Annotated in this window: 125 protein-coding genes; 79 read left to right on the plus strand and 46 right to left on the minus strand. The window is 64.2% G+C overall.

Going from position 1 to position 165,364, the window contains the following annotated elements; translation table 11 throughout:
* Both ACN0YL_RS11665 and ACN0YL_RS11670 read right to left on the minus strand, forming a co-directional pair.
* Positions 1–2,355: calcium-binding protein (locus tag ACN0YL_RS11665; RefSeq protein ID WP_417498095.1), on the minus strand; the 2,355-nt coding region annotated here is incomplete at its 3' end.
* Between the two features lie 318 nt (positions 2,356–2,673).
* Positions 2,674–3,483 carry a transglutaminase-like cysteine peptidase gene (locus tag ACN0YL_RS11670; RefSeq protein ID WP_417490520.1) on the minus strand — a complete coding sequence of 270 codons (810 nt, stop codon included), beginning with the start codon at positions 3,481–3,483 and terminating at the stop codon, positions 2,674–2,676.
* Positions 3,484–3,715: 232 nt separating this feature from the next.
* On the opposite strand from ACN0YL_RS11670, the gene ACN0YL_RS11675 reads away from it, so the two are divergent.
* From ACN0YL_RS11675 to gabT, 9 genes are all read left to right on the plus strand, one after another.
* Positions 3,716–4,465: a metallophosphoesterase family protein gene (locus ACN0YL_RS11675; RefSeq protein WP_417490521.1), complete on the plus strand. Its 750-nt coding sequence runs from the start codon at positions 3,716–3,718 to the stop codon at positions 4,463–4,465.
* Positions 4,466–4,630: 165 nt separating this feature from the next.
* Complete coding sequence (locus tag ACN0YL_RS11680) at positions 4,631–6,463, plus strand: PLP-dependent aminotransferase family protein (RefSeq protein ID WP_417490522.1); 1,833 nt, start codon at positions 4,631–4,633, stop codon at positions 6,461–6,463.
* A 168-nt stretch (positions 6,464–6,631) separates the two neighbouring features.
* Positions 6,632–7,552 (plus strand): nitrilase-related carbon-nitrogen hydrolase, encoded by a 921-nt coding sequence (locus ACN0YL_RS11685; protein WP_417498096.1) that lies wholly within the window; start codon positions 6,632–6,634, stop codon positions 7,550–7,552.
* 63 nt (positions 7,553–7,615) lie between these two features.
* The gene (locus ACN0YL_RS11690) at positions 7,616–10,000 is read left to right on the plus strand and encodes a TonB-dependent receptor (protein ID WP_417498097.1); all 2,385 of its coding nucleotides are present in this window, start codon (positions 7,616–7,618) and stop codon (positions 9,998–10,000) included.
* Between the two features lie 52 nt (positions 10,001–10,052).
* Positions 10,053–11,621: a sulfotransferase gene (locus ACN0YL_RS11695; RefSeq protein WP_417490525.1), complete on the plus strand. Its 1,569-nt coding sequence runs from the start codon at positions 10,053–10,055 to the stop codon at positions 11,619–11,621.
* Positions 11,618–13,783 (plus strand): hypothetical protein, encoded by a 2,166-nt coding sequence (locus ACN0YL_RS11700; RefSeq protein WP_417498098.1) that lies wholly within the window; start codon positions 11,618–11,620, stop codon positions 13,781–13,783. The genes ACN0YL_RS11695 and ACN0YL_RS11700 overlap by 4 nt, the downstream gene beginning before the upstream one ends.
* Positions 13,780–14,976 carry an MFS transporter gene (locus ACN0YL_RS11705; protein WP_417498099.1) on the plus strand — a complete coding sequence of 399 codons (1,197 nt, stop codon included), beginning with the start codon at positions 13,780–13,782 and terminating at the stop codon, positions 14,974–14,976. Before ACN0YL_RS11700 ends, ACN0YL_RS11705 begins: the two co-directional genes overlap by 4 nt.
* 88 nt (positions 14,977–15,064) lie before the next feature.
* Positions 15,065–16,522: an NAD-dependent succinate-semialdehyde dehydrogenase gene (locus ACN0YL_RS11710; RefSeq protein ID WP_417498100.1), complete on the plus strand. Its 1,458-nt coding sequence runs from the start codon at positions 15,065–15,067 to the stop codon at positions 16,520–16,522.
* A 20-nt stretch (positions 16,523–16,542) separates the two neighbouring features.
* Positions 16,543–17,817, plus strand: a complete 1,275-nt coding sequence (gabT, locus tag ACN0YL_RS11715; RefSeq protein WP_417490529.1) for a 4-aminobutyrate--2-oxoglutarate transaminase — start codon at positions 16,543–16,545, stop codon at positions 17,815–17,817.
* A 21-nt stretch (positions 17,818–17,838) separates the two neighbouring features.
* Here the strand turns inward: gabT and ACN0YL_RS11720 are convergent, their stop codons facing one another.
* The 4 genes from ACN0YL_RS11720 to ACN0YL_RS11735 are packed head-to-tail and all read right to left on the minus strand — an operon-like array spanning position 17,839 to position 22,551.
* Complete coding sequence (locus ACN0YL_RS11720) at positions 17,839–18,378, minus strand: nuclear transport factor 2 family protein (RefSeq protein WP_417490530.1); 540 nt, start codon at positions 18,376–18,378, stop codon at positions 17,839–17,841.
* Positions 18,379–18,398: 20 nt separating this feature from the next.
* Positions 18,399–19,877, minus strand: a complete 1,479-nt coding sequence (locus tag ACN0YL_RS11725; RefSeq protein WP_417498101.1) for a carotenoid oxygenase family protein — start codon at positions 19,875–19,877, stop codon at positions 18,399–18,401.
* On the minus strand, positions 19,877–20,677 hold the full coding sequence (locus ACN0YL_RS11730; protein ID WP_417498102.1) for a DUF1295 domain-containing protein: 801 nt from the start codon (positions 20,675–20,677) through the stop codon (positions 19,877–19,879). Before ACN0YL_RS11730 ends, ACN0YL_RS11725 begins: the two co-directional genes overlap by 1 nt.
* Complete coding sequence (locus tag ACN0YL_RS11735; protein WP_417498103.1) at positions 20,674–22,551, minus strand: AMP-binding protein; 1,878 nt, start codon at positions 22,549–22,551, stop codon at positions 20,674–20,676. The genes ACN0YL_RS11730 and ACN0YL_RS11735 overlap by 4 nt, the downstream gene beginning before the upstream one ends.
* 250 nt (positions 22,552–22,801) lie before the next feature.
* On the opposite strand from ACN0YL_RS11735, the gene ACN0YL_RS11740 reads away from it, so the two are divergent.
* The 10 genes from ACN0YL_RS11740 (at position 22,802) to ACN0YL_RS11785 (ending at position 31,935) form a co-directional block, all read left to right on the plus strand.
* Positions 22,802–24,547 (plus strand): class I adenylate-forming enzyme family protein, encoded by a 1,746-nt coding sequence (locus ACN0YL_RS11740; RefSeq protein WP_417498104.1) that lies wholly within the window; start codon positions 22,802–22,804, stop codon positions 24,545–24,547.
* Positions 24,544–24,960, plus strand: a complete 417-nt coding sequence (locus tag ACN0YL_RS11745; RefSeq protein WP_417490535.1) for a nuclear transport factor 2 family protein — start codon at positions 24,544–24,546, stop codon at positions 24,958–24,960. The genes ACN0YL_RS11740 and ACN0YL_RS11745 overlap by 4 nt, the downstream gene beginning before the upstream one ends.
* 79 nt (positions 24,961–25,039) lie before the next feature.
* Positions 25,040–25,519 carry a nuclear transport factor 2 family protein gene (locus ACN0YL_RS11750; RefSeq protein ID WP_417498105.1) on the plus strand — a complete coding sequence of 160 codons (480 nt, stop codon included), beginning with the start codon at positions 25,040–25,042 and terminating at the stop codon, positions 25,517–25,519.
* A gap of 2 nt (positions 25,520–25,521) precedes the next feature.
* Entirely contained in the window at positions 25,522–26,877 is a 1,356-nt protein-coding gene (locus ACN0YL_RS11755; RefSeq protein ID WP_417498106.1) for an MFS transporter, read from the plus strand.
* Positions 26,878–27,097: 220 nt separating this feature from the next.
* A complete protein-coding gene (locus ACN0YL_RS11760; RefSeq protein ID WP_417490537.1) occupies positions 27,098–28,063 on the plus strand; it encodes a winged helix-turn-helix transcriptional regulator in 966 nt (321 codons plus the stop codon).
* A gap of 52 nt (positions 28,064–28,115) precedes the next feature.
* Positions 28,116–29,087, plus strand: a complete 972-nt coding sequence (locus tag ACN0YL_RS11765; RefSeq protein ID WP_417490538.1) for an SDR family NAD(P)-dependent oxidoreductase — start codon at positions 28,116–28,118, stop codon at positions 29,085–29,087.
* Positions 29,084–30,136 carry a hypothetical protein gene (locus ACN0YL_RS11770; protein WP_417490539.1) on the plus strand — a complete coding sequence of 351 codons (1,053 nt, stop codon included), beginning with the start codon at positions 29,084–29,086 and terminating at the stop codon, positions 30,134–30,136. The genes ACN0YL_RS11765 and ACN0YL_RS11770 overlap by 4 nt, the downstream gene beginning before the upstream one ends.
* A 28-nt stretch (positions 30,137–30,164) precedes the next feature.
* A complete protein-coding gene (locus ACN0YL_RS11775; RefSeq protein WP_417498107.1) occupies positions 30,165–30,641 on the plus strand; it encodes a nuclear transport factor 2 family protein in 477 nt (158 codons plus the stop codon).
* Positions 30,638–31,183 carry a nuclear transport factor 2 family protein gene (locus ACN0YL_RS11780; RefSeq protein WP_417498108.1) on the plus strand — a complete coding sequence of 182 codons (546 nt, stop codon included), beginning with the start codon at positions 30,638–30,640 and terminating at the stop codon, positions 31,181–31,183. The genes ACN0YL_RS11775 and ACN0YL_RS11780 overlap by 4 nt, the downstream gene beginning before the upstream one ends.
* Complete coding sequence (locus tag ACN0YL_RS11785; protein WP_417498109.1) at positions 31,183–31,935, plus strand: SDR family oxidoreductase; 753 nt, start codon at positions 31,183–31,185, stop codon at positions 31,933–31,935. The genes ACN0YL_RS11780 and ACN0YL_RS11785 overlap by 1 nt, the downstream gene beginning before the upstream one ends.
* Positions 31,936–32,048: 113 nt before the next feature.
* Here the strand turns inward: ACN0YL_RS11785 and ACN0YL_RS11790 are convergent, their stop codons facing one another.
* From ACN0YL_RS11790 to ACN0YL_RS11805, 4 genes are all read right to left on the minus strand, one after another.
* On the minus strand, positions 32,049–34,358 hold the full coding sequence (locus tag ACN0YL_RS11790) for a TonB-dependent receptor (protein ID WP_417490543.1): 2,310 nt from the start codon (positions 34,356–34,358) through the stop codon (positions 32,049–32,051).
* 210 nt (positions 34,359–34,568) lie between these two features.
* Positions 34,569–35,777 carry an acetyl-CoA C-acyltransferase gene (locus tag ACN0YL_RS11795; protein WP_417498110.1) on the minus strand — a complete coding sequence of 403 codons (1,209 nt, stop codon included), beginning with the start codon at positions 35,775–35,777 and terminating at the stop codon, positions 34,569–34,571.
* A gap of 4 nt (positions 35,778–35,781) precedes the next feature.
* A complete protein-coding gene (locus ACN0YL_RS11800; RefSeq protein ID WP_417498111.1) occupies positions 35,782–37,014 on the minus strand; it encodes an acetyl-CoA acetyltransferase in 1,233 nt (410 codons plus the stop codon).
* A 75-nt stretch (positions 37,015–37,089) separates the two neighbouring features.
* Positions 37,090–38,067, minus strand: a complete 978-nt coding sequence (locus ACN0YL_RS11805) for an NAD(P)H-dependent flavin oxidoreductase (RefSeq protein WP_417498112.1) — start codon at positions 38,065–38,067, stop codon at positions 37,090–37,092.
* 331 nt (positions 38,068–38,398) lie between these two features.
* Here ACN0YL_RS11805 and ACN0YL_RS11810 point away from each other — a divergent pair, with 331 nt between their 5' ends.
* From ACN0YL_RS11810 to ACN0YL_RS11890, 17 genes are all read left to right on the plus strand, one after another.
* Positions 38,399–48,169: an Ig-like domain-containing protein gene (locus ACN0YL_RS11810; RefSeq protein ID WP_417498113.1), complete on the plus strand. Its 9,771-nt coding sequence runs from the start codon at positions 38,399–38,401 to the stop codon at positions 48,167–48,169.
* A 141-nt stretch (positions 48,170–48,310) separates the two neighbouring features.
* The gene (locus tag ACN0YL_RS11815) at positions 48,311–49,903 is read left to right on the plus strand and encodes a GspE/PulE family protein (RefSeq protein WP_417498114.1); all 1,593 of its coding nucleotides are present in this window, start codon (positions 48,311–48,313) and stop codon (positions 49,901–49,903) included.
* A gap of 142 nt (positions 49,904–50,045) precedes the next feature.
* Positions 50,046–51,134 (plus strand): type II secretion system F family protein, encoded by a 1,089-nt coding sequence (locus tag ACN0YL_RS11820; protein WP_417498115.1) that lies wholly within the window; start codon positions 50,046–50,048, stop codon positions 51,132–51,134.
* Between the two features lies 1 nt (position 51,135).
* Positions 51,136–51,570 carry a type II secretion system major pseudopilin GspG gene (gene gspG / locus ACN0YL_RS11825; protein ID WP_417498116.1) on the plus strand — a complete coding sequence of 145 codons (435 nt, stop codon included), beginning with the start codon at positions 51,136–51,138 and terminating at the stop codon, positions 51,568–51,570.
* Positions 51,548–52,018 carry a pilus assembly FimT family protein gene (locus ACN0YL_RS11830; RefSeq protein ID WP_417498117.1) on the plus strand — a complete coding sequence of 157 codons (471 nt, stop codon included), beginning with the start codon at positions 51,548–51,550 and terminating at the stop codon, positions 52,016–52,018. Before gspG (ACN0YL_RS11825) ends, ACN0YL_RS11830 begins: the two co-directional genes overlap by 23 nt.
* Positions 52,008–52,385: a hypothetical protein gene (locus ACN0YL_RS11835; RefSeq protein ID WP_417498118.1), complete on the plus strand. Its 378-nt coding sequence runs from the start codon at positions 52,008–52,010 to the stop codon at positions 52,383–52,385. The genes ACN0YL_RS11830 and ACN0YL_RS11835 overlap by 11 nt, the downstream gene beginning before the upstream one ends.
* The gene (locus ACN0YL_RS11840) at positions 52,382–53,005 is read left to right on the plus strand and encodes a type II secretion system protein (RefSeq protein ID WP_417498119.1); all 624 of its coding nucleotides are present in this window, start codon (positions 52,382–52,384) and stop codon (positions 53,003–53,005) included. Before ACN0YL_RS11835 ends, ACN0YL_RS11840 begins: the two co-directional genes overlap by 4 nt.
* A complete protein-coding gene (locus ACN0YL_RS11845; RefSeq protein ID WP_417498120.1) occupies positions 52,957–53,958 on the plus strand; it encodes a hypothetical protein in 1,002 nt (333 codons plus the stop codon). The genes ACN0YL_RS11840 and ACN0YL_RS11845 overlap by 49 nt, the downstream gene beginning before the upstream one ends.
* Positions 53,955–54,530, plus strand: a complete 576-nt coding sequence (locus ACN0YL_RS11850; RefSeq protein WP_417490555.1) for a hypothetical protein — start codon at positions 53,955–53,957, stop codon at positions 54,528–54,530. The genes ACN0YL_RS11845 and ACN0YL_RS11850 overlap by 4 nt, the downstream gene beginning before the upstream one ends.
* Positions 54,517–54,933 carry a hypothetical protein gene (locus tag ACN0YL_RS11855; RefSeq protein WP_417490556.1) on the plus strand — a complete coding sequence of 139 codons (417 nt, stop codon included), beginning with the start codon at positions 54,517–54,519 and terminating at the stop codon, positions 54,931–54,933. The genes ACN0YL_RS11850 and ACN0YL_RS11855 overlap by 14 nt, the downstream gene beginning before the upstream one ends.
* A gap of 134 nt (positions 54,934–55,067) precedes the next feature.
* Entirely contained in the window at positions 55,068–57,068 is a 2,001-nt protein-coding gene (gene gspD / locus ACN0YL_RS11860) for a type II secretion system secretin GspD (RefSeq protein WP_417498121.1), read from the plus strand.
* Positions 57,068–57,883 (plus strand): general secretion pathway protein GspK, encoded by an 816-nt coding sequence (locus tag ACN0YL_RS11865; protein ID WP_417490558.1) that lies wholly within the window; start codon positions 57,068–57,070, stop codon positions 57,881–57,883. The genes gspD (ACN0YL_RS11860) and ACN0YL_RS11865 overlap by 1 nt, the downstream gene beginning before the upstream one ends.
* Positions 57,880–61,008 carry an FG-GAP-like repeat-containing protein gene (locus ACN0YL_RS11870; RefSeq protein WP_417498122.1) on the plus strand — a complete coding sequence of 1,043 codons (3,129 nt, stop codon included), beginning with the start codon at positions 57,880–57,882 and terminating at the stop codon, positions 61,006–61,008. The genes ACN0YL_RS11865 and ACN0YL_RS11870 overlap by 4 nt, the downstream gene beginning before the upstream one ends.
* The gene (locus ACN0YL_RS11875) at positions 61,005–62,228 is read left to right on the plus strand and encodes a tetratricopeptide repeat protein (RefSeq protein WP_417498123.1); all 1,224 of its coding nucleotides are present in this window, start codon (positions 61,005–61,007) and stop codon (positions 62,226–62,228) included. The genes ACN0YL_RS11870 and ACN0YL_RS11875 overlap by 4 nt, the downstream gene beginning before the upstream one ends.
* Positions 62,229–62,265: 37 nt before the next feature.
* A complete protein-coding gene (locus ACN0YL_RS11880; protein WP_417498124.1) occupies positions 62,266–63,483 on the plus strand; it encodes an SEL1-like repeat protein in 1,218 nt (405 codons plus the stop codon).
* Between the two features lie 134 nt (positions 63,484–63,617).
* Positions 63,618–64,088 carry a hypothetical protein gene (locus tag ACN0YL_RS11885; protein ID WP_417498125.1) on the plus strand — a complete coding sequence of 157 codons (471 nt, stop codon included), beginning with the start codon at positions 63,618–63,620 and terminating at the stop codon, positions 64,086–64,088.
* 18 nt (positions 64,089–64,106) lie between these two features.
* Positions 64,107–65,297 (plus strand): hypothetical protein, encoded by a 1,191-nt coding sequence (locus ACN0YL_RS11890; RefSeq protein WP_417498126.1) that lies wholly within the window; start codon positions 64,107–64,109, stop codon positions 65,295–65,297.
* A gap of 88 nt (positions 65,298–65,385) precedes the next feature.
* On the opposite strand, the gene ACN0YL_RS11895 is transcribed toward ACN0YL_RS11890, so the two are convergent.
* The gene (locus tag ACN0YL_RS11895) at positions 65,386–65,733 is read right to left on the minus strand and encodes a UrcA family protein (protein ID WP_417498127.1); all 348 of its coding nucleotides are present in this window, start codon (positions 65,731–65,733) and stop codon (positions 65,386–65,388) included.
* A 678-nt stretch (positions 65,734–66,411) separates the two neighbouring features.
* Here ACN0YL_RS11895 and ACN0YL_RS11900 point away from each other — a divergent pair.
* The 17 genes from ACN0YL_RS11900 to ACN0YL_RS11980 all read left to right on the plus strand — a co-directional run bounded on the left by ACN0YL_RS11900 (position 66,412) and on the right by ACN0YL_RS11980 (position 85,087).
* Positions 66,412–69,261 carry a hypothetical protein gene (locus ACN0YL_RS11900; protein ID WP_417498128.1) on the plus strand — a complete coding sequence of 950 codons (2,850 nt, stop codon included), beginning with the start codon at positions 66,412–66,414 and terminating at the stop codon, positions 69,259–69,261.
* Positions 69,262–69,337: 76 nt separating this feature from the next.
* Positions 69,338–72,010, plus strand: a complete 2,673-nt coding sequence (locus tag ACN0YL_RS11905; RefSeq protein ID WP_417498129.1) for a TonB-dependent receptor domain-containing protein — start codon at positions 69,338–69,340, stop codon at positions 72,008–72,010.
* Between the two features lie 279 nt (positions 72,011–72,289).
* A complete protein-coding gene (locus ACN0YL_RS11910) occupies positions 72,290–73,078 on the plus strand; it encodes a type II secretion system protein N (RefSeq protein WP_417498130.1) in 789 nt (262 codons plus the stop codon).
* Positions 73,078–75,033, plus strand: a complete 1,956-nt coding sequence (gene gspD / locus ACN0YL_RS11915) for a type II secretion system secretin GspD (protein WP_417498131.1) — start codon at positions 73,078–73,080, stop codon at positions 75,031–75,033. Before ACN0YL_RS11910 ends, gspD (ACN0YL_RS11915) begins: the two co-directional genes overlap by 1 nt.
* Positions 74,996–76,543: a type II secretion system ATPase GspE gene (gene gspE / locus ACN0YL_RS11920; RefSeq protein ID WP_417498132.1), complete on the plus strand. Its 1,548-nt coding sequence runs from the start codon at positions 74,996–74,998 to the stop codon at positions 76,541–76,543. The genes gspD (ACN0YL_RS11915) and gspE overlap by 38 nt, the downstream gene beginning before the upstream one ends.
* The gene (gene gspF / locus ACN0YL_RS11925; RefSeq protein WP_417490570.1) at positions 76,530–77,771 is read left to right on the plus strand and encodes a type II secretion system inner membrane protein GspF; all 1,242 of its coding nucleotides are present in this window, start codon (positions 76,530–76,532) and stop codon (positions 77,769–77,771) included. Before gspE ends, gspF begins: the two co-directional genes overlap by 14 nt.
* Positions 77,772–77,781: 10 nt before the next feature.
* A complete protein-coding gene (gspG, locus tag ACN0YL_RS11930) occupies positions 77,782–78,234 on the plus strand; it encodes a type II secretion system major pseudopilin GspG (protein ID WP_417490571.1) in 453 nt (150 codons plus the stop codon).
* On the plus strand, positions 78,231–78,725 hold the full coding sequence (gspH, locus tag ACN0YL_RS11935; RefSeq protein ID WP_417498133.1) for a type II secretion system minor pseudopilin GspH: 495 nt from the start codon (positions 78,231–78,233) through the stop codon (positions 78,723–78,725). Before gspG (ACN0YL_RS11930) ends, gspH begins: the two co-directional genes overlap by 4 nt.
* On the plus strand, positions 78,722–79,099 hold the full coding sequence (gene gspI, locus ACN0YL_RS11940) for a type II secretion system minor pseudopilin GspI (protein WP_417498134.1): 378 nt from the start codon (positions 78,722–78,724) through the stop codon (positions 79,097–79,099). The genes gspH and gspI overlap by 4 nt, the downstream gene beginning before the upstream one ends.
* Complete coding sequence (gene gspJ, locus ACN0YL_RS11945) at positions 79,096–79,758, plus strand: type II secretion system minor pseudopilin GspJ (protein WP_417498135.1); 663 nt, start codon at positions 79,096–79,098, stop codon at positions 79,756–79,758. The genes gspI and gspJ overlap by 4 nt, the downstream gene beginning before the upstream one ends.
* Positions 79,755–80,741, plus strand: a complete 987-nt coding sequence (gene gspK / locus ACN0YL_RS11950; protein WP_417498136.1) for a type II secretion system minor pseudopilin GspK — start codon at positions 79,755–79,757, stop codon at positions 80,739–80,741. The genes gspJ and gspK overlap by 4 nt, the downstream gene beginning before the upstream one ends.
* Positions 80,741–81,967: a type II secretion system protein GspL gene (gspL, locus tag ACN0YL_RS11955; protein WP_417490576.1), complete on the plus strand. Its 1,227-nt coding sequence runs from the start codon at positions 80,741–80,743 to the stop codon at positions 81,965–81,967. The genes gspK and gspL overlap by 1 nt, the downstream gene beginning before the upstream one ends.
* Positions 81,964–82,461, plus strand: coding sequence for a type II secretion system protein GspM (gene gspM, locus ACN0YL_RS11960; RefSeq protein WP_417490577.1), 498 nt, complete (start codon positions 81,964–81,966; stop codon positions 82,459–82,461). The genes gspL and gspM overlap by 4 nt, the downstream gene beginning before the upstream one ends.
* Positions 82,462–82,465: 4 nt before the next feature.
* Entirely contained in the window at positions 82,466–83,197 is a 732-nt protein-coding gene (gspN, locus tag ACN0YL_RS11965) for a type II secretion system protein N (RefSeq protein WP_417498137.1), read from the plus strand.
* The gene (locus ACN0YL_RS11970) at positions 83,187–83,681 is read left to right on the plus strand and encodes a hypothetical protein (RefSeq protein WP_417498138.1); all 495 of its coding nucleotides are present in this window, start codon (positions 83,187–83,189) and stop codon (positions 83,679–83,681) included. Before gspN ends, ACN0YL_RS11970 begins: the two co-directional genes overlap by 11 nt.
* 103 nt (positions 83,682–83,784) lie before the next feature.
* Positions 83,785–84,138 carry an ArsR/SmtB family transcription factor gene (locus ACN0YL_RS11975; protein WP_417498139.1) on the plus strand — a complete coding sequence of 118 codons (354 nt, stop codon included), beginning with the start codon at positions 83,785–83,787 and terminating at the stop codon, positions 84,136–84,138.
* A 118-nt stretch (positions 84,139–84,256) separates the two neighbouring features.
* Positions 84,257–85,087, plus strand: coding sequence for an enoyl-CoA hydratase-related protein (locus ACN0YL_RS11980; RefSeq protein WP_417498140.1), 831 nt, complete (start codon positions 84,257–84,259; stop codon positions 85,085–85,087).
* A 10-nt stretch (positions 85,088–85,097) separates the two neighbouring features.
* On the opposite strand, the gene ACN0YL_RS11985 is transcribed toward ACN0YL_RS11980, so the two are convergent.
* The 5 genes from ACN0YL_RS11985 to ACN0YL_RS12005 are packed head-to-tail and all read right to left on the minus strand — an operon-like array spanning position 85,098 to position 90,865.
* Complete coding sequence (locus ACN0YL_RS11985; RefSeq protein WP_417498141.1) at positions 85,098–86,102, minus strand: SUMF1/EgtB/PvdO family nonheme iron enzyme; 1,005 nt, start codon at positions 86,100–86,102, stop codon at positions 85,098–85,100.
* A complete protein-coding gene (locus ACN0YL_RS11990) occupies positions 86,071–87,165 on the minus strand; it encodes an MBL fold metallo-hydrolase (RefSeq protein ID WP_417498142.1) in 1,095 nt (364 codons plus the stop codon). The genes ACN0YL_RS11985 and ACN0YL_RS11990 overlap by 32 nt, the downstream gene beginning before the upstream one ends.
* Positions 87,162–88,493, minus strand: a complete 1,332-nt coding sequence (locus ACN0YL_RS11995; protein ID WP_417498143.1) for a DsbA family protein — start codon at positions 88,491–88,493, stop codon at positions 87,162–87,164. Before ACN0YL_RS11995 ends, ACN0YL_RS11990 begins: the two co-directional genes overlap by 4 nt.
* A gap of 2 nt (positions 88,494–88,495) precedes the next feature.
* Entirely contained in the window at positions 88,496–90,151 is a 1,656-nt protein-coding gene (locus tag ACN0YL_RS12000; RefSeq protein ID WP_417498144.1) for a sulfatase-like hydrolase/transferase, read from the minus strand.
* Between the two features lie 3 nt (positions 90,152–90,154).
* Positions 90,155–90,865: a glutathione S-transferase family protein gene (locus ACN0YL_RS12005; protein ID WP_417490585.1), complete on the minus strand. Its 711-nt coding sequence runs from the start codon at positions 90,863–90,865 to the stop codon at positions 90,155–90,157.
* A 116-nt stretch (positions 90,866–90,981) separates the two neighbouring features.
* Here ACN0YL_RS12005 and ACN0YL_RS12010 point away from each other — a divergent pair, with 116 nt between their 5' ends.
* A complete protein-coding gene (locus ACN0YL_RS12010) occupies positions 90,982–91,362 on the plus strand; it encodes a hypothetical protein (RefSeq protein ID WP_417490586.1) in 381 nt (126 codons plus the stop codon).
* Entirely contained in the window at positions 91,359–91,994 is a 636-nt protein-coding gene (locus ACN0YL_RS12015; RefSeq protein WP_417490587.1) for a TetR/AcrR family transcriptional regulator, read from the plus strand. Before ACN0YL_RS12010 ends, ACN0YL_RS12015 begins: the two co-directional genes overlap by 4 nt.
* Here the strand turns inward: ACN0YL_RS12015 and ACN0YL_RS12020 are convergent.
* Positions 91,975–93,753, minus strand: coding sequence for an arylsulfatase (locus tag ACN0YL_RS12020; protein ID WP_417498145.1), 1,779 nt, complete (start codon positions 93,751–93,753; stop codon positions 91,975–91,977). The two genes, ACN0YL_RS12015 and ACN0YL_RS12020, sit on opposite strands and share 20 nt — an antisense overlap.
* Positions 93,754–93,938: 185 nt before the next feature.
* Between ACN0YL_RS12020 and ACN0YL_RS12025 the strand changes: the two genes are divergently transcribed.
* The 4 genes from ACN0YL_RS12025 (at position 93,939) to ACN0YL_RS12040 (ending at position 97,466) form a co-directional block, all read left to right on the plus strand.
* Positions 93,939–94,340, plus strand: coding sequence for a hypothetical protein (locus tag ACN0YL_RS12025; protein ID WP_417490589.1), 402 nt, complete (start codon positions 93,939–93,941; stop codon positions 94,338–94,340).
* A 68-nt stretch (positions 94,341–94,408) separates the two neighbouring features.
* Positions 94,409–95,758 carry a hypothetical protein gene (locus ACN0YL_RS12030; protein WP_417498146.1) on the plus strand — a complete coding sequence of 450 codons (1,350 nt, stop codon included), beginning with the start codon at positions 94,409–94,411 and terminating at the stop codon, positions 95,756–95,758.
* Positions 95,759–95,775: 17 nt separating this feature from the next.
* Positions 95,776–96,693 (plus strand): metal ABC transporter substrate-binding protein, encoded by a 918-nt coding sequence (locus ACN0YL_RS12035; protein ID WP_417498147.1) that lies wholly within the window; start codon positions 95,776–95,778, stop codon positions 96,691–96,693.
* A 5-nt stretch (positions 96,694–96,698) separates the two neighbouring features.
* The gene (locus ACN0YL_RS12040) at positions 96,699–97,466 is read left to right on the plus strand and encodes a metal ABC transporter permease (RefSeq protein WP_417498148.1); all 768 of its coding nucleotides are present in this window, start codon (positions 96,699–96,701) and stop codon (positions 97,464–97,466) included.
* Positions 97,467–97,517: 51 nt separating this feature from the next.
* On the opposite strand, the gene ACN0YL_RS12045 is transcribed toward ACN0YL_RS12040, so the two are convergent.
* From ACN0YL_RS12045 to ACN0YL_RS12055, 3 genes are all read right to left on the minus strand, one after another.
* Positions 97,518–98,561, minus strand: a complete 1,044-nt coding sequence (locus ACN0YL_RS12045) for a succinylglutamate desuccinylase/aspartoacylase family protein (RefSeq protein WP_417498149.1) — start codon at positions 98,559–98,561, stop codon at positions 97,518–97,520.
* Positions 98,561–98,713: a hypothetical protein gene (locus tag ACN0YL_RS12050; protein WP_417490594.1), complete on the minus strand. Its 153-nt coding sequence runs from the start codon at positions 98,711–98,713 to the stop codon at positions 98,561–98,563. The genes ACN0YL_RS12045 and ACN0YL_RS12050 overlap by 1 nt, the downstream gene beginning before the upstream one ends.
* Before the next feature lie 150 nt (positions 98,714–98,863).
* Positions 98,864–99,472, minus strand: a complete 609-nt coding sequence (locus tag ACN0YL_RS12055; protein ID WP_417498150.1) for a TetR/AcrR family transcriptional regulator — start codon at positions 99,470–99,472, stop codon at positions 98,864–98,866.
* Between the two features lie 134 nt (positions 99,473–99,606).
* Here ACN0YL_RS12055 and ACN0YL_RS12060 point away from each other — a divergent pair, with 134 nt between their 5' ends.
* The 4 genes from ACN0YL_RS12060 to ACN0YL_RS12075 all read left to right on the plus strand — a co-directional run bounded on the left by ACN0YL_RS12060 (position 99,607) and on the right by ACN0YL_RS12075 (position 105,982).
* Positions 99,607–100,794: an efflux RND transporter periplasmic adaptor subunit gene (locus ACN0YL_RS12060; RefSeq protein ID WP_417490596.1), complete on the plus strand. Its 1,188-nt coding sequence runs from the start codon at positions 99,607–99,609 to the stop codon at positions 100,792–100,794.
* A 39-nt stretch (positions 100,795–100,833) separates the two neighbouring features.
* Positions 100,834–104,043: an efflux RND transporter permease subunit gene (locus ACN0YL_RS12065; RefSeq protein WP_417498151.1), complete on the plus strand. Its 3,210-nt coding sequence runs from the start codon at positions 100,834–100,836 to the stop codon at positions 104,041–104,043.
* A 125-nt stretch (positions 104,044–104,168) separates the two neighbouring features.
* Positions 104,169–105,023, plus strand: a complete 855-nt coding sequence (locus ACN0YL_RS12070) for an SDR family NAD(P)-dependent oxidoreductase (RefSeq protein WP_417490598.1) — start codon at positions 104,169–104,171, stop codon at positions 105,021–105,023.
* Entirely contained in the window at positions 105,020–105,982 is a 963-nt protein-coding gene (locus tag ACN0YL_RS12075) for an alpha/beta fold hydrolase (protein WP_417498152.1), read from the plus strand. Before ACN0YL_RS12070 ends, ACN0YL_RS12075 begins: the two co-directional genes overlap by 4 nt.
* Positions 105,983–106,007: 25 nt before the next feature.
* Here the strand turns inward: ACN0YL_RS12075 and ACN0YL_RS12080 are convergent, their stop codons facing one another.
* From ACN0YL_RS12080 to ACN0YL_RS12105, 6 genes are all read right to left on the minus strand, one after another.
* A complete protein-coding gene (locus ACN0YL_RS12080; protein WP_417490600.1) occupies positions 106,008–106,991 on the minus strand; it encodes a D-Ala-D-Ala carboxypeptidase family metallohydrolase in 984 nt (327 codons plus the stop codon).
* Between the two features lie 4 nt (positions 106,992–106,995).
* Entirely contained in the window at positions 106,996–108,618 is a 1,623-nt protein-coding gene (locus ACN0YL_RS12085) for a L,D-transpeptidase family protein (RefSeq protein WP_417498153.1), read from the minus strand.
* Positions 108,619–108,620: 2 nt separating this feature from the next.
* Positions 108,621–109,598: a zinc transporter ZntB gene (locus ACN0YL_RS12090; protein WP_417490602.1), complete on the minus strand. Its 978-nt coding sequence runs from the start codon at positions 109,596–109,598 to the stop codon at positions 108,621–108,623.
* Entirely contained in the window at positions 109,588–110,568 is a 981-nt protein-coding gene (locus tag ACN0YL_RS12095) for a mechanosensitive ion channel family protein (RefSeq protein ID WP_417490603.1), read from the minus strand. The genes ACN0YL_RS12090 and ACN0YL_RS12095 overlap by 11 nt, the downstream gene beginning before the upstream one ends.
* A 121-nt stretch (positions 110,569–110,689) precedes the next feature.
* Entirely contained in the window at positions 110,690–114,745 is a 4,056-nt protein-coding gene (locus ACN0YL_RS12100) for a translocation/assembly module TamB domain-containing protein (RefSeq protein ID WP_417498154.1), read from the minus strand.
* A complete protein-coding gene (locus ACN0YL_RS12105; protein ID WP_417498155.1) occupies positions 114,745–116,460 on the minus strand; it encodes an autotransporter assembly complex protein TamA in 1,716 nt (571 codons plus the stop codon). The genes ACN0YL_RS12100 and ACN0YL_RS12105 overlap by 1 nt, the downstream gene beginning before the upstream one ends.
* Positions 116,461–116,739: 279 nt before the next feature.
* Here ACN0YL_RS12105 and ACN0YL_RS12110 point away from each other — a divergent pair, with 279 nt between their 5' ends.
* The 4 genes from ACN0YL_RS12110 (at position 116,740) to ACN0YL_RS12125 (ending at position 122,359) form a co-directional block, all read left to right on the plus strand.
* Complete coding sequence (locus ACN0YL_RS12110; RefSeq protein WP_417498156.1) at positions 116,740–117,501, plus strand: DUF3108 domain-containing protein; 762 nt, start codon at positions 116,740–116,742, stop codon at positions 117,499–117,501.
* A 270-nt stretch (positions 117,502–117,771) separates the two neighbouring features.
* Positions 117,772–119,817 (plus strand): TIR domain-containing protein, encoded by a 2,046-nt coding sequence (locus ACN0YL_RS12115; protein WP_417498157.1) that lies wholly within the window; start codon positions 117,772–117,774, stop codon positions 119,815–119,817.
* A gap of 60 nt (positions 119,818–119,877) precedes the next feature.
* The gene (locus ACN0YL_RS12120) at positions 119,878–120,486 is read left to right on the plus strand and encodes a hypothetical protein (RefSeq protein ID WP_417498158.1); all 609 of its coding nucleotides are present in this window, start codon (positions 119,878–119,880) and stop codon (positions 120,484–120,486) included.
* A gap of 52 nt (positions 120,487–120,538) precedes the next feature.
* The gene (locus ACN0YL_RS12125) at positions 120,539–122,359 is read left to right on the plus strand and encodes a tetratricopeptide repeat-containing protein (RefSeq protein WP_417498159.1); all 1,821 of its coding nucleotides are present in this window, start codon (positions 120,539–120,541) and stop codon (positions 122,357–122,359) included.
* Here the strand turns inward: ACN0YL_RS12125 and ACN0YL_RS12130 are convergent.
* Positions 122,342–123,025, minus strand: a complete 684-nt coding sequence (locus ACN0YL_RS12130; protein WP_417498160.1) for a Crp/Fnr family transcriptional regulator — start codon at positions 123,023–123,025, stop codon at positions 122,342–122,344. The two genes, ACN0YL_RS12125 and ACN0YL_RS12130, sit on opposite strands and share 18 nt — an antisense overlap.
* 247 nt (positions 123,026–123,272) lie before the next feature.
* Here ACN0YL_RS12130 and ACN0YL_RS12135 point away from each other — a divergent pair, with 247 nt between their 5' ends.
* Positions 123,273–125,936 (plus strand): M14 family metallopeptidase, encoded by a 2,664-nt coding sequence (locus tag ACN0YL_RS12135; RefSeq protein WP_417498161.1) that lies wholly within the window; start codon positions 123,273–123,275, stop codon positions 125,934–125,936.
* Between the two features lie 17 nt (positions 125,937–125,953).
* Here the strand turns inward: ACN0YL_RS12135 and ACN0YL_RS12140 are convergent, their stop codons facing one another.
* Positions 125,954–127,762 (minus strand): ATP-binding cassette domain-containing protein, encoded by a 1,809-nt coding sequence (locus tag ACN0YL_RS12140; protein WP_417498162.1) that lies wholly within the window; start codon positions 127,760–127,762, stop codon positions 125,954–125,956.
* Positions 127,763–127,927: 165 nt separating this feature from the next.
* Between ACN0YL_RS12140 and ACN0YL_RS12145 the strand changes: the two genes are divergently transcribed.
* From ACN0YL_RS12145 to ACN0YL_RS12155, 3 genes are all read left to right on the plus strand, one after another.
* Positions 127,928–128,434 carry a MarR family winged helix-turn-helix transcriptional regulator gene (locus tag ACN0YL_RS12145; RefSeq protein WP_417498163.1) on the plus strand — a complete coding sequence of 169 codons (507 nt, stop codon included), beginning with the start codon at positions 127,928–127,930 and terminating at the stop codon, positions 128,432–128,434.
* Between the two features lie 142 nt (positions 128,435–128,576).
* Complete coding sequence (locus ACN0YL_RS12150) at positions 128,577–129,467, plus strand: ABC transporter ATP-binding protein (RefSeq protein ID WP_417498181.1); 891 nt, start codon at positions 128,577–128,579, stop codon at positions 129,465–129,467.
* A gap of 31 nt (positions 129,468–129,498) precedes the next feature.
* A complete protein-coding gene (locus tag ACN0YL_RS12155) occupies positions 129,499–133,092 on the plus strand; it encodes an ABC transporter permease/M1 family aminopeptidase (protein ID WP_417498164.1) in 3,594 nt (1,197 codons plus the stop codon).
* 49 nt (positions 133,093–133,141) lie between these two features.
* Here the strand turns inward: ACN0YL_RS12155 and ACN0YL_RS12160 are convergent, their stop codons facing one another.
* Both ACN0YL_RS12160 and ACN0YL_RS12165 read right to left on the minus strand, forming a co-directional pair.
* Positions 133,142–134,353 (minus strand): hypothetical protein, encoded by a 1,212-nt coding sequence (locus ACN0YL_RS12160; protein WP_417490615.1) that lies wholly within the window; start codon positions 134,351–134,353, stop codon positions 133,142–133,144.
* A gap of 113 nt (positions 134,354–134,466) precedes the next feature.
* On the minus strand, positions 134,467–134,931 hold the full coding sequence (locus tag ACN0YL_RS12165; protein ID WP_417490616.1) for a hypothetical protein: 465 nt from the start codon (positions 134,929–134,931) through the stop codon (positions 134,467–134,469).
* An 82-nt stretch (positions 134,932–135,013) separates the two neighbouring features.
* Between ACN0YL_RS12165 and ACN0YL_RS12170 the strand changes: the two genes are divergently transcribed.
* Positions 135,014–136,111 (plus strand): PQQ-dependent sugar dehydrogenase, encoded by a 1,098-nt coding sequence (locus tag ACN0YL_RS12170; RefSeq protein WP_417490617.1) that lies wholly within the window; start codon positions 135,014–135,016, stop codon positions 136,109–136,111.
* On the opposite strand, the gene ACN0YL_RS12175 is transcribed toward ACN0YL_RS12170, so the two are convergent.
* From ACN0YL_RS12175 to ACN0YL_RS12190, 4 genes are all read right to left on the minus strand, one after another.
* A complete protein-coding gene (locus ACN0YL_RS12175) occupies positions 136,112–139,333 on the minus strand; it encodes an efflux RND transporter permease subunit (RefSeq protein ID WP_417498165.1) in 3,222 nt (1,073 codons plus the stop codon).
* Entirely contained in the window at positions 139,330–140,382 is a 1,053-nt protein-coding gene (locus tag ACN0YL_RS12180; protein WP_417498166.1) for an efflux RND transporter periplasmic adaptor subunit, read from the minus strand. Before ACN0YL_RS12180 ends, ACN0YL_RS12175 begins: the two co-directional genes overlap by 4 nt.
* A 160-nt stretch (positions 140,383–140,542) precedes the next feature.
* Positions 140,543–141,724, minus strand: a complete 1,182-nt coding sequence (locus ACN0YL_RS12185) for an NAD(P)/FAD-dependent oxidoreductase (RefSeq protein ID WP_417498167.1) — start codon at positions 141,722–141,724, stop codon at positions 140,543–140,545.
* 7 nt (positions 141,725–141,731) lie between these two features.
* On the minus strand, positions 141,732–142,667 hold the full coding sequence (locus ACN0YL_RS12190; RefSeq protein ID WP_417498168.1) for a lysophospholipase: 936 nt from the start codon (positions 142,665–142,667) through the stop codon (positions 141,732–141,734).
* Between the two features lie 92 nt (positions 142,668–142,759).
* Here ACN0YL_RS12190 and glpK point away from each other — a divergent pair, with 92 nt between their 5' ends.
* On the plus strand, positions 142,760–144,250 hold the full coding sequence (gene glpK / locus ACN0YL_RS12195; RefSeq protein ID WP_417498169.1) for a glycerol kinase GlpK: 1,491 nt from the start codon (positions 142,760–142,762) through the stop codon (positions 144,248–144,250).
* A gap of 252 nt (positions 144,251–144,502) precedes the next feature.
* On the opposite strand, the gene ACN0YL_RS12200 is transcribed toward glpK, so the two are convergent.
* The 10 genes from ACN0YL_RS12200 to cysG all read right to left on the minus strand — a co-directional run bounded on the left by ACN0YL_RS12200 (position 144,503) and on the right by cysG (position 155,152).
* Positions 144,503–145,033 (minus strand): D-glycero-alpha-D-manno-heptose-1,7-bisphosphate 7-phosphatase, encoded by a 531-nt coding sequence (locus tag ACN0YL_RS12200; RefSeq protein WP_417498170.1) that lies wholly within the window; start codon positions 145,031–145,033, stop codon positions 144,503–144,505.
* Positions 145,020–146,480 (minus strand): D-glycero-beta-D-manno-heptose-7-phosphate kinase, encoded by a 1,461-nt coding sequence (gene rfaE1, locus ACN0YL_RS12205; protein ID WP_417498171.1) that lies wholly within the window; start codon positions 146,478–146,480, stop codon positions 145,020–145,022. The genes ACN0YL_RS12200 and rfaE1 overlap by 14 nt, the downstream gene beginning before the upstream one ends.
* An 85-nt stretch (positions 146,481–146,565) precedes the next feature.
* The gene (locus ACN0YL_RS12210) at positions 146,566–147,711 is read right to left on the minus strand and encodes a trans-sulfuration enzyme family protein (protein WP_417498172.1); all 1,146 of its coding nucleotides are present in this window, start codon (positions 147,709–147,711) and stop codon (positions 146,566–146,568) included.
* Between the two features lies 1 nt (position 147,712).
* Positions 147,713–148,651: a homoserine O-succinyltransferase MetX gene (gene metX, locus ACN0YL_RS12215; RefSeq protein ID WP_417490626.1), complete on the minus strand. Its 939-nt coding sequence runs from the start codon at positions 148,649–148,651 to the stop codon at positions 147,713–147,715.
* A gap of 179 nt (positions 148,652–148,830) precedes the next feature.
* Positions 148,831–149,667 (minus strand): ferredoxin--NADP reductase, encoded by an 837-nt coding sequence (locus ACN0YL_RS12220; protein ID WP_417498173.1) that lies wholly within the window; start codon positions 149,665–149,667, stop codon positions 148,831–148,833.
* Positions 149,668–149,709: 42 nt separating this feature from the next.
* On the minus strand, positions 149,710–150,732 hold the full coding sequence (locus ACN0YL_RS12225) for a cysteine synthase A (RefSeq protein WP_417469172.1): 1,023 nt from the start codon (positions 150,730–150,732) through the stop codon (positions 149,710–149,712).
* A 2-nt stretch (positions 150,733–150,734) separates the two neighbouring features.
* Entirely contained in the window at positions 150,735–151,850 is a 1,116-nt protein-coding gene (locus tag ACN0YL_RS12230) for a phosphoadenylyl-sulfate reductase (RefSeq protein ID WP_417498174.1), read from the minus strand.
* The gene (locus ACN0YL_RS12235; RefSeq protein ID WP_417498175.1) at positions 151,837–153,477 is read right to left on the minus strand and encodes a nitrite/sulfite reductase; all 1,641 of its coding nucleotides are present in this window, start codon (positions 153,475–153,477) and stop codon (positions 151,837–151,839) included. The genes ACN0YL_RS12230 and ACN0YL_RS12235 overlap by 14 nt, the downstream gene beginning before the upstream one ends.
* Positions 153,477–153,770 (minus strand): DUF2849 domain-containing protein, encoded by a 294-nt coding sequence (locus ACN0YL_RS12240; RefSeq protein WP_417490631.1) that lies wholly within the window; start codon positions 153,768–153,770, stop codon positions 153,477–153,479. Before ACN0YL_RS12240 ends, ACN0YL_RS12235 begins: the two co-directional genes overlap by 1 nt.
* Positions 153,767–155,152 (minus strand): siroheme synthase CysG, encoded by a 1,386-nt coding sequence (gene cysG / locus ACN0YL_RS12245; protein ID WP_417498176.1) that lies wholly within the window; start codon positions 155,150–155,152, stop codon positions 153,767–153,769. The genes ACN0YL_RS12240 and cysG overlap by 4 nt, the downstream gene beginning before the upstream one ends.
* 115 nt (positions 155,153–155,267) lie before the next feature.
* Here cysG and gcvA point away from each other — a divergent pair, with 115 nt between their 5' ends.
* Together gcvA and ACN0YL_RS12255 are read left to right on the plus strand one after the other, a co-directional pair.
* Positions 155,268–156,203 (plus strand): transcriptional regulator GcvA, encoded by a 936-nt coding sequence (gene gcvA, locus ACN0YL_RS12250; RefSeq protein ID WP_417469180.1) that lies wholly within the window; start codon positions 155,268–155,270, stop codon positions 156,201–156,203.
* Positions 156,204–157,047: 844 nt separating this feature from the next.
* Positions 157,048–157,413, plus strand: a complete 366-nt coding sequence (locus ACN0YL_RS12255; protein ID WP_417498177.1) for a VOC family protein — start codon at positions 157,048–157,050, stop codon at positions 157,411–157,413.
* A 14-nt stretch (positions 157,414–157,427) separates the two neighbouring features.
* Here the strand turns inward: ACN0YL_RS12255 and ACN0YL_RS12260 are convergent, their stop codons facing one another.
* Both ACN0YL_RS12260 and ACN0YL_RS12265 read right to left on the minus strand, forming a co-directional pair.
* Positions 157,428–158,132 carry a gamma-glutamyl-gamma-aminobutyrate hydrolase family protein gene (locus tag ACN0YL_RS12260; RefSeq protein WP_417498178.1) on the minus strand — a complete coding sequence of 235 codons (705 nt, stop codon included), beginning with the start codon at positions 158,130–158,132 and terminating at the stop codon, positions 157,428–157,430.
* Positions 158,132–159,412, minus strand: a complete 1,281-nt coding sequence (locus ACN0YL_RS12265) for an ATP-grasp domain-containing protein (protein WP_417498179.1) — start codon at positions 159,410–159,412, stop codon at positions 158,132–158,134. Before ACN0YL_RS12265 ends, ACN0YL_RS12260 begins: the two co-directional genes overlap by 1 nt.
* 282 nt (positions 159,413–159,694) lie before the next feature.
* Here ACN0YL_RS12265 and ACN0YL_RS12270 point away from each other — a divergent pair, with 282 nt between their 5' ends.
* The 4 genes from ACN0YL_RS12270 (at position 159,695) to ACN0YL_RS12285 (ending at position 164,748) form a co-directional block, all read left to right on the plus strand.
* A complete protein-coding gene (locus ACN0YL_RS12270) occupies positions 159,695–161,491 on the plus strand; it encodes an FAD-dependent oxidoreductase (protein WP_417498180.1) in 1,797 nt (598 codons plus the stop codon).
* Positions 161,488–163,317, plus strand: coding sequence for a 2-oxoacid:acceptor oxidoreductase subunit alpha (locus tag ACN0YL_RS12275; protein WP_417469189.1), 1,830 nt, complete (start codon positions 161,488–161,490; stop codon positions 163,315–163,317). Before ACN0YL_RS12270 ends, ACN0YL_RS12275 begins: the two co-directional genes overlap by 4 nt.
* A 1-nt stretch (position 163,318) precedes the next feature.
* Positions 163,319–164,371, plus strand: coding sequence for a 2-oxoacid:ferredoxin oxidoreductase subunit beta (locus ACN0YL_RS12280; protein WP_417469191.1), 1,053 nt, complete (start codon positions 163,319–163,321; stop codon positions 164,369–164,371).
* A gap of 62 nt (positions 164,372–164,433) precedes the next feature.
* Positions 164,434–164,748 (plus strand): hypothetical protein, encoded by a 315-nt coding sequence (locus ACN0YL_RS12285; RefSeq protein ID WP_417469192.1) that lies wholly within the window; start codon positions 164,434–164,436, stop codon positions 164,746–164,748.
* Positions 164,749–165,364 lie beyond the last annotated feature (616 nt).

Here is a 165,364-nt window from a genome sequence, read left to right on the forward strand (position 1 = left end):
AGAACCGGTCAGGTTCTCGATGTCGCGCAGCCTGTCGCCTTCGGCATGGCCGCCAGAGTTGTCGCCGCCGCGCCACAGACGCACATCAATCCCGGCATCCGAGGCTGAATAGTCTGCCGTGTCTACGCCGATATCGCCGTACAGGGTGTCCGCACCCGCTCCACCGATCAGGGTGTCATTGCCGATCCCGGCAACCAGGATGTCGTCGCCGGCAGCGCCATCCAGGACGTTGTTCGCGCTATTGCCACGGATCGTGTTGTCGAGGGCGTTCCCCGTTCCGTTGGCGCCGTCGCCGGTATTGAAGGTCGAGTAGCTGATGTCATCGATGACAAACCCCTGATTTTCGCCGCCGGCCCCGTCATTTGGGGCGCCTGATGCACTGCCGCGGAAGAAGACGGTGGCTGCCTGATTGGCTTCCTGGGCCGTATCATGGTCCTGACCCAGGTGGAATTCGGTGTAATTCTCGAATGTCGTGGTCGAGCCAACCCATTCGCCATCGACATAGATGTCGATGACATCATTGTCGGAACCATCCACGAAGCGGAGGATGAGCGAGATTTCGTATTCCCTCGTGTTGTCCAGCCCTTCGACAATGGTCCGGTTCCCGGTAAAGGCGGTGAAGTCGTTGTCGACATCGCCGGTTTCCCAGTTCACGCCGTCAGCCATCGGTTCCGAGGTCGCGATCCGCAGTCCGCCGGCAGTATTCTCGAGGACCATGAAGTTCACGCGGTCGGTGCCGGCGGCATTGCCGAAGTCCAGCTCAAGCCGAGAGTTGTCGCCGGGTGCAAAGGCTTTGACCTTGAAGGTCATCTGCATGCTGTCGGCGCCTGCCGTGGTCGAAGACTCCCCGGCAGATACAGCCAGTTGCGGCGCATAGGGTCCGCCAAAATGGCCCTGGGAGGGATCACTGGAAATGCGCAGGGCCTGATCGCTGCCATCCAGGATGATTTCCTGGTCAGTCGCACCTGCGACGGCCCAGTCATTCTCGCCATCGGTGATCGCGCCAAGGTCGAAATCCTCGAAATCCTCGGTATTCGAGGCGGCATCGCTGAGGGTGAGGTTCAACGTTTCCGCTCCAAGTGTGTGGTCGGATGAAACCGTCACGGTTTCGGTCGTCACAGAGAGCGATTGCGAGTCGACCGCGATGCCGCCGGTCACATCAATATTGGTGAACCAGGCGTAGCGGTTTCCGCCAACGTTGGAGTCAATGATATTGCTCTCGGTGTTGCGCACTTCCGTGAAAATCGCATCACCGGCTTCATCATAGACCGTCATCGCAACGGCAAGCGTACCATCGCCGGCATCGAAGAAAGTGTGTTCGAACGTATACCAGCCGCTCTCGGTCACCGTGCCATGATTAGGCAGGGTATCGAGATCCTCACGTGGATCGAAATTGGAATTATTGTCCGCCCCAACCAGCATCTGCCCGGTCGAGGTGTCCATCGCGACGTGGAAAATGAAGTCTTGGAGATGATTGCCGGATTGGTCGTTGGCGGCGACGGAGAAGTCGAAGCCTTCACCTGTCGCCATACCGGTGTCCAGATAGATCTTGATCTGGGTCGAATAGCCATCGCCGAAATCGGACCGGTAGGCCCCCAGTCGCGCAAAGGGGGCGCCACTGCCGTCTTGCTGGAAGATGGCGTGCTGGGAGCCATCGGCTGACTGGATGCCATTGGTCCCCGATGCAACGACGCTGACGCTGCCAGCCCAGCCATTGCTGCCATCGAACCAGCCATCAGAGCCGGATTCAAAACCCTGCCGGTAATCCTCGAGCTGACCACCATTGATGTTTATGCCGTGCTCGATGTCCCAGACCACCGCCGCAATGTGTGCCGCCTTGTGGCCCGAGGCGCCGTCATAATAGGGGCGGTCGCCATAGGTCTGGCCGAGCGTGCTGCGCGGCTCGGCAACCAGATCGCCAATCCCGTCACCGGTGACGTCGACATTGTCGGCCGGGTCGACGCTGCCGAAGCGCGATGCGATCGGGCTGTCTCCGAGATTGCCGAGGATATTGTCGTGGAAGGTCTGGCCCGGCGCGGGGGCGCCTCCGCGATCCTTGGCGATGTCGAGGATAGGCGGATTGCCGGCATCGAGATACTCGACATAGGCATTGGCCAGTTCGACAAAGAGCTTGTTCACGGCCAGGGCGAGCTGGCCCATCGTGGTCGCACCGCTCTGCAATGTCGCGAAATAGTCCGGGAACTCGGAGAGGACATTGACGAACTCTCCCGCCGTGGCGACCGGTGTGTTGTCCTGATAATTACCCCCGACGCTCGAAAGCGATGGGAACGTTACATAAGCGGCATCGAGCTCTGTCCAAGCGTCGATGAAATCCTGAGCGGTAGTAAACGACATTACGCTTCCCCCTGAAAACCGAATGAGCCGGCCGTCAGGCGGTCCGCCCGCGACCCTGTTCTCGAGCGAACCTCAGGTAGTGTGAGGAGTCAATAATTTATTAACGGTTTCGCGTTGCGGTCGTCTGGCGCTGTCCTGTCGAGTCCGGGCTATCGCTATGGCGCCCCCGTGAGTGCAACCTTATGTATCTTGTTGGTTTTCTGGGTGGGGCTCAGTCGGCTGCAGGATGGTCAGGCCGCGCCTCGACGTGCTGAATGAAAGTTTTACGTATATGGCCCATCCCCCCGCGGGAGGGGGCGGGTGCCGGGCGGTGCGCGTTCAGTGCGCCAGTGCCAGTGAGCGCCACTGCAAGAGGCTTGGCCCGGATTGAACCGCGCGCCAGGTGTAGGGCGCCTCCGACCAGGGGAGTATCCAGGGCGTCTCGTTGTCCAGGACCAGATCCGTGTCCTCAAGCCGGACGATGAGGACAGCATGGTGCCCGGTTGCCTCGGAGTAAGCCGTGGCAATCGCCAGCGCTTCGGCCGGCAAGCCGGCGCGGATCAGCGCGGCACGCTTCTCGAGCGCGTAGTCTTCGCAATCCCCGTAGGCCTGGCCAGTGGTCCCGGTGGCGGCGCTGAGCGGCATCGCCCAGCGCTCGGCCATGCCGTAGAGCTCCTGGTCAGAGCGCCAACGCAGTGCGCGGTTGACCTGACGGTTCACTGTTTCGAGCAGGGCCATGGTCTCGGGGTTCGCAGCCAGACGCTGAGTCTGTGCTTGAGGATCTGAGGTTTCCGTGTGTGCAGCGGGCACAGCTTCAGGAGCGAGACCAGCGGCCCGTTCTGCCTGTGCGCCAGGTGCCGGCAATCTTTTTCCATGTGAGGCCGGCCCGGGTTCGCGTCCGCCCGTTGGTGCCTGCAAGCCGGTCGCGTCGGCGGTTGCGGCATCAATGCTGGCGCTGCCGCAGGCCTCGGGGGTTTCTTGGCACAACATCAGTGCGCCCTCGGGGGGTGTGACCAGCCCTGCAAGCATCATCGGGCCTGCATTGGTCGATCCGGTCGTGGTGCAGGCGGTGCCCAGGCCTGCGATGGCGCAGACCGCCAGTCCGAGGACCACGCGGCGCATTCGTTCAAATACAAAGTAAACAATCACCAGAACCACTCCAATTTGAATTTGGAGTTGTTCTAATTCTGCGCAATTTCTATATAACTAAATTACATGGTTAATCGTGATTAGTGTTATTTACTGGTAATCCCCTCCACTTTATTTTAAGTCAAATTCGTGGCGACCCGGAAAGAACTTGTTTACGATCGGGGACCGGGAGTGTTGCTGGCTATTTCCCTGCCGGTCGCCTAGCTAGTGAGGGCAGCCTCGGAGCCTCAGCGTGATTATTTCAAGCCTCAGACAGATTTTCCGCGGCCGCGCGCCCGCATCCATAGCGGGGGTGGTCTATGCTATCGGCGACATCCACGGACGCCGGGATTTGTTGTTGGCGCTGTTGGAGAAGATCGCGGCCGATGACCCGCATGCGGCATCCGATCTGATCTTTCTCGGGGACTATATTGATCGTGGGCCTGACTCGGCCGGTGTCATCGATGTGCTCCTGTCCGATCCGAGGATTGCGGCACGCCGACCGGTTTTCCTGAAGGGAAATCACGAAGCCACGCTTCTGGCCTTCATGGAGGACGCAGAACATGGCCCTGCCTGGAGCCGGTTCGGAGGCGCTGATACGCTGGTTTCCTACGAAGTGCGTCCGCCCCGGGGTGTTGCTGGTGATCCCGCGGCCTGGGAGGGCGTTCGCAGCCAGCTCAACAATGTACTACCGGCGGCACATCTGCAGTTCTTGAACGGGTTGGTCTTGTTTGAAGAACGTGGGGACTACTTCTTTGTCCATGCAGGTATAGACCCCAATCGGCCGGTGAAAGCGCAGGGCGAGGCCGAGTATCTGTGGATTCGGGACGAGTTTCTGCAGGACGAGCGTCGGCTCAGTCACGTCATCGTACATGGCCATACGCCGGAACCGGAGCCTGTCGCGAACCGCCGGCGTGTGGGCACCGATACCGGCGCCTACGCTTCCGGTCGCCTCACTGCAGCACGGATCGACAGCGCTGGCGTCAGATTTCTGTCTACCTGAAAAGCCGGGCGAGCGCCTTGCCTTGTGCCCGGTTGCGGCGAACGTGCCGCGCTTGAGCGGATAGCGCGTGCGCGTTAAACGGCGTGTCCGGGCCTGTCCTTTCCGGATCGGCTCTGTCAGGGTTCTGCGGTGATCTATCCTGCACATCCCGCTTCGTGGTGAGATATGACTAGCTCGGCGATATCCTATGCTCCGCTGTTCCGGGTTGATCCGGGCCTGAGCCTGTCGCTGCAGGAACAGATCCGGCGGCGGGTGATGGAGGCGATCGCGGCTGACCTGTTTCCGGCCGGGCGAAAACTGCCATCTTCACGCAAGCTGGCGACCGTTCTCGGTGTGTCGCGGAACACGGTCTTTCTCGCCTATCAGCAATTGATCGCGGAAGGCCATCTCGAAGCGCGCCAGCGCTCGGGCATCTATGTCGCCGAGGCGACAGCCCCGGATCGGCGGATGTCGCTGATCGCCGGCCGGGAAGGCGTTGATGACGGCGCCGAAGCGACGCGATTCCTGCGCGGGGTGCGTCCGCCGACGCTCGGCTACAAATGCCCTCCGGACTGGCAGAAATACCGCTTCCCCTTCATCGAGGGGCGCTATGACAAGACCTTGTTCCCGATCGCCGAGTGGCGTGAATCCAGCCGGTTGGCGCTGGCGGTCAACGAGGTCGAGGACTGGTCGATCGACAATGGCGAGGTCGACGATCCGGCCCTGATCGAGGAAATCCGCACCAAATTATTGCCGCGGCGCGGCATCCGCGCCCGCTCGGATGAATTGCTGATTACGGTTGGCGAGCAGCAGGCCTTTTTTCTGGTCGCGCAGCTATTCGCCAACTCCGAGGCCCGCATTGCCCTTGAGGAGCCTGGCCTGCCGGACCTGCGCGAGCTGTTCGGCATGTATGGTGCCCGCCTGCACCACCAGCCGGTCGATGATGAGGGGCTGGTGGTCGATGAGCGCCTGCGGGGCAATGACATCGTCTATGTCTCCCCCAGCCGCCAGCGTCCGACCGGGGTGACCATGTCGATGCAGCGGCGCGAAGCGCTGCTGGCCGAGGCGGCCAAGCAGGACTTCCTCATCCTTGAGGATGATTTCGAGTGCGAGATGAACTATCTCGGCGATGCGGTGCCGGCGCTGCGCAGCCTCGATGAGCACGGCCGCGTGATTTATGTGGCCAGCCTGTCCAAGGTCCTGGCACCGGGCGTGCGCCTCGGTTTCATGGTCGCACCGGCGGCGGTGATCAATGAGGCACGGCGGCTGCGCGATCTGACGACTCGGCGCCCATCCCCCAACAACCAGCGTGCTGCCGCCTTCTTCCTGTCGCTCGGGCATTATGATGCCATGCTGCGGCGTCTGCGGCAGGTCAGCGAGGAGCGTCTGATCGCCCTGCGCGATGCACTCAACCACTATCGCCCGTCCTCCATCGCCATCGCGCCCGTAGAGGGGGGCACGACCTACTGGGTGCGGGGCCCGGAAAACCTCGACGCCAGTACCCTCGTGCAGGCGGCAGAGGCCCGCGGCATCCTGATCGAGCCGGCCGAGGCCTGGTTTGCCTTGCCGGATCGGCCCAAAAACATGTTCCGGCTCGGCGTCACCGGCTTGCCTGTCAGCGAGATCAGGCCGGGGATCAAGGCTTTGTCCGAAGTGATGCGCGAGCTTGACCAGGCCGGACACGCCCAGCCGTCACCGGTCAGGTCGGACTGGTTGTCGGAGCCGGAATTGCGGGCGCAAATGTCCGAGGCGACCCTGCTGTACAATACGGTCTATGGTGAACCGTGCACGATTGAGCTCAATGCGGATGGCAGCATGTCGGGCCGCGCCGGCTATGGCGGCGAAGACCAGGATAGCGGCCGCTGGTGGATCGAAAATGACAAATGGTACCGCCAATGGCGCAACTGGGCCTTTGGCGAAGCGCTGGGCTTTCATATCCGCATCGCCGGTGATCGCTTGTCCTGGCTGGATGATGAGGGTCGCGTTGTCGACAGCGCCGTGCTGAGCAACCCCGCGTGATTCCTGAATTTCTAAACGGGTCCAAAGACCAGTCCTGCTCGGGCAAACTGGCCCCATAGATTGCCGGAATCTGGCTCTAAGGCAGGTTCATCCCCCTGCTATGGTCATTAGGACGCAGACGGATCATGCCTCCAGCACCCGGTCCGCTGCAGCATCGGGGATGATTTGATGTCAGTACTTTCCATTGCCGCCATCCAGGTGGATGCAGCCACCGAAGGAAATCTCGACCTGGTCGAGCAGGAAATCCGTTCGGTCGCCAAGCGTTTTCCGTGGGTCGTCATGGTGGCTCTCGGAGAACTGGTCATTCATGGCGCCAGCCTCGCCCGGGCCGAGCCCGCTGGCGGGGAGACCGAGCAGCGTCTGCAGGCGTTGGCGCGGGAAACCGGATTGTGGATCATCCCGGGCTCGCTCTATGAGCGCCGGGATGACGTCGTGTTCAATACAACGCCGGTCATCAACCCCGACGGCGAAATTGTCGGGCGCTTCGACAAGCTCTTTCCATTCCTGCCCTATGAACAGGGTGTGGCCTCGGGCGTCGACTATCCGGTTTTCGACATTCCCGGCATCGGCACCATCGGTGTGGCGATCTGTTTCGACATGTGGTTCCCGGAGGCCATCCGGACCCTGTGCGCCAAAGGTGCCGAGGTCATCATTCTTCCGACCATGACCAATACGGTTGATCGCGATGTCGAGCTATCAATCGCTCGCGCCAATGCGGCGATCAACCAGTGCTATTTCGTCGACATCAATGTTGCGGGCGCGCAGGGCAATGGGCGCTCCATCGTCTATGGGCCGGGCGGCGAACTGCTGCACGAAGCCGGCGCTGGCCGTGAGGTGATGGCCTTTGAACTCGATCTGGAACACGTGCGGCGCTGCCGCGATCGTGGCTGGAACGGGCTCGGTCAGATTCTGAAGAGCTATCGCGACGCACCGGTCCGGTACCCGCTGCATGCGGACCCGGCCGCACGTCAAGCCAGCATGAAGCATTTGGGCCCGCTCGCCATGCCGCAACGACAGGGTGGAGCAACGGGGGCAGCCAATGAGGGGGAGGGCCGGACATCAAAACCACGGCTCTCGATTATCGAGTGAGGGGACCGGCCTGGACCGGATCGCGACAGGACTCCGCATCTGCGGACAGTACAGGGTGATATCATGACCAATACAGCCAACAGAATTTCACGCGCGTCCATGATGGCCGTGCTGCTCGGCGGCACGGCGCTGGCGACGCTGGGCTTCGCGCCGGCCTATGCCCAGGATGAGCAGGCCGACAGCCGCCGCGAGACGATCACGGTGACTGCGACGCGGCGTGAAGAGACCGTCTCCGATGTTCCCTACAACATCTCAGCCGTGGGCGGGGCCGATATCGAGCGCGGCAATATCGTCGACGAAGCAGAGCTTTTGCGTTCCATCCCGGGCATTGCCGTGGTTGATCGCGGCGCGCGCAACTCGGGCACGCTGAATGCCGCCCGCATCCGCGGCCTCGCCGTCGACGGTAATGGTCTCGGCGACTATGCGGTCTCGTCGGTGGCGTCGGTCTCGACCTATATCAATGACACGCCGGTCTTTGCCGGCTTTACCCTGCGCGATCTCGACCGGGTCGAGGTTCTGCGCGGGCCACAGGGCACGCTCTATGGTTCGGGCTCCCTCGGGGGCACCATCCGCTACATCACGCGTGATCCAGATTTCGGTGAAGTGAACGGCTATATCAGCGGTTCGACCTCGCATGTCGAGGGCTCCGAAGGCTGGGGCTATGGTGTCGATGGCGTTCTGAACCTGCCGCTTGGTGACCGCGCGGCACTGCGCCTGGTCGGAAGCTTCGGCGATTATCCGGGCATCACCGACTATGTGAATGTCTATCAACTCGACGGCAATGGCGCGCCAGTCGCGCCCAATGGCATTCTCGACCCGGCCGCGTCCTACACCTCGGTCGAAGATGCCGACACTGTCGAAACCTGGATGGGCCGTGCCACTTTCCTTTGGGAGCCGACCGACACCTTCTCGCTGCGCCTGGTGCATGCGCGTCAGTCTGATGATGTTGGCGGGCGCCGCCAGCAGACCGTTGGCCAGGACGGTTACGGCAATACCTATGGCGATTACGAGAATGGTTCGATCCAGCTCGAGCCGTCCTCGCGCGACATCAATATGAGCTCGCTCGAGATGGAGATGGATCTCGGCTTTGCGACCCTGACGTCATCGACCTCGCACTATGACCACAATGGCGACAGCACCAGCGAGAACACCGGTTTCTATGCACAGGCCGGCTGGCTTGGTTTTTATTACAACTACCCGCGCCCGATGGCTTCGGCCGTGCGGACCTATGCTGATGAGGCTGTGGTCCAGGAAGTGCGGCTTGTGACGGATAATGGAGGCAATTTCGACTATGTCGTCGGCGCCTTCTATCGGCAGCAACAGATTGAATCGACGCAGGCCAGCTATCTGCGTGGCTTCAAGCAGTGGTGGGATACGCTGCTGCCCTTCGCGGCCGGCGCTGTCTCCGGTGATCAGGACTGGGCCTACCGCCGGACCGAGAATTTCACCGAAACGGCACTGTTCGGTGAGTTGACTTGGCACGCCAGCGAAACCCTCGACCTGACATTCGGTGCCCGCTATTTCGACAATGAATCCGACAATGACACCTTCATGGCCCTGCCTCTCTGGGCAGGTCTCTTCCCGGACGTGAATGCCGATTTCTCCTCCTCCGAGGATGACGTGTTGTTCAAGTTCAACATGGCCTGGCGCTTCAGCGATGAAGATATGCTCTACGCCACGATTTCCGAGGGCTATCGCCGCGGCGGATCGAATGCGGTTCCGCTCTCCGGCACCTATGCAGAGGACCCGCGCTGGCAGCTCTACACGTCTGACTCGGTCGTGAACTACGAGATCGGGTTCAAGGGTGATCGCGGTGACTTCCGCTATGATGTCAGCGTCTTCTACGTTGACTGGACCGATCCGCAATTCAACACGGCGTCGACCAATTGGGGCTTCTTCGCGGTGCAGAATGGCAGCGAAGCCCGCTCGATGGGGCTGGAGGCCTCGATTGATGGCTTCATCGGCAATGACTGGCACTACTCGCTTGGCTACGCCTATATCAATGCCGAACTCGGGGCCGACTTCTACGCTCCGGACCGTCCGGCGCCGGCCACACCGATCGCCCTCGATGGTGCGATGCTGCCGGGGACGCCAGAGCACCAGCTCAACTGGTCGGTCGACTACACGACGCAGTTTGCCGACTGGTCGTCCTTCACGCGCCTGGACGGCTATTATCAGTCGGAGACCACCAATGCGGTCACGACCTCGCCGACCTTCAATGTGCCGCTCGACGGGTTCGCGATCTGGAACCTGACGACGACATTCTCGCGTGATGCTGTTGACCTGTCCTTCTGGGTGAAGAATCTCACCAATGAGGAAGGCGTCACCGGCGTCTTTACCGAAGCCTATATGGGGACATCGCCGGCCGACGGTTATTACGGCAATGGCAGCAAACAGATGATCTCCCTGCCGAGAACGATTGGCGCGACGCTGCGCTATAACTTCTGATCGGATAGGATGACGGGGCGGCTGTCCGAGTCGGCCGCCCCGTCCCGCTGTCATGGAAACTGTCATCTCCCGTCCCGACCCCAAGACCCGACTGGCTGAAATCGACCGGGCGATGCGCGGCCGCCAGCTCGGGCAGGTCAGGCCCCTGATCGCGGCCCTGCTGCGTGACGAGCCTGGTTTTGTCGACGCCTGGATTGCGGCGGCACGGTTCGAGCAGATGTCCGGTGATCATGCCGCGATGCGGGAGCGTCTGGCCCGGGCGCTTGAGCTGGCGCCGGCAAGTCCGCTCGTGCGTCTGCTCGATGTCGAGGCGCAGGTCCATCTCGGTCAGATCCGCGATGCCATCCTTGCCCTGCAGGCGATGGAAGCCGAGGCCGGTGAGGATGCCGCCTGGCTCAGCCGGCTCAGTGAATCCTATACCCAATGCGGTGCCTTTGAAGCCGCCGAACACTGTGCCAGGCGGGCCATCAGTGTTGCGCCCGACCAACCGGCGATCCGCTATAATTTCGCCTCCGCGCTGATCGCAACCGGCAAGCTGGCCGAATCTGAGCGCGAATTCGACCGCCTGATCGCGCAGACACCGCATGACTACGACGCGTATTACAATCGCGCGACCCTGCGCAAACAGACCGTCGGCGACAATCATGTCGCCGAGATCAAGCGCATGCTGGCGGCGCCGAAGCGGACGCGGATGGGCGAGGTCCAGCTGCAATACGCCCTGGCGCTGGAGCTGGAAAACCTGGGGCAATATCGCGAGAGTTTCGAGGCGCTCGAGCGCGGGGCTGAAGCGCGGCGGGCGATGATGGCCTACCGCGTCGAGGGCGATGTCGAGACCATGGCGCGGATCGAATCCGTGTTCGATGCTGCCTTCTTCGAGCAGGATCGGGCCGGTTGCAATGATGAGGGGCCGGTCTTCGTGCTGGGCCTGCCGCGCAGTGGCACCACCCTGGTTGATCGCATTCTCAGCGCCCATGGCGATATCGAGAGTCTGGGCGAGCTCAATGACTGGCCGCTGGCCCTGACAGCCCTGTGCCGCGACGCGACCAGCAAGCAGGACATGGTCTCGCGCTCGGCCGGACTGGATATGCGTGCGCTCGGCGACACCTATCTTGATCGCACGGCGCAGCGGCGCCAGAGCCAGCCCTGGTTCATCGACAAGACGCCGGCCAATTTCCTCTATATCGGCCTGATCGCTGCGGCCTTGCCCAAGGCCCGCATCATCCATCTTGTCCGCGATCCGATGGACAATGCGCTTGGCATGTACAAGGCGCTGTTCCGGATGGGCTATCCCTTCTCCTATGATTTCTCCGACCTGGCGCAATACATGCGCGCCAAGGATCGTTTGATGGACCATTGGCGCACCGTGTTGCCGGGACGGATACTGGATGTGCGCTACGAGGACATCATCGCCGACCAGGAAGGCCAGACGCGGCGCTTGCTCGAGCATGTTGGGGTCGATTTTGACCCGGCCTGTCTCGATTTCCACACCAATGCGAGCCCGACGGCAACAGCGAGCGCTGCCCAGGTGCGCCAGCCGCTTTATTCTGGCGCGGTCGGCCGCTGGCGGCGCTATGAGCGCGAACTGGCGCCGTTGGCCGCCATGCTCGGAGTGACACCATGATCCGCACCGCGCTCCTGGCGCTGGGGCTGCTGGCCGGGCCGGCAGCGCCGGTGATGGCCCAGACCCTGTTCGCCGATGATTTCCAGGACGGCGATGCTGAGGGCTGGCGCGGTGACGCCGGGCGCGGCGATATCCGGGTCACTGAATATGCCGGCAACTTCTCGCTGCGTCTGCAGCGCGATGCCTGGGTGGCGACGGCGGTTTCGATCGGGGCCGGGCTTGAACTCCGGGTCGCCGCCGATTTCGCCGCCGAGGGCCTGGAGGGGGAGGATTCATGCCGCCTGGAAACCAGTTTCGACGGCCAGACCTGGGCCGAGATCGGCCGGGTCGTGGATGGACAGGATGATGCCGTGAGTCTGACCCCGATCGCCGGCGTTGTTCCGGCCTCCGATACCGATCGCGCCATGCTGCTGCGCCTGCGCGCCGCCGGAAATGCCGGCAATGATACTTGCTGGGCTGACAATATCAGCGTCACGGCAAGCGTGCCGCTCGCGGCACTTCCGGACGATTTGCCGGCGGCCGCCCTGCTGGGAACGGAGCCGCTGGCAGGACCGTGGACGACATCGGTGTTCGCTCCGGGGCCGGGCGACGCGGCGCCGGCGGCCGGTCTGAACGGACGCCTGATCCTGGCGGCGCCTCACCGCGCCGATCATTTCACCTTGCTGCGCGATGAGTTCGATGCCGCCCCGCGCGCGCCGCGGGTCGATGAAGTGCCGGCCTTTGCGATCGATCTGGTCAGCGATGGCCGCGATTTGATTCCGGTCCAGCGCGGCCCGCAACGCGCCGATCATCCCGACTGGGAATGGATCTTCCAGCCGGGCCGCATCTGGGATGGCGGCGACGGCGAGGGCTGGATGCGCGCCGCCCTGCCGGTGGCGCTGCAGGAACGCAATGCCAATTGCGTCCAGAACGGCTTGATGAGTTTCCTCTGGCGCGAGGACGGCACGGTCTCGCAAGCCGTGTTGCAGATGGGCGCCGAGACCTGTGCCTACTTCCAGTTTGATTTGCTGGCGCGTCTGCCTGTGTCATTCTCGGCCGGCGATGCGGCTGTTGGAGAACCGGTGCGCCAGGCCTGGCACGCCGAGCGCGCGGCGCGCCTGCCGCGCAGCTCGATGTCCGATCTGGCGCGGGCCTATCCGCAGATCGACATTGCCGAGATCGGCTCGCTGCTCGAAGTGACACCGGCGAATATGACCGCCTTTGGCTTCGTGGCCGATGGGAGGCTTTACGCCGGCCCGTGCCAGACGCGGCAAGGACCGGATCCCTATTGCGATGTGATGCCGCTGCCATCCTATTCGCTCGCCAAGTCCATGGTCGCCGGGATCGGGCTGATGCGGCTGGAGCAGCTCTATCCGGGGGCGCGCCAGGCGATCATCGCCGATTATGTGCCGCAATGCGCGGCGGAGCGCTGGGGTGATGTCAGTTTCGAACAGGCGCTCGACATGGTGTCGGGGAATTTCACCTCGGACGTCTACGATATAGACGAGGCCTCGGCTGAGACCTGGGATTTCCTCACCGTTGAAACCCACGCCGAAAAGGTCGAGCGCGCCTGTGCCATGCATCCGCGCCGGGCCGAGCCCGGCACCACCTGGGTCTACCACACCACCGATACCTATCTGCTCGGCGTCGCGATGCAGGCCTATCTGCGCCAGCAGAGCGGGCAGGCCGATGCCGATTTCTACGATGCGCTTCTGGTTCCCATCTGGCAGCAGCTGGGCCTGTCGCCACTGGCCATGCAAACCCGCCGCACCCGCGACGCCGAAGCCCAGCCCTTCACGGGCTGGGGCCTGACCTTGCAGGCCGATGATCTGGCCCGCATTGCGCTTTTCCTGCAGGCCGGCGGCGTGATCGATGGCGAAGCCTGGCTCGACACAGATCTGCTTGCAGCTGCCCTGCAGCAAAACCCCGATGATCGCGGCCTCCCGGCCATCGATGACAGCCTGCGCTACCGGGCCGGCTTCTGGGCCTATAATGCCGGCGATTATCTGGGCTGCGACCATGATGTCTGGATCCCGTCCATGTCCGGCTATGGCGGACTGTCCGTCGCGCTGATCCCCAATGGCCAGGTCTATTTCTACGTCAGTGACGGACGCGAGTTCGCCTGGCGCCGGGCCGTTGCCCAATCGAATATCATCCAACCCTTTTGCGAGGCCGTGCCATGAGTGAAGCCATCCAAGCCGACACCCCGCCGCGCGGCCTGCCCAAGGCGCCGCCCAACGGATTGGTCGCTGCCATTCTGCTGGCTTTCCTGGCCACGGCCGGGCTGTTCTACGTCAACATCATGGCGGCGATTGTCGACGGGCTGGTCAGTGGTATCGGCCTTACCGAGGCGCAGGCCGGGCAGATTGGCTCGGTCAACATTTATGGCGCCGCCGCTGGCGCCCTGCTCTCTGTCTTTCTTGTCAAGCGTCTGCCCTGGAAGGCGCTGGCGCTGGTCTGCCTGGTCGTGTTGATCGCCATCGATCTCGGTTCGATCGCCATCGCCAGCTATGACGTCATGTTCCCGGTGCGCCTGATCCATGGCGTGTTCGGCGGCGTGCTGACCGGCACCGGTTTTGCCGTCATCGCCCGCACAGCCAATCCGGACCGCACTTTCGGCATGCTACTCTTCGTGCAATTCGGGCTCGGCGGTCTGGCCGTGATGGTCTTGCCGCCTCTGGCACCGCTCTACGGCACCCAGGCGCTGTTTATTGCCCTGGCGCTGTTCAGCGCCGTGACCCTGGTGATGCTGCCCTTCCTCTCTGCCTATCCGGCCAAGGCCAAGGATACCAAGGCCGATGGCAAGATCCAGTGGACGCCCATGCTTCTGACGCTGCTCGCGATCTTCCTGTTCCAGGCCGCCAATATGGGGCTGCTGGCCTATATCATCCGGCTCGGCCTCGATTACGGGCTCGAGCGCGGCTATGTCTCGCTGGCGCTGGGGCTGGCGACCTGGGTGGCCTTGGCCGGGCCCTTCCTGGTGATGGTGTGCGGTCTGCGTTTCGGGCGCCTGCGTCTGCTCGTCGCGGCGATGGCTCTGACCCTGGTCGGCACCGCCATTTTCCATCTCAGCGGCAATCCGGTCGCCTACATGGTCGCCAATTGCGGCACCGGCATCACCTGGGGCTTTGTCATCGCCTATCTGCTCGGCATGACGGCCGAGTTCGACAAGGCGGGCCAGGCATCCGCCTTTGGCGGTTTCATTTCCAAGCTCGGCCTCGCTTCCGGACCGATGGTTGCCGGCTGGGCGCTGGCCACCGATGGCGGCTTCCCGGGCCTGATCAATCTGGCCCTGGTCGGTCTCGCCGCGAGCGCCGTGGTGATGATCGTCCCGGCGCGCATGCTCGACCGGAAACGCGCCCTGGCCGACGATTGATCTGGTTCGATCTGCCAGATCAAACTGGCCCTATGGCCGGTGCGGCGAAGATCTAAACTGGCCCCAGTTGTTCGAGAGAGGAAATGCCATGTTGGCCACCCTGCCGGCTTGTCCGACCCAGGCCTATATCGGCGGTGATTGGTGCGATGCACAGGATGGCCGCTGTTTCGACGTCACCAATCCGGCGACCGGAGCGGTCATCGCCCGGATCGCTGAGTGTGGAATCACCGAGACCCGCGCCGCAATCGCCGCGGCAAAGACCGCGCAGGCCGGCTGGGCCGCCTTGCCGGCCGGACAGCGCGGCGCGATCCTGCGGCGCTGGCGTGATCTGATGGTGGAGCGTGCCGACGAACTGGCCCTCGTGCTGACGCGCGAGAACGGCAAGCCATTGGCGGAAGCGCGCGGCGAGATCCTGTACGGCTCCTCCTATCTGGAATGGTTTGCCGAAGAGGCGAAGCGCATCTACGGCGAGATCATCCCTTCCGCCTCGGTCAATAACCGCATCCTGGTGACCAAACAGCCTGTTGGTGTTTGCGCCGCGATCACGCCGTGGAACTTCCCGAACGCGATGCTGATGCGCAAGGCCGCGGCGGCGCTCGCCGCCGGTTGCACCATGGTCGCCAAGCCGGCTGCCGAGACCCCGCTCTCGGCCCTGCTCGCGGCGAAGTTGGGCGAGGAGGCTGGCGTTCCGGCCGGCGTATTCAATATCGTCACTTCGGCCCGTGCAGCCGAAGTCGGTGGTGAGCTGACTTCAAGCCCGGATGTGCGCAAGATCACCTTCACCGGCTCCACCGGCGTCGGCCGGCTTCTGTTGCAGCAATCGGCCGCCACGGTGAAGAAGGCCTCGATGGAGCTGGGCGGCAATGCGCCCTTCATCGTGTTTGACGATGCCGATCTCGATGCGGCGGTCGAGGGCGCCATGGCCTCGAAATTCCGCAATGCCGGCCAGACCTGCGTCTGCGCCAATCGCATGTTCGTGCAGGCGGGCATCATGCCGGAATTCGCCAGACGCCTGGCGGAACGCGTTGCGGCGCTGAAAGTCGGCGATGGCGAAATGGCCGGTTGTGAAGTTGGTCCGCTGATCAATGAGGCCGGCCTCGCGAAGACCGAACGCCTGGTGGCCCAGGCGCGCTCGGCTGGAGCCAGGGTTCTGACCGGTGGCGCCAAGCACGCGGCCGGTGAGCTCTTCTATCAGCCCACTGTGATCGAGGGCGTGACGTCGGATATGGCCGTCGCCCAGGAAGAGATTTTCGGGCCGGTGGCACCATTGATCGGCTTCGAGACCGAGGCCGAGGTGATCGCGCTGGCCAATGACACGATTTATGGTCTTGCCGCCTATCTCTTCACCCGCGATCTCGGTCGCGCCTGGCGGGTTGGCGAGGCGCTGGAATACGGCATGGTCGGCATTAATGAGGGCATCATGTCCTCGGCCGCGGCGCCGTTCGGCGGCGTCAAGCAATCGGGCTTTGGCCGCGAAGGTTCGCGCCACGGTCTCGAGGATTATCTCGACACCAAATACATGTTGATGGGAGGACTCTCGGCGTGACCGCCGGAGGAGATGAGACAATGACCAATTCTACACTTTGGGCCGAACGTCAGGCGGCAACGCCGCGCGGTGTCGGCGTCATGCACCCCGTCTTTGCCAAACGCGCCCTGAACGCGGAAATCTGGGACATTGAGGGCGCGCGCTATATCGATTTCGCCGCCGGCATCGCCGTCACCAATACCGGCCACAACCACCCGAAGGTGAAGGCCGCGGTCGCCGAACAGCTCGATAATTTCTCGCATGTCTGCTTCCAGGTCACGCCCTATGAAAGCTATGTGCGCCTGGCTGAACGCCTCAACAAGCTGGCGCCGGGGCCGAGCCCGAAGAAGACGATCTTTCTGAGCACCGGCGCCGAAGCGGTCGAGAATGCCGTCAAGATCGCCCGCGCCGCGACTGGCCGTCCGGCGGTGATCGCCTTTGCCGGCGGTTTCCACGGGCGCACCATGATGGGCATGGCGCTGACCGGCAAGGTCGCGCCCTACAAGCTCGGCTTCGGACCTTTCCCCGGTGAGATCTTCCACGCGCCATTCCCGGCGCCCTATATCGGGATCGAGGAAGCGGACTCCCTGAAGGCGCTGCAGCAGCTCTTCAAGGCCGATGTCGACCCGGCCCGGGTCGCCGCCATCATCATCGAACCCGTCCAGGGCGAGGGCGGTTTCTATGCGGCTTCACCCGCCTTCATGCAGGCACTGCGCGCGGTCTGTGACCAGCACGGCATCTTGATGATCGTCGACGAGATCCAAACCGGTTTCGCCCGTACCGGCCGCATGTTCGCGACCGAATATGCCGAAATCGAACCCGATCTGATGACGATCGCCAAGGCCATGGCTGGCGGCTTCCCGATCTCCGGCGTCATCGGCAAGGCGGAGATCATGGACGCCCCGGCGCCCGGCGGCCTGGGTGGCACCTATGGCGGCTCGCCGCTGGGCTGTGCCGCCGGTCTGGCGGTACTCGATGTCATCGCCGAGGAAGGCCTGTGCGAACGCGCCATCGAGATCGGGCAGCGCATTGTGAGACGCTGCGAGGCGATGCGTCAGTCTGATACGGGAATTGGCGATATCCGAACGCTCGGTGCGATGACGGCGATCGAGCTGGTCGAGGATGGCGATGCCGCCCGCCCCGATCCGGCCCGCACCGCGCGGATCGTTGCCGAGGCGCGCCAGCGCGGGCTATTGCTACTCTCTTGCGGCGTGCGCGGCAATGTCATCCGCTTCCTCTCGCCGCTGACGATCGGTTTCGACACGCTCGATGAAGGGCTGGATGTGCTGGAGGAGGCCGTGAAGGCCTCCGCCTAGCATACCGGCAGCGCGGTCAGGTCAGAATCGCTGGTAGGAGAGATCACCGGTACCGCGCTGGCCCATATTCATGCCCGGTGCATCGGGTTTGAACATGCCCAGGCACCAGGTTTCATTGCTCGGCGCATCGCGGTTCCAGTCGAAGGCGATCTTGCGATGGGCGATCTTCCAGGCGCCGTCGCGGCACTCGAAGCGGTCGACGATGCGGCCGCCCGTCAGCGTGTCATTGGGCTCGCCGGCCTTGTTGTCGAAGCGGGCGAAGGTGAGGACATAGGTCTCGACGAAGGCGATGCCGGCCTTGAGGTCGAGATCGATGTGCATATTGCACAGATAGTGTCCCATCGGATGCTTGAGCTTGGCCATGCGTTCCACGGCACCATCGACATAGGCATGGGCCGGGCCGGAATAGGTATTGCCGTGTTCCTCGATCGCATCGCTGTGGTAGGCGGACTTCAGGAGTTCGCCATCGGCGCGGTCAACGCCGCGCGCATAGCGCACGAGGGCTTCCTGGATATCCTGTTTAGCGATCAGGCTCTCGACAGTGTTGGGCTGGATTTCCATCGGTGATGTCTCTTTCTTGATCAGGCGGCCTGGGCGGCGCGCAGGCGTGGGCCATCGGCCCAGGTCGCGTGGGTGCCGCTGGAGATCCGGTGCGGCAGGATGATGCGGCAGACGGGACCGGCCTCGAAATTCTTGCAATCGACCAGCACGCATTCCGAGCGGTCTTCATTCATGTCGGTGATGAAGGAGACGAGATAGCCGTCATCCTCATCAACCGCTCCCACGCGCGGTGCAAACGGCGCTTCGCTGCCGAAACGGCCTTCGCCGAAGGAGAGGCTCTGCGACTGACCGGTCTCGTAATCATGCTTGACGGCACCGGTGAACAGGAACCAGCCCGGCTTGGTGGTTGTCGAATAGGCATAGCGGGCCTTGGTGCCGGCATGCTCCTGGTTGAAGCTGCCGAATTCCAGGATTCGGTCGTCGAGATGCCCCTCGGTGCAGGCGCCCGTCTTCATGTTGAAGCGCCAGCGGTGCAGCTTCGGCTTGAAGGAGTTCTCGTCGACGAAGGCCATCAGATGCCCCATGCGCGGATCGGGGTGGTTGACCTCCAGCGCATCGGGCACGGGCTGTTCCTGGAAGTAGCCGTCGAGGATGACTTCATCGCCCTCTTCCCACGCATTCATCCAGTGCAGGACATAGGTTGGATCGGCCTCGAACCACTTGATCTGATCCGGCGAGCCATAGCGAGGCACGATCGCGAAACGGGTCGGCATGTCGCGGTGGAAACGGGTGGCGTGGCGGCCCTTTGCCAGCGCTGCGGGATCCCAGAACAGGGGCAGGTCGGCGAAGATCGAGTAATTCTTGCTGAAGGCCATGTCATGGGGCAGGCGCGGCCCGGGCAGCGGGATCGGGATATAGTGCTTGAGCTTGTTGTCCGGTCCGACGACGCCGTAATGCATGTAGGGGGCGTGGGTGGAATAGTTGAAGAACAACAATTCCCCGGTCGCCTCATCCACTTTCGGGTGGGCCGAGATCCCGTCGAGCGGGACCCAGCTCTCGGTGCCGAATTGCTCGAGCGTATAGGGGTCGAGCCGATAGCCGTCGCCGCACTGATAAAAGGTCGACAGGATCTTGCCCGCATGGACAACGACATCGGTTGAGGAGCTGTCCTTTACAAAGCCATGCGCGCCCCAGCCGGGCCGCGTGGACAGTCTTGGATCCTCGGCGATCCCGGCCCAGAGCGCCTTGCCGGCCTCGACCTCGGCCATGAAGGCCTTGGTGCGCACGAAGCGGTTGTGATAGGCGGCCTGGCCGTCGCGGAACGAGATCGCATGGATCATGCCGTCACCGTCGAACGGGTGATAAAGGCCGATCGAGCCATGCACCGGGTTTTCGGTATTGCGGACATAGACGCCGTCGATATCGGTCGGAATTTCGCCGATGACGTCCATCTTGTCGGCATCATATTCGTCGAAATTCGGCGTCCAGGGGCCGGACATATAGGGGTGGCGCGGATCCGGTTCCGTGTGGGGAACAGTGTTGATCTTGACGGTGCTCATCAGGACAGGTCTCCGGATTTGGGTGGCATGGGAATGAAGCTGCTGGTGCGGGCGATATAGTCTTCATATTCGGGGCGGGAGCGCTTCATCCGGCGTTCGAGCAGGGCCGCACCGCTCCACTTGACCAGCAGGCCGGTCAGCACGACCGGACCGATAATGGCGGCCCAGCCGGCCTGGGTTTCGGCGGCGATCAGATAGAGGCCCCACCAGACGCAGGCATCGCCGAAATAATTCGGGTGCCGCGTATAGCGCCACAGGCCCTGGTCCATCACCTTGCCGGCATTCGCCGGATCGCCCTTGAAACGCGCCATCTGCCAGTCGCCGACGCTTTCGAAGAAAATGCCGGTCAGGGCCAGGGCTGCACCCAGGAAAGCGACGGGGCCCAGCGCGGCAGGTGTTGCCGAAATCTGCCCCAGTTGCACCGGCAGCGAGACGATCCAGAGCAGGACGGCCTGCATCATGAAAACGAATTTGAAGCTGTGCCAATGGACGTTGCCGGGCGCGTGCTTGAGCAGGGCGACATAGCGCTTGTCGGGCCCTTCCTTGCGCCAGCGCCAGAACAGATAGCCGCCCAGACGCAGGCCCCAGATCGCGGTCAGGCCGAGCAGGAGAAGTTTGCGCGCGCCGGCACCGTCGGGGGTGAGGACGAAGCTCAGCCCGGCGACGAGAATGAAGCCGAATGCCCAGAAGGAATCGATGAAGCTGACATCCTTGAGCGTGATGCTGATCGCCCAGAGCGCCAGCATCACGCCGACCAGCATTGCGAGATTGGAGCCGAGGAGTGTGATCACTTCGGTCATGAGGCGTCTCCGGAAGGTTTTTGCGCGGCTGGTCGGGCCAGCAGGTCGATGATGCCGGGGCCGGGCGTGGCAGCGTAGAGCGCCTCGATATCGGCCGCGCGGCGTTGTTTCGCGATGGACTGGTTGATGGTGCCCTTATCCGAGACTTCGTGGGCCTCGGCATTGGGTGGCTCGGTGAGAAAGGCGAAGCGGCCGATACGCTGGCTGGAGCCGCTGGCGGCGGCATTGTGGGCGGCCAGGCGCGAGCGGATGGCTTCGGTCACGGCCGGGTGCCGCAACAGCTCTTCGAGCTGCAGCCCATCGGTGTCGGTCAGTTCGGCCAGGCCCTTCGGGTTCGGCCAGGCGAGCAGGGCAAGATAGGGCCGGTTCTCGCCACAGATCACGGTGTCGGCAATGCAGGGCGACAGGGCCGCGACGAGTTCCGCGCGCAGCGCCCCGCCGGAAACCCAGGTGCCGGTATCGAGCTTGAACTCCTCGGCGAGCCGACCGGCAAAGGCCAGTCCCTCGTCGGGATTGTCGGGATTGTGGAAACGGGCCGTATCGCCGATGCGGTAGAAGTCTTCCTCATCGCGCAGGGTGGCGTTGAGTTCGGGCTGGTCGAGATAGCCGGGCGTGACCATCGGGCCCTTCATGCGCAATTCATAGCGATCGCCGGCCGGTACCATCTTCACCGAGAGGCCGGGCATCGGCAGGCCGATCCCGACCTGCTCGCTCATGAAATAGATCGACATGCAGCCCGATGTGGTCTCCGTCGCGCCATAGCCGGTGGTGAAAAAGACCCGTCTGCCGGTCTCGCTGATGGCGAGCGCCTGGATGCGGTCATACAGGGGTTGCGGCAGGCCGGCACCGCCATAGAGCATCAGGCGCAAATCCTTGAAGAAGGTGTGCCGCAGCACTTCATCATCTTCCAGCGCGTCGGCGAGCATGGCGTAGCCGGCCGGCACATTGGTGAAGTATTTGAGCGGTACCTCACGCAAATTCCGGATGGTTTCGTCGAAGCGCCCGGGCATCGGCTTGCCGGCGTCGATGTAATAGGTGCCACCGAAAATTGCCGCCGCCATTGAGGAGAAGGCGCCGGAGACATGGCTCCAGGGCAACCATTCCAGCAGGACATCATCCCAGCCGGCGGCGCGCCCGAGCACTTGCCAGCCCTGATAGAGATTGGCCGTGATCATGCGCTGGGTCTGGATGACGGCCTTGGGCCGGCCAGTGGAGCCAGACGTCAGCATGTAGGCGGCCGGGGCATCCGGGTCGAGCGCCGCGATACGGGCTGCGACGGCCGCGCCGGGCGGGGTTGCGAGCACATCGGCCAGCCGGGTGGAGGGCAGGTCGCACGGCCCGCCCGTGAGGATCACGCTGCCCTGTGGCGCGACCGCCTTGATCGCCGGGCCGCAAGCGACGCCATCTTCGGCGAAGATCACGGCGGGGTGGACCAGATCGACGACATGGCGCAGGCGCTCATAGCCGCCGGCACCGCCCATCAGCGCATAGTTTTCGCTGACCGGGCAGACCGGTACGCCGGCCCCCATCGCGCCATAACGCATGATGGCGTGATTGATGGAGTTGCCCGACAGGATCATGACCGGGCGGCCCGGCTCCGGATCGAGATCGATCAGCCATTGCGTCACCGCATCGGCCGCAGCCTTGACCTCGGCAAAGCTGACCGAGCGCCAGCCATCGCCATTGGTCGGCCGTTCCGCGAGGTGCGTCTTGTCAGGCTGAAGGCTGGCCTGACGGGCCAGGCCCGCCGGCACGGAAGCGTTTTCGATCTGGAGCGCCTCGCGCGGGGTCATGACGATGCTGCCATCGTCTCGGGTCTCGATCACCAGATCGACGGGGGGGAATTCGACATCTCGAAAGGCCGGTGAGGGCATGGTTTGATCAATCCGTTTCCGGTGCAGTGCCCGTCTGGCGCGCACAGATTTCGAAGGAAGGTCTGGTTATGCAATTCGATCCAGAGCCTATACGCCGGGCTTTGGCGCTGTCAATTCGACCGGTGTGTTGAGGCGAAAATGCCGTTGAATACAGTCGCTCCGCCCGTGGCAGGCCACGCCCCGCCGCCCGCGCCAGCCGCGCGCTTCAGTAGATAACTTGCATGATCATACTGATGCTGGCTAACTGGGGGTGGGAGATTTTTTCGAGACCGGGGAGGTATTCGGCGTGATCCAGAGCCCGCAAGACCGCATTGACACCTATCGCCAGAAGGGCTGGTGGAGCGGCGAGACTGTTGACTCAATTTTTCGGCGCGCTGTCCTGGCGGGCGGCGACAACGAGGCGCTCGTTGATCCGCCGAACCGCGCCGCCATGGGATTGCTGGGCGAGCCGCGTCGGCTGGACTGGCAACAGGTTGATGCCAGCGTCAATGCCGTGGCGCGGGCCTTTCAGGCGCACGGCGTCGGGCGGGACGATATCGTTCTGGCGCAGCTGCCCAATATTGTCGAAGGCGTGTTGGCCTTTCTCGCCTGTGCGCGGATCGGCGCAATCCTCAGCCCCACGCCGATGGCCTATCGCGAACATGAATTGCGGGCCTTGCTGGGCAAGATCAAGCCGGCCCTGATCCTGACCGTCGACAGGTTCGGGACCCACGCCCACGCGGCGACTGCCGTCAAGCTCCGCGATGCCGGACTGTTTGATGGTTCGGTGATCTGCGTCGGTGCGAGCGAAACCGCCGGTGCCGCCCCGCTGGACCTGACGCTCGCCAACGACCTTGTCCTCCCTGACCCGCCGATCGAGGCCGCGGAAACCCTGACGATTTGCTGGACCTCCGGCACCGAGGCCACCCCGAAGGGCGTGCCGCGCCATCATGATCACTGGCGCGTCAATGGCGAGGCCCTGGTCGAGGCGACGGGGCTTCAGGATGGCGATGTCCTGCTCAATCCCTTCCCGCTGATCAATATCGCGGCCTTTGGCGGCGTGGTCATGCCCTGGCTCTTGCGGGCCGGCACCATGGTGCAGCATCACCCGTTCGATGCCGGGATTTTCCTCGAACAACTCATTTCCGAGCGGGTCAATTACACCGTGGCGCCGCCGGCCATTCTCAACATGTTGCTGAAGAATGAGGCGATGCTGGCCGGGGCCGATCTCTCACATCTGCGCTGTCTCGGTTCCGGTTCCGCCCCGCTCTCGCCCTGGATGGTGCGCGGCTGGCAGGAACGCCATGGCGTGCCGGTCATGAATGTATTCGGCTCGAATGAAGGGTGTTCGCTCTTCTCCTCCTCGCTTGACGTTGCTGACCCCGATCTGCGCGCCCGGCTGTTTCCGCGCTTTGGTGTTGCCGGGCTCGGCTGGAATTCAAGCTTCGCGTCCAAGGTCCGCACCCGCCTGGTGGATCCGGATACCGACACCATCATCACCACGGCAGGCCAGCCCGGCGAGTTGCGTCTCGATGGCGCGATGGTGTTTGACGGCTACTGGCAGGCAGGCGAACTGGACAAGTCCTGCTTCGACGAGGACGGCTATTTTCGCACCGGCGACCTGTTCGAGATCGCGTCCGATGACGGTGAGCGCTTCTATCGCTTCGTCGGGCGCAGCAAGGAAATCATCATCCGTGGCGGGGTGAATATTTCGCCCGCGGAACTGGACTCCCTGATCGAGGGGCATCCGGCGGTCCGCGAGGCGGCCTGTATCGGCTTCCCCGACGAGCGGCTCGGCGAACGGGTCTGCGCCGTCGTGGCGTTGAAGCCCGGGCAATCGCTCTCGCTCGAGCAGCTGATCGATTTCCTCAAGGACGAGGCGTTGGCAACCTATAAATTGCCGGAACGACTGAAGGTCGTCGACGCCTTGCCGCGAAATTCGCTGGGCAAGATCCTGCGCCGAGAACTGAATGCCGAGCCGCAGGCCTCCAGTCCGGTCGAGGGGGCGATATCATGAGTGGAATCGAAACCGTCAACGGCATTATTGCCGCCTGGAAGGCGGGCGACAATGACGCCTTGCTTGAGCATTTGTGTGAGGATGTCGTCTATCACTTCCATGTCGGATCGCGCCCGTTGCGGGGGCGCGATGCCGTCCGGCGCTTTCTCGAGCGATTTGGAGCCGGCCAGACGCAGATCCGCTGGGAAATCATGCACTGGGCCCAGGCCGGCGACCGGCTGTTCGTGGAGGGTATTGACGACTATGTCGCTGCGGATGGCCGCCGTATCCGCTTGCCCTATGCCGGCGTGTTCGAGTTCCGTGACGGCCGCGTGGCAGGCTGGCGCGACTATCTCGATGGCGCTGTCGTGGCGGCCGCCCGCGCAGGCGAGCCGAACCCCGAGTGGGTTGATGAGGTCATGCAATCGACATGATTGCGCCAGAATGACCTTGACGTAGTGGATTTCCACCCATCTTATGACTTGCATACAAAAACCAACGGGGAGAATTCCAATGCGTACTGCCATCATCGCCCTTGCTGCCGGGCTGCTTACCATGGGCTGCGCCCAGAGCCAGGTCGAAGACGCGACCGAATCCGATCCACGTATCGCCGTCGTCATGGACATGGTCGATGCCTGGAACACCCGGGACTGGGACCGCGTCACCAATCTGTTTGCCGAAGACGGTTCGCTGCACTCCATGATGGTCGAGCCGGTTGTCGGTCGCGAAGCGATCGGCGCGCGCATCGGTCATCTCGGTGCCGGCATCGAGACCATCACCCTGCACATCCACCATGTCGGCCTCGTCGACGATGTCATCTTCGTCGAGCGCACCGATCAGTTTGTCTACAACGGCCATGCCGGCTCGGTCCCCGTCGTCGGCGTTATCGAGGTCGAAGATGGCCTGATCACCGAATGGCGCGAGTATTATGACCGCGCCGAACTGCTCGAGGCCCTCGGCCTCACCACGGACTTCGACTCGGCCGGACGGTGAGCGTGACCGACGCAGCGGGCGAAACCAGCCCCGCGATTGCAGCCGAGGAGGCGGGGCGATACCCGCCTCCTCTGGTCGCATGGCTCACCGTGGCCGTGCTTTTCATTGCCTACATCTTTTCCTTCATCGACCGCATGATCATCGGCCTCCTGGTTGAGCCGATGAAGGCCGATCTCAATCTCACCGATACCCAGATCAGCCTGCTGCAGGGGCTGGCCTTTGCGACTTTCTACACGCTCGTCGGCCTGCCGCTCGGCCGTCTGATCGACCGCGCTGCGCGCCTGCGCGTCGCCGCGGTCGGTGTCGCTCTGTGGAGCCTGATGACGGCGTCCTGCGGTCTGGCTGGCCAGTACTGGCAGCTCTTCCTCGCACGGATGGGTGTCGGGGTGGGCGAGGCGACCCTGTCGCCAGCAGCCTATTCCATCATTTCGGACAGCTTTCCCCAGCGCCGCATGGGGCTGGCGATGGGCCTGTACGGCCTCGGATCCGCTGTCGGTGCCGGGCTCGCCTTCATCATCGGCGCAGCGGTTATCCAGCTGGTGGCCGCTGCCGACGCGCTTTACCTGCCGATTATCGGGGAAGTGCGTGCCTGGCAGGCGACCTTCCTGATCGTCGGTTTGCCCGGACTTGTCATCGCCGCAGTACTGGCCCTGATGCCCGAGCCGGCCCGACTGGTCTCGAGCGATCCGTTGGCAGACAAGGTGCAGATCCCGCTCAAGGCCATCGCCGCCTTCCTGCGGCGGCGGGCCGGGGCCGTGCTCGGCCTTTGCTTTGCCACCGGCATGGTCAATTTCGCCGTCTTCGCGGCCATCTCATGGTTTCCGGTCTTCCTGATGCGGGTCCATGGCATGACGCTGGTCGATGCGGGCCAGCTCGCTGGTGGTTGCCTGATTCTGGGCGGGTTGATTGGTCTGGTCGGTGGAGGCTGGCTGACCGACAAGCTGGGCGGCCAGCCGACCGGGCGACTCGCATTTTGCGGCTTCGCTGCGGTGATCGGCACGGTCGGCGCGGTCGTCTTCCCCCTCAGCAATAATCTCTGGGTGACGGCTATTGCCTTCGTGATTTTCTTCGCGACGGCAGCAGTGCCGATCGGGGCTGCCGCGACGGCATTGCAGCAGCTGACGCCCAACCGGATGCGGGCGACTGTTTCGGCGGTCTACCTGTTCATCGTCAATCTGATCGGCCTTGGTGCCGGACCAACAGCAACGGCGCTGCTTGGAGACATCTTGTTTCCTTATGAAAGCGGCATCCGCTATGCGATCGCGATCGCATCGCCTGCGGCTTTCGCACTGGCAGCCCTGTTGTTCTTCATCGCGGCCCGTTATGCGCGCCGTGAGTTGAAAACCATCGAAGTCTAGCCTGGCCGGGGTGTGCGTGACCCGTTCGAGCGGGTGGCGCACACCCCATCCCGGGTTTGCTGTCGTTCCGACTCTGCGACATAAGCGCCGAATGCTGATGATACGGGATGCAGACCGAGGGTTGTGTGGTAATACCATCTAAGTCGTTATTGCTTGGGGCAGGGGGCCGGGCTTTCCGGAATTGCATCAGGTCACGACTGTCGCATTCTACGAGGCGCAGATGGCCAAGAAATTTATCAGAACCTGTTCGATCTGGCGGACCCTGGAGGTCGTCGGCGATACGTCGACCCTTTTGATCCTTGAGGCCAGCTGGCTCGGCGCGCGCCGCTTCGAGGATTTCCGCAATCGCACCGGCCTGTTGAAGCCCTTGCTCAGCGACCGGCTCAAACGCCTGCTCGCCGCCGAGATCTTCGAGCGGCGTCTCTATTCCGAAGCGCCACGCCGCTTCGAATACCAGATGACCCAAAAGGGCCGCGACCTCTACTGGACCGCCCTGATGATGTTGCGCTGGGAGCGCCACTGGGCTCCGCCCGAGGGCAAGATTGAAATCATTCTTCGCCACAAGGGCTGTGGTGAGGTGTTCGACCCGACGCCGGTTTGCGGCGAGTGCCGCCAGGAAGTTACAGCCAATGATGTCGACTGGACTGAAGGCCCGGGCGTGGGTCTGATGGCAGCGACCTATAGCCGGCGGCGGCGCTATCGTGACATGGCCGCCAACCGGCCTGCTGAATCCACCCTGCTCGATCACGTCGCCCAGATCACGGGTGATCGCTGGGCCAGTCTCGTCCTGCGATCGATCTTCACAGGGTTACGCAAGTTTGACGAGATTTGTGATGATACCGCGATCGCGACCAATATCCTGTCGGAACGCCTGAGCTGGTTGTGCACGATCGGCGTGTTGACCATGCACCAGTACAGCGATCGTCCGGCCCGGTTCGAATACCGGCTGACGCCGAAGGGCATCGATTATTATCCGATCCTGCTGATGCTGCTGAAATGGGGCGACAAGTATTATGTCGCGCCGGAAGGCCCGCCCCTGCTGCTCAAACACCGGCCCTGCGGCGCTGACCTTGAGGCGATGGTTGTTTGTTCCGCCTGCGGTGAGGCGGTCGGGCCGGAGACGGTTGAGTACGAGGTCGTGGAGACCCGGCCCATCCGCAGTCCGGAGCAGTCAGCCGCGTCCTGATGGGCGGATAACTTGACTTGCAATACCAAACCTACCCCCCTATTCTCCGGGGATGGCAGGATATTCTCCAGATTCAGATCAGCCTGACCGCCGTGATGACAGCGACAGGGTTGTGGTCGTTACCGGTGCGGGCAAGGGCTTGGGCGAGGCGTTTGCCAAGGCCTGGGCATCGCGCGGCGCGCGCGTTGTGGTCAGCAATCGGCGCCGTGCCGGTGCCGCGGACGATGCGGGCCGGGTTGTCGACGAGATTCGCAGTGCCGGTGGCCAGGCCATCGCCGAATATTCCGACATGGCCGACCCGGGCGCCGGTGAGGCTGTCGTCGGGGCCGCCCTCAAGGCCTTCGGCCGGCTCGATGCGGTGATTGCCAATGCTGGCACCAGCGGTCCGGCGCGCAAGCTCACCCAGGGCTCGCTCGCGGATTTTCGCGATGTGATGGAAACCAATTTCTTTTCCAACATTGCCCTGGCTGAGGCTGCGCAGGCGCCCTTGCAGGCGTCGCCCTCGGGCCGTTTCCTGCTGATTTCCTCATCCGCCGGCCTGTACGGCGTGAGAGGCCGCGCGCCCTATGCGGCGTCCAAGGGCGCGCTGAATGCCTTTGCCATGTCGCTTGCAAGCGAATGGCGCCGGGACGGGGTCGGGGTCAACATCCTTGCCCCCTATGCGGCAACGCGCATGACGGACGCACCGGATCTCGATCCGGCTCTGGCGGCGGCGATCGCGCCGGCCAATGTCGGCGCGGTTGCGGTGTGGCTGAGCAGCGCGGCCTGCCGCCAGAGCGGCGAGATCTGGGTCAGCGGGGCCGGTTGGCTGCGACGGGCCCAGATGGTCGAGGGCCGCGGCGCGACAGCGGCGCCCGACCTCTCGGCCGAGGAGGTGCAAGCCCTGGCCGAGACGTTGCGTGGCCTCGAAAAGCTTCGCGGTTTTGCAGGGGCCGAGGCGGCGTTCGCCGATCTGATCCGCGAATGCCAGGCCGCGCGCGCGGCCCCGGCGCAGTCAGCAGACAAGGGAAGCGAGCCGGCGTGAAGATCATCCAGTGGGCCACCGGCGCGATGGGCAAGACCTGTCTGCGCGCTGTCATCGACCGACCAGATCTCGAGCTTGTCGGCCTGTTTGTCTATGGTGAGCGCAAGGCCGGGCTTGATGCCGGCGAGATCGCACGCCGTCCCGCAACCGGCGTTGTCGCGACGCAGTCCATCGAGGACATCCTGGCGCTGGACGCGGATGTCGTGATCCATGCCGCACGGCTGGACCCGCCCTTCGAACGTCACGACGCTGACATTCTGCGGCTGCTCCGCTCGGGCAAGAACGTGATCAGTATCAATGGCGGCAGCTTTCCGCCCTTCTGGCCGCAGGAGCGCCAGGCCCGTTTCGAAGCCGCCTGCGCTGAAGGGCAGAGCAGTTTCATGGGGGCCGGCCTCAACCCCGGTTTCGGGGCCGAGAAGCTCGCCGTTCTGGCAACAGGTGTCTGCTCGGACGTCAACAGCGTTTCCCTGCGCGAGCTGGTCGATTGCCGCCCGGTGAAAAGCGCGGCCTATGTGTTCGACATCATCGGCTTCGGGTCAGAGCCGGGCCGGGTTGACCCGAACCATCCCGACTGGGTGCCGGGTCAGACGATGAACGCCCTGTTCCGCGAAGTGGTCGGATGCACGGCGCACCGGCTGGGCTGGACACTCGATGCGGTCGAGACGGCGCACACATTGCGGGCGGCACCCTCCGACATCGAGATCGCCGCCGGCATCGTTCGCGCCGGCACGACCGCCCGCATCGACTGGAACTGGCTGGGCATCGAGGCGGGCGAGACCCGTGTCGACCTGGGCATCGCCTGGACCATGGAAACGCCGCCCGAAGGCGCGCCGCGGCCACCGCTCTGGACCATCCGCGTCGACGGAACGCCGTCGGTGAAACTGGATTTCGACCTCGAGACGCCGGTCGGGTGGACAGCGCGCACTTCCGCCGAACAACTCGGCGTGGCCGGCGCCGTGGTCAATGCGATCCCGGCCGTCATCGCGGCACCGCCCGGCCTGCAGTCTGCGCCGCTGGCAACGCATTTCCAGGCGTTCACGCGCGCCTGAACACCCCATCACGCGGAGGCAAGGCGATATGTCGGCCAAGCTCAGAGTGCTCAAGGCGATCATCAAGTCCTGGTGCGAAACCCAGGACATTGAGGCGGTGATTTCCCACCTCACTGAAGATATTGTCTGGCATTATTCGGCGACCGCTGCGGCGCCGAAAATCGGGCATGACGGCGCCCGCGAATTCCTGAAGGCCTACAAGCTCAAGGCCCGCCGTCCCAACTGGCGCATTTTCCGCGCTGCCGAGGCGGGCAACGCCCTTTTCGTCGAAGGCGTCGACGAGTTCGACACCGTGGAGGGCGGCCATGTCGCTGTGCCCTACATGGGAATCTTCGAATTCGAAGGCGATCGGATCAGGGCCTGGCGAGACTATTTCAACCCGAAACTCGCAGAGCAGGGTGAGCTGGGCCTGTCGCCGCCCGACCATGTCCAGGCGCTCCTGGATCGTCCCGTCCTGCCGGGCTTCGGTTCCGAGCCAATCCCAATCCAAGGAGTTGAACCATGACAGCCACCCCAATCCCGGAGGCGGAGCTGCGGGCCCTGCTCGACAAGCAGGCGATCGGCGAAATCCTGATCCGGTACTGCCGCGGGGCCGATCGCGGCGACGCCGATCTGATCGCAGCCGCCTATCATGACGACGCGATCGAGGATCATGGCGGGACCTTTTGCGGACCGGCTTCAGACTATGTCGCAATGCTACGCAAGGTGCTGCCGAAAGCACCACGAATGACGCATGCGATCACCAATATGGTCATCGAACTTGATGGCGAAACAGCCATTACCGAGTGCTACATGATGACGTTTTCCCGCCGTGAAACGGATGATGCCAGTTTTGACAGCCTCACCATGGCCCGGGCCATCGACCGGTTCGAGCGCCGCGATGGCCGCTGGGCGATCGCCCATCGCCGCATTGCCTGGGAATGGAATCACGAGATGCCACTGCTCGAGAGCTGGGGGCGTGGCGGCATAGCGCCCGACCCGTCAATCCTCGTGCGCGGGACCAAGAAACCACACGATATTCTCTACGAGGTTCAGGGAGCGAAATGATGAAAATTGAAGGATGTACCGCCATTGTTACCGGCGGAAATCGCGGCATTGGTCTTGGCTTTGTTGAGGAATTGCTCACCCAGGGCGCCGCGCGCGTCTATGTCGGATCCCGCGTCCTCGCTGATGCGCAAGAGGTCGTCGCGAAGGACCCGGCCAGGGTCGTCGCGGTTGAGCTCGATGTGACGAAGCCGGACCAGATCGCTGCCGCAGCAGCGGCCTGCAAGGACGTCACCCTGGTGGTGAACAATGCCGGATTGTGCACGATGGAGCGTCTCTACGACACCGGGGACCGGGATGCGGCGCGCCGCGAGATGGAGGTCAACTTCTTCGGCCCGCTCGAGATGAGCCGGGCGTTCGCACCGGTGATCTCCGGCAATGGCGGCGGCACGATCATCAATGTCCTCTCCGCCGGCGGAATTGTCGCTGTCCCGGACATGGGAGGCTATAGCCCGTCCAAATTTGCCAGCCGGGCAGCGGGCAATTGCCTGCGTGCGGAACTGGCACCGCTCGGCGTGCATGTCACCGCATTGATTGTCGGCTCGGTGGAAACCCGCATGGCGGCGCATGTGAAGAATGTGGCCCAGTCCCAACCCGTCGATATCGCCCGGGCCGGCCTGTGGGCAGCATCGCGCGGGATCGACGAGCACGACACCGATCCGCATGCGATCCAGGTGCGCGCACACCAGGCGCGTGACCCGAAGGGGCTTGAAAAAGCGATGGCCAAACGGGTCAGCACGCCGCGCAAGGGCTGACCTTCTCAGCATTCAGTTGCGGGCAAGAAAAAGCCGATCCGTTTTCACGGATCGGCTTTTAAGTGCTCGGAGTGTGGAGGGCGCGCGAGGCGCCCTCCCGTTCTCGGAGGGGGTTAGAAGTCGACCGACAGCTCGATGCCGTAGGTCCGCGGTGTTGCAAACCGGGAGATCTCATCGCCGAAGAAGGGAATGATATTCGTCCGGTAGAGTTCGTCGGTCAGGTTCTTGCCCCAGACTGAGAGGGTCCAGTCCGCATTCGGCGGCGTCAGGGTCAGGCGACCGTCGAGCAAGCCATAGGCCTCCTCGATCTGGCCATTGTCAGGCGCCCAGAACATTTCACCGTGATAGCTGTAGTTCAGCCGTGCCGACAGGGCATCTCTCCAGGGACCGGCATCGAAGGTGAGTTCGCCGCCGATATTGAACTGGTGTTCCGGTGTGCGCTGAAGGTTGTTGCCCGAGGAATCCACGCCGAGTGAATCGACGAAATCGATATACTCGGTCTGCAGGAAGGTCGCGCCGCCCCAAATCCGCAGATTGTCAGTCACAGCAAACTGCAATTCGGCCTCGATCCCGGAGATGTCGGCATCAGCAGCATTGTCCGTGATGTTGCACAGGCAACCGGCATCGGTCTGTGTGACCTGCAAATTCTGATAGCTCATCTGGAACGCGGCGACGTTGAGGCGGGCCCGGCTGTCCCAGAAGTCGTATTTGACACCAAGCTCAATGTTCTCGACGGTTTCAGGGTCGTAACCGGATTGCGCCGCGATCGCGTTGGCCGGGTCATCCTCGAAGCCGCCGCCCTTATAGCCCTGGGCCCAGGTCAGGTAGACGAAAAGGTCTTCAGAGGGTGCATATTCGGCCGTGACCTGCGTGGTGACCTGCGACCACTCATCACCGTAATCCGTCGTGAAACCGCCCCCTTCCGTAAAGGTCGGTGCGAGGGGTGACAGCGGAACAGTGTCGGTCGGATTGAACGCATCGCCGGTTTCGACCGCGGTGGCGGTGACGGTGCCGCTCTTGTCATCGTGCGTGTAGCGGACGCCGGCGACGACCCGGAACTGCTCATTGAAGCGATAGCCCATCTGGGCGAACGCCGCGTAGGAGGTTGTCTCGCCGCTATTGTTCCAATGGGATTCACCGGAAAGCGTGGAGAGAACCGTCAGCGGCACCTCGGCCCAGAAGCGGTCATACTTGGTGACTTCGTCATGCTGGTAGTAGGCGCCGACGATCCAGTCGAACGGGCTATCCGGCGTATTCGAAACCAGCCGGAATTCCTGCGTGAACTGGCTGATGTCCTCGGTCTCGCCGACCGGGAAGCGGAAGAGCAGCGACGAAATGATGCCATATCCGTTATTTGGGCCCTGGCCGGTCTGGTCATAAACATTGCTGGCCTGCCCTTCGCGATAGCCGGTCGTGCTCGTAAGTGTCGCAAAGTTTTCAATGTTGTAGTCGAGGTGCGCCGCGACGCCATAGGCTTCGCGATCCAGACCTTGCGGGGTCTCATTGGCATCGCCTGCATAGAGCGGGTGCTCCGGGAGGCCTTCGCGAACTGAGAGCGCCGCGCCGCGCAGCACGCCGATCTGTTCGCGCGCAATGCTCCAAGGGCCTTGGGTGGCCGGATCTGGACCGTCGACGGCGACGCTGAGGAAGCCATTGGACTCGTCCTTGGTATAGTCGGCGACGAGGCGGGCGCTGAAGTCGGACCCGTTTGGCTGGAACAGCAATTGGCCGCGCAGCTGGAAGGAGCGCAGATCGTCGAGGTCGCGATCGTGCAGCACGTCATAGCTATAGCCGCTGTGGTTGCGCGACTGGAAGGACAGACGTCCGGCGATTTCGTCGGTCAAGGGGCCGGTGATGAAGCCGCGCGTCAGGACCTCGTCATAATTGCCGACCGAGACTGTCAGATTGCCACCGGGCGTGAATTCGGGCTCAGCGACGATGATGTTGAGGGCGCCGCCGACGACATTGCGGCCGAGCAGAACGCCCTGGGGGCCGCGAACGACTTCGACGCGGGCGATGTCATAAAGATCGGCGTTGAACAGGCCGGAGCGCCCGACATAGACGTCATCGAGGAAGATCCCGATCGATTGGTCAGCTGTTGGCGAATCCAGGCGGGTATTGGTGATGCCGCGGATGTTGAATTCCTGGTCCAGCGGCGAAAGCGCCGTGAAGGAGAGGGACGTCACCGAACCGGCGAGGTCTTCAAAGCTGAGAATGCGGTCTTTCTCCAGTTGTTCGCCGGTCATGGCCGATACGGCGATGGAGGCGTCCTGCAATGTCGTCTCACGCCGCTGCGCGGTGATCGTGATCGTGTCCAGTTGAGGGCCGCTGGCTGCGGGCTCTTCCTGTTGTGCCAGCGCCGAGGGTGCGGTCATCAGTGAGACCGCAATCGCCAGCGCCGATGCGTTGTTGAAATACTTCATCTGCTTCTCCCCGTCTTCGATGGCCTGAGTGGTACAGATCGCCCGCAATCACCCGACATCTTTTTGTTGGTAGCTGAAGGTATGACATTACAAGTGAGTTCGTCAATGCAAGTCTCCCCGTATCCCGGCCCGCTTCGCCGGTGGGGGGAAAGTGTTGCTCTGGAGTGTCAGGTCTGTCTGTGACCGGGCAGAATTGCAGGCCCAGAGGTCTCAGATGCGCTCAATGATGATGGCTGAGCCAACGCCGGACCCGCCATGGACGACAGCCAGTCCGAGCGTGCCGCCGTCGCGTTCCAGGCCCGCGAGCAGGGTTGCCAGCAGGATCCCGCCGCTGGCGCCCATCGGATGGCCCATGGCCAGATGTCCGCCCTGCGGATTCACCTTGGCTGGATCAGGCGCATAGTCGCGCTCGAACTTGACCGGCGTGGCCGCGAAGGCCTCCATGAATTCGATCCGGTCCATGTCATCCAGCGACAGGCCGGTCTCTGCGAGGGCGGCTTCCATGGCGGCGAAGCCGGCCGTGAGTTGCAGCACCGGATCGGCGCTGGCATCGGTGACCGCCAGGATCCGGGCGCGTGGCTTCAGGCCGGCGGCGGTGCCGGCGGCGCCACTCCCCAAGACGATCAACGCGGCGCCATCAGCGATAGGCGGGCAATGCGCAACGGTATGCAAATGTGATATTTCGGCGAGTTCCGGGCGAGCCTTGAGCATCACGGCATCAAACCCCTCGGCGCCAGCCTCGACAAAAGCAGGTTCGAGCCTGGACAGCGACTCAACCGATGTGTCTGGCCGGACCGATTCGTCCTGTGCCAGCAGGACCGTTCCGTGGGCATCGTGGACCGGGATGACTTCCTGCAGCGGCTCGCCGCTCCAGGCCTGCGCGGCCCGGTGGTGCGAGCGGATCGTGATTTCGTCCAGATCGGCGCGTGTATAGCCATGCATCGTGGCCATCAGGTCCGCCGAGAGCGGCACCGGAACATAGCGCAGGGCCCGTGCGGTTTCGGGATCGGCATAATGATAGCCATTGTCCGCGAGGAAGGGGACGAGAGACATCATCTCGACGCCACCGGCCAGGCGCAGCTGGTCATCACCGGTCGCGGCCGCTTCAAGGGTCGCGATCCGCGTTGCAGTCAGGCCGGAAACACAAAAATTATTGACCGTGCGGCTGGCCATCGCCACCGGAAGCCCGGCGTGCAGTTTGCTGACCAGTGCCAGCTGGCCGCCCTGGGCGCCGATCTGGCCGACGCAGCCCAGCGTCAGCGAAGCCACCCGGTCAAGCGCTGTCTCGCCACAGCGTGAGCGCAAGGCCGTCGTCAGCTGGCCGACCAGCTCGTGCGGCGTCAAGGTTGACAGCGCGCCACCGGGTTTTCCCTTGCCGCGCGGGGTGCGAATGGCATCGTAGATGCAGATATCTGTCATCGGATCAGACGCCAATCACAAAGCAGGCGCTCGCGGTCGTCGAGCCGCCGACATTATAGGTCGCGACATTGCGCGCGCCCTCGACCTGGGTATCGCCACTGCGGCCGGAGGTCTGCCGCCAGGCGTCCAGTGCCATGCGCACGCCGGTCGCGCCGACCGGATGTCCAAGCCCGATCAAACCGCCCGATGGATTCACGGGCAGCGCCCCGCCCGCCGCGATCATGCCCGACTCCACCGCTTTCCAGGCCTCGCCCGGCGCGGTCAGGCCGAAATGCTCGATCGCCATGTATTCGGTGATGGAAAAGCAGTCATGGGTCTCGATGGCGTCGAGCTGGTGGACATCGGTGATGCCCGCCCGGCCGCAGGCATCGGTGATCGCCTTGCGGACCCAGGGGAACATGTAGCCGTCGGTATCGCGGGTCTTGGCCAGCTTGGATTCCATCATCAATGGCGCTGTTGTGTGGCCCCAGCCCTTGAAGCGCGGGATTTGCGCCAGGTCGAGGCCGCGCTTGGCGGCATAATCCCGGGCTACGGATTCCGACGCCAGGAACAGGGCCGCAGCACCGTCGGTGACCTGGCCACAATCGCTGCGTCGCATCCAGCCTTCGACGACCGGGTTGGCGTCGTCGTCGGCCTCGAAGCTCGCTTCTGTGAAGGTCCAGGCCCGTGACTGGGCCGAGGGATTGCGCTTGGCGTTGTCGAAATTGATGCGTGAAATTTCGGAGAGATAGGCGCGGTCCAGCCCGTAGCGCCGGTCATATTCTTCCGCGAGATCGGAGAACATCGCCGGCCAGAGATAGCGGGCGCCGAGGGCTTCGCGATCGGCCCAGGCGGCGGCACCGAGAATCTCGGCAGCCCTCTGGCCGGGCACATTGCGCATCAGCTCGACGCCCACGACGCCGGCCAGCCCGTAGCGGCCCGACTCGATATCGGCCATAGCGGCCATGATCGCCATCGATCCCGAGGCACATGCAGCCTCGTGGCGGCTGGTCGGCTTGCCCTCGAAACCGGGATCGACATGGCCCATCATCCCGCCAATAAGGCCTTGGCCACAGAAGAGCTCCCCGGCGAAATTTCCGAGATGAACAACATCAACATCGGCGGCGGCGATGTCGGCGGATTCGAGTCCGGCATGCGTGGTCTCGGATATCAGTTCAAACAAACCCTTGTCGTCGCGAGCCCAGTTCCGGGCAAAATCGCTTTGGGCTCCACCGAGGATGAAAACGGGTTCGGACATGTCGTTCAGGCCTCCTGGCCGGGTTCGTATCTGTTTCAGCAGGCGTTTGCCTGATCGGTCTCGAGGCTGGCCGGGTCAGGCCAGATCCTGTGCGGTTTCCAGTTGTCTTGCGGCAAGCCACGGCTCCTGGCGGCCGGCGAACCCTGCCGCGAGCCGCTCCACGATGGCTGCCACCGGCTCCACGGCGTGAATCGCCCCTACGCCTTGACCCGCCGACCAGACGTCCCGCCAGCCCTTGGCGAGCTGCGACGGGTCATTGAAGATGACGGCGCCCTTCGCCGGCATGTTGTCGGGGTCAAGGCCATTGGCTTCCAGGCTCGCTTTCATCCAGCTCGCCGGCACGCCTGTGATTGAGGCGGAAACCTGCAGATCCGCGGCCGAGGCGTCGATGACCATCGCCTTGTATTCGTCCTGGGCCAGGCTCTCGGATGCTGTGATAAAGGCGGTTCCGATATAGGCAAAATCCGCGCCCATTGCTCGCACTGCAGCAATGCCCGCCCCCGTTGAGATGCCGCCGGCAACCGCCAGCGGGCCGTCGAAGAAATCCCTGACGGCCTCGACGAAGGCGACATTGGTCAGCGTCCCGGTGTGGCCCCCGGCTCCGGCGCAGACAAGGACCAGTCCGTCGGCGCCAGCGGCGACGGCCTTACGGGCGAACGCGACCGAGTTGACGTCGGCGAAGACGGTTCCGCCATAGCTGTGGACGGCTTCGACCACGCGCCCGGGGCCGCCGAGCGCGGTGACGACAAGCGGCGGCTGGTAGGTTTTCACCAGGGCCAGCTCGGCCTCGAAGCGCGGATAGGAGGAGTGCGTCACCATGTTGAAGGCCCAGGCCGCGTCGGACGGGCCGAGTACGGTGGTAATCTGCTTCATCCAGGCGTCAAGATCGTCGATCGTCCGACAGTTCGGTCCCGGGAATGACCCGATCATGCCAGCCTGGCAGGTCGCGATGACAAGCGCCGGGCCAGAGACCAGGAACATCGGCGCACAGATAGCCGGCAGGCGAAGATTTTCGTCAAGCGCGTGCGGTATCCTGGTTTCGCTGGCACTCATGAATCCTGGCCCCCGGCTGCAGCCCCCACCGCCCGGCACAGGCGGTATGTCACTTTCTTATTAAAACCTACCCGGAGAATGTCAATTGCCGCAGGTCGGGCGGTCCCGCGTGGCGGGTGCCGGGAAGGCGGCTTGTCAAGCGCCGCCATGGCGGGCGAGTTCCGCAAACATGATGAGTTTCATAACATGCCTGCCAGGCTTGGCCGGCTCGGTGGAGGTGGAGCAGTCAAGCGAGCCGGCATTGAAAAAATTTCTGCTAAGGCCGTGTCGTCGCTGTATTATCTAAAACGAACCTGTTAAGTTGCCAGGATTCAGGGGTGAAGGGGCCATTATGACCAAGATAGATCGAGTAGATTCGCGTATGTCGCATTGGCGGGCGCGCTTCTCCGGCCTTGTCAGCGGATTCGGGACGGCTGCTCTGGCGATCCTCGGAAGCGTGGCCCTGACCGTGCCGGCCGAGGCTGCGAGCGGATCGTTCAATGGTGCGGCCAGCCTTCAGGTCGATGGTCTTTGCACTGCCGCGTCATCGTCCAGTTTTGGAGCGAGCTTCACTGCCACTTTCCAGAGCGCCGACACCGGCTCGCTCGACACCTATTCCCTGTTCCTGCTCGACGGCACCGGCACCATCATTGGCTCTTCCGACCAGAGCATTTCGGCGGCCGCCTATTCTGCAACCTCGACCATTTCCGTGCCGACAACCCAGACCCCCACTGATGGTTCGGCCTATACCCTGGTGGCTTATAACCAGAACACCGGCTCCCCTCTCTATTCCGTCGGCGAGAGCTATGAGTCTGACAGTTATCAGATGGCCAGTCTCAGCTTTGATGCCAGCGCGCTTGATGACAGCTGCCCCGGTCCGAATTCGGCCCGCGTGACACCGACGATTTCCGGCCCGGCCGGCCCGCTCAATGCGGCGTTCACGGCCAACGTCAACTTTGATGGCGTTGTGACCGGGTTCACCGTTGATGACCTTGTCGTCGGCAACGGTGCCGCTTCGGCCTTTGCCGGTTCGGGCGACAGCTATTCAGCCACGATCACGCCGACCGCCGATGGCGATGTGACGGTCGACATCGCAGCCGGTGCTGCGGTGGACGGCGGCGCAACAGACATCAATGCGGCGCCGACCTATACGGTGACTTATGACGGGACCTCGCCTGTGCCCTCGTTCCTGGATGCGGAGGCGGACACAACGATTGAAGGCCCGATCTCGGCCTTTCTCCAGTTCAGCGAGGATGTCTCGGGCGTTGTGGCTGGACAGATCGCGGCGACCAACGGCGCGATTTCCGATTTCACTGAAATCTCAAGCCAGCGGTACAGCTTCACCCTGACGCCAGACCCGGGCCTGACCGGAGTCCTTGTCATTCTCAGCTATGATGCCGGGCAGGTCACCGACGCAGCGGGCAATAGCAATACCGGTGCCGCCAAGGTCTATACCGCCAATACCGATGTGCCCTCCGTTGTCATCTCCACGAGTGAAGTCGAGCCGGTCGGTGGCCCGTTTGTTGTCGATGTTGTGTTCAATGAGGCGGTAACCGGCTTTGATGTTGGCGATTTCATTGCCGGCAGTTTCACGGTGGACAGCGTTTCCGGCTCCGGCACGACCTATACGGCGACCCTGACGCCGACGACAACCGGAACCTTGTCGATCCGGGTTGGCGCTGCCACGGTTATCGATGCCGATACCAACGGGAACACGGCCTCCAACACCCTCTCGGTCGAGGCTGATATTGCGGCGCCGACAGTCGCGATCACCACGGCTGCCTCCTCGCCGACCAGCGAATCGTTCACTGCCACCATAACGTTCTCCAAAACCGTCACCGGCTTTACCGTCGATGATCTGGTCCTGACCAATGCCACGGTCACCGGTTTCTCCGGTTCGGGTGCCGATTATAGCGTCACCATTGTGGCGAGTGCTTCCGGGACGGTGAAAGTCGATATTCCGTCGGCCTCTGCCCAGGACGCCGGCGGGCGCGACAATCTCGCCGCGACGACACTGAACGTTCAGGCGGATGCCGTTGCGCCGACCCTCACCATGACGAGCTCGGCCGTTGGCCCGGTCAGTGCGGCGTTCACGCTCGATCTCGATTTTTCTGAAACCTTCACGGGCTTTACGCTGGATGATCTTGTTGTCGTCAACGGTGAGGCCACGAATATCCAGCGCGCGGGCGATGATCTGACGGCAACGATTACGCCGACGGCTGCCGGTACGCTGACGGTTGATGTCGCTGGCGGCGCCTTCCAGGATACCGCCGGCAACGACAACACCGCCGCGACCCAGTTCTCGATCGAGTCGACCGCCGATGGCGCGCCGACCGTGGTGATTGCGGCGACTGCGAGCTCACCGGTGAGCGGCGCCTTCCCCGTGACCGTGACCTTCTCCGAGGCCGTGACCGGCTTCCTGTTTACAGATGTGTTGATCGTCAATGGCACCAGCTCGAATGAGTCGATCTCGGGCAATGTCTACAGCTTTGACGTCACCCCGTCGGTCGACGGCCCCGTGACGGTCGATGTGCCCGCCGGTGTCGCCCAGGATGGCGATCTGAATGACAATCTCGCCGCGGCCCAGTTGTCGCTGACAGCCGATGTGACCGACCCGACGGTGGCCCTTTCCAGCGCGGCGGTCGCGCCGGTTGCGGGTGCATTCGATGTCACGCTCACATTCTCAGAGGATATGGACCGGGTTGTTGCCTCGACGCTGACAGTCGCAAACGGGACGGTGACGGCCATCAGTGGCTCGGGCGCGGTCTATGTCGCGACCATCTCGCCGACGGTTGACGGCACGGTCACCGTGGATGTCGCCGCCGACGCCGCCACTGATCTGGCCGGCAATGGCAATGTCGCTGCGACGCAGTATTCGATCGCCGCTGTACTCGGTTCCCCGACTGTGGCGATCTCCGGGCCTGCAGGGCCGGTTTCGGATGCCTTTACCGCGACTTTCACCTTCTCCGAGAATGTGACGGGGTTTGAGCTTTCCGACATCGTCGTGGGCAATGGTGCGGCCAGCGCCTTCGCCGGCGCCGGCAGCGTCTATACCGCGACAATCATTCCGGATGCAGATGGCGCGGTTACGGTGGATCTCCCTGCGGGAGCCGCCCAGAACGGCGGCGCGGTCAATAGTGCCGCTGCAGCGCAGTACTCGGTGACGGCGTCTTCACTCGGGCCGATTGCAACGATCACGAGTGCGACGACGTCGATCTCCTTCAGTGGTTTCGTGCAAATCACCGTCGAGTTTGATGAGGCTGTGACGGGGCTGGCCGCCGCCGACTTTGTCGCTACCGGATCATCCGGGATCGTTGCGTTCGCGGGCAGTGGCGCCAATTACTCATTCTTCGCCAACGCGACGGGCGCTGCCGACCTGGTGATCAGTCTCCCGGCGGCGTCGGCCACGGCCGATCCGGGTGGCGCACCCAACCGTCTTGGGCCAGATCTGACCATTCCATTGTTGACGACTCCAACTGTTGCGATTTCCAGCGCGGCCGCTGATCCTGTGACAGCGGGCACATTCGATATCACCGTGACCTTCTCTGAATCGGTCACGGGTTTTGATAGCGGAGATCTCACGGTTGATGGGGGCGCGGTCGACGAGTTCAGTGGCTCTGGCGCCGTCTACACCGCGACAATCGCGCCTGTGCGCGACGGAACCCTGACGGTTGATATCGCTGGATTGGTCGCGAATGGCGCTTCCGGTGGCGGCAATTCGGCGGCTCCGCAGTTCTCCATCGGGGTCAATCAGAATGTGCCACACCCGGTCATCACCAGTGCGTCGTCGGGCACCGTCTCGGGCGCCTTTGATATCGCCGTGAATTTCGACGAACCGGTGACCGGTTTTGACGTGACGGACCTGACCGTCGGCAATGGTGCAGCCAGCAATTTCGCCGGTAGCGGAACGGCTTACTCCGCCACGATCACGCCGGCTGCCGATGGCGCCGTGACGGTCGATATTGCAGCTGCGGCTGCGGTCGATGCGGATGCCGGCGACAGTCTTGCCGCGACCCAGTTCACCATCACCAATGACGAAAGCGGCGCGACACCGAGCTTCTCGACGGCTTCCGCCGATCCATTCGCTGGCTCATTTGTTCTTGATGTCACCTTCGACGAGGCCGTGACCGGTTTTGCCGCCAGTGACCTCACCGTCGGCAATGGCACGGCCTCGGGCCTGGCCGGCTCGGGCACCGCCTATACCGTCACCATCACCCCGTCTGCCTCAGGCGCCGTGACGGTCGATATGGCGGCCGGCAAGGTCGAGGATATCGTCGGCAATCCGAATCTCGTCGCCACACAATTCTCGATCACGGCCGATCTTACCGCGCCGGCGGGCTACGCCGTGACGCTGGATCAGCCTCTCATTTCCGCCGGCGTTGCCGCCAATGTCTCGTTCGGCTTCACCGGTTTTGAGGTGGGTGCCACTCTCGACTACACGATCACGAGCGATGGTGGCGGAGCTCCCGTGTCTGACAGTGTGACCGTTTCGACGGCGGCCGGATCGATCGGCGGGCTCGACGTCTCCGGTCTTGCCGATGGCACGATAACCCTTTCGGCGACTCTCACTGACAGCCTCGGCAATGCCGGTGCAGCGGTGACCGACACGGCGACCAAGGATACCGTCGGACCGACCGTAGTCCTGTCGAGCGTCGCCACCGAACCTGTTGCGGGCGCCTTCACGCTTGATGTGATCTTCTCCGAACCCGTCACCGGTTTTGCCATTTTCGATCTGACGGTCGGTAATGGTAGCGCATCGGCGTTCGCCGGCGCCGGCGACACCTATTCCGCCACCATTACCCCGACGTCTGATGGTCCGGTCACCGTCGATCTGGATGCTGTGAAAGTCCAGGATGCCGCTGGCAATAACAATAGCGCCGCGACCCAGTTCTCGATCAACTATGACGGTACGGCCCCGACTTTGGCGCTGTCTTCGGTCTCGTCTGATCCCGTATCCGGCGCCTTCACACTTGATATAGTGTTCTCGGAAAGCGTCACCGGCTTTGCCATCGGCGATCTGACGGTTGGCAATGGCGCGGCTTCGGCCTTTGCGGGCTCGGGCGATACCTATTCGGCGACGATTACACCGGCCGCCAATGGCGCCGTCACGGTCGATGTCGCCGCCGCGTCCGCCCAGGATTCGGCCGGCAATGACAATACCGCCGCGACCCAGTTCTCGATCACCAATGACGAGGCCGCGCCGAGTGTCGTGCTTTCCAGTGTCAGCTCTGACCCGGTCTCCGGCGCCTTTACCCTGGATGTTGTTTTCTCTGAATCGGTCACCGGTTTTGCTATCGGCGATCTGACGGTCGGCAATGGTAGCGCCTCGGCCTTCGCCGGCTCTGGCGATACCTATTCCGCCACCATCACGCCATCCGCTGACGGCGCTGTCACGGTCGATCTCGCTGCTGCTGCCGCCCAGGATGCGGCAGGCAATGACAATACGGCGGCGACGCAATTCTCGATCACCAATGACGGCACGGCCCCGTCGGTTGTGCTCTCGACGGTCTCGTCGGACCCGGTGTCCGGTGCTTTCACCGTGGACGTCGTGTTCTCGGAATCGGTGACCGGCTTCGCCATCGGCGATCTGACGGTCGGCAATGGTAGTGCATCGGCCTTCGCCGGCTCCGGTGACACCTATTCCGCCACCATCACGCCGTCCGCTGACGGCGCTGTCACTGTCGATGTCGCTGCTGCCGCTGCCCAGGATACGGCCGGCAATGACAATACGGCTGCCACACAGCTCTCGATTACCAACGATGAAACCGCACCGGGTGTGACGCTGTCCAGTGTCAGCAGCGATCCGGTATCCGGTGCCTTCACGCTTGATGTCGTCTTCTCCGAAACCGTCACCGGTTTTGCGATAGGTGATCTGACGGTTGGCAATGGCGCCGCCTCGGCTTTCGCCGGTTCAGGCGACACCTATTCGGTGACCATCACGCCGTCCGCTGACGGCGCTGTCACCGTGGATCTCGCTGCGGCTGCCGCCCAGGATTCGGCCGGCAATGACAACACCGCTGCGACCCAGTTCTCGATCACCAGCGACAGCACGCTGCCAAGCGTAGTCCTTTCGACGAGCGAAACCGATCCGGTCTCCGGGGCCTTTACGCTGGATGTCGTGTTCTCGGAAAGCGTCACCGGCTTCGCCATTGGTGACCTGACGGTCGGCAATGGTACGGCTTCTGCTTTCGCCGGTTCGGGCGATACCTATTCGGTCACGATCACGCCGGCAGCTGACGGGATCGTTACAGTCGACCTTGCCGCCGCCGCGGCACAGGATGCCGCTGGCAATGACAATTCCGCTGCCGTCCAGTTCTCGATCACCAATGACGGCACCGCCCCGACAGTTGTGCTTTCGACGGTCTCCTCGGACCCTGTGTCCGGCGCCTTTACCCTGGACATTGTGTTCTCGGAATCGGTCACAGGATTCGCGATCGGCGATCTGACGGTCGGCAATGGAGCGGCCTCCGCTTTCGCCGGCTCCGGTGATACCTACTCCGCCACCATCACACCGTCCGCTGACGGCGCTGTCACAGTCGATGTCGCAGCCGCTGCCGCCCAGGATTCGGCCGGAAACGACAACACCGCTGCGACCCAGTTCACGATCACGCGGGATGCCACGGCCCCGACGGTCGCGCTCTCGACGGCGTCGGCTGATCCGGTCTCTGGCGCCTTCACGCTGGATATCGTTTTCTCGGAATCCGTCACCGATTTCGCCATTGGCGATCTGACGGTCGGCAATGGTGCCGCCTCCGCCTTTGCAGGCTCGGGTGACACCTATTCTGTGACGATCACGCCGGTCGCCGATGGCGCCGTCACGGTCGATCTCGCTGCCGCCGCCGCTCAGGACGCCGCGGGCAATGACAACGCAGCTGCGACGCAGTTCTCGATCACCAATGACGAGACAGGACCCAGCGTCGTGCTTTCCAGTGTCTCGAGCGATCCGGTCTCGGGCGCCTTCACCTTGGATGTGGTTTTCTCGGAATCTGTCACCGGTTTCGTGATCGGTGATCTGACGGTTGGCAATGGTGCTGCTTCCGCTTTCGCCGGTTCGGGCGATACCTATTCGGTCACCGTCACACCGACAGCTGATGGCGCGGTCACAGTTGACGTCGCTGCGTCCGCTGCCCAGGATTCGGCGGGCAATGGCAATTCGGCGGCAACACAGTTCACGATCACCAGCGATGGCACCGCGCCCAGCGTCGTTCTGTCATCCGTGTCGGCTGATCCGGTCTCCGGTGCCTTCACGCTGGATGTTGTGTTCTCGGAGAGTGTCACCGGCTTCGCCATTGGCGACCTGACGGTCGGCAATGGTGCCGCCTCCGCGTTCGCGGGCTCGGGCGACACCTATTCGGCCACCATCACGCCGACAGCCGACGGGGCCGTCACGGTCGATGTCGCCGCTGCTGCGGCGCAGGATTCGGCCGGCAATGGCAATACAGCCGCGACCCAGTTCTCGATCACCAGCGACGGCACCGCGCCGACGCTCGTGATTGCCGGACCGTCCGGCACCCAGACCGGTGCCTTTACGGCCAGCTTCACGTTTTCGGAATCGGTCACCGGTTTCGCGCTGGGCGATATCGCGGTCGGCAATGGTGCCGCTTCGGCCTTTGCCGGATCGGGAAGTGCCTATACCGCGACGATCACGCCGGCGTCTGATGGCGCCGTGACCGTCGATGTCGCAGCTGGTGTGGCCAGCGACAGCGCCAGTAATGCCAATCTCGCGGCCACCCAATTGAGCGTCGATGCCGACATCAGCGCGCCAACGGTGCTGTCGGTTGTCGTGTCGGACGCTGATCTCACACTCAGCGATCTCGGCACCAGCTTCACGGTCGCCGCAACGTTCTCTGAAGCCCTCGATCCGGCAACGGATCCGGCATTCGCCTTCGTCGGTGCCGATCTCTCCGCGACGCTGAGCCTGCAGTCTTCGGCCTGGTCGAGCGGCAATACGGTCTTCACCGCCAGCTATGACCTGCTCGACAGCGGCATCATGGCCGACGATATCGACGTCACGGTTTCCGGTGCTGCAGACATCGCCGGTAATCTGCTCGCAGATGCGACAACGGCCGACCTCTTCAGTGTCGAGTTGCGCCGCGGCGGCATCACCATCGCCCAGACCGTAACGGGCGCGGTCGATGGCGAGTTCGACTTCACCGGCGATCTCGGGAATTTCTCGATCCTGACAGCAAGCCAGTCCGGCTCGCAGGCCTTCACCGGGCTGGCCGAGGGCGATTATGTCGTCGCTCCGTCAGCCGAGGATGGTTTCAGCTTTGACGGCGCGAGTTGTTCGGGCGGCACGACTTCCGTGAACGGCTCAACAGGCGCGGTCACGATCTCGCTTGCTCCGGCTGACTCAGTGACCTGTACCTTCTCTGCCATTGCAGATCCGGCGATCGATGAAGCGGCCATTCCAACCGTTGAACTGGCGCTGGACTCTGCCGTGGACGACCCGACGGGTACGAGCACGAGCTTCTCGCTCTCCAACACCGGCGGCACCGCGTTCCGCTTTACCGCAGCGACCGATGTGAGCTGGCTCGATATCGATCCACAGTCAGGCGATATTCCGGCCGAAGGATCGCTGGAATTCACCGTCACCTTCAATGACGACGTGCTTGATCTCGATCCCGGGACATATACGGCCACTATCACGATCACCGAGATCTCAACGTCCCCGCAAAAGCCACTGGGCGCACGGGCGAACGAGCTGACCGTCCTGACGATACCGGTCACGATCTCGCTGGAACCCCGTGAGGGCACGTTGACCATCATCGCCACCACAGCGCCTTCCGAGGCCGGCGACGGCGTGTTCACCTACACCTCCACACTGGCCGAACTGAACGGTCTCTCACTCTCGACGTCGGGCGGCACGGCCAGCTCGGGTGAGCTGACGGTGCTGCGTGGCTCCTACAGCCTCACCCAGGCGGCGTCGGAGGGCTGGGCCCTCAATGCGATGAGCTGCACCGGTGACACCGATGGCGGTTCGAGCTTCGATCTTGAAACCGGCACCATGATCATCGACCTCGATCCCGAGGAAAGCATGGTCTGTACCTTTGCCAACCGGCGCGATGAGGATTTCATCCGTGAGATCACCCAGAGCGCAATTCGCAGCTTCATGGCAGCCCGTGCCGATCAACTCCTGACCAACTCGCCGGAGCTGGCCAGCCGGATCCGCGGTAGCCGGATGACGGCGACCCCGAACCGGTTTGCCGCTGACTATCAGGACGGCCGCTTCTCCGCCGACATGTCCACGAGCCTGTCGGCCATCCGCCAGGCCGCCGAGAGTGGCCAGCCGCAGATGCCGGGTGATGAGCAATTCAACCTCGATGGCGAGACCGGAATTGCGAGCCTCGATGTCTGGGCCCAGGCCGTCTACACCAGCATTGATGACGACCGCGCCGGCTTGAACGCGAATTCGACCTTTGGCCTCTACTATCTGGGTGTCGACATGATGGCGTCCGAAAACGTGCTGGTCGGTGCCTTGCTGCAGTGGGATCATGCCGAGACGGTTACCGGCACCTATCGCAGTGAAGTCAGCGGCGATGGCTGGATGGCCGGTCCGTATGTCGCTGCCCGCCTGGCCGACAATGTCTATCTCGACGCTCGCGGTGCCTGGGGACGTTCGGAAAATGACGTCAATCCGATCGGCCTCTACACCGATGCGTTTGAAACCAGCCGCTGGCTGGTGGAAGCCAATCTGAGCGGCGAGATGCATTCCGGAAACTGGCGCCTGTCGCCACAGATCGGCATCGCCTATTTCAACGAGGAACAGGACGCCTACACCGATACGCTTGGCTTCCTGATCCCGAGCCAGGAAATCACGCTCGGCCGGATCAATGCCGGACCGGAACTGGCCTATCGCTTCATCAACGCCGAAGGCGGTTATTTCGAACCCTATGTCCGCCTCACCGCACTGTGGGATTACGATGACGCGGACGTCTATAACGCGGCGGGTAATCTGCAGGGCATTGGCGGTTTGCGCGCCGATGCACGCTTCGGCCTCACTGCCGAGCTGCCCAATGGCGGCATGATCTCGGGCGAACTCGGCATCATCGGCCTTGGTCTCGGCGAGTTCGAGGCCAACAATGCGATGATCCGCATCCGGATGCCGCTGAGCATGGAATAGGTTCGGCGGCCTGCTGCTCGAACACTGACGGTATCCGGCCCGCCAACTGGCGGGCCGGTTGCCTTTCAGGCCTTCTGCGCCTGTCTTTCTCATGCGGTAATGCGACGTACACAAGCGGGCGAAATGTATTAGTCTGTGACCATGGAAATCGATCACGTCAGATTGCGCGAATTGTCGGAGGCGGGACATCTCACCGCTGCCGAAGCCGCGCACGCCACGGCCTTGCTCGGGCGAACCGGCGAGCCGATCGATCAGGTCCTTACCCAGCTCGGCCTGCTGACAGAGGCCTTCCTGGCCGAGCATTTTGCCAGCGCCGCAGGGTTTGAGGCCTGTCTCGACCTTGCCGCGCTTGAATCTGGCTCGATTGCCGACCTGGATAGCCAGCTCAATCCCGACTTCCTGCTTGCGGAACGGGCGATCCCTGTCGCGCTCGATGCTGATGCCGTGACCGTCGCCCTAATTGACCCGGCCCGCGATGCCGGCTTGCGCGGGCTGGCCTTTGCCCTCGACCGTACAGTGCGGCCCGTCGTGACGACGCACTCCCAGTTTAGCGCGCTGTATCAGCGCCGCTTCAATGACCGCGTCCCGTCGGGCGGTGGCCGCGAGTTCGACGTCACCGCGGATTTCGACCGCCTCAAGGATATGGCCAGCACGGCTCCTGTCGTACGCCTGGTCAATCGCTTGATCACGGCAGCGGCGGGGGAGCGGGCGACCGACATCCATATCGAACCGGGACCGCGCGAAACTGTGGTGCGCCTGCGGGTCGATGGTGTGCTGCGGGATCTGGAAACGCTGGATACGACGCAGGCCCTGGCGGCGATCTCACGCATCAAGGTTCTTGCCGACCTTGATATCGCCGAACGCCGGCGGCCCCAGGATGGCCGCTTCACCCAGCCGGTGGCGGGGCGCGCCATCGATCTGCGGGTCTCGGTTGTGCCCGCCCAGCATGGCGAGAGCCTGGTGGTGCGTCTGCTTGATCCCGAGGCGAGCCTGCAGGAACTGGACGACCTCGGCCTGCCAGGCCAGGTCAAGGCCGTCGCCGAAGCGGTCCTGCAGCGCCCGCATGGTCTGATCCTGGTGACCGGGCCGACCGGCAGCGGCAAGACGACGACCCTGTATTCCTTTCTGCGCCGCCTTGCTGACGGCGAACGCAAGATACTCACGATCGAGGATCCGATCGAATACCGGCTGCCCGGAATTGCCCAGTCCCAGACCAATCCGCTGATCGGCGTCGATTTCGCCAGCGCGCTGCGCTCATTCCTCCGCCACGATCCCGACGTGGTCATGGTCGGCGAAATCCGTGACAGCGAGACCGCCCAGACGGCGATCCAGGCCGCGATGACCGGTCATCTGGTGCTCTCGACCCTGCACACCAATGATGCGGCCTCGGCGGTCCTGCGCCTGCTCGATATGGGCGTGGAGGATTATCTGCTCGCCTCGACCCTGGTCGGCGTTTTCGCCCAGCGTCTTGTCAGGCGCACCTGCGCCTCCTGTGCAGGGGCTGGTTGCCCGGCGTGCCAGGGCACCGGCTTTCGCGGCCGCGTGGCGATTGCGGAAGGTTTTGAGGTCGACGAAGCCATGCGTGAGGCCATTCGTCAGTCCGCAACCGGGCCGGGCCTGGCGAAAGTGTTGCTGCAGAACGGATTCGTTCCGATGTCCGAGGATGGCCGCAACAAGGTCGATGCCGGCGTGACCACGATGGCCGAAGTGAATCGGGCTGTTGGCCGTGCCTGATCGCCAGCCAGATACCGCCGGGGCAGGGCGGCCCGCGAGTTGGCGCTATACGATCGAGCAGCCCGACGGGCGTCTGATGCGGGGTGAGGTCGTTGGCTGCTCCGAGGCAGAGGCGCTCCTCAAATTGCGAGCCCTCGGCGGCATGCCACTGGAATTGAAGCGGGCACCGGCCGCGACTGGCCTGTTCAGCGGCCGGCGTACGCATCTGGAGGCGTCGGAGGTTCTCGACTTCACTCGAGGCATTGCCGAACTCGTGGATGCCGGCATCCCGCTGCGCGACGCGCTCGCCAGCCTCGCCCAGCATGAGAGACGGCCGGCCTTGCGAGCGGCGCTGGTTCGGGTCGAGGACCAGGTTCGCCATGGTGAAGCCTTCAGCAAGGCGCTTGAGGTTGACGCCGGTCAGTTTCCGCGCCTGCTGATCGCGCTAGCCCGCGCTGGCGAGGCCTCGGGCCTGCTTGGGAAGAACCTGGTGGAGCTGGCGGCGCAGATGGAAGATGAGCGCAGCCTGCGCCAGGATCTGATCGGCCAGATGATCTATCCAATGGCACTGGTGGTGCTGATCAGCCTGACGCTGGTTTTCCTGTCCTATTTCGTGCTGCCGCAATTCGAGACCATCTTTCTTGATGCGGGCGTCGCACCGCCGCCGGAAACAGCTTTTGTGCTCGCCGTTGGCGCGTTCCTGAGAGCCTATGTCGTCTGGATCCCGCCCTTGATCATTGCTTTCGCGATCGGCATGCGCCTGCTCGCGCGACAGTTCCGGTCCGGGCTTGATCGGCTGATTCAGCTCGTTCCCGTTCTCGGGGCGACATTGCGCACGCTGGAGGCGGCTCGCTATTGCCGGACGCTCGGTCTGCTCCTCGCCAGCGGACAACCTCTCTCGCGCGCCGAGGTCGTGGCGCGCAGCACGATCGCATCGCCGGGACTGCAGGCGCGCTACGCGGTGGCCGGTGATGCCGTACGTGCCGGTGAGAGCCTGTCCGTGGCGCTGGGTCGACAGCGGGTGCTGCCGGCACAGGCCTTGCGTTTTGTCGAGCTGGGCGAGCGAACCGGACGCCTCGATGTCATGCTGAACCGGGCGGCGAAGCTACACGACCGCGAGGTCCGCAACATGCTCAAGAGTTCGGTTGAATTGATCGGGCCGGTGATGATCGGCATACTCGGCCTGTGTGTGGGCGGCGTGATTGCCGCAGTGATGTCAGGGGTCTTGAGTCTCAATGAAGTGGTTTATTGATATGACGACAACATCCCGGCAGCCGAAGGCGAGCGAGCGCGGCATCACCTTGTTCGAACTCCTGGTGGTTCTCGTCATTCTGGCCCTGCTCGCGACCATCGTGGCACCACGGGTGATCGGCTATCTCGGCCGCTCGAAGACCGATGTTGCCCAGGCACAGATGTCCTCGATCGCAACCTCGCTCGAGCTGTTCTATCTCGATATGGGCCGTTATCCCGACGCCGATGAGGGCCTTGAGGCCCTGATGGAGGCGCCGGACGAGAGCGTGCTGTGGCGCGGCCCATATTTCGGAAACAGTTCGGGATTTAACGACCCGTGGGGACGCCCCTATATCTATCTGCGCGCCGAGCCGGGTGACCGTTTTGTCCTGACGAGTTTTGGCCGTGACGGCGAAGAGGGTGGTGAGGGCGAAGATGGTGATCTCTCCCGCAGCTGATCAGGGCGGTCGGCCAAGCGCCAATGAGCGCGGTATGACCCTGCTCGAGCTATTGATTGCGCTCAGCATTTTCGCGGCCGTCGCCAGCCTGTCCGGCGTTGCGCTCGCCGGGTCTCTCGGGCATTTGCGGTATCAGCGATCAGCCGAGCAATTGGTGCTCGATTTGCGGCGTGCCAGTCTGAGGGCCCGGAGTTCGGGAGACGAGACGGCCATCCAGCTGACGCCTCGGGGGTACAGCATCGAGGCTCTGGATATAGATCGGGCCTGGCCGCAGGGTGTGACGGCGGTCTGGCGCGTGCGCCAGGCTGGCAGCTGGCAGGTGGCGGCCGGGCTGACCCTGCCGCCCAGGACCATTCAGTCCCCCGAGCTGGAGGTCGAGATCCTGCGAGGTGACGACCGCCTGTCCGTGCAGATCGACCGGGTTACGGGGCGGGTTCATGCCGGCTAACCCCAGGGAAGACGGCTATGCGCTGACCGAAGTGCTGGTTGCTTCGGTGATCGCCGCCGCCGTCGTCGCCATGGCAATGTCAGGCATGACAGTCGCCTTACGCGGCGCCCGCGGCGCCGCTGACATGCAGCACGTGCTCCTTGAGGGTGCCAATATTTCGGCCCGTCTGCGCGCCGGTGACCGGGCCGCGAATGTGGCTGCGGATTATCCGGACTGGCGAATATCCATTTTGGCCGTCGACCGGCCGGTCGACCCTCGCACGGGGGCGGTGTTGACGCGCGCCCGGCTTGAACACACTGCCCCGCGCCTGGCGCTCGACTTCATTTTTGTCGAGGACGGATATCTGCTGACGGATGACGAGCCATGATTCTGGCTGAACGCGACAACGCCGCCGGCTTCACCTTGATGGAAGCCCTGATCGCGGTTGTCATTCTCGCCGGGATCGCGGCGGTGCTGGTGCCGGCTGTCAGGACGGCGGTCCGCGTCGAGGCGAGGGCATCAAGCTTGGTTGCCGATCTCGAGGCCGGAGCCGGAGCCGAGGACCTGCTGCGCGAACTTCTGTTGCGGGCGCACCGGCCGCCACGTTCGGCGTCGACCGGTCAGCTGGCAGGCACGCCCACCTCTCTCAGCTTCCTCACGCTCGCGACCGCCGCAGGGACACCGCAGCTGGCACGTCTGGAATACGAATCCGGTCGCCTGGAGCTGACATTGCCGCGCCTTGAGACCAGCCCGCGCGCGCCGCAAGGCATAGTGCTGGCCGAGCAGCTCGATCAGATCCGTTTCCTGTATTTTGGTGATGCCGATGATGGGCAAGGGGCAGTCTGGCACGAAAACTGGGACCAGATTGCGCCGCCGCAACTGGTGGCGTTGGACCTGTTGGCGCGCGATGGCGGCCGGAAACGGATCGAGGCACGCGTCGGCGGTGCAGGCCCGTTTGATTGCGGCTTCGATTCTGGGCAAGGTATCTGCTTGGGGGATGCCGAGTGACCGGAGGTACACAACTGGCACAACTGACGGATCAGCTCCGCCTCACTTTCGGGTGGGCGCTGGCAACTGTCCGCGCCACGCTGCCGCGCGCGATCCGCGAGTTCGGCCGCAGTCCGGATGCCCGCCTTGCCAGGCTGGGGCCGGACAATCAGTTGATCCCGGTCGGCGTGCGCTATCGATCCTGGTTCGGCGAAACATGTCTGGGTGAGGGCATGGCGGGTGCGGAGCCGCCTGAGCTGCAGCTTGAATTGCCAGACTCGGGACAATACCGCCAAGTCCTCAAGGTCAGCGAGGGTGTCGCCCGCCGCGGGCGTGCGGCTCTTGAATTGCGCCTGAATGAATTCAGCCCGCTGCCGGTCGATCAGGCCAGATTCGCCTTCCGGCAGCTCGCGCCGCCTGTCGGGGGGCGTTGCGAAATCGAGGTTGCGGTTATTCGCGCGTCGCATTTGCAGCAGGCTATTGATGCCCTGCCCGGGTCCGCCGTGCGCTGGAGCGTTGTCGGCGCGGTGGATGCAGCGGGCGAGCCGGGATTTCGCTTCGCGGCCGGATCGGCAGGCCGCCGGCGCCGGGGCATCGGACGAGGGCCGGGACTGCTGCTGATTATAGCCGCGTGTGTGATGGTTTGCATCGCTTGGGCCGACCGGTTTTCCCGCGAAGCGGAAACGCTCGAGTTACGGCGGACAGAGCTGATCGGGTTTGCCCGTAGCTTGCGCGATGCGGAGCTCGGGATTGAGCTGGCCGAACGCGCCATGCAGGGCGGGGCGCCCAACGTGCCCCTCGACCGGGTTGTCGAGGCATTGCGCGAGCTGGGTGGCCGTGCGCCGGAAGACCTGACGATCCGGACCGTGGCGCTCGAGCCCCCGCACTCGCTTGTGATCGAAGGCCCTGACCCTGACACCACGGATGCCGCGACGCTCACGCGACTGGAACTGCCGCTCGGGGATGAATCATGACCGGGATGTTCTCGTCGCTGGATGCCCGGCTGCGCCTGACTATCGCTTGGGCGATCCTGAGCGGGGTGGTTCTTCTGATTGTCTTGCCGGTGATCCTGTCCGCGACGGGGATGGTCCAGGCCTGGCACCAAGCCAGGAGTGTGCGCCAGACCGTTTCGGCACTCACCCAGCGGGTCAATGGTCAGAGTGAGGCGATCAATGCCTGGTATGAGGCGCACGGCGAGACCGAGGACACTGTTCGAGAATACAGCGATCCGGATCTCGCCCGCCAGGCCATTGATGCCGATCTCGACCGGATTTCCGAGGCCCTGATCGACTCCGGTGCGCACTTGCTGCGGGCCCCGAGCGTGCAACAGGGCCCGCCGGGCAATGACGCTATAGAGCTGGTCGGGGAGGTTCAGTTTTCCGGAACCCTCGGCGAGGTGCTGCGGGCCTTTGTGGCCCTGGAGCACGCCGGGATCCTTCTTGCAGACCTGAACCTTGTCGCACAGCCGGGACAACCGGAGGGCCGGGTCCGTGGAAGCTTGCAGTTGCGGCACAGCTATCTGGTGGCGGGGTATGATGAATCGTAACGAGCTCCTGTGGTCGGGCGCCGTCCTGTCGCTCTTCGTTCTGGGTGCGCTGTCCTTCATGCCGATTGCGCTTGAGCCGCCGCTCGAGCCACCGGCGCCGGCAGTCCTTGTAGCCGAACCGGGCGATGCTGATGGCTGGGCACCCTGGCTGGAGGGGCGGTTGCGGCCGGCACCCGTCCGGATCACCAGGCCGCTCGCGCCTGTCGACGAACTGGCTGGATACAGCTTGGTCGGGCTGGTCGAGGTGGATGGCAGGATCCTGGCAGTTATCGCCGGTGCCGGCGGAACGCGTTCCCTGGGGCTCGGGGGGGTTCTTGATGGCTATGAAGCCACCGCCATCGAGGCGGACCGCATTGTGCTGGAGCGTGATGGCAACCAGGTCACTCTGCGCTTGGCCCGGTGAGTGAGGCTGGAGCTTTCCGGGGATTGGGCATAAGGTCCAGAATGTTGAATTCTGGGGGAGGAATGAGCGTGGTTTTGCGGTGTTGGCGCGGTGGTCTTGCGGCCCTATTGGTCTTGGCACTGCAAGGGTGTTCCATGGTGATGCCCGATGCGCGTGGTGTGCATGCGGCGCAATACCCGGCTCATCCGGTTCCCTCGCCTCGGGCCGGGGCCACGGATGCCGCTCCGGAAGGTTCGGCGATGACGCCGCCCGGCGAGATGCCCCAGGACCGCCCGGTTGCCGAGGGCGGTAGTGACCGCCTGGTCTATTTCGATCAACAGCGCGGGACGCCTGCGACCAGCGTTTCCGGTGACCGCAGCCTCGATACGACGACCCTGCGGCTCAACTTTGTCGATGCGCCGGTTGCCGATGCGGTCCGCACGATCATTTCCGATGCGCTCGGCCGTCCGGTTCTGGTCGCCGCCGGTGTCGAAGGACGGATCACGCTGACATCGCCCGAGCCCACCTCGGCCCGTGTTGCCCTGGCAGCGCTGGAAACTGTATTGAGCGAATCCGGCTTCGCCCTGATCGAGCGGGAAGCCGGCTATCTGCTCACGCGTGAGGGTGAGGCCCAGGCCAGCCTGTCCCAGTATTCCACGTCGCTGGGCTATGGCGGCCGGGTCGTGCCGGTGACGCACACGAATCCAAGCTCCATCCTGGCCCTGATCGATCCGTTCCTGTCAGAGCGCGTTGATGTGATCCCGCATGACGTCGAGGGCGTTCTGGTAATTGCCGGGCCGGCCGGTGAGGTTGAGAGCGCTGTCGATGCCATCGAGACCTTCGACCGCCCCTTCCTGACCAATCGCGTTTTTGGCATGTATGAGCTGCAATATGTGAATGCCGAGACCGCCAAGGGTGAAGTGGACGCCGTACTCGCAGGCCTGGGTGGCGGTACCGGCGCGACGACGACCATAGCCCTGCCGCGCCTGAACCTGTTGTTCGTCGTCACCCGTGATCGCGCCCAGTTCGAGCAGATCGGCGCCTGGGTTGCCCGCTTTGACCGGCCTTCCGGTGGGGATGAACGCCGGTTGCGCTATTATGTGGTCCGCAATACGCCGGCCAGTGCCCTGGCTTCGCAGATCACGGCGGCCTTCGCCGGTGGAGAGACCGGCGGTGTCGCCACGTTCGCCCCGCAACAACAAGGGGATGACCGCGCCGGGGCGTCGGATGCAGGCAGCGCAAATGGACCTGAAGGCCGTCTGGCGATTATTCCCGACCAGCTCAACAATGCATTGATCATCCGCGCCACCGACCAGGAATACCGCGAAATCCTCGAGCTGGTGCAGCGTATGGACGTGATGCCGCCGCAAGTCCTGATCGAGGCGACGATCGCCGAGGTCCAGCTGGTCGACGGATTGAGCTTCGGTGTGCGCTGGTATTTCGAGAACCAGTCCGGCTCGTCGGTGACCACAACCGGCTTCACCGATGACGTGAATGGCACCACAAACCCGGTCTATCCCGGTTTTAACTATGCCTTCGCCGGGACGGACCTGCGCGCAACTCTCAACGCACTCAACTCCATCACTGATGTCACGGTGCTCTCGGCACCCTCGATCATGGTGCAGAACAATCAGACCGCTCACCTCCAGGTCGGCGATGAAGTCCCGATCGTGACGCAGACCGCCAGTTCGGTGACCGAAGCCAACGCGCCGCTGGTGTCGTCCATCGAGTTGCGCCAGACCGGCGTTATCCTGCAGGTCACGCCGCGCATCAATGCCAGTGGCATGGTGGTGCTTGATGTGATGCAGGAGGTGAGCAGCGTGCGTCCGACCACGACGTCAGGCATCGACTCGCCGACGATCCAGAAGCTGGAATTCACCAGCACCGTGGCTGTGCGCAGCGATAACACCGTCGCCCTCGGGGGGTTGATCCGCGAAGCGCACTCCGACAACGAAGCCGCCATTCCCCTGCTCGGGCGCATTCCCGGGCTCGGCAATATTTTCAAGAACCGCGATATCAGCAGCGAGCGCAGCGAGCTGGTGATTTTCCTGACGCCGCGGATTATCGCGACGGATGAGGATGCAGCGAATGTGCTGATTCACGTGCGCCGCGAACTTGAGGCACTGGAAGCCAGGCGCGGCGACCTGTTTGAGTGATGAGTATCGCACGCCCGCATAATCGGCAGGCCGGCTCGGCCATCATTTTTGTCCTGTGGATGTCCGTGCTGCTGGCTGTCATCCTTGCCGGCGCCATGGCGATGACCCAGACGGAATTGCGGCTGGGTGCGGGGCGCCGCACGATGCTGGCGGAGCGCGAGACCCTGCTGTCAGCGCTCGATCTGGTGGCCTTCGACACGGCGCTGGTCGGGCGCAGCTATATCGCCAGCCTGCCGCGGACCGTGACCGTATCGGGCACGCCCGTCCGGGTGAGCCTGGCGCCGGCCCAGACCCGGCTGGACATCAACATGGCCAATGACGAAGCCTGGATGGCGCTCTTCACGGGACTCGGCGAGCCGGAAATCACCGCGCAGCGGCTGACGGATCAGATTCTCGACTGGCGTGACAATGATGAGTTGGCCCGCGCCCGGGGCGCGGAGCGTGACGACTACCCGCCCGGATCACGAAAACGGCCGGAAAACCGACCGTTCGTCAGCGTAGCCGAACTTGTGCAGGTCCTCGATATGACGCCTCAGCGCCTGGCTTGCCTGGCACCCTATCTGACGGTGTTTGGCGGAACGCCGGAGGGCGAGATCGAACTGACGGCCGAGGATGTCGCAAGCTCGATGGATGGCGTCCGGGTCGCATTCCAGGCCGATATTGTCCGGCCCGATGGCGGGGCGTCCAGCCTCGCCGCACTGGCCCTGTTCGGGGCCAACCGCAATCGTCCCTTCGACTGGGTCGCCTTCCCGGTCGAGATGTACAATCCGGGTGGATGCAGTACCACGGCACCGGCAGGAGGGCAGCCAGCATGAATATGGTCAATCCAGTTTCGCGGGCGCACTCGCGGCGCCTGATCTTTGCGGCCCTGTTGATCACGGCGCTGGCCTATATGTTCTGGACCGGCTCGCGCTATCCGTCGCTGGACGAGAAGGCGATGATGGGCGGCGCGATCCAGCTTGAGGATCCGCTCGGCTTCGAGGCTGTGCTGCCGATCGAGCGTGGGTTGTCGGTGATGGAGCGGATCGCCTATTCGACGGTCAACTGGATCGATACCAACAAGAAGGGGATGACCTTCGGCCTGTTGTTCGGCGCCGCCTTCCTGACCCTGCTGGGCTATATGCGGCGACGCAATTTCCGGCTTCCCTTCTCCAATTCCCTTTACGGCATGTTCCTGGGGGCGCCGCTGGGTGTGTGCGTCAATTGCGCGGCACCGATCGCCAAGGGCCTGTACCAGGGGGGCTCTCGGGCGGAGACGACCCTGTCGGCCATGATCGCATCGCCGACCCTGAATATCGTCGTGATGACGATGTCGTTTTCGCTGCTGCCCTTCTATATCGCCGCCACCAAGCTCGTTCTGAGCCTGTTGGTCATCCTGGTCGCGGTTCCGGTCCTGTGCCGTTTCATCCCACAGGAAAAACTGCTCTCCAGCGTGACCGGGACCGAACAGGCACCCATGGCGCCGGCGCTGGAAGAAAGCGACGATATGCCGGTCGAATCCTTCCCGCAGGCGGTGCTCAACTTCGTGCGCGATTACGGGCGGAACCTCTGGTTCATCCTGCGAACGACCCTGCCGCTGATGCTGTTGGCGGGCTTTCTCGGTGCTGTCGCGGGCACGCTGATGCCACCCCAGGGGCTGGCAATCGGTGATTTCGGGCCGTTGGGCGTCGGTATTGTGGCGGTGATCGGTACCTTCATGCCGGTGCCGATCGGCTTCGACGTCGTGCTCTCTGGCGCGCTGCTCAATGGCGGTGCCAGCCATGGCTACATCATGGCGCTGGTCTTCACGCTTGGCAGCTTCAGCATCTACTCCTTCCTTATCGTCGGCACATCTGTGGGTTGGCGCGCCGCCTTCATGCTCGGTGTCATCGTGATGGTGCTGGGCTTCTTCGCCGGGCTGGGTGCGGAAAAATATCACGACTTCCAGACCCGGCGGGCGATCGAAATGCTCACTACAGAGGCTGCGGCCGAGCCTTTGGAAACCGTGGTGAATCCGCTCGCTGCGGACACTTCCGCGGCGCCGGGTCAGATCAGCCTTGAGCGCTTGCCCTATGGGGCCGCGTCCGCACCGCGCGGCGACACGGCCTTCACCCGGATCGAAGCCTGGCAGATCGGGATTGATCATCCGGTCGAGTTTTCCTTCGCCGACATGTGGCCACCCTTCTGGGAGGGGCGCGCCATCAGTTCAGGTGATATTGATCGCGATGGCGATGTCGATCTGGTCTTCGCCTCGACCCGGGCCGGTTTGCACGTCTACCTCAATGACGGCAGCGGCCAGTTTGCGGCCATGGAGCAGGATTTCGGCGCCATTGCAGACATGCCGGTGTTCAACGCCGTGCTCGTCGATATCGATGATGATGGCTGGCTGGACCTGTTTCTCGCGACCTATCAGCAGGGCCTCTACATCCTGCCCAATCACAATGGCCGTTTCGATCCGGACAGCCTGCGGCCGGTGCGCAATCGTGAAAATGCCATTCTGGCGATGGCGCTGAGCTTCGGTGATGTCGACCGTGATGGCGATCTGGATCTGGCACTGGGGAACTGGGCGGCGGGCTGGTACCGTCGCATTCCCGGCGAGGAATCGCGCAACCGCATCATCTTCAATGATGACGGCGCGCTGTCAGGCGACAGTTTTGCCGACTTGCCGGGGATTCCCGGCGAGACCCTGTCGATCCTGCTCAGCGATATCGACCATAATGGCACCCAGGACCTGCTGGTCGGCAATGATTTCGAAGTGCCGGACTATTTCTACCTGGGCGACGGCGCCGGCGGCTTTTCTGCCATCACCCATCAGGACGGCCGCATTCCGATGACCACGACGACGACCATGTCGGTTTCGGCGCGTGACCTGACCAATGATGGCGAGGCCGAGATTTACCTCGCGCAGATCGCCGGCCGGGCGTCGGGCATCTCCAGCCGGCTGAGAATGCAGCCCATCGAGCAGTATTGCGACGGTATCCTGCGGGCGGCAGACCAGGCGGTCTGTCAGCAAAACATGGATATCAAGGCCTGGTATCGTCCGGGCAATGCGCTCGACCCGTCTTTCGCCGATCATTGCGCCCCGCTGGCCGAGCCGTATCGCTCGGAATGCCGCGGCATGCTGATCAAGGATATTGCGATCCAGAACCGTAGTCCGGAAATGTGCGCCCTTGTGCCGGTTGGCCAGATTCGTGCGCGCCAGTATTGCGACATTCACTTCCTGCCCTCGCGTGCCATGACGGCGGCCGAGCAGGATGCGGCCATCCCGCAGGTTCTGGCGCGCAACATCCTGCTCTCACCGCTTGGTGATGGCAGCTATGCCGAGCGTGGCCGGGATCTCGGTCTGGAGGTGGGCGGCTGGAGCTGGGATGTGTCGATCGCCGATTTCGACAATGACGGTTGGCAGGATGTCTATATCGTCAACGGCACATGGGTCCCCAATGAGGTGACGCCCTCGAATATCTTCCTGCGCAATAATGGCGGCGAGGGATTCGAGGAAGTCACTGAGGCCTGGGGTTTGAGTGATTATCTCATCACTGCGGCGGCAACGGTCGCCGATCTTGATCATGACGGCGATCTCGACATCGTGGCTGTTCCCGTCAACGGACCGGCGGTCGCCTTTGTGAACAATGCACGTGATCACCATGCGATTGATTTTGAATTCGATGACCGGATCGGAAATCGTGACGGCATCGGTGCCCGCGTCGAAATTCGCTATGGCGAAAACGGTGAGCAAATGCAGATGCGTGAAGTGCAGTTGGGCGGGGGGTATATGTCATTTGACGCGCCGACCGCCCATTTCGGACTGGGTGAGGCGACGCAGGTCACCTCGGTCTCCATCGCCTGGGCCGATGGCGGCCTGACGCGGATCGAGACGCCCCTTGAGTCGGGGGCCACCTATAGGGTCACCCGTACAGCGCAGACCGGCACAGATGATCCTCTGGAAGGGAACACACCATGAAGACCGCTTGGATTGCCGCAGTTGCCGCCCTTGTCCTGGTAGCAAGCATCGTCGGATGGAGCTTGCTCTCAAACCGTCACGCACCGGCGCTCAGCCCCGAACAGGCCGAAGCCGTCATGGCCGAGGCGGAGCAGGCATATGCCGGTGCCGACTACGCGCAGGTTGCCGAAATTCTCGCGGGCCTGGCCAGCCAGGGTGTGCCGATTGCGCAATACCGTCTGGGTCTGATGAACAGGATCGGGCAAGGTGTTCCGGTCAATGAGGAGGTGGCGGTGATGTGGCTGACGCGCGCAGTGGAGCAGGGCTTTGAACCCGCTCGCGCGCCCTTGGCCGAAATCTACTTGGCGCGGGCCGAGGATGCGGGGAGCGCCGCGGACGGTGTGCGGTGGTATGCGCTTGCGGCCGAGCTGGACCAGAGCGACGCGCAGGCGGTGCTTGGTTCCTACTATCTGACCGGCACTGAAGTAACGCAGGATGTCCCGCGCGGCATCGCCCTGCTGACGGCTGCCGCCGAAGCCGGCGATGTCCGGGCGCAATCCAATCTGGGCTATGTCTACGCCTCCGGAACCGGCGTTGCGGCGAATGATGAAGAGGCCTTTCGCTGGTATCTCGCGGCGGCCGAGGGCGGGCTGGTGCGGGCACAGGCCGCTGTCGGCCTGTTCTATGAGACCGGGCGTGGAACAGAGCTCAATATTCCCGAAGCGATCCGCTGGTATCTGAATGCGGATTCGGCCGGTGCGCCGGGCACGGGTGCACGACTCGGCAAGCTGGCGATTGACGGCGTGTTGCAGGGCCGGGACTCGTCGGAGCTGACGGCGTGGGTTGCGGAGGCGGCGCGCGCCGGTGTCGACGGTGCAGTTGTCTGGCTTGAGCGCGCCGCCGAGAGCAACGACCCGGTCGTGCTGAACCAGTTGGCCGAGTTCTATGAAGCCGGTGAGGTCCTGCCGCAAAACTCGGCGCTGGCGCTCGAGAATTTTCAACGGGCCGCAGAGGGTGGCTCGCCTCAGGCGCAGCTGGCAATGGCGCGGCGCTATGCGACCGGCAATGGAGTCACCCAGGACTATGCCCAGGCGCATGTGTGGGCGAATCTGGCGGCTGCGGCAGGGGTTCCCGGCGCGGCTGACGAACGGACAATCTTCGCCCAATTCCTCAGCCCTGAGGAGCTCGCACGAGCCCAGGCGCGAGCGAGTGAGTGGAGGGCGGCGCATCGTGAGGACTAGGCCTGGCCTCCTCTGTGGTGTCCTGTTTGGGTTGGCCTTGATTGCCCCGGTCGGGGCGCAGTCGGGGCCGGTCGGCGATGATATCGTGGGCCGCGCAACCCTCGCGATCGAGCAGGGCCGATATGGCGATGCCCTGGATTTGCTGACCCTCGATGAGGCGAGCGATGAAGCGGGGCGGCAATTCCTGCTGGGTGAACTGCATGCGCGCGGGCTGGGCGTGCCGCAGAATTTCGAGACCGCCCTCCAGTGTTTCCGGCGGGCCGCGAGCCTTGGACATCCGGCAGCGAGAAATGCGCTCGGCCGCGCCTATTCCGAAGGTCAGGCGGTTGAGGCCGATCCACAGCTGGCGCTCAGCTATCTCAGAGCGGCCGCGCTATCCGGCGAAGCCCGTTATCAGGCCGACCTGGCACGCGCCCTGGAAGCGGGGCTGGGTGGCGAGGACGGGATTGGTGAGGCGGCGAGCTGGTATCGGCAGGCGGCAGACCAGGGTGATCTCGACTCCCTGACCAGTCTGGGCGTCCTCTATCTCGAGGGCCGCGGCGTCGACCGTGACCCGCTGCTCGCGATTGATCTGTTCAGACAGGCCAGTGAGAGCGGCGATGCGCGGGCACAGAATAATCTCGGCCTGATCTATGTTCGCGGCGAGGACGTTGAACGCGATTATGATCGCGCGTTTCAGCTTTTTTCCCAAGCTGCCGGACAGGGGCTGCGCGAGGGGCTGGCAAATCTGTCCGTGATGTATGCCAGCGGATTCGGCGTTGAGGTCGATGAGGCCGAGTCCCTGCGCTTGCTTGAGCAAGCCCGGCGTAGCCGGGGCACGACGCTTTCTGCGTTGCTCGTGACGATCGGTTTCCCCTTCGATGCTCGCCTGATCAATCACGACTGGACACCGGCATTCGGTGTTGCCACCGAACAAGCGGCTGAGGCCGGGGACCCGGTTGCGCTCTATCTGACGGCCATGTGGTACCTGGACGGCGACGGATTGCGCCAGGATGTGCCTGAAGGAATCGACCGGCTCGAACGCGCTGCCCGGGCCGGGCTTGGGCCGGCACAATTCGCACTTGGCCTGATTTACGCCAATGGGCGCGGTTTGCCGCAGGATTATGCGAGTGCCTATGTCTGGACCAGTCTCGCGGCGCTCGCCGCGGTGCCCGGAGCGATCGAGGTGCGTGATGCGTTGGCGGTCGAGATGAGTGCCGATCAATTGCGGGGCGCACAGCAAAGAGTCGGGAGACACGCCCGCGAAACCGACTGAATACGGCGCCGGGGCCAGCGGCTGGGGGGCAAAATAAAATTTCGTCGGGGGTGTTGCCACCGACCGGCTTAGTGTATCAAACATAAGCATAAAGCTACATGGCGCGCGCGCGCCAAGGCAGGGGACGGGGCTTCATGAATATTGCAAAGCTATTGGCTGCTTCAGTTTTGTCGGCGGCGACCGTGGTTGCGGCAGCAAGCGTGGCATCCGGCGCAGCGCTGGCGCAGCAAGCCCGGATCGCCGGCCAGGGTGGCTATAACGAACAATTTGTCGGAACTCGCCTGAGCTTCAGCGTTGACCCGTCTCTGAGCAATTTCACGCTCCGGGTGTCGGGACCAAACGGTTATAACGGCGAAGTTCAGTCTGCCCGGGTCGCGCCGACTTTCCGTCTCGGCGATTTCGGTTCTGTGCCCGACGGTTTGTATACCTATGAAATGACGGCGGCGACCAATGAGCGGCAAGTGCTCGCAACACCACCCGTCGCCGGGGCTAATGGCCGGGACGGCCGGCAACAGGTCGCACGGATCGGCACGTCGATGACGGGCTCGTTTCGCGTGGTAAACGGCCAAATTTTGCAATTGGATCCGGCAGCGTCTGAGCGCTGACCGAAATTTTGACTGGGGATGAACATGTCTAGATTTTCAAATTCGGCCAGCTCGATCGCGCTCGCCGCAGCCGCCATTCTGGGCCTGTCCGCTCCGGCGATGTCCGCGCAGGTGTTTGCCACGGATGTGATTGTCCAGGGCAGTCTCTGCGTCGGGACAGACTGCGCCAACGGTGAGAGCTTTGGCTTCGATACGATGCGGTTGAAGGAAAACAATCTTCGCATCCACTTTCAGGACACCAGTAACTCCGGCAGCTTTCCGACCACTGACTGGCGCATCGTCATCAATGACACGACCAACGGCGGGGCGAGTTATTTTGCAGTTGAAAATGCGGACGCCGGGTCGATCCCTTTCCGAATCCTGTCCGGCGCGCCCGCGAACTCCCTGTATGTGGATAATCAGGGCGATGTTGGTGTCGGGACCAGCAATCCGGTTGTCGAACTTCAAGTGACCGACGGCGATTCGCCGACCTTGCGCCTGGAACAGAATGGCTCCAGCGGCTTTACCGCCCAGACTTGGGACATCGCTGGTAATGAAACCAACTTCTTCGTTCGCGACGTGACCCACGGCAGTCGTCTGCCGTTCCGTATCGAGCCCAATACACCGGCAAATACCGTGTATATGGACTCCACAGGGCATGTCGGCATGGGGACGAATAATCCCGATGAGGCTGTCCTGGATGTGCGCTCCAGCGAAGGCTCGCTGGCCAGTTTCAGCGGCAATGGTACGAAGTTCCTTCACTTGACCAGTAATGACGGCGGCGGCGTGCAAATCCGCCTCGAAGCTGACAGTCCGAACCGGCGGATCATCGCCATGGATTCCACAGGTGACAACAGGCACACCCAGATAATTTTCAATGATACCGATATCCGCTTTGGCGGCACCAATGACATTTGGGCAACGATTGACGAGACCGGGCTGACGACGGTCGGGCCGACCTGCAACCCCGGGCCGTGTGACCGGACCTATGACCCGGACTATTTCCAGGTTGCTTCGATCGAGGATCACGCCGCATCGATGTGGGAGAACCGGTATCTGGAAGCCGTTGGGCCAACCAGCCCGGATCAGCCTTTCAATGTGACCGAAAAAGTCGGCGGCATGCTGCACGAACTCGAAGTCGCGCATATCTATATCGAACAGCTCAATTCGCGCCTGGTTGCGCTTGAGCAGCAGGTTGCTGAAGCCGGCTCGCAACGCGCCGCTGACTGACGTCATCGCTTTTGAGCATTGACGAACAACGCCCCGCCCGGCTTTTGCCGGTGCGGGGTGTTTTCGTTATGCGGGCCTGCTCAGCTGACTAGCTGGTCGGGTTGGGGGATTGCTGGCGCCGGGGCGTGGCCTGATCGGACAGGCGAGCGGTGTGGTAGGCTGTGAATCTCGGATTGGCGACCTGCGTCACCGCGGCGACCAGCACTTCCTGCTCGCATTGCGAGGTCATGTTTCCGAGATTGAATTGTTCGCAATAGGCGCGGGTCTGGGACACAAGGCGGTCATAGGTCTCCCGAACCGCTTCATCATTGCGCAAGGAGGCCTGCTCGGCGCTGAAGGTGAAAACTGCGTTCGACTGGGCCTGAACGGCCGGTGCTGTTGCAGCCAGCATCAGGGCGGCGCCTGTGATGGCCAGGCCAGGAATACCGTGTTTCATGTTTCTCTCCGTTTGCTTTGTTTGCTTTGTTTGCTTTGTTTGCTTTTGATTTGTGACATCGAACTGTCATAATCCTACACTTTCCGTTTACGGATTAAAACCCAGTGGGTCTGCCATTCATCCAGAACCAAAAACCCATCTCGAATCCACGGCTTAACGTGCTTGCTGCCTGATTTCGCGAAATAACGACCCCGGAATATTGGGCGGACCGCAGGAGTGAGGGGCGCGTCGTCAACGAGAGGTCAGCCCAATTCCCGGCCCGGTTCGGACCCGTTATCCACAGCTCGCCGGGTTGCGTTGCCGATCCGGTATGGCCGGGTATCGGCCGCGGGACGCAGGCCGGGACCCCGCCCGCCGGGCGTGCCGTGGCAGGCGGAGCCGCGGTTTGGCTGACCGAGACGGTCCATTGCGTGCGTCACAAAAAATTCAACTTGAAACGCTGATCCGCCCCGAGGGCGGTATCCGCTCTGCAGACATCGAACCGATAGTGCATTCTTCCCAAATTTCCGAAATGGCGAATTCGACAACATGCCGAACATCCGCGTGCCTGCGGATGTGGCGGGGGATTGTGACGTCATGTCGGTGTCACATCGCCTCTATAGGGCCTGTTGCGAAGCGGGCCGCGCAAAGGCCGGTTCCCGCAGTGACAGGTTTTTCCAGGGGGTCCCTCAAATGCCGATGCACGAATTCCGTAAACTGCTTCTCGCCGGTACCGCATGCGCGCTGCTCGCGGCTTGTTCCGACACGTCCATCTCGTCGCCAGGCGATACCAATGTCGGGACGCCTCCCGGCACCGGCGGTGGCGGTGGCAGCACCGGCAATACCGTCATTGATCTCGTCCCGGCCGGCGGCTGCGGCACCGGTTCGATCCGCGAAGCCAGCATCACCAATGGCACGGTCACGATCAATGCCTGCGAGATCACGGGCAATATCACCTCTGACACCACGATCGCGGCCAATGCCGGCGTAATCATCACCGGCCCGGTTTTCGTCGGCATTGATGACGGCGCCTCGCCGCAGAAGCCCTTGGGTGAAGCCGCCGGCGGATCGACGGTGACGCTGACCATCAATCCTGGCGCGACCCTGTTCGGCTCTGCCGGTTCCGACTATCTCGTTGTCTCACGCGGCTCGCGCATCGAAGCAGCCGGCACGGCGGACTCGCCGATCGTCATGACCTCGCGCTCCGACATCGAAGGCACGGTTGGTGCCAATGAAATCGGTCTCTGGGGCGGCCTGGTCATCAATGGCCGCGCCCCGATCAATGCCTGTATCGATGGCACCGCCGTTGGCGGCAGTGTCGATTGCGTCAAATCGGGCGAGGGTTCTTCGGGCCTGTTCGGTGGCGACAATCCGGCTGATGACTCGGGCACGCTGCGCTATCTCCAGATTCGCTTCGCCGGCTTCAAGGTCAATAATGAAGACGAGCTCAACGGTATTGCTTTCCAGGGTGTCGGCAGCGGCACGGAAGTCGACTATGTCCAGGTCCACAATAATCAGGATGACGGCGTCGAGATGTTCGGGGGTGCCGTCGATCTGCGCCACCTGGTGCTGACCGGCAATTCCGACGACTCGATGGATTACACCGATGGCTGGAATGGCCGCGCACAATACGTGCTCGTGCGTCAGTCTGCCGATGGCGACCAGGGTTTCGAGTTCGATAACCGCTCGTCCAACAATACCCTGCTGCCGCGCTCCAATCCGCGCATCTCCAACTTCACGCTGATCGGTCAGCGCAATGGCACCGGTTCCAACGACTCCGATCAGGGCATGCTGATCCGGGCCGGGACCGCCGGCGAGCTGTATAACGGCATCGTTGTCGATTTCGGCAATGAATGCCTCGACATCGACGATACCGAGACCTTCAACCGTATCGGCGCAACCGGCGCTGCCGGCGATGAAGATCTGGTGATGCAGTCGGTTGCTCTCGACTGCGTCGTCAACTTCTCGGAATCGACGGGCGATCCGGTCGATGTCTCCACCTGGTTCCTCAGCCAGGCCAACAATGCCGAGATCGACAATTCCATGTCGGATGTCTTCCCGGGACCAATCGAGCTGGCGGTGAACACCACCGACGTCAACGCCCTCGACCCCTGGTTTGACCTGACCAGCTATATCGGTGCCTTCTCGGATACCGAGAGCGCTGCCTCCAACTGGGCTGCCGGCTGGACCTATAATCTCTTCGCCGATCCGGGCTGCCCGACCGGCACCACCGAATCCGCTGAAGTCATCAACAATCAGCGCATCTGCCAGATCACCGGCAATGTGACCGCCGATCTGCATCTGACCCGTGGCTCGGTGTATGAACTCGTCGGTCCGGTCTTCGTCGGTGTTGACCGCGGTCCCGATGCCGCCACGCCAGCGCCTTCGGGCATCGAGGTTGAGCTGACCATCGATCCAGGTGTGACAGTGTTTGGCTCGGCGGGCTCCGACTACATCGTGGTCGCCCGCGGTTCGAGCATTCGCTCCAACGGCACCCGCACGGCGCCCGTCGTCATGACGGCGCGTGCCGATGTCGACGGCACCGTCGGCGCTGCCGAAATCGGCCTCTGGGGCGGACTGGTCATCAACGGCCGTGCACCAATCAATGCCTGTATCGATGGCACTGCAACGGGCGGCACAGTCGATTGTGAAAAGTCCGGCGAAGGTTCGTCCGGCCTGTTCGGTGGAGCCGATCCAACGGATGACTCGGGCAATATCTTCTACACCCAGGTCCGCTTTGCCGGCTTCAAGGTGAATAATGAAGACGAGCTCAACGGTATTGCTTTCCAGGGTGTCGGCAGCGGCACGGAAGTCGATTACGTCCAGGTCCACAATAACCAGGATGACGGCATCGAAATGTTCGGCGGCGCCGTCGATCTGCGTCACATGGTATTGACGGGCAATTCGGATGACTCGATGGATTACACCGATGGCTGGATCGGCCGCGCCCAGTTCGTGATCGTCCAGCAGTCGGACGATGGCGACCAGGGTTTCGAGTACGACAACCGTTCGTCGAACAATACCCTGCTGCCGCGCTCCAACCCGCGCATCTCCAACTTCACGCTGATCGGCCGCCGCAACGGCACCGGGTCGAACGACTCCGACCAGGGCATGCTGATCCGCGCCGGAACCGCGGGCGAGCTGTATAATGGCATCGTGATCGATTTCGGGAATGAATGTCTCGATGTCGACGACAGCGAGACCTTCGATCGCATCGGCGCCAGCGGCGCTGCCGGCGACGAAGACCTGGTGATGCAATCGGTGGCGCTCGACTGCCTGACGAACTTCTCGGAAACCGCCGGCGATCCAGTCGATCTGTCGACCTGGTTCCTCGGTCAGGCCAACAATGCCGAGATCACCCATTCGATGAGCGGCTTCACCTTCATCCCGGGTTCCACCGGTGTTGTTCCCGGGGCTACCGAGCTGGCGGTCACTACGACCGACGTCAACGCGCTCGATAGCTGGTTCGAACCGGTCACCTATATCGGTGCCGTCGAGGACAGCAGCGACACCTGGTACCAGGGCTGGACTTTCCAGGTCACTCCGTAACGCACGACCTCAGGCCCGGCCGGCTCATGCCGGCCGGGAGCAGGTTCCGTTCAACCGAAGTCTCACGGTGATGAAGATGAAAACGAATCGTATGGCATTCATGGCCGCACTGCTTGCGTCGACGACGCTGGTGCCGGCCGCTGCGCTCGCGCAGGATGCGGAAAGCCCCAGTGATGTTGAAGTCATCACGGTGCGCTATCAGTATATCCCGGAAGCCCGCCGCGTGACCTCCGAGGTTTCGGCGTCCCTCTCGATCGACGACCTGATCACGACGGGCGATTCCGATCTCGCCGGTGCGCTGGTGCGGATCACCGGCCTGTCGACCACCCAGGGCCGGTTTGTTGTCGTCCGCGGTCTCAATGAACGCTACTCCAACACGCTGCTCAACGGCTCGCCGATGCCGTCGCCTGAACCATTCCGGCGCGCCGCTCCGCTCGATATCTTCCCGACGAATATCCTGTCGAATGTCCTCGTCCAGAAAACCTTTTCGCCCCGTTTCCCCGGTGAATTTGGTGGCGGCGTCATCGGCATTGAGACGTCGGCCTTGCCGGAAGAAGGCTTCTTCACCGCCGGTGTCGATGGCAGCTTCAACACGGTCACCACCGGAAATCGCGGCATCACCTATCACGGCTCCGACACGGACTGGATGGGCTATGATGATGGTCTGCGCGACATTCCGGCCGAACTGGCCTCGGTGTTCGAGACCACACGCGTCGGCAACAACCTGCCCGCCGACCAGCAGCAGGCCATCGGCCGCTCGCTCGTCAATTCCGAGCTCTGGGTCGTCCAGAATGTCGATACCGACGCCAATGGCTCGATCTCGTTCAATGCCGGTGATCGCTATGACTTCGAGAATTTCTCGCTCGGCGTGATCGCGGCGGCCCAGTACAGCAATGCCTGGGAGACGCGTGAGGGTCAGCGCGGCAAGGGCCGGATCGGCGCCGGCGATGAGCTGGTCTATGAAAACGGACCACCGCTCGCCGACCGTTCGGGCATCGCCCTTCCCGGTGAGGGGATCAATAATTTCTTCGGCACCGAAAACACGATCGACGTGTCCGGAATGGTGTCGGTCGGTGTTGATTTCTACAACGACCATTCGATCAACTTCCTGACCATGGCGCTGCGCTCGACCTCGAAGGAAGCGCGCATCGAGGAAGAGTTCAATGCGGGTGCCAATGGCGTCTTCCGCACCGACAGCACCGAATGGTTCGAACGTCAGGTCCTGTTCAACCAGCTGACCGGCGAGCATCTGTTTGACAGTCTCGGCGGATTGTCGGTCGAATGGCGGATCTCCGACGCGACCGCGACCCGCGATGCACCCTACCAGCGCAGTTCCGACTATGCCTACACCAATACCGGTTACGTCTATGAAGGCACGGCCAATGGCAACTCGACCTCCTTCTCCGAGGTTGAAGACAACACCTCTGACTACGGCGTCGATCTTGAACTTCCCGTCGAGCTGGGCTCGATGGACGTCTCGCTGACGGCCGGCTACGCCAATACCAGCCGCGAACGCGATGCCTGGACACGCCGCTTCTCCTTCGCACCCGGTTCGGTCGGCATCCCGTCCGACCTGCTGAGCAGCCGTATCGACTACATCTTTGCCAACCAGAACATCACGGATGAGCGTCTGCGCCTCATCGAGACCGGCGGCCTCTCGCTGCCGGAGGCCTATCACGGCCAGCTTGATGTCGATGCCTATTATGTCGGCGCCGATGTTGCACTGACCGACTTCGTACGGGCCGCTTTCGGGGCGCGCTTCGAAGACGGTGAATTGAGTGTCGACACCTTCGCTTTCCCGGCCAGTGCGGCGGATAGCGGCCTGGTCGAGACCCAGCAGCAGGAAGACTATGTCCTGCCGGCCGTGACGCTGACCTGGACCTTTGCTGACAATCTCCAGCTCCGGACCGGTTACTCCCAGACAATCGCCCGCCCGCAATTCCGCGAGCTGGCCTTTGCTGAATTCTTCAACACGGACACCGATCAGCGTTTCCAGGGAAATCCCTACCTGGAAAACACCGAGATGACGAATTATGACGCCCGCCTCGAATACTATTTCGGCCGGGAACAATTCGTCACCGTCGGCGCCTTCTACAAGGAGCTGACCAATCCGATCGAGGAATTCATCATCCCGATCGGTGATGGCCTCAATACCTCCTTCATCAACGCACCGAGCGCGACCCTGACCGGGGCCGAGTTCGAGTATGAGAAGACCTTCGACTTCTCGGATCGTTGGGACCAGCCTTTCTTCAATGACCGCGAATGGTTCGTGAAGACCAACTACACCTACATCCAGTCGGAAGTGTCCGGCGAAGGTACGGTCACTGTCGCCCAGGGTGCCTTCGGCAACCCGCAGGCGCTGGTGCTCAACGCTGCCGGCTTCATTGAAGACGGCCGCGCCCTTCAGGGCCAGTCAGAGCATCTGTTCAACGTCCAGGTCGGTTTCGAAACCTTCGACGGCCGGGCGCGCGGTGCACTGCTCTACAATTATGTCAGTGACCGGACCCGGGCCGTGGCCAACCTGTCCGACAGTCTCCCCGAGATCGTCGAGCAGGTCCCGTCATCGCTCGACTTCGTCTACAGCCGCACGATCAATGTCGCGGAAGCGGACTGGGATGTCGGTTTCTCCGTCCGCAATATTCTCGGTGACGGCTACAGCGCCACCCAGAATGCCGGCGGAACCGAACTCGCTGTCGATACCTATGATCTGGGTACCACGTTCAGCGTCTCGGTGAGCCGTACCTGGTAAACCAGCTCGTCGGGGCGGACCTATGGGTCCGCCCCGCATGCCGGTCCTTACCCGGCCATCCGTCATTCTCTCAGTCCGGGTCGGATTTTCGCGGTGTTGCGAAACTGTCATGCTGGCGTCGCAGAACTGTCGGGAGTCGCGTGTAATCGGGTTGCCAGGTGAGGTCAGCCTGCCGCCCGCATCGTTGCGGGGCGGGCGGGGACCGACAATGCTGTGGGCAAGATCAATATGAGTGGCACATCGCAAGCCCCGGTTTCTGCTCCGGCATTCCATCGCCGATTGACCCTTGCCGCCCGGGTTCTCGAGACCGTGCTGGCTGCCTTGTTCGGTTTGTTACTGGCCCGCGCGATCTGGTTCATCGCCTTTGGTGCCAGTGCGGCAAACTTCCAGTTCGACGACATGGCCGCAACCGGCGGCCAGGGCCGCGCCGTACCCTTCGTCGCGGACATTGACCGGCTGCCGTCCGCCGATCTCTTCGCCAGCCGCTCGCTGGCCGCGCCGACTCCGGCAAGGATTGCGGCCATACCCGAGAGCCGGCTCGATCTGGTGGTGCGCGGGATCCGCACCGGTCTCACCGCAGACGATGGCGTTGCCTTTCTCAGAACGCCTGATGGCCAGGACAAGAGATTTCAGCCCGGCGACGAAATTGTCGACGGCGTCCGCCTGCACTCCCTTGAAGCGGACCGGGTGGTAATCGATCGCCGGGGCACACTGGAAGCGCTGGTATTGCGTGAACCACAGCGCCCGGCTGGAACCGCGGCGCAGGCCGGTCCTGTTGCCGGCAATCGCATGGCGGACGCCGGTTCAAGCCCGAGCGATCTGTTCCGTCTTGAGCCCGTTTTCGAGGGGCGGACCCTGTTGGGTTACCGGATGGCCGCGCAATCGGAAATCGTCCTCACTGCCCTGGGCTTGCGGCGCGATGATCTCCTGCTTGCGGTTGATGGCCAGGTCCTCGCCGAAGCCGATGATGTTGCCGAGGTTTTTGAACGTCTGGAAGGGCGTGAAACCGTTTCTCTTTCAATCCGGCGCGGCGGTGTGCCGCTGACCCTCCAGGTGGATTTGTCCTGATGTTCGCTTTTGCAAAATGGATCGCGGCCAGCCTCGCCGTGCTGGCAATTCTGGCTGCGCAGCCTGCTCGTGCGCAGACCCAGGACAGTGTCGTCAATTTCAACCAGGCCGATATCCAGACCGTGATTGACGATGTCTCGGCCGTGACCGGATACACATTCATCGTCGAGCCATCGGTGCGCGGGCGGGTGACGATCACCTCGCAAACGCCGCTGACCCCGGCCGAGTATTTCCAGGTCTTTCTCTCCACCATGCGCGTGCATGGCTATGTCGTGGTGCCCACCGCATCGGGGGCCTACCAGATCGTCCCGGACCAGGCCGGTGCCCGTTCGGTCAGCCCGGTCAACTCCGGCATTCGCGGTGATCAATACGCGACGGAGGTGATCCATCTGCAACACGCCACGTCGCAGGATGCGCTGGCTGTGTTGCGTCCGATCGTGCATGCGCAGGGCAGCGTCAATGCGGCTCAGGGCAGCAATGTCCTGGTCGTCGTCGATCTCGCCGAAAACATGCAGCGCATCCGCGAGGTCGTGCGCGATCTTGATCGCGACACCTCGGTGTTCGAACTGGTCGAACTCGAGAATGCCTCGGCCGCCGAGATGAGTGTCATCATCCAGCGTCTCAACGCCCGGTCCGGCGGCGGCGACAGCGCCAGCGCGAACGGCGTCACGATCGCGCCGTTGCCATCGTCGAACACATTGGTGATCCGCGGTTCGGCCCAGGCAGTGCGCGCGATGGCGGCGCTGGTGCGCCGGGTCGATGTCGCGAGCGTGTCCAACCAGGGTTTCCGCGTCGTCTATCTCAACAATGCCGATGGCGAGATGCTGTTGCCGATCCTGGAGGAGATGGTCGGTGCTCTGAGCGAGGGTTCACCCGACGACCGGCGTCCCACTGTTGCCCACCATGCCCCGACCAATTCCCTGGTCATCAATGCCAGCGTCGATGTCCAGCGCGAGGTCGAACGGGTCATTCATCAGCTCGATGTCCGGCGCCCGCAAGTGCTGGTCGAAGGTATCATCGTCGAGATCTCGGACAGTGCCGCGCGTGAGCTGGGCGTGCAGATGATGCTGGCCGGCGGCGATGACAGCACGACACCGCTGGCCTTCACCCGCTACTCGACCTCCAGCCCCGACCTGCTCGCGCTTTCCGGTGCGCTCGCCGTGCCTGGCGGCACCACCGACGATCCGGATGCGACCGCTGACGCGCTGCGCGAGGCGGCGCTGGCATCCCTGCTCGGCGCCCGCGGCGCCGCGCTGGGGCTGGGTGGCGAGCTCGGCAATGGCGCCCTGTTCGGCCTGGTCCTGAACGCGGTCGAGAATGATGTCGACTCCAATGTCCTCGCGACGCCGTCCATCCTGGCGATGGACAATGAAGAAGCCAGTTTCATCTCCGGCCAGGAGATCCCGGTCACCACCGGGGAGACGCTCGGCGACAATAATTCCAATCCCTTCCGCACCATCGAGCGCGAGGAAGTCGGCGTAAAACTGATGGTCCGTCCGCAGATCACCGAGGGCGGCACGGTCCGCCTCTATATCGAGCAGGAAGTTTCCAGCATTGCCGGCACTGTGGTGAGCGATTCCACCGACCTGGTCACCAACAAGCGCCGGGTCACCACGACCGTGCTCGCCGACAATGGCGAGATCATCGTTCTGGGCGGGTTGATCCAGCAGGATGATGATTCCAGCCACTCCCGCGTGCCCGTGCTCGGCGATCTGCCGGCGATCGGCCATCTGTTCGGTTCGCGCACCCGCACAACCCGGCGCACCAATCTGATGATCTTCATCCGCCCGACGATTATCCGCGACGCCGCCGATATGCGCGCCGTCACCGAGGGGCGCTACGACTACATCACCGGCCAGCAGCGCCTGTCGCATCCCCAGGGCGCGAGCAGTCTGGAAGCGCTGATCAGCATGATGAATGCGACCACCACCCAGCCGCTGGACCTCGAGGACTGACGTGGCCGAGACCGCTGCCCCGACCGCTCTTCCTCCGATCCGCTACGCTTTCGCGCGGCAGGCGGGCATCACCTTCATGCCCGGCGATGCGCCGCGCTATGTCGTGCGTGCCGGTGCGGATCGCCGGCGGCTGCTCGAGGCGCGGCGCGTGGTCGGTGCCAGCTATCCGGTCACCGAGATGGGCGTGCCGCAATATGACCAGCTGCTGCGCGATCTCTATGCCTATGCCGGTCTCGACGAGTCCGAGCTGGAGGAGACCACGCAGGGCGAGACCCTGTCCGACCTGATCGACCAGATCCCGCAATCGGAAGACCTGCTCGACGATTCTTCCGATGCGCCGGTCATTCGCCTGATCAACGGGCTGATCGCCGAGGCGGTGCGCATGCATGCCTCGGATGTGCATGTCGAGTCGTTTAGTGATCGCGTCGTCATCCGTTACCGTATCGATGGAGTGATGAAGGAGGCGGCCAGCGTCTCGGCGAAATTGTCGAAACTCCTCGTCTCGCGCATCAAGGTCATGGCCCGGCTCGACATCGCCGAGAAGCGCTTGCCGCAGGACGGACGATTATCGCTGTCGCTGGGCAGCAAGTCGGTCGATATCCGGGTCTCGACCCTGCCGTCGCGCAATGGCGAGCGGGTCGTCCTGCGTCTGCTCGACAATTCGGATTCGCGTTTTGAACTTGCCGATCTGGGCATGTCGCCTGACGTGCTCGCGGCCTTCCGGCGCGCCCTGGCCCAGCCCAATGGGATTATCCTGGTCACCGGCCCGACCGGTGCGGGCAAGACGACGACGCTCTATTCCGGGCTCAACCAGCTCAACAACCAGTCGCGCAATATCCTCACCGTCGAGGATCCGGTCGAATACGCGGTCGATGGCATCGGCCAGACCCAGGTTAATGCCAGGATCGGCATGACCTTCGCCGGCGGTTTGCGCGCCATTCTGCGCCAGGATCCCGATGTCGTGATGGTTGGCGAGATTCGCGACGGCGAGACGGCCGAGGTTGCGGTGCAGGCCAGCCTGACCGGCCATCTCGTGCTCTCGACCGTCCACACCAATTCCGCCGTCGCCGCGATCGCCCGCCTGCGCGATATGGGCGTTGAGTCCTACCTCCTCGCCTCGACCCTGACCGCGATCATTGCCCAGCGCCTGGTGCGGCGTCTGTGCACGGACTGCCGCGAACCCTATGCGCCCGATGCGGCCGAGCGCGAGCTTCTGGGGATCAGCGCCGATGCCGATGCGGTGCTCTATCGCCCGACCGGTTGTCCGAAATGCAAGTCGCTGGGCTATGAGGGGCGGGTCGGCATCTATGAGATCGTCGAGATCGACGAGACCCTGCGCACCCTCATCCATGAGGACGCCCGCGAAAGCGCGATGGCGGCCCATGCTTTCCGCCAGAGCCAGACCCTGTTCGAGAATGGCGCCCGGCTGGCGCTTGGCGGCGAGACCAGCCTGGCCGAAGTGATGCGGCTGTGCCGGGATGAGGGGAGCGTACGCCATGCCGGCGTTTGAATATCGCGCTCTTGATGGCTCCGGACGCCGGACGACGGGCCTGATCACGGCGGAATCGGAAACCGCCGCACGGCGCCAGTTGCGCCAGCAGCAATTGGCACCGCTGGCCGTGCGCCGGACCGATGCGCGCGCCGGCAGCCCCGCCGCCGCGCGGGCGCCCGGATCCTGGCGCGGCCTGGTGGGGCCGCGTGATCTGAGTACACGCGAGCTGATGCTGGTGACCCGCCAGCTCTCGGCGCTGGTCGATGCCGGCATGCCGGTCGAGGAATCACTGGCCCTGGTCGGACGCCAGCTCGAGAAACATTCCATGCGCCGGATCCTGATGGCCGTGCGCGCCCGCGTAACCGAAGGCAAGCGCCTCGCTGATGCCATGGCCGCCGAACCGGGAAGCTTTCCGCCCGTCTATCGCGCCTTGATCGCGGCCGGTGAGGCCAGCGGCGGTCTCGGCCTGGTGCTGTCGCGGCTCGCCGACCATCTCGAGGCCGAGCAGGCGGTCAGCAACAAGGTTGTCGGCGCCCTGGTCTATCCGGCTGTGCTGGCCGTGGTCGCGCTTGGCGTGGTGACGATGCTGATGCTGCTGGTCGTGCCGCGCATCGCGGAGCAATTCACCGGACTTGGCGTCACCCTGCCGGTCCTGACACGCGCGATGATCGCGATATCGAACGGCCTCGCGACCGGCTGGCCCTGGATACTGGCGATCCTGGCCGGCGCCAGCCTGGCCTTCGGCTATGCCTTTCGTCAGCCGGGCTTTCGCCGCCTGTTCGATGCCCATGTGGTGCGCCTGCCGCTGATCGGACCCTTCTTCCGTCAGGTTGAGGCCGCGGCCTTCGCCCGCACCATGTCGATCCTGATCACTTCGGGCGCTGTCCTGCCCGACGCTCTGCGCGCCGCCGGCCGCGCCAGTTCCAATCACGCCTTTCGCGAGATGGTGGCTGTCGTGGTGCGCGATATCGAAAGCGGGCGCGGCCTGTCGGACGCGCTCACCCGCGGTGGCTGGATCCCCTCACTGGTCGTTTACATGGTCGCGGCCGGCGAGCGCTCGGGCCGCCTGGGCGAAATGTTCGGGCGCGCCGCCGACCAGCTTGGCCAGGACATCGACAATTCCATCACTATAGGCCTGTCGCTGCTGGAGCCGGGGATCATCCTCGTCCTGGGAACGATGGTCGTTCTGATCGTGCTGTCGATCCTGTTGCCCATCCTGCAACTCAACACGCTTGTTCTCGGTTAGGGAGGTTTTGATGACCCCGCATGAAGATGTTCGCGATAACGCGCAAAGCGAAGCCGGGTTTTCCCTGCTCGAGATCATGATCTCGATCTCCATCATCGGCCTGCTGGCGACGATTGTGGTGATCAATGTCCTGCCCGCCCAGGACCAGGCGATGGTGCAAAAGGCTTCGGCCGATATCGCCGCGCTGGAGCAGGCGCTCGATGCCTACCGGCTCGATGCGCGCCGCTATCCGACGCTGGAAGAAGGCCTCCAGACGCTGGTTGAACCGCCCGAGGGGCGCGGCGCCGCCTATCGCGAGGAGGGCTATATCCGCCGCCTCCCGACTGACCCGTGGGGCAATGCCTATCAATACGCCTATCCCGGCGAGCACGGTGTTTTCGACGTGTTCTCGCTTGGCCGTGACGGCCGCGAAGGCGGCGAGGGACTGGATGCCGATATCGGCAATTGGGAGAGCGGCGCATGACCCGGCCCGGTGTGAAAGAGGCAGGCTTCTCCCTGCTGGAAGTTCTCGTTGCCGTCTCGATTCTCGGTCTGATGGCTACCGCCGTTGCCCTCGGCGCCGGACCCGAGCGCGATCCCTTGCGCCTGGAAGCGGAGCGCCTCGTGGTGCGCCTGCACCAGGCAGAGCAGGAGGCGGTGATGTCCGGCCAGCCCGTTGGCCTGGCGCTGACGGCGGATGGCTATGCCTTCAGCAATCTTGTTGACGGCCAATGGCAGCCGCTGCGCAATCATCCGACCCTGCAGCCACGCGGCTTCGAGAGCGACATGCATCTGCGCAGCGACAGGATAGCCGTGGCCTGGCGGCCCGAAGGCGTGATTGCCTATCCGGCGGTCTTCTTTGATCCGGCCGGGCTCAATGAGCCTTTCCGCATCGTGCTCGAGGAGGATGGCCGCAGCTATGCCATCCTGCTTGACGATGCGGGCCGGCTGCGCGCCGAGGCCATTGCGGGATGAGCGCGCCTGCCACACATTACCAGTCCGGCTTCTCGCTGATCGAGGTGCTGATGGCGGTTGTGGTGCTGGCACTGGGCGGTCTGGCCATGTTGAGCCTGATGCAGAGTTCGACGCGCAATGCGGCCATGATCCAGGAGCGCAGCCTGGCCACACTGGCTGCGGAAAACCTGCTCAATGAGGCGCTGCTCGCGCCGGCCCTGAGCGGCGATGTCGACGGCCATTATGACATGGCTGGAACCCGCTATGCCTGGTCCCTTGAGCTGGAGCCGACCACGGACCGGGACCTCAAACGGGTGCTGCTGGTGGTCACTGGCGCGGAATCCGGGCGTGAACTGGCCCGGATCGAGACCTTCCGGCGCGGGAGCAGCCGATGAGTGTCGCGCGTTCCGATGCCGGTTTTTCCCTCCTGGAAATCCTGGTCGCCTTTGCCGTCTTTGCCCTGGTGGCCAGCGTCTCGGTAACGATATTGTCGGCCAGTGTTCAAGGCTCGGATCGGGTCGATGCGGCGCTGGACCGTGCCGGCGCCATCGACCGGTTGCGGGTGGTCCTGCGCGACGATATCGGCCAGTTGACGGCGCGTTCCGTCCGCGATGAAAGCGGCGCACGTGATCCGATCCTGTTCGCGGCCGCACGCAATGGCATCGAGCGTCGCGGCGATGTGGTCACGGCCGAGACGACCTTGCTGATCCTGACCCGCGGCGGCGCGCCCGATACCAGCAGCAGCCAGTCGCGCAGCTCGTTGATTCGGGTCGAATACCTCCTGCGGGGCGAACAGATCGTGCGCCGCGTCCGGGCCCATCCCGATGCCGGGCTGGAGGATGGCTTTCGCGAACAGGTGCTGATTGATGGCGTCAGCGCGGTCGAGCTTGACGTTCTGGTCGGCGTCAACTGGATCGCGCGGCTGGTCGTGCCGGCGATCGCCACCGATTCCGCCATGATCCTGCCGCGCGCCGTGCGCCTGCGCTACCAGCTGGCCGGTCTCGGCCAGATCGAACATATCGCGATGGGCTCCGGTCCGGGGTTGGCAACATGACCGGGGCGCGGGACAAAGAGCGCGGCGCGGCCCTGATCACCGCCATTCTTCTGGTGGCGCTGATGTCGGGGCTGGCGCTGGGGATTGCGACGGACATGCGTTTTTCGCTGCGCCGGGCCAGCAATCTCGACGCGCGTGACCAGGCATACTGGTATGCCCTGGGCGCGCGGGATTATTCCGAGGCCTTGCTGCTACGCGCGCTCAATGAGCCCGAACAGGTCTTCCGCCCCAATGCCGACTGGCTCGGCACACCGCGCATCTTTCCGATCGAGGGTGGGCAACTGGCGGGCGAAGTCCGCGACGGCCACAACTGTTTCAATCTCAACGCGCTGGTCGCGGTCACCGGCGACGCCGCGTCGGGCGCCGATGCGACGCAGCAGCGGCGATTTGTGCGGCTGATGGAAGAGCTGGGCATCGCCACCGCCCAGGCCAGCCGGATTGCGGCATCGGCGGCGGACTGGATTGATAGCGACAGCCGGCCGGTGACCTCCGGCGGCGAGGACGAGATCTATCTGCGCGCCGGCCGCGACTACCGCACCGCTAATGTGCCGATGGCCGAGGCCCGTGAATTGCGGTCGGTTGCTGGCGTTACGCCTGACATCTACGCCCGTATCGCGCCCTTTCTCTGCGCCTTTCCGGCACGAAGCCCGGTGGCGCTGGATATCAATACGCTGCGTCTGGACCAGGTTCCGCTGCTGGTCGCTGCCTTTGATGGTGCGCTGACGCGCGCCCAGGCCGAGACCGTGCTGTTGCAGCGCCCGGCCGCCGGTTATGCCGATATCGGTGCCTTCTGGACCAGCGAGCTGATTGCCGCGCTGCAGCTTGATGCCGCCGAGCGTCCGGAGATTGGCGTCAGCTCACATCGCTTCGAAATCGATATCGCGGTGGACTATGCCGGGGTTCGCTATCGCCTGCTCGAGCAGGTGGAAACCGGCAGCAGCCAGCGGGTGGTCCGGCTGGCGCAACGACACGGAATATACTGATGAGCCAGGACCTTGTGCTGTTTCCCCTGCCTGATGGCGGCCTGCGCTGGTCGCTGATTGATGACCCGCGCGACGCTGCAGCGCGTGCCGCTTCGGGCGACAATGCCGCCTCATTGCAGGCGCATGCCGGACTGGAGACCGTCGGGCGCACCATCATCGTGCTGCCCTGCGAAGACGTCTTTGCGACCCAAGTGGTATTGCCGACCCGGTCCGAACGCGAAGCGCGCCAGGCCGCCCCCTTCCTGGTCGAAGAGGAGCTCGCCTCCCGTCTGGAGGAGGTCGAGGTCATCATTGGTGCGCCGGATGCGGATGGACAGCGCTGGGTATTCGCGGCCGCTGTTTCGCGCATCGCGGCCTGGCGCGAACTGTGTGAGCCCTTTTTGCACGGATCCGTTCACACCGTGCCCGATTGTCTGCTGATCGCGGAAGACGATGCGGCACTGAGCCTTCGCTATGAACGCGGCCGGGTCTTGCACCTGTATGGCAAGCAAGCGCGCGAGTCTGGCCGCGCAGCCGGCGGTGCCTGTGACAGCCGCATGTTCGATGTCTTGCTGCCCGGCCTGGCTGCATCGGTTCCCGAGGGACCGCTGGCGGTCTCGCCGGCGCTGGGGCTGGCGGGCGAAAGCATCCGCCCCCTGCGCGACCTTCCGCTCGACCTTGCCGCGAGTGCGCTGACGGAGTCGCACTGGAAACAGTTCCCCCCCTTGATCAGCAACCGCTCCGGCGCCGGCCCTGACTGGCTCGCCGCGGCGCGGGTCTTTGCCCGCGCTGCCGCGCTGGCCGCAGCCCTCCTGCTCTGTGCCGGCCTCTACCAGATTGGCGACGGGCTCTATCTGCGCCACCAGGCCTCGCGATATGATGCCGTCAGTGTCGAGCGGGTACAGCAAGCCTTCCCCGGCATTGCCGGCACACTTGATCCGGCACGGGCCCGGCGCATCCTGGATGACCGGTTGTCCAGCCAGCAGGGCGGCGAGGGTGGTAATGCCTTTCTGCGTCTGCTGGCCGCGCTGTCGACCCTGTCGGCCGATCATGATGCCATCGAGATCCAGGCCGTTCGCTTCGACATCTCACGGCCCGAGCTGAGCATTTCGGCGCGCTATCCCGAGTTTTCCGATTTCGATGCGATGGGTGAGGACGCGCGTGGCCGCAATATCGAGATCATTGACCAGGGCGCCCGCGACGGCAGCGCCGGGGTCGATGGTGATTTCATTCTGAGGGTCCCATGACCGGTTTCATCAATATGCTCACCGGCCTGTGGTCGGCCCGAAGCGGCCGCGAACAGGCGATGCTGGCCGGGCTCGCCATCCTTGTGCTTGGCTGGGCCGGATACAGCCTCGTGGTCAATCCGGTGCTGCATTTCCATGAGGCCGCCCGCCAGGACTTTGCCGCTGCCGTCGAACGGCATCGGGAAATCCGTGACGATCTCGAGGCCTATACGGCCCTGCCGGCCAGTGCGCCCGGGGACAGCGAGGCGGCGCGTCCATTGCGCACGATTGTCGGGCTGACGGCGACGACGCGGCGGATCGCCATCGCGGGTATTGTGCCGGCCGCCGATGGCCGGTTGAGCGTGCATGTTGATCGCGCCGATTATGGCGCGGCGATGAGCTGGCTGATTGATCTGGAGCGCCGCTATGGCGTCGAGGTGATGTCGGCGACCATGGCGCGGCAGGATGGTGGCCAGATCGAGCTCAACCTGGTTCTCGCGCGGCAGGGAGGCTGAACCGATGCTGCGGATCACCATCGCATTCCTGCTCGCCCTCCTTGTCGGACTGGTCGTCTTTCTGCCGCTGAAACTGGTGCTGGGTCTTGCCGGGCCCGGGCTTGATCTCAGCCGGGCGGAGATTCACGGGACGGTGTGGAATGGCAGTGTGCGCGGCGCCCGGATCTCCGGGCAACCGCTGCGCCGGGTCCAGATCCGTCTCCACCCGCTGGCCCTGTTCACGGGCCGGGCCAGGGCCGACTGGGTGATCACCGACCCCGGCCTGCGCGGGCGTGGCCAGGCGGCAATTGATGGGCGCGGCGACTGGAGTGTAAGCCATGCCCGGCTGGCCGCATCCCCTGACCGGCTCGGGATCCGGCCGATTCCAGGTCTGACGGAGACAGCGCTGGTGGATATTTCGATCGAGCGGCTGGACTATCGCGGCGGAGCCTGCGCGCAGGCGGCTGGCGAGATCAACGCCTCCATTCCCGGTGGCCAGGCCCAGGCCTTTGGTGTCGCACTGCCGGACATGACAGGGCCGGTGCGGTGCCGCGATGGACGCCTGGCGGTGCTCGTCTCGGGCGAAAGCGCCGACATGACGGTCGAGGCCGAGGCGCTGGTGGCTGCAGCATCGAGCGAGTGGCAGATCGGGGTCGAGACCGCCAATCCTGACCTTGCCAATGCCCTGGCATTCACCGGTTTCGTCCAGACGGCCAATATCTGGCGCCGCAACGGGGTGACGGACCATGCGCGCTGAAGCCATTGCCAGCCTGATCGCTGCCGGTCTCGCGCTGACGGCCTGCCAGTCGGTCGGACCGTTTGCGGCACCGGCTGCCGAACCGGTGCAGACCCATGCCGCCGGACCGGCGCCGGTTACGGATGGGCTGGGCCCGCAGCGATTGCAGGCCGGGGAATGCGGCGTTTTCCTGTGGCGCGCCAGTGGCGGGCATGAGCTGCTCGCCTTCGAGAACCTGACGCGCGGCGAGATCGTGTTTCTGGTTGAGGGCGAGGCCGTTCACCGGGCCAGCCCGGTGATTGAAGGGGCGCTGGTGGTCGGCGATGCCTATCAGCGGCGTTTCGCGGGCCAGGGCCCGGTCCGCGAGGTGGTGATTTCCGGCCAGTTCAACGAGGTCATTGCCGAGGGGCTGCGTCTGAATCGCGGGGTCTTCAGCCTCGTCGAAGCCGACGATGGCCGCCGGGTGATCCCGGTCCTGGGGCATTATTCCTGCCGTCAGCCATGATCCGCCGCATGGGGCCCGCCGGGCCAGGCCGGTATTGCGGCGCGTCGCAAAACATTCACGAAAATTCAATGCGATGGTCATGCTGTCACGGCAATTTGCCGCAATGACTGATCGCAAAACCATCACGGCCCTGGCCAGCCTGTCCCACCCGGTTCGCCTCGACCTGTTCCGGCGTCTGTGCGCGCGCTTCCCCACGGCCGTTTCCGCCGGGGATCTGGCGTTTCACTATGCGGTGCCGCGATCGACGATGACCGGTCATCTGCAGACCCTGGAACGCGCTGGCCTGATCCGCGCCGAGCGGCGCTCGCAATTCATGTTCTACGCGGCCGACAAGGCCGGCACGCGCTGGCTGGTCGAGACCATGTTGTCGAATGTGCTTGGCGCGTCGCCGGAACTCACCGGGCAGGAATTCGAGGCGGATGTGCCGCCGGCCAAGGCGGCGTCCTCGCGCGTCTGAAATCTGGCCTCAAGCCGACATTCAAACCGCAGGGAATTGCTGCGTTGCACGGTTTCCCGTGACCGGTTCCGGCCTGCTAGGATAGGGCAGACCCACGCAACCCTGCCGGAGTGAATCGATGTCCGAGCCGTTTTCAATTGTCCAGGACGGGCCGATCGCCCGTCTCACCTTCACCCGTCCGGAGCGCGCCAATGCGCTGGGCGCGGCGTTCTGGCAGACCTTCCCCGGGGCGATTGATGCGCTCGACCGCGCCGGCCAGACCCGGGTCCTGGTGATCGAGGCGGAGGGGCGGCATTTCTGTTCCGGCATGGATACCGATGCCTTCACGGCCCTGGGCGGCAGCGATACCGCGCATGACCGCCTGCGCTTCCGCTCCAACCTTCTGGTCCTGCAAGAGGCGCTGACCCGGCTGGAGCAGACCGATTTCGCCGTCGTGGTGGCGATCCAGGGTGCCTGTCTGGGCGGCGGTCTCGACCTGGCGCTGGCCTGCGATATCCGGGTCTGTTCGGAGAATGCCAGTTTCGGCATCGAGGAAAGCAATATCGCCATTGTGGCCGATCTCGGCAGCCTGCAGCGTGGCGTGCACGCCCTGCCCTACGGCGTGATGGCCGATCTGGCGCTGACCGGACGGCGCATGCCGGCCGCCGAGGCGGCACGTTATGGACTGGTTGCTTCGGTGGAAGCCAGCGACGAGGCCTGCCGCGCCCGGGCGCTCGAGATCGCCAACAGCATCGCCGGCAAGTCACCGCTGATGGTCGCGGGGATCAAGCGCAGCCTGCAAAATGCGCGTGATGCGACGATTGCCGATGGTCTGAAATTCATTGCCAACTGGAATGCCGGCATGTTTGCACCCGCCGAAGTCGGCGAGGCGCTGGTCGCGCGGGCCGAGAAACGGGCGGCCGAATTTGCACCGCTGGTCACGCCGCCGGCAACCGGCCCGGCGGACTGAGCCCGGGCGATCAGGGTTGCGGTGCAGGCGCGGGATCGCGGCTGATGGTGCGAAAGCCGATATGCGAGGCTGAGAAGTCCCATTCCTGGGCCTGGCGCGCGGCCGGCCGGAAGCGGGCGCAAAAGTTCGGCGCGCACAGATAGGAGCCGCCGCGAATCGTGCCTGTCGCCGGGTCGGCGCTGAACGGGCTGGAGGTCCATTCCCAGACATTGCCGGTCATGTCGACCAGGCCGAGATCATTGGGCGGATAACATCCCACCGGTGCGAGGCCGGCGAAGCCGTCATCGCCGGTATCGATCACCGGGAAGGGGCCCTGCCAGCTATTGGCGCGCCATTCGCCACCAGGCCGGAATTCATCGCCCCATTCGAACTCATGCCCGGCCGCGCCGGCGCGTGCCGCGATTTCCCATTCGGTCTCGCTGGGCAGTTCGCCGCCGGCCCAGTGGGCATAGGCGAGGGCATCGGCATAGGCGATGTGGACGACCGGATAGGACTCCAGCCCTTCGATGGAACTGCCCGGGCCATAAGGCGCGCGCCATGACGCACCGGGGACGAAGCTCCACCAATAGCCCTCACCGGCGCTGACGCCGAATACGGCAGAACCCGCCACCAGTGCCGCCGGGTCGATCCCGGGATAGGCGGCCGGGTCAGGGTCCTGTTCGGCGATGGTGACATAGCCGGTCTCTGCGACGAAGCGGGCGAACTGGGCATTGGTGACCTCGTGCCGGTCGATCCGGAAGCCAGCGGTCTCGACCTGCAATGGCCCCGTCTCTTCCCGATACTGGCGCGGCGCCCCGATCTCGTACCGGCCGGCCGCAACCTGGATGCGGTCGTCGGCAGCAAGGCTGTCGCACTGCCGGATCGGCGTGGCTGTCGGCACGGATCCCTGGCGCGGTAGCAGGAGCAGCGTGGCCACGCCGGCCGTGGCCAGCAGCACGGCAACGGAACCCAGTTTCCAGACCTGCATCACCGGCTCCCCCGCCTCAACGCCAGACCTGGAAGGAAATACTGTCATCGCCGGCCGGCAGGCTGACGACCATGCCATCTTCAGCGACGCGGATCGGCCCGGAATAGCCTGCCGGGGCATCGCCGAGAAAGGCAGCATTGAGGCTGCGGCTTGGCACGGCGGGCACGACATGCGTGAGCACCAGCGCGCGGGCCTGGGCCAGACTGGCTGCGGCCGCGGCCTGTTCCGGTGTCGTGTGGTAGTCGCGGATATCGGTCATGATCGTATCGAGCCGGTCATTGCCGAGCCGGCGGGCGCCATCATTGATGATATCGAGCAGGCGCGGTTGCAGCGCCTCGACGACGAGCAGGTCTGACGCCGCCGCGAGGGCCTGGAAACCGGGCGAGTTGTCGGCCACCAGATCGCCACTGATGACCAGAGAGCGGCCAAGATAGTCGAAGCGATAGGCCACGGCAGGGCTCGCCGGGGCGTGGTCAACGGCGACGGCCCAGATGGTGAGTCCGCCATTTTCAAGCAGTTTCACCGGCGCTGTCCGTTCGAACCCGGTGGTCTCGAAGGGTTGCGCCACCATGCCGAAGCCGGATGGCGGGGCAATGCCCTCGCCGTGATGGCCGGTGCGGTAGGTCGCATCGAGGCCATAGGCCAGGTTGAAACCCGCGATGATGTCATCGACGCCCCCCGGTCCCATCACCGGCAAGGGGTCCGTATGTCCGGTCCCGATCCAGCGCTGCAGGGCGAGATCGCCGAGGCCGCCGATATGGTCGGAGTGAAAATGCGTCAGCAGGACGGCTTCGATCTCGCCAGCCGGCAGGCCCATCAGCAGGAGGTTTGTCACCGAGCCGGCACCGGAATCGACCACGAACAACCGGTCACCGGCGATCACAACGGCGCAGCTTGGCGCGCGTGATGGATCGGGCAGGGGCGAGCCGGTGCCGCAGAAAGCCAGGTGCAGCCCGTCGGGAAGGGATCCGATCCGGTCGAGTGACATTTGGCGATCGACACGGCGCTCATACAGCGCGGTTGCCAAGCGGGACTGGAACAGGGCGGCCAGGCCGGCCAGCACGAGGGCGAGGGCCAGGATTGCGAACAGGGCGCGTTTGAGGGTTGTCATTGTCGTTGTTCCATCGCCTGCGGTTCTGCCTGCCGTGAGAGTTCGTCCTCGACCTGCCACAGGCGGTCCTGCCCCCAGACGGCGAGCTCGCCGGTATGGAAAGAGGGCACGCCCCACAGGCCCAGTTCGAGCAGGCGCTCGCGATTGGCTTCCGCAATCTCGCGCCAGGCGTCGTCTTCGAGTGCCGCCCGGGCGGCGCTCCAGTCGAGGCCGGCGCGCTCCACGAGCCGGCGCAGGCCGAGATCGGATCCGGCATCAACGCCCTCGGCCCAGACACCGCGCAGGAAGCTCAGCAGGAAGGCGCGGCCCTGGGCCTCGCCCTGTTGCATCGCATGGTGCAGGACGGCGAGGCCGCGTTCGGTCGGACGGCCGAGCGGGTCACAGACATCGCCAAACGGCAGGCCGAGGCGTTCGGCCTCGCGTTTGGCATCGAGCATGAAATACACGCCCTTGCGGCGCGGCACCGGCAGGCTCCGCATCACCATTGGCAGCACGAAGCGGATCTCGGCCCGCGCATTCCAGCGGTCGGCCAGCGCGAAGGCGCGCTCCATGGCGAGATAGGTGTAGGGGCTGCGCAGCGAGGGGTAGATCTCGAGCACGGCACCATTGCAATCGCCGCTCTTCCGGATTTCCAGCGGTGGCGGGGCGAGCGATGCTGGGGTCTCGCCTGCGCGGTTCGCCCCGAGTCCGGCCAGACGCGTCTCGAGATAGTGCAGCCGGTCGGCGCCCCAATACCATTCGCCGGCATAATACAGCGTGCCGCTCTGGAAATGGCCGAGCTGATCGCGCAGGGCCGTGCCACTTTGCGTGGCCAGGGCGGTGGCTTTCGTCTTCGCCTCGCCAAAGCCGGCTGCGGCGGCCGTCATTCCGGCGTCGTCGCGGCGCCAGAGCGCCTCGCCGGTCGCGATCGCCGCCTGGATGGCATCACCATTGCCCAGCGCCGCGGTGATAATCCGGGCGGCGCGCGCTGCGAGTTCGGTGTCCGGCTCATGCCCGGGGTCGGTGAAAGGCAGATCATATCGACGCGCCAGGGCCGCCGTGTCACGCCGGGCATGGCCGGGCAGGCGCGCGGGATCGGGATTGACGTCCGCTGCGGGTGGCGCCACGAGATGGACTTCAAGCTCGATGTCGAAACGCTCGCACAGCCCCGCGGCCAGCGGTGCCATCAGGGCGCAGACCGGATCTTCCGGGCGATGGAAATAATGGACGCGGTGCGGCTCCCCGAGCCGTTGCCGCTTGGCTTCAGCGCGCTGGCGACGGCGTTCGCGCCGATGCGGACTTGTCAGCGCGCGGTAGACTTCCCGTCTCAGCCAGACCCGTATCCCCATCCCTAATTCGCCCAGTTGATGAATTCATCGTCTTCGGTTTTCACCTCGAGGATATTGCGGTCGATATAGACCGGAGGAGCCACCAGGCTTGGCCAGATGGGCTCGGCCTGTTCGGCGTTCAGTGCATTGAGCGCAGCGGTCATGACGGCCAAGCGTTCCGGTTCATCCTCGGCGAGATTGACCTGCTCGGTCGGGTCCTCATTGAGATTGAACAACCAGGTCCGGGGCGGCAGTTCGGAGATCTGCAGCTTCCAGCCATCGCGGAGCAGCACGCGATACTGGTCCGAGCGCCAGAACAGGTCACGCCCGGGGTCTGAAGCGGCATCGGGGTCGATCAGCGGCAGCAGATCGACACCGTCCATCGTCCGGTCCTGCGGCAAGGCCGCGCCGGCCGCCGTGGCGGCGGTGGCAAAGATGTCGACATGGGTTGCCGGGGCCTCAACGACCGAGCCCGCGGGAATCCGCGCCGGCCAGTTCACGAACATCGGCACGCGAATACCGCCCTCGAAAAAGCTCGCCTTCCAGCCGCGATAGGGTGCGTTGATTTCCGGGAAGCCGATATAGCTGGCACCGCCATTATCACTGGAGAAGACGATCAGCGTATTGTCGGCCAGACCCTGCTCTTCCAGCGCCGCCGTGATCTCGCCGACGGCGCGATCCGCTGCCCGGATCATTGCGGCATAGACGCGTAGCCGATGGTCCTCGATCTGCGGCAGGGCCTCATAGTCAGAACGCAGGGCCTGCAGCGGCGTGTGCGGCGCGTTGAGGGCGAAATACATGAAGAAGGGCCGGTTGGCATTGGCCTCGATCGCCGCGACGGCGTTGTCGGCCAGATAATCGGTCATGTAGCGATCAGGATGAAAGCGCGGGCCGCCATTATGGCGCACGGCGAAGTCGAGATTGGGCCAGATAAACTGGTCGATCGGATCGAAATCATGGATCGAGTTGACGACTTCGGGATCGTCGACATCCATGAACAGGGCCGCGCCGGGCAGGAAACCCAGCCATTCGTCGAAGCCCTGGTTTTGCGGCCGGAAGGCCTCCGCCGCACCCAGATGCCACTTGCCGAAGAACAGGGTGTGGTAGCCCCGCTCGCGCAGGAGTTCGGCCATGGTGATCTCGCTCGATGGCAGGCCCTGCTCGTCCAGCGGGATCGTCTGGCTTTCGCGCTCGGCATGGTAGACGGCTTCCTGTGGACCGTAATCAAACGAGCCGAGCAGCCGGTGGAACGCGACCGGGGCGGGCGTGAACTCGAAGCCGAAGCGGGTGGCAAAGCGGCCGGTCATGATCGCTGCCCGTGAGGGGGCGCAGGTTGCATTGCCGGCATAGCCATTGGTGAAAATGGCGCCGCGCGCGGCGAGGGCATCGATATTCGGCGTTTGCAGCAAGCCGCCGGCGACACCGCCGCCGAAGGTCGAGATATCATTGATGCCGAGATCGTCGACCAGGATGACAATGATATTGGGCTGGCGCTCGGACGCGGGCGCGTCAGGTATTTGCGGGCCTTGCTCCCACACCACCGGCTGCGTCTCCATGACTGGGTCCCGTAGACGGTTGATGATGCCGGGAAGGGCGATCCGGTAGTGCAGGAAAGTGCCGTAGGCGGCGCCAAGTACGGCGACGAAAACGAGAAGGGGGACCCACAACCGCTTTGTCATGATCTAGCTCCGATCCTCACCGGTATTGACGATCGAGCGGGCATTCTTCGCGAAGGTTTCGGCGGCGCTTTCGGCGCCCTTGTTCTTCGCCAGCATTTCCGCGAGGTCATAGGGCACCCGGATGCCAGCCGCGGCGGCCGGACGCTGCGCGATCCGGTCGATCCAGCGCTGGACATGGGTGAAGGGTTCCAGCTCGACTCCGGACCAGGCAGCCGTGCGCGCCCAGCACCAGTTGGCGATATCGGCGATCGAGTATTCACCGGCGAGATATTCATGCTTGGCCAGCTGGCCATCGAGCACGCCGAGCAGGCGCGCTGTCTCGCCCTGGTAGCGCTTGATCGCGACATCGATCTTTTCCGGCATATAGCGGTAGAACACATTGGCCTGACCCATCATCGGGCCGAGCCCGCCCATCTGGAACATCAGCCACTGGATGACGCGCGAGCGCCCCTTCGGGTCGGCCGGGAGCAGCTTTCCGGTCTTTTCGGCGAGATAGATCATGATCGCGCCGCTTTCGAACACGGTGAAATCATCGGCCTCGCGATCGACAATCACCGGGATGCGGCCATTGGGATTCATCGCGAGGAAGGCGGGAGTCTTCTGTTCACCCTGCATCAGCTCGATGGCATGGACCGTGTAGGGCAGGCCCAGTTCTTCCAGCAATACCGAGGCTTTCCAGCCGTTCGGCGTGGCTGATGTGTAAAGGTCGATCATGTCCCGCTCCCTACCCCGGCATTTGACAAGGCCGGTGGTTTCAAATGACGGTATGATATGTCACACTATGCGTCAATTGTTTGCGATGGATGCCAACCCGAAGATCGGAATCGAACATGCAGCTAGTCCTGAGAGCGCTCGTCGCCCTGTCCGCCCTCGTGCTTTTGTCGCTGGGGGCCGGTTTTCTGCTCATGCCTGACGTGCCGATGGCCCCGCTGGGCCTGAGCGCTGAAAGCGCCGTCGGCATCAACTTCCTGCGCGGCGATGCCGGCGCCTCCCTGCTGCTGGTTGGGGGCCTGGTGGCCCGGGCGGCCCTGGCCGGTGATGGCAACAAGCTGGCGATCCCGATCATCTGGGTGTTGTTGCTGCTCGGTGGCCGGATCCTCGGCATGGTGCTTGATGAGGGCGGGTTGGCGGCGGCACCGTTGTTCGCCGCCGATTTCGGACTGCTGCTTGTGCTTCTCCTCGGCCGCTGGAAAATGCGGAGCGCCGTGTGACCGCAACCGCTCCCCAACCGGCAGGCCTGTCGACCGACGGCCGCAAGCGCCGGCGCGCCGCCAGCCGCGCCCGTATTGTCACCGCCCTGCTCGAGCTGGTGCGCAGCGGCGTGGTCTCGCCCAGCGCGCATGCGGTCGCGGAGCGGGCCGAGGTCAGCCCGCGCACGGTGTTTCGCTGTTTCCAGGATATGGAATCGCTCAACCGGGAAATCATTCACGCCCTGCATCGCGAATTCCTGCCTCGGGCCCAGCTCGACCTGTCGACGCCGGACCGGCGCGAGCGTCTGCGGGGGGTGGTGGGCAATCGCGCCTCGATGTTCGAAGACATGACCCCGTTTCGTCTCGCGGCCGAAGCCCGGCGGCACGGCTCGCCGGCGCTGCAGGGCGACCATGCCTTCCTGGTCGCAATGGAGCGTGAGCGCCTGGTTGCGGCCGTCAATCCGGACAATGCTCTCGACCCGCAAACCTTCGAGGCGCTGTCGGCGACGACCTGTTTCGACTTCTGGCGCCGGCTGCGCGCCGACCAGGGCCTGACGCCCGAGGCTGCGGCCGGAGTGATGCTGGCAGCGGCGCTGGCGATCTTTGACGCCGGCCCTGATGCCGGCCCGGTGCCTATTGACGCCGGCGGCTGAACCACCAGCGAATACCGGCCGCAATCGCCCCGAGACCAAAGACCAGCACCAGCGCGAGTTGCCAGCCGTAGAATTCGAGCTGGCGTTTGAGTGCGTTGATGGTGATCTGGTTGTGGATATCGTAATTGTCCGGCAGCTCCAGCACCCCGTTTGTCGCCGCGTAGATATTGTAGTCCGCCAGCATGCTGGCCAGGACATCCGGGCGATCGCCGGCCAGGTCACGCGTTTCGCCCGGGTCCAGCGAAAGATCGAATAACTGCCAGCCGCCATCGCCCCAGGGCGGCATGTTGCGCACCAGTTTGTAATCGCCCCGGAACAGCGCTGAATTGCCCGAGACCTCGAAGCCGATTGCCTCGTGAGGCTGGTAGGCGGTCGGGGATTCGCCGGAGATGACTTGGCGCAGGCTGCGGCCGGTCAGCGCTTGTGTGTCGTCGGACAGCCCGGCCAGGTCCAGGATTGTCGGTGTGACATCGGTGACAAAGCCCGCGGCGGCGCTGCTGCCCCCGGCCTCGATGCCGGGGCCGGCGATCACGAAGGGGACGCGCAGCCCGCCTTCGGAGACATAGAATTTGAACAGGTTGAAGGGGGCGGCAGCGGCCATCGCCCATTCGGGACCGATGAAGGCATAGCTGCCTCTTTCGCCGAGGTTTTCGAGCTCACGGCTGTAGCCGTGCAGAGACATCCAGGTCGTGAAACCCGGCTCGGCGACCGGATTGCTGGGTTCCGGGCCGTTGTCCGAGGTGATGATGAAGATGGTATTGTCGAACTGGCCCGTCGCCTCGAGATGTTCGACCAGGCGTCCGAGATGGTGGTCCATCGCTTCGAGCATGCCGGCATTGACGGCCATCGACCGGGCATAGAGGGCCCGATCAGCCTCGGAAAGGTCGGTCCAGGCCCGCATCGGCTCGGGCAGGGGCATCGCCTCGGTGGTCTCCGGCACAAGGCCGAGCGCAATCGCACGGCGGGTGCGGGCCTGGCGCAGCGATTCCCAGCCTTCGCTGTAGGTGTCGGCATAATGGTCTGTGAATTCGCGCGGCGCCTGCACCGGGATGTGAATGGCCTGAAAGGCGAGATAGGCGAAGAAGGGGTCGTCGCTGCCGGCACCGGTGTCGATATAGTCAATCATCCGGTCGACGAGGAATTGCGAGGAGTAGAACTCGTCCGGCAGATGTGTGCGTTGCCCGTCCTCGAACCAGTCGGCGGTGCGGTAATAGGGCATGTAGGGCGTCTCGTCCCAATTATCGGCGCCGGAGGCGTCGAGCACGAAGGAGCGGTTGAAACCATGGGCGTCGGGCAGGGCGCCCTCGTCATGGCCGAGATGCCATTTGCCGGTCATGTAGGTGCGGTATCCGGCCGCCTGCAGCCGGTCGGCAACAGTCACTACGCCGGGTTCGAGGCTCATGCCATAGCCGGGCTGGCCGCGATGTTCCGGTGGCAGGACTTCAGGGATGGTCGCCAGGCCGGTGCGGTGGTTGTCGAGACCGGTCAGCAGCATGGCCCGCGAGGGCGCACACAGTGGGGAGGACCGGTAATTGGAAAACATCATGCCGCGCCGGGCCAGCCGGTCGATCACCGGTGTGCGGGCTTCGCCGCCATAGATTCCAAAATCCATGTAGGCCGCATCATCGACCAGAACGAGCACGAAATTCGGGCGTTCCGCAGACACCATGGCGGCAGGCTGTGCCAGTGCACTCGGTGCCGTCAGCATTGCGGCGACGAAGCCGATTCCGGCCAGCATTCCCTTCGCGTTCGCCCCCATGCTCCCCGTCCCCCGTCACGGCCACAAAATTCTTCTGGCACACACTATGACATTAGTTGGCCGGACGCAATCGGCGAGCGACCGGGCGCGCCTCGCGGAGCCGGGATGCGACATCCTGTCGGTTACGTAATGTGACGTTATCTTGTATCGATGGCATCCTGTCTCTGAAGGAGACTTGGAAGCTCATGCGCCTGCCTCAGAGTCATCATCGCAATCCGGCTTCACTGCCCGATTGGCGGCGGGTTGGACTTGGCCTGGTCGCGGTCCTGCTGATGAGTCTGCAGGGAGCGGCGGCCCTGGCGCACCGCAACGCTCACTATCAGGAATTCGAGCCGGCCTATACCAGCCCGACTGCTGTCGCGGGATCAGATGCGCCAATACCGGGCAATTCGCCCCCGGCCGCGCAATGCAAGCTCTGCCAGTCCTCGATCGAGGCCGTCTCGATCCTGCCCGGGACGCAGGCAGGCCTGTCGATGCCGTTTACGGTCTCCATCGCCGCACGCCCTGTTCTCCATCAGGCCCGGCCACGTGCGCCGCCCGGCAGTGTCTGGCGCGTCCGCGGACCACCGCCTTCACTCCACGCCTGACTGCCGATCTGCCGCAGCGCCCGATCCGGGCGAGGGCGGCCTGTTCCAGCTTTTGATGGAGTCTGTCCATGAGACGACTAATGAACGCGGCCGCCCTTGCCGGCCTGACGAGTATTTGCAGCCCCGCTTTCGCCGATGATGATCTGTCATCGATCCGTGCGGAAATCGACGCGATGCGGAGCGAATACCAATCCCGGATTTCCGACCTCGAGGCCCGCCTCGCCGAGGCGGAGCGCCGCGCCGCCAGCGCCGAGGCGACGGCCAATTCGGCCCAGCGCGCCGTCGCGGTAGCTCCCGCGACCGTCCCGGTGCCTCGCCAGACCATTGCCGCGCCGACCCCGGCCCGCACGGGTGACAATGCCTTCAATCCGGCGATCTCTGTGGTGCTCAACGGGCAGTACACCGCCAGCAGCGAAGACCCGGATGGCGTCGGCATGCCCGGCTTCTCGCTGGACGAGGAGGCTGGCCGCCCCGAACGCGGCTTCAATCTCGGCGAGTCCGAAGTTGTGCTGACGGCCAATATCGATCCGAGCCTCTACGGCAATCTCACCTTCGCCCTGACGCCTGAGGGCGAGGCGGAAGTCGAGGAAGCCTATATCCAGACCACAGCATTGGGCGGCGGTGTCACGCTGCGCGGCGGACGTCTGTTCTCGGGCATCGGCTATCTCAACGAGGTGCACGGCCACAACTGGTCCTTCTCCGACCAGCCCTTGCCCTATCGGGCCTTCCTTGGCGGCCAGTATGGTGATGATGGCGTCCAGATGCGCTGGCTCGCCCCGCTCGACCAGTATGTCGAGTTCGGCGCCGAGCTCTACAAGGGTGACAGCTTCCCCGCTGGCGGTGCCGCCAATGGTGGTGCCGGCGCCCAGGCCGTGTGGGTGCGCACGGGCGGGGATCTCGGTGACAGCTCCAGCTGGCTGGCTTCCGCGTCGTACATGAATGCCGATGCCGAGGACCGCGACATCGACGGTGCGCTCTTCACCGGCAATGAGACGCTGGGCATTCTCTCGCTGGTCTACAAGTGGGCACCGGGCGGCAATCGCCGCGACCGCAATCTCACCCTGTCCGGCGAATACTTCTTCGACAACATGGATGGTGATTACGACGCCGTTGCGGTCAATCTCGACCGCAGTGGCTGGTATGCCCAGGGGGTGTATCAATTCCGTCGCCGCTGGAGTGCCGGGGTGCGCTATGCCGCGATGACCCCGGACAGTGTCCCGGCGGCACTGACGGGTTCGACGCTGGATGCCGGTGGCCTCGACCCCTGGGCCGTGACCGCCCTGCTCGAATTCGACACCAGCGAGTTCGGCCGATTGCGCGCCCAGTTCACGCATGACGAGACCGGTCCGATCGAGAACGACGAGTTCCGGCTGCAATACACCGTCATCTACGGGCCGCACAGCGCTCACCGCTATTGATCGAAGGAACAAGCACCATGCGTAAAACCATCACGGGCGCTGCCTTCGCCGCAGCGCTGAGCCTCGCCGTTTCCGTTCCCGCCTTCGCCGACTTGCGGGTCTTCGCCTGCGAACCGGAATGGGGGGCCTTGTCCGAGGAAATCGGCGGTGACCACGTCGATATCTACACCGCCACCACCGGCGGCCAGGATCCGCACCAGATCCAGGCCCGTCCGTCCCTGATCGCCCGGGCACGCCGTGCCGACATATTGATCTGCACCGGCGCGACGCTGGAGATCGGCTGGTTGCCCCAGGTCGTGCGCCAAGCCGCCAATCGCAATATCGGCGAAGGCCAGCCGGGGAATTTCGAGGCCACCAGCTTCGTCACCATGCTGGAGGTTCCGACATCGCTGGACCGCGGCCAGGGCGATGTCCATGCCCCGGGCAATCCGCACATCCAGACCGACCCCAACAATATCGCGATCGTCGCGCGGGCGCTGGCCCAGCGCTTTGCCGAGCTCGATCCGGACAATGCCGCCGTCTATCAGGCCCGCCTCGCCGACTTTCTCGAGCGCTGGGATGCGGCGTTGCTGCGCTGGGACACCGCGGCGGAACCCCTGCGGGGTCTTCCGGTCGTGACCCAGCACCAGAGCTGGGTCTATCTGGAGGAATGGCTCGGCCTCGACCGCATCGCGGTGCTGGAATCCCAGCCTGGCGTGCCGCCTTCGAGCGGACATCTGGCCGAAGTGGTCCAGACGCTGCAGGCTCAACCGGTGCGCATGGTGATCCGCGCGGCCTACGAAGATGACCGCCCCGCCAATTTCATCGCCGAACGCTCGGGCATTCCCGCAGTGGAACTGCCCTTCACGGTCGGCGGCACGGATGGCGCTGACGACCTGTTTAGCCTCTATGACGAAACCCTGCGCCGGCTGCTCGCCGCCGCCGGGCAGGAGTAGGCGGCATGGGGGCGCTTGAACTCAGCCTGCTGTTTCCCGCGCTGGTCGCGGGGCTGCTGGTCATTTCCACCCATGTGCCGATGGGGCGCCAGGTATTGGCCCGCGGCATCGTCTTTATCGATCTGGCGATCGCCCAGGTCGCCGGTCTCGGTGTCACCGCAGCGGCAGCCTTCGGCTTTGATGCCTCGGGCTGGAAGGTCCAGGTCGCCGCTGTCGCAGCCGCCATGCTGGGGGCCGTGCTGTTGCGTTGGACCGAGAAGCGCTGGCCATCGGTGCAGGAGGCGTTGATCGGCGTCCTGTTCGTGTTTGCGGCCAGTGTGGAGCTCCTGCTGCTGGCCAATAATCCGCATGGTGGCGAACATCTCAAGGACCTGTTGGTCGGACAGATTCTCTGGGTGTCGCTCGACAGCCTCTGGCCGATCGCCTTGATGTATCTTGTCGTGCTGGCGATCTGGTTTCTGGCCCGCGACCGCATCGGCCGGATCGGCTTTTACGGCCTGTTCGCGCTGGTGGTGACGCAATCGGTGCAGCTGGTGGGGATCTATCTCGTCTTCACGACTCTGATCGCACCCGCACTGGCGGCCCGCTTCTGGCCGGAACGCTTCGGGCTTGCCATCGCCTATGGTGTTGCCCTGGCCGGCTATGTCATCGGCCTGCTCGCCTCGGCCGCGTTCGACCTGCCGACCGGCGCCGTCATTGTCGTGGCGATTGTCGTGCTGATGGCGGGATCGATCCTGATCCGTGGCCGCGAAGTCAGCTCGGTCGAACACTAGACCTGGGACCCTGTCCGTCGGAGCCAGGGCTCCGGCGGGCAAGGTGACCGGTCAGATAATCTCGTCCTCGTCGAATATCGGCTCGGCATCGAGTTCCGACGCCATGTCCTCGAGTGTGGATTCGGCATCGGCCTTGCTGCTCAGCCGGGCGATATGGAACAGGCCATCGCCTTCATTGACCACAGGCAGATTGGTGCGGCCGATAATCAGCCCGCTCTGTTCGGCAATCAGTTCGATCTCGATCTCGCCGAACGGGTCGGAAATCACGCCGAGCACATCACCGGCCGAGATCTGGTCACCGATGGTCTTGTAGCTGCGCATCAGCCCGCCGGCAGGCGCCCGCATCCAGACGCTCGAGCGCGATTTCATCGGCGCGGTCCGGGTTGGCTGGACGGTCTTGGTGCTGATCATTTCCAGCTGACGCATCACCCGCAATATGCCGGAGACCCCGGCCCGGATGGCAAATTCATCGAAGCGCAGGCCTTCACCGGCTTCGTAGAGCAGGACATCGACACCGGCCTCCTGCGCCGTGTGACGCAGTGAGCCCTCACGGGTTTTCGAGGTCAGGATCAGCGGGGCACCAAAAGCTTCGGCCAGCTCCATCGTGCGTGGGTGGGCCGGGGAAATCCGGATTTGCGGCAGATTGGTGCGATTGATTGCGGCCGAATGGAGATCAATGCCGACATCGGAGCGCTTGACGATTTCCGTCATGAAGATGTGCGCCAGCCGCGCCGCGAGTGAGCCCTGGGTGCTGCCGGGAAAACAGCGATTGAGATCGCGGCGGTCAGGCAGATAGCGCGAATGCGACATGAAGCCGTAGGTGTTGACGATCGGCACGGTGAGCAGCGTCCCGCGCAGCCGGGCGAGGGCCGGGCTGCGCAGCAGACGGCGGACAATCTCGACACCGATGATCTCGTCGCCATGGATGGCGGCGCTGACGAACAGGGTCGGCCCGGCGCGCTTGCCGTGAACAACATGCGCCGACATCGTCACCGGGGTGTGATCAGACAACACGCTGACGGGCAGATCGATCGTGGCGCGTGTGCCGGCGGCGACATCATGCGTGCCGATCCGGAAGTCGGGGCGCGATGGCATCAGCGGGCACCCATGGTCTTGGTTATGCCAGGCATGGTCATCTTCTCCAAAAGCGCGATGATCTTGCCGTCATCGCAGGCCCCCTCATTGGTGCGGCACCGGTTGCCGCAAAAGCCATCCATATCGGGCAAGGGGCGCGCCGGCCGGGTCATCGAGGGCGGGGGAGTTTGAATTCATGCAGGCTTCTAAAATGGCAATCCAGAACTGTCGACAGAAAGAGTTCTGGCCTGATGCCAAACGATTCTTCCGGGGACTCGATATCGGACTGTCCCTGCGACGCCGCCACGACCGGATTCAGGGGGTCAGGCCCCGGTTGGCCCGGGTTGTTCCGGGATGGTGCCGGGCTGAAACTCGCTGATGCTGAGCCGGACCAGATCCTGGATGCGCTGCTGGAAGGCTTCAGGAATGGCGGCGCTACCCTTCCAGGGGCCACGGATAAGTTCACTGACGATCAGCCCGATGATTACGCTGCCCATCAGGCGGGCCCGCAGCTCGCAATGCTCGCCTTCAAGCAGGCGTGCAACGGGCTCGTCAAAACGCCTGACCATGGCTTCGCGGACGATGCCGGCGGCCGTTTTCGAGGAGGCCGAGCGCAGCATCATGAGCAGGTCGTCGATCGCCTCCGGGTCACCGGACTTGCTGGCGACCATTTCCGACACGCGGGCGCAAAGGCCCTCGCGGCCCTGCTTGATGATTTCCAGCGGTTTGTCCGGGCGCTCCAGCAATTGGGCGAACAAATCCTCCTTGGAGCCGAAATAGCGGCATATCAGCGCCGCATCGACACCGGCCTTCTGGGCGATGTCGCGAATACCGACCTCGTCATAGCTTTCATGCGAAAAGCAATCGCGGGCTGCGGTCAGGATGGCGGCGCGTGTGGCTTCGGCATTACGGGGTCTGGCAGGCTTGGCCATGGAAATCGACTCTTTCGAAACTTGGTTTGTCATCGGCTGTTGACATACCATAACCAATCCGACATTGAATGTCACCGGGTGATGACTTGTGGCCTCGGCCGCACGCATACCGACCGGCTTTCCAAGGATCAGACATGACTCGCCTCGCTTCATTTGCCGCCACTCTCTGCCTTTCGCTCGCCCTGACGGCCTGCGGCGCCGGGGGTGGTTCCCAACAGGCGCCCGGTGCGCCGCCGGTTGATGTCGCCACTCCGCTCGCCGAGCGCGTGGCCGACTGGGACGTGTTTACGGGCCGGTTTGACTCGCCGGAACATGTCGATGTGCGCAGCCGGGTCAGTGGCTATATCGACGCGGTGCATTTCGAGGACGGCGCCATCGTTGAAGCCGGACAGCTTTTGTTCACACTGGATCCGCGCCCGTTTGAGGCTGTGCTCGCCGCGGCGAACGGGCAGCTGGCCCAGGCACGAGCGCAACTGGTGCAGGCCCGTGCGGATCTGGACCGGGCCGAGCGGCTGCTGACCTCGCGCGCGATCTCCGAGGAAACGATCGAGCAACGGCGCACCGCGCTGCGAACCGCGGAAGCGGGCGTTGCATCGGCGAGCGCCAATGCCGACGCCGCGGCGCTCAATCTTGAATTCACCCAGGTGACAGCTCCGGCGGCGGGCCGCACCTCTTCGCGCATGGTCGACCCGGGCAATCTCGTCTCAGGCGGCAGTTCCTCGGGCGACATCCTGACGACAATTGTCGGGTCCGACCCGCTCTATTTTGAGTTCGACGCCTCGGAAGCGGTCTATCTGCGCTATCAGCGCCGCGAGCGTACCGATATCGCATCGCGCGTTGAAATCCGGCTGCAGGATGAGGCCGATTATCTGCACGTTGGCGAAATCGTCTTCGCCGACAATCGCATCAATCCGGCCTCGGGCACCATCCGGGTGCGGGCCCGGGTCGCCAATCCTGACGGGTTGATCCGCCCGGGCATGCTTGGGGCCGCGCGCGTTGGTGGCAGCGCCTTCTATGAAGCCTTGTTGATTCCGCAAACCGCCATCCTGTCTGACGGGCCGCGCCGGATCGTCTATGTCGTCAATGCCGAGAATATTGTCGAGCCGCGTGTCGTGGTCCCGGGGCCACCGAGCGGCAATCTGCAGGTGATCTCCTCCGGGCTCACACCGGCCGACCGCGTGGTCGTCAACGGACTGATGCGGACCCGGCCGGGCGGCAGTGTCACGCCGCAGGTGGTCGAGATCGTCCGGATCGACAGCCAGGGCCCTTCGGTGCCGATCCAGTCCCAGCCCGCATCCGGTGCCTTCCCCGCCGATCAGTAATCGTTTCTCGCGCTCAAACGCGACCAGGAAATCAACACCATGCGCCTCTCCCACTTCTTCATTGACCGGCCGATTTTCGCGCTGGTCCTCGCGGCATTCACCACGCTGATGGGCGTCTTCGCCTATCCGCAATTGCCGCTGGCCCAGTATCCCGAGATCGCGCCACCGACCATCCAGGTTAGCGCCAGCTATCCCGGTGCGACGGCCGAAGACGTCGCGGCGCAGGTCGCGGCGCCGCTGGAGCAGGAGATCAATGGCGTCGAGGGCATGCTCTACATGGCATCCTCTTCGACCGCTGACGGGCAGGCGAGCATCACGGTCACCTTTCAGCCCGGCACCGATATCGATACCGCCCAGGTGCTGGTCCAGAACCGGGTCAACCGGGCCGAAACGCGGCTCCCGGATACCGTGCGCCAGACCGGTGTTTCGGTGCAGGCGCAGGCCAGTGGCTTCCTGCTGCTGATCGCCCTGCGCTCGCTCGATGGTGAACTCGATGCCGACTATCTCGGCAACTACGCCACCTCCGACCTTCGCGACCGCATGCTGCGGCTGGACGGGGTGGGTGATGTGCGCATCTTTGGTGCCGGGAGCTACTCCATGCGCGTCTGGATCGATCCGGACCGCGCGGCAGCACGTGGCCTGACGGCCTCCGACATTGTCGGTGCCCTGCGGGCCCAGAATATCCAGGCCGCGGGCGGCAATCTCGGTCAGCCCCCCTTCGCCGAAGGCCTGCCGGCGGCATTCCAGTTGCCGGTCCAGGTCCGCGGACGGCTGATTGGCACCGAGGAATTTGCCGATGTCGTCGTCCATCGTGATGCCGCCGGCGCCGTCACCCGTCTCAGCGACGTCGCACGGATCGAGCTTGGCTCGGAATCCTATCTCGTGCGTGGCTATTTCGGCGGCGTTTCCGGTGTCGGCATCGCGATCGTGCAACAGCCCGGAGCCAATGCCCTCGCGACGGCCGAGCGCGTGATGAATACGATCGAGGAAGCGGCGCTCAGCTTCCCCGAGGGCATGGACTACATCATTCCCTACAACCCGACCGAATTCGTGGAGGCGTCGGTGGAGGCGGTGCAGAGCACGCTGATCGAAGCGGTGCTCCTGGTCGTTCTGGTCGTTGTCATCTTCCTGCAGAGCTGGCGCGCGGCCCTGATTCCGATCGTCGCCATCCCGATCTCCATTGTCGGTATCTTCGCCGTCCAGCTGGCTCTCGGCTTCTCCATCAACTCCCTGTCTCTCTTCGCCATGGTGCTGGCGGTCGGGATTGTCGTCGATGACGCCATTGTTGTTGTCGAGAATGTCGAACGGCTGATGCGCCAGGGCCTTTCCGCCCGCGATGCCTCACGCAAGTCGATGGACGAGGTCAGCGGTGCGCTGGTTGCCATGACGCTCGTTCTGGTTTCGGTCTTTGTGCCGACCGCCTTCCTGGGCGGGATTCCGGGCATTTTCTATCGCCAGTTTGCCGTCGCCATCGCGTCGGCTGCCGTGATCTCGCTATTCGTCTCCCTGACCCTGACACCGGCCATGTGTGCGCTCTTGCTCAAGCCCCATGGCGATGGCGAGGCGAAGGACCGCCTCGGTTTCATGGCGCCGCTGCGCTATGCCGGGCGCCAGTTCAATGCCGGCTTTGATTGGCTGGCCAATTATTATGGCAAATCGGTCGCGCGCCTGGTGCGCACGGTCATGATTGTGCTGATCGCCTACGGCGCCCTGCTTGGCCTGACCGCCTGGCGCCTGACCGACACGCCGACCGGCTTTATTCCCGAGCAGGACCAGGGGTCACTGATCGGCGTGATCCAGCTGCCGCCCGGGGCCTCGCTGGCGCGCACCGACGAGGTTGTCCAGCGCGCGCAGCAAGTGCTGCTGAATACCGACGGCGTCGAGACACTGGCGGCACTTGTCGGGCTGGACGGGTCCAGCTTCACCATGGGCTCGAACGCGGCGACCATGTTCATCGGACTGGATCCTTATGAAGAGCGGTTGGGCCGCCCGGGCATGTCCGCTGTCGAGCTCTCGCAGCAGCTCACCGGCGTTCTCGGCCAGGTGATACCGGAGGGCTTTGCCTTCATCATTGCCCCGCCTGCCGTGCGCGGCATGGGCAATGGGGGTGGTTTCAAGCTCATGGTCCAGGACCGGTCGGGACAGGGCATGGAGGCCCTGCAGAATGCCGCCAATGCGGTCATTGCCGCCGCCAACCAGGATCCGCGTGTGCAGCGCGTCTATACCAGTTTCAACACAAGTTCCCCGCGTATCCGGGTGGATGTTGATCGCGACCGGGCCCAGCGCATCGGGGTCGACCCGGAGGATGTCTACACAACGCTCGGCATTTATCTGGGCGGTAGCTATGTGAATGATTTCAACTTCCTGGGTCGAACATTCCGGGTGATGGCCCAGGCCGATGCACCATTCCGCAATGATGTCGCCGATATCGGACGGCTGCGGGTGCGCTCCCTGACGGGAGAAATGGTGCCAATCTCGGCAATTGCGACAGTGAGCCCCGATTCAGGTCCCATCCGTGTCGTTCGCCATAATATTTTCCCTTCGGTCGAAGTGCAGGGCAGCACACCGCCCGGCTGGTCGAGCAGCGACTCGCTCACGGCGATGGAAGAAATCGCCGACGCCACCCTGCCGCCAGGCTTTGGTTATGAATGGACCGAACTGGCCTATCAGGAGCGCGCTGCCGGCGATTCCGGCCTGTTCGTCTTCGCCCTCGCCGTGGTCTTCGTCTTCCTGGTGCTGGCTGCACAATATGAGGCCTTCACCCTGCCTTGGGCGGTGATCTTCATTGTCCCGATGTGCGTGCTCGCTGCGATGATCGGGGTCAATCTGGCCGGGATGGACAATAATATCCTGACCCAGGTCGGCTTGATCGTCCTGATCGCCCTGGCGGCCAAGAATGCCATCCTGCTGGTGGAATTCGCCAAACAGTCCGAAGACCGCGAACACTTGTCACCGGGAGACGCGGCGGTGATGTCGGCACGGTTGCGCCTGCGCCCGATCCTGATGACGGCGCTGGCCTTCATTCTCGGCGTTACCCCGCTGGCCTTCGCCCACGGCGCCGGCGCGGAAATGCGCCAGGCCCTCGGCGTTGCCGTATTTTCCGGCATGATCGGCGTGACGATATTCGGCCTGATCTTCACGCCGGTCTTCTATGTCGTCGGACGCTGGGTCTCGGCACGTCTGCCAAAGCCCGATACCGGCCAGGGCCCCGACACTCGCCAGGGCAATGAGGGCGACAGCACGGTCTGATTTGAAGCCATACCGGAATCGCGAAAGGCGGAAGTTTCCGCTTTTGTGGCTTGGCGTGATGGCATACTTGGGCAAGTATTCGCGTGATCCGTGTGTTCGTCGCGGAAATCTGTCCAGGAGCGCCTATGCCAGCCCAGTTCGAATTCGCTGACCGCACAGCGGTGATAACGGGGGCCGCGAGCGGCATCGGCGCGGCCCTGGCCCATGGTCTGGCCGCGCGCGGCTGCCGTCTGGCACTGGCAGATATCGACGAGCAGGGCCTGGACAGGGTCGCTGCAGCGCTCGACATCGCGCCGGACCGGGTCAGCCTGCACCATCTCGATGTCTCCGACCGGGAAGCGATCAACGCGCTGCCCGCCGCGGTGCGCGCGGCGCATGGCGGTGCGGCGCTGTTGTTCAACAATGCCGGTGTCGCCGTCGGCGGCCGGTTCGAGGATGTGTCCGAGGCCGATTTCGACTGGCTGATGTCGATCAATTTCTGGGGCGTGGTGCGCATGACGCGCGCCTTCCTGCCCCTGCTGCGCGAAGCCGACCAGGCCCATATCACCAATATTTCCAGCTTGTTTGGCCTGGTCGCTCCGGCCGGCCAGACCGCCTATAGCGCTAGCAAATTTGCCGTGCGCGGCTTTTCCGACTCGCTGCGCCATGAACTGGCCGGCAGCTCGGTCGGTGTCACCACCATCCATCCCGGCGGGATCCGGACCTCGATCGCGAAGAATGCCCGCCATGCGGCCGGAGCGTCGAAGGCCGAGCTTGAAGCGGGCCTTGCGCGCTTCGAGAAACTCCTCGTCATGCCGCCGGAGCAGGCGGCGGAGACCATTCTTCGCGGCGTCGCCCGCCGCCGTCCGCGTGTGCTGGTCGGGCGCGATGCCCATTTCATGGCCTTTTTCGAACGCCTCTTCCCGGCGCACTACTGGAGCCTGATCGGCCCCAAGGCGATGCATGAGGACGCGGACTCAACAACAGGGGAAACGTCATGACCTCGACCATTCTGATCGTCCTGGGCGCACTGCTCCTGCTGGGGCTGGCCATCCTGGCCGGTCTGTGGATCTGGTCGCGCATGGTGGCCGGCAAGGTCGAGGCGGCGATGCCGCCGGTTGGCGAGATCGTCGATGTGGCGGGCGGGAAAATCCATTTCCTCGACCAGGGGCAGGGGCGTCCGATCGTGATGATTCACGGGCTCGCCGGTCATTTGCAGAATTTCACCTATGCCACCACGGGCGCCCTGGCTGGCGAGTACCGGGTCATCGCGCTCGACCGTCCCGGAAGCGGCTATTCCGAACGCGACAGCGATGAACAGGCGCGGATCCCTGAACAGGCGCGGATGATCGCCGAATGGCTCGAGGCACAGGGGATCGAGAAGCCCCTGATCGTCGGCCATTCGCTCGGCGGTGCCGTGGCGCTGGCGCTGGGTCTGCTCTATCCGGATTCTGTGTCCGGCCTTGCCCTGGTCGCGCCGCTGACGACCCTGCCCGACGAGGGCGCCAAGGTGTTCGCTGCGCTGAAAATCGCCAATCCGGGCGTACGCCGTGCGGTGGCGGCCACGCTGGCGGTGCCGATGTCCATCCGCCGCGGCGAGCAGAGCCTGGCCTTTGTGTTCGGACCCGATCCGGCGCCCGCCGATTTCAGCACGCGCGGTGGCGGCTTGCTCGGCCTGCGCTCGCGCGCTTTCGTGGCGGCATCGACCGATTATCAGGCAGTGGCCCTTGACCTGCCGGCTCTGACGGCGCGCTTTGCCGAGCTGAGAATGCCGGTCGGCGTCATCTATGGCGATAGCGATCGCGTCCTCGATCACCGGCTTCATCTTGACGCCCTGAGACGCGCCATTCCGCAGCTGGATGAAGAGGTGCTGGCCGGGACCGGCCATATGGTGCAGATCTCGGAGCCGGACGCGACCGAGGCCTTCATCCGCCGCATGGCGGAGAAGAGCTTCGGCTAGGCGTGCTGCCTGATCCCTGCCGGCATTAGCGACCCCATCGCGCACGCCAGCCGCGTTCGTCGACATGGACGAAGGGGCCGTGATGGGCGTTTGGCGCGTATTCGCCGAGGCCACCGATCAGTGGCGAGAAGCTGGGGCTGTTGTGCGACAGGCTGTCGACCAGGTCGAACAGGGCCGCCGCATCCTTGCGGTCGTGAACGCCGTCGCCGTTGAGATCATCCATCACACCATCACCATTGGCATCGATGAAGATGTCGGCGGCGCCGCCATAGATATGGCGGGAATGGCGGCCATTGCCGAGGCCGGCATTATAGGCCGGGGTGCGATAGCCACTCATGACGGTGAAGGTGTCGGCCCGCCAGCCGCGTTCATTGGCGGCTTCCAGAATGCTCTCCAGCTTGACCAGAAGGCGTTCGCTGAGCACCAGATAGGGCGTGCCGTCGGTGGGCTGTTTGCACAGGAACTGGCCGAGCCGGAAATGCGGCGATACGGCCAGGTCGGCCATTCCGTCGCTTACTTCCAGGAAGTTTTCCGGGGCGCGATAATTGGCATGGCCCAGATAGGGCTCGGCCGGATAGCTGCCGAGTTGATAGCCATTGATGGCCTCGCCATCCGACGGCGAATGCGCGCGCATCACCACGAGATTGAGTTGCATCGTGTGCCCGTCATCATCGCGTAACTGCACCTGGGTCAGACCGGGTGTGTCCGGTGCGGTCCAGTCGAGTGCGGTTGCGGCCGGACGCGAGGCATCGCCCTCGACCCAGCTCAGCGCCTGTTCGCTGCGGATACGGACGGTTTCGCCGGGATGGGCGAAGACGGCGAAGGTGTCGAGATTGACCTCGAGATCATCGCGCAGGGTGATGGAAAACGGCAGGTGGCCGGGCTCGAATTCACTCGCCGGCGGTTGGGTCTGGTTGGGTGTCGGGGTGACCAGCCGTGCCTGGGCGACCTGCGGCAGAGCGGACAGCAGGGCGGCACTCAGGATGGCTTTACCAAGAAATTTTTTCATTACGCTACTCCACTGGCGACGGAGCAGCCTCCAGCGCCGAGATCAGTTCATCATCCCTATGATATAGGTCTGCGACGAAGCGGATTCCAGTCGACGGGTCGTGCACGGCTGTCCAGTAAAGGACATAGACCGGAATCGGTGCTGCCAGATCGAGCCGGGTCTCACGCGTTCCTGCCGCGATTTCGCGCAGGCCGGCGGCCGAAAGATCGGGGCTTTCCGCGATGGCCCATTCGGCCAGCTCCAGCGGGTCACGCAGGCGCAGGCAGCCCGACGAAAAGCTGCGCCGGTTATGCGCGAACAATTCCGGATTGGAGGTGTCGTGCAGATAGACATTGTGCCGATTGGGGAAGATCAGCTTGATCCCGCCCAGGGCATTGAGCGGTCCGGGTGCCTGGCGCAGCCGGTAGGGGAAATTGCGCGCCGGAACCGTGTCCCAGTCGATCGTCGCGGGATCGACCGTATTGCCCTCGCGGTCGAGGATCTGGAAGCCGAGCCGGGCCACGGCGTCGGGGTCGCCGCGGAACAGGGGCAGCTCATTGCGCACGGCGATACTGGCCGGTGTCTCCCACCACGGATTGACCACCAGATATTCCATCGCGCCTGAGAAGACGGGCGTCGGCCGGTAAGTCAGGCCGACAATGACATCATGCCGACGTTCCACCACGCCTTCATTGCGGGCCTCGAGCGAGAAATCGGGGATGTTCACCCGGATATGGCGGCGGCCCATGTCATCGGGCAACCAGCGCAGGCGTTCGAGATTGGCGCGGATCTGCGAGGCGCGGTAGCTGGCGGTCACATTCAGCTCGCGCAGGGTCTGGCTGCCGACGCGGCCATCGACATCAAGGCGCGTGCGTTGCTGGAAGGTTTCGACGGCGGCGCGCAAGCCGTCATCGTAAAACTCGGGATCCGGCGCAGGGTCCGGTGTCGGGATTCCGGGCACGGCCGCCCTATCAGGATCGTCTACCGGCGCCTCGGGCGTCGCGGGCTCCAGCGGGGCCAGTTCGCCGCTGGCTTCCAGCCGGGCGCGCAGCTGGGCGACGCGCGGACCGTGATCGCCGGGCGCCAGTTCCGGTCCGTCATCGATCCGCGGCCAGCCGCCTTCAAGGGCGATGGCTTCAAAGACAGGCAGGGCTGCGCGCAACGCCGTATAGGCCGGCTCGGTCGGAGCGAGTGCTTCGAGGCTGTCGGCGATGCGGCCGTTGGCCATTGCCAGGCGCAGATAGGTTGGCAGATCGCGAAACCGGCGCGCAGTAGTCCAGTCCGGCTCGAAGCGGGCCGGGTCGAAACGCCCGGCGAGCAGATGCGAGGCCAGGGCGAGATAGGCGCTGGTCGCCAGTTCGTCGACGGCCGGATCGGATCGCAGGGAATCGACCGCTTCCAGCTCTGCGAGATGATAGTCCTGCGGATTGAGCCCGTGACTGGCGGCACCACGAATGGCGATGACGAGATCCTTGAACCGGGCCCGGTTGGCCTCGCCCGTCCAGACCGGTTCCACGCTTTGGTGTTTCTCAAGCCCGGGGCCGGCGTCAAAAATGCTGCATTCTGTGGGCAGGGGGTTTTGGGCCAGGGCCGGCGCGCTGCTGATCGCCGCCACCAGGGCGATCATCATCGTCACGGGTCGTCGCATGCCTAGATCCATTTCAGATAGCGGAACACGGCGATCTGGATGGCGCCAATGCCGAACAGGCCGGCGACGAAAACCCAGAAGGCGCTGACATTGTCAGCCCCCGGTATGCCGCCGACATTGATGCCGAGCAAGCCGGTGAGGAAGCCGAGCGGCAGGAAAATCGCAGCAATCACCGAGAGCACGTAGAGATTCTTGTTCATCCGGTCGGCCAGCCCGTTGGCGAGCTCGTCCTTGACGATCTGGGCCCGTTCGCGAATGGCGTCGAGATCCTCGAGATAGCGGATCACCATATCGAGGTTTTCCTGCAGGCGGCGCTTGTTCATCGCATCCAGCCAGGCCAGCTCGGAGGTGCGCAGATGCGCGATGACATCGCGCTGGGGCGCGATATAGCGGCGAAACATGATCGCCTGCTTGCGGATGGTGTTGATCGCCTGGCGCGCGGCCGGGGTGGGCGCTTCCATCACTTCTTCCTCGACATCGTCGAGATTTTCGTCGAGCTCGGTCAGGACCGGCTCCATGCGCTCGAACAGGCGCGCGGTGAGCATGGCGATGAAGTCGGCGGAAGTCTTTGGTCCCGTGCCCTCGGCAAGGCGTTCGCGCAGGTCGGTGACGGCTTTCAGCCGGCGGCGGCGCAGGCTGATGATACGTGATCCGTCAATCCAGAGCCGGATCGAGACCATGTCTTCGGGCTGGGCATCGGCATTGAGATTGACACCGCGCAGGATCATCAGCGCGCCTTGGTCGAACATCACCATGCGCGGGCGCGTCTCCTCGGCCAGCAGCGCGTTGATGATGATCGGGTCGAGATAGGCGGTTTCGCGTTCCAGCCAGGCGCGGGCACCGGGATGGGTCGCGTCCAGATGCACCCAGGCGAGCGCCTCATCCTTGACCCGGCGCGCGACATCATCGCCGGTCAGCACATCGCCATGACCATCGCCATTGATCGAACAGGCGTGAAGGATACCGAACTCATTGGGCATTGATCGCCTCTCTCAGCGCGGCGGGATTCTTGATGTGAAGGTCGCGCTGCGGGAAGGGAATCTCGATGCCGTTATCGCGGAATTTGTGCCAGATCGCGAACATGACATCGCTCTGCGGCCGCCAGCGTCCGGCGACGATATCCTCGACCCAGAACGTCAGGGTGAAGTCGATCGAGTTGTCGCCGAAATTGCGCAGGAAGCATTGCGGCGCCGGATCGCTCATGCACATCGCATGTTCGGTCGCGGCTTGCAGGATCAGGTCATGAGCCAGTTCGAGATCGCAGCCATAGGCGACACCGATCTTGATCTCGACCCGGGCCTTGCTGGTTGAAAGCGTCCAGTTGGTCACCCGGTTGGTGATGAAATCCTCGTTCGGCACCAGGACTTCCTTGCCGTCGAGGGTCTCGAGCAGGGTGTAGCGGGCGCTCGATTTGCGCACGAAGCCGGTCACGCCGTCGGGCAATTCGATCAGATCATCGATATCGACCGAGCGTTCCAGCAACAGGATCAGGCCGGAGATGAAATTCGAGGCGATCGTCTGCAGGCCAAAGCCGACGCCGATGCCGACCGCGCCGCTGAACACGGTCAGCGTCGTCAGATTGAGGCCGAGCACGTCCAGTGCGATCAGGAAGGCGATGACATAGATCGCGATCTGCAGGATTTTCGAGACCAGGGTCCGGGTGGTGGGATGCAGCTTGCCGAGCTTGCGCACCCGGTATTGCACGGCATCGGCGACCGCGGCGGTGATCCAGAAGATCAATACCAGCGAGAGCAGGGCGCGCAACACGCCCCAGGCGCTGACCTGGAAGTCGCCGGCCCGGAAAGTGAGCGCTTCGGTATCGAGATATTGACTGACAATGGCGAGATTGCCCGTCACGCCGGCGATGACAATGCCCAGCAGGGTGATGAAGATCAGCCAGCGGGCCCAGGGCCCTTTCGGCTTGATGATGTGTTTCCAGAAATCGCCCATGCGTGCGTTGCCGTCCTGTTATGCGTACCGGAGCCGGCGAAACTGCCGGATCGTGTTCTGCTGCCTAGTCTGCCACGGCTGGTGGCGCAAGGCGACTGCGGGGTCGTGAGCCGCGCCGGCGTCAATAATCGCGGCGCCAGCGGATCGAGACCGAGGCTTCGGTGTCGGCGCTGAGGCGGGAGAGAATGCTGACCTGCGGCGTCAGCGACCATTCGACCCGCGCCGTGCTGAGCGCGGCGACGCCTGCGGATTCGACCTCGACGTAGAAATCATTGCCGAAGCGGCGGCCGCTCGTGACCGTCAATCCGCCATTGGCGTCGGATCCGATATCCAGCCGGTCGACTCCCACCAGTTCGCGCACCCGTCCGGCAAAGCCGAAAATATCCTGTCCCGACAATTGCGCCGCCAGCTGTGCCGCCTCGAACGGGCCCAGCTCGCTGGCCGAACGGTCGAACAGCAGGCGGGCGATGATCTCGTCATCGGGCAGGGAGGGGGTGCTGGTCAGCGTCACGGTCGGCGACATCAGCGTGCCCGCGACGGCGACATTTGCCTGGAAATCATCGCGCTCATATTGCGCCGCGAGGGCGATACGGGCGTCGGTCACCGGGCCGTTGAACAGGACCTCGCCCGACTCCAGCGTGAAGCGCCGGCTGAACACAGTCGCCGAGCCGCGCACCAGATTGGCGCTGCCGGTCAGGGTCGGCTTTTTCGCCTGGCCGGTGATGCGGATATCGGCGCGCCATTCCGTGTTGAAATTGGACGAGTTGAAGTAGAACTGGTCGGTGGCATAGACCCGGTAATCCAGCCGCACCGGCAAGCGCGCCCGTGAGGCGCGGATCTGGTTTTTCGGCAGGTTGAGTTCGATCACCTCGATTTCGGGAATCGAGGTGGTGCCATTGGTTGGCGGCTGGGCGTAGACGCGATCCAGCCGGGTCTCGCCGGCCACCAGCAGGCCGGCATCGTCCATGGTCAGCTGTGTCTGCCCGGTCATGCGCGCGGTCAGATCGGGGCGCCGGACGGCGGTGAAATCGGCAAAATTGACTTCGGCCTCACCGCGCGGACCCTGCGCCGTGATCACGCCCGTAGCGTTGGCGGTCAGTGTGCCGCCCGATCCGTCACCGGCCGTCAGTGATTGCAGTTCGATCCGGCTGTTGTGTAGTTGCGCCGCCAGCTGGATATCGACGATGTCGCTGCCGGTTTCCGCAGCGCTGAAACGCCCGTCGCGCAGGGCAATGCTGCCATCGATCTCAGGCGCGGCACGGGTGCCGGAAATCGTCAGATCAATTGCGGCATCGCCTGAAAGGGAGGTGCCGACCGGCAGGGCAAGCGAGGTCAGCGACAGGATTTCACCACTCGCCTCGATGCCGCCGGTGATCACAGCCTCGGGACCATTGAGAATGGCCAGCAGGTCTGTGGTGGCGCCGGTCCGCGTGATGAAGGTGCGGGCGCTCAGTCCGCCGCCGGTTGCGGTGCTCTCGATATGGGAGTCGTCGTCCAGCACAAGCCGGGTGACGATCTGCAGCTCGGGTGCGTCAGCGAGCGAGGCAGCGGTCAGGCCGCTGGCGGTCACCTCGGCATTGCCGCGCCAGATGCCATCGGTCTGGCGCAGGCCGGCCGTGGCATCGAGCTGCCCGTCGACCTGCGGCAGGCCCGCCAGATCGACCAGCAGGGCGATCGGCAGACGGTCCACGTCCAGGTCGAGTTGCGCGCCCCCGGTGCTTTCCTGCCAGTAGGCGGCCAGTTCACCGCCGCCAAAGCCGATCCGCCCGCCCAGCGAACGATCCGCATCGTCGATTACGGCGAGGATCGGCTCGATCGTCTGCCAGGCATTGCTGCCGAGATGGCCGGACGGGCTCACTTCAGCGCGCAGGCCGGTTTGCGTAAGGCCGATCATGCCGGTCGCGTTGAGGTCAAAGGGCAGGCCGGTCACGCCTGCGAAATCGGCTTCAAGTGTCATGCCGGAGACCGGCCCGCTCAGCGAGAGCTGGGCGTCGGTCAGGATCAGGCTGCCCGAGACCAGGTCGCGGACGCCGAGCCGGGCGTCGAATTCACCATCGAGCAGGGCATTGAGGGCGGCGTCATAATTGACCGAGAGCGACCAGCGCGCCTGGGTGCCGGCCAGCAGATTGAGGTGGAGATGGCGGTCCTCGATACGGGCATCGCCTTCGATCACCGAGGGGCCGAATTGGCTGTCGCGCAGGGCGACCGTCCAGTCGGCGCCTTGCTGGCGGGCTTCGCCGGCGAGCACCAGGTCGCGCGCGTCATAGCGCCCGGCCAGTGTCCAGTCGGTCGAGAGATTGCCGCCATCATATTCGGCATTGAGGGCCAGCCGCGGCGCGTTGAAACGGGTCTCGCCGATGAGGATGGCATCGGTCGCCGTCACGGTGCGCGCGGTGATCAGCCCGTCGACGGAGCTCAGTTCGAACCCGGTCGCCAGCCCGCCGGCGAAGTCCAGCGCCAGTCCTTCCAGCGAGCCGGAGAATGCCAGATCGCCGCTGGCGGTCCAGTCATCCGCAGAGCTGCCCTGGGCCTGGGCCAGCAGCGAGAGCCGGGTTGATTGCACCGAAATATCGGGCAGGCGCCAGCCGGCTTCCTCAAGGCGCAGCGTCGCGGTGACGTCCAGGGCTTCGATCAAATCGGCAATGCGCGGGTCGGCTTCAATGGCGCTGCCGTCAATTTGCAGCGCGATCTGGTTGCTGCCCGTCGCGGTGATGACCGCCGTGACCGGGCCGCTGGCCTGGTCTGTCAGGCGGGCGATATCGTCGAGCACGGCGCGGGCATTGAGGGCGATCATGTCATCGCCCGGCCGGTAGACCCCGTCGGCATCGATCGAGACATGCGCACCCAGCAGACGCGAACCGGTCAGTTCGTAACGGTCCTGGTCGAGATCGGCGTCCAGATCAAAGGTCAGGCTGGCCTGCTCGCCGAGCAGGGCGTTGAGTGTGTTCTCGCCGAGGGCCGGGTCGCTCAGGGCGAGCTGGGCGGTGAGCGCCAGCCGACCGGATTCGTAGTGCAGCTGAACCGGCCCGGTGACCGCGCCGACTTCGGTTCCCGCGGCGCTCAATTGTTCCAGGACGAGCGCGCCATCCAGGCCATAGCCGTCCGTCAGATCGGCGATGCCATCAAATCGCAGGGAGCGGGCGCTGACCTGACCCTGGGAGAGTTGCGCCAGGGCTTCGCCGCGGGTCTGCAGCGTCAGGTTCCAGCTCAGCTCGGCGTTGAGCGCGAGCTCGGCCTCGAGCGTGTCGGCCTGCAGGTGCGCGCTTTGAAGCCCGAAACTGGCAATGCTGCCCCGGACACTAAGCTGCCCTTGCGACAGGATGGGGGCGAGCGTTTCGGGCAGGCCGGTCCAGTTGCCGGGCTGGACGGCGCTGTCGACCTGCCAGCCATCGTCGGCCCACACCAGCTGGCCATTGGCCAGCTCGCGTCCGGTGATCTGGATCGTGAACCGACCGCTGCCGGCATCGCGATCACCGTCCAGGTCGGCGGCGATATCGATCTGCTCATCGGGCATTTGTGCCAGGCTTGCCAGCGGGCCGCCGGGCGCGCCGGTCGCGGTGAAATGTCCCTGGATGCGCCCATCGCCGAGGATTTCAAACCGGGCATCGACGGCATCGCCCGGCGCGTCCAGCCGCAGGATCGAGGCCGAGACCTGGCCCGGCTGGCCGGCCCGCAACTGCATGTCGGCGCGGGCGCTCAGGCTCGCCGCCGGTCCAATGACGCCCTCGGCGAGGTCGAGCTGGTCGATCCGTGCCTCGCCGAGGATGAATTCGGGGATCGTGCCGGCGGAATTGTCCCCGGGCTGGTCGGGCAGATCCGGCGTGCGCGCGATGGCGCCGCGTTCGATGGTGAACAGGTCGATGCGCAGCGGGCCATTGATCAGCGTGATCGGTTGCCAGCGCACAGCGATGGAACTGGCCTCGAGCCAGACGCCGGAGTCATCGCTGAGCACAACGCGGTCGAGGCTGAATTCCGAGAGGAGATCACCGCGCAGGCCTTCGATCCGTACCTCGCCGATGCCGCCGATCTCCTGCCCGTCGACAAGGGAGCGCACCAGCCAGCGTCCCGGGCCATGGCTGAGCGCGATCACGGCGCCGGCCGCCAGGATCACGATCAGGCCCGTAGCCAGGGCAAGGCCGTGCAGGATGCGGCGCCAGGGGATGGTGATCGCGGTCATCAGAAGGCCTGGCCGAGACTGAAATAGATCTGGAAGGCGGTCTCGCCGCTCTCGCGGTCGAGCGGGGTTGCGATATCAAAGCGCACGGGGGCGAAGTCGAAATAATAGCGCGCGCCAACGCCGATTGCGGAACGCAAATCGGAAAACCCCGGCGTGGTTTCGCTGGCCGCAGCGCCGGAGTCGAGGAAGGCCACGGCACCCCAGCGCCCCGGCGAACGCCAGCGCAATTCCAGGCTCGTCTCGGTCACCGACAATCCGCCAAAGGGGTCATCATCGCTGCCATAGGGGCTCAGGGTCTGGTAGTCGAAACCGCGCACCGATCCGCCACCGCCGGCATAGAAGCGCAAGTCGGCGGGAACATTCTCGGCATTGGTGCCGACAATCGAGCCGACGCGCACCCGTGCGGCCGCGACGAGGCTGTCGCTGAGACGGTAATAGCTGCTGGCCCGGGCCTCGATGCGGACATAGCGCGACTCGACATCGCCGAAGGTTGTCGCCGGCGAGAGCGTGAGCTGGGCGCGGAAGCCGTCAACCGGATCGAGGCTGTCGCTGCGTGAGTCATAGGTCGCGCTCAGATCCAGCGCCAGGGTGTTGGCGTCGACCGTGCCGTCCACATCGGTCACCTGCGAGATGTCGAACCGTGTCCCGGCGCCATATTCGACCAGGCGCCCGACCTTGCGCGTCACGCCGGCACGCATCAGGAGTTCGGTCTGGTCGTAGGCGTCGGTCTCCTGGGTGTGCAGACCGGTATTGAAGGACAGGGTCTGCTGGTAACGGCGCCAGTGGGGCAGGGTCAGCGTGGCGCTGATCCCCTGCTGCAGGGTCGCGACGCCCGCCTGGATGGCGAGGGTCTCGTCTCCCTGGAAGAGATTGCGGCGCTTCCAGTCGAAATTCGCGCCAGCGCCTTCGCTGGTGGCAAAGCTCAGCGAGGCTTCGATACTGTGGCGCGATGCCGGTGTCAGCGCGACCCGCACCGGGCGTTCGCCGGTGGCCGGATCAACATCACCGAGCATGACCTGCGAGGTGCGCACGCTGGCCAGCGTGTCGAGCCGGCGTTGATATTCCAGCACTTCGCTACGGCTGGCGGTGGCACCCTGGTTCAGGGGCGACAGGCCGGCGACGAAGCCGGGCCGCCAGCCCTCGCTTGTCAGTTCGAACGGGCCGTAAACCGAATATGGACCGGTATCGTAGACGAATTGCACCGCGGCCGTGTCGGTGGCGTGGTCAATGGTGACGGTGCGTTCGCCGGTTTCGGCGCTGGGCCAGCCGGCGTCCTGCAGCGCCGCCAGCCCGAGCGCGTCGCTGGCGATGACCTCGGCCGCCCGCAGCGGCGCATCGACGCCCAGCGTGATGGCCTCGCGTGCGATCGCCGCGGCGGCAGCATCGGGTGTGGTTGCCGCATCAATGGTCGCGATCCGGACCTGTGGGCCGAGGGTGATGTGAATCACCGCCAGCGAATCGTCACCGATCCGCGGGTCGACCCGCGACCGGTAATAGCCCTCGGACCGCAGCAGGCGGCGCGCCCGATCGGCGGCGCTGCGCGCCTGGCGCAGGGGACTGTCGGCGGGATTGTCGGACTCCGTGCGTTCGCCGACCGCCGCGACCAGGGCGGCGAGCAGGACAGGGTCCTCGACGCCCTCAACGGACGCGAGCGGCGCGGCAAGGGCCGGCGTGCCAATTGTCAGGACCGCAAGTATGAGTATGAGACGCTTCAAGCTGGCTACCTTTCGCCACGGCTCGCTGACATATACGCATGCGCGGGCGATCCGTCATAATTTCTCTGCACGTTTGTCCTGGCGCTCAATGCCGCACCGGCAGGTGCCGGGGTCCGGCGGGCGCGGCAATTGAGATCGTGCCAAATTGCCACCGCAATTTGGCGGCAATACGGTTGGTGCAACGCGATTGGGTGGATGATCATGCGGGCATTGTCTCAAGTCATTGTGGCCGCCTCAAGCCTGCTTCTGGCTGGGCCAACGGCCGGCGAGGAGATTGCCGTGGCCGTCCCCGCCACCGGGTCTGATGCGAGCGGGCGGACGATCACCGCGCGCTACTCCAGTTCGGTGCTTATCTTCCGGGTCGGCGCGATCCGCCTGACCGCCGGCATCGGGCCGGGGCATTATGAGGCCCATACGGTGGTCGAGGCTGCCGGCCTGGCGGCCCTGTTCACCGATTTCGACATCCGTGCCGAGGTCGAGGGGCTGAGTGCCCCGGGAGCTTTGGCGCCATTGCGCTATGCCCATGTCGAGCGCACGGGGTCCAAGGTGCGTGCCGTCGATATTGATTTCGCGGGCGAGATCGCCTCGGCGCAGGTGACGCCGCCTTTCGGATCACTCGGCGTGCCACCGGCGACACCGGAGCAGCGATCGGGGGTGATCGATCCGATCTCGGCGATCTTCCTGCTGTCGCAGGCGCGGGCCGGTGGTGCCGAGGCCGCGTGTTCGGGACGGATCCCGGTTTTCGACGGCAAGGCGCGCTATGATTTGCGGCTGGAAGCGGGAGGCCGTCAGACTGTCCGCACACCGGCCTGGCGCGGCGAGGCCCTGCTCTGCCATGCCTGGTATGAACCGATCGCCGGCTATGACCCCGAGGATTACCCGAGCGCGGCGGAACTGCGTCATCCGCTCGATATCTGGCTGGCACCCTTTCCGGAGCACGGCTTCTATCTTCCGGTGCGCCTGCACACACGGGCCGGTTTCGGCGGTGTGACGATCGAGGTGGCCGAGCTCGATATCAGGCCTACAATCGCGACACCCTAGTCAGCCCTGATTGTGATGTCGGCGTGATGGCGGTCACAGCATCGCGCCGCTGTCCGGGCTTAGGCTCGCTCGAAGCTTGCCATGTGCAGCTTCCCTCCTCCTCCAATGCTGGGGGACGGCGGGCGCGCGAGACCTTGCCCAAAGCGAAGCCCCAACTTCGCCTCGCGCCCCGCCGGATTTTCTGCAATTCACCTTGCGATCTGTGCGTACGCTTGCGCCATCCGGCAACTGCCGCGATCATGCCACCTGCTTGGGATCAAGGGGCACATGATGAGCGGGCAGACGAAATATCGGGCGTTTATCAGTTACAGCCATGATGACAGCCGCTGGGCCCAAAGGATTCATCGCGCGCTGGAAGCCTACCGGCTGCCGGGAAACCTGGTCGGTACGGTCACGGCACAGGGGCCGGTGCCGAAACGCCTCATCCCGATTTTCCGCGACCGCGACGATCTGCCGGCCGCCGGAGACCTGACCGCATCGGTCCGCGCCGCGCTGGCGCAGTCTGACGTGTTGATCGTGGTCTGCTCACCCGCAGCGGTGGCTTCGCGCTGGGTCAATCAGGAAATCGATGAATTCCGCAGTGTGAACCCGCAGGGGCAGATACTCGCGGCGATTGTTGCCGGCGATCCGGCCGGCGGCGGGGATGGCGAGGGCGGCAATGGCTGTTTCCCGGCAGCCTTGCTGGAGAGCGAACGATCCGAATCAGGTGCCGAACCGGTCGGCGCGGATTTTCGCTCGCGAGGTGACGGTTTCCGGATGGGCATCGTCAAGCTCGCGGCCGGCATGCTCGGTCTGCGGCTCGACCAGATCATCCAGCGCGACCTTCAGCGCCGTCAGCAGCGCGTGACTGTCGTCACGATACTGTCCCTCCTGCTCGCTGTACTCATGAGCGGTCTGACCCTGGTCGCGTTTTCCGCGCGCTCGGAAGCCGAACGCCGCAAGGCTGATGCCGAGGATTTGATCGAGTTCATGTTGAGTGACCTGCAAGACAAGCTGGAGCCAGTCGGCCGCCTCGATGTGCTCGACGCGGTCGGGGAGAAGGTTCTCGCCTATTATGCGGCGCAGCCGACGCGGCAATTGTCGGCCGATGCGCTGGGCCGCCAGTCGCGTGCCTTCCACCTGCTGGGCGAAATCGAATCCGCCGAAGGCGATCTGGAAGCCGCCTACGGGCATTTCCGCCGCGCCTATGACGCAACGGATCAGCTCCTGCAGATCGCCGGCGATGATCCGGACCGGATATTCGAACACTCCCAGAGCGCTTTCTGGGTTGGCTACTATGCCTGGCGCCGGGGCCGGCTCGATGACGCCGAGGCGCAATTCCTCGAATATCGGGACCTTGCCGCGCGCCTGACCGGGATCGATGCCGACAATATGGACTGGCTGGCCGAGCGGGCCTACGCCAACACGAATCTCGGCGTGATCTATCTCCAGTCGGCGCGCCTGCCGGAGGCCCGTGAGGCTTTCCTTGCCGCAGCAGAGCTGGTCGCGGACCTTGCGGCGCGCCAGCCTGACTCCATCCAGGCGCATGTCGACCACGCCAATGCGCTGGCCTGGGTCGCGACGGTGTTCGAGATGACGGACGGTCGCGACGCCGCGATTTCTGCCCGCCAGCAGGAAATCGCGATTTATGAGGATCAGCTCGCGGCCGAAGTTGATGACTGGAATATTCGCCGCGATGCCATCAATGCCGAACGCGCCCTGGCGCGCCTGCTGATCGCGCCTGGGCCGGACACGCCGGCCGCAGACCTGCAGACGGCGCTGGGGATACTCGAGGCGACCTCGTTCGAGGCCGATGCCCTGCTTCAGCGCGATCCGGCCAACGGGAACTGGCGTCTGACTTCGGTGCGACAACGCCTGTGGCTGGCACAGGCGCGCCTGCTCGCCGGGGATACGGCCGGCGCGCGCGAGGCCTATCTCGATGCCTCGGCCTATATGGCGCATCCGTCATGGATGTCCGATACCAGCGCCCGAATCGCGGAAACCCGGCTCTATGCGGGTCTGGTCGAGGCGCGGATATTCGTCGCGATGGCGCAATTTGAGCCGGCGCGTCTGCGCCTGGACCAGTTGATGACCTCGCTGGTGGCTGAATCCAACTGGCAGACCGAATTCCAGTATGGTCCCTATCTGTTTGCTGCGGCGGCCAATGAGCTGGCCAGTTTGGAAGCGCGGCGGGGCGGCGATGAAGCCGCGGCGACGCTGCGGACACATATGGTGACGATCCTGACGCCGATTGCCGGTCAGCTGCGGCTCGACGCGGCAACGGAATTTCACCGAGCCCAGTCCATGATCGCTTCCGGTGATATGGCTGCGCACTAGATCCATACGGGATCGCCCACGCGGCCGGTCGATCGGCCGCACGCATGGAGGTCGAGCACAGTGACAAGTTTCCCCGAGATGAGCGGACTGGACGGGACCCGGGTCCAGACCCAGCTGCTGGCCGCGCCCTCCCGAAGTTTCGAGTGCACACAGCTGAGCCTGAGCACGATGCGCGACAGCAGTTTCGTGGTCCTGACCGGCAGCGATCATGAGCGCCCCGCATTCACCGACACCGAAATTCAGCTGATCATCGACACATTCGATGCGGTGGTCACCGGCAACCCCGCTGCCGGCGCGGCGCAGTTGCGTGCGCTCGCCCATACAGCGCTTGCACCGCTGTGGACGCCGGGAAACAGTGTCTCGCCCAGCCCCTATGACCTGACCGTGCATTCCGCCAGCCGGCTGATATTCTTCCTCAGCAAGGAGAACTGGAGCTTTGAGCCGGCGCGCATCAAGCTGAAGACCAGCTTCGGCGGCGGCGAATTCGGTGGCCTCAACTGGCTCGTTCTCAATGGTGTGAGCCTGGAGCCCAGGGCCTTCGAACTGGTCGATAGCTGCACACAGACCGGCGAATCCTTTGAATTCGCGCTGTTTATCGATGTCGCCCAGGCGGGCGGATCGCAGCATACGCGTCTGATTGTCGATCCGATCATCAAGAATGAAGATTGACCGGGCAGCGATCATCGGGCCCTTTTGAACCGGGACGATCGCTGGAGGGCGAATGCGCCGCGTAATCCTTGAACGGTTCAATCAGGGCGATCTCGCCCGCGCCTATGACTTGTGCCTGGCGGCCGCGGCGCGGCATCCGGACGATGGCTGGTTCAAGCATCGCGCGGTGCTCTGCCTGGTGCGTTCGGGCGCGCTGGAGCGTGCCGAGCTGGATTTTCGCCGCTTTCGTCTCGCCGAGGCCAGCCATGACGAGGACAGCCTCGCGCTCGGCGCGCGTCTGCGCAAAAGCATGGCGCTGGAGGCGCGCGGTGACCAGGTGCAGACCCTGGCGCGGGTCGCGGCCGGGCAATATGACCGGATATTTGCCCAGACCGGCGGCCATTATCCGGGCATCAATGCCGCCACCCTCTACCTGCTCGCCGGTGATCGTGCCCGTTCCGATGCGCTGGCGCGCCAGGTGCTGGGCTCCTGCCGCAATGCGGGTCCGGTGGATGCGGAGGAGGCCTATTACCGGCTGGCCTCCCAGGCCGAGGCCCATCTTCTGCTCGGCGATGCCGGAGCCGCCAGGCTGGCATTACAGTCGGCGATCGCCTGTGACCCCGGCAATACCATGGCCCATGCGACAACGATCCGGCAATTGCGCATGGTGGTGCGCTTGCTGCAGCTCGAAGCGTACTGGCTGCGCGATCTCGAGCCGCCCAGGCCGTGCCATTTCGCCGGCCATCTCTTCCATTGCCCCGTTGGATCCGACGGCATTGCGCCGGCGCGCGAGGCCGGGCTTGCCCTGACACTCGCAGAGACCTTCGAGCGCGAGCGGATCGGGCCCGCCTATGGTGCGATCGCCGCTGGCGCAGACATTCTGGTCGCCGAAGCCGCGATCGCGCGCGGCAATGAACTGCACCTGGTCCTGCCGGTGCCCGTCAATGTTTTCATTGATGCCTCGGTGCGGCCGCTCGGTCGCAAATGGGTCCAGCGCTGCGAGGACTGCCTCTCCCATGCGGCCGCGATCCATGAGGTGACGACGGATCGCAAGCTGTTGTCAGGCGAGCATATCCGCTTCGCCAGCGAGGTGGCGATGGGGTTGACGCGGATGCGGGCCAGTGCGCTGGCGACATCGCCGGTCCAGCTCCTGGTCGCCGAGGACGCAGCCAGTGCCCGGCGCTTTGGAACGCTGCATGATCGCAATGTCTGGAGCGAGGCGGGCCTGAAACAGGTCGTGGTGCCGGTGAGCGGCCTGGAGCGGTATCGGGCCGAGGCTTCTGAAGGGGCAACCAGCGACCCGGATTTTGAACAGGTGCTGCGCGCCATTCTGTTTGTGGATGTCTGCGGTTCCTCGACTGTCGCTGACGATCTTGTGCCGGTTTTCGTGAAATCGATCATGCGTGTGCTGGCGCAGGTATGCCGCCAGATTGAACCGGCCCCGCTGCACGCCAATAGCTGGGGCGACGGGCTGTTCCTGGCTTTCCACGGTGTTGACGAGGCCGCCCGCGCGGCGGACCGGTTACGTAGCGCCTTCTCGGCGATCGACCTTGCCGCGCTCGGACTGCCCGATGGCCTGGCGCTCCGGATTGGCGGCCATTACGGCCCGGTCCATGAGGGCGAGGATCCGCTGCGCCGGGTGCCGACCCTGTTTGGCGGCCAGGTGGCGATCGCCTCGCGGATCGAGCGCGCGACCGTGCCGGGCTCGATCTTTGTCAGCGCGCCGTTCGCGGCCGCACTGGCCATGACCAGTGGCGGCGAGTTCCGCTGCGAATATGTGGGTCAGACGGCGATTGATGCCTCGATGCCGGAGATCGGGATGTACAGCCTGCGCGCCGTTGCTGCCGATTGCCCGGCCGCGCTGGACGACGCGGCGTCAGCCCGGGGTGCCTAGCCGTGCCAGATGGTCGGGATCCACGAGTTCAAAGGCGTTCTTGCGCCGCCGCAGCATGCCGCGGCGCTCCAGCCCGCTGATCGTGCGTGATACTGTTTCGCGCGTCGTATTGACCCTGAGGGCAATCGCCGTCAGCGACGGGATCGGCTGGATGATGCGGGTGCGGCCCGCTTGCGAGCTTTCGGACATGCGCAGGATCTCGGCATAGATGCGTCCTGGCGCAGACAGGGCCGAAAGCTCGAACATGCGCTGGGTGGTATGGTGAACCCGGTGGGCCAGGATGCGCGATAGCGCCAGGCCAAGATCGCCATATTGCTGCAGCAGCTCCAGGAAGGCGTTGGCGGTATAGCTCGCCAGCTCGCAATCGGTCTCGGCGATGATTTCGGAGGTTCGCGGACGGCCGGTCAGGGCTGCGAGTTCACCGATGATCGTGCCCGGCTTCAGCGTGTCGAGCCAGATTTCCTGTCCGCCCTCGGAGAGCAGAACGACCCGCGCCGTGCCGTCGAGAACGAGGAAAACCTGATCCTCCGGATCGTCCTGGGCGATGATGCTGGTGCCAGCCGCGAAGTGCCGGATTTCGGCACGCGATTCCAGCGCCGCGCGGGTGTCCCCATTTGTCAGAAAAAGAGCATCCAGGGCCCGAGCCCAGGATTTTTCCGCCGCCATGCGTGTCCCCGTCTCGCAAATAGTTGCTTCGTAGGGATATTTACGGATCGAACCGGGGAAGGCCAGCAAAAAAGACGGTCCGTTACGGATCGGCGCCGCCCATGTCGCAGTGTCGCCGCGCCTGCGCGGTCACCCGCTCCGGTGCCGGCGCGTAGCCCCCGTCCGCGACAAGCCGGTGTCACAGCATCAAGGCTTTCACGGCGCGCCGAAAACCTGCTTTACTGGACCCAGGAAAGACGGGGATTCAATGATGAGGCATTTGCTCGGGGCGTTTTTTGGCCTGGTTCTGCTGTCGGCGCCGGTGATGGCGCAGTCTTCGCCACTGACAGGGCGCTATGATCCGGCGATCCCCACCGCGCAAACCGCCCTCGGTCATGAATTCGGGGCGGAAATCACGCCGCCCGACCGGGCCATTGCCTATCTGCACGCCCTGCAGGCCGCAGCCCCCGACCGTGTTCGTGTTGTCGAGTATGCGACCAGCTGGGAAGGCCGCACGCTCGCCTATGCCATCATCGCCAATGCAGACACCATGCAGCGCCTCGACGCCATCCAGGCCGATCTGCAGCGACTGGCCGACCCCCGCGGTCTTGATGCTGATGCCCGCGATCGCCTGATCGCCTCTACCCCGGCGGTTGTCTGGCTGTCCTATGGCGTCCATGGCGACGAGATTTCCTCGACCGATGCCGGTCTGCGCACGGCCTATCATCTGCTTGCCTCGCGCAATGATGCCGGTGTCGACCGGATCCTCGACCAGACCATCATCATTATTGATCCGGTCCAGAATCCCGATGGCCGTGCCCGCTTCCTCAACAGTTTCACCGCCGCGCGCGGTCTGCGCCCGGACGAGAACCGCTTCACGGCCGAGCATGACCAGCCCTGGCCGGGCGGGCGCGTCAATCACTATCTGTTCGACATGAATCGCGACTGGTTCGCCATGACCCAGCCGGAGACCCGGGGCCGGGTCGCGGCGATGCTGGACTGGCGTCCGGTGGTGGTGGTCGATGCGCACGAGATGGGCGGCGACAGCAGCTATTTCTTCGCGCCCTCCGCCGAGCCCTTCAACCCCAATGTGGTGCAGAGCCAGCGCGACGCCCAGGATCTGATCGGCCGCAATCACGCCCGCTGGTTCGACCGTCTGGGCTATGACTATTTCACGCGCGAAGTCTTTGACGCCTTCTATCCCGGCTATGGCGACATGTGGCCGACGCTGCAGGGCGCGGTAGCGATGACCTATGAGCAGGCCTCGGCCCGCGGCCTGGTCTGGCGCCGGCGTGATGCCTCGCTGCTGAGCTATGGCGACGCCGTCGAGCATCACTATGTCGCCAGCCTGTCGACCGCCGAGGTCGTGGCCGCCAATCGCGAACGCTTCGTGCGCGATTTCGCTGAATTCCGGGCCTCGGCCGCCAATGATACCAGCGGGCCACAGTCGGTTCTGCTTGACCTTGGCAGCAATCGCTGGGGCGCCGAGCGTCTGGCGCGCAGCCTGGTCGCGCAGGGGATCGAGGTCGGGCGCGTCGACGGGCCGGTGTCTGCCTGCGGGGCCCGCTTTGCCGATGGCGCCTTCGAGGTCCGGTTCAACCAGCCTGCCGGACGGCTGGCGCGCACCCTGCTCGAGGACACCACCGAGCTGCCTGCCGATTTCATGCGCGAACAGGAAAGCCGACGCGCCCGCGGGCTCGGGGCCGAGCTCTATGATGTGACGGCCTGGTCGCTGCCACTGATGCACAATGTTCACGCCGTCAGCTGCAGCCGGTCTGCGGGCCTGGCGAGCGAGGCCGTGGCGGCCGATGATGCCATCGCCTCGTCGGGCTCGAATGACGGTGCCGCCTGGGGCTATGCCATCGCCTGGGAGGATGCCGGCCAGGCCCGTCTCGTTGCCGCGCTTGTTGCCGCCGGCGTGCCGGCGCGGACCAGCGATGTCGCCTTCCGCATCGGCGATCGCACCTTCCCGCGGGGCAGCGTGGTCGTGCCGCGCCATGGTGCTCCGGCCAATCTCGACAGCCTGATCTCCCGCCTCGGCAGCGAGATCGGTGCGAGCTATGTCGGACTGGACTCCAGCTGGGTTGATGAGGGACCCAATCCGGGGTCGGAGAATTTCATGGACGTGCCGGCGCCGCGCATCGCCATGCTCTGGGATGACGGTACCGACGCCAACTCGGCTGGCCCGACGCGCTATGTGCTCGAACAGCGCTATGGCATCCCGGTCAGTGTAATCCGTGCTGCAAGCCTGGGCCGGGCCGACCTGTCGCTGTTCGATGTCCTGATCCTGCCGGAACAGGGCCGTAGCGGCTATTCCAGCGTTCTTGGCAGCAGCGGGTCGGCGCAATTGACGCGTTTCGTCCGCGCCGGCGGTGTGCTGGTCGGTCTGGGTGATGCGACACGATGGATGGCCGATCCGGACGTGGCCCTGGTGCCGGCGCGGCGCGAGCGGGCAGCCGATACGGCCCGTCCCGCTGCCGTTCAGGACGAGGCCGTGGTCGATGCGGTGGTGCTGGCTTCGGCCGACGAGCTTGATGCGGTCCAGGCCGAGCAGGGGGCGATGCCGGCCTATTCGCCCGGCGCCCTGCTGCATGTCGAAGCCAATCCCGATGCCTGGATGTCGGCCGGTTATAGCGGTGGTGCCGCGGTTCTGGTGACCGGCTCGGACATTTACGCGCCCATCAGCCGCGATGAAGCCGATACCGCGATGCGGTTCGCCGGACCGGATACCCTGGTCGCGGGCGGCTATATGTGGGCCGAGTCCGCGGCCCAGATCGCCTTCAAGCCCTTCCTGATCTCCAATTCAATGGGAGCCGGTCAGGTGATCGCCTTTACCCAGGCGCCGACGACGCGGGCCTATCTGGAAGGTCTCGACCTGCTCTTGCTCAACGCCGTCCTGCTCGGACCGGCGCATAGCCGCGGCATGCGCTGAGGACTGCTGATCGAGGGCTATTCGCCCTCGATCTCGACCCGTTCGGCTTCCAGTTCGAGCCAGCGATCTTCCTTCTCGGTCCGCGAGGCCAGCGCCGCGGCGAGGTCCTTGCTCGCCTTGGTGAAGCGGGCCGTGTCCTTGAAGATCTCCGGATCGGCGAGCTCGGCCTCAAGCGCGGCGATGGTCTCGCCAAGGGCATCGATCTCGGCCGGCAGCAGTTTCAGCGCATAGCGGTCCTTGTTGGCCATCTTGCGCTTTTGCACCCGCGGCGGCGCGGCGGCGGCCTTCGCGGCCGCCTTGCGATTGGGCGCGACATCGCCGCCGAGCGGGGTCAGGCCATAGCCGCGCTGGGCGACCATGTCGGAATAACCGCCGGGATATTCGGTCCAGTTGCCATCGCCTTCGGCGATCAGCACGCTGGTACAGACCCGGTCGAGAAAGTCCCGGTCGTGCGAGACGATGAAGACGGTGCCCTCATACTCGTCGATCAGGCCCTGCAGCAGATCCAGCGTTTCCAGATCGAGATCATTGGTCGGTTCGTCGAGCACCAGCAGGTTTGACGGCAGGGCCAGGGCGCGGGCGAGCATGACACGCGCCTTCTCGCCACCCGAGAGGACTTCGACCGGCGTATTGATCTGCTCCGGCGGGAACAGGAAGTCCTTCATATAGGCGATAACGTGCTTGGACTGGCCATTGACCTCGACGGTATGACCGCCGCCCTGGGTGAGGGCTTCCGACAGCGTCCATTCCGGCCGCAACGCCACGCGCTTCTGGTCGAGACTGGCCATTTCCAGCTTGGTGCCGAGCCGCAGCTCGCCGCTATCGGGCGCCAGATTGCCCGTCAGAAGGTTGAGCAGGGTGGTCTTGCCGGCGCCGTTCGGTCCGATCAGGCCGATGCGGGCGCCGCGCGCGATCTTGATCGAGAAATCCTTGACGATATCGCGGCCTTCATAGGCCTTGTTGATCGCGATCGCCTCGGCGACCAGCTTGCCGGAATCCTGGGCGGCGGAGGATTGCAGATTGACCTGGCCTTGCGGTCCGCGATGCTCGCGGCGTTGCTGGCGCAGACCCTGCAGATCGGACAGCCGCTTCACATTGCGCTTGCGCCGCGCGGTGACGCCATAGCGCAGCCAGTGTTCCTCGCGCACGATCTTGCGGTCGAGCTTGTGCAATTCGAGCTGTTCGGCCTCGAGCACTTCATCGCGCCAGGCCTCGAAGGCCGAGAAGCTGCGTTCCATCAGCCGGGTCTGGCCGCGATCCAGCCACAGCGTCTTGCGCGACAGGTTCGACAGGAAACGCCGGTCATGGCTGATCAGCACCAGGGCCGAGCGGCAGGATTTCAGCTCGGATTCCAGCCATTCGATCGCCGGCAGGTCGAGGTGATTGGTCGGCTCGTCAAGCAGGAGGATATCCGGGCTCGGCGCCAGCGCCTGGGCGAGCGCGGCGCGGCGGGCTTCACCGCCGGACAGCACCTTGGGGTCCTCCAGCCCGGTCAGGCCGAGATGTTCCAGCAAATATTGCGCGCGATAGGGATCATCGCCTTCGGTCAGGCCGGACTGGACGTAATCCATCACCGTCTCGTACTGCGTCAGGTCGGGATCCTGCTCGAGATAGCGGATCGTCGAGCCGGGATGGACGAAGCGTTCGCCCTCATCGGGCTCGACCGTGCCGGCGGCGACTTTCATCAGCGTCGACTTGCCCGAGCCGTTGCGGCCGACCAGGCACAGGCGTTCGCCCTCGCCAACGCTGAGATCAGCGCCGTCGAGCAGGGCGGTAACGCCGAAGGTGAGGTGGATATTCTGGAGAGTCAGGAGAGGTGGAGCCATGGCGCACCGCATACAGGTCCGCGCGATGAAGGTCACGGCCCGCGATCAGGTGTGTGGGACGGGAAATCCAAACCCGTCGAAAATGTAATTATGTCGTAAATTGCGCAATCAATTGTACGATGCTAGGAACTCATTGAAATCGACCATAGGACTGTGTCTGAAATCATGACTGAAATCCCGTTTTTCGGTAGCCGGGCGGCCTTCGCCCTTCGAGTCCGCCAGGCGTCGACGGCGTTGTATGAACAGATGGATGAATGCCTGCAGGCGCACGGTCTGCTTCTGCCCGCCTATGCGACCAGCCTCGTCCAGACCCTGTATCATGGCGGCCCGCAATCGGTTTCCGCCCTGGCGGAAAGCCTGGGCCTGTCGCACCAGCTCGCCTCACAACGGCTGCGGTGGCTGGTCAGGGAAGGTCTGGTGGAAATCGGCGACGACCCGGATGATCGCCGCCGCCGTCTGGTCAGCCTGACGCCGGCCGGCCAGGCCGAAGGTGACAAGCTCCAGGCCTTCCTGCCGCGCCTCGAGCAGGCCTATTGCGACCTGTTCGACGAGATCGGAATGGATTTGCACCAAGGCATGGTTGATGCCCGCGCTGCCCTGCTTGCCAGCCCGCTGCTGGCCCGGATGCAGGCGGACACCGACACCCAGACGCTGTCACGCAGCGCCGAATGACTTCAGAAACGGGGATTGCGCCAGCGCGTGTCCCCCTGATGACGGCCGAAGGCCGATGGTATGCACGGGTAAACTCCACGGCCAATCCGGTCGTGATTGACAATCAACAGGGACGGGGCCGGCAAGCGGCCGCGATTTGAATATGCTGGAAATCAAGGGACTGTCGAAAACCTACGGCAACAAGGTGCGCGCGCTCGACGGGGTCGACCTGTCCATCCCCAACGGTATGTTCGGCCTGCTCGGGCCCAATGGCGCGGGAAAGTCGACGCTGATGCGCACCATCGCGACGCTGCAGGCACCCGATAGCGGGACCCTGATGTTCGGCGATATTGACGTGCTGAAGGATCCGCAGGCCCTGCGCGCCACGCTGGGCTACCTGCCACAGGATTTCGGCGTCTATCCGCGTATGTCGGCCCGCGCCATGCTCGACCATCTCGCCGTTCTCAAGGGAATTTCCAACGGCAAGGAACGCAAACAGGTCGTGGAAAGCCTTCTGGAACAGACCAACCTGGCGCAGCACGCCAAGAAGGCCGTTGCCAGCTTCTCCGGCGGCATGCGCCAGCGCTTCGGCATTGCCCAAGCCCTGCTTGGTGACCCGCAATTGATCATTGTCGACGAACCCACTGCCGGTCTCGACCCGGAAGAGCGCAATCGCTTCCACAATCTGCTGTCGGAAATCGGCGAGAATGTTGTCGTTATCCTCTCGACCCATATCGTCGAGGACGTCTCTGATCTCTGCCCGAACATGGCGATCCTCAATGGTGGCAAGATTGTCGCCAAGGGTTCGCCCACCGAGCTGATCGCGAAGATGGATGGCAAGGTCTGGGCGCGAACCATCGCCAAGGCCGAACTGGCCGGCCTGCGCAGCCAGTACAACATCATCTCCGAGCGTCTGACGGTTGGTCAGGTGCGAATCCATGTCGTCTCCGACAGCAATCCGGGTGAGGGCTTCGAGCCCATCCAGGCCGATCTGGAAGACGTGTATTTCGCAACCATCCGCAAGGGCCAGTCCGCCCCCGCGGCGGCCGCCTGATCCCCGAAACCCTGAAAGGAAGGAGCGCGTCATGCTCTCAAAAATCGCCGGGTTCGAGGTTCGCTATCAGCTGTTCTCACCCACTTTCATCGCCGTTTTTGCCATCTTCTTCCTGCTGACATTCCTCGGAGTCACCGTCGATGGCGTCCAGATTGGCGGCGGCGGCTCCACCAATATCAACTCGCCCAATGCGCTGACGATCAATGTGCTGATCCTGTCGCTGTTTGGCGGTTTCATTCCAGCGGCCTTCCTGTCATCGGGTGTGCTGCGGGATCGCGGCTTCAAGACCGAGGAGCTGTTCTTCTCGCGACCGATCCGCGAGATCGATTTCGTACTCGGCCGCTTCACAGGCGGTTTCATCGCGACGGCCCTGTGCTTTGTGGCGGTGCCGCTGGCCTTCCTGCTGGGTTCGCAAATGCCCTGGCTGGACCAGGAGCTGGTCGGTCCGACCAATCTGGCCTGGTATCTCTACATCTATGCCGCCGTTGGGCTGGTGAACATGTGGGTGATGGGCACGATCCTGTACACCGTCGCCAATTTCACCCGCTCCAACCTTCTGGTGTGGGTCGCTTTCCTGTCGCTCTTCGTGCTGTATCTGGTTGGCTCGGTTGTCGCGCAGCAGGAACCGGGTCTGCGCGAGACGATTGCCCTGGTGGATCCGTTTGGCCTCAACACTTTCGGAGAGGTCACGCGCTACTGGACCACGTTCGAGCAGAACAGCCAGGTCATTCCCTTTGACGGTGTCTTCATGATGAACCGGCTGGGCTGGATGACAGTCGGTCTGGTGCTGCTGGTGATCAACGTGCTCAGCTTCCGTTTCCGCAAGGGCACGTCCTCGGCGGGCCGGCGCGGAACGGATACCGCAGCGGCGGTCATGCCCGTCTCGGCGATCTCCGATATCGCCCTGCCGCGCGTGACACCGTCTTTCGGCGCCGGCACGGCGATCCAGCAATTTCTCGCCCGCCTGAATTTCGAGGTGAAGGGCGTCGTCTTCAATGTCGCCTTCTGGCTGATCCTGGTCATTGGCCTGATCAATACCGTGCCTGCCTTCTTCCTCGGCGGCGGCGTGTTCGGCACTGATGACTACCCCATCACCCGCGTGATGATGAATATCATCGCTGAAGGCTACGGCATTTTCCCGGTCATCATCGTGATCTTCTATGCCGCCGAGCTGATGTGGCGCGAGCGCGGCGTCGGGTTCTCGGAAATCACCGATGCGACACCGACCGCGAGCTGGGTGTTCGTGACCACCAAATTCCTTGCCATGTGTGTGGTGATCGTCTCGCTGGCCGTGGTGATCATCCTCGCAGCCATTATCGCCCAGTTCTTCCAGGGCTATACGCAGTTCGAGTTCGGACAGTACGCCATGCGTGGCTTCCTGGAGCTGATCGTTCCCCCGGTTCTCCTCGCGGCACTGGCGATTTTCCTGCAGGTGGTTTTCAACAACCGCTGGCTGGGCATGGCCGCAATGATGGTCTTCTTCGTGGCCACGCTGGTGATGTCTCAGGTTGGCTTCGACCATGCCCTCTACCGCTATGGCCTGCCGCCGATCGGGATCTGGTCCGACATGAATGGCTATGGCCATTTCCTCGGCATCTCCCTGTGGTTCACCCTGTATTGGAGCTTCGTTGCGACGCTCCTGCTGGTGCTGGCCTACCAGTTGTGGAGCCGCGGTGCCCTGACGTCGATCTGGTCACGGATTGCCGGCCTCACGCGCGGCTTCACGCCGGCCACCTCCAGCCTCGCGGCTGCAGCTCTGATCGGTGCCGGGCTCACCGGCAGCTGGATCTTCTACAACACCAATGTGCTCAATGAGTATGTCTCCGGGCCCGATGGCCGGCACCAGCAGGCGGCCTATGAACGTGAATACGAGCATCTGGTCGATCTGCCGCAACTGACCATCACCGACACCTCCTATGATGTCGACATCTATCCCGATGAGCGGCGCTATGAGGCGCGTGGCAGTTATGTGCTGCAGAACCAGACCGATGGTCCGCTCGACACTCTGTGGATTTCCTATGGCCCCGGCACGACCATCCGTAGCCAGGTGTTCGAGGGCGCATCGATCGCGACCTCCGACGCGGAGTCCTATATCTACAGCTTCGCGCTGGATGTGCCGATGCAACCGGGCGAGAGCCGGACATTCGACTTCGAAGTCGCGCGCCTCAATCCCGGCTTCCGCAACGGCAATAATGTGACGACGGTCAATTACAACGGCACATTCTTCAACAATGGCGAATCCATGCCGACGATCGGCGTCAACCAGGGCATCTTCCTGCAGGACCGCCAGCAACGCCGGCGTGAGGGGCTTGAACCCCTGCCGCGGGCCTATGATCTCGAGGATGAAAGCCGCTACAATCAGGGCGCCTTCTTCGGCAATGCGGCTCACTATGTGAGCTTCCGTACCATTGTCTCGACCAGCCTTGACCAGACCGCCATCGCACCGGGTTATCTCGAACGCGACTGGGTGGAGGGCGACCGGCACTATTTCGAATATGTGATGGATCGGCCGATCCTCAATTTCTACTCATGGCTCTCGGCCGATTACGAGCTGGCCGAACGCACCCGTGACGGGATCGATCTCCAGGTCTTCTATCACCAGCCGCATGGCTGGAATGTCGAGCGCATGCTGGAAGCCGCCGAGGATTCGCTGGGATATTTCTCCGAGCATTTCAGCCCTTATCAGTACCGCCAGTACCGCATTCTGGAATTCCCGGCCTACCAGGAATTCGCCCAGGCGTTTCCGAACACGATCCCCTTCTCGGAAGGCATCGGTTTCATCGCCGATTTGCGTGAAATCGAGGACATTGATTACGTCTACTACATCACCGCTCACGAGGCGGCGCACCAGTGGTGGGCGCATCAGGTGATGCCGGCGAATGTGCAGGGCGCCACGATGCTGGTCGAAAGCTTCGCCCAGTATTCGGCCCTGATGGTGATGCGCCAGGAATATGGCGAGGACGCCATGCGCCGTTTCCTCAAATACGAACTCGACCGCTATCTCGGCAGCCGCGGTTCGGAAGCGATCGAGGAACAGCCGCTCTACCGGGTCGAGAACCAGCAATACATTCACTACCGCAAGGGTTCGGTGATCCTGTATGCGCTGCAGGACTATCTCGGCGAGGACGTCGTCAATCACGTCATGCAAAGACTGATCGAGGAACGGGCCTATTCCAGCGAGCCCTATGCCACCACGCTGGACTTCCTGCGCATATTGCGTGAGGAGGCGGGTCCCGAGCACGAGCAGATGATCCATGACTTCTTCGAACGGATCGTGCTGTTCGATCTCCAGGCCACCGATGCCACGGCAACGCAGCGCGCGGACGGGCGCTGGGATGTGGCGATCGATGTCGAGGCGCATAAATTCGCCGCCGACGGAGCCGGTGAGCAGACCGAGGAGGACATCGATTACATGATCGATATCGGCATCTTCACCCGTGATCTGAACGGTCCGATCGAGGGGTCCGACCATGTGCTCTACATGGAGAAAAACCGGATCAACGAGACGACGATGCGCTTCGAGTTCACAGTCGACGAGGAACCGGTCTGGGTCGGCATTGATCCCTACAACAAGCTGATCGACCGCGATTCCGACGACAATCTCGTCCGGGTGACGATCGAATAGCGCGGGCTGGCGGCGCGGATGGTTTTTCAGCCAGCCGCGCCGCCGGACCTCAGAATGTCGATGCGACCACCAGGTCGGGCGGTTGCTGGATCAGCGGCGCGGCATGCCGGCGCAGGGCCGGCGCCGCGGCGGCGTCCGAACCCGCCGCGTGCCGGGTGATGCTGAGCACGAAATTGGCAAACATCGGCAAGGCCTCGCGCGCGTGCAGATAGCCCTTCTTGTTCTGCCTTTCCCAGAAATTCCAGTATCCGGGCACATGGCCGATCACCGAAAGATCGTGTCCGAGATTGAGGAAACACATCGGCGCGCGCAGCAGGAAGCGTTTGAAGCCATTGGTGTCCTCTCCGCCGCTGAAGCGGGCGAACACCTGGTCATACTCTTCCATGACCGAGCTCAGGCTTGACCAGCGCGCCCGTGTCTCGTCGATGATCTGGCGGCGCATGTATTCGATGTCATTGCGCTCGGACTCGCTGGCTCCGACAATGCTGGCCGACTTGATCTGTTGCAGGAAGTGCTTGAGCCCGGCGAAGGCCTCCGACATTGACCAGCGATAGTAGAGAATACCCTTCCAGCCGAACATGCCGGCCTTGAACTCCGGCAGGGTCATGTCGAGCGACTGGCGCAGGGCCGAGAGGCGCTCATCGCTTTCGCTCGACAACAGGGAGTGTGCGAAACGCAGGGCGCGGCCCTCGTCCTGATTGCTGTGGCCGGAGCCGAATGCGAGCGAGACCACCGAGACGATCTGTTCGGCGACCGTCTTCTCCATGCGGGCGACTTCCGCGTCGGAAATGTCGAAATAGAGCGGGGCTATCGGCCGGCTGTTATTGCGATAGCGCTCGGCCAGCAGGAAAGGGTCGAAACTGGGCAGGGCCGCGAGCTCGCGCAAGCGAATCAAATCAAGGTCGAGCAAGTGCGGCTCGTCCGGACGTTCGAACAGGGTACGCATCTTGGCGGCAAAGCCGATTTCCTCGACGAAGACGGCATGGCCGCCCAGCGAGAGATCATCCTGGGCCAGCGGCACCAGCACCTTGGTAACGACCGGCTGGTTGGACATCACATAGGGGCGCTCATGGGCACGCACCGTGTGTTTGACGATGAAGGCCTGGTTGAGGCGTGGATGCAGGAAGAAGGGCGCCTCGCCGTGCGCCCCCCGCTCACCATGCCGCAAGGCGATGGAGTGGAGGTCGAGAATCCGGCTGGTGGCGCCGCCCTTGAGGATATTGCGCAAGTCGGATCTGGCAACCGGTCTGACTTCGCTCATCTTGCTCTCCCCAGGTACCGGGAAGTGATAACCGGGCCGGTTTAATATCGGGTCGGCCTTGCCAGCCAAATTCGAGATTCAATTGAATCGAATTCGTCGCAAATGCCCGTATGTCACCGGGAGCGGGCGGGCGGCTTGAGCAGCGAGAACAGCAGGCCGGCGCCAGCCCCTGCGAGCGCGAGGCTGAGCAGGCCGGGCAGGGTGCGGCTCGAGGCGACCGGGGTGATGGTCGAGTGAAGCGCCGCGCCGTAATAGGCTGTGATGGCGATCATGATGCAGGCCACGGCGGCGCCACCCGCCAGCGTAAAGCCGATGCGCCGCCAGGGCCGGCCCAGCAGGCGCGCGATCCAGCCGGCGACCGGGAAGGCAATCGCAAAGCCGATCAGCACGACCGCGAACAGGGTCGGGCCGAAGCCGAGCAGGTCGCGCTTGATGGCATCGAGCCGGACCGCGGCCGGAAAATCTGCGCCGATAGCTGCGAGCGATTGCAGCACGACATGGGTGTTGGCGATGCTGACCAGCACCGTCCCGACGAGGACCGCGACGATAAAAACGAGCGCCGTGCGCATGATCGACATCACCAGTGGCCTTCCGGGACTCTACACGATGCACACGAGCCTATAGGCTGACCGCCGAGACGACAATTGCCGGAGTATTGTCATGAGACAGTGGATTTTCGCCCTTCTGGCCGCCGCCATGCTGAGCCCGGCCAGCCTTGCCCAGCAGCGTCACGAGACGGTGACCGGCGGGCTGGAATTTCCCTGGAGCCTCGCCTTTCTGCCCGATGGCCGCATGCTGGTGACCGAAAAGCCCGGCCGTTTGCGGCTGGTCGAGAATGGTGTGCTGCGCGCGGAGCCGGTTTCCGGCGTGCCCGAAGTTTTGTTCTCGGGCCAGGGCGGGCTGCTCGATGTCGTGCTGCATCCCGACTTTGCCAGCAATCACCTCGTCTATCTCACCTGGTCTGAAGGCTCGCCGCGCGACAATACGCTGCGCCTCGGCCGTGGCCGGTTCGAGGGTGATGCGCTGGTTGATTTCGAGGCCATTTTCACGGCCCAGCCGCGGCGCGATACCGATGTTCATTACGGCGCCCGGCTCGCCTTTTTGCCCGATAACAGCATCCTGCTCGGGATTGGCGACGGTTTCGACTATCGCGAGGAGGCCCAGCGCCCCGCCTCGCATTTCGGCAGCTATGTCCATCTGCGCGAGGATGGCAGCCCCGTCGAGAGTCCCTTCCCGAACGCGGCGCCGGGCGTCTACACCATTGGCCACCGCAATCCGCAGGCGATTGTCCGCGATCCGGTCAGCGGCACCGTCTATTCCAACGAGCATGGTCCGCGCGGCGGTGACGAGATCAATATTCTCGTCGAGGGCCGCAATTATGGCTGGCCGGTGGCGACCCATGGCGTCGACTACACCGGCGCGCTGGTCTCGCCCTATACCAGCTATCCCGGCATGGAAGAGCCCTTGCTCTACTGGGTGCCTTCGATCGCGCCCTCGAGCATGACGATCTATCGCGGCGCCATGTTTCCCGATTGGGATGGCGATCTTCTGGTTACGGCCCTGATCCACGGCGATGCCGAGGTCGCTTCCGGGCATTTGCGCCGCGTCGATCTTGAGGCTGGCGCGGTGGCCGGTCAGGAGATTTTGCTCGGTGATGTCGGCGCGCGGATGCGCCATGTGGCGGTCGCCCCCGATGGCAGTCTCTACCTGCTCACCGACGAGGCCGAGGGACGGCTGATCCGGCTGTATCGCGACTGATTATTCGGCCGGATCCGGTTTCGGACGCAGTCCGGGGATCCGGCTCTCGATCACCCGCCGGCGCCAATTGCCCAGCCGCGACGGCGCTGCCAGCAGGACCGGGGTCAGGATCAGGGTCAGCAGGGTCGAGAAGCCCAGCCCCCAGACCACGGCCGAGGACAATTGCACCCACCATTCGCTGGCCGGCCCGCCAACGCCGATCACGCCGCGGGTGAAGTCGGCATTGATCTGCCAGGCCATCGGCAACAGGCCGAAAATCGTCGTCACCGTCGTCAGCATCACCGGCCGCAGGCGCTGGGCGGCGGTGCGGATGACGGCTTCGTCGACCGCCATGCCGAGGCTGCGCAGGCGCTGGAAGGTGTCGATCAGCACGATATTATTGTTCACCACAATCCCGGCCAGCGTCACCACCCCGGTGCCCAGGAACAGGATCGAGATATAGGGGAAGGTCAGCATCACCCCGAGCAGCACCCCGACCACCGACAGGACGACGGCGAGCAGCGTCAGTACGACGTGCCAGAAATTATTGAACTGCCACAGCAGGATCACCGCCATCATGAACAGCGAGGCGAGCATGGCGCTGGCGAAGAAGGCACCGGCCTCGGCATTCTCCTGATCGGCCCCGAGATATTCGATCGAGACACTGCGCGGGATCGCCCCGCTCTCGACCTGGTCATCGATCCATTCGCGCACTTCGGCGACCAGCAGATTGCCGGCATGATCCTCATCGGCATTGGCGCGCACCATCAGCACCCGGCGGCCATCGCGGCGGCGGATGGAGTCGATGCGCGGCCGTGGGTCCAGCGTCACGAAATTCGACATCGGCACGGTGCCGTTGAGCGTGTTGACGCGCAAATCCTCGAGCCGCGAAATATCGCGTTCATCGGCCGGGAAGCGCACGCGGATATCGACCTCCTCGTCGGCATCGTCGGGGCGGTAGCGTCCGACCAGAGCGCCGGTGGTGACCATCTGCACGGCGGCGCCGACCTGGGTGACATCGGCACCGAAGCGCGCGGCCTCGGCGCGATCGACATTCAGCCGCCATTCCACGCCGGGCAGAGGCAGGCTGTCCTCGATATCCACGAGACCGTCCATCGTGTCGAGATGGGCCCGGATCAGGCGCGCGGCACGGTCGAGGGCGGCGGCATCATTCGAGCGCAATTGCACCTGCACGTCCTTGCCGACCGGCGGCCCGCGCTCGAAGGCGCGCACTTCGATGATCACGCCGGGAATGCCGACCATCGCCGCGCGGATCTGACGTTCGATCAGGCGGCCATTGGGACGCTGGCCGAAGGGTTCAAATTCGACAAATATCCGCGCAATACTGTCGGCCGGGGCGGAGCCGGTGCCGTCGAAGGGCGAGGCCCCGGGCGGTTGTCCGGCGACGGTATAATAACCCTTGATGCCCTCGATCCCGGCCAGGCGGCGTTCGGCCTCCAGGGCGATCTCGTATTGCTCCGCCGGCGCCAGATTGCCGCGCGCCCGCACGAAGACATAGAGCTGCTCCGGCTCGGCATCGAGGAAAAATTCGGTGCGCTTGGGCTCCAGACCGAACAGGCTGGCCGAACTGGCGACAAAGGTGCCGAACACCAGCACCACGATCAGCGCCGCTGCGCCGGCCACCGCGACCGGGCGCTTGACCAGGGCGGCGATCAGCTTGGCATAACGCCCGGTCAGGCCCGGCAGATCGGTCGGGTCGCTGTCTTCCTGGGCGTTGAGGTGGGCGACGGCCGAGTTGGTATCGACCACACCGCCCTTGGCGGCCAGCACCGAGCCGAGGGTCGGCAGGAAAATCAGCGCCATCACCAGGGCCGAGCTCAGAACAAAGATCAGGGTCAGCGGCAGGAAGGCCATGTACTGGCCGGGAATCGAATTCCAGAACAGGAAGGGCACGAAGGCCGCCAGTGTCGTCGCGGTCGAGGAGACAATCGGCCAGAACATGCGTTTTCCGGCGTGGATATAGGCCTGTTTGCGGGTCTCGCCCTCGGCCAGTTTGCGGTCGGCATATTCGACGACGACGATGGCGCCATCGACCAGCAGTCCGACGGCGAGCACCATGGCGAACATCACCATGAAATTGACCGTCAGCCCGTACAGACTCAGCAGCAGAAACGAGAACAGGAAGCTCGACGGGATGGCGACGCCGACCAGCAGGGCCGAGCGAAAGCCGAGCGCGGCGACGACGATAATCAAGACCAGCACGATCGCCAGCATGATCGAGCTGGTCAGGCTCTGCAGCGAATCGCGGACATAGGTCGACTGGTCGAGGCTGAATTCATAATGCACCGTCTCGGGCCAGTGGGCCGCGGTCTCGGCCGTCAGAGCCTGCACCGCCGCGCTGGTGTCCATGATGTTCTCGCCGCTGCGGCGCACCACCTGCAGCGTGAAGGCCGGCTGGCCGTTATAGCGCGCGAAACTGTCGGCATCCTTGAAGGTGCGGCGCACGGTGGCGACGTCCTGCAGCGTGACGACTGCATCGCCGGAACTGGTTAGCGGCAGGTTCAGCGCATCGGCGGCCGAGCGGAACAGGCCCGGCACCTTGACCTGGAAGCGCGCCGCGCCGCTGTCGAGCGAGCCGGCGGCGATCAGCCGGTTGTTGGACTGCACCGCATTGAACAATTGCCCATAGGTGACGCCGTGGGATTCCAGCAGGGCCGGATCGATGACGATCTCGAGCACTTCATCGCGCAGGCCCTGGACATCGACCTGCAGGATTTGCGGCAGTGCCTCGATCTCGTCCTCGAGCTCACGTGCCAGCCGGAACAGGGTGCGCTCGGGCGCATCGCCATAGATCTGCACCGCAATCGTCGGGGCGAGGCCGGAATTGAATTCCTCGACCACGGGCTCGCGGGCGTCCTCGGGAAATTGCCGCCGCGCCATGTCGACGGCGTCGCGGACATCGGAGACCGCGCGGTCGGAATCGAAGGGCACGCCGAAATCGGCAACCAGCGTGCCCGCGCCGAGCGAGGCGGTGCCATGCAATTCCTCCAGCCCCTCGATCGCGCGCATCTCGGTCTCGACCGGGCGCACGATCAGGCGTTCGGCATCTTCCGGGGAAATGCCGTCGAGCGGCACCACCACGATCACGAAGGGAAAGGGAATGTCCGGATCGGCCTCGCGGGGCAGCGTCAGAAAGGAGATCAGACCGGCCAGCAGGGCACACAGAAAGATCGCCAGGATCATCCGGGCCCGGTTGACCGCGAATTCGACGATGCCTGTCACCGCGGATCCCCGCTACCGGCGATACGCACCGCGACGCCGTCGGTGACGAAGTCCTGGCCGACGGTGATGACATCGGCCGGGTCCGGCAGGCCGGCAACCCAGACTTCCTCGCCATCATCGCTCAGCAGTTCGACCGGCAGGAAGCGGACGATATTGCCGCTCTCGACGATGCGGACGCCCAGATCACCGTTTGCATTCAGCGCCAGCACCGAGGTCGGGATGCGGTGGGCCGGGTCGGCAGCGAGCGGGATCGAGATCAGGCTGGTGACACCGCTGCGCAGGCGTCCGTCCGGATTATCGGCCTCCAGCTCGACGCGAAAGGTGCGGGTCGCGGCATCGGCACGCCGTTCGACAAAGCGGATCGTCGCGGCGAATTCCTCACCGGTGAGCAGGCGGATCGAGCCGGGCATGCCCGGTTCCAGGCCGGCGACATCGCGTTCGGCGACCTCGGCGCTGATCAGGATCGGATTGAGTTGCACCACCGTGCCGCAGGCGCCGCCGGGCGCGAGATAATCGCCGATCTCGCCGGCGCGATCGTCGAAATAGCCATCGAAGGGCGCACGGATATTGATATTGGCCAGTTCCTGCCGCGCCACTTCAAGCCGGGCTTCGGCGGCATCGCGCAGGGCTTCGACGCCGGCGACGGCATTGGCCGAGCGGTGGCCGCGATTGAGCAGTTCCACCGCTGCGTTGTAGTCGAGCTGGCGCGTGCGATATTCCGCCTCGGCCTGCGACAGTGCGGCCGCCCGGGCATCGACATCGAGCCGGCACAACTCATCGCCTTCAACCACCGCCATGCCCTCAACCGTCGGCGTTGCAACGATGCGGCCGCCGGTCTCCGAGCGGACCACGACCTCGCGGAAGGCCTCGGTGCGGCCCCGCAGCGCCAGGATGGCCGGTCGCTCGACGGCGTGGACGGTTTCTGTGACGACCTCGAACAAGGGCTCACGCTCAGCATCCGGGTCAGGGGCGCGATTCGCATCGCCATTCAGCAGCGTTCCCAGTGTGAAGAGAATGACGACGCCGGCGAAAATAGCGAGCGCAGTCAATTGGGAACGGGTCAAAGACAACATCTGGACGTCCGGTCGTGGAAAGGCAGGTCAACAAGCAAACGGTGTTCACTTTGGTAGCTTGTTACATCCTGATTGCCCGTGGGGCGAGTAAAAACCTCGGAAACGCCGGGCACGGGCCGCATGCGTCCTGCCGCGATCATGCGGACTGCCCTGCACACCAGCCCGAAGACCAGGCCCACTGGAAGTTGAAACCACCCAGCCAGCCGGTCACATCCACGGCCTCGCCGATGAAATACAGGCCCGGCACATGGCGCGCCTGCATCGAGCGGCTGTCGAGATCGTCGGTATCGACGCCGCCCAAAGTCACTTCGGCCGTGCGATAGCCTTCCGAACCGGTCGGCTTGATGCGCCAGTCGCGCAGCCAGGCTTCCAGGCCCCTGAGTTTCTTGTCCGACTGGTCGGCGAGATTGCCGGTCAGGCCGCAATCGGCGGCGAGCAACTGCGCCAGCCGCTTGGGCAGGAAGACTGACATCGCGGTGCCGATCGCCTGGCGGCCATTCTCGGCACGCTGGGATTTGAGCTCGTCGAAAATGCCGAAACCGGGCTGGAAACTGATCGAGATTTCTTCCCCTTCGCGCCAATAGGAGGAGATCTGCAGGATCGCCGGTCCGCTCAGTCCGCGATGGGTGAAGAGCAGGGCTTCCTCGAACGAAGTCTTGCCGGCGCTGACAACAGCATCCACCGCAACCCCGGCAATCGGCTTGAAGCGTTCCAGGGTTTCCGGCCCGAAGGTCAGGGGCACCAGCGCCGGCCGGGTCTCGGTCACGGCGAGGCCATAGGCCTTCGCGACATCATAGGCGAAACCGGTGGCGCCCATTTTGGGGATCGACTTGCCGCCGGTCGCGATCACCAGCGAGCGGCAACGGAACACTTCGCCATCGCTGAGCCGGAGCTCGAATTCCTCGCCCTTGCGTTGATGCGAGCTGACCGACACGCCCAGCCGCACACCCACCCCGGCCTCGCGCATCTCGCCGCGCAAGGCCTCGATGATCTGCGTCGCCGGGCCATCGCAGAACAGCTGGCCCAGCGTCTTCTCATGCCAGGCGATGCGGTGGCGGTCGATCCAGGCGATGAAATCGCGCTGGCTATAGCGCTTGAGCGCCGACTTGGCGAAGTGGGGATTGGCCGAGATGAAATTATTGGGCCCGCAATGCAGATTGGTGAAATTGCAGCGCCCGCCGCCCGAGATGCGGATCTTCTCGCCCGGCTTGTCGGAATGCTCGATGAGCGTGACCGTGCGCCCGCGCTTGCCCGCCTCGATGGCGCACATCATGCCGGCAGCGCCGGCCCCGATAATCGCGACGTCATAAGTGATCATGACGGGGTCAGCCGGTCACCCGGTCGAGCCAGTCGGCGAAGGCGGCCATCTGGGCCTCGCGGCCGATCTCGTTGAGGGTCTCGTGGCGGAACCCCTTCAGCAGATGGAAATCGACATCGGTGAAGCCGGCCTTCTTCAGCCGCTTGTAGAGCGTGCGCATCGCCTTGCCCTGCAGTGTTGCCGGATCTTTGGCACCGGCGACGAGGTGGAAGGGTTTGTCGTGCGGCACGGCGGCGAGATTGGCCTTGTCCTCGGCGAAGGCGACGCCTTCGAGGAAATCGCGCCACAGCGAGACGCTGGACGGCCAGCCGCAGACCGGGTCATTGACGTATTTGTCGACTTCTTCGGTATCGCGCGACAGCCAGTCGGCGTCGGTACGGCGTTCGGGGAAATTCTTGTTCCAGGTCTTGAAAGTCATCTTGTCGAGGGTGTGGCTGGGGGTAAATTCCCCGCCTGCCGCCGCCTCGAACCAGAGGATGAGCTTCATCAGGCCGGCCAGTCCGCCCAGCGCCATATTGCCGTTCCAGATCGCTGCCGCCGCGACACTGTCGGGATGGCGCAGCACATGATTGAAGGCGATCACCGAGCCCATTGAATGCCCGAACACGATCACCGGCAGGCCGGGCCAGGTAGCCCGCAGATGGTCCTGCACGGCGACAACATCGCCCATCACCTTGTTCCAGCCATCCTTGTCGGCGAAGCGGCGCGGCGCGCCGTCATCGGCCGTCGTCGCACCATGGCCGCGATGGTCATGGGCACCGACATGATAGCCGCGGGTGGCGAGAAATTCGGCAAAGCGCTGATAGCGGCCGGCATGTTCGGCGAGGCCGTGATTGATATGGACAATGCCGCGCGGCGTGCCCTGGGCTTCCGCGGTATAGAGCGCCAGCCGCGCGCCGGTCGGGCTCGGCAGGGTTTGCAGGCTGAAATTCGACTTTGGCATGAGGCTTCCCCGGCTTTGATATATGAACCTAGCGCGTTTTCTTATCCGGCGGCAGGGCTATAGTCACACCGAGGCAAGGCGGGGGAGACGGCATGTTCAAGACGCGCAAGGCGCTATTGGCGCTCGACCAGGGCACGACGAGTTCGCGCGCGATCGTGTTCTCGACCAGCGGCGAGATCATCGCCGAGGCCCAGCGCGAATTCGAGCAGATCTATCCCAATCCCGGCTGGGTCGAACATGACCCCGAAGTGATCTGGGCCACCGTGCTGGCGACGGCCCGCGAAGCCCTGAAAAAAGCCGAGAAGAAGGGCTGGAGCGTGCAGGCGATCGGCCTGACCAATCAGCGCGAAACCACCATTGTCTGGGACCGCGCCACCGGCCAGCCGGTCCACAATGCCATTGTCTGGCAGGACCGCCGCACCGCCGATGTCTGCGCCGCCCTGCGCAAGGCCGGCCGCGCCGAGACCGTCGTCTCGCGCACCGGCCTGGTGCTCGACCCGTATTTCTCGGCCACCAAGATCGCCTGGATCCTCGACCATGTTGATGGCGCCCGGACACGCGCCGCCCAGGGCGAGCTCGCCTTCGGCACCGTCGATAGCTGGCTGATCTGGCGCCTGACCGGCGGCAAGGTCCACGCCACCGACGCGACCAATGCCAGCCGCACCTCGCTCTATAATATCGCCGAGGGCCGCTGGGACGAGGATCTGCTCGACCTGTTCAACGTCCCCGCTGCGCTCCTGCCCGATGTGCGCGATTGCGCCGGCGATTTCGGCACCACCCAGGCCGATCTGCTGGGGCGCGCCCTGCCGATCACCGGTGTCGCCGGCGACCAGCAGGCCGCCGCCATCGGCCAGGCCTGTTTCCGCCCCGGCGAGATGAAATCCACCTATGGCACCGGCGCCTTCCTGCTGCTCAATACGGGCAAGGACATGGTCCGCTCGCGCACCCGCCTGCTGGCAACCATCGCCTATCGCATCGCCGGCGAAACCACCTACGCGCTGGAAGGCTCGGTTCTCTCTGCCGGCTCGACGGTGCAATGGCTGCGCGATGGCCTCGGCCTGCTCAGCCAGGCCTCCGATATCAGCGCCCTGGCGCAGGGCGCCGACCCGGAAAGCGGCGTCTATCTCGTGCCCGCCTTCACCGGTCTGGGCGCGCCCTGGTGGGATGCCGATGCCAGAGGCGCGATTCTCGGTCTCACGCGAGGTGCCGGCCGCGCCGAAATCGCCCAGGCCGCGATCGATTCCACCGCCCACCAGACCTGCGATTTGCTCGACGCCATGGCCGGCGACGGCGTCACCACCAAAACCCTGCGCGTCGATGGCGGCATGGCCAGAAACGACACCATCCTCCAGCGCCTCGCCGACCTCACCGACATCGAAGTCGTCCGCCCGAAGAACACCGAAACCACCGCCTGGGGCGCGGCTTTCCTCGCCGGGCTGGGCGCGGGCCTGTTCCGCAAGCTCGAGGACGGGCGGGGGATCTGGAAGGCAGATCGCGAGTTCAAGCCGGGGTGCGAGCCTGCGCACCGGGAACGGATGCGGTCCGGCTGGAAGGATGCTGTGGGGCGGGTGAGGACGGGGTGAGGGGGCGCGCTCTTCACTTCATAAAACAACAATTCTTGTCATCCCTGACGGATGCCCGGGCGCGGAGCGATCCGGGCGTAGATCAGGGACCCAGACGCCCGACGGATGTGGCTTTCGCGCCGAGGCAGCGACGATGTGACCGTCCCGTGCGTATGGATTCTCGATGGTGTTTCTGGGTCCCTGATCTGCGCCCCGCATTCGCGGGGCATCCGTCAGGGATGACAAGGTTTTGTATTGGAGAAAAGCGCGGGGCTACCCCTCCGCCAGAATAATCCCCGCCGCCTCGACCAGATCACCCGCCGTGAAATGCTCCGCCGGTGAGGCCAGCGGATCGCCGGTGATCAGGATCCCGCGTGCGCCGACGGCATCCGCCAGGCCGGTATCGCTGGTCTTGTCGCCGATCACCCAGGTGGTCTCCAGCGGCAGGCCAGTCGCTTCGGCGGCTTCCAGCGCCAGGCCGGGCGCGGGCTTGCGGCAGGTGCAGGCGTCATCGGGGGCGTGCGGGCACAGGGCGACATGGGCGATCTCGATGCCGTGGGCGGAGAGCATGGCGAGGAGATGGTCGTTGACCGCATCGGCCTGTTCGCGGTCGAACATGCCGCGGCCAATGCCGGACTGGTTGGTGACGATGGCGAAGACGGCGCCGGCATCGCGCAGCATTGTCAGACCCTCGATGGCCCCGGGCAGGAATTCCAGCCCGGCCGGATCGGCGAGATATTTGCGGTCGATATTGATCGTGCCGTCACGGTCGAGCAATACGAGGAAGGGCTCACGCATCGGCATCGCGGCCGGCGCGGCCGATCGAGGCGGTGGTGGAATGACCGTCCAGCAGCGGTGCCAGCACCACCATGCCGCCGCGCGCGGTCACGACGTCAGCGCCGACCACGGTCTTGCCGGCATAGTCGGCGCCCTTGACCAGCACGTCGGGTTCGATGGCGGTGATCGCCTCGAGCGGCGTGTCCTCGTCAAACACCACCACTAGATCGACATCGCGCAGGGCCGCCATCACCACGGCGCGGGCATGCTCGGTCTGGACCGGGCGCCCGGGGCCCTTGAGGCGCTTGACCGAGGCGTCGGAATTGAGCGCGACGATCAGCTTGTCGCCCTGCGCCTTTGCGAAGGCGAGCAGGCTGACATGGCCGGGATGGAGCAGGTCGAAACAGCCATTGGTGAAAACCGTGCGCTGACCGGTGGCGCGCCAGTCTCGGCAGGCCTTCGCGGCGCCGGCGAGGTCGGTGATCTTGTCGGCGCCGGTGCCGCCACTGTGCAGGGTGCGGTGCAGCTCGGCGGCGCTGACCGTGGCGGTGCCGACCTTGCCGACAACAATGCCGGCAGCGCGATTGGCCAGTTCGGCGGCGACCTCGATTGGGGCCTTGCAGGCCAGCGCCAGGGCGAGCGCGGCGACGACGGTATCGCCGGCGCCGGAGACGTCGAACACTTCGCGTGCGGCGGTCGGCATGTGGTGGATGGTGCCGTCGGCGGCGCGGACCGTCATGCCCTGCGGGCCGCGGGTGATGACGACGACGGCGCATTCGGTCTGCTGCGCGATCAGGCCGGCGGCCTCGGCGGCGCCGGCATCGCTGTGGCAATCCACACCGGTCGCTTCTTCGGCTTCCTTGGCATTGGGGGTGATGACGGTGGCGCCGCGATAGCGGGCGAGATCGCGCGATTTCGGATCGACAATCACCGGGATGCCGCGGGCGCGCGCCATGGCGGCGGCGCGGGCAATGGTCGGACGCGACAGCACGCCCTTGGCATAGTCCGACAGGACCAGCGCGGCGGCGTCTTCCAGTTCGCCATCGAGATGGGCGAACAGGGCTTCCACCGTGATCTCGGGCAGCTCGACAATGTCTTCTTCGTCGACGCGCAGCATTTGCTGGTTCTTGGCGACGAAACGGTTCTTGACGGCGGTGCGGGCCGCATCGGTCTTTGCCAGGTGCGGGGTCAGGCCAGGCGTGTCGTCGGCGGCGGCGATCAGGGCGAGGCCGGCACTGTCATGACCAATGGCGCCGATCAGGGCCGCCTGGCCGCCGAGGCTGGCGATATTGCGCGCGACATTGCCGGCACCGCCGACCATTTCCTCGACCCGCTGGGCCAGGAAGACCGGGGCCGGCGCTTCCGGCGAGATGCGATTGCAATCGCCGAACGTGTAGCGGTCGAGCATGACATCGCCGAACACGACGAGCTTCACGCCGGCAAAGGCGTCAATCCATTCGCTGGTTCTCGACATGCATACCCCGGGCGCGGCGCGGATCACGAAAACCCGCTGTGAAGACCAAGGTATAAGGCGGGCGCGAGCCGAGTGAAAGGCCCGGCTACGGGGCGAGTGCGGCGTCGAGATCGCCGATCAGGTCGGCCGGCGCTTCCAGGCCGATGGAGAGGCGGATCAGGCTGTCGGAAATGCCCGCGTCGCTGCGGGCCTGCGGCGTCATCGCGGCGTGGGTCATCAGCGCCGGGATATTGACCAGGCTCTCCACCCCGCCGAGCGATTGCGCCAGGGTGAAGACCTGCAGCCGCCGCACGACATCGCGGGCATCGGCGATGCCCTCGGCCAGCTGGATCGAGATCAATTGCCCGAACCCGTCCTGCTGCCGCGCGGCAAACTCATGGCCGGGATGGCTGGCAAGGCCGGGGAAGTCTACCGCAGCAATGCGCGGATCGGATTCCAGCCAGGCGGCGATCTCGCTCGCGCTGTCGCACTGGGCCCTGGCCCGCAGCGCCAGGGTGCGCAGACCGCGCAGGGCGAGATAGCTGTCGAAGGCGCCGCCACCAATACCGGCGCAATTGGTCCACCAGACGAGATTGGCCAGCTTGTCGGCATCGGCGACGCAGACCACCCCGCCGACCATGTCGGAATGGCCATTGAGCAGCTTGGTCACCGATTGCACCGAATAATCCGCGCCATGATCGAGCGGCCGCTGCAGCGCCGGCGACAGCACGGTATTGTCGACCGCCAGTTCGGCGCCGGCTGCATGGGCGAGATCGGCGATGGCGCGCAGATCGGAAATGCGCAGGCGCGGATTGGACGGGGTCTCGACCAGCACCAGGGCGGCGGGCTCTTTTAGCGCTGCGGCGACGGCCTCGGTGTCGGATGTCTCGACATAGACCGGCAGCAGGCGTCCGCCACGTCCGCGCGCATCGAGCAGGCGGCGCGTGCCGCCATAGGCATCATGCGAACAGATCACCCGGGCGCCAAATGGCAGGTCGTGCAGCAGAAGATCGATCGCCGCCATGCCGGAACAGGTCACCACCGCGCCGGCGGCGTGTTCCAGTTCGGCGATGGCCGCGGCGAGGGTGGAGCGGCCGGGATTGCCGGTGCGGGCATAGTCGAAGGCCGGCTGCACCGCCGGGTCCTCACGGCGATAGGCGGTCGAGAGCGAGATGGGCGGGATGACCGCATTCCATGTCGCGTCGGTATTGAGGCCGGCGCGGACGGCGGCTGTTCTGGGGTCGCGGGCCATGTCAGCCTCCGATGAAGTCGGTGAGGGCCCCGGAGATGGCGGCGTCTTCTTTCAGGAAGGCGTCATGGCCATAGAGGGAGTGGATGCGTTTCATCACGCCGCCGGGGATCTGGCGCGTGGTTTCGGCGATCTGCTCCGCGGGGACCAGCTGGTCCTCGATCACGGCAATACAGGTGACCGGGCATTCGATGGCGCCGACATCGATACAGTGTTCGTCCATCGAGCGTGACAGGGCGAGAAAACGCTGCGGGGTGATGCGTTCGGCGAATTCGCGGCCGCGGGCCTCGAGATAGGCGCAGACGCCATTGGCATCGCGGCAGCCGGGCTCGGGATCATAGAAGCGCGATTCCAGTTCGATCGGGGTGCGATAGGTCGTCATGGCGAGGCGGCGCGCCAGATCGAGCCCGGCACGGCCATCGCCATATTGCAGCGCCAGCTCGACGGTATCGCGCTGGATCGAACGCCAGGCCTTGGCCATGGCCGAGGCGCGGTGGGCGGCGCTGATGACGAGAAGTTTCTCCACCCGCTCCGGCGCCAGCACCGCCAGGGCCAGACCGATCATGCCGCCATAGGAGGCACCAACAATCGAGAAGCGCCTGATACCGGCAGCGTCAGCGAGGGCGAGGATGGCGCGGGCCTGGTCGGTGGTGGTGGGGAAGGGTTTGATCGTGTCGGCCAGGAAATCGAAGGAGAGGATGCGCAGACAGTCCGTGTCGAGCGCCCGGCCCGGTCCGGCCTGGGCCGACCACCAGCCGGCCTCATCACCATGGGCCGCCACCGCCTGATCGGCCGAGATGCCGCCGAGCACCAGGCAGACCGGTGCGCCGTCCGGCCCGGTCAGGCGGCCGGTGACGCGTATCGGAGCGCCGCTGGCCGATAACAGGCTGGCAGAGAGTGGGCGCACGGGCGCTTCGGTCGATTGTCGCAGAAGAGTCGGCATGCTGAATTCCGCTGGCGGAACAAGCCGGACGCCGATCAGGGGTCGAAGCGGCGCAGGGAAATACCCGGGGGGAGGGCCCCGGCGCCGCCTTCGATCCGCTTTAGCCGCACTTGTTCCGCGCCCGCAAGCTGAACATCAAATCGGCGCGACTTCACATATAAAGATATGTTTATGTGTTGTCAATCGGTCGAGACAAACGCCTTCTCGATCACGAAATCGGCCGGCGCGGCATTCGAGCCCTCGATGAAATTCGCGTCGAGGCAGATCTGTTTGACGTCCTTGAGCAGGCCTTCCGAGCCGCAAATCATCACCCGGTCGACGGCCGGATCGAGCGCCGGGACGTCGAGGCGGGTATAGAGTTCCCCGGAGCGCATCATATCGGTGACGCGGCCCTTTACCGGGCCGTCATCACGGGTGACCGAGGTGAAGTGCACGAGTTTCTCGCGCGCCATCTCGCCAATCAGCTCGTCGTCCTTGGTCGCCGCGACCAGTTCCTCGCCATAGACCAGCTCGGCGCTCTGGCGGCAGGTATGGGTCAGGATGACCTCGTCGAACTTTTCATAGGTCTCCGGATCGCGGATCAGGCTGGCAAACGGCGCGATGCCCGTGCCGGTCGAGATCATGTAGAGGCGCTTGCCCGGCTTGAGCGCATCGAGCACCAGGGTGCCGGTCGGTTTGCGGCCAAGCAGGACTTCATCGCCGGGCTGGATGTGCTGCAGGCGCGAGGTCAGCGGACCATCGGCGACCTTGATCGAGTAGAAATCGAGCGCCTCGTCCCAGAACGGGCTGGCGATGGAATAGGCGCGCAGCAGCGGTTTGCCGTCTGCCTTCGGCAGGCCGATCATCACGAATTCGCCGGAGCGGAAACGGAAGGCCGCCGGCCGCGTGAGGCGGAAGGAGAACAACCGGTCGGTGAAATGCTTGACCTCCAGCACGGTCTCGACCGTGAACGGGCCGGGCTTGGCGGAAACGGCATTCTTCACGGAAACGGGTGTGGCAGGCACGGGAGCGGTCATCGTCATCGTCTTTGCAGCTTTGGTTCTGGTGGCGTGCCGGCGTCAGGCCGTGGCAGGCGCGGCTTCGGTATCGGTCCAGGGCGGCACGGGCAAGCCCCGGCTGGCGAGGAATTCCGGATTGAACAGCTTGCCGGCATAACGAGCGCCGACATCGCACAACATGGTGACGATGGTCTTGCCCGGTCCGAGATCGCGCGCCAGACGCATGGCACCGGCGATATTCACCCCGGCCGATCCGCCGAGCGACAGGCCTTCATGGCGCACCAGATCATACAGGATGGGCAGCATTTCCGCGTCCTCGATCCGGTAGGCATGGTCGACTTTCAGACCTTCCAGATTGCCGGTGATGCGGTTGACGCCGATGCCCTCGGTGATCGAGGAGCCTTCGCCGCGCAATTCGCCTTGCGTGTAATAGCTGTACAGCGCCGCGCCGGCCGGATCGGCGACGCCGATCGTGATCTCCGGCTTGAAGCTGCGCAGGCCCGAGGCCGTGCCGGCGAGCGTGCCGCCCGTACCGGCTGCGCAGATGAAGCCGTCGATACGGCCACCGGTCTGCTGCCAGATCTCCGGTGCGGTCGATTTCTCGTGGGCGCGGCGATTGGCGAGATTGTCGAACTGGTTGGCCCAGATCGCGCCGGCCTCCTGGCTCGCATTGAGCTCTTCGGCGAGGCGGCGGGAATAATGCACGAAATGATTGGGGCTCGAGAACGGCGCCGCATCGACCTCGATCAGGCGGGCGCCGAAGGAGCGGATCGCCTGCTTCTTCTCGTCGCTCTGGGTGCGCGGCATCACGATGATCACCGGATAGCCGAGCGCACCGCCAACCAGTGCCAGGCCGATCCCGGTATTGCCGGCCGTGCCTTCGACAATCGTGCCGCCGGGCTTCAGCGTGCCGTCGGCTTCCGCTTCGCGCACGATATTGAGCGCGGCGCGGTCCTTCACCGAGCCGCCGGGATTGAGAAATTCGGCCTTGCCGAGAATCTCGCAGCCGGTGGCGGCGGACGGACCGTCCAGCCGGATCAGCGGAGTGGAGCCAATCAGGTCAAGGATGTGCGAATAGGCCATGTTTATCGTCTCTCTGGTCGAACCGCGGCGCCTTGCGCCGGTGCGTGGATGCCGCATTCTGTCTTGTCCTGGCCCGGCCAGCGGCCGGCGCGCAGACCACCGCCGCCATAGGCCGGCGCGGTGCAGGTCCAGCACCCGATCGAGCTATATCCCATATCGGTCAATGGGTGACGCGGCAAATCATGCGTCTGGAAATAGGCCTGGATCTGCTCGGCTGACCAATTGGCCAGCGGATTGACGCGCAGCCCGTCGGCGACCCGTTCGACCACCGGCAGCGCCGCCCGGGCGCCGCCATGGAAACGCTTGCGTCCGGTCACCAGCGCGTCAAACCCGTCCAGCGCCCGCGCCAGCGGGCGCACCTTGCGCAAGGCACAGCAGGCATCGGCATCGCGCTGCCACAGATAACCGTCGGCATCCTCGGTGCGGGTCTCGTCGGCATCGGGTTTCAGGACTCGTAAATCGGTCAGTTTGAGACGGTCGACCAGCGTGCGCAGATATTGTTCGGTCTGGGCAAAATGGCGTCCGGTATTGATAAAGAATACCGGGGTTGCCGGATCGATCCGCGAGATCAGGTGCAGGCTGACAGCGGCTTCCGTCCCGAAGGAGGAGAGCAGGGCGATGCGGCCGCGCCAGGTGGTCTGCAGCGCATCGCGCAGGATCTCGAGTGCATCGCTCTGGCGATAGCGGACATTGAGCGCGTCCAGATCGTCCCCTGTGCGCCGCGCCGGGATGGTGGCGACGGCGTCATTGGCCGGCTGGTAGACGACGGAAAAGCGCTGTTCGGCCCGGGCCCAGTCGGCGGCGAGATCGCTGCGGTCGGGCGTGATCGCGTCAAAGCCGACGCGTTTGAGAAATTGCGCCTGGTCGGGGATGAGATCCCCGATGGCCCGCAGGCGGCCGCCATAGCCCAACCGGCTGCGCAATTGCGAGGCCAGGGTGAAGCCGCGCCCGTCCTTGAAGCTGGGAAAGCGGATATCGACCTGCACTGCGCCGCGGATGGTGTCGCCGACCGCACGCCAGTCGGCATCGCCGGGCAGTTCGACAATGACGCCGCCGCCCGAATTGAGCTGGGCTTCGATGCTGCGGCCGGTTTCGGCGTCAGATTTATTGCGCAACATAGATCGCTTCCTTGAAGGCATCGCTGCCGGTCCGGCGCAGGGCATCGATGAATGTTTCATCCTCGCCGGTGCGAAGCTGAAGATAGGTTTCGAGAATGCGCACGATCGCATCGGGGACATCGTTTCCGGCCAGACCCTTGCCGACAATCGTGCCAATTGCCGCATCCTTGCCGAAGGCACCGCCAAGCGTGATCTGGTAGTATTCCTCGCCGCGCTTATCGAGGCCAAGGACACCGATATTGGCGACATGGTGATGGCCGCAGGCATTGATGCAGCCATCGACCTTGATCGTCAGCCGGCCCGCCGCCTCGCTCAGACCGGTCGCCTCGAGCCGCTCGGCAATCGCCTGGGCGACCGGGATCGAGCGCGCTGTGGCGAGGCTGCAATAATCCATGCCCGGGCAGGAGACGATATCGGTCGCCAGACCGGCATTTGGCGTTGCCAGGCCGGCGGTCTTGAGCGCCAGCCACACCGCGTGCAGATCCTCATTGCGGACATGCGGCAGCAGCAGATTCTGCTCCGGCGTGGCCCGGATCTCGTCGAGACCATAGCGCTCGGTGAGACCGGCAATCAGGTCGAGCTGATCGGCGGTGACGTCGCCGGGCGTGCCGCCGACCGGCTTCAGCGAGATGACGACGCTGGAAAGCCCCGCCACCTTGTGGTCGCGGCGATTGCGCCGCAGCCAGTGGCGGAAGCCCGGCTCGCCGGCCTCCGGCAGCGCGGCGGGATGATCGACAACCGGCGTGTCGAAGAAGGCGCGGATGCGGGCAATCTCGGCATCGGGCAGGCGCAGTTCACTGTCGCGGATCGCCTCGAATTCCTCTTCGACCTCGGCGATGAAGGCCTCGACGCCGAGCGCTTCGACCAGGATCTTGATGCGCGCCTTGTAAATATTGTCGCGGCGGCCATGCTGGTTGTAGACGCGCAGAACGGCGGTCAGATAGCTCAACAGGTCGCGCGGCTCGAGGAAGTCGCGCGTCTTGAAAGCCAGCCGCGGCGTGCGGCCCTGGCCGCCACCGACCCAGACCTCAAACCCGGTCTCGCCGGCATCATTGCGCACGATCTGCAGCCCGATATCGTGGACGCGCAGGCCGGCGCGGTCCTCGGCGGCGCCATTGACGGCGACCTTGAACTTGCGCGGCAGGAAGGTGAATTCCGGGTGCAGGCTCGACCATTGCCGGATGATCTCGCCCCAGGGCCGGCCATCCTCGATCTCGTCGGCGGCGGCGCCGGAATACGGGTCGGCCGTGGTGTTGCGGATGCAATTGCCCGAGGTCTGGATCGCATGCATCTCGACATCGGCCAGCTCTTCCAGGATCGCCGGCACATCGGTCAAAGCGGGCCAGTTGAACTGGATATTGGTGCGGGTGGTGAAATGGCCATAGCCGCGATCATATTTGCGGGCGATGCGGGCGAGCGTGCGCACCTGGGTGCTGTTGAGCGTGCCATAGGGAATGGCGACGCGCAGCATATAGGCGTGCAGCTGCAGATAGACGCCATTCATCAGCCGCAGCGGCTTAAACTCGTCCTCGCTCAGGCGGCCATCAAGACGGCGCGCGATCTGGTCGCGAAACTCACCGATGCGTTCGCGCACCAGCGTCGCGTCGTATTCGTCATAGCGATACATCAGGCGGCCCGTTCAACCTGCGCTGCCGGCGTCTGCCGCGTCGTGCCCGATGTCGGCCCGTCAATGCGGATGCCTTCGCGGCGCCATTTCTGGCCGGCGGGAGCCTTGTCGCCCAGCTCGATCAGATAGGGGCCGACGGCAATGGCGAATTCGGCTTCGGCGACCGCGAGCACGGCCTCGGCCGCGTCATCGCTGAGCGGGGCTGCGTCCTCGAACCGGGTCGACCATTGGCCCTGCGCCGTGCGGTAGATGACACGGCCGTCGGTGAGGCGATTGGCGGTGATGGCTTTCATGCGAATTGCTCCTGGCGCTGGGGCAGGCGGGCGGAGAAATGCGCCGTCTCGCCGATAATGATGATGGTCGGGCCGCTGATCTTTTCGCGCACCACCAGCCCGGCGAGATCGGCGAGCGTTGCAGTGAAGCGGCGCTCGGCATCGCTCGATCCGTTCTCGATCAGGGCGATCGGGGTTTGCGGCGAACGGCCGTGGCCGAGCATCTTGCGCTCGATCTCGGGTGCGGCGCCGACGCCCATATAGAAGACCGCCGTGCTGTTGGGCGCGGCGAGGGCGCGGTAATCGGCGTCCGGCCCGTCCTGTTTGACGACACCGGAGGCAAAGGTGACCGACTGGGCATGATCGCGATGGGTCAGCGGAATGCCCGCAGACGCGGCGCAGGCCATCGCGGCGGTGATGCCGGGCGTGATCTCGACTGCGATCCCGGCGGCGCGCACGGCTTCCAGCTCTTCGCCGCCGCGGCCGAAAATGAACGGATCGCCGCCCTTGAGCCGCACCACGCGCAGGCCCTTGGCGGCCTGCTCGATCAGGATCTCTTCGATGGATGGCTGCGGCACCGGATGGTGGCCCTTGGTCTTGCCGACATCGATGCGTATGGCGTCGCGGCGGGCGAGATCGAGCACACCGGCACTGACGAGGCGGTCATGGACAATGACATCGGCTTCGCGCAGCAGACGCGCCGCTTTCAGCGTCAACAGATCGGGATCGCCCGGGCCGGCACCGACGAGATGGACAATGCCGGTCGCCGGCTCGGCGGCGCCATTGAGGGTGCGGAGCATTTCGCGGCGGGCGCCGGCCTTGTCGCCGGTGAGCGCCAGATCGCGGGCCTTGCCGCGCAGGGCACGCTCCCAGAAGGCGCGGCGGTCATCGAAACGCTTGATGACGGATTTGACCGTGCCGCGCAGCTCGCGCGCCAGATCGGCCAGCACGCCGATCCGCGCCGGGACCAGGGTCTCGATGGCGGCGCGGATATCGACGGAGAGCACCGGCGCCGCACCGCCGGATGCGATGGAAATCACGATGCCGTCGCGATCGACAATCGCCGGGGTCTGGAAATCGGAGGCAGCGGGGGAATCGACGATATTGACCAGCACGCCCAGTTCGCGGGCGGTGGCGGCCAGTTGGGCAATCGCCGCGGCTTCGCCGCCGGCAATGAAAAGCAACATCGCGCCATGAAGGTCAGACCGGATCGGCTCCCGGTCTATAACCCTTGCATACTGGGCAATATCCGCAGGTACAGGATCGGCGCTCTTGCCGGTGAACCACATCAACCGGGCTGGGGAGGTGACAAACAGGCGTGCCTTGGCTTCGGCCATCGGGCCATGGCCCGTGACGATCACCGTTTGGCCGTCCAGGGGCATGGAGGCTGGAAAAACACGCATCTGACACATCCAATCCTGCGCCTTCATGGCGCGACACCTGCAATATTTCTATTGGGTAGACCGAATTCAAACGATGATTATTGCCATTATCAATTAGAAAAACTAAACAGTAGCGATGGCCCGAACCTCACGCCTTCCCCCGCTCAACGCCCTGCGCGCCTTCGAGGCCGCCGCGCGGCTTGAAAGCTTCTCCCGCGCCGCCGACGAACTGGCCGTCACGCCCGGTGCGATCAGCCAGCAGATCCGCCTGCTGGAAGAGCATGTCGGCACGCCGCTCTTCACGCGCCAGGGTCGCGGTCTCGCCCTGACCGATGCCGGCCGCGCCGCCGCGATCACCGCCAGCGATGCCTTCGACCAGCTCGAGCGTGCCGTCTCGCTGATGCGGCGACCGACGCTGAAGCGCAGCCTCACGGTCTCGGTCTCGCCCTCCTTCGCCGGCAAATGGCTCGCCCCGCGCCTGCACCGTTTCCAGGACGCGCATCCGGGCATTGAAGTCTGGATTTCCGCCGCCAGCGAACGCGTCGACCTCGCCGCCGGCGCCGCCGATCTGGCGATCCGCTACGGCCCGGGCGGCGATATGACGCTGAATGAGGAACGCCTGCTGAGCGAGGAAGTCCTGCCGGTCTGCTCGCCCGATCTCTTGCATGACGGCAAACCCCTGGTGCGCCCGCGCGATCTCGCCGCCCACACCTTGCTGCACGATGCCTCGCCGGAAAGCGATGTCGACGGCGCCGACTGGGCCTCCTGGCTCAAGGCCCGCCGCGTGCGCGGCATCGATGTCTCCGGCGGCGTGCGCTTCAACCAGTCAGCCCTTGTGATCGACAGCGCGGTGGCCGGCCGCGGCGTCGCCCTGGCCAAGCGCACCCTGGTCCAGAACGACCTCGCCGCCGGGAGACTGGTTGCGCTCTTCGCCGACGGCGCCTCACCGGTACGCTCGGCCTATCACGTGGTGACAGCGAAGAACCGGCCGCTGAGCGCGGATGCTCAAAGCTTTATTGCCTGGCTGAAGGCCGAGGCGCGGCATCATGAGAGTTCGGTGGATGAGTTGTGAGGGGGGGGAGGGACAGGTACTTTTTGTACCTGTCCCTGGGGAAAACTCCCCTTTCCCGGAGATGATTTTAGTATCAAGGTGCGAGACGTTGCTCACCGCGAAGTAATTCAGAGCCCGCCATGTTGGACATAAAGAAAATTCCCTACACTGACGACGTGGCTCTGTATGAACGATCGATTGGGTCCATAAACCAGAGTCCTACCCGGCTCGCAGACGAACTAAAATTCGTATGTGACCATAGCTTTGATGACTTGGATTTCTTTGAAATATTGATTGTCGAATGCGACGGGATGCCGCTGGGGTTTTACAGGCACAGGGGGAGTGCCCCGAATTTCGCCAACGTTTGCCCCCTGAACGGGGCGGGTGTGGCTGTGGTGCGGCCACTACTGCGCAAGTTGTTTCCGGCGGTGAGCCTTGAATTCGAGGAATACGAAGAGTTGTGGTGAAGGTAGCCTCGGGCGTTTCTACCTTCTTTGTCTTGCCTTCACGCACCCTGGAACCCTTGCCAAGTCCAGTCTGGCCGGGTCCAGGCATGGTTTTCAGGGCGGGGTCTGGCCTCGCCTCTTTCCTTCCCGGTTTACCGGGGAGGGGGACCGCCCGTAGCCTTGGCGAAGGGTGGTGGAGGGGCCGGCGCGCGACAGCGCGGCGGTGTCTGGCGCCAGCGTCGCCCCGCAGCCTGCGGCTGCGGCCCCATCGACTCCTGCTTCGCCATGGCTACGCGGGACCCACTTCCCCGCCCGGGGCGGGGAAGAAAGCGTCGTCGACACCGATCTGTTGATACACTTATCCTGCCGCGGACCAGAGGCACACATCCCTCCCGCGCCAAACACAAACAGGAAACCCCATGATCGGCTATGTCACGCTCGGCACCAATCGCTTCGAGGAAGCGGCGGCCTTCTATGACGCGCTGCTCGCCGAACTCGGCGCCGCGCGCACCATGCAGGGCGAGAGCTTCATCGCCTGGGCGGGCGGCGACGCGCCGGGGATTTCCATTATCCTGCCCGAGGACGGCGAGCCGGCCACTGCCGGCAATGGCTCGATGATCGGTCTGGTCCTCGACAGCCCGCAGGCCGTCGATGCGCTGCACGCCCGCGCGCTGACGCTGGGGGCGGCCGATGCCGGCGCGCCGGGGCGGCGCAGCGCGCATTTCTATGCGGCGTATTTCCGCGATCTCGATGGGCACAAATATCTGATTTACTGCACGAGGTGAGGCGGGCGCCCCGCTCACTTCCTCCGGCACTGATCCACGAAATAGCGAAACAGCGCCCTTGCCGTGCCCTGGTGGAGCAAAAGCTCGGGATGGTATTGCACGCCCATGCGCAGGGCGGGGACCTCGGCCTCGATCGCCTGGATGCCGTCGCTGGCGCGTTCATGGGCAACGACACTGAAGCCGGGCGCCGGATTGCGCACGGCCTGGCGGTGCAGGCTGTTGACCTCGAGTTCGGTGCAGCCGGTCGCCGCTTCGAGATGTGAGCCGGGTTTGATCCGGATCGGCTTGCGGAAAATCATGTATTCGATCGCCGTGGTAGGCCAGGTGGCGATGAGCTTGGGGTCGAGGGTCTGGTGCAGATCGCCGCCGGCATGGACATTGAGCATTTGCAGGCCGCGGCAAATGCCGAAGGCGGGAATGCGGGCATGATCGGCCCAGTCCATCCAGGAGAATTCGAGATGGTCGCGGTCGTGATCGAACTCGGACTCAAAGCTCTCATCGCCGGCATAGCGGGTCGGATGGATATCGAGCCCGCCGCTCAGCAACAGGCCGTCGGGCCTCTCGCCATGCCAGTCCTCAAACGGCGCCGTGATCCGGGTCGAGCGGCCGCCGCCGAGAAAGATCGCCAGCCGCAACAGCCAGGCGACACCGTGATCGCCGCGCGTGGCGGCGGTGAAACCGATCAGCGGTCTGCGCGATCTCGCAGGACCGTCAGGCATTATTTGACCTCGGCCGGCAGGCGGCCATGGCGCAGCAGATGCGAGATGATGAAGAGCGTGCCCAGCGCGACGCTGCCGGCCTCGTCGGCGCGGATATCGGTCTGGGCGTGCTTGCCACGCTCGCCGCGTTCGAGGGCGGCATGGATATCATCCTTCAGGGTCTCGAAATCGGTCATATTGGCCCAGAGATGAGCGATGCGCGCGTGCAGCTTGGTGTCGGACCGCGTCATGCGGTGCCAGCTCTCCTCGATCCGGGCGAAATACTCGGCATCGTCCAGGCTGGTCCCGGTCAGGCCGGCCAGCCAGACGAGGGGGAGTTTGGAGCGATAGCCGATTTGCGGCTTGCCGGGCTCGGGCAGGGGCTCGCCGAGGGTCTGCAGGGCGAGCAGCAGCGGGTAGTCGATCCCGGAATGGACCGAATGCGTGATGCCGGCCCACAGGCGCGGATTGATCTCGATCAGTTCGGGTGCGTGATCGGCCGCGCCGGTCCAGCGAAAATCGGCCTGCAGCGTGCCGGTCCAGCCGGACGCCTCGACCAGGCGCTGCATGGCGGGCTCGAACGGGGTGGCGAGCACGGTCTCGCGCAGGGCGCCGGCACCATTATGCGGCGGGTATTGTTCCAGATTGCGATAGGCGGAGAGGGCGAAGACGCGCTTGCCGTCGGCCATCGCGGTGACGCAGTAATCCTCGCCGGGCACCAGCGCCTGCAACAATTGCGTGCCCTTGCGATGGGTCAGCTCGTGTTCCAGCGCCTTGGCCGTTTCCACCATCAGCACGCCGCGCCCGCCATTGCCCTGCGCCGGCTTGATGATTAGCGGCGGGCTGTTGCGGAAATCGCCTTCGCCCGGCTTGAGCGGGGCCTCGAACACGTCGGTGACCGGGGCCGGCACATCCCAGCTCTCAAGCGAGCGCGCCAGCCGGTCCTTGGGATCGACCTGGTCAATCGCCTCCGCCGGCGAGGCTGCGATGACGACACCGTCGGCAAAGCGGTCGCGGTGTTTGGCCAGCAGCGAGGCGTCCTCGAATACCGGCATGATCAGGACCGGGCCCTCACCGACGAATTCCCGGCTCAATTTGACCAGCGCCTCGACATAGGCCTCCGGCGCCTCGCCGGGATCGGGCACGCGCCGGTTGTCATCGCACAGCTTGGAAAAGCCCAGCACCGTCCACTCAACGCTGTCGACGCCGATCATCTTGCCGGCGACAGGCCGCAGCGACTGGCCCACGGTCAGCGCCATCAGCGAGCGGGCATAGGTGATGATGATGGTCGGTTTCGACATGCGGGCGCCCTTGTGTGTCCGGGTGAGGGGGGAAACTAGCATGGATTCGGCGGTTGAAACGAATGCCCTCCCTGTCGTCTCCGCAGCGCGCCGGTGCGCTCTGCGGCAATCTGCAAATGCCTCTCACCCGCATACATACTGCGCTTGGCGGCGGTGTTTAAGGCCGAAACTGCTTGACCCCAATGGCCAAGAAGATGTGAGAATGCTTCCCAATAAGAGGCGGTTCCCAGGGGACGCGACCTCAGGCAAAACCGGAGCACCGCTCCGAGGGGGAAGCGCGTTATGAAGCCGACCAATACCGGCGATCCCGACTATTTCCACAAGATTGTCGATTGTCAGTGGGCCTGTCCGGCCCATACCCCGGTCCCGGAATATATCCGGTTGATCGCGCAGGGCGAGTTCACCGAGGCCTATATGGTCAATCGGCGCTCGAATGTGTTTCCCGGCATTCTCGGCCGCGTCTGCGACCGGCCATGCGAGCCGGCCTGCCGCCGCGGACGTGTCGAGGAGGAGCCGGTCGCGATCTGCCGCCTCAAGCGCGTTGCCGCCGACCATCGCGACGAGGTCGCCCACCTGGTGCCGCAAAAGCCGGCGAAGACGAACGGCAAGAAGATCGCGCTGATCGGTGCGGGCCCAGCCTCGCTGACGGTGGCCAATGATCTCGCGCCGCTGGGTTATGAATGCACCATCTTTGAAGCCATGCACCGCCCCGGCGGGTTGATGATCTCCAACATCCCCTCCTTCCGCCTGCCCGAAGACGTGCTCGATGAGGAGATCGGCTATATCCTCAATATGGGCGTCGATCTGAAGCTCAATCACCGTATCGAGAGCATGCGCGCCATGCTGGCCGGTGGTTATGACGCCATCTTCATCGGTTCCGGCGCGCCCAAGGGCAAGGACCTCAATATCGAGGGCCGGCAGGAGGCCGACGCCAATATCCATATCGGCATTGACTGGCTGGAAAGCGTCGCCTTCGAGCATATCGAGACCATCGGCAAGAAGGTTCTGATCATCGGCGTCGGCAATACGGCGATGGATTGCTGCCGCTCCTCGCTGCGGCTCGGCGCGGATGATGTGAAGGTGATGGCGCGCAAGCCGCGCGAATTCTTCAAGGCCTCGCCCTGGGAGCTCGAAGACGCCGAGGACGAGAATGTCGAGATCCTCGTCAATCATTCGCCCAAGCGCTTCGTGACCGAGAACGGCAAGCTCGTCGGCATGGAATTCGAGCTGATGGAGTATGATCTCGACGCCCGCGGCAATATCACCGCGACGCGCACCACCGGCACCAAGATCATTCCCTGCGATGATGTCATCCTGGCGATCGGTCAGGAAAACGCCTTCCCCTGGATCGAGCGCGATATCGGGATCGAGTTCGACAAATGGGGCGTGCCCGTCGTCGACACCACCACCTATCAATCCACCGTCCCCGGCGTCTTCTTCGGCGGCGACAGCGCCTTTGGGCCGAAGAATATCATCTGGGCTGTCGAGCACGGCCACCAGGCGGCGATCTCGATCCATAAGCATTGCGAGAAGACAGATCTGGCGGCGCGCATGCCGCGCGGCGTCAATCTCAACTCGGCCAAGATGGGCGTCAATGAGTGGATGTATTCCAATGATTACGAGCGCGGCCATCGCGGTGTGATGCCATTGGTCGAGCTCAAGGCACGGCTCGGCAATCGCAAGACCGAAGTGGAGATGGGCTATACCGCCGAGCAGATCGTCACCGAGGTGCAGCGCTGTCTCAATTGCGATGTCCAAACCGTGTTCGATCCGCCCCTGTGCAAGGAGTGCGATGCCTGTCTCGATATCTGTCCGGTCGATTGCCTCTCCATCGTCGAGAATGGCGAGGAAGACGAGCTGCGCACCCGGCTGAAGGCGCCGGCGGACAATCTCGACCAGGCGCTGTTCGTCTCCGCCCCGCTGAAGGATACCGGCCGGGTGATGGTCAAGGACGAAGACCTCTGCCTGCATTGCGGGCTGTGCGCCGAGCGCTGCCCGACCGCCGCCTGGGACATGCAGGACGGTGATATTCTCATCCCTCACGTTGCCGAGGAAGCACGGAGCATCGCGGCCGAATGAAGGACCTCGTGGACACCATGGCGGATATCCGCATCAACGACTTTGTCATCAAGATCGGCAATGTGAACGGCACCGGCTCGGCCAGCGCCAATGGCCTCCTGATGAAGGCGATCTTCCGCATGGGCGTGCCCGTGGTCGGCAAGAACCTCTTCCCGTCCAACATCCAGGGCCTGCCGACCTGGTTCGAGATCCGCGTCACCAAGGACGGCTATATGGCCCGCTCCGGCGCCGCCGATCTCGTCGTCGCGATGAATGCCGAGACCTATAAGCGCGACCTCGCCGAAGTCTCGCCGGGCGGCTATCTCCTGTATGATTCCACTTGGCCGCGCCCGGAGCTTCATGCCCGCACCGACATCACCGCGATCGGCGTGCCGCTGGCGCGCCTGTGCAATGCCAAGTTCGACAATGCCCGCACCCGGGTGCTGATGAAGAATATGGCCTATGTCGGCGCCGTCGCCGGCCTGACCGGGATCGATGTCGATGTCATCAAGGGCTTGGTCGAGGAAATGTTCGGCTCGAAACCCAAGTTGATCGAACCCAATATGACCGCGATCAATCTCGGCCTCGATTATGTCCGCGAGCACTATCCCGAGCCGCTGCCGCTGCGCGTGCAGGCGATGGATGCGACCCGGGGCAATGTGCTGATCGACGGCAATACCGCTGCCGCGTTGGGCTGTGTCTATGCCGGCGCCACCTTCGGCGCCTGGTATCCGATCACGCCCTCGACCTCGCTGATGGACGGGTTCAAATCCTTCTGCGAGAAATTCCGCGTCGATGCCGATACCGGCGAGAAGAATTTCTGCATCATCCAGGCCGAGGACGAGCTCGCCTCGATCGGCATGGCGGTCGGTGCGGGCTGGAATGGCGCCCGCGCCTTCACCCCGACCTCCGGGCCGGGCATCTCGCTGATGAGCGAGTTCATCGGCTTTGCCTATTATTCCGAAGTGCCGGTGGTGTTGTTCAACGTCCAGCGCGCCGGGCCGTCAACCGGTCTGCCGACGCGCACCCAGCAATGCGATCTCACCTTGTGTGCCTATGCCAGCCATGGCGACACCAAGCATATCATGCTCTTCCCGGCCAATCCGGCCGAATGCTTCGAGATGGCGGTGCAGAGCTTCGACTTGGCCGAACGCTATCAGACGCCGGTCTTCTTCATGACCGATCTCGATATCGGCATGAATGACTGGATGATCCCCGAGCTCGACTGGGATGACAGCTATCAGCCCGACCGCGGCAAGATCCTCTCGGCTGAAGAGCTGGAAGCATTGCCGAAATACTATCGCTATGAAGACCGCGATGGCGACAATATCGCCTACCGCACCGTGCCCGGCGTGCATCCCAAGGGCGCCTATTTCACGCGCGGTTCCGGCCATAACTGGAAGGGCGGCTATACCGAGGACGCGGCCGAATACAAGGAAGTGCTCGACCGGCTCACGCGCAAATGGGAAGACTCCGCCGACGCCGTTCCCGGCCCGGTCATCATCGAGGCCAGCCAGCCGACCCGCCGCGCCATCATCTCGCTCGGCGGCTGTGACGGCGCCGTGCGCGAGGCGCTCGACCGGCTCGCCGAACAGGGCATCCACCTCAACTATATGCGCGTGCGCGGCTTCCCCTTCTCCGCCGAGGTCGAGGCCTTCATGGACAGTCATGACGAGATCTATGTCGTCGAGCAGAATCGCGACGCCCAGCTGCGCGGCCTGCTGATCAACGAGACCTCGGTCGACAAGACCAAGCTGATCCCGGTGCTCGATTATGCCGGCATGGCGGCCAATCCCGCTTTCATCATCGAGGGTGTCACCGCACACCTGACGGCCGAGGAGGCCTGACATGACCTCAATGTCCAAACCGCTGATCGACAAGCATTTGCCGCGCAACAAGCTCGGCCTGACGGTGCGCGATTATGAAGGCTCGATGTCGACCCTGTGCGCCGGTTGCGGCCATGACTCGGTCACCGCCGCCCTGGTCCAGGCCTTCTGGCAACTCGACCTGCCGCCGCACAGCGCCGCCAAGGTCTCCGGCATCGGCTGCTCATCGAAGACCACGGCCTATTTCATGGGCCAGTCCCACGGTATCAATTGCGTCCATGGCCGCATGCCCTCGGTCGCGACCGGCGCCAATGCCGTCAATGGCGACCTGCATTATATCGGCATTTCCGGCGATGGAGACAGTCTCTCGATCGGTTTCGGCCAGTTCGCCCACGCGATCCGCCGCAATCTCAACATGCTCTATGTGCTGGAAAACAATGGCGTCTATGGCCTCACCAAGGGCCAGTTCTCGGCTTCGGCCGATATCGGCACCAAGTCCAAGAAGGGCATCGCCAACGAGCAATCGCCGATCGACCCCTGCGTCCAGGCCCTCACGCTCGGCGCCGGCTTCGTCGCCCGCGCCTTTTCCGGCGACAAGAGCCAATTGGTGCCGCTGATCCAGGCCGCCCTGATGCACAAGGGCTTCGCCCTGATCGACGTCATCTCGCCCTGCGTCACCTTCAACGACCATGCCGGCTCCACAAAGAGCTATGCCCACACCTTCAAATACTACCACCCGCTGATCCACACCGATTTCGTCGCCCATGCCGAGGAAATCACCGGCGCCTACAATGAAGACGGCGCCATGACCGTCGCCATGCATGACGGCGGCACCCTGAAACTGCGCAAGACCGCCGACGATTACGACCCGCGCGACCGCGCCCAGGCCATCGAAACCCTGCTGCTCGGCGACAGAAGCGGCGAAATCCGCACCGGCCTGCTCTACGTCAATGAAGACATGGCCGACATGCACGCCGCCAACCATTTGCCGAAGACGCCGCTGAATGCGCTGCCGTATGAGGCGTTGACGCCGGGGCGGGCGGCGTTGGCGAAATTGCAGGGGCGGTGGAAGTAGGGGGGGTGTCAGTGTCGAGCGCGACGTCGATCTCGGTCCAGCTATTGGGTCTCGCGACCGTGATGGTAATGATCTACATCTTGGCGCTCAATTTTGTCATCGGAGAAGACCTGTCAATCGGGAAAATTGCGCTGCTGGCGCTTTTCGTGTTTGCCGACATATCGATTTCCTGGGCTCTGCTGTGGCTCACCAAAAGTTGGCGCAAAGTCCTGCCGTATTGTCTGTTGGTGGCGATGGTTCTCGCCGTGTCAGTGACCCTCGCGCTGGCCCTGGTTCTCGGGATGAATTTGGCATTCCTACATGTCACATTTTCGGTTCTTCCGGTTGTGGCGGCGGCGCAACTCATGATCCGGCTCGGAATGGCATGGATGGTGTGACGGCGCTCCGGACGCCTTCTTTCGTAACACATTTCCAAATCAGTCTTTGTCAGAGTGAAGAGGTAGTGTGTTGCGGGCGCAGAAAGTCTGCCTCCCGCCAACACCACCCCATAAACCTCTTGCCTGCGAGTGGGCCAGCCGGGCTCAACGGCGTCAAGGCCGCCTTCGGCGCCGCTTCGCGGGCATGCGCCTTGACGACGCTGAACCCCGGTGGCGAGATCCCGGCATGAGGTTTATGGCGGGGCCTGGCCCCGTGCCGGGGCCTTGGTGTTCGACAAAATCAAAATTTGTCATCCCTGACGGATGCCCGGGCGCGCCAGCGATCCGGGCGTAGATCAGGGACCCAGACGCCCGACGGATGGCCACGGTCGTGCCGCGGCGTCAATTATTGGCCACCGCAGCCTCACGGGTTTCACGTTGGCGGGTCTGGGTCCCTGATCTGCGCCCCGCATTCGCGGGGCATACGTCAGGGATGACAAGGATGTGGTTTTTGGGGAAAGGGGCGGGTGGTGGATCGCCCACCTATCCAGCATTTTCGCCCCAAATCAGCGTCATTCCAGCGCAGGCTGGAACCCAGATTCACGCACCGCCGCGGATCAAGATAGCGCAACCCCAT

The sequence above is a fragment of the Maricaulis sp. genome, from assembly GCF_048269565.1.
In the GTDB taxonomy this organism is placed as follows: Bacteria; Pseudomonadota; Alphaproteobacteria; order Caulobacterales; family Maricaulaceae; genus Maricaulis.

What these genes read in the sequence shown, in the direction of transcription:
- gspD (WP_417498131.1), top strand. Translation starts at nt 73,078, where the DNA reads ATGTTCGCTTTTGCAAAATGGATCGCGGCCAGCCTCGCCGTGCTGGCA.
- ACN0YL_RS12275 (WP_417469189.1), top strand. Translation starts at nt 161,488, where the DNA reads ATGAAGGACCTCGTGGACACCATGGCGGATATCCGCATCAACGACTTT.
- ACN0YL_RS11855 (WP_417490556.1), top strand. Translation starts at nt 54,517, where the DNA reads ATGATGAATCGTAACGAGCTCCTGTGGTCGGGCGCCGTCCTGTCGCTC.
- ACN0YL_RS11720 (WP_417490530.1), bottom strand. Translation starts at nt 18,378, where the DNA reads ATGGAAATCCAGCCCAACACTGTCGAGAGCCTGATCGCTAAACAGGAT.
- ACN0YL_RS12040 (WP_417498148.1), top strand. Translation starts at nt 96,699, where the DNA reads ATGGGGGCGCTTGAACTCAGCCTGCTGTTTCCCGCGCTGGTCGCGGGG.
- ACN0YL_RS12260 (WP_417498178.1), bottom strand. Translation starts at nt 158,132, where the DNA reads ATGCCTGACGGTCCTGCGAGATCGCGCAGACCGCTGATCGGTTTCACC.
- ACN0YL_RS11815 (WP_417498114.1), top strand. Translation starts at nt 48,311, where the DNA reads ATGGAAATCGATCACGTCAGATTGCGCGAATTGTCGGAGGCGGGACAT.
- ACN0YL_RS11995 (WP_417498143.1), bottom strand. Translation starts at nt 88,493, where the DNA reads ATGGGGATACGGGTCTGGCTGAGACGGGAAGTCTACCGCGCGCTGACA.
- ACN0YL_RS11705 (WP_417498099.1), top strand. Translation starts at nt 13,780, where the DNA reads ATGAGTGAAGCCATCCAAGCCGACACCCCGCCGCGCGGCCTGCCCAAG.
- gspJ (WP_417498135.1), top strand. Translation starts at nt 79,096, where the DNA reads ATGAGTGTCGCGCGTTCCGATGCCGGTTTTTCCCTCCTGGAAATCCTG.
- ACN0YL_RS12080 (WP_417490600.1), bottom strand. Translation starts at nt 106,991, where the DNA reads ATGAAAAAATTTCTTGGTAAAGCCATCCTGAGTGCCGCCCTGCTGTCC.
- ACN0YL_RS11810 (WP_417498113.1), top strand. Translation starts at nt 38,399, where the DNA reads ATGACCAAGATAGATCGAGTAGATTCGCGTATGTCGCATTGGCGGGCG.
- ACN0YL_RS11695 (WP_417490525.1), top strand. Translation starts at nt 10,053, where the DNA reads ATGGAAACTGTCATCTCCCGTCCCGACCCCAAGACCCGACTGGCTGAA.
- ACN0YL_RS11745 (WP_417490535.1), top strand. Translation starts at nt 24,544, where the DNA reads ATGAGTGGAATCGAAACCGTCAACGGCATTATTGCCGCCTGGAAGGCG.
- rfaE1 (WP_417498171.1), bottom strand. Translation starts at nt 146,480, where the DNA reads ATGTCGAGAACCAGCGAATGGATTGACGCCTTTGCCGGCGTGAAGCTC.
- ACN0YL_RS12265 (WP_417498179.1), bottom strand. Translation starts at nt 159,412, where the DNA reads ATGTCGAAACCGACCATCATCATCACCTATGCCCGCTCGCTGATGGCG.
- gspG (WP_417490571.1), top strand. Translation starts at nt 77,782, where the DNA reads ATGACCCCGCATGAAGATGTTCGCGATAACGCGCAAAGCGAAGCCGGG.
- ACN0YL_RS12035 (WP_417498147.1), top strand. Translation starts at nt 95,776, where the DNA reads ATGCGTAAAACCATCACGGGCGCTGCCTTCGCCGCAGCGCTGAGCCTC.
- ACN0YL_RS12210 (WP_417498172.1), bottom strand. Translation starts at nt 147,711, where the DNA reads ATGGCCCGCGACCCCAGAACAGCCGCCGTCCGCGCCGGCCTCAATACC.
- ACN0YL_RS12235 (WP_417498175.1), bottom strand. Translation starts at nt 153,477, where the DNA reads ATGTATCGCTATGACGAATACGACGCGACGCTGGTGCGCGAACGCATC.
- ACN0YL_RS11820 (WP_417498115.1), top strand. Translation starts at nt 50,046, where the DNA reads ATGCCACTGGAATTGAAGCGGGCACCGGCCGCGACTGGCCTGTTCAGC.
- ACN0YL_RS12200 (WP_417498170.1), bottom strand. Translation starts at nt 145,033, where the DNA reads ATGCCGATGCGTGAGCCCTTCCTCGTATTGCTCGACCGTGACGGCACG.
- ACN0YL_RS12220 (WP_417498173.1), bottom strand. Translation starts at nt 149,667, where the DNA reads ATGACCGCTCCCGTGCCTGCCACACCCGTTTCCGTGAAGAATGCCGTT.
- gspH (WP_417498133.1), top strand. Translation starts at nt 78,231, where the DNA reads ATGACCCGGCCCGGTGTGAAAGAGGCAGGCTTCTCCCTGCTGGAAGTT.
- ACN0YL_RS11850 (WP_417490555.1), top strand. Translation starts at nt 53,955, where the DNA reads ATGACCGGGATGTTCTCGTCGCTGGATGCCCGGCTGCGCCTGACTATC.
- ACN0YL_RS12070 (WP_417490598.1), top strand. Translation starts at nt 104,169, where the DNA reads ATGCCAGCCCAGTTCGAATTCGCTGACCGCACAGCGGTGATAACGGGG.
- gspK (WP_417498136.1), top strand. Translation starts at nt 79,755, where the DNA reads ATGACCGGGGCGCGGGACAAAGAGCGCGGCGCGGCCCTGATCACCGCC.
- ACN0YL_RS12025 (WP_417490589.1), top strand. Translation starts at nt 93,939, where the DNA reads ATGCGCCTGCCTCAGAGTCATCATCGCAATCCGGCTTCACTGCCCGAT.
- ACN0YL_RS11790 (WP_417490543.1), bottom strand. Translation starts at nt 34,358, where the DNA reads ATGAAGTATTTCAACAACGCATCGGCGCTGGCGATTGCGGTCTCACTG.
- ACN0YL_RS11800 (WP_417498111.1), bottom strand. Translation starts at nt 37,014, where the DNA reads ATGTCCGAACCCGTTTTCATCCTCGGTGGAGCCCAAAGCGATTTTGCC.
- ACN0YL_RS11700 (WP_417498098.1), top strand. Translation starts at nt 11,618, where the DNA reads ATGATCCGCACCGCGCTCCTGGCGCTGGGGCTGCTGGCCGGGCCGGCA.
- gspI (WP_417498134.1), top strand. Translation starts at nt 78,722, where the DNA reads ATGAGCGCGCCTGCCACACATTACCAGTCCGGCTTCTCGCTGATCGAG.
- ACN0YL_RS12150 (WP_417498181.1), top strand. Translation starts at nt 128,577, where the DNA reads ATGCTGGAAATCAAGGGACTGTCGAAAACCTACGGCAACAAGGTGCGC.
- ACN0YL_RS11885 (WP_417498125.1), top strand. Translation starts at nt 63,618, where the DNA reads ATGAATATTGCAAAGCTATTGGCTGCTTCAGTTTTGTCGGCGGCGACC.
- ACN0YL_RS12030 (WP_417498146.1), top strand. Translation starts at nt 94,409, where the DNA reads ATGAGACGACTAATGAACGCGGCCGCCCTTGCCGGCCTGACGAGTATT.
- ACN0YL_RS11805 (WP_417498112.1), bottom strand. Translation starts at nt 38,067, where the DNA reads ATGAGTGCCAGCGAAACCAGGATACCGCACGCGCTTGACGAAAATCTT.
- ACN0YL_RS12225 (WP_417469172.1), bottom strand. Translation starts at nt 150,732, where the DNA reads ATGGCCTATTCGCACATCCTTGACCTGATTGGCTCCACTCCGCTGATC.
- ACN0YL_RS11895 (WP_417498127.1), bottom strand. Translation starts at nt 65,733, where the DNA reads ATGAAACACGGTATTCCTGGCCTGGCCATCACAGGCGCCGCCCTGATG.
- ACN0YL_RS12115 (WP_417498157.1), top strand. Translation starts at nt 117,772, where the DNA reads ATGAGCGGGCAGACGAAATATCGGGCGTTTATCAGTTACAGCCATGAT.
- ACN0YL_RS11765 (WP_417490538.1), top strand. Translation starts at nt 28,116, where the DNA reads ATGGCAGGATATTCTCCAGATTCAGATCAGCCTGACCGCCGTGATGAC.
- ACN0YL_RS11735 (WP_417498103.1), bottom strand. Translation starts at nt 22,551, where the DNA reads ATGCCCTCACCGGCCTTTCGAGATGTCGAATTCCCCCCCGTCGATCTG.
- ACN0YL_RS11840 (WP_417498119.1), top strand. Translation starts at nt 52,382, where the DNA reads ATGATTCTGGCTGAACGCGACAACGCCGCCGGCTTCACCTTGATGGAA.
- ACN0YL_RS12230 (WP_417498174.1), bottom strand. Translation starts at nt 151,850, where the DNA reads ATGTTGCGCAATAAATCTGACGCCGAAACCGGCCGCAGCATCGAAGCC.
- ACN0YL_RS12285 (WP_417469192.1), top strand. Translation starts at nt 164,434, where the DNA reads ATGGTAATGATCTACATCTTGGCGCTCAATTTTGTCATCGGAGAAGAC.
- ACN0YL_RS12155 (WP_417498164.1), top strand. Translation starts at nt 129,499, where the DNA reads ATGCTCTCAAAAATCGCCGGGTTCGAGGTTCGCTATCAGCTGTTCTCA.
- ACN0YL_RS12095 (WP_417490603.1), bottom strand. Translation starts at nt 110,568, where the DNA reads ATGGGCGATTTCTGGAAACACATCATCAAGCCGAAAGGGCCCTGGGCC.
- ACN0YL_RS12045 (WP_417498149.1), bottom strand. Translation starts at nt 98,561, where the DNA reads ATGCCATCGCGCCCCGACTTCCGGATCGGCACGCATGATGTCGCCGCC.
- ACN0YL_RS12240 (WP_417490631.1), bottom strand. Translation starts at nt 153,770, where the DNA reads ATGAAAGCCATCACCGCCAATCGCCTCACCGACGGCCGTGTCATCTAC.
- metX (WP_417490626.1), bottom strand. Translation starts at nt 148,651, where the DNA reads ATGCCGACTCTTCTGCGACAATCGACCGAAGCGCCCGTGCGCCCACTC.
- ACN0YL_RS11775 (WP_417498107.1), top strand. Translation starts at nt 30,165, where the DNA reads ATGTCGGCCAAGCTCAGAGTGCTCAAGGCGATCATCAAGTCCTGGTGC.
- cysG (WP_417498176.1), bottom strand. Translation starts at nt 155,152, where the DNA reads ATGCGTGTTTTTCCAGCCTCCATGCCCCTGGACGGCCAAACGGTGATC.
- gspF (WP_417490570.1), top strand. Translation starts at nt 76,530, where the DNA reads ATGCCGGCGTTTGAATATCGCGCTCTTGATGGCTCCGGACGCCGGACG.
- ACN0YL_RS12185 (WP_417498167.1), bottom strand. Translation starts at nt 141,724, where the DNA reads ATGATCACTTATGACGTCGCGATTATCGGGGCCGGCGCTGCCGGCATG.
- ACN0YL_RS12270 (WP_417498180.1), top strand. Translation starts at nt 159,695, where the DNA reads ATGAAGCCGACCAATACCGGCGATCCCGACTATTTCCACAAGATTGTC.
- ACN0YL_RS11680 (WP_417490522.1), top strand. Translation starts at nt 4,631, where the DNA reads ATGACTAGCTCGGCGATATCCTATGCTCCGCTGTTCCGGGTTGATCCG.
- ACN0YL_RS12090 (WP_417490602.1), bottom strand. Translation starts at nt 109,598, where the DNA reads ATGCCCAATGAGTTCGGTATCCTTCACGCCTGTTCGATCAATGGCGAT.
- ACN0YL_RS12085 (WP_417498153.1), bottom strand. Translation starts at nt 108,618, where the DNA reads ATGCGACGACCCGTGACGATGATGATCGCCCTGGTGGCGGCGATCAGC.
- ACN0YL_RS11985 (WP_417498141.1), bottom strand. Translation starts at nt 86,102, where the DNA reads ATGACAGTATTTCCTTCCAGGTCTGGCGTTGAGGCGGGGGAGCCGGTG.
- ACN0YL_RS11690 (WP_417498097.1), top strand. Translation starts at nt 7,616, where the DNA reads ATGACCAATACAGCCAACAGAATTTCACGCGCGTCCATGATGGCCGTG.
- ACN0YL_RS12060 (WP_417490596.1), top strand. Translation starts at nt 99,607, where the DNA reads ATGACTCGCCTCGCTTCATTTGCCGCCACTCTCTGCCTTTCGCTCGCC.
- gspM (WP_417490577.1), top strand. Translation starts at nt 81,964, where the DNA reads ATGACCGGTTTCATCAATATGCTCACCGGCCTGTGGTCGGCCCGAAGC.
- ACN0YL_RS11970 (WP_417498138.1), top strand. Translation starts at nt 83,187, where the DNA reads ATGCGCGCTGAAGCCATTGCCAGCCTGATCGCTGCCGGTCTCGCGCTG.
- ACN0YL_RS11980 (WP_417498140.1), top strand. Translation starts at nt 84,257, where the DNA reads ATGTCCGAGCCGTTTTCAATTGTCCAGGACGGGCCGATCGCCCGTCTC.
- gspE (WP_417498132.1), top strand. Translation starts at nt 74,996, where the DNA reads ATGCGACCACCACCCAGCCGCTGGACCTCGAGGACTGACGTGGCCGAG.
- ACN0YL_RS11725 (WP_417498101.1), bottom strand. Translation starts at nt 19,877, where the DNA reads ATGAGCACCGTCAAGATCAACACTGTTCCCCACACGGAACCGGATCCG.
- ACN0YL_RS11875 (WP_417498123.1), top strand. Translation starts at nt 61,005, where the DNA reads ATGAAGACCGCTTGGATTGCCGCAGTTGCCGCCCTTGTCCTGGTAGCA.
- ACN0YL_RS12190 (WP_417498168.1), bottom strand. Translation starts at nt 142,667, where the DNA reads ATGCCAAAGTCGAATTTCAGCCTGCAAACCCTGCCGAGCCCGACCGGC.
- ACN0YL_RS12050 (WP_417490594.1), bottom strand. Translation starts at nt 98,713, where the DNA reads ATGACCCGGCCGGCGCGCCCCTTGCCCGATATGGATGGCTTTTGCGGC.
- ACN0YL_RS11750 (WP_417498105.1), top strand. Translation starts at nt 25,040, where the DNA reads ATGCGTACTGCCATCATCGCCCTTGCTGCCGGGCTGCTTACCATGGGC.
- glpK (WP_417498169.1), top strand. Translation starts at nt 142,760, where the DNA reads ATGTTCAAGACGCGCAAGGCGCTATTGGCGCTCGACCAGGGCACGACG.
- ACN0YL_RS12170 (WP_417490617.1), top strand. Translation starts at nt 135,014, where the DNA reads ATGAGACAGTGGATTTTCGCCCTTCTGGCCGCCGCCATGCTGAGCCCG.
- ACN0YL_RS12075 (WP_417498152.1), top strand. Translation starts at nt 105,020, where the DNA reads ATGACCTCGACCATTCTGATCGTCCTGGGCGCACTGCTCCTGCTGGGG.
- gspD (WP_417498121.1), top strand. Translation starts at nt 55,068, where the DNA reads ATGGTGATGCCCGATGCGCGTGGTGTGCATGCGGCGCAATACCCGGCT.
- ACN0YL_RS12135 (WP_417498161.1), top strand. Translation starts at nt 123,273, where the DNA reads ATGATGAGGCATTTGCTCGGGGCGTTTTTTGGCCTGGTTCTGCTGTCG.
- ACN0YL_RS12145 (WP_417498163.1), top strand. Translation starts at nt 127,928, where the DNA reads ATGACTGAAATCCCGTTTTTCGGTAGCCGGGCGGCCTTCGCCCTTCGA.
- ACN0YL_RS12065 (WP_417498151.1), top strand. Translation starts at nt 100,834, where the DNA reads ATGCGCCTCTCCCACTTCTTCATTGACCGGCCGATTTTCGCGCTGGTC.
- ACN0YL_RS11795 (WP_417498110.1), bottom strand. Translation starts at nt 35,777, where the DNA reads ATGACAGATATCTGCATCTACGATGCCATTCGCACCCCGCGCGGCAAG.
- ACN0YL_RS11890 (WP_417498126.1), top strand. Translation starts at nt 64,107, where the DNA reads ATGAACATGTCTAGATTTTCAAATTCGGCCAGCTCGATCGCGCTCGCC.
- gspL (WP_417490576.1), top strand. Translation starts at nt 80,741, where the DNA reads ATGAGCCAGGACCTTGTGCTGTTTCCCCTGCCTGATGGCGGCCTGCGC.
- ACN0YL_RS11835 (WP_417498118.1), top strand. Translation starts at nt 52,008, where the DNA reads ATGCCGGCTAACCCCAGGGAAGACGGCTATGCGCTGACCGAAGTGCTG.
- gspN (WP_417498137.1), top strand. Translation starts at nt 82,466, where the DNA reads ATGCTGCGGATCACCATCGCATTCCTGCTCGCCCTCCTTGTCGGACTG.
- ACN0YL_RS11990 (WP_417498142.1), bottom strand. Translation starts at nt 87,165, where the DNA reads ATGACAACCCTCAAACGCGCCCTGTTCGCAATCCTGGCCCTCGCCCTC.
- gspG (WP_417498116.1), top strand. Translation starts at nt 51,136, where the DNA reads ATGACGACAACATCCCGGCAGCCGAAGGCGAGCGAGCGCGGCATCACC.
- ACN0YL_RS11710 (WP_417498100.1), top strand. Translation starts at nt 15,065, where the DNA reads ATGTTGGCCACCCTGCCGGCTTGTCCGACCCAGGCCTATATCGGCGGT.
- ACN0YL_RS11760 (WP_417490537.1), top strand. Translation starts at nt 27,098, where the DNA reads ATGGCCAAGAAATTTATCAGAACCTGTTCGATCTGGCGGACCCTGGAG.
- ACN0YL_RS11975 (WP_417498139.1), top strand. Translation starts at nt 83,785, where the DNA reads ATGACTGATCGCAAAACCATCACGGCCCTGGCCAGCCTGTCCCACCCG.
- ACN0YL_RS12000 (WP_417498144.1), bottom strand. Translation starts at nt 90,151, where the DNA reads ATGACAAAGCGGTTGTGGGTCCCCCTTCTCGTTTTCGTCGCCGTACTT.
- ACN0YL_RS11685 (WP_417498096.1), top strand. Translation starts at nt 6,632, where the DNA reads ATGTCAGTACTTTCCATTGCCGCCATCCAGGTGGATGCAGCCACCGAA.
- ACN0YL_RS12160 (WP_417490615.1), bottom strand. Translation starts at nt 134,353, where the DNA reads ATGAGCGAAGTCAGACCGGTTGCCAGATCCGACTTGCGCAATATCCTC.
- ACN0YL_RS11905 (WP_417498129.1), top strand. Translation starts at nt 69,338, where the DNA reads ATGAAAACGAATCGTATGGCATTCATGGCCGCACTGCTTGCGTCGACG.
- ACN0YL_RS12130 (WP_417498160.1), bottom strand. Translation starts at nt 123,025, where the DNA reads ATGGCGGCGGAAAAATCCTGGGCTCGGGCCCTGGATGCTCTTTTTCTG.
- ACN0YL_RS12140 (WP_417498162.1), bottom strand. Translation starts at nt 127,762, where the DNA reads ATGGCTCCACCTCTCCTGACTCTCCAGAATATCCACCTCACCTTCGGC.
- ACN0YL_RS12255 (WP_417498177.1), top strand. Translation starts at nt 157,048, where the DNA reads ATGATCGGCTATGTCACGCTCGGCACCAATCGCTTCGAGGAAGCGGCG.
- ACN0YL_RS11900 (WP_417498128.1), top strand. Translation starts at nt 66,412, where the DNA reads ATGCACGAATTCCGTAAACTGCTTCTCGCCGGTACCGCATGCGCGCTG.
- ACN0YL_RS12100 (WP_417498154.1), bottom strand. Translation starts at nt 114,745, where the DNA reads ATGACCGCGATCACCATCCCCTGGCGCCGCATCCTGCACGGCCTTGCC.
- ACN0YL_RS11870 (WP_417498122.1), top strand. Translation starts at nt 57,880, where the DNA reads ATGAATATGGTCAATCCAGTTTCGCGGGCGCACTCGCGGCGCCTGATC.
- ACN0YL_RS12280 (WP_417469191.1), top strand. Translation starts at nt 163,319, where the DNA reads ATGACCTCAATGTCCAAACCGCTGATCGACAAGCATTTGCCGCGCAAC.
- gabT (WP_417490529.1), top strand. Translation starts at nt 16,543, where the DNA reads ATGACCAATTCTACACTTTGGGCCGAACGTCAGGCGGCAACGCCGCGC.
- ACN0YL_RS12005 (WP_417490585.1), bottom strand. Translation starts at nt 90,865, where the DNA reads ATGATCGACCTTTACACATCAGCCACGCCGAACGGCTGGAAAGCCTCG.
- ACN0YL_RS12055 (WP_417498150.1), bottom strand. Translation starts at nt 99,472, where the DNA reads ATGGCCAAGCCTGCCAGACCCCGTAATGCCGAAGCCACACGCGCCGCC.
- ACN0YL_RS12020 (WP_417498145.1), bottom strand. Translation starts at nt 93,753, where the DNA reads ATGGGGGCGAACGCGAAGGGAATGCTGGCCGGAATCGGCTTCGTCGCC.
- ACN0YL_RS11730 (WP_417498102.1), bottom strand. Translation starts at nt 20,677, where the DNA reads ATGACCGAAGTGATCACACTCCTCGGCTCCAATCTCGCAATGCTGGTC.
- ACN0YL_RS11780 (WP_417498108.1), top strand. Translation starts at nt 30,638, where the DNA reads ATGACAGCCACCCCAATCCCGGAGGCGGAGCTGCGGGCCCTGCTCGAC.
- ACN0YL_RS12125 (WP_417498159.1), top strand. Translation starts at nt 120,539, where the DNA reads ATGCGCCGCGTAATCCTTGAACGGTTCAATCAGGGCGATCTCGCCCGC.
- ACN0YL_RS12165 (WP_417490616.1), bottom strand. Translation starts at nt 134,931, where the DNA reads ATGTCGATCATGCGCACGGCGCTCGTTTTTATCGTCGCGGTCCTCGTC.
- gcvA (WP_417469180.1), top strand. Translation starts at nt 155,268, where the DNA reads ATGGCCCGAACCTCACGCCTTCCCCCGCTCAACGCCCTGCGCGCCTTC.
- ACN0YL_RS12010 (WP_417490586.1), top strand. Translation starts at nt 90,982, where the DNA reads ATGCAGCTAGTCCTGAGAGCGCTCGTCGCCCTGTCCGCCCTCGTGCTT.
- ACN0YL_RS11865 (WP_417490558.1), top strand. Translation starts at nt 57,068, where the DNA reads ATGAGTATCGCACGCCCGCATAATCGGCAGGCCGGCTCGGCCATCATT.
- ACN0YL_RS11785 (WP_417498109.1), top strand. Translation starts at nt 31,183, where the DNA reads ATGAAAATTGAAGGATGTACCGCCATTGTTACCGGCGGAAATCGCGGC.
- ACN0YL_RS11830 (WP_417498117.1), top strand. Translation starts at nt 51,548, where the DNA reads ATGGTGATCTCTCCCGCAGCTGATCAGGGCGGTCGGCCAAGCGCCAAT.